Source organism: Eubacteriales bacterium (assembly GCA_041390245.1).
Lineage (GTDB): Bacteria > Bacillota > Clostridia > Christensenellales > JAWKQI01 > JAWKQI01.
In genome coordinates this window covers 1-230,686 of sequence record JAWKQI010000003.1, presented here as the reverse complement: position 1 = coordinate 230,686, position 230,686 = coordinate 1, and the positions used below count along the sequence as shown (strand labels likewise).

At 38.5% G+C, this 230,686-nt stretch carries 225 protein-coding genes, 7 tRNA genes, 1 other RNA gene, 2 pseudogenes, 4 riboswitches and 1 other annotated feature (1 of these 240 cut by a window edge); of the genes and pseudogenes, 68 read left to right on the top strand and 167 right to left on the bottom strand.

Features of this window, described 5'->3' with window-relative positions; genetic code table 11:
- From R2876_05495 to R2876_05465, 7 genes are all read right to left on the bottom strand, one after another.
- A protein-coding gene (locus R2876_05495) for a hypothetical protein (GenBank protein ID MEZ4358064.1) crosses the window boundary here: on the bottom strand, positions 1 to 51 show its start. Its footprint begins 501 nt before the window's first position; 51 of the gene's 552 nt are visible here — the first part of the coding sequence; its start codon is at positions 49 to 51; its stop codon lies beyond the left edge, outside the window.
- Positions 52 to 80: 29 nt separating this feature from the next.
- On the bottom strand, positions 81 to 224 hold the full coding sequence (locus R2876_05490) for a hypothetical protein (protein MEZ4358063.1): 144 nt from the start codon (positions 222 to 224) through the stop codon (positions 81 to 83).
- Between the two features lie 13 nt (positions 225 to 237).
- Positions 238 to 2,013 carry an Ig-like domain-containing protein gene (locus R2876_05485; GenBank protein ID MEZ4358062.1) on the bottom strand — a complete coding sequence of 592 codons (1,776 nt, stop codon included), beginning with the start codon at positions 2,011 to 2,013 and terminating at the stop codon, positions 238 to 240.
- A gap of 702 nt (positions 2,014 to 2,715) precedes the next feature.
- Complete coding sequence (locus tag R2876_05480; protein ID MEZ4358061.1) at positions 2,716 to 3,030, bottom strand: hypothetical protein; 315 nt, start codon at positions 3,028 to 3,030, stop codon at positions 2,716 to 2,718.
- Positions 3,031 to 3,206: 176 nt separating this feature from the next.
- Positions 3,207 to 3,283: transfer RNA gene (locus R2876_05475), tRNA-Pro, on the bottom strand.
- Positions 3,284 to 3,290: 7 nt separating this feature from the next.
- Positions 3,291 to 3,366, bottom strand: a tRNA-Thr gene (locus tag R2876_05470).
- Positions 3,367 to 3,507: 141 nt separating this feature from the next.
- Complete coding sequence (locus R2876_05465) at positions 3,508 to 4,242, bottom strand: sulfite exporter TauE/SafE family protein (GenBank protein MEZ4358060.1); 735 nt, start codon at positions 4,240 to 4,242, stop codon at positions 3,508 to 3,510.
- 307 nt (positions 4,243 to 4,549) lie between these two features.
- Between R2876_05465 and fba the strand changes: the two genes are divergently transcribed.
- Complete coding sequence (gene fba, locus R2876_05460; protein MEZ4358059.1) at positions 4,550 to 5,479, top strand: class II fructose-1,6-bisphosphate aldolase; 930 nt, start codon at positions 4,550 to 4,552, stop codon at positions 5,477 to 5,479.
- Positions 5,480 to 5,532: 53 nt separating this feature from the next.
- Here fba and R2876_05455 read toward each other — a convergent pair whose 3' ends face one another.
- From R2876_05455 to R2876_05445, 3 genes are all read right to left on the bottom strand, one after another.
- Complete coding sequence (locus tag R2876_05455; protein MEZ4358058.1) at positions 5,533 to 6,858, bottom strand: thymidine phosphorylase; 1,326 nt, start codon at positions 6,856 to 6,858, stop codon at positions 5,533 to 5,535.
- A gap of 16 nt (positions 6,859 to 6,874) precedes the next feature.
- Positions 6,875 to 7,798 (bottom strand): phosphatidylglycerol lysyltransferase domain-containing protein, encoded by a 924-nt coding sequence (locus tag R2876_05450; protein ID MEZ4358057.1) that lies wholly within the window; start codon positions 7,796 to 7,798, stop codon positions 6,875 to 6,877.
- A gap of 85 nt (positions 7,799 to 7,883) precedes the next feature.
- Entirely contained in the window at positions 7,884 to 8,693 is an 810-nt protein-coding gene (locus R2876_05445) for a sugar phosphate isomerase/epimerase (protein MEZ4358056.1), read from the bottom strand.
- Positions 8,694 to 8,880: 187 nt separating this feature from the next.
- On the opposite strand from R2876_05445, the gene R2876_05440 reads away from it, so the two are divergent.
- Entirely contained in the window at positions 8,881 to 9,423 is a 543-nt protein-coding gene (locus R2876_05440; protein MEZ4358055.1) for a phosphoglycerate mutase family protein, read from the top strand.
- A gap of 41 nt (positions 9,424 to 9,464) precedes the next feature.
- Here R2876_05440 and R2876_05435 read toward each other — a convergent pair whose 3' ends face one another.
- The 3 genes from R2876_05435 to R2876_05425 form a co-directional block, all read right to left on the bottom strand.
- The gene (locus tag R2876_05435) at positions 9,465 to 10,589 is read right to left on the bottom strand and encodes a GNAT family N-acetyltransferase (protein ID MEZ4358054.1); all 1,125 of its coding nucleotides are present in this window, start codon (positions 10,587 to 10,589) and stop codon (positions 9,465 to 9,467) included.
- 74 nt (positions 10,590 to 10,663) lie between these two features.
- Positions 10,664 to 11,797, bottom strand: a complete 1,134-nt coding sequence (locus R2876_05430) for an iron-containing alcohol dehydrogenase (protein MEZ4358053.1) — start codon at positions 11,795 to 11,797, stop codon at positions 10,664 to 10,666.
- Positions 11,798 to 11,817: 20 nt separating this feature from the next.
- Complete coding sequence (locus R2876_05425) at positions 11,818 to 12,015, bottom strand: hypothetical protein (GenBank protein ID MEZ4358052.1); 198 nt, start codon at positions 12,013 to 12,015, stop codon at positions 11,818 to 11,820.
- Positions 12,016 to 12,094: 79 nt separating this feature from the next.
- Between R2876_05425 and R2876_05420 the strand changes: the two genes are divergently transcribed.
- Together R2876_05420 and R2876_05415 are read left to right on the top strand one after the other, a co-directional pair.
- Positions 12,095 to 12,841: a peptidoglycan-binding domain-containing protein gene (locus R2876_05420; GenBank protein ID MEZ4358051.1), complete on the top strand. Its 747-nt coding sequence runs from the start codon at positions 12,095 to 12,097 to the stop codon at positions 12,839 to 12,841.
- Positions 12,842 to 13,089: 248 nt separating this feature from the next.
- Positions 13,090 to 13,848, top strand: a complete 759-nt coding sequence (locus R2876_05415; GenBank protein ID MEZ4358050.1) for a MerR family transcriptional regulator — start codon at positions 13,090 to 13,092, stop codon at positions 13,846 to 13,848.
- Between the two features lie 57 nt (positions 13,849 to 13,905).
- Here the strand turns inward: R2876_05415 and alsK are convergent, their stop codons facing one another.
- A complete protein-coding gene (alsK, locus tag R2876_05410; protein ID MEZ4358049.1) occupies positions 13,906 to 14,820 on the bottom strand; it encodes an allose kinase in 915 nt (304 codons plus the stop codon).
- Positions 14,821 to 15,081: 261 nt separating this feature from the next.
- Here alsK and R2876_05405 point away from each other — a divergent pair.
- The 11 genes and pseudogenes from R2876_05405 (at position 15,082) to eno (ending at position 28,974) form a co-directional block, all read left to right on the top strand.
- Positions 15,082 to 15,170: transfer RNA gene (locus R2876_05405), tRNA-Ser, on the top strand.
- A gap of 305 nt (positions 15,171 to 15,475) precedes the next feature.
- A complete protein-coding gene (locus R2876_05400) occupies positions 15,476 to 15,778 on the top strand; it encodes a hypothetical protein (GenBank protein MEZ4358048.1) in 303 nt (100 codons plus the stop codon).
- Between the two features lie 211 nt (positions 15,779 to 15,989).
- Positions 15,990 to 17,087: a tyrosine-type recombinase/integrase gene (locus R2876_05395; GenBank protein MEZ4358047.1), complete on the top strand. Its 1,098-nt coding sequence runs from the start codon at positions 15,990 to 15,992 to the stop codon at positions 17,085 to 17,087.
- 72 nt (positions 17,088 to 17,159) lie between these two features.
- Positions 17,160 to 17,396, top strand: a complete 237-nt coding sequence (locus tag R2876_05390; GenBank protein MEZ4358046.1) for a hypothetical protein — start codon at positions 17,160 to 17,162, stop codon at positions 17,394 to 17,396.
- A gap of 1 nt (position 17,397) precedes the next feature.
- Positions 17,398 to 18,678, top strand: a complete 1,281-nt coding sequence (locus R2876_05385; protein ID MEZ4358045.1) for a site-specific integrase — start codon at positions 17,398 to 17,400, stop codon at positions 18,676 to 18,678.
- A 371-nt stretch (positions 18,679 to 19,049) separates the two neighbouring features.
- Positions 19,050 to 21,896 (top strand): hypothetical protein, encoded by a 2,847-nt coding sequence (locus R2876_05380; protein MEZ4358044.1) that lies wholly within the window; start codon positions 19,050 to 19,052, stop codon positions 21,894 to 21,896.
- A 58-nt stretch (positions 21,897 to 21,954) separates the two neighbouring features.
- Positions 21,955 to 22,320, top strand: coding sequence for a hypothetical protein (locus R2876_05375; protein MEZ4358043.1), 366 nt, complete (start codon positions 21,955 to 21,957; stop codon positions 22,318 to 22,320).
- Positions 22,321 to 22,825: 505 nt separating this feature from the next.
- Positions 22,826 to 22,896, top strand: a riboswitch (Fluoride riboswitch).
- 62 nt (positions 22,897 to 22,958) lie between these two features.
- Positions 22,959 to 24,533, top strand: a complete 1,575-nt coding sequence (locus tag R2876_05370; GenBank protein MEZ4358042.1) for a DNA mismatch repair protein MutS — start codon at positions 22,959 to 22,961, stop codon at positions 24,531 to 24,533.
- A 34-nt stretch (positions 24,534 to 24,567) separates the two neighbouring features.
- On the top strand, positions 24,568 to 26,049 hold the full coding sequence (locus R2876_05365) for a DNA mismatch repair protein MutS (protein MEZ4358041.1): 1,482 nt from the start codon (positions 24,568 to 24,570) through the stop codon (positions 26,047 to 26,049).
- 60 nt (positions 26,050 to 26,109) lie between these two features.
- On the top strand, positions 26,110 to 27,357 hold the full coding sequence (locus R2876_05360) for an MFS transporter (GenBank protein ID MEZ4358040.1): 1,248 nt from the start codon (positions 26,110 to 26,112) through the stop codon (positions 27,355 to 27,357).
- Positions 27,358 to 27,535: 178 nt separating this feature from the next.
- Positions 27,536 to 27,607, top strand: a riboswitch (Fluoride riboswitch).
- 74 nt (positions 27,608 to 27,681) lie between these two features.
- Positions 27,682 to 28,974, top strand: a pseudogene (gene eno / locus R2876_05355) (phosphopyruvate hydratase).
- Positions 28,975 to 29,094: 120 nt separating this feature from the next.
- Here eno and R2876_05350 read toward each other — a convergent pair.
- From R2876_05350 to R2876_05310, 9 genes are all read right to left on the bottom strand, one after another.
- Complete coding sequence (locus tag R2876_05350; protein ID MEZ4358039.1) at positions 29,095 to 30,597, bottom strand: TrkH family potassium uptake protein; 1,503 nt, start codon at positions 30,595 to 30,597, stop codon at positions 29,095 to 29,097.
- A gap of 5 nt (positions 30,598 to 30,602) precedes the next feature.
- Entirely contained in the window at positions 30,603 to 31,268 is a 666-nt protein-coding gene (locus R2876_05345) for an NAD-binding protein (GenBank protein ID MEZ4358038.1), read from the bottom strand.
- Positions 31,265 to 31,741 carry a TrkA family potassium uptake protein gene (locus tag R2876_05340; protein MEZ4358037.1) on the bottom strand — a complete coding sequence of 159 codons (477 nt, stop codon included), beginning with the start codon at positions 31,739 to 31,741 and terminating at the stop codon, positions 31,265 to 31,267. The genes R2876_05345 and R2876_05340 overlap by 4 nt, the downstream gene beginning before the upstream one ends.
- Positions 31,738 to 32,136: a hypothetical protein gene (locus tag R2876_05335; protein MEZ4358036.1), complete on the bottom strand. Its 399-nt coding sequence runs from the start codon at positions 32,134 to 32,136 to the stop codon at positions 31,738 to 31,740. Before R2876_05335 ends, R2876_05340 begins: the two co-directional genes overlap by 4 nt.
- A gap of 199 nt (positions 32,137 to 32,335) precedes the next feature.
- Positions 32,336 to 33,034 (bottom strand): response regulator transcription factor, encoded by a 699-nt coding sequence (locus R2876_05330; protein ID MEZ4358035.1) that lies wholly within the window; start codon positions 33,032 to 33,034, stop codon positions 32,336 to 32,338.
- On the bottom strand, positions 33,018 to 34,559 hold the full coding sequence (locus tag R2876_05325) for a DUF4118 domain-containing protein (protein MEZ4358034.1): 1,542 nt from the start codon (positions 34,557 to 34,559) through the stop codon (positions 33,018 to 33,020). Before R2876_05325 ends, R2876_05330 begins: the two co-directional genes overlap by 17 nt.
- Positions 34,528 to 34,737, bottom strand: a complete 210-nt coding sequence (locus R2876_05320; GenBank protein ID MEZ4358033.1) for a DNA-binding protein — start codon at positions 34,735 to 34,737, stop codon at positions 34,528 to 34,530. The genes R2876_05325 and R2876_05320 overlap by 32 nt, the downstream gene beginning before the upstream one ends.
- A gap of 186 nt (positions 34,738 to 34,923) precedes the next feature.
- Positions 34,924 to 35,142: a hypothetical protein gene (locus tag R2876_05315; protein ID MEZ4358032.1), complete on the bottom strand. Its 219-nt coding sequence runs from the start codon at positions 35,140 to 35,142 to the stop codon at positions 34,924 to 34,926.
- Positions 35,143 to 35,159: 17 nt separating this feature from the next.
- Entirely contained in the window at positions 35,160 to 35,288 is a 129-nt protein-coding gene (locus R2876_05310) for a hypothetical protein (GenBank protein MEZ4358031.1), read from the bottom strand.
- A 113-nt stretch (positions 35,289 to 35,401) separates the two neighbouring features.
- Between R2876_05310 and R2876_05305 the strand changes: the two genes are divergently transcribed.
- On the top strand, positions 35,402 to 36,136 hold the full coding sequence (locus tag R2876_05305) for an NAD-dependent protein deacylase (GenBank protein ID MEZ4358030.1): 735 nt from the start codon (positions 35,402 to 35,404) through the stop codon (positions 36,134 to 36,136).
- Between the two features lie 8 nt (positions 36,137 to 36,144).
- Here the strand turns inward: R2876_05305 and R2876_05300 are convergent, their stop codons facing one another.
- The 18 genes from R2876_05300 to ilvB form a co-directional block, all read right to left on the bottom strand.
- On the bottom strand, positions 36,145 to 38,253 hold the full coding sequence (locus R2876_05300; protein ID MEZ4358029.1) for a heavy metal translocating P-type ATPase: 2,109 nt from the start codon (positions 38,251 to 38,253) through the stop codon (positions 36,145 to 36,147).
- A 124-nt stretch (positions 38,254 to 38,377) separates the two neighbouring features.
- The gene (locus tag R2876_05295; protein MEZ4358028.1) at positions 38,378 to 38,740 is read right to left on the bottom strand and encodes a metalloregulator ArsR/SmtB family transcription factor; all 363 of its coding nucleotides are present in this window, start codon (positions 38,738 to 38,740) and stop codon (positions 38,378 to 38,380) included.
- Positions 38,741 to 38,882: 142 nt separating this feature from the next.
- Positions 38,883 to 40,631, bottom strand: a complete 1,749-nt coding sequence (locus tag R2876_05290) for a SulP family inorganic anion transporter (GenBank protein MEZ4358027.1) — start codon at positions 40,629 to 40,631, stop codon at positions 38,883 to 38,885.
- Between the two features lie 300 nt (positions 40,632 to 40,931).
- Complete coding sequence (locus R2876_05285) at positions 40,932 to 41,402, bottom strand: hypothetical protein (GenBank protein MEZ4358026.1); 471 nt, start codon at positions 41,400 to 41,402, stop codon at positions 40,932 to 40,934.
- 12 nt (positions 41,403 to 41,414) lie between these two features.
- Positions 41,415 to 42,635: an ArsB/NhaD family transporter gene (locus R2876_05280; protein ID MEZ4358025.1), complete on the bottom strand. Its 1,221-nt coding sequence runs from the start codon at positions 42,633 to 42,635 to the stop codon at positions 41,415 to 41,417.
- A 168-nt stretch (positions 42,636 to 42,803) separates the two neighbouring features.
- Positions 42,804 to 43,031: an HPr family phosphocarrier protein gene (locus tag R2876_05275; GenBank protein ID MEZ4358024.1), complete on the bottom strand. Its 228-nt coding sequence runs from the start codon at positions 43,029 to 43,031 to the stop codon at positions 42,804 to 42,806.
- Positions 43,032 to 43,472: 441 nt separating this feature from the next.
- Entirely contained in the window at positions 43,473 to 44,753 is a 1,281-nt protein-coding gene (locus tag R2876_05270; protein ID MEZ4358023.1) for a glycosyl hydrolase family 18 protein, read from the bottom strand.
- 126 nt (positions 44,754 to 44,879) lie between these two features.
- On the bottom strand, positions 44,880 to 45,353 hold the full coding sequence (locus R2876_05265) for a DUF134 domain-containing protein (GenBank protein MEZ4358022.1): 474 nt from the start codon (positions 45,351 to 45,353) through the stop codon (positions 44,880 to 44,882).
- 29 nt (positions 45,354 to 45,382) lie between these two features.
- The gene (locus tag R2876_05260; protein ID MEZ4358021.1) at positions 45,383 to 46,225 is read right to left on the bottom strand and encodes an ARMT1-like domain-containing protein; all 843 of its coding nucleotides are present in this window, start codon (positions 46,223 to 46,225) and stop codon (positions 45,383 to 45,385) included.
- A gap of 150 nt (positions 46,226 to 46,375) precedes the next feature.
- Positions 46,376 to 46,681 carry a DUF5320 domain-containing protein gene (locus tag R2876_05255; GenBank protein ID MEZ4358020.1) on the bottom strand — a complete coding sequence of 102 codons (306 nt, stop codon included), beginning with the start codon at positions 46,679 to 46,681 and terminating at the stop codon, positions 46,376 to 46,378.
- Between the two features lie 134 nt (positions 46,682 to 46,815).
- Positions 46,816 to 47,895: a 3-isopropylmalate dehydrogenase gene (gene leuB / locus R2876_05250; protein ID MEZ4358019.1), complete on the bottom strand. Its 1,080-nt coding sequence runs from the start codon at positions 47,893 to 47,895 to the stop codon at positions 46,816 to 46,818.
- On the bottom strand, positions 47,892 to 48,383 hold the full coding sequence (leuD, locus tag R2876_05245; GenBank protein MEZ4358018.1) for a 3-isopropylmalate dehydratase small subunit: 492 nt from the start codon (positions 48,381 to 48,383) through the stop codon (positions 47,892 to 47,894). Before leuD ends, leuB begins: the two co-directional genes overlap by 4 nt.
- Before the next feature lie 24 nt (positions 48,384 to 48,407).
- Complete coding sequence (leuC, locus tag R2876_05240; GenBank protein MEZ4358017.1) at positions 48,408 to 49,667, bottom strand: 3-isopropylmalate dehydratase large subunit; 1,260 nt, start codon at positions 49,665 to 49,667, stop codon at positions 48,408 to 48,410.
- Positions 49,667 to 51,238 (bottom strand): citramalate synthase, encoded by a 1,572-nt coding sequence (cimA, locus tag R2876_05235; protein ID MEZ4358016.1) that lies wholly within the window; start codon positions 51,236 to 51,238, stop codon positions 49,667 to 49,669. The genes leuC and cimA overlap by 1 nt, the downstream gene beginning before the upstream one ends.
- Positions 51,239 to 51,321: 83 nt before the next feature.
- Complete coding sequence (gene ilvD / locus R2876_05230) at positions 51,322 to 52,983, bottom strand: dihydroxy-acid dehydratase (GenBank protein ID MEZ4358015.1); 1,662 nt, start codon at positions 52,981 to 52,983, stop codon at positions 51,322 to 51,324.
- Positions 52,984 to 53,027: 44 nt separating this feature from the next.
- The gene (gene ilvC, locus R2876_05225) at positions 53,028 to 54,020 is read right to left on the bottom strand and encodes a ketol-acid reductoisomerase (GenBank protein ID MEZ4358014.1); all 993 of its coding nucleotides are present in this window, start codon (positions 54,018 to 54,020) and stop codon (positions 53,028 to 53,030) included.
- 2 nt (positions 54,021 to 54,022) lie between these two features.
- The gene (ilvN, locus tag R2876_05220; GenBank protein ID MEZ4358013.1) at positions 54,023 to 54,544 is read right to left on the bottom strand and encodes an acetolactate synthase small subunit; all 522 of its coding nucleotides are present in this window, start codon (positions 54,542 to 54,544) and stop codon (positions 54,023 to 54,025) included.
- 4 nt (positions 54,545 to 54,548) lie between these two features.
- Positions 54,549 to 56,210, bottom strand: coding sequence for a biosynthetic-type acetolactate synthase large subunit (ilvB, locus tag R2876_05215; protein MEZ4358012.1), 1,662 nt, complete (start codon positions 56,208 to 56,210; stop codon positions 54,549 to 54,551).
- A 655-nt stretch (positions 56,211 to 56,865) separates the two neighbouring features.
- Between ilvB and asnB the strand changes: the two genes are divergently transcribed.
- Positions 56,866 to 58,695, top strand: a complete 1,830-nt coding sequence (gene asnB, locus R2876_05210; protein ID MEZ4358011.1) for an asparagine synthase (glutamine-hydrolyzing) — start codon at positions 56,866 to 56,868, stop codon at positions 58,693 to 58,695.
- A gap of 42 nt (positions 58,696 to 58,737) precedes the next feature.
- Here asnB and R2876_05205 read toward each other — a convergent pair whose 3' ends face one another.
- The 12 genes from R2876_05205 to R2876_05150 all read right to left on the bottom strand — a co-directional run bounded on the left by R2876_05205 (position 58,738) and on the right by R2876_05150 (position 68,055).
- Positions 58,738 to 59,403 (bottom strand): rhodanese-like domain-containing protein, encoded by a 666-nt coding sequence (locus R2876_05205; GenBank protein ID MEZ4358010.1) that lies wholly within the window; start codon positions 59,401 to 59,403, stop codon positions 58,738 to 58,740.
- Positions 59,376 to 60,377 (bottom strand): FAD-dependent oxidoreductase, encoded by a 1,002-nt coding sequence (locus R2876_05200; GenBank protein MEZ4358009.1) that lies wholly within the window; start codon positions 60,375 to 60,377, stop codon positions 59,376 to 59,378. Before R2876_05200 ends, R2876_05205 begins: the two co-directional genes overlap by 28 nt.
- 14 nt (positions 60,378 to 60,391) lie before the next feature.
- Positions 60,392 to 60,910 carry a DUF2703 domain-containing protein gene (locus R2876_05195; protein ID MEZ4358008.1) on the bottom strand — a complete coding sequence of 173 codons (519 nt, stop codon included), beginning with the start codon at positions 60,908 to 60,910 and terminating at the stop codon, positions 60,392 to 60,394.
- 1 nt (position 60,911) lies between these two features.
- Positions 60,912 to 61,154 carry a thioredoxin family protein gene (locus R2876_05190; GenBank protein ID MEZ4358007.1) on the bottom strand — a complete coding sequence of 81 codons (243 nt, stop codon included), beginning with the start codon at positions 61,152 to 61,154 and terminating at the stop codon, positions 60,912 to 60,914.
- 39 nt (positions 61,155 to 61,193) lie between these two features.
- Complete coding sequence (locus R2876_05185) at positions 61,194 to 62,204, bottom strand: permease (GenBank protein MEZ4358006.1); 1,011 nt, start codon at positions 62,202 to 62,204, stop codon at positions 61,194 to 61,196.
- Positions 62,198 to 62,506 (bottom strand): metalloregulator ArsR/SmtB family transcription factor, encoded by a 309-nt coding sequence (locus tag R2876_05180; GenBank protein ID MEZ4358005.1) that lies wholly within the window; start codon positions 62,504 to 62,506, stop codon positions 62,198 to 62,200. Before R2876_05180 ends, R2876_05185 begins: the two co-directional genes overlap by 7 nt.
- Positions 62,507 to 62,679: 173 nt before the next feature.
- Positions 62,680 to 63,297, bottom strand: a complete 618-nt coding sequence (locus R2876_05175) for a TetR/AcrR family transcriptional regulator (GenBank protein MEZ4358004.1) — start codon at positions 63,295 to 63,297, stop codon at positions 62,680 to 62,682.
- Positions 63,298 to 63,405: 108 nt separating this feature from the next.
- Positions 63,406 to 64,038, bottom strand: coding sequence for a GyrI-like domain-containing protein (locus R2876_05170; GenBank protein MEZ4358003.1), 633 nt, complete (start codon positions 64,036 to 64,038; stop codon positions 63,406 to 63,408).
- A 33-nt stretch (positions 64,039 to 64,071) separates the two neighbouring features.
- Positions 64,072 to 64,635, bottom strand: a complete 564-nt coding sequence (locus R2876_05165; protein MEZ4358002.1) for a hypothetical protein — start codon at positions 64,633 to 64,635, stop codon at positions 64,072 to 64,074.
- 71 nt (positions 64,636 to 64,706) lie between these two features.
- The gene (locus tag R2876_05160) at positions 64,707 to 65,243 is read right to left on the bottom strand and encodes a carbonic anhydrase (GenBank protein ID MEZ4358001.1); all 537 of its coding nucleotides are present in this window, start codon (positions 65,241 to 65,243) and stop codon (positions 64,707 to 64,709) included.
- 108 nt (positions 65,244 to 65,351) lie between these two features.
- Positions 65,352 to 66,158, bottom strand: coding sequence for a tryptophan-rich sensory protein (locus tag R2876_05155; protein MEZ4358000.1), 807 nt, complete (start codon positions 66,156 to 66,158; stop codon positions 65,352 to 65,354).
- A 34-nt stretch (positions 66,159 to 66,192) separates the two neighbouring features.
- Entirely contained in the window at positions 66,193 to 68,055 is a 1,863-nt protein-coding gene (locus R2876_05150) for an FAD-dependent oxidoreductase (protein MEZ4357999.1), read from the bottom strand.
- A 442-nt stretch (positions 68,056 to 68,497) separates the two neighbouring features.
- Between R2876_05150 and R2876_05145 the strand changes: the two genes are divergently transcribed.
- The 3 genes from R2876_05145 (at position 68,498) to R2876_05135 (ending at position 69,546) form a co-directional block, all read left to right on the top strand.
- Positions 68,498 to 68,683, top strand: coding sequence for a hypothetical protein (locus tag R2876_05145; GenBank protein MEZ4357998.1), 186 nt, complete (start codon positions 68,498 to 68,500; stop codon positions 68,681 to 68,683).
- A gap of 10 nt (positions 68,684 to 68,693) precedes the next feature.
- Positions 68,694 to 68,960 (top strand): spore coat protein, encoded by a 267-nt coding sequence (locus R2876_05140; protein ID MEZ4357997.1) that lies wholly within the window; start codon positions 68,694 to 68,696, stop codon positions 68,958 to 68,960.
- Between the two features lie 118 nt (positions 68,961 to 69,078).
- Complete coding sequence (locus tag R2876_05135) at positions 69,079 to 69,546, top strand: flavodoxin domain-containing protein (protein ID MEZ4357996.1); 468 nt, start codon at positions 69,079 to 69,081, stop codon at positions 69,544 to 69,546.
- A gap of 97 nt (positions 69,547 to 69,643) precedes the next feature.
- Here R2876_05135 and R2876_05130 read toward each other — a convergent pair whose 3' ends face one another.
- The 6 genes from R2876_05130 to R2876_05105 form a co-directional block, all read right to left on the bottom strand.
- Positions 69,644 to 69,988, bottom strand: coding sequence for a YlbF family regulator (locus R2876_05130; GenBank protein ID MEZ4357995.1), 345 nt, complete (start codon positions 69,986 to 69,988; stop codon positions 69,644 to 69,646).
- Positions 69,989 to 70,128: 140 nt separating this feature from the next.
- Positions 70,129 to 70,473: a DUF4180 domain-containing protein gene (locus tag R2876_05125; protein MEZ4357994.1), complete on the bottom strand. Its 345-nt coding sequence runs from the start codon at positions 70,471 to 70,473 to the stop codon at positions 70,129 to 70,131.
- The gene (locus R2876_05120) at positions 70,470 to 70,907 is read right to left on the bottom strand and encodes a helix-turn-helix domain-containing protein (GenBank protein MEZ4357993.1); all 438 of its coding nucleotides are present in this window, start codon (positions 70,905 to 70,907) and stop codon (positions 70,470 to 70,472) included. The genes R2876_05125 and R2876_05120 overlap by 4 nt, the downstream gene beginning before the upstream one ends.
- Positions 70,908 to 71,030: 123 nt before the next feature.
- The gene (locus R2876_05115) at positions 71,031 to 71,678 is read right to left on the bottom strand and encodes an HAD family phosphatase (GenBank protein ID MEZ4357992.1); all 648 of its coding nucleotides are present in this window, start codon (positions 71,676 to 71,678) and stop codon (positions 71,031 to 71,033) included.
- Entirely contained in the window at positions 71,671 to 72,879 is a 1,209-nt protein-coding gene (locus tag R2876_05110) for a thiamine diphosphokinase (protein ID MEZ4357991.1), read from the bottom strand. The genes R2876_05115 and R2876_05110 overlap by 8 nt, the downstream gene beginning before the upstream one ends.
- Positions 72,880 to 73,147: 268 nt before the next feature.
- Complete coding sequence (locus tag R2876_05105) at positions 73,148 to 73,879, bottom strand: thioesterase (protein ID MEZ4357990.1); 732 nt, start codon at positions 73,877 to 73,879, stop codon at positions 73,148 to 73,150.
- Between the two features lie 176 nt (positions 73,880 to 74,055).
- Here R2876_05105 and R2876_05100 point away from each other — a divergent pair, with 176 nt between their 5' ends.
- Entirely contained in the window at positions 74,056 to 76,107 is a 2,052-nt protein-coding gene (locus R2876_05100; GenBank protein MEZ4357989.1) for a hypothetical protein, read from the top strand.
- Positions 76,108 to 76,179: 72 nt separating this feature from the next.
- Here R2876_05100 and rsfS read toward each other — a convergent pair whose 3' ends face one another.
- Genes rsfS through nadD form a run of 3 tightly spaced genes read right to left on the bottom strand, consistent with a single transcriptional unit; the run spans position 76,180 to position 77,764 of the window.
- A complete protein-coding gene (gene rsfS / locus R2876_05095; protein MEZ4357988.1) occupies positions 76,180 to 76,545 on the bottom strand; it encodes a ribosome silencing factor in 366 nt (121 codons plus the stop codon).
- Positions 76,545 to 77,111, bottom strand: coding sequence for a bis(5'-nucleosyl)-tetraphosphatase (symmetrical) YqeK (gene yqeK, locus R2876_05090; protein ID MEZ4357987.1), 567 nt, complete (start codon positions 77,109 to 77,111; stop codon positions 76,545 to 76,547). Before yqeK ends, rsfS begins: the two co-directional genes overlap by 1 nt.
- Positions 77,108 to 77,764, bottom strand: coding sequence for a nicotinate-nucleotide adenylyltransferase (gene nadD, locus R2876_05085; GenBank protein ID MEZ4357986.1), 657 nt, complete (start codon positions 77,762 to 77,764; stop codon positions 77,108 to 77,110). Before nadD ends, yqeK begins: the two co-directional genes overlap by 4 nt.
- A gap of 110 nt (positions 77,765 to 77,874) precedes the next feature.
- Here nadD and R2876_05080 point away from each other — a divergent pair, with 110 nt between their 5' ends.
- The gene (locus tag R2876_05080; GenBank protein ID MEZ4357985.1) at positions 77,875 to 78,756 is read left to right on the top strand and encodes a hypothetical protein; all 882 of its coding nucleotides are present in this window, start codon (positions 77,875 to 77,877) and stop codon (positions 78,754 to 78,756) included.
- Here the strand turns inward: R2876_05080 and R2876_05075 are convergent.
- From R2876_05075 to R2876_05060, 4 genes are all read right to left on the bottom strand, one after another.
- Positions 78,749 to 79,033 (bottom strand): YhbY family RNA-binding protein, encoded by a 285-nt coding sequence (locus R2876_05075; protein ID MEZ4357984.1) that lies wholly within the window; start codon positions 79,031 to 79,033, stop codon positions 78,749 to 78,751. The genes R2876_05080 and R2876_05075 overlap by 8 nt on opposite strands.
- 8 nt (positions 79,034 to 79,041) lie before the next feature.
- On the bottom strand, positions 79,042 to 80,310 hold the full coding sequence (obgE, locus tag R2876_05070) for a GTPase ObgE (GenBank protein ID MEZ4357983.1): 1,269 nt from the start codon (positions 80,308 to 80,310) through the stop codon (positions 79,042 to 79,044).
- Positions 80,301 to 80,939 carry an endonuclease III gene (nth, locus tag R2876_05065; GenBank protein MEZ4357982.1) on the bottom strand — a complete coding sequence of 213 codons (639 nt, stop codon included), beginning with the start codon at positions 80,937 to 80,939 and terminating at the stop codon, positions 80,301 to 80,303. The genes obgE and nth overlap by 10 nt, the downstream gene beginning before the upstream one ends.
- Positions 80,940 to 81,020: 81 nt before the next feature.
- A complete protein-coding gene (locus R2876_05060) occupies positions 81,021 to 81,326 on the bottom strand; it encodes a hypothetical protein (GenBank protein MEZ4357981.1) in 306 nt (101 codons plus the stop codon).
- A 122-nt stretch (positions 81,327 to 81,448) separates the two neighbouring features.
- Between R2876_05060 and R2876_05055 the strand changes: the two genes are divergently transcribed.
- Together R2876_05055 and R2876_05050 are read left to right on the top strand one after the other, a co-directional pair.
- The gene (locus tag R2876_05055) at positions 81,449 to 82,042 is read left to right on the top strand and encodes a hypothetical protein (protein ID MEZ4357980.1); all 594 of its coding nucleotides are present in this window, start codon (positions 81,449 to 81,451) and stop codon (positions 82,040 to 82,042) included.
- A 355-nt stretch (positions 82,043 to 82,397) separates the two neighbouring features.
- On the top strand, positions 82,398 to 83,762 hold the full coding sequence (locus R2876_05050) for a citrate/2-methylcitrate synthase (GenBank protein MEZ4357979.1): 1,365 nt from the start codon (positions 82,398 to 82,400) through the stop codon (positions 83,760 to 83,762).
- Between the two features lie 46 nt (positions 83,763 to 83,808).
- On the opposite strand, the pseudogene R2876_05045 reads toward R2876_05050, so the two are convergent.
- The 5 genes and pseudogenes from R2876_05045 to R2876_05025 all read right to left on the bottom strand — a co-directional run bounded on the left by R2876_05045 (position 83,809) and on the right by R2876_05025 (position 88,229).
- Positions 83,809 to 85,460: pseudogene (locus R2876_05045) on the bottom strand (AMP-binding protein).
- Between the two features lie 12 nt (positions 85,461 to 85,472).
- Complete coding sequence (locus tag R2876_05040) at positions 85,473 to 86,027, bottom strand: cupin domain-containing protein (protein ID MEZ4357978.1); 555 nt, start codon at positions 86,025 to 86,027, stop codon at positions 85,473 to 85,475.
- A 99-nt stretch (positions 86,028 to 86,126) separates the two neighbouring features.
- The gene (locus tag R2876_05035; GenBank protein ID MEZ4357977.1) at positions 86,127 to 86,606 is read right to left on the bottom strand and encodes a hypothetical protein; all 480 of its coding nucleotides are present in this window, start codon (positions 86,604 to 86,606) and stop codon (positions 86,127 to 86,129) included.
- Positions 86,607 to 86,645: 39 nt separating this feature from the next.
- Positions 86,646 to 87,590, bottom strand: coding sequence for a tRNA dihydrouridine synthase DusB (dusB, locus tag R2876_05030; protein MEZ4357976.1), 945 nt, complete (start codon positions 87,588 to 87,590; stop codon positions 86,646 to 86,648).
- An 18-nt stretch (positions 87,591 to 87,608) separates the two neighbouring features.
- Entirely contained in the window at positions 87,609 to 88,229 is a 621-nt protein-coding gene (locus tag R2876_05025; protein ID MEZ4357975.1) for a hypothetical protein, read from the bottom strand.
- Positions 88,230 to 88,683: 454 nt separating this feature from the next.
- Between R2876_05025 and R2876_05020 the strand changes: the two genes are divergently transcribed.
- A complete protein-coding gene (locus R2876_05020; GenBank protein MEZ4357974.1) occupies positions 88,684 to 91,215 on the top strand; it encodes an AMP-binding protein in 2,532 nt (843 codons plus the stop codon).
- A gap of 59 nt (positions 91,216 to 91,274) precedes the next feature.
- On the opposite strand, the gene R2876_05015 is transcribed toward R2876_05020, so the two are convergent.
- The 4 genes from R2876_05015 to cysS all read right to left on the bottom strand — a co-directional run bounded on the left by R2876_05015 (position 91,275) and on the right by cysS (position 95,800).
- Positions 91,275 to 92,078 carry a restriction endonuclease gene (locus tag R2876_05015; protein ID MEZ4357973.1) on the bottom strand — a complete coding sequence of 268 codons (804 nt, stop codon included), beginning with the start codon at positions 92,076 to 92,078 and terminating at the stop codon, positions 91,275 to 91,277.
- A gap of 96 nt (positions 92,079 to 92,174) precedes the next feature.
- The gene (lysS, locus tag R2876_05010; protein MEZ4357972.1) at positions 92,175 to 93,677 is read right to left on the bottom strand and encodes a lysine--tRNA ligase; all 1,503 of its coding nucleotides are present in this window, start codon (positions 93,675 to 93,677) and stop codon (positions 92,175 to 92,177) included.
- A gap of 11 nt (positions 93,678 to 93,688) precedes the next feature.
- A complete protein-coding gene (gene greA, locus R2876_05005; GenBank protein ID MEZ4357971.1) occupies positions 93,689 to 94,159 on the bottom strand; it encodes a transcription elongation factor GreA in 471 nt (156 codons plus the stop codon).
- Positions 94,160 to 94,417: 258 nt separating this feature from the next.
- A complete protein-coding gene (cysS, locus tag R2876_05000) occupies positions 94,418 to 95,800 on the bottom strand; it encodes a cysteine--tRNA ligase (protein ID MEZ4357970.1) in 1,383 nt (460 codons plus the stop codon).
- Between the two features lie 199 nt (positions 95,801 to 95,999).
- Between cysS and R2876_04995 the strand changes: the two genes are divergently transcribed.
- From R2876_04995 to R2876_04975, 5 genes are all read left to right on the top strand, one after another.
- The gene (locus R2876_04995) at positions 96,000 to 97,028 is read left to right on the top strand and encodes an ATP-dependent 6-phosphofructokinase (GenBank protein ID MEZ4357969.1); all 1,029 of its coding nucleotides are present in this window, start codon (positions 96,000 to 96,002) and stop codon (positions 97,026 to 97,028) included.
- Between the two features lie 156 nt (positions 97,029 to 97,184).
- A complete protein-coding gene (locus tag R2876_04990) occupies positions 97,185 to 97,751 on the top strand; it encodes a LemA family protein (GenBank protein MEZ4357968.1) in 567 nt (188 codons plus the stop codon).
- Between the two features lie 10 nt (positions 97,752 to 97,761).
- Positions 97,762 to 99,657: a DUF2207 domain-containing protein gene (locus R2876_04985; protein ID MEZ4357967.1), complete on the top strand. Its 1,896-nt coding sequence runs from the start codon at positions 97,762 to 97,764 to the stop codon at positions 99,655 to 99,657.
- A gap of 173 nt (positions 99,658 to 99,830) precedes the next feature.
- Positions 99,831 to 100,484 (top strand): TetR/AcrR family transcriptional regulator, encoded by a 654-nt coding sequence (locus tag R2876_04980; protein MEZ4357966.1) that lies wholly within the window; start codon positions 99,831 to 99,833, stop codon positions 100,482 to 100,484.
- Positions 100,485 to 100,516: 32 nt separating this feature from the next.
- Positions 100,517 to 101,887 (top strand): radical SAM protein, encoded by a 1,371-nt coding sequence (locus tag R2876_04975; GenBank protein MEZ4357965.1) that lies wholly within the window; start codon positions 100,517 to 100,519, stop codon positions 101,885 to 101,887.
- Between the two features lie 82 nt (positions 101,888 to 101,969).
- On the opposite strand, the gene R2876_04970 is transcribed toward R2876_04975, so the two are convergent.
- The 9 genes from R2876_04970 to R2876_04930 form a co-directional block, all read right to left on the bottom strand.
- Entirely contained in the window at positions 101,970 to 102,509 is a 540-nt protein-coding gene (locus R2876_04970; GenBank protein ID MEZ4357964.1) for a 2-oxoacid:acceptor oxidoreductase family protein, read from the bottom strand.
- A 2-nt stretch (positions 102,510 to 102,511) separates the two neighbouring features.
- Complete coding sequence (locus tag R2876_04965) at positions 102,512 to 103,249, bottom strand: thiamine pyrophosphate-dependent enzyme (protein ID MEZ4357963.1); 738 nt, start codon at positions 103,247 to 103,249, stop codon at positions 102,512 to 102,514.
- Positions 103,250 to 104,311: a 3-methyl-2-oxobutanoate dehydrogenase subunit VorB gene (locus tag R2876_04960; GenBank protein ID MEZ4357962.1), complete on the bottom strand. Its 1,062-nt coding sequence runs from the start codon at positions 104,309 to 104,311 to the stop codon at positions 103,250 to 103,252.
- 19 nt (positions 104,312 to 104,330) lie between these two features.
- Positions 104,331 to 104,537 (bottom strand): 4Fe-4S binding protein, encoded by a 207-nt coding sequence (locus R2876_04955; protein ID MEZ4357961.1) that lies wholly within the window; start codon positions 104,535 to 104,537, stop codon positions 104,331 to 104,333.
- 136 nt (positions 104,538 to 104,673) lie between these two features.
- Positions 104,674 to 105,264, bottom strand: coding sequence for a DUF6320 domain-containing protein (locus tag R2876_04950; GenBank protein MEZ4357960.1), 591 nt, complete (start codon positions 105,262 to 105,264; stop codon positions 104,674 to 104,676).
- A complete protein-coding gene (locus tag R2876_04945; protein MEZ4357959.1) occupies positions 105,236 to 106,744 on the bottom strand; it encodes a hypothetical protein in 1,509 nt (502 codons plus the stop codon). Before R2876_04945 ends, R2876_04950 begins: the two co-directional genes overlap by 29 nt.
- 185 nt (positions 106,745 to 106,929) lie before the next feature.
- Positions 106,930 to 107,003, bottom strand: a tRNA-Gln gene (locus R2876_04940).
- A 4-nt stretch (positions 107,004 to 107,007) separates the two neighbouring features.
- A non-coding RNA gene (gene ssrS / locus R2876_04935) (6S RNA) lies at positions 107,008 to 107,185 on the bottom strand.
- A gap of 4 nt (positions 107,186 to 107,189) precedes the next feature.
- Positions 107,190 to 107,266, bottom strand: a tRNA-Val gene (locus R2876_04930).
- Between the two features lie 207 nt (positions 107,267 to 107,473).
- Here R2876_04930 and R2876_04925 point away from each other — a divergent pair.
- On the top strand, positions 107,474 to 107,977 hold the full coding sequence (locus R2876_04925; GenBank protein MEZ4357958.1) for a DUF4364 family protein: 504 nt from the start codon (positions 107,474 to 107,476) through the stop codon (positions 107,975 to 107,977).
- On the opposite strand, the gene R2876_04920 is transcribed toward R2876_04925, so the two are convergent.
- The 10 genes from R2876_04920 to R2876_04875 all read right to left on the bottom strand — a co-directional run bounded on the left by R2876_04920 (position 107,969) and on the right by R2876_04875 (position 120,160).
- Positions 107,969 to 108,883: a hypothetical protein gene (locus R2876_04920; GenBank protein MEZ4357957.1), complete on the bottom strand. Its 915-nt coding sequence runs from the start codon at positions 108,881 to 108,883 to the stop codon at positions 107,969 to 107,971. The genes R2876_04925 and R2876_04920 overlap by 9 nt on opposite strands.
- A 63-nt stretch (positions 108,884 to 108,946) precedes the next feature.
- Positions 108,947 to 111,571 carry a valine--tRNA ligase gene (locus tag R2876_04915; protein MEZ4357956.1) on the bottom strand — a complete coding sequence of 875 codons (2,625 nt, stop codon included), beginning with the start codon at positions 111,569 to 111,571 and terminating at the stop codon, positions 108,947 to 108,949.
- Positions 111,572 to 111,617: 46 nt separating this feature from the next.
- Positions 111,618 to 111,850 (bottom strand) — a binding site (T-box leader).
- A 48-nt stretch (positions 111,851 to 111,898) separates the two neighbouring features.
- The gene (locus R2876_04910; GenBank protein MEZ4357955.1) at positions 111,899 to 112,444 is read right to left on the bottom strand and encodes a CDP-alcohol phosphatidyltransferase family protein; all 546 of its coding nucleotides are present in this window, start codon (positions 112,442 to 112,444) and stop codon (positions 111,899 to 111,901) included.
- Positions 112,445 to 112,470: 26 nt separating this feature from the next.
- Complete coding sequence (locus R2876_04905) at positions 112,471 to 113,346, bottom strand: class II fructose-bisphosphate aldolase (protein MEZ4357954.1); 876 nt, start codon at positions 113,344 to 113,346, stop codon at positions 112,471 to 112,473.
- A gap of 49 nt (positions 113,347 to 113,395) precedes the next feature.
- On the bottom strand, positions 113,396 to 114,271 hold the full coding sequence (locus tag R2876_04900) for a shikimate dehydrogenase (GenBank protein MEZ4357953.1): 876 nt from the start codon (positions 114,269 to 114,271) through the stop codon (positions 113,396 to 113,398).
- 29 nt (positions 114,272 to 114,300) lie between these two features.
- Entirely contained in the window at positions 114,301 to 114,831 is a 531-nt protein-coding gene (locus tag R2876_04895; GenBank protein MEZ4357952.1) for a hypothetical protein, read from the bottom strand.
- Between the two features lie 76 nt (positions 114,832 to 114,907).
- Positions 114,908 to 116,104: a S41 family peptidase gene (locus R2876_04890; GenBank protein ID MEZ4357951.1), complete on the bottom strand. Its 1,197-nt coding sequence runs from the start codon at positions 116,102 to 116,104 to the stop codon at positions 114,908 to 114,910.
- Positions 116,105 to 116,149: 45 nt separating this feature from the next.
- On the bottom strand, positions 116,150 to 118,645 hold the full coding sequence (locus tag R2876_04885) for an SMC family ATPase (GenBank protein MEZ4357950.1): 2,496 nt from the start codon (positions 118,643 to 118,645) through the stop codon (positions 116,150 to 116,152).
- Complete coding sequence (locus R2876_04880) at positions 118,646 to 119,803, bottom strand: DNA repair exonuclease (GenBank protein ID MEZ4357949.1); 1,158 nt, start codon at positions 119,801 to 119,803, stop codon at positions 118,646 to 118,648.
- Between the two features lie 126 nt (positions 119,804 to 119,929).
- Positions 119,930 to 120,160 (bottom strand): helix-turn-helix transcriptional regulator, encoded by a 231-nt coding sequence (locus R2876_04875; GenBank protein MEZ4357948.1) that lies wholly within the window; start codon positions 120,158 to 120,160, stop codon positions 119,930 to 119,932.
- An 85-nt stretch (positions 120,161 to 120,245) separates the two neighbouring features.
- On the opposite strand from R2876_04875, the gene R2876_04870 reads away from it, so the two are divergent.
- The 3 genes from R2876_04870 (at position 120,246) to R2876_04860 (ending at position 121,200) form a co-directional block, all read left to right on the top strand.
- On the top strand, positions 120,246 to 120,416 hold the full coding sequence (locus tag R2876_04870) for a hypothetical protein (GenBank protein ID MEZ4357947.1): 171 nt from the start codon (positions 120,246 to 120,248) through the stop codon (positions 120,414 to 120,416).
- A gap of 128 nt (positions 120,417 to 120,544) precedes the next feature.
- Positions 120,545 to 120,991 carry a tRNA adenosine(34) deaminase TadA gene (gene tadA / locus R2876_04865; GenBank protein MEZ4357946.1) on the top strand — a complete coding sequence of 149 codons (447 nt, stop codon included), beginning with the start codon at positions 120,545 to 120,547 and terminating at the stop codon, positions 120,989 to 120,991.
- 11 nt (positions 120,992 to 121,002) lie between these two features.
- Positions 121,003 to 121,200 carry a DUF6485 family protein gene (locus R2876_04860; GenBank protein ID MEZ4357945.1) on the top strand — a complete coding sequence of 66 codons (198 nt, stop codon included), beginning with the start codon at positions 121,003 to 121,005 and terminating at the stop codon, positions 121,198 to 121,200.
- Positions 121,201 to 121,236: 36 nt separating this feature from the next.
- On the opposite strand, the gene uvrA is transcribed toward R2876_04860, so the two are convergent.
- From uvrA to R2876_04825, 7 genes are all read right to left on the bottom strand, one after another.
- Positions 121,237 to 124,062, bottom strand: coding sequence for an excinuclease ABC subunit UvrA (uvrA, locus tag R2876_04855; GenBank protein ID MEZ4357944.1), 2,826 nt, complete (start codon positions 124,060 to 124,062; stop codon positions 121,237 to 121,239).
- Between the two features lie 4 nt (positions 124,063 to 124,066).
- Positions 124,067 to 126,028: an excinuclease ABC subunit UvrB gene (uvrB, locus tag R2876_04850; protein ID MEZ4357943.1), complete on the bottom strand. Its 1,962-nt coding sequence runs from the start codon at positions 126,026 to 126,028 to the stop codon at positions 124,067 to 124,069.
- Positions 126,021 to 127,781 (bottom strand): GTPase HflX, encoded by a 1,761-nt coding sequence (gene hflX, locus R2876_04845; protein ID MEZ4357942.1) that lies wholly within the window; start codon positions 127,779 to 127,781, stop codon positions 126,021 to 126,023. Before hflX ends, uvrB begins: the two co-directional genes overlap by 8 nt.
- Before the next feature lie 108 nt (positions 127,782 to 127,889).
- A complete protein-coding gene (gltA, locus tag R2876_04840) occupies positions 127,890 to 129,284 on the bottom strand; it encodes an NADPH-dependent glutamate synthase (GenBank protein ID MEZ4357941.1) in 1,395 nt (464 codons plus the stop codon).
- A gap of 5 nt (positions 129,285 to 129,289) precedes the next feature.
- Entirely contained in the window at positions 129,290 to 130,132 is an 843-nt protein-coding gene (locus tag R2876_04835) for a sulfide/dihydroorotate dehydrogenase-like FAD/NAD-binding protein (protein MEZ4357940.1), read from the bottom strand.
- Between the two features lie 31 nt (positions 130,133 to 130,163).
- Positions 130,164 to 131,177, bottom strand: coding sequence for a PQQ-binding-like beta-propeller repeat protein (locus tag R2876_04830; GenBank protein MEZ4357939.1), 1,014 nt, complete (start codon positions 131,175 to 131,177; stop codon positions 130,164 to 130,166).
- A gap of 318 nt (positions 131,178 to 131,495) precedes the next feature.
- Positions 131,496 to 131,957, bottom strand: coding sequence for a hypothetical protein (locus R2876_04825; GenBank protein ID MEZ4357938.1), 462 nt, complete (start codon positions 131,955 to 131,957; stop codon positions 131,496 to 131,498).
- Positions 131,958 to 132,066: 109 nt separating this feature from the next.
- On the opposite strand from R2876_04825, the gene R2876_04820 reads away from it, so the two are divergent.
- The 3 genes from R2876_04820 to R2876_04810 all read left to right on the top strand — a co-directional run bounded on the left by R2876_04820 (position 132,067) and on the right by R2876_04810 (position 135,421).
- Complete coding sequence (locus R2876_04820) at positions 132,067 to 133,056, top strand: calcium/sodium antiporter (protein ID MEZ4357937.1); 990 nt, start codon at positions 132,067 to 132,069, stop codon at positions 133,054 to 133,056.
- A 532-nt stretch (positions 133,057 to 133,588) separates the two neighbouring features.
- Positions 133,589 to 134,605, top strand: coding sequence for a glycosyltransferase (locus tag R2876_04815; GenBank protein MEZ4357936.1), 1,017 nt, complete (start codon positions 133,589 to 133,591; stop codon positions 134,603 to 134,605).
- Positions 134,606 to 134,626: 21 nt separating this feature from the next.
- Positions 134,627 to 135,421: an amidohydrolase family protein gene (locus R2876_04810; protein ID MEZ4357935.1), complete on the top strand. Its 795-nt coding sequence runs from the start codon at positions 134,627 to 134,629 to the stop codon at positions 135,419 to 135,421.
- 43 nt (positions 135,422 to 135,464) lie between these two features.
- Here the strand turns inward: R2876_04810 and R2876_04805 are convergent, their stop codons facing one another.
- Together R2876_04805 and R2876_04800 are read right to left on the bottom strand one after the other, a co-directional pair.
- Positions 135,465 to 136,637 (bottom strand): SH3 domain-containing protein, encoded by a 1,173-nt coding sequence (locus R2876_04805; protein MEZ4357934.1) that lies wholly within the window; start codon positions 136,635 to 136,637, stop codon positions 135,465 to 135,467.
- A gap of 150 nt (positions 136,638 to 136,787) precedes the next feature.
- A complete protein-coding gene (locus R2876_04800; protein MEZ4357933.1) occupies positions 136,788 to 136,988 on the bottom strand; it encodes a DUF2508 family protein in 201 nt (66 codons plus the stop codon).
- A 209-nt stretch (positions 136,989 to 137,197) separates the two neighbouring features.
- Between R2876_04800 and R2876_04795 the strand changes: the two genes are divergently transcribed.
- On the top strand, positions 137,198 to 137,623 hold the full coding sequence (locus R2876_04795) for a helix-turn-helix domain-containing protein (GenBank protein ID MEZ4357932.1): 426 nt from the start codon (positions 137,198 to 137,200) through the stop codon (positions 137,621 to 137,623).
- A 65-nt stretch (positions 137,624 to 137,688) separates the two neighbouring features.
- Here R2876_04795 and R2876_04790 read toward each other — a convergent pair whose 3' ends face one another.
- The 3 genes from R2876_04790 to R2876_04780 are packed head-to-tail and all read right to left on the bottom strand — an operon-like array spanning position 137,689 to position 139,622.
- Positions 137,689 to 138,639: a substrate-binding domain-containing protein gene (locus tag R2876_04790; GenBank protein MEZ4357931.1), complete on the bottom strand. Its 951-nt coding sequence runs from the start codon at positions 138,637 to 138,639 to the stop codon at positions 137,689 to 137,691.
- A gap of 30 nt (positions 138,640 to 138,669) precedes the next feature.
- The gene (gene aroQ, locus R2876_04785) at positions 138,670 to 139,101 is read right to left on the bottom strand and encodes a type II 3-dehydroquinate dehydratase (protein ID MEZ4357930.1); all 432 of its coding nucleotides are present in this window, start codon (positions 139,099 to 139,101) and stop codon (positions 138,670 to 138,672) included.
- 2 nt (positions 139,102 to 139,103) lie between these two features.
- On the bottom strand, positions 139,104 to 139,622 hold the full coding sequence (locus R2876_04780) for a shikimate kinase (GenBank protein MEZ4357929.1): 519 nt from the start codon (positions 139,620 to 139,622) through the stop codon (positions 139,104 to 139,106).
- A 191-nt stretch (positions 139,623 to 139,813) separates the two neighbouring features.
- Here R2876_04780 and R2876_04775 point away from each other — a divergent pair, with 191 nt between their 5' ends.
- From R2876_04775 to R2876_04760, 4 genes are all read left to right on the top strand, one after another.
- A complete protein-coding gene (locus tag R2876_04775) occupies positions 139,814 to 141,217 on the top strand; it encodes a D-alanyl-D-alanine carboxypeptidase family protein (protein MEZ4357928.1) in 1,404 nt (467 codons plus the stop codon).
- Positions 141,218 to 141,324: 107 nt separating this feature from the next.
- Positions 141,325 to 141,401 (top strand) — tRNA-Ala (locus tag R2876_04770).
- Positions 141,402 to 141,689: 288 nt separating this feature from the next.
- Entirely contained in the window at positions 141,690 to 143,339 is a 1,650-nt protein-coding gene (locus tag R2876_04765) for a hypothetical protein (protein ID MEZ4357927.1), read from the top strand.
- 140 nt (positions 143,340 to 143,479) lie between these two features.
- Positions 143,480 to 143,671 (top strand): DUF2892 domain-containing protein, encoded by a 192-nt coding sequence (locus R2876_04760; protein ID MEZ4357926.1) that lies wholly within the window; start codon positions 143,480 to 143,482, stop codon positions 143,669 to 143,671.
- Between the two features lie 80 nt (positions 143,672 to 143,751).
- On the opposite strand, the gene R2876_04755 is transcribed toward R2876_04760, so the two are convergent.
- The 10 genes from R2876_04755 to R2876_04710 all read right to left on the bottom strand — a co-directional run bounded on the left by R2876_04755 (position 143,752) and on the right by R2876_04710 (position 152,273).
- Positions 143,752 to 144,516 (bottom strand): ABC transporter permease subunit, encoded by a 765-nt coding sequence (locus tag R2876_04755; GenBank protein ID MEZ4357925.1) that lies wholly within the window; start codon positions 144,514 to 144,516, stop codon positions 143,752 to 143,754.
- Positions 144,513 to 145,427, bottom strand: a complete 915-nt coding sequence (locus R2876_04750) for an ABC transporter ATP-binding protein (protein ID MEZ4357924.1) — start codon at positions 145,425 to 145,427, stop codon at positions 144,513 to 144,515. The genes R2876_04755 and R2876_04750 overlap by 4 nt, the downstream gene beginning before the upstream one ends.
- A complete protein-coding gene (locus R2876_04745) occupies positions 145,427 to 145,627 on the bottom strand; it encodes a PLDc N-terminal domain-containing protein (protein MEZ4357923.1) in 201 nt (66 codons plus the stop codon). Before R2876_04745 ends, R2876_04750 begins: the two co-directional genes overlap by 1 nt.
- 15 nt (positions 145,628 to 145,642) lie before the next feature.
- A complete protein-coding gene (locus R2876_04740; protein MEZ4357922.1) occupies positions 145,643 to 146,740 on the bottom strand; it encodes a helix-turn-helix transcriptional regulator in 1,098 nt (365 codons plus the stop codon).
- A gap of 175 nt (positions 146,741 to 146,915) precedes the next feature.
- Positions 146,916 to 147,467 carry a TlpA disulfide reductase family protein gene (locus R2876_04735; protein ID MEZ4357921.1) on the bottom strand — a complete coding sequence of 184 codons (552 nt, stop codon included), beginning with the start codon at positions 147,465 to 147,467 and terminating at the stop codon, positions 146,916 to 146,918.
- 43 nt (positions 147,468 to 147,510) lie between these two features.
- Positions 147,511 to 148,176, bottom strand: coding sequence for a cytochrome c biogenesis CcdA family protein (locus R2876_04730; protein MEZ4357920.1), 666 nt, complete (start codon positions 148,174 to 148,176; stop codon positions 147,511 to 147,513).
- A 2-nt stretch (positions 148,177 to 148,178) separates the two neighbouring features.
- Positions 148,179 to 148,346 carry a DUF6132 family protein gene (locus R2876_04725; protein MEZ4357919.1) on the bottom strand — a complete coding sequence of 56 codons (168 nt, stop codon included), beginning with the start codon at positions 148,344 to 148,346 and terminating at the stop codon, positions 148,179 to 148,181.
- 200 nt (positions 148,347 to 148,546) lie between these two features.
- Positions 148,547 to 149,962 (bottom strand): MATE family efflux transporter, encoded by a 1,416-nt coding sequence (locus tag R2876_04720; protein ID MEZ4357918.1) that lies wholly within the window; start codon positions 149,960 to 149,962, stop codon positions 148,547 to 148,549.
- 264 nt (positions 149,963 to 150,226) lie between these two features.
- The gene (deoC, locus tag R2876_04715) at positions 150,227 to 150,934 is read right to left on the bottom strand and encodes a deoxyribose-phosphate aldolase (GenBank protein MEZ4357917.1); all 708 of its coding nucleotides are present in this window, start codon (positions 150,932 to 150,934) and stop codon (positions 150,227 to 150,229) included.
- Between the two features lie 109 nt (positions 150,935 to 151,043).
- On the bottom strand, positions 151,044 to 152,273 hold the full coding sequence (locus R2876_04710; protein MEZ4357916.1) for a hypothetical protein: 1,230 nt from the start codon (positions 152,271 to 152,273) through the stop codon (positions 151,044 to 151,046).
- A 489-nt stretch (positions 152,274 to 152,762) separates the two neighbouring features.
- On the opposite strand from R2876_04710, the gene R2876_04705 reads away from it, so the two are divergent.
- Positions 152,763 to 153,203 carry a S24 family peptidase gene (locus tag R2876_04705; protein ID MEZ4357915.1) on the top strand — a complete coding sequence of 147 codons (441 nt, stop codon included), beginning with the start codon at positions 152,763 to 152,765 and terminating at the stop codon, positions 153,201 to 153,203.
- Positions 153,204 to 153,384: 181 nt separating this feature from the next.
- Here the strand turns inward: R2876_04705 and R2876_04700 are convergent, their stop codons facing one another.
- The 14 genes from R2876_04700 to R2876_04635 form a co-directional block, all read right to left on the bottom strand.
- On the bottom strand, positions 153,385 to 154,566 hold the full coding sequence (locus R2876_04700) for an iron-containing alcohol dehydrogenase (GenBank protein ID MEZ4357914.1): 1,182 nt from the start codon (positions 154,564 to 154,566) through the stop codon (positions 153,385 to 153,387).
- A 63-nt stretch (positions 154,567 to 154,629) separates the two neighbouring features.
- Positions 154,630 to 155,334, bottom strand: a complete 705-nt coding sequence (gene deoC, locus R2876_04695; GenBank protein MEZ4357913.1) for a deoxyribose-phosphate aldolase — start codon at positions 155,332 to 155,334, stop codon at positions 154,630 to 154,632.
- A gap of 27 nt (positions 155,335 to 155,361) precedes the next feature.
- Positions 155,362 to 156,600 (bottom strand): ABC transporter substrate-binding protein, encoded by a 1,239-nt coding sequence (locus R2876_04690; protein MEZ4357912.1) that lies wholly within the window; start codon positions 156,598 to 156,600, stop codon positions 155,362 to 155,364.
- A 491-nt stretch (positions 156,601 to 157,091) separates the two neighbouring features.
- Complete coding sequence (deoC, locus tag R2876_04685; protein MEZ4357911.1) at positions 157,092 to 157,799, bottom strand: deoxyribose-phosphate aldolase; 708 nt, start codon at positions 157,797 to 157,799, stop codon at positions 157,092 to 157,094.
- A 79-nt stretch (positions 157,800 to 157,878) separates the two neighbouring features.
- Positions 157,879 to 159,105, bottom strand: coding sequence for an ABC transporter substrate-binding protein (locus tag R2876_04680; protein MEZ4357910.1), 1,227 nt, complete (start codon positions 159,103 to 159,105; stop codon positions 157,879 to 157,881).
- A 401-nt stretch (positions 159,106 to 159,506) separates the two neighbouring features.
- Positions 159,507 to 162,140 (bottom strand): pyruvate, phosphate dikinase, encoded by a 2,634-nt coding sequence (ppdK, locus tag R2876_04675; protein MEZ4357909.1) that lies wholly within the window; start codon positions 162,138 to 162,140, stop codon positions 159,507 to 159,509.
- Between the two features lie 129 nt (positions 162,141 to 162,269).
- Positions 162,270 to 162,983, bottom strand: coding sequence for a DNA repair protein RecO (gene recO, locus R2876_04670; GenBank protein MEZ4357908.1), 714 nt, complete (start codon positions 162,981 to 162,983; stop codon positions 162,270 to 162,272).
- A gap of 214 nt (positions 162,984 to 163,197) precedes the next feature.
- On the bottom strand, positions 163,198 to 164,094 hold the full coding sequence (gene era, locus R2876_04665) for a GTPase Era (protein MEZ4357907.1): 897 nt from the start codon (positions 164,092 to 164,094) through the stop codon (positions 163,198 to 163,200).
- Between the two features lie 17 nt (positions 164,095 to 164,111).
- Positions 164,112 to 164,489, bottom strand: coding sequence for a cytidine deaminase (gene cdd, locus R2876_04660; protein ID MEZ4357906.1), 378 nt, complete (start codon positions 164,487 to 164,489; stop codon positions 164,112 to 164,114).
- Positions 164,490 to 164,524: 35 nt separating this feature from the next.
- Complete coding sequence (ybeY, locus tag R2876_04655) at positions 164,525 to 165,010, bottom strand: rRNA maturation RNase YbeY (protein MEZ4357905.1); 486 nt, start codon at positions 165,008 to 165,010, stop codon at positions 164,525 to 164,527.
- A complete protein-coding gene (locus R2876_04650) occupies positions 165,000 to 167,165 on the bottom strand; it encodes an HDIG domain-containing protein (protein ID MEZ4357904.1) in 2,166 nt (721 codons plus the stop codon). Before R2876_04650 ends, ybeY begins: the two co-directional genes overlap by 11 nt.
- 12 nt (positions 167,166 to 167,177) lie before the next feature.
- Entirely contained in the window at positions 167,178 to 168,152 is a 975-nt protein-coding gene (locus R2876_04645) for a PhoH family protein (protein ID MEZ4357903.1), read from the bottom strand.
- A 25-nt stretch (positions 168,153 to 168,177) separates the two neighbouring features.
- Positions 168,178 to 169,350, bottom strand: a complete 1,173-nt coding sequence (locus R2876_04640; protein MEZ4357902.1) for a sporulation protein YqfD — start codon at positions 169,348 to 169,350, stop codon at positions 168,178 to 168,180.
- Positions 169,347 to 169,643: a YabP/YqfC family sporulation protein gene (locus R2876_04635; GenBank protein ID MEZ4357901.1), complete on the bottom strand. Its 297-nt coding sequence runs from the start codon at positions 169,641 to 169,643 to the stop codon at positions 169,347 to 169,349. Before R2876_04635 ends, R2876_04640 begins: the two co-directional genes overlap by 4 nt.
- A 140-nt stretch (positions 169,644 to 169,783) precedes the next feature.
- Here R2876_04635 and R2876_04630 point away from each other — a divergent pair, with 140 nt between their 5' ends.
- Both R2876_04630 and rpsU read left to right on the top strand, forming a co-directional pair.
- Entirely contained in the window at positions 169,784 to 170,128 is a 345-nt protein-coding gene (locus R2876_04630) for a histidine triad nucleotide-binding protein (GenBank protein MEZ4357900.1), read from the top strand.
- Positions 170,129 to 170,236: 108 nt separating this feature from the next.
- Entirely contained in the window at positions 170,237 to 170,410 is a 174-nt protein-coding gene (gene rpsU, locus R2876_04625) for a 30S ribosomal protein S21 (protein ID MEZ4357899.1), read from the top strand.
- Positions 170,411 to 170,496: 86 nt separating this feature from the next.
- Here rpsU and mtaB read toward each other — a convergent pair whose 3' ends face one another.
- The 10 genes from mtaB to R2876_04575 all read right to left on the bottom strand — a co-directional run bounded on the left by mtaB (position 170,497) and on the right by R2876_04575 (position 182,572).
- Positions 170,497 to 171,732 (bottom strand): tRNA (N(6)-L-threonylcarbamoyladenosine(37)-C(2))-methylthiotransferase MtaB, encoded by a 1,236-nt coding sequence (gene mtaB / locus R2876_04620; GenBank protein ID MEZ4357898.1) that lies wholly within the window; start codon positions 171,730 to 171,732, stop codon positions 170,497 to 170,499.
- Positions 171,729 to 172,430 carry an RsmE family RNA methyltransferase gene (locus R2876_04615; GenBank protein MEZ4357897.1) on the bottom strand — a complete coding sequence of 234 codons (702 nt, stop codon included), beginning with the start codon at positions 172,428 to 172,430 and terminating at the stop codon, positions 171,729 to 171,731. Before R2876_04615 ends, mtaB begins: the two co-directional genes overlap by 4 nt.
- Positions 172,423 to 173,364: a 50S ribosomal protein L11 methyltransferase gene (gene prmA, locus R2876_04610; protein MEZ4357896.1), complete on the bottom strand. Its 942-nt coding sequence runs from the start codon at positions 173,362 to 173,364 to the stop codon at positions 172,423 to 172,425. The genes R2876_04615 and prmA overlap by 8 nt, the downstream gene beginning before the upstream one ends.
- 2 nt (positions 173,365 to 173,366) lie before the next feature.
- Complete coding sequence (gene dnaJ, locus R2876_04605; GenBank protein ID MEZ4357895.1) at positions 173,367 to 174,515, bottom strand: molecular chaperone DnaJ; 1,149 nt, start codon at positions 174,513 to 174,515, stop codon at positions 173,367 to 173,369.
- A gap of 111 nt (positions 174,516 to 174,626) precedes the next feature.
- Positions 174,627 to 176,483: a molecular chaperone DnaK gene (dnaK, locus tag R2876_04600; GenBank protein MEZ4357894.1), complete on the bottom strand. Its 1,857-nt coding sequence runs from the start codon at positions 176,481 to 176,483 to the stop codon at positions 174,627 to 174,629.
- Positions 176,484 to 176,529: 46 nt separating this feature from the next.
- Positions 176,530 to 177,174, bottom strand: coding sequence for a nucleotide exchange factor GrpE (locus R2876_04595; protein ID MEZ4357893.1), 645 nt, complete (start codon positions 177,172 to 177,174; stop codon positions 176,530 to 176,532).
- A gap of 24 nt (positions 177,175 to 177,198) precedes the next feature.
- A complete protein-coding gene (gene hrcA / locus R2876_04590; protein MEZ4357892.1) occupies positions 177,199 to 178,230 on the bottom strand; it encodes a heat-inducible transcriptional repressor HrcA in 1,032 nt (343 codons plus the stop codon).
- 109 nt (positions 178,231 to 178,339) lie between these two features.
- The gene (hemW, locus tag R2876_04585; GenBank protein ID MEZ4357891.1) at positions 178,340 to 179,458 is read right to left on the bottom strand and encodes a radical SAM family heme chaperone HemW; all 1,119 of its coding nucleotides are present in this window, start codon (positions 179,456 to 179,458) and stop codon (positions 178,340 to 178,342) included.
- The gene (gene lepA / locus R2876_04580; GenBank protein MEZ4357890.1) at positions 179,455 to 181,248 is read right to left on the bottom strand and encodes a translation elongation factor 4; all 1,794 of its coding nucleotides are present in this window, start codon (positions 181,246 to 181,248) and stop codon (positions 179,455 to 179,457) included. Before lepA ends, hemW begins: the two co-directional genes overlap by 4 nt.
- 115 nt (positions 181,249 to 181,363) lie before the next feature.
- Positions 181,364 to 182,572 carry an NADP-dependent isocitrate dehydrogenase gene (locus R2876_04575; protein ID MEZ4357889.1) on the bottom strand — a complete coding sequence of 403 codons (1,209 nt, stop codon included), beginning with the start codon at positions 182,570 to 182,572 and terminating at the stop codon, positions 181,364 to 181,366.
- A gap of 247 nt (positions 182,573 to 182,819) precedes the next feature.
- Between R2876_04575 and R2876_04570 the strand changes: the two genes are divergently transcribed.
- Positions 182,820 to 182,990 carry a zinc-ribbon domain-containing protein gene (locus tag R2876_04570; protein ID MEZ4357888.1) on the top strand — a complete coding sequence of 57 codons (171 nt, stop codon included), beginning with the start codon at positions 182,820 to 182,822 and terminating at the stop codon, positions 182,988 to 182,990.
- 41 nt (positions 182,991 to 183,031) lie between these two features.
- Here R2876_04570 and rimI read toward each other — a convergent pair whose 3' ends face one another.
- The 6 genes from rimI to R2876_04540 form a co-directional block, all read right to left on the bottom strand.
- On the bottom strand, positions 183,032 to 183,511 hold the full coding sequence (gene rimI / locus R2876_04565) for a ribosomal protein S18-alanine N-acetyltransferase (GenBank protein MEZ4357887.1): 480 nt from the start codon (positions 183,509 to 183,511) through the stop codon (positions 183,032 to 183,034).
- Complete coding sequence (tsaB, locus tag R2876_04560) at positions 183,511 to 184,215, bottom strand: tRNA (adenosine(37)-N6)-threonylcarbamoyltransferase complex dimerization subunit type 1 TsaB (GenBank protein ID MEZ4357886.1); 705 nt, start codon at positions 184,213 to 184,215, stop codon at positions 183,511 to 183,513. Before tsaB ends, rimI begins: the two co-directional genes overlap by 1 nt.
- Positions 184,196 to 184,672: a tRNA (adenosine(37)-N6)-threonylcarbamoyltransferase complex ATPase subunit type 1 TsaE gene (tsaE, locus tag R2876_04555; protein ID MEZ4357885.1), complete on the bottom strand. Its 477-nt coding sequence runs from the start codon at positions 184,670 to 184,672 to the stop codon at positions 184,196 to 184,198. The genes tsaB and tsaE overlap by 20 nt, the downstream gene beginning before the upstream one ends.
- A 25-nt stretch (positions 184,673 to 184,697) precedes the next feature.
- On the bottom strand, positions 184,698 to 185,855 hold the full coding sequence (locus R2876_04550; GenBank protein MEZ4357884.1) for an amidohydrolase: 1,158 nt from the start codon (positions 185,853 to 185,855) through the stop codon (positions 184,698 to 184,700).
- 25 nt (positions 185,856 to 185,880) lie between these two features.
- Positions 185,881 to 186,756, bottom strand: coding sequence for a YitT family protein (locus R2876_04545; protein ID MEZ4357883.1), 876 nt, complete (start codon positions 186,754 to 186,756; stop codon positions 185,881 to 185,883).
- 80 nt (positions 186,757 to 186,836) lie between these two features.
- On the bottom strand, positions 186,837 to 187,172 hold the full coding sequence (locus tag R2876_04540; protein MEZ4357882.1) for a type II toxin-antitoxin system PemK/MazF family toxin: 336 nt from the start codon (positions 187,170 to 187,172) through the stop codon (positions 186,837 to 186,839).
- Positions 187,173 to 187,312: 140 nt separating this feature from the next.
- Between R2876_04540 and R2876_04535 the strand changes: the two genes are divergently transcribed.
- Complete coding sequence (locus tag R2876_04535; GenBank protein MEZ4357881.1) at positions 187,313 to 188,659, top strand: sodium:alanine symporter family protein; 1,347 nt, start codon at positions 187,313 to 187,315, stop codon at positions 188,657 to 188,659.
- Positions 188,660 to 188,669: 10 nt separating this feature from the next.
- Here the strand turns inward: R2876_04535 and R2876_04530 are convergent, their stop codons facing one another.
- From R2876_04530 to R2876_04510, 5 genes are read right to left on the bottom strand one after another with little or no spacing between them, the layout of a single operon-like run.
- Positions 188,670 to 189,683 (bottom strand): phosphodiester glycosidase family protein, encoded by a 1,014-nt coding sequence (locus R2876_04530; GenBank protein MEZ4357880.1) that lies wholly within the window; start codon positions 189,681 to 189,683, stop codon positions 188,670 to 188,672.
- A 26-nt stretch (positions 189,684 to 189,709) separates the two neighbouring features.
- Complete coding sequence (locus R2876_04525; protein MEZ4357879.1) at positions 189,710 to 191,218, bottom strand: NAD(P)H-hydrate dehydratase; 1,509 nt, start codon at positions 191,216 to 191,218, stop codon at positions 189,710 to 189,712.
- A 1-nt stretch (position 191,219) separates the two neighbouring features.
- The gene (gene acpS / locus R2876_04520) at positions 191,220 to 191,588 is read right to left on the bottom strand and encodes a holo-ACP synthase (protein MEZ4357878.1); all 369 of its coding nucleotides are present in this window, start codon (positions 191,586 to 191,588) and stop codon (positions 191,220 to 191,222) included.
- Between the two features lie 10 nt (positions 191,589 to 191,598).
- Positions 191,599 to 192,504 (bottom strand): P1 family peptidase, encoded by a 906-nt coding sequence (locus tag R2876_04515; protein MEZ4357877.1) that lies wholly within the window; start codon positions 192,502 to 192,504, stop codon positions 191,599 to 191,601.
- Between the two features lie 29 nt (positions 192,505 to 192,533).
- Positions 192,534 to 193,154, bottom strand: a complete 621-nt coding sequence (locus R2876_04510) for a RecX family transcriptional regulator (protein MEZ4357876.1) — start codon at positions 193,152 to 193,154, stop codon at positions 192,534 to 192,536.
- Positions 193,155 to 193,325: 171 nt separating this feature from the next.
- On the opposite strand from R2876_04510, the gene argC reads away from it, so the two are divergent.
- Genes argC through R2876_04475 form a run of 7 tightly spaced genes read left to right on the top strand, consistent with a single transcriptional unit; the run spans position 193,326 to position 201,620 of the window.
- Positions 193,326 to 194,345, top strand: a complete 1,020-nt coding sequence (gene argC, locus R2876_04505) for an N-acetyl-gamma-glutamyl-phosphate reductase (GenBank protein MEZ4357875.1) — start codon at positions 193,326 to 193,328, stop codon at positions 194,343 to 194,345.
- Positions 194,346 to 194,365: 20 nt separating this feature from the next.
- Positions 194,366 to 195,229: an acetylglutamate kinase gene (argB, locus tag R2876_04500; protein MEZ4357874.1), complete on the top strand. Its 864-nt coding sequence runs from the start codon at positions 194,366 to 194,368 to the stop codon at positions 195,227 to 195,229.
- 14 nt (positions 195,230 to 195,243) lie between these two features.
- Positions 195,244 to 196,446, top strand: coding sequence for an acetylornithine/succinylornithine family transaminase (locus tag R2876_04495; GenBank protein ID MEZ4357873.1), 1,203 nt, complete (start codon positions 195,244 to 195,246; stop codon positions 196,444 to 196,446).
- Positions 196,447 to 196,484: 38 nt separating this feature from the next.
- Entirely contained in the window at positions 196,485 to 199,685 is a 3,201-nt protein-coding gene (gene carB, locus R2876_04490; protein MEZ4357872.1) for a carbamoyl-phosphate synthase large subunit, read from the top strand.
- Between the two features lie 21 nt (positions 199,686 to 199,706).
- Entirely contained in the window at positions 199,707 to 200,666 is a 960-nt protein-coding gene (gene argF, locus R2876_04485) for an ornithine carbamoyltransferase (protein MEZ4357871.1), read from the top strand.
- A 4-nt stretch (positions 200,667 to 200,670) separates the two neighbouring features.
- A complete protein-coding gene (locus tag R2876_04480; GenBank protein MEZ4357870.1) occupies positions 200,671 to 201,189 on the top strand; it encodes a GNAT family N-acetyltransferase in 519 nt (172 codons plus the stop codon).
- A 17-nt stretch (positions 201,190 to 201,206) separates the two neighbouring features.
- A complete protein-coding gene (locus R2876_04475) occupies positions 201,207 to 201,620 on the top strand; it encodes a PH domain-containing protein (protein MEZ4357869.1) in 414 nt (137 codons plus the stop codon).
- Between the two features lie 11 nt (positions 201,621 to 201,631).
- On the opposite strand, the gene yfbR is transcribed toward R2876_04475, so the two are convergent.
- The gene (gene yfbR, locus R2876_04470; protein ID MEZ4357868.1) at positions 201,632 to 202,204 is read right to left on the bottom strand and encodes a 5'-deoxynucleotidase; all 573 of its coding nucleotides are present in this window, start codon (positions 202,202 to 202,204) and stop codon (positions 201,632 to 201,634) included.
- A 69-nt stretch (positions 202,205 to 202,273) separates the two neighbouring features.
- Positions 202,274 to 202,374, top strand: a riboswitch (TPP riboswitch).
- Positions 202,375 to 202,462: 88 nt separating this feature from the next.
- Between yfbR and thiT the strand changes: the two genes are divergently transcribed.
- From thiT to R2876_04425, 9 genes are all read left to right on the top strand, one after another.
- A complete protein-coding gene (thiT, locus tag R2876_04465; GenBank protein MEZ4357867.1) occupies positions 202,463 to 203,020 on the top strand; it encodes an energy-coupled thiamine transporter ThiT in 558 nt (185 codons plus the stop codon).
- 78 nt (positions 203,021 to 203,098) lie between these two features.
- A complete protein-coding gene (locus R2876_04460; protein ID MEZ4357866.1) occupies positions 203,099 to 203,428 on the top strand; it encodes a hypothetical protein in 330 nt (109 codons plus the stop codon).
- Positions 203,429 to 203,959: 531 nt separating this feature from the next.
- Positions 203,960 to 204,748, top strand: a complete 789-nt coding sequence (gene speD / locus R2876_04455) for an adenosylmethionine decarboxylase (GenBank protein ID MEZ4357865.1) — start codon at positions 203,960 to 203,962, stop codon at positions 204,746 to 204,748.
- A 3-nt stretch (positions 204,749 to 204,751) separates the two neighbouring features.
- Positions 204,752 to 206,209 carry an aminotransferase class I/II-fold pyridoxal phosphate-dependent enzyme gene (locus R2876_04450; GenBank protein ID MEZ4357864.1) on the top strand — a complete coding sequence of 486 codons (1,458 nt, stop codon included), beginning with the start codon at positions 204,752 to 204,754 and terminating at the stop codon, positions 206,207 to 206,209.
- Positions 206,210 to 206,213: 4 nt separating this feature from the next.
- Entirely contained in the window at positions 206,214 to 207,065 is an 852-nt protein-coding gene (speE, locus tag R2876_04445) for a polyamine aminopropyltransferase (GenBank protein ID MEZ4357863.1), read from the top strand.
- Positions 207,058 to 207,909: an agmatinase gene (gene speB, locus R2876_04440; protein MEZ4357862.1), complete on the top strand. Its 852-nt coding sequence runs from the start codon at positions 207,058 to 207,060 to the stop codon at positions 207,907 to 207,909. Before speE ends, speB begins: the two co-directional genes overlap by 8 nt.
- Before the next feature lie 28 nt (positions 207,910 to 207,937).
- Positions 207,938 to 209,137: a saccharopine dehydrogenase family protein gene (locus R2876_04435; GenBank protein MEZ4357861.1), complete on the top strand. Its 1,200-nt coding sequence runs from the start codon at positions 207,938 to 207,940 to the stop codon at positions 209,135 to 209,137.
- Positions 209,138 to 209,141: 4 nt separating this feature from the next.
- A complete protein-coding gene (nspC, locus tag R2876_04430) occupies positions 209,142 to 210,275 on the top strand; it encodes a carboxynorspermidine decarboxylase (GenBank protein ID MEZ4357860.1) in 1,134 nt (377 codons plus the stop codon).
- A 70-nt stretch (positions 210,276 to 210,345) separates the two neighbouring features.
- Positions 210,346 to 210,711: a metal-dependent transcriptional regulator gene (locus R2876_04425; protein ID MEZ4357859.1), complete on the top strand. Its 366-nt coding sequence runs from the start codon at positions 210,346 to 210,348 to the stop codon at positions 210,709 to 210,711.
- 39 nt (positions 210,712 to 210,750) lie between these two features.
- On the opposite strand, the gene R2876_04420 is transcribed toward R2876_04425, so the two are convergent.
- The 7 genes from R2876_04420 to R2876_04390 form a co-directional block, all read right to left on the bottom strand.
- The gene (locus tag R2876_04420) at positions 210,751 to 210,957 is read right to left on the bottom strand and encodes a heavy metal-associated domain-containing protein (protein ID MEZ4357858.1); all 207 of its coding nucleotides are present in this window, start codon (positions 210,955 to 210,957) and stop codon (positions 210,751 to 210,753) included.
- A 54-nt stretch (positions 210,958 to 211,011) separates the two neighbouring features.
- On the bottom strand, positions 211,012 to 214,131 hold the full coding sequence (locus tag R2876_04415; GenBank protein MEZ4357857.1) for an FtsX-like permease family protein: 3,120 nt from the start codon (positions 214,129 to 214,131) through the stop codon (positions 211,012 to 211,014).
- A gap of 1 nt (position 214,132) precedes the next feature.
- Positions 214,133 to 214,837, bottom strand: a complete 705-nt coding sequence (locus tag R2876_04410) for an ABC transporter ATP-binding protein (protein MEZ4357856.1) — start codon at positions 214,835 to 214,837, stop codon at positions 214,133 to 214,135.
- Between the two features lie 95 nt (positions 214,838 to 214,932).
- On the bottom strand, positions 214,933 to 215,595 hold the full coding sequence (locus tag R2876_04405; protein MEZ4357855.1) for a DUF6580 family putative transport protein: 663 nt from the start codon (positions 215,593 to 215,595) through the stop codon (positions 214,933 to 214,935).
- A gap of 28 nt (positions 215,596 to 215,623) precedes the next feature.
- Positions 215,624 to 217,213, bottom strand: coding sequence for an ATP-binding cassette domain-containing protein (locus R2876_04400; protein ID MEZ4357854.1), 1,590 nt, complete (start codon positions 217,211 to 217,213; stop codon positions 215,624 to 215,626).
- On the bottom strand, positions 217,201 to 218,058 hold the full coding sequence (locus tag R2876_04395) for an energy-coupling factor transporter transmembrane component T (GenBank protein ID MEZ4357853.1): 858 nt from the start codon (positions 218,056 to 218,058) through the stop codon (positions 217,201 to 217,203). The genes R2876_04400 and R2876_04395 overlap by 13 nt, the downstream gene beginning before the upstream one ends.
- Complete coding sequence (locus R2876_04390) at positions 218,052 to 218,525, bottom strand: DUF4430 domain-containing protein (protein ID MEZ4357852.1); 474 nt, start codon at positions 218,523 to 218,525, stop codon at positions 218,052 to 218,054. The genes R2876_04395 and R2876_04390 overlap by 7 nt, the downstream gene beginning before the upstream one ends.
- Positions 218,526 to 218,621: 96 nt before the next feature.
- Positions 218,622 to 218,813: riboswitch (cobalamin riboswitch) on the bottom strand.
- Positions 218,814 to 218,906: 93 nt separating this feature from the next.
- Between R2876_04390 and R2876_04385 the strand changes: the two genes are divergently transcribed.
- Positions 218,907 to 219,077 (top strand): hypothetical protein, encoded by a 171-nt coding sequence (locus tag R2876_04385; protein ID MEZ4357851.1) that lies wholly within the window; start codon positions 218,907 to 218,909, stop codon positions 219,075 to 219,077.
- Between the two features lie 19 nt (positions 219,078 to 219,096).
- Here the strand turns inward: R2876_04385 and R2876_04380 are convergent, their stop codons facing one another.
- The 3 genes from R2876_04380 to R2876_04370 form a co-directional block, all read right to left on the bottom strand.
- On the bottom strand, positions 219,097 to 219,663 hold the full coding sequence (locus R2876_04380) for a chromate transporter (protein ID MEZ4357850.1): 567 nt from the start codon (positions 219,661 to 219,663) through the stop codon (positions 219,097 to 219,099).
- The gene (locus R2876_04375) at positions 219,660 to 220,202 is read right to left on the bottom strand and encodes a chromate transporter (protein MEZ4357849.1); all 543 of its coding nucleotides are present in this window, start codon (positions 220,200 to 220,202) and stop codon (positions 219,660 to 219,662) included. Before R2876_04375 ends, R2876_04380 begins: the two co-directional genes overlap by 4 nt.
- 118 nt (positions 220,203 to 220,320) lie before the next feature.
- Entirely contained in the window at positions 220,321 to 220,695 is a 375-nt protein-coding gene (locus tag R2876_04370) for a hypothetical protein (protein ID MEZ4357848.1), read from the bottom strand.
- A 247-nt stretch (positions 220,696 to 220,942) separates the two neighbouring features.
- On the opposite strand from R2876_04370, the gene R2876_04365 reads away from it, so the two are divergent.
- The 3 genes from R2876_04365 to feoB all read left to right on the top strand — a co-directional run bounded on the left by R2876_04365 (position 220,943) and on the right by feoB (position 223,617).
- The gene (locus R2876_04365; GenBank protein ID MEZ4357847.1) at positions 220,943 to 221,152 is read left to right on the top strand and encodes a FeoA domain-containing protein; all 210 of its coding nucleotides are present in this window, start codon (positions 220,943 to 220,945) and stop codon (positions 221,150 to 221,152) included.
- A 24-nt stretch (positions 221,153 to 221,176) separates the two neighbouring features.
- On the top strand, positions 221,177 to 221,398 hold the full coding sequence (locus R2876_04360; GenBank protein MEZ4357846.1) for a ferrous iron transport protein A: 222 nt from the start codon (positions 221,177 to 221,179) through the stop codon (positions 221,396 to 221,398).
- Between the two features lie 80 nt (positions 221,399 to 221,478).
- Positions 221,479 to 223,617 carry a ferrous iron transport protein B gene (gene feoB / locus R2876_04355; GenBank protein ID MEZ4357845.1) on the top strand — a complete coding sequence of 713 codons (2,139 nt, stop codon included), beginning with the start codon at positions 221,479 to 221,481 and terminating at the stop codon, positions 223,615 to 223,617.
- 231 nt (positions 223,618 to 223,848) lie between these two features.
- On the opposite strand, the gene R2876_04350 is transcribed toward feoB, so the two are convergent.
- Entirely contained in the window at positions 223,849 to 225,483 is a 1,635-nt protein-coding gene (locus R2876_04350) for a glutamate synthase-related protein (GenBank protein MEZ4357844.1), read from the bottom strand.
- A gap of 370 nt (positions 225,484 to 225,853) precedes the next feature.
- Between R2876_04350 and R2876_04345 the strand changes: the two genes are divergently transcribed.
- A complete protein-coding gene (locus tag R2876_04345) occupies positions 225,854 to 226,690 on the top strand; it encodes an arylamine N-acetyltransferase (GenBank protein ID MEZ4357843.1) in 837 nt (278 codons plus the stop codon).
- A gap of 35 nt (positions 226,691 to 226,725) precedes the next feature.
- Here R2876_04345 and R2876_04340 read toward each other — a convergent pair whose 3' ends face one another.
- The 4 genes from R2876_04340 to R2876_04325 all read right to left on the bottom strand — a co-directional run bounded on the left by R2876_04340 (position 226,726) and on the right by R2876_04325 (position 230,664).
- On the bottom strand, positions 226,726 to 228,858 hold the full coding sequence (locus R2876_04340) for an SIR2 family protein (protein MEZ4357842.1): 2,133 nt from the start codon (positions 228,856 to 228,858) through the stop codon (positions 226,726 to 226,728).
- Positions 228,859 to 228,927: 69 nt separating this feature from the next.
- Entirely contained in the window at positions 228,928 to 229,902 is a 975-nt protein-coding gene (locus R2876_04335) for a DUF2806 domain-containing protein (GenBank protein ID MEZ4357841.1), read from the bottom strand.
- 15 nt (positions 229,903 to 229,917) lie between these two features.
- Positions 229,918 to 230,427: a hypothetical protein gene (locus R2876_04330; protein ID MEZ4357840.1), complete on the bottom strand. Its 510-nt coding sequence runs from the start codon at positions 230,425 to 230,427 to the stop codon at positions 229,918 to 229,920.
- Positions 230,428 to 230,589: 162 nt separating this feature from the next.
- A tRNA-Asn gene (locus tag R2876_04325) sits at positions 230,590 to 230,664 on the bottom strand.
- Between the last annotated feature and the right edge of the window lie 22 nt (positions 230,665 to 230,686).

Here is a 230,686-nt window from a genome sequence, read left to right as displayed (position 1 = left end):
TCCGCTCCCACTTCCGGAAAAAACGCCTGAAGTGCTAATGCTCGTTACCATGGCAGATGAAACGTCGCTTCCGCTGAGCGTTATCGTATACGTATAAGTTTTCCAGCTTCTACACTTTTTGGTCCGGATATACTAATAGAAGCAGAGCTTGCAAATGCTGAACTTAAAGGTATTATAGAACCAATAAATACTACTGCAATTGCAAAAAATATTAATTTTTTCATGTTATCCTCTTTTCTATAATTGTATCAAACCGTACATATGCGAACGGACTAAAATATAATCAGCAATATCTATATTGCCGCTGTTATTTACATCGGCGCTAAAAAACTGCAAAGTATTAAGATTAATAAGCCCGTACAAGAACGACCGAATTAAAATATAATCAGCGATGTCTATTTGCCCGTTACCGCTGACGTCTCCCCGTATAGCCAAAGTCAGCTGATCCTTGACGGTATCATTAACGATTAGCTTAACCACCATCCCCGATGCAACCGTATCGCCAGTATATTCATTACCATCTTTGTCATAGACTTTAATATCCGCGGCATCGTTATCCAGATTTGTTTTAAGCTCAGTAACCGATGTATTAATTGAGACATCTCTTAATAGGCTGTTCTCAGTATCTATGGTATATACTAATGATTTAATTTGAGATGATTTAACAGTGACAGTGCAAGTGTCTGTAAAACCACCGTCTCCCGTGGTCACTGTTATTGTTACTGTACCAGAACTAACACCTGAAACCGTACCATCTGCAACGGTTGCAATGCTGTCATCACTTGATGCCCATGATACGTTTTTATTAGAAGCATCTGATGGCGTTATGGCAGATAAAAGCGTTTCACTCTCTCCAACTTGCAGTGCTAAAGTCCCATCTAGCGAAATTCCTGTAACATATATAAATGGCACTTCCTGTAATACCGGGTATCTCTCTCCTTCAACTATTTCCCAAACATCTTCAAAATAAAACCCAGAATAGGTAGATTGATACTTCATTTCATTTAAAGTTTTACTACTCATCGTACCGATAGCGGTACCGTCTCCTATCCCGGTTGAACTTATATCGGCATAATAGCATTCATCAAATGTACAACGCCAAACCCCTCCTGCGATACCTCCAAAGTGCTCATCTGCAGTGATTTCTCCGATATTGTAACAGTGATTAATAGTACATGTAATAGAATCATCAAAGTCTCTGTTGCAATAACCAGCAATCCCGCCCGAATGTATAACCGCAAATACCTCACCGGTATTAAAACAACTTGATATAATTCCCGGATAAAGGTAGCCTACAATACCACCCGCGCGCGTCGAATAAGTATCTGTTCCTATAATGCTTCCGGTATTGTAACACATATCGACTGTTCCACCATAATTCCCCCCGACAATCCCCCCAAAGTTTACTTCTCCAAATATCGAATTTATGTTGGCACAAGAGCGAATAGTTCCGTAATTTTGACCCGCAATACCGCCTCCATCTGAATTCGTTACGATAACAGCATCATTAACACAATCCGAAACAGTTCCCATATTAAATCCTGTAACACCGCCGACGTTATACATTCTTGCTGTAATGGTTCCGGTTGTATTGCAGTTACTTATCGTTCCTTTGTTCTTACCTGCGATAGCGCCTGCATAATCACGTGCCGAGATAGAACAATCCAACATATTAAGATTTTTTACAACAGCACTTGCAGATATTTCTCCAAATAGGCCGTTGTTTTTTAGGGATATATCAGTTTTTATATATAGCCCTGTTATGCTGTAAGTATTACCATCAAATGTCCCACTGAAATCGATTGGATCCCATCCTTCGCCATCGTTCCAGTATACACCGCCCTCAGATGTTGCTTCCGACATGTCAATATCGTCAAGCATAATAAAATAGGCATCAGGATAATACCTAACAGCATTAAGTTGTTCAGGTGTTGATACACCATATGGATCACTTTCAGTACCATCACCTTGAGTAATCGTTCCGCTATCTGCAAATGATATATTTGGGCACAAAAAACAAGCATCACTATTGTTGCAACCACAGTTATAGCAAATCCTTCAATGATCCTTTTTTCACTATATTATCCTCCAAGGACTTTAATATTTAGTACATTATTTCAAGAAATTTTTAGGTCTGTATATTTTTGTATGTGTATGTATATATTACCACTGTATATTTAGAATTTCAATTAGGTTGAGATAAAGGCTACAGTAAAAGACAAAACAAGCTATTTTAATCCATTTTATATTATTTAGTGTTATCTACGTTATAAGTACGGTTATAAGGAAAACTTTATATTTGTTATTATCTTTGACTGCATTTGCCCTTTCAGAAACTCCGACTATTTGCAAAGTTATAAAAAACAATTAATGCTTAAAAAACGCCAAAAACGCCGATTATAAGCGATTATTGGCAATTATGCGAAAAAAACCCGGCCAGATTTTCATCTAACCGAGCCCTTCTTATATGGTCAGAGTGAAATTATAGGGCTTTGAGAAACGTAGTAATATCAATGGTTCGCAGACAATCTGCGAGCAGTATTCACATAAAAATATGGTTTACATCTTAGAAAGAAGGTCTTCCTTTTTTGCTGAAACTCTGATTCGGTCAGTATTCCAGCATCCCTTAAATCAGCCAATTTCTTAATTTGAGTTGGAATATCTTCAATTGTAGACGTTTTTTCCGTAGTTGTCTTATTATAATAATTTTTCAATTCAAAAAAAAATCAAATTTAAAATATTATTGAGATTATCCTGATTTTTTCCCCAGTCAATCAGGCCATATTTTGAGGCTGAAGTGATAGCGATTTGGGACATACCATTAGCGGTAGGGCTTATAGTAATCAACAGGTTTTCTCCCCATGATTTCCAACTAACGCCTGTTTTTATTTTAATTGTACGAGAAAGAGAGTTCGAATCGTTAATAGAAAATTTATTGGATTTCTTTAAAGCTGAAACAGTCGCCCTAAAAGTATCATCTGGAGTATATTCAATTACTTGTCTTCCAGATGTATTTGCATTGAATGCCATGTGACTCCCCCCTTGCTCTCTGTATTAAATATAACACTTAACAATAAAATATTCAATAAATCGTTCTTGAAACGCCTACCTTAACAACGAGCGTCCTTATAGGACTTACCATTGCAAACCAGCATGAATACAGGCAAAGTAAAAGACCGTCGACAAAAGCCTCCGGTCTTTTCCAGTGGTCGGGGTGACAGGATTTGAACCTGCGACCTTTTAGTCCCGAACCAAACGCGCTACCAAACTGCGCTACACCCCGTCTTAAGTGGAGCCAACGAGGGGACTTGAACCCCTGACCTGCGCATTACGAATGCGCTGCTCTACCAACTGAGCTACGTTGGCAAAAAACCACCGTGAGATATTATAACATAACCCTTTTTTACTGTCACTATCTTTTTTAAGACTCATTTTAAAACTTAGCCCAAACTTTAAAATGCGCAATATTGCGCATTTTAAATTAATACTAACTTTTAATAATATTTTTTATCTAAATATTAAGATTAAGCCCAATATTGGCAAAATTCCCATAAATATATATCTTACTATCTTCTTATTTAGCTTCTTGTATACTTTTAACCCTAAGAAACCAGCCACGAGGCACGCTATGGAGGATAAGACTGCCTCTATCGAGAGTTGTGGAGTCAGCGGAGTATAAATCGCATACATTACAACTGAAGCCAGGCCTGTAAATACATATGAAAATTCCATAGTACCTTTAAGAGACAAGCTGTCTTCACAACAGCCAAAATAATACATTGTAAAAAATGGGCCTGTCATATTAAACATACCGGTGGCTATACCGGCTATAAACCCTACAATAGATCCGTTTATAAAGTTGGCCTTTAAATTTATTTTAAATTTAGGATCCGACGTGAAATAAAAATACGGGACCAAACATATCAAGAAAATACCGAATATCAGTCTAACTATTTTCTCATCCAGAGTACGTATAAGATATACTCCTGGCCAAATGCCTAAAAGGCAAAATAATATAGGAACGAGTACAACTTTAAAATTGATGTGCTTCCTTAAATAAACGGCCATCTGGACCGCCATAAAGACTATTACGATAGTCCCTATAAACATGCTTTCTTTATATGGAAGTATAAACGGCATTAAAAACATAGCTGTAATAGCATACCCAAAGCCTGTGCAGCCCTGTAAAAAAACAGAGAAAAAATTTATTGCCGTTACTCCGACTATTGTAAGAATATCCACATCTTTTTCCCCCAGAAATCAGAGACATTAAATAAAATTTAATAGCGAAAGATATGATATTAGTGGAAATGACATTGTTTTATGCCGCTTCTTTGCTAAAAATATTTAAAGTGCTTACAGTGAAGACGCTTATGTTTCTTATAATAAAATCCCAACGTTTAAATTATAATATAGTTAGATTATATAAGCAATAGATTTTACTGAGCAAATTTCATCTTATACTTTTAAATATTGCAAAGAACCGATAAATATGCTATTTTAAATATGTTAACTGAAGATTTAAATAAGTATTAAGGAGGATATTATTATGCCATTGGTTACTACAACAGAAATGTTTAAAAAAGCTTATAACAACGGATATGCCATAGGTGCATTTAACGTAAATAATATGGAGATAGTTCAGGGTATCACAGAAGCTTGCTATGAACTAAACGCTCCTTTAATTTTACAGGTTTCAAAAGGTGCAAGAAACTACGCAAATCCTATTTATCTAAAAAAGTTGGTAGAAGCAGCTTTAGAAGCCACCGGCCTTCCTATCGCTCTTCATTTAGACCACGGCGATTCTTATGAAACTTGTGTTTCATGTATAGACGGAGGTTTTACCTCAGTTATGATAGACGGTTCACATCTTCCATTTGAAGAAAACATAGCCTTAACTAAAAAAGTCGTTGAATATGCTCACGCACGCGGTGTTGTCGTTGAGGCTGAACTTGGCCGTTTAGCAGGTGTTGAAGATGAAATAAAAGTTTCTGCAGAAGATTCTTCATATACCCGCCCTGAAGAAGTTGAAGAGTTCGTTACTAAAACAGGTGTGGATTCTTTGGCAATAGCTATAGGAACAAGCCACGGTGCTTTTAAGTTTAAAGGCACGCCAAAATTAAGATTCGACATTTTGGAAGAAGTCAGCAAGAGACTGCCTGGTTTCCCAATAGTCCTTCACGGTGCTTCATCTGTTACACAGTCTGATGTTCAGAAGATCAACAAATACGGCGGCCAGATGCAAGGTGCACAGGGCGTTCCTGAAGAAATGCTTAGGAAAGCGGCTTCAATGGCTGTATGTAAGATAAATATAGACTCTGACCTTCGCCTCGCGATGACAGCAGCTATCCGTGAACATCTGTTCGAAAACCCAGCTCATTTCGACCCAAGGCAGTATTTAGCTCCGGCTCGTGAGTCTATTAAAAACTTAGTTAAACATAAAATAACAGACGTTTTAGGTTGTGAAGGCAAAGCTTAAAACTAATTAGTAAGATTTAAAAAACAGCAGTTAGTCTAACTGCTGTTTTTTGTTTAAAAATCTCTTTGTCCGTTTTTATCTATTACTTTATATATAAGCTTTGGTTTTTTTATTGGTCCGTCTTGTATATTAACTGTATCTTTTAAAATAAAACATGCCTCATCAAACTTGGCTTCGTTGTTAGAATATAGCCTCATCAGCACGTCACCTTTAAATACCTTGTCATTAAGCCTTTTTTCAATATATATTCCCGCTTTATAATCTATACTGTCATTCAGTTTTCTTCGTCCTGATCCTAAGCTAATTGAGGCTTGCCCTATCTTTGGTACATCTATAAAACCAATATAACCGTCTCTTTTTGCTATTATGTCCCTTGCAAATTTGGTCTCGACAAAGCTGTTTAAATCTTCGATAAAACTCGTGTCACCGCCTTGATAAGATATCATTTGCTTTAGCTTATTTATTGCGCTTTTATCCCCTATGCTCTTTTTAGCCTTTAAAACCGCCTCCGAATAATTTTTGGCATTGCCTGTTAGAAATATCATCTGCGAGGCCAGGGCAATAGAAACTTCAAATAAATCTCCCTTTTCACGCCCTTCAAGTATGTCTATAGCTTCTTTAACTTCAAAAGCATTGCCGACTGCCCTCCCAAGCGGCTGGTTCATATCCGTTATGAATGCAGTTACATTTCTTCCGGCTTTGGTTCCTATATCTACCATCTCCAAAGCAAGGGCCAAACTATCTTCATATTTTTTCATAAATGCACCGTTGCCTGTCTTTACATCAAGAACTATGGCGGGCGCCCCAGAAGCTATCTTTTTGCTCATTATACTGCTTGCTATAAGTGATACGTTACTAACAGTTGCAGTAACATCGCGAAGTGCATATATCTTTTTATCGGCCGGACAAAGTTTAAGGGTCTGCCCCGCAATTGCTAAGCCGATATCGTTTACTTGTTTTTTAAATTCGTCTAAACTCAAATTTACGTTGAAGTTAGGAATTGCCTCTAATTTATCGAGCGTACCGCCCGTATGCCCAAGGGCCCTGCCTGAAAGCTTGGCAACGCGTACTCCGCATGCTGCTGCAATTGGTGCTGCAACCAAAGTTGTCGTATCTGCTACCCCTCCGGTAGAGTGCTTGTCCGCCACGACACCTTTGATCCCCGATAGATCCATCTTTTCTCCTGAGTTTAGCATAGAAATAGTCAGGTTAGCGGTCTCATCTTTGCTAAGCCCCTTTATATACATCGCCATAAGCAACGCCGAGGCCTGATAATCCGGTATGCTCTCTTCAGTAAATCCTTTAACAAAAAAATCTATTTCCTCTTGTGTTAACTCTTTACCGTCCCTTTTCTTTTCTATAATATCGATAATATGCATATAACATATCTCCTTTTTAAGGGCATTTCCCGCATCCCTTTGACCTTACGGTATACTTTTTTGCGAATGAGACCGGATGATAAGACATTTTTGCCTGCCTTAAACCTTCATCACCCATGTCTTCCTGACGGTTTACAAACTTATAATTATAAAAATTATGCCTTAAAAAATCTCTGTTTATGATCTGGTATATTCCCTGGTATCTATAATCTGCTTTTTCTACAAGTATAAGTGCGGTATCTTCATTAAGCGCCGTTCCAAACGAAAATGCTTTGATTTTACCGCCTATTTTTATTACACATCCGCTTAAACCAAGTTCTTTATAATGTTTAAGGGCACGCTCTATAGCATCAGATTCAAAATAACTGTATTTATCCGAAAAATCCTTTTCCTTAGACCAACTTTCCTGCATCTGCATGCATTCTTCAAAATAAATATCAGAGTAGGCATCGTATTCATAATCGTATTCTTTGATAAACCGGTTTACGTGGTTTTTCTTAGAATGGTATTTTTTGCCTGGAAGCGTAATAAGTTTATTTACGTCGTATACATACTCAAAGTTATTTCTGTCTTCAACTATGTCGTAAACGTCGCTAAAATCTTTTTTTATTTTTTCTTTGACCCTTTCGTTGACAGCCCTTATGCAGATAAACCCGTTTACTCTTAACATACACTCATTTATCGCGCTCATATAAGGAGATAAATCCAAATCCTTTTTTGATAAATAAGGTGGTGTCAAAAAACATGCATCTTCTTTTCCTGCGGCGATAATAAGTGCATCCCCTAATATAATGTACCTTAGATTTATCATTTTTTGCCACATGTATAGGTTGGCAAAACACGCATCGCTATTTAATTTTTTTTCGCCAGCAAGAAACTTTTCGATTATGTCTTTATCTTTTAGTTCAATTGATTTAAAGTCTTCTCTTCTAATATTCATATGCCATATATTATATGCCGTTTTTACGATATTTGCAAAAATCTAGCTGTAACTCCCTCATATCTTTTTAGCTTAATTTTATTCTTCATTCTTCAAAAAATGACTTCACCCTATCATAAGTATGCTTTAATTCATCTAAATCATGATAGTTCCTCCCGTAAACCTCGGTTATAAGCCCGCCTGTATAATTTACCTCCTTAAGCTTATTTTTAAACTTTAAAAAATCCATTTCCCCGGTAAAGGGAAGACATGGTTCCACTCCCTTATCAGTATATCTAAAATCACATATATGAATGTTTGCAAGCCTGTCTCCCATTGCATCGATATATTTATCCACACTTATCCCAGATTGCGCCGCCTGCTTAATATCAAGAGTAAACCTAAGGTTGTCAAGATAGCCGTTAGCATCCATCTTTTCAACAAATCCTGGGTTTGAAAAAGCACACCAGTAGACATTTTCCCATGCCAAGCTAACGCCATAATCAGCTGCTGCATCTATTAGTTTCCTAGTTTTATCTGCGCAGGCCTTGTAATTTATGTAAAGCTCTAAATTCCCCTTATAATTTGCCGGGCCATGAAAAGAATACATTGTAGCTCCTAGGCAGTTCGCCGCCTTGACTATTTTCATAAAATAATTAAACGCGTCTTTTCTTGAACGCTCGTATATAGAAAAAATCTGTGGTTCAAACCCAACTGAAAACGCATGTACGGAGTGTGCCCTCATTCCGTTATCATCAAGCCTTTTCTTTAAATTTTTTATAAATTTAATTTTATATTCAGATGGACAACTTAAAAAAATTTCAACATCCTTTACGCCGATAGACGCCATAGCATCTATTGATTCTTCTGTAAAATACTTACCTATAAAACAAGCTGTAGACATTCCGCAAAACATAAACAATACTCCTTAATTTCCCAATAGTAATTATACCATTTAATTTAAATACTTCAATTTTAAATATCTTAATAAAAAATTAAAAATTGATGTACATTTTCTCTGCTCTTTACATATACTAAAAAAACGTATATGATATACAATATTCACCCTTAAAATCTTATATCTTATTTTATAGAGGTTGCCTTTGAAAGTTGCACTTATTAGACACTTAAAAGTTAATTTGGAAAAAACACCATTTTTTATGAGTAGCGCTCAGTTCGACAAATGGAACGGTGACTATGATAAAGCTCCAATAATTAAAGGAGACATAGACCTTAGTGGCATACGCTTTGACAAATATTACTGCAGTGATATGCCCCGCGCCATCGAAACAGCTGCACATATAACGGATAACTTCGTCATTTCACCGGAATTACACGAAGTCCCGATATTTCCATTTGTAAAGACTAAACGTATAAAGCTGCCATTTACAATTTGGCGCGTGTTTGGGCGTTTAGCATGGCTCTTTCACGCTAAATCTCAAACTGAAATAAAGATTTTGAGTGAGGAACGGGCCACAAAATTTTTAAATAAGGTCCTGCCTAATTTAAAATCCAATGTTGCAATTATAACACATGGATTCTTTATTTTAGGCCTTGCAAAACATCTAAAGAGTCTTGGATTTTCCGGCCCGCGTTATAAGTCCTTTAAAAACGGAGAAATGACTATTTACACATTAGAAGAATAAAAAAGCCCTTGCAAAAAAATGCAAGAGCTTTTTTTATTCTTCTAATCTATATTTTTTATAAAACATCTACGCCGCTTAGTATTAATAACTTCAAAAAACTTCCATAGGCTCTGAATTTTATCGTTTGTCTCAAGTTCAGGGCCTGTCTCAGCAAACTTGACTCCGCCTTCAACAGCAGATTTCATGACTGCATTCATTAAAACTGCAGGAAGGCCAGAACTTTGGTACTTAGGGTGCACTGCTATTAAATATAAATCCAAAATTTCCACGTTTTTAATGGCTTTTAAGATAGAAATAAAACCAAATGGGAAAAGCCTGCCTTTGTTTTGCCTTAAGCATTTATTAAGCGATGGTGCTGCTAACCCAAACCCAACGAGTTTACCCTCACTGTCTATTATAAATTTAGCATATTTAGGGTTCAATAAAGGTTTAAAACGGTTGTAATACTCTATAGCCTGATGCTGGTTATAAGGTACCACGCCGTATAATTCTTTATAACACTCATTTAAAAGATCGAATATCTGTATCACTATTTTGCTAGCCTGCGACATCCTTTTTATCTCAAGAAGCCTAAGTTTAGTGCGTTTTAAAACCAATTCTGCCATACGATCCATCTTTTTAACTATGGGGTCATCTTTTTGAGGCGTTGTAATACGGTACTCAAGCCAATCAGTCGCTTTTGTAAACCCCAGGGCTTCTAAATGTTCTTTATAATAAGGGTAGTTATTTATTGTAAACGAAAGCCCGTCATATTCAAAACCTTCTATCTGGAGCCCCTCTTTATCAAGGTCGGAAAAACCTAGCGGGCCATGGATTTCGCTAAGCCCTATTTCTTTAGCCCAATTTTCCACAGCACCTATCAAAGCAGCAGAAACTTCTTTGTCATCTATAAAATCTAACCTCGAAAACCTGATGCTCTTAGTTCCCCACTTTTTATTAGACTCTTTGCTGTTAATAGCACATACCCTGCCGGCTATTTCATCGTCTTTGTAAGCTAAAAAAAACTTTGCATCGTTGCAGTAATCGAAAGCGGCATTGGTTTTTGGAAAGTACATCGAAAACTCGTCTGCCTTAAGATCAGGTACATAATTCTTATATCCTGCAAAAAGCTTATCCGGAAAAATCCCTAAATAACCTAAGCTGCTTCTTTGTTTTGGCCTCCACAATATTAACCATATTAAATAAAATCCTACCTTTTTTACTGAATTATACCAAAAACACCAATATATTCAAATATTTTTTAAATAAGTTTCGACAAAATTGCCATAAGTTCTTTTTTGTTAACTGTGACCGGGTTCTTTTTCGTACTGAATCCTAAAGAAGCATCTGTCAGTTTTTTAAGGTCCTTTTGCTTTATATTATATGCCTTTAAATCTGTTGGTATATTTAAATCTACGTTTAACTTCTTAATCTGCGATATGAGCTCGTAAACATCTTTTTTGCCTAATACTGATTTTGCAATATCCTCATATTTTGAAACGCCTTTTTGATAATTATATTCCATTATATAGGGAAGCATAATAGCACAGGCTATCCCATGCGGTACATCATATATCGCTCCTAAACCTGCTGCAACGCCATGTGCTGCACCCAGCCCTGCACAGGCTATTATCATTCCGGAATACGTTGCGGCACAAGCCATTGTCTCCCTTGCCTCTATATCATTAGGGTCGTTATATGCGCGTCTTATAGCTGACAATGCTCTTTTAATATTATATAGGGCAAGCGCATCGCTAAAATCATTTGGAATCTTCGTTGTATAACCTTCTATTAACTGACATATAGCGTCCATTCCTGAAGGAGCTGTAACACTTTTAGGTACAGAAACCATCAGTTCGGCATCAATAAGTGCAATAACAGGAAGCATTTTATCGTGGCGTATACTATTTTTGAACCCTTCTGAAACAGAAGATATAACCGCATTCTTAGTTGCCTCAGAGCCTGTTCCTGCAGTCGTTGGTACAGCTATTAAAGGTATCGGGTCGTTTCTAACTGTTTTTGTGCCAATACCCTCCAGGTACTCCTTAACACTCCCTTCATTCGTTGCCATGGCGCTTACTGCCTTTGCCGTATCTATAACGCTACCCCCACCAACTGCAACTACAACATTTGCGCCAAAATACTTTGCAAGGCGGGTATTTTCATCTACTATCTCAGGAGACGGCTCTCTCGTTACCGGCGTTGAAAGTTTAAACGAAATACCTGCGTTTTTTAAAGCACTAAGCAATGATTTACAGTTGTCACTTTCTCTAAAAGATTTAGATCCAAACACCAAAAATGCTTTATCGCCAATTTCCTTAACTAATTCAGGTAGTTTTTTAAACCCGCCTACCTCAAATATTACCTTTCCAGGTATCTGTACTGAATAATTCATAAACTAAAAGCCTCTCAATTCTATTCTTTATCCTTATCGTAAATATATCTTATAGCCTCTGGAATCTTTATTTTCCCGTTAACCTTTTCAATCTTCTCCCCATTTCGGTTGCCCATACAAAGATCGCAAGTGTTTCCGCACTCCGGACAAATACACCTGCTCTTGCCCCTTTGCGACTGAATCATGTATGTACCGCACAGAATACAACTGCAGCGCATGTTATAAAACCTCACTTACTGTACAAAGTTTTTAAAAAGTGATATATTTATTTTAGCACATACTAATGAGGTATTCTACATGAAAAAAACAGTACTGTTTTTTATATGTTTTTTAATACTGGCTATTACACCATTAAGTGCATCGGCAGATTCTGAAATACTCACTATCCAAAGTGAGGGTATTGAAGTTTTTATGCTCCAAAAGCGCCTTTGCGACTTAGGATACTTAAATTACCGCGCAACAGGCTCCTATGGCTTGATGACGCGTAAAGCCGTTTCCGACTTCCAAGTTAAAAATAATCTTAGTGCAGATGGTTCTGCAGGCGAAGAAACCCTAAACGTCTTATTTTCTAATGATGCGCTGCGTGCTCCTATAACTGAAACCGTGACTTTATATAGTGGCCCGGCTTCCACAGGCACTGCCTCCAAATATGGCGAGGCTGTTGATTGGGCTACTTTTAAAGATATATTCACAGTTGGGACCACAGCAACCATAACCGATTTTAACTCTAACACAACTTTTACAGTTAAAAGAACCGGCGGAGAAAACAATGCCTGGATAGAACCAGTTTCAGCAAGTGACAATACTAACTATGTAAAATCCTTTGGGGGTGGTGCGTCGTATGAAAAACGAGCCGTTTTAGTCACTTTAAATGGGACTACTTATGCGGCTGCTTTATTTGGCTGGCCTCACGGAAAAGATAACGTCTCAGATAACGGCATGTCAGGGCATACAAACCTTTTCTTTACCGGCAGCACATCTGACGTATTGAATCTTCCGGATGAAGAATATCAGGAACAAATAGACCGCGCTACTCAAAAATAACACTTTTATGCTACATAACATCTCTTGTATAATAAAAATCACACAGTAAAAGCTATCCATACTATAAATGCTCATTATAAACCCCAATTTTTAACAACTTTGATTATCTACTATAAAATCTTAAGTATTTGCTTAAAATATCACTGATAATTTAATTTAGTTTGATTAATTTTCCAAATAATTTTTTAATAAATACTTGACTTCAACGTGGCGTAAACGTTTAAAATTATGTCTAACTGGAGGTGAAAATGATGGAATTCACCATAAACAAACTAAGCAAAATGGCTGGTGTCAGTACACGAACGCTTAGATACTATGATGAAATAGGCCTTTTAAAGCCAAAAAGGTTAAGCCCATCCGGTTATCGCATATATGGCCAAGAGGAAGTGGATATTCTCCAGCAAATTTTATTCTACCGTGAACTAGGATTTAGATTAGACAAGATAAAAAAAGTCATAATATCCTCCTCTTTCGATAAACAAGAAGCTCTATCCGAACATTTAAGCGCACTCGTAACTAAACGCAATCAATTAAATGCATTAATTGCCAACGTAGAAAAGACCATATCTGCTTCTAAAGGAGAGACAACCATATCGGATAATGAAAAGTTTGATGGTTTCAAACAAAGGGTAGTAGACTCAAACGAAAAAAAATATGGGGCAGAAGTTCGCGCTAAATACGGTAATGATGTAGTAGATAAGTCAAATGCTAAAATAAAAGGTATGTCTCAGGAACATTATAAAGACATGGAGAAATTGTCCCAAGAGATAAATAAAACTTTAAAGTTAGCTTTTAAATCGGGTGACCCGGCAGGCGAACTTGCAATTAAAGCTTGTGAAATGCACAAGACGTGGTTAATATATTTTTGGGGGGGCTATAGTAAGAAGGCGCATAAAAGCCTTGCGCAGACCTATGTAGACGATCCACGTTTCACTGAATATTATGACAAAATAGCACCGGGATGTGCAAAATTCTTTAGAGATGCAATAATCAATTATTGTAAATAATATTTAAAGATACATTATAAAATATAAACGATAGATTTATTAATAATCTACCGTTTTTTATATTGTTTCAAGAGCATAATATGCCGCGCCTAATACGCCCGACATACTGTCCTGCTTTGAAAAGCGTATATCTAACCCGTTTCTCGGCAAAGGTGCCATTACATGTGCTTTTAAACAATCTAAAAACATATCCTTTGGGAAACTGCCCGAGAATACTCCACCACCCAAAAAAACAATTCTTGGATCAAGTAAATTTATTGCTGTTGCTACAGTCACGCAGACTGCTTCTATCCACTTATATATCCTCTCGTCATCTGAATTGTGTTTAAAGACATCGTCGATAGTATAACCGTTAAAAGATGTATCTATGATATTTTTAAGCTCTCTTCCGGAAGCATAGCATTCCGCACACCCTATATTACCGCAGTTACATAACCTATTTTGCATATAAAAAGGGATATGCCCTATTTCTGCAGCCACGCCGTTCTTGCCTGACAAGATCTGTCCGTCTATAGCAATGGCAGCCCCTATCCCTGTTCCAAAATAGCACCCGATGATTACCCCAGAGCTATCTTTAACTGAATGAATATCGTTAATCAAAAGGTTACTCGTATCTTTATTTATTAAAATCGGTATATTAAGTTTTGATTTTAAATAGCCAACGACATTTTTTCCGGAAAAAGCATGAACGCCATCTTTTTTTATTATATTAGGTACATTAAGAACTATCTTTCTATCAATCGATACCGGAGATGGGAAGCCTATTGATATGGCGGAAATCCCCTTTTCTACTTCATTTATATACTCAGATAAAATCACATATAGGTTATAAAGCTCGTCTCCTTCGTAAAAGAGGTCCTTAGAATTCAGGCATTTAAAATTAAAGATTTTTCCGTTTTTAAATAAACCTATCCTTAATTTTGTCCCACCTATATCTACACCGATGATTTTTTTATCGCTTAAATATTTCATTTGAATTCCCGCTTAGTATAAATTTTATTTTTAACTATATTATAAACAATTTTATAGGCTATTAGCTATTATTGACAAACTAAATTCTTAATGGTAACATTAAAAATTGATGCGTTATAATGCTCAATAATATAAATTATTATACGATTATATTATCATAAAATCATGTTAATTATAAGTCATGGAGAGGTATCGAAGTGGTCATAACGGGGCTGACTCGAAATCATAATTTTTGAGCCGGAATCGCCCACAATTTAATATGGAAGAGTATCGAAGTGGTCATAACGGGCCTGACTCGAAATCAGGTGACGGGCAACCGTCCGTGGGTTCGAATCCCACCTCTTCCGCCATCAAAACCCGCATAAACACAGCGTTTATGCGGGTTTTGTTATACCCTATTTTTTATTAGCAAGGTGGATAGAACGCCTAAAATGTTGCCGAAAGTTCTATCCAAAACTTCGGCAACATTTTTTCGTACGGTTCCATTGACAAATAAAAAACTAAATTTGTTGCCATTTTTGTAGGAAAAACTACGTGAAACAATATAAAAACCTATAATGCTTGGCGACAAATCTCATAGGGTTCTTAATACATAAAAGCCACCTGTTTTTTAAAAGCAGGCAGCTTTTATCATTTTATATTGGAGGTAATATTGATGAGTGAAACCAAAAATAATTCTGGCTTTTTTATTAAACTGATTTCGGGAGGTTATTCCAGCGACCTGTGGGACGCCTTGATTGATTGCTGTGAATCAGAGTCCAGCCCATATGCATTCTTTGATGCTTTATATTGTCTTCACAAAAGCAAAGATGATGAACCTGCGCTTAATCTGCTATTGGCTCTTTATGATATCGCAGGAACCGTTGTACCGCCGGCGATAAAGGAAATATATCGAAACTCAGATATGCAAGGGAAATATCTTGATAATCTATTATCAGATATCGAAAGTATACTCTGAAGATGCAAAAATGAGAACCGTCTGTGATTATGCTTTTTATCACAGACGGTTTTCTGTTTTCGTGGGTTTTAAGGGTTTCTCTTCTTAGTAATTCGAACTCTCGTATTGTACAAACGCAATACATTTCGAGTGTGTCGCGTTCCGGCCACTTCGGCACCTCTCCAAATTCAGCCCTATTACATAACAACATTATGAAAGGAATGAAATAAAAATGGTTAATGCTTTTTTAACTCAGAAAAAGGGATATTACTACATTGTCATCAATCAAAAAGACTCAAATGGCAAACGAAAACCTAAATGGGTTGCCACCCACTTAAAAGTTGAAGGGAACAAAGAGAAAGCAGAGGTTATATTGGATGAATTGAAAAACGGAGATCGGCCACTAACCGATTTATCTGAAATATTATTCTCTGATTATCTGTTGGAATGGCTTAAAAATGTGAAGGGTACGATAGCGGTAACGACATATTCATCGTATGAAAGTACTGTTAAAAACATTATTGCTCCGTATTTTGATAAACTGAGAATCAATATTAGAGGTTTATCACATCCTCAAATTCAAAGATTCTATGAGATTCAACTTGACCGACATGTTAGTCCGAATACTGTTATTCGGTATCATGCTATTATCCACAGAGCATTACAGCACGCTTTAAAACGAGGGGTTATTATTTCTAATCCGGCTGACTTGGCAGAACGTCCAAGAAAAGAGGTATATCATGCATCCTGCTACTCCATAGAAGAAGCGAATAAATTGTTGGAAGTTGCCCGAAACAGCACAATAGCATTACCGGTAATTTTAGCATTGTTTTACGGCCTTAGGCGAAGCGAAGTCTTGGGGCTTCGCTGGTCTGCAATTGATTTTGATAATGATACTTTAACCATCAATCATTCTGTAAATCAATCTATGGTTGATTCGGATTATACGATTACAGCTCACGATAGGCTTAAGAAAAACTCCAGCTTTCGTACCCTGCCGTTGATTGGCGTGGTTAGAGACGCTCTGCTGCTTGAACGAAACAAAAACAAATCATCGGAATATGTGTGCACGGATATCAAAGGCAAATTAATAAGCCCTAACTATGTAACGCAAACATTTTCGAAGTTGATAAAGAAGAATGGATTGCGTTCCATTCGTTTTCATGATCTCCGTCACAGCTGCGCAAATATCCTTATCAGTCAGCGCGTTCCCCTAATCGAAGTACAGCAATGGTTAGGGCATAGTTCAATTTCGACGACGGCAGATTTATATTCTCATTTGGATTACTCTATAAAACTAAACAGTGCAAATACCATTAAAAAAAATTAGTTCTTAAGCTTTTTTAATCAGTCAAAGCCGTTGCTCATAATTCAACGGCTTATATTTTTTGGAGGTGTAGATATGACCAATAAAAGAGTGCAGAAATCAGAAGTGGTTCCAATTTTAAAAACAGTAGAGCAGATGAGTCGAATTAGTGGCATTGGCGAAAACAAGCTACGAGAACTCATGGAAAAAGGTGAAATTGAATATGTCGAGAATGGCAATCGAAAGTTGCTGATTGAAGAAGCCATTATGGATTGGTACAAACGAAACCGGGTTGTACGCTCTCGGAAAAACCAAGACAGGGGTGATCGATGAGATGGCAATTACAACAAGAAAGGTCAAGAACAAAAAGAACCCCGATGGTACCAAGTCCGGAAAGGCGGGAACCGTTTATGATGTGAATCTAAAATATAAAGATGAAAACGGTGACTATCGGACTTATGGGAAGCGCGGCTTTTTATCCAAACCGGAGGCTGTGGAACACGAATTGGACATGCAGAAAAAACTGTCGTTCGGCGGGTATGAGCCGGTGAAGGCATCTGAAGCCAAACAAACGGTTAAGCAATATCTCGAATCCTGGGTTGAGGTTCACGGCAAAGCCAATCTGCGTCCCAGCACATTTGCCGGATATAGAAGCCATATTAAGAATCATATCCTCCCCTATATTGGCAATGTGCCGCTGAACAAGTTAACACCGAAAATGATCGACAATATGCTTGCGCAACTCAATGAACGAAAGCTATCTCAAAGCACATTGCGGTATGCACAACGAATACTAAGCGTGGCATTTGAGGCAGCGAGAAAATACGGGTATATCCAGACTAATCCGGCAAGAGACATATTGACTAAGATTGGTAAGGACGGTAAGACCCCTGACCCGTATACCATAGAGCAGATGCAAGGACTTTTAAGCAGGTGTATTGGAACAGAGTGGGAGATGCTGATTGTTTTAAGCGGCTTGTACGGACTGCGTAGAAATGAAGCCTTGGGATTGCGATGGGATAATGTTGATTTGCACAAGAAGACCTTTTCTGTTGTGGAACAGCTACCTTTTCAAGTTCCTCCGAATACCACTATTATTAAAGAAATGGCTCCGACCAAGTCCAATGATCGTGTATTACCCATAACAGATGCTACACTCTCCTATTTTATCAAGCACATGCAATTACAGCAGCGGCAGAAAGAACTTACCAAACTATCGGGGCAGCCGTATTATGATAATAATTTGGTTATTGCTAAAGCCGATGGTGCGCCGATGAGAGCGGATCGTGTATCAACAAATTGGGGGCAGCTCTTGCGGCATTTTGGAATGCCGCATATCAGGTTCCATGATCTTCGGCATAGCGCAGCCACCAATATGCATGAACTTACGGGCGACTTTTACACGGTAGGACAAATTTTAGGACATTCTTTGAAAGGGATCGGGGTATCGCTTGGTATCTCAACCAATATGGCTGACGTAACAGCTCGGTATGTCGATGTTCGGACAAGCCGTAAGCTGGTAGTGTTGAACGCGTATCATAACGCCCTTCATCCGAGAGAGGCTATGAAGATTGCAAGCAAGAAGCTATCTGCGAAAAACCGGGACGAAAGATAAATAGTGCCGTGTGTATTTATCCAATACCACGGCCCACATATTTTTCATTACTGAGCTGGAATTTTCTCAAAAAAATTTAGTATGTGGATTTGCAGTATATGGTTGCATGGTGTACTTCCTAAACAATGTTAATTGGATATATAAAACGCTAAAACTTGATATATTTAGCCGCTTTGCGACATTATTGAGTTGAGATTACAGGAAAATAGTGCTAAAATAAAATACAGTGTTCTTTTCACAACCTCACAAATGAAAAGTGACATTGTAGAGCAAAGCCTATTCTGAATACCTGAATGGCAGCTATGCAAGATTAATGGATGCGTCCTGCCGTATTGGTAGGGCGATTTTTGTAATATGGAGGCGACTACAAGATGTACAAAAAAGGTTCTGAGTGGCGTAAATGGGATTTACATGTGCATACAGCCTCTTCATACGATGCTAGTTATAAAGGTGCTGATGCGGATGAGCTGTTGGTAAAGGCTTGGAGAGACCATGAATTTGCAGCGATAGCTATAACCGATCATTTCTTAATTGATGCTGAACGAATTCAAAGATTGCGTGACTTGGCACCTGAAATCACAATATTCCCAGGGTTTGAAATACGTACAGATAAGGGGGCGCCCAATCTTCATGTCATCGGCATTTTTTCGGAGATATGTGACTTAAGTACATTAAAAAATGATTTTGATGCAATTATAATTCGGAACCATAAAAAAGATGGTGAGACAGATGACACGATTGTAAGGGATTTATCTGTTATCGTTGACTTTGTTAAGAGGCATAAAGGCATATTAACAATCCACGCTGGCAAAAAAACTAATGGCATTGACAAGGAGATTACAAACGCTTTGGAAGTCGCACAAGCCATCAAGAAAGACATTTCTGATGTAATCGATATATTCGAAATTGGTCGTATCGAAGATATCGCTTCATACAGAGAACATGTCTTTAAAGATATTTCGGAAAAGCCATTAATTCTATGTTCTGATAACCATGACCCCAGAGACTACAAAATAAAAGAATATCTATGGATTAAGGCCAATCCGACATTCCAAGGATTAATCCAAACAATTATGCAACCGACTGAACGAGTATTTGTTGGGATAGTACCCGATAAATTGGATCGGCTATCCAAAAATAGATCTGCACACATTAAAAGTGTCACAGTCGAAAGGGTTACTGCCCCAAAAAACGGATCAGAACACTGGTTTGATACAACTTTGCTGCTAAATCCTGCGCTTGTTGCTGTGATTGGTAATAAAGGAAGTGGAAAAAGTGCGCTATCCGACATTATAGGACATTTATGTAAAGCGAATAATATGGGAGCAGCATCCTTCTTGAATTCGGAACGTTTTCGAAAACTGCCGGAAAAAAAAGCTGATGATTACACTGCCAAAATCGAATGGTACGATGGTAAAGTCGAAGAAGGAATTTCGCTTGGCGAGATACAGCAGAAAACGACGATAGAAGAAGCGCAATATTTACCGCAGAAATATATCGAAAGCGTATGTAACGATCTGTCAAGCGAGTTTCAAGACGAGATTGATCAAGTTATTTTCTCCTATGTTGATAGCACCGAAAAGGGTGACGCAACCAACCTTGGCGAATTGATTGAAAATAAGTCCAGATCAATTCAAACTAGAATAACAGAAGTTAAAAATCAGATTGACATTTGTAATAGAGAGATAATCCGTCTTGAAGATCGCAAGACAACGACCTATAAAGCGACTATCAGTGCTAATCTAAATAAACGCAAAGAAGATTTGGAACGCCATAATAAAAATAAGCCTATCGAAATCAAACGCCCCGAAAAATTGCAAGATGCTGAATATGAAAAGAAATTAGCTGAAATCAAAACCAGCATTAGCCAATTAGAAGAAGACGAACAAAAGGCACGTGACGAATTACGCAATATTAATGTTAGAATTGATCAAAACAAGGAGATAGCAGATAGCTTATCTTTATTATTCGAAAGAATAGCCTCTGTTAAAGAACAAATTCATAAATACGTTAGTACATATAGCATTAACCCTGACAGACTTTTAATTAGTATAAGTCTCCCAATAGATGAAATAAAGAGTGATTTTGATGAGCTAATTGCGAAAAGAGATACTCTAAAAGTAGTACTTGATGCCTCTGAGACTGCTTCAGAAAGATCATTGGTCAAGAAAATTCATGAAGCAAAGCAGGAAATGGAAGCTATTATTGCAGGTGCAGATAGCGCTGAAAAGGTCTATCAAAAATATCTTGCAGATATTAAAGAATGGGAAACCGTTCAAAAGGAAATTATTGGAGATGCCACAAAAGAAGGTTCTATATCTTTTTATGAAAGCGAATTACATTACATCGAGAATTCGTTAGATCGATCATATGAAGAAAAATTGCATGAACGCACAATGTTAGTGAGAAAAATTTTTGAGCAGAAGAAGCAGATTGCAGAAATATATAAGGAATTATATCAACCTATTGAAAAACAACTAATACCACTATTAGAAAACACAGAAGATAAAATTGAATTTAATATCAGTATAGTTTTGCGAGAGCGTGAAATTGGGACGCGATTGCTTTCGTATATCAATCAACAAATGATTGGTGTATTCAGAGGAAAAGCCGAGGCTTCTGCCACGATGAAAGAATACATTCAATCCGCAGATTTTAATGATTGTGAAAGTATCATCGGTTTCATGAACAATATTCTTAAATGTATTTCAGAAGATGTTGATAAGTCAAGTCAAAAAGTTAAGGACAAGCTTGAATTCTATAATTTATTGTCCTCTTTAGACTACATTAAAGCAGAATATAACCTCACACTAGGTGGGCGGCCATTAGCAATGCTATCGGCCGGTGAAAGGGGTATAGTTTTATTGGTATTCTATCTTGCATTGAGCAAGAATGATGTTCCGCTGATTATTGATCAACCAGAGGACAACTTGGACAATCAATCCGTTTTTTCAAGATTAGTTCCCTGCATTAAGGAAGCAAAGAAAAAGCGCCAAGTAATAATTGTTACACATAATCCTAATATTGCTATTGCTTGTGATGCTGAGCAGATCGTATGTTGTTCAATAGACAAAACAAACAATCACATATCATACTCATCAGGCAGTATTGAAGATAGCGTGATAAGAAAATGCGTTGTAGATATACTCGAAGGAACAATGCCTGCTTTTGAATTACGTAAGTTAAAATATACGTATAGTCTATATAACCAACCATGATTTATTAGAGAGACACTTGTGATATCCGTGGTGAGGTATTCATTATGGAGGCAATGAAATGAATAGTGGACAACGTGCAGCTATTGCGGCAATAGTTATCGCAATTAATTCTCAAAGTTCTATCACTACAATATACAGCTATGAAGAATCTCATCATATTAGTATGTCTGGAAGTGTAAACGGCAACTCAATTAGCGCATATGATTATGGCCGAAGTTGTCATATAAGTGGAAGTGCTTCCTCTCATAATAATTTCAGCTTATATGATTATGGCGTATCTGGACACGTCAACCTGACAATTGATGGAGATAAATTTTCCGGTTACGATTATAGCAGTGGCTATCATTTTTCCGGAACGGTTAGGTCAAAATCGGTATCTTTTTATGACTATCAAACAAGCACATATTATAACTTTTCTTCATAACAAATTGATGCCGCTGTTGCTAAAATGATGCCTAGCCTTTAAAAAGCAATGCATAGCGATTACGGGAGTATATAAGACGAAGCTCCATAAATCTTATAGTATAGGATATTTGGTGCTTTTTCATGAAAATCTATGAGAAGAAAAATGGTCTTTTCAGCCCTAAATTATGCCTCGAAATCAGTTTGACGGAAACGTCACGCGGGTTCGAATCCCGCCCTCTCCGCCATATTATCTCAGCACTTAAGTGTTGATCGGGCCAGACTATATGGCAGTCTGGTCTTTTTCTTTCTGGTGTTTCGTGGTGTGGTCGAAATATGTTATGATATCGAAGCTGTTCATCTCATCTATAAAGGTATAATATATGCCGTCCAGTCGCTACGTTACCTCGTCAATAATCGGCTTAGGCATGTTCCAAGGCTCAGATGGCCGAAAATAAATTTAACTAAAATCAATCATTTATTGAAGTTTTTAATCCACACTTGATAATTTTGCTTCAACCAACTATACTATAGATGGGAATGAAGTTTCCCTTGGCATATGCCTAAACGCTGACAAGCTGATGACTTCTGTAAAGAAGCTGTCAGCTTTTTGTATATGTGAAAGAATACGGGGCATCTGTATGGGAAAGGGTGTACTAAATGTTTTACAGCATACTGTTTCCAACAATGGAACAGCAAGAGCAGACAAGACGGGAAAAGATACCGGATTATTTTAAAGACCTTAATCTTGATCAAATATTTGAGCCTATTTTGAAAAGCAGAAAAGAATTTGATCTGGGCAGTTTTTTCTATACCTCCCTTCGTGATCCGAATGCGATCCAATACCGTCAGGAAATCATGAAGGAACTGGAGGACGATGGGCTGCGCGGCCTTTTTGATGATTTCTCACAATCCGTGTATGAACTTGGAAGGTGTATGAAAAGTGTGCAGGAATCCCTCTCATCCGCAGACAGCTATAACAACAACTATCTGGCAAGAGGACGGCTGCTTGATTACGCGGACAGGTATTGTATTGAAATTAAAAAGCTCGTGAATGGGCTGCGTGAAAAAACGCTTGCTTCGGAAGGGCTAAGAAATTTCGTCAGCTATATTACTGAGTATACCGGTACGGTAGCATTCACCTCTCTCCAAGCCCGTGTAAAAAAACTGCGGGACGAACTTGGAACGGTCGAATACTGCATGCTGATAAAAAGCGGAACAATCCATGTCAGGAAATACGAAGGTCAGGCAGACCACAGCAAAGAGATATTGCGGCTGTTTGAAAAGTTCCGGCAGGGAGACCTCAAGGATTACCGCCACAAGCTGACCGAAGTCCCCCACGCACAGCACGTTGAAGCGGCAGTGCTGAGGATGCTTTCAACCCTGTATAAGGATATCTTTACAGACCTGGACGATTTCTGTGTAAAGTACTTTCATTTCGTAGATCCTACGATTGATCAATTCTCCCGTGAAATCCAGTTTTACCTATCTTGGCTGAACTATGTTCAACCGCTGCGAATGAAGGGGCTGCCGTTCTGTTATCCAACGCTTTGCGGTACAGCCGAGCATTTGTATAGCCGGGACAGTTTTGATCTGGCATTTGCGCATTCACTACGTTTTAGCGGCAAACCGGTAACGAACGATTTAAGGCTAGATATGCCGGAACGGATCATCGTTATAACCGGGCCGAACCAAGGCGGCAAGACAACATTTGCTCGAGCTTTCGGCCAGCTCCACCATCTGGCCAGCCTTGGGCTTTGTGTGCCGGGAAGTGAGGCCAAGCTCTATCTGTTTGATAACATTTTTACCCACTTTGGCCGGGAGGAAGACCTGACCACACTCAACGGCAAGCTGCAGGATGATCTTGTGCGGCTCCATAACCTGTTTGAAAAAGCGACAACTCAAAGCCTCATCGTCATCAATGAGATTTTTGCCTCGACAACGCTGTCGGACGCCATTCTTCTTGGCAAACAGATGATGGATGCTATCGCTAGTCTGGGGGCACCCACTGTTTGCGTAACTTTTATCGATGAGCTTGCCCTGCACGGAGAAGAAACTGTTAGCATGATGAGCACCGTCAAAGAGGATGACCCGGCAATAAGAACTTATAAAATTGTCCGGAAACCACCGGACGGACTTGCATATGCCCTGCATATCGTTAAGAAACACGGCCTGACGTACAATCAACTTTCTGAAAGACTTCATGAATGCAACGGAAAACAGATGGTTGAGTGATCCACGTATACAGTTCGGGTAGGAGGTAACAAAATTGAAAGCGAATTTGATGTTTAAAAATATGGATTTTAATATAAAAGCCGAGCCCTGCTTCGGGAAGGATACCCTGACCGCCGATTTGGAGCTTTCACATATTATTTCAACAATGGCGCAGGGTGACTCGACAATCAAAGAAGCATGCAGCACCGCCCTGCTGTGTCCGCTGCACACCATGCGTGAAATACGCTATCGTCAGGATATATTGCAGGATTGCATCCAAAATCCACAAATCGTAAGAAGGCTTTATGACCTTACGATTGAGACGATGAAGCGGAAACGGGCTTCATGGTCGTGGGTTTCAGTATCATCCTATTTATCCAGCAATTTTTCCAGCGCCGTTAATCTGTTAAAGATATATACCGAAATGCTGCTGGAGCTACGCAATACAGCCGGGGAGCATAGACAGAGCTTCAAGTCTACGGGTTTTACAAATTTCATCAATATGCTGCATAAGGAGCTTGACGATGCCTATTTCTCGGAGATCAGCTCTCATTTAAAGGAACTTAAAGATTATGATGGCATCGTGGTCAGTGCAAGGCTCGGCAATTACAATCAGGGTATCAATTACGTCCTTCGCCGCAAGCAAAGGAAGCGTTTCTTACGTCGCTGGTATTTCGCGCCATCCTTTACTATTGCGCCTCGTGATGAGAGCGGATCCTCCGACCTAGCTAAAAGACGGGACCGGGCCATAAACGAAAGCACAAACGCGCTGGCACAGTCGGCGGATCATATTGAAAGTTTCTTCGTTATGCTGCAGGGGGAACTGGCCTTCTATGTGGGTTGCCTCAACCTGTATGATAAGCTCAAGGCACTTAACATGCCTGTCTGTATTCCGGAACTGCTGCCGGGTGACTCTGAGAACCGGTCGTATGACACCTTATACGATGTGAGCCTTGTCCTGACGAAAAACGATGCCGTCGTTGGCAATGAGATCAGCGTGAAAGAAAAAAAGCTTTTTATTATCACGGGAGCGAATCAGGGCGGAAAATCCACATGCCTTAGAAGCATTGGACAGGCGCAGCTTATGATGCAATGCGGGATGTTTGTGGGCGCTGTCAGTTTCCAAGCGCCAATACGATATGGTATCTTTACGCATTTTAAAAAAGAAGAGGATATGGCCATGACTAGCGGGAAACTGGACGAAGAACTTGTCCGCATGAATGAGATTGCCGATCATTTAATACAGGGCTCGCTCATGCTGTTCAATGAATCATTCGCGGCCACCAACGAACGGGAAGGTTCGGAGATATGCCGCCAGATCACGCAGGCACTGATCGATAACGGTATAGAGGTCATATCCGTGACACACCTGTACACTTATGCAGCCGCTTTTGTGGATACTTCGGGGGTACAGTATCTAAGGGCGCAGCGGCTGGAAAATGGAGAACGTACCTTCAAGGTAATTCCCGGTATGCCCCTGCAAACAGCTTTTGGAGCGGATTTGTACAAAAGCATATTCGGAAAGGAAGCGGTATAAACCATTGGTTGAAACGCACATCATATAAAAGACTCATCTTTGCTGGAAAGGGCTGTTCGTATGATTGATAAAACCAAAAACAAAAAAATCCGTCCGATATTCGCTTTCGTTATTGTCATGGGGATCGTTAGCCTTTTTTCAGATATGACGCATGAAGGAGCTCGGAGCGTTTATGGATCTTATTTAAACCTTCTTGGAACTTCTGCTGCGACGATCGGGTTTGTCACCGGTTTTGGTGAATTGCTTGGTTACTCGTTAAGGTTGTTCACCGGAATCATCGCAGACCGTTCCAAAAAATACTGGACGATCACCTTCATCGGATACGCAGTCAATATGGCGGCTATACCGGCATTGGCGCTTATCCCGGAGAACGGATGGATCTATGCGTGCATCCTGATCGTTGTGGAGCGAATTGGCAAAGCCATCCGGCAGCCCTCAAAAAATACGCTCGTCTCGTTCGCGGCAAAACAGATTGGCGAAGGAAAAGCCTTTGCCATACAGGAGTTTCTTGATCAGCTGGGCGCTTTTTTAGGCCCGGTCATCCTGTTCCTTGTCTTGTTTCTGAGGAAAGGGCTGTCCGAGTTTAATGGATATGTCATTTGTTTCGCGGTTCTGGGAATCCCGGCTGCATGTACTCTGATTTCACTATATGCGGCGAAAAGGAAATATCCTCATCCAGAGGATTTTGACACAACAAAAGAGGATAACAGAAAGCTGCGCCTTCAGCCAACATTTATCATCTACATGATCGGCATCAGCTTACTTGCCCTTGGCTTTGCTGATTTCCCGCTGATCACTATGCATCTGGCCCGAAACAGTCTTATCCAGACAGATTATCTGCCTTTGGCCTACTCCGGTGCAATGCTCGTAGACGCTTTTGCAGCCCTTTTGTTCGGCTGGCTGTATGACCGGTTCGGGCTGCGTGTTTTAATCGCCTCCAGCGCCGTATCAGCCTGCTTTTCCATCTTTGTTTTCGGGATGGGCACGCTGGCCGGCACGATCATCGGTATTACAATGTGGGGTGTTGGGATGGGCGCGCAGGAATCAGTTTTAAAGTCCGCCGTCACGACGATCGTATCGAAAAATAACCGCTCGTCCGGTTTTGGCGTATTCGAGACGGCCTTCGGAGTTTTCTGGTTCATCGGCAGTTGGATCATGGGGATACTCTATGATTTTTCTCCGGTTTACCTTATTGTTTTTTCCGTTGCGACTCAGGCGCTTTCCGTTCCAATATTCTATCTCTCATACCGCGCCTCAAAAAAGCTGAAAACCAGCGATGATCCTGCGCAAAATAAAGAAGAAGTCTGATGCCATACTCAGAAAAATTATTTGGGTAATTATATTTGGGTGTTGCCGTGAAAAATATCAAGGATGTATTGGGCCTTTTGATTGATCCAAAAAGAATTGTTGCAACACTGCGGGGATAAAGGCTGAGCGACAGATATGCAAAGGAAAGCAAATTGACATATGAACAATGAAATCTTATAATATTGATGGGAATGAAGTTCTCCCCGGCGCAAGCCAAAATGCATGGTATGCTGATGACTTCTGCAAATTTGCGGAAGTCATTTTTATATGCTTCGCAATGAAAGGTAATGCTTAATACGAAAAATTAATTAAGGAGATACCAGTATGCCGAAAATCAGTTTTGTTAAGTCCAGAGAGATATTGGACTCAAGAGGCAATCCGACCGTTGAGGTAGATGTTGGGCTCGACTGCGGTATTGTAGGGAGAGCTGCGGTTCCCTCCGGCGCATCAACGGGAACAAGAGAAGCGGTTGAGCTTCGGGACAACGACAAAAATCGCTATCATGGGAAAGGTGTCAAAACAGTTGTTGATAATGTAACAGACATCATAGCTCCTGAAATGATTGCGATAGACGCGTTAAACCAAAGGGAAATTGACCACCTGCTCATTCATTTGGATGGAACAAAGAACAAATCACGGCTGGGCGCAAACGCAATTTTGGGCGTTTCGCTTGCTGTTGCAAGAGCAGCGGCCAATTATCTGGATATTCCCCTCTTTAGGTATATCGGCGGTACGAATTCATGCGAGCTGCCTGTCCCCATGATGAATATCCTGAATGGAGGGAAACACGCCGACAACACGGTTGACGTCCAGGAATTTATGATTACGCCTATCGGAGCCGATCGTTTTGCGACAGCGCTCCGGATGTGTTCCGAAGTCTATCAAACCTTAAAAACTGTCATTAAGGACAGGGGCTTCAGCACTGCTGTTGGCGATGAAGGCGGCTTTGCTCCCAATCTTGCAACCAATGAGGATGCGTTGAAACTCATCGTGGAAGCCATTGAGAAAACGGGATATAATCCCGGAGAGGATGTCGCTATTGCCCTTGATCCCGCGGCTTCCGAATTTTACACTGATGGGAAATACGTCTTTAAAGGTGAAAACATAAGCCGTAACAGTGATGAACTGATATCCCTCTATGCTGATTGGATCGACAGATACCCCATCATATCCCTTGAAGACGGGCTGGCGGAAGACGACTGGGATGGGTGGGCATCCATGACAACGAAACTGGGCAGCAAAATCCAGTTGGTGGGCGATGATATTTTTGTGACCAATCCGGAAATTCTGAAGGAAGGCATTCAGAAGAATATCGCCAATTCAATTTTGATCAAACTGAATCAAATCGGAACGTTATCCGAAACCCTTGATGCGGTGCAGATGGCTCATTAGGCAGGTTATACCACGGTGATCTCTCATCGCTCGGGCGAGACAGAGGATACGACCATGGCGGATGTGGCAGTTGCAGTCAATGCCGGTCAGATCAAGAGCGGCGCGCCATGCAGAACCGAGAGGATCGCCAAGTATAACCAGCTGGTTCGGATCGAAGAATTACTTAAAAACAGCGCTGTTTTTAATGGAAAATATAACTTTTACAATATGAAATTTATGAAATAACAGACATAGGTATAATAAACAAGGCCAATATTTGCTTTTCAATAAGTATTGGCCTTGTTTATTTGCATAATTAAGATTTAAAACGTAAATTAATAACGCTGGGAAGCATCTTATCGGGTATCATTCATTCTTCCCCCACCTGTTGATACGGATGACACGTTGCCTGATCGCACTAATACCTGAATATATGGCGATCAGTACAATAAAGATTTCAAGCCGGCCTAAAATCATACCGAAGATTTCAACAATTAAGGTTCCTGCGCTGGCAGATGGTCCGGTTATGCCAATTGAAAGCCCCACTGTGCCTAGGGCGGAGGCAAATTCAAACATTCCTTCTATCAGGCTGCAACCGGCGGTGACGGTTATCAGCAGCGCACCAAAAATGAACAGGCCAATATAGCAAACGACAAAACCCGTAGTGTCCGATGCCACCTCATGATCAATAGGCGTCCTACCCTGCGCTTTAACATAATAGGGCGCCTCTGTCTTCCGTGATGGAGATAACCGTTTGCGTATGTTCAAAAGCGCCAACCGAAGTATAAGATAGATCCGGGACATTTTCATGCCGCCTGCTGTTGAGCCGATCCCACCTCCAATCAACATCATCAGAATGAGGACACCCAATGCAAATGGCGGCCATGACGTATAACTCATCGTGGAATAGCCGGTCGTGGATAGCGCCGACACCACGTTAAATGACGCCATGCGTAGACCCTCGCCAATGTTCATTCCTAGGCTGGCAGTAAGTGATATAACCGTCAGTGGAACGAAAATAGCAAGCAGCAAAAACATAAATCTGATCTCGCTCACACGAACAATCTGGTGCCATTTCCGCTTGGCAAGCAAAAGTAGCACGGCAAAATTCGTTGTACCAATCAGCATCAGCACGATGGTGATGATCTCAATTGAAAGCCTGTTATATTCCCCAATGCTGTTCAGCCTCGTTGAGAACCCACCGGTAGACAGCGCACACATCGTATGAAGGAAGGCGTCAAACAACTTCATCCCGGCAATCCGGTAAGCAGCAATGCCGACAACAAGAAAACCGTTGTACATAAAAAAAATTGCTTGCGCGGTTTTTTTCAGATTTGGCATAAGCTTATCGGGGTGTCCCTCGGCGTTATACAGATTCATGGAATGTTTCCCCAGAACAAACATGACCATCATCATGACAAAGCCAAGGCCGCCGCAGAATTGCATAAAGCTCCTGTGCAGCAGGAAGATATGCGGCGTTGCCGATACGTCCATGACGGATAATCCGGTGGTTGTCCAGCCGCTGACAGATTCAAACAGGGCTTGAAGGATTGTAAGCTGGCCGCCGATGATGAACGGAACAGCACCCACTAAAAAGCCCCATCCCCATGCAAAAAGCACCGCCAAGCTGCTGTGCCGCATAGACGTTTGCCGTCCCCACCCCAAAAAGCTGCTATCAGCATCGTGTTTCCCAATCAGGCAAATCATCGTCCCCAAAATGAGGGAGCCAAGCGAGGGCATGGCAAAGGCCAGTGCATAACTGCTGTCCTCCGGATAAAAGGGCAAAACGAACAACGGCACAGCAACAAGTGCTCCGACAAGGAGCATAAGCTTTCCATAGCTTGAACAATCGGAAAACCTACGTTTCATCACTCTTACCGTCCCGTCAATTCCTTTATAGCCGCAATCTCCTGCCCATTGCCTGATATCAGTACCAGCTCATCTCCAGCCAGTATTCTTGTGTCGCCGCGGGGTATCATGGCCGTATCGCCCCGAAGTATGCAACCGATGATGACCTCCTTTGGCAGATTAATTTCCCAAAGCTTTTTACCGATGACAGGCGCGTTGCCGGAAATAAGAACTTCTGCGATCTGAATGCGCCCTTCACCGATAGGAATAATGTTTGCCATTTCCTCCACAAATGTCTGTTGTTCTATGATGCTCGTCACGGCGGAAATTGCGCATACAACACTGTCTATACCCATCTTATAAAAAAACTCCGTTTTCTTGGGATCGGATACCAGCGCCACTGCTTTTCCAACATGAAACCGTTTTTTGCACAACTCACAGATCACCAGATTATCTTCATCTTTTGATGTTAGGGCGATGACGATATCCGCATCACCCGCGCTTGCGTCCTCCAAAATAAAAGGCTTGGTGCCATCCCCATTGATAACCGTTATCTTGTCGATCTCAGCCAGCTTCATGCAGTCCTCATAGGTATCGTTAATAACAGTCACTTTATAACCTCTTTTCAAAAGCGACAACGCAAGGGATTTGGTCTTGCTTCTGCCGCCGACAAGCAAAATATGCTTTTTCATTCTTCTTCCTCCCCACAATCAGGCATTGTCTTTACCGACTCATTTGCTTTGGAGATTATTTTGTCTATTTCCTTAGCAGACAGAATTGCCGGGCATATGGTATCAATGCCCAGCTCCTGATAGATATACTCCCGCTCTGGATCATACAAACGGGATATGACACGCTTGACCTTAAAAACCTCCCGTGCAATTTGGGCGATCATGACATTGGCATTGTCATTGTTTGTGACAACGACAATAACACTTGCTTTGTAAATCTGGGCCTTCTGCAAAACATCATATTCCATACCATCTCCAACGACAGTAAGCCCTCCGAAGGATGGCGATAGCTTGCGAAAAGCATCCTTGTCTTTATCCATAATGAGGACATCACCGCCTTCACTGGACAGTGCATTGGCGAGATTAGCGCCTAATCTACCGCATCCAATAATGATAATGTAATCTACTGTTCTCTTTGTTGTAAACAACCTCATCTTGATACCCTCCTCACTATATGGCCGATACCATGCTCATCGTATTCGATTTTGGACTGATCATGCTTATCGCTTGGGCAATCCTCTTCGTCGAAGGCGTATTTTCCCCGTGAAAAGAATGTTCCAAAGCTATCAAGATTCTGCCTGGCCGGCAGATATGTGGGATCAAGTGCCCAGGCAGCACGAAAATGCTTCATTGCCTTAAGATGATCGCCTCGCTTTTTAAGCAATATGCCGATCAGGTTATGCGGCTGCGGTGCATGGGGATATTTGCTCATCGCATACAAAATGAGCTGCCATCCTTGCTCATCATTTCTGTTTGCGGCAAGCGTTCTGATTTTATTGCAAAGATCCTTAAGTTCTTGCTTTTCGTCGGATAATTCAGACGTTTTCATCACTTCATCTCCTTTGCATTTATATGAACTTCCGCAATACTATCGTAGCAAGATTTCTGTGAGAGCGTTGTGAGAATAAACCGTTTACTGTGAGAATTGTGTGAGAAACAAAAAAACCGCCCGGATTGCTCCAAAACGGTTCGTGTCATGTATAAGTTTCCAGCGAAGGTGTGTCAGTAACCCGGCTGGTTATTTGTGCTTATTCGTCCATAAGCCTGTAGCCAACACCGATTTCTGTCAAAATGTAACGGGGTTTAGCCGGGGATTTCTCTATTTTTCGTCGCAGTCCGGCCATCAACGCCCTAAGCGCTTGCGTATCCGTACCGTAACCGACGCCATAAATCTCTTTGAGTATATTATTCGTCGTCAATACCTTGCCGATATTTTTGAAAAAAAGTGCAAGCAGATCATATTCCAACGGAGTGACATGCAGTTTTTGTTCATCCAGATAAACAAGACGCTTGTCAAAGTCGATCTTTAATCCTCCTACGGAAATACTTGCCTGCGCCTTTCTCGTACCTGGTTTATACAGGTGTCGCAGCGCCACACGAATGCGGGCCATAAGTTCTGTAGCAGAAAACGGCTTTGTCAGATAATCGTCTGCGCCGCCATCGAGCGCCGCCGCTTTTTCTTTATCCTGATCACGTGCAGAAACAACGATGATTGGCATTTCAGACCACTCACGAACCCTGCGTATCACCTCCATACCGTCGAAATCCGGCAGGCCAAGATCGAGCAGCATTAAGTCAGTTTGTCCCGATACAAGCTGTAAAAGCGCATTTTGTGCCGTGTCTACCATTATGTAAGAGAACCCCTCCTGTTTAAGCGCATAACCAATAAAGTTTCGGATTTGTACATCGTCTTCGACAATGAGTATATGTTCATTTCTGTTCTCCATCGCTCTCTCCCTTCATAGGCAGCGTAAACACAAACTCTGCTCCCTGCCCGTCGCTCCTGTTTTGCGCCTTGATGTTGCCACCGTGCGCAGATACGATCGACTCGCAGATGGCAAGCCCCAAGCCAACACCGTACTGTGCATCCGCCCTCCTGCCATGTCTGGTATAAAACATCTGAAATATGTGTGGCAGGTCCACCTCAGATATTCCGCTTCCAAAGTCCATTACCGAAAATACAGCAACTGCATGTTCCTTATCCTCTTTTACGCAAATACTGATTTCTTTATCGGGCGGCGTATTCTTTACGGCATTGTCCAGCAGGTTGACGAGCGTTTGCTCTATCAGGCGGGCGTCCATCGGAACAAGCAGAACCTCGTCAGGAATCTGCACGGTGATCTCCCGGCCGGGTGTTCGTTTCGCAATGGCTGCGACGGCCACACCGACGACCTCTTCAATCGCCTCTAATTGCTTATCTAGTACCAGCCTGCCCTCCTGAAGGCGAGTCAGATTCAGTATGTTCTCCACAAGTGAATGGAGCCAGTCGGCATCCTTATATATTCCTTCCGCCAATTCATATCTCTCATCCTTCCGCTTCGTCATATCCATCAGCATCTCAGCCGTCCCCATGATGCCGGACAGCGGCGTACGAAGGTCGTGAGAGATTGCACGAAGCAGATTACTGCGATAACGCTCTTTAAGTGCCTCCTCATTGGACTCGGCGCGCTGCTGGGCGCTTCTAAACCTGTCCATTGCCAAGGCCATGCTTTCGAGCATCGAATGCAATAAGCGATTTTGCATGGCAGTCATGTTTGCTGCGGTTTTTTTTGGAATGCGCAAGACACCCAAAATAGCCTCTCTACCGTAAATAGGCCAGTCATAAAATTCATGGTCTGCCTCATAATCCGTCCTCAGTGTCTCCATACTGCGCTTAAGCGCGGCGGCATCATCCACTCTGCGATGAATCTGTCTTTTGGAATCCTGCTGCTGAATGAAGTTGTGCTCCGGCTCCCCATCCCTGTCAAAACACAGGCAGGCCGCACGGCAGCCCAATATATCACTGATGGTATTCACTGCGATGCTTGCAATGTCGGAAATATCTTTTGCATCTGTCAGCCGATTGGTCAGCCGGTATAAAGCGCTTGCTTCCGCTTCCTTTTGCTCCGCTTCCAAAGCATTTTGCTTGACTTTCGAAGTCAGCGTGCTGGTGATAATGGCGGTCAGCGTCATAATCGCAAAGGTGATCAGGTAAGTCGGATCATTTACAGAAAACGTATAGTATGGTTGCGTAAAGAAGTAATTGAACGTGCCGGTCGCAATGATTGACGCCACAATGCCGTAGATATACCCTTTTGTAAACCGGGCGGTCAGCAGCACTGACAAAATATATACCACAACAATATTGGTTTTAGGAAAATTGAGGTAGCGAAACAGCCAGCCAACGCCTGTTGACGCAGCAATACAACAAAGAAGAATCAGAATATATTGGATCGTTTTATTATAGTTCGCACGAATCCGGTTGCTTGCCATACTCATCGCCTCCCCTTAAAGTGCGTCCATCTATCGGGTTCTCCGCATCTTTGGGTATCGCCCAAACGCGGCTGAAACGAATGACCCCTGCAATTCTGTTTTCTTTGCAGAGCTTTTGAACGCGGCACTCTGATATTCCCCATTGGAACGCCGCTTCCTGTACAGAGACATAATCCATATGAGTGCCCTCGTAATCGGTATAGCCGTATTATACTGCGGTTAAACGAATAATAGCAAGGTATACGTCTGCAATATGAGCCAAATAATGTTGAAAATTTATATAAAGAATACAAACAAACTTATAACGAAGCTATTAAACTTAATAAAGAAATTAAACTCTGACGAAAAAAATCTATTGTTCCTGTCATTTAATCCTTAAATGTATCATTTTCACCATTTTGAATACATCGGAAAAAACCATTTTAAACTTCGTGACAAGCTTAATCTTGGAATTTAAATCGGTTAAGCTATAAAATTTTCGTTCCTCAATAACGATTGTGCCAGAAGATATTTTTTCGGCAAATTCGCCCACTTTATCGATAGAAAAAAACATTTGTGCATCCTGTTTGCCCATTTCCTTCATATAGTGCTTGGTCACTTTTATTCCAATTGAAGAAACCGCATCGATACAAGCTGTACGTTTTCAAATTCTGTAAGATGCTTTATAAAATCTATAACTTGTTCCTCTTGAAAATAGCTTATGGTTTTTAGATTTATAAATTTTTTCAAAATTGTTATTTATGTATTTCTGTGCCATAATTATGTTGTTGATAAATTATTGAGTTTAAATAATTATTCAACAAGCACATATACCTGCGGACTTTTTTAGGGGGTAAATTATAATGAAAAGTAAGAACAATATTGAAATCTTAAAAAATGCTATAAAAAAGAGCAATAATATATGTGTATTTACAGGTGCTGGAATAAGCTGCCCTTCCGGTATACCGGATTTTCGTTCGGCCGACGGGCTATACAGCCAGAACGGCCTTAGCAAATATACACCTGAAGAGATGATATCCCATTCTTTTTTTGTTTCTCATCCTGATCTGTTTTTTAAATTTTATAAATCTAAAATGATATATCCGGATGCAAAACCTAATGAAGCACATAAATTTTTTGCACAGCTTGAACAAACCGGAAAAAATATTACAGTCGTCACTCAGAATATAGACGGGCTGCATCAGAAGGCCGGAAGTACAAAAGTGGCTGAACTTCACGGCAATATACACAGAAATTATTGTACAAAATGTCATAAATTTTATGATCTTGATTATATAATAAATTCAGAGGGTATACCAGTATGTGAAAACGATAGATATATAGTAAAGCCCGATGTCGTCTTATACGAAGAACCGCTCGACAGTAAGGTAATAGATCTAGCCCTTAATTATATTGAAAACGCCGATATAATGATAATCTTAGGCACATCTCTCTCCGTATATCCTGCTGCATCTTTTATCGGGTATTTCAAAGGAAGTTTGCTGGCTTTGATCAATAAAACAGCCACCGCTGCTGACATTCAGGCTGATATCGCGATATATGATGATATCGTCTTGGCAGTTCAGAAGTTAAAATAGCTGCGGCTTTATCTAACAGTTCGTATTGCCCTGATTGAGTTTAAAATAGCAATTACCGCAACGCCAACGTCACTAAACACTGCCTCCCACATAGTAGCAACACCAAACGCCCCTAAAATTAGGATAACTCCCTTAACTGAAAGTGCAAAAACGATATTTTGCCAGACTATATTCTTAGTTTTTCTTGCAATTTTTATTGCCGTTACAATTTTAGATGGCTCATCTGTCATAAGAACTACGTCCGACGCCTCAATCGCTGCGTCAGACCCTAACCCTCCCATAGCGATTCCAATATCTGCACGGGCCAGTACCGGAGCATCGTTTATCCCATCGCCTATAAATACCAGCTTGCCTTTATTTTTCTTCTCTTTTTCCAATAATTCAAGCTGTTCAACCTTCTGCTGTGGAAGAAGTTCCGTATAGGCTTCGTCTAAATTAAGTTCTTTTGCTACCCTCTCCCCAACAGCCCTGCTGTCTCCTGTCAGCATGACTGTTTTGCGCACTCCTAATTTCTTAAGCCCTTTTATAGCTTGCTTACTGTCTACTTTTAGTTCATCTGAAATCACTATGTACCCTGCAAAATTATCGTTAACTGCAACGTATACGGCTGTACCTTCAGTATCAGCCTGTTCATATCCTATATTATTAGATTCAAGTAATTTACTATTACCGGCTAACACGGTTTTACCATCTATTTCAGCTCGTATTCCATGCCCTGAAATCTCCTCATATTCTAAAATCCTGCCAGTGTCTATTTCTTTTCCATAGGCTTTTTTTATGGAAACAGCGATAGGATGGTTAGAATTGCTTTCTGCATAAGCGGCTATATGAAGCAATTGGTCTTTCGTTATATCGCCAAAACTTTCAACTTTCGTTACTTTAAATATTCCTTTTGTCAAAGTTCCCGTTTTATCAAACACCACTGTATCGACATTATTAAGGGCCTCTAGGTAATTGCTCCCTTTAATTAAAATGCCGTTCCTTGATGCCCCACCAATTCCCCCGAAGAAACTTAACGGAATAGAAATAACCAATGCGCACGGGCATGAGACGACTAAAAATACCAATGCACGGTTTATCCAGCTATAAAAGGTTGCGCCTGAAACGATAAGCGGTGGAATTATGGCCAAAGCAACAGCTGTAAATACTACGGCCGGAGTATAATATCTTGCAAACTTTGTGATAAATTTCTCCGTTACCGCTTTTTTACTGCTTGCATTCTGAACAGTTTCCAATATCTTAGAAACTGTAGATTCACCAAAAATTTTGCTTACTTTTATAGTTAATAGCCCGCTTTTATTTATAGAGCCGGAAAGAACCTCGCTGCCCGCTTCAACGTCATGAGGAACTGCTTCACCTGTAAGCGCAGACATGTCAAGCGATGACTTTCCATCAATTATTTCCCCGTCTAATGGTATCTTTTCACCGGGTTTTACAATAATCGAATCTCCAATCTGAACTTCTTCAGGTGATACCTTTGAAATCTTATCTCCAACTTTTAAGTTTGCGTAGTCTGGACGAATATCCATTAAATCAGATATAGATTTTCTTGAACGATTAACGGCCGCCTTCTCAAATATTTCTCCGATTTGATAAAAAAGCATAACGGCAACACCTTCTGGAAATTCGCCTATGGCAAATGCTCCTATAGTTGCCACGCTCATCAAAAAATTCTCGTCAAAAACACGTCCTTTTAAAATATTGGTAAACGCCCGAAATACAACTTCTCCGCCGACTAGTATGTAACTTATAATAAATAATATGGGCCTTACACTACTTGAAAAGTTAAAAAATATACCAACAATGAATAATATGGCTCCTAAACCTTGCCCTATCTTATATAATAGATGTTTTAAATTATTTTTAGGTTCATTAACCCCTTTGTTTGAATAATATATTTTTATTTCCGGTTCAATATCAGTTACGATCTTAAAAACTTTTTCTAGTATAGACGGCATATCAATTTCATCGAAAACTTCAATCTTAAGCATTTGTGACGGAAAATCAACGCTTGCAGATTTTATCCCTTCAATTTTATTAACTCTTTTTTCAATTTCAGCCGCACAAATTGCACAGCTTAAGCCTTTTAAAATTATTTCTTTTTTTATTTCCTCCATAAATTACCCCTTAATATTTTAAACTTAGTTTTATATAAATTAATTTTTTAACCCTATAATTATCTAAGTATACAGTTGAACTATTGAGCATTTGTTCAACTGTTTTTGCAAAAAAATTTAATTATCATTCTGTAACATGCTGAAGCCCCTGATCAAAGATATTTTTCACATGTTCATCGTCTAAAGAATAAAAAACTATCTTTCCTTCTCTTCTGTATTTAACCAACTTTGCCTGTTTTAATATGCGCAGTTGATGTGAAATAGACGATTTTGTCATGCCAAGAAGCGCAGCGATATCGCAAACACACATCTCCGAACGAAACAAAGCACATAAAATACGCACCCTCGTTGAATCGCCGAATACCCTAAAAAGATCTGCAAGATTAAAAAGCTCTTCCTCTTTAGGCATGTGCGCTCTGACTTCGTTGACCACATCTTCATGGATTACATTACAATCACATCGGTCTAAATCAACTAATGCATACATTTTATGATCTCCTTTCTTTATCAGTTGAATACCTGCTCAACTGTATTATATTCTCTGGCTATCTAATTGTCAACGATATTTAAAAATAAATAGGCTCCATTTAAGGAGCCTATTATTAAACTATAACTCAACTAACAATCAGTTATAAATTTTCTTTTTTTTCCTTTACAATATCACGCAACCTTATAAGTGCAGCATTGGAGCTCTGTAGCATATACTCCTCTGAGAAAAATAGATTCTCTTCGCCTACCAAGTCTACTATATCGCCTTTTTTTAGCATTGCATGAATTCGTGGTTTGAGCCCGGAAATTACTACTAAATCGCCCGCTTGCTTTGCAGCAATGATAAAATGCTTAATACTTTCAATAGCTGTTAAGTCAATATTATTTACCCGTTTCATACGAAGCAAAAACCCATGTGCACGGCCGAGGAGAGCTTCCATCTTTTCTTCCATATCGTTAGCCACACCAAAGTATAAATTACCTTCAAACTGAACTACTAATATATCTGCTTTGTGTGTCAATATCCAGTCTGCTTTCCTTTCCTTAAACTGCCCTGGAAAACGCTCAGACGGAACAAGTGTTTTCATAGTAACACGGTTAGAATCTTTAAGATAAAGAATCAGCGAAAGACCAACACCAACGAAAACAGCTTGATCAAGGTCTGCAATCAATGTTGCTGCAAAAGTGACAATAGCAACAATAAGATCTGCCCCGCCCATCTTAAACTGTTTTTTTATCTCTTTTACATCGATTAAATAATATGCAATTACCATCATAACACCGGAAAGGGCCGGAGTCGGTATATAATGGGCATAGCCCTTAAAGAAGACAAGCGTCAGCATTAAAAGGAATCCGGTAAACAAAGCAGCCATACGTGTTTTTGCACCAGACTGGTAGTTAGTCGCAGTCTTTGAAAATGAACCTGAAGATACTATACCTTTAAAAAACGATGCCCCTACGTTTGCAAAACCTTGTGCCATAAATTCCTGGTTTACATCGACTTTAACTCCGCTTTTTATCGCCAGTGCTTTTGAAATAGCAATTGCCTCTATTAAGGCAATAATAGCAACAGCAAGAGATGAAGACCACATCGCCCCATTAGTAATAAAGCTGAAATTAGGTAGTGCAAAGGAAGGTAGCGCTTCTGTTATCTCCTGTGTAAGTTTTATAGAGTCCGATGGTATCGTTCCAGTCTGCATCATAATATACACTATACCGGCAGAGGCTATCATAGCAATGAATGGCCCAGGGAACTTCGGCAAGAACTTTTTCATTAAAAGAATAACAATTATTACAAATGCTCCGCATGCTAACGAATAAAAATTCGTTTGGCCTATCTGCTCTACCATATGCCAAAGTTTTTCATAAGGCATCATTTCATTTGAGTTTGCAATAGTTATCCCAAACCACGAGTTTAACTGGCTCAGTCCTATTAAAAGCCCCGCGCCTGTAGTAAAGCCTAGCATAACGGAATGGGAGACAAAGTCCAGTAACTTGCCAATTTTAAAAACGCTGAATAAAATTTGTATAATGCCTACTATCAAAGTCATTAGGCATAAAATTTGGAGTGTTTCTGGCAGCCTCAATGCTTCATCTGTTATACCAGGAATGATTTTTCCAACAGCCATAGCTATCATAAGCCCTATTGCATTTGTTGGCCCGGTAATTAAAAATTCTGAGCTGCCAAAAATCGATGAGATTATAATCGAAACTACCGCAGTGTATAATCCAATTACCGGATCAATCCCTATAATCAAGGCACATGCCATGCACTGCGGGATCGTTACGACAAGCGTTGAAAGCGCAGCTACAAAATCTGCACGAAACAGCTTGCCAGAGTAGGTTTTTACCGTATTGATCATCGGAACAAACCTTATTATTCTGTTCATAGATATTAATACCCCTTCAGATGAATATTTAGTTCACAATCAGATAGTGTATCATATAAATTGAAAATTGTGTAGTATATTTTTAAAATTTTTTAGAAAATTATATGTTAAAAAACAATTAGAAATTACTAATAAAAAAGCTGGTCCAACCGGCTTTTTTATTAGTATACTAACATGAGTAAGATAAACCAGTTAACTAAAAATAGTATATTTATAGTTAATTATTTCCGCTAATAAAGGTAAGCTTAACTCCGCCTTTATTAGCATTTAATTTAAAAATAGATTTGTGAAATTAAAAACTTATTTCGTTTGCCCTTGATTTACTTTCTTTGCAATTTCCCTAATAATATCTATTTCGATCTCGAGTGCTAAGATTTTTTTATAAATTTTATTAACTTTTTCGTCTGGTATATTGTAATTTAAAAAAGTATCCTCATATGTATTCAAAGTAGAACATATCTGTTTTGCTATTGAAATAAATTTTTCAATATGAGATGATTTAAGCGCATTTTTAAATTTCTCCAGATCCTTTTTTATGAGTTTAACAACGTCCGCTTCTGAGCTGACTTCCTGCAAAGCAAGCCTATATGGCTTTGTCCTTTCCAAAAAATAGTTGCCCCTGCGATTTACATTATAATTATATTGTAATATAAATCCGTCAAGATCAAAAATTACATAACATAAGCTACTATTAATTGCCTGTACCTTGCCCCCTAATTGCTGCAATTTGATTGTGTATTCTGATACCTCAGTTGAAATATACTTTTTCATAACAAAACCTCTCTACACATAAAAGATAATTAAGTAAGCTGTACTTAACACAATGGAAACTATCATAATTGGCATACCGACCTTTAAGTAATTCATAAAAGTCAGCTTATAGCCGTGTCTTACGAGCATACCGCTTGCTATAACATTTGCAGAAGCTCCTATCATAGTTCCATTGCCGCCTAAACATGCACCAAGTGCTAATGCCCACCACAATGGTGTTACAGATAAACCAGACATAACTGCTACACTTTTTAAAAGCGGGATCATTGTTGCAACAAATGGTATATTATCTAGGAAAGCAGATGCAAGAGCGGAACCCCATAATATAAATATAACCATTAGCAGCATATTCCCGCCTGTTATATCTAATAAACCGCCAGCTATTACATCAATAACGCCAACTGCCTCTAGGCCTCCAACCATAATGAAAAGTGCCATAAAGAAGAAAATAGTCGGCCATTCAACATCAATCAAGATTTCTTCTGGCTCTATTCTGCTTATTAAAAGGAGTAAAGCTGCGCCAATGAGTGCAACAGTTGCGGATTCAAAGTTTAAATATTGGTGTAAAATGAATCCGATCATTGTTAATCCCAATACGAAAATTCCTTTTTTTAATAAGACTTTATCTTTAATTGCAAGTTTTTCATCCATTTGCATGATACTGGCACACTTATCAGATGATACGTGCATAGACTTTTTAAACATTAATTTTAATATGAATATCGTAACAATCGTAATTACTATAATTATAGGCGCCAGGTTTATTAAAAAATCCATGAAACCTAATCCCGTCGCACTACCTATCATGATATTTGGCGGGTCGCCTATCAAGGTAGATGTGCCGCCTATATTAGAGGCTAAAATCAACGGCAATATAAACGGAATAGGATTTACCTCAAGAGTTTCTGTTATAACTAAAGCTACAGGAATTATTAACAGTATAGTCGTTACATTATCTAGAAATGCAGAGGCTACTGCCGTCAAAATAACAAAAGCAACAATTATCTTCCAGGGATCGCCCGATACCATCTTTGCGGCTTTAATTGCAAGATACTCAAACGCACCTGTACGTTTTAAAATATTAACTATTATCATCATGCCTATTAGCAGGCCAATAGTATTAAAGTCAATTTTCTCAATTGCCTCATCCTGCGTCAAAACCTTAAATAATAATAACATAGCCGCTCCGAAAAGAGCAACCGTCATTCTTGGTAACTTTTCAGACGCAATCATTATATAAATAATAATAAATAACCCTACAGTAAAAATTATATTAAACAATTCGATGTTTCCCTTCTATGGTATAATATTTTAAACTAAACTTATAATCTATCATTCTTAAATAGCTATCCACTTTATATAATCAAAACAAAATCTGATCTTATAAATATAGGCAGGCTGTTACACCTTATAAACTTCTAACTCTTTTAATAATTCATCACAGTCGTCACTATGTATAGTAACTTGAACGGGTTTTGTCAAATCAAGGCTAAATATTCCCATAATAGATTTTGCATCGACGATATACCTACCAGATTGCAAGTCTATATCAAAAGGTTGCCTGGCTGTTATCCTCACAAAATCCTTTGTGTCTTTTGTTAATGATAGTTTTATTTGAAATACTTTCATAATTTTCCTTCCATTTCTCTAATCATACAAAATTTTTATATCTGTAAAAAACGGCATACCAAAATCAATCGTTTTTTGTTTAGTTTTTATTTAAAGAATTGATATTATTAAATTATTTTAAAATTTGTGTAATTTTTGACAAGAGTCTTTTAACTGATGTGAATTTTTTATACCGTTTTTATTGATAATTTTATCAAATCAATAATATAAGTTGCTAATGAATAGATTTACTATATCGTTATTAATAATTAAAAAGATATTTAAGCGATGATAAAAGTCATATTCATTCCTTGCAAGTAATTATTCTATCATATTTTAATTAAAAATAATAGTGCTTTTTGAAATTTTTTTTAAAAAAATTGCAATTTTATAAGTCTTAATTTCTTTAGATTTATTTAAGCAATAAAAAAGCCGGCTGAAACCGGCTTTAATTTTTTATGTTTATAATACCTTGTTTACATTGTACATGGAATTTAAAACGATCCAATTTTGTGGGAAGTAAAAATTTATAGTCCAGTAGCTCACGCCGCCTAAGTTATACTTTTCTACCAGCCTTAATCTTGCCCTTATGCTTCTTGCATCGTCGAACCAGACCACATGCTGCCTGCCTTCGCTGTCATAATAATTAAAAAACGGCGCCTGGGATTTCTCATCATACTGGATCTGCGCCCCTACCTGCTGGGCAAGCTCGATAGCCTGCAGGTTCGACATAGAACGCGCTGACGATCCTTCGACAAATGGCAGCGTCCAATCATATCCGTAATTTGGCATGCCCATCAAAATCTTTTTACTTGGGATTACTGATACAGCATATTGCAACACTTTCTCAACCTGATCTATAGGCGATACCGCCTGCGCCGGGCCGTAAGTATACCCCCATTCATAAGTCATTATTACCACATGGTCTAACAAAGCCCCATGGACCGGATAATCGTGCGCTTCATACAATAGCCCTGGCTGGTTTGCATTTAATTTTGGAGCAATCGACGTTATGATCGCATACCCAAGTGGGCGAAGCTTTGCCACTGTTTTTCTAAGAAATGCATTATACGCTTCTCTGTCTTGCGGATATACGTATTCAAAATCTATATCCAACCCATAATAATTTTTACTGTTAAGAATCTCAACTATATTATTTAAAAGAACATCCTGGGTACCCGTGTCCGTTAGGACTACATGGGCTAGATCACTATCAAATCCCTCACCCTCAATTATATTTGTAATTACCATAATGGGGGCCACATTCTCTCCCCGTGCCGCCGTTATCAGCGGAGTATCATTTATCGTTGAAAGGGTACCGTTAGGTTTTACTGTATAGCTGAAAATACTTAAATATGTAAGGTTAGGGAGTGTCTTTGATAAAACGTCTCTGTTAATACTAGGGAAAGCATAACCGTTGACATCTATAGTCCTTTTTTGCTGTGCGCCTCTTGGGACTGTTACTATCTGCCCGATCTGTAGCTGCGCCGGGTTAGTTATGCCAGGATTTGCTGCAAGCAGATTAGATACGGTCGTTCCGTACATGCGTGCAATAGAATAAAGCGACTGCCCGGCTGTAACCCTGTGCTTAATATCCTCCAATACTATAACAAGCGCTTGACCGGCCATTAATCTGCTGTCGTCGCTTATAGCATTGTTATCTATAATTGATTGCGGCGTTACGCCATATTTCTGAGCGATCGAATAGACGCTGTCGACTGGTTTTACTATGTATATTTCCAAAACCTATCACACCCCTATAATAATTTTACATGCGTTAATTTATTATATGAAGTGTGATTATCTCTAGTTACCGGTCTTAAGATATTAGACAAAAAACGCCATTAAAATAGCATAAATCTTTTAATGTTATTCATTATGTCCGCGTCTCCGGCAATTTTTACCGCAGGCTTTTCCTTTGCAGTTCTTTTCGCATACAACGTTATTTGAATTGCATTCTGGGCAGGAATATGCTCCGTTTTTAATTTTCTCCAAATTCTCGTAGCTTTCCGTCCATACATTACCACAATTAAGGCATTTGACAGCGCATATATTACGTGTAAAGTTGCCGCCTTCAATATGTATTGCTTTCCCTTTAATAAGGCTATCCGCTATCTTCTCCCTTGCAGAAATAAGTATGCGCTGAAATGTCGGGCGGGAAACCTCCATCCTTTGGGCACACTCCTCTTGTTCGAGGCCTTCTAAATCTTTTAAACGAATCGCCTCTAATTCTTCTAGTTTTAATATATTTTTAGGGAGATCGCATACACCTTTTTCAGATGGGACAAAGTGCGAGAATAAAGGAACATTTTCTATCCTTCTCCATTTAACAGGTCTTGCCATATTATTTACTCCGTTTTAAGATTTTTAATTTATTTATTTTTAAAAACGTATTCGTATAAATCAACATCTAACATACTGGATATTTTGGGACATTTTGCTTTTAACAAGAAAAATACTTTTCTGTTATAATCGCTTAAAGCCTCAAAATTTCCCTGCCCTTTGCTTATTACTATATCTGCGGTATTAAATATATTTAGGAACTCATTGCTGCACTCTTTTAAGATCAAACCCGGTGCGCTGCATCCGGTAGATATTATCTTAGTGCATTCACCAAGCCCGGAATCATAAGCCTCTTTTTCCGTAGTGTCGTTTAAAACAGGCTCGCTTCTAACGGCATAAGTGATATTAATATCAGGTAAATTCTCGATAAAAACCTTGTCAAAGACAGTTTCCCCTGCATTATCACCTAAAATCAAGAGGCTTTTAGCTGTCTTTAACTTTTCTTCAAAGATGTCTATATCACATACTACAAATTTTCTTTCAAGTTCTTCTTCAACTACACTTTCAATGTCCTTTATATTAATAATCGCAGAATCGATAATATTACCCGTGGCAGCTACCTTAAGTGCCCAATAATTGCTTCCATCTTTTTCCTTTAAAAAGCGTTTTAACATCGGGTATACCTTTTTAGCCTCTTCCATATCCCGTAGCTTAATCTTTCGGTATGGGTCCAAAACACCCGTATACTTTTTAACTATATTGTGCATTGCCCTTCCCATATCCGGTGAACATTTAAAGTTTTTATAATTTGAAAGAACCTTTAGCGATTCCTCCATTATTTTTTCCTGTAATTTGGTATCGTTAGTTACCATACGCGAAGCCTCAAGAACCTGCCTCAATGTGCAGGGCAGGCAATCTAGAAATATTTCCATTTTATCTCCCTAATGCTGCCAAAAATTTTTACACGTTAAGTTTACAAGCGTTATTAGCTTATGTCAATTATAATATCCTCTTATTTGATTTGCATTACTTAAATTAAGAGAAAAGTCTAGAAGACTTTTCTCTTAATAGTTAAACTTAGTTTACTCTTTCTCAATGTCTGAAATTCTGTTTTTCACTTCTTTAAGCCTGTCTTGTAAATACTCCGCTTGCCGGATTAACAGCTCTTTTCTCTGTACGTCGGATAAATCACTATCAGCATATCGACATCCAAAGTGTACCCATCTTGGTGTTTTTACTAAATCTTCGTTTATGTTTTCATAATTAAAATTTCTAGCTCTATATCTTTGGCTGGCCGTATACCCACGATTAAAATTACGTGTACAAAAAATACCTCTGCCTCTCACCGGTGTATCAAAAACAGGGCCTGTTCCATCTCTTCCTGGCATTTTTATTTCCTCCTTTAAAAATATATTATTAGCATATGCTCATAATTATTATAATTATATTATGGTCATATGTCAATAATTTTATTAAAGAACATAAAAAAAGCTGCTCTTTTTAGCAGCCTCTTTAAAATAAATTAAAGTTCGTTGATCTCACGTATTATCTGCTCTGTCATTTCAGTACATGAGACAGCTTTTGCACCTTGCGTAGCAATATCCTTTGTTTTATATCCTTTATCAAGGGTCTTATAAACAGCATCTTCAATACATTTTGCCTCTTTATCCAGGTCAAAAGACAACCTTAACATCATTGCCACGGATAAAATAGTGGCTATTGGATTTGCGATATCTTTCCCTGCGATATCAGGCGCAGAACCATGTATCGGCTCATACATGCCTCGCTTCGACTCACCCAGAGACGCTGAAGACAGCATCCCTATAGAACCTGTCAACTGAGAGGCTTCATCGGATAAAATATCTCCGAAAAGGTTGCTTGTAACTATAACATCAAACTGTGCCGGATTAGCGATAAGCTGCATTGCAGCATTGTCTACCAGCATATCGCGGTATTCAATGCCCGGATAATTTTTAGCAAGTTCGTGCATAGTTTCGCGCCAAAGCCGCGAGCTCTCAAGAACATTTGCCTTGTCTATGCTGCACACTTTTCCCTGACGTTTTCCAGCAACTTCAAAAGCAATTTTCCCTATACGCTCAATTTCTTTAACACTGTATTTTTCTGTATCAAAAGCTTCCTGCCCGTCTTTGCCTTCTGCCCGTCCTCTTTCTCCGAAATAGATACCGCCTGTCAATTCACGAACGATCAGTATGTCAAACCCTTTTTCGATAATGTCCTCACGCAGCGGAGAAGCATCTTTTAAATTAGGTATTAGTTTAACAGGGCGCAGATTTGCATATAGCTCCAAACCTTTCCTGATACCAAGCAAAGCTCTTTCCGGCCTTAAATGCCCCGGAAGCGTATCCCACTTTGGCCCTCCAACCGCGCCTAAAAGCACACTATCGCTTTCAAGGCAGATTTTCATGGTCTCTTCCGGAAGCGGCTCGCCGTATAAGTCTATAGCCCTTCCTCCGGCAGCAGCTTTTTTAAAACAAAACCTGTGCCCGTATTTTTCACCAACAGTTTCCAATACTTTTATGGCTGATGACATTATTTCAGGGCCTATTCCGTCCCCTTCTACAATTGCGATACCAAACTTCATTTTGCACCTCTTTTTAAGGCTTTCAGTGAATTCAAAAGCCCACCGTTGTCTATTATATTTTGCAGAAACTCTGGAAAAGCCGTAAATTCATAAGTCTGATTTTTTGTTATATTAAATACTTTCCCTTCAGAAAAGTCTATTTCAAGCTCGTCTCCATCATCTATGTCCGCTGAAAGCTCTATGATGGGAAGCCCTATATTTATCGCATTTCTATAAAATATTCTGGCAAAACTCTTTGCTATGATACATGAAATACCGGATTCTTTTATAGAGATCGGCGCATGTTCACGCGAAGAACCGCACCCGAAGTTATTGTCTGCAACCATTATGTCGCCTGGTTTTACGCGAGTGACAAAAGTTTTGTCTATATCCTCCATGCAGTGCTTTGCCAGTTCCTTCGGATCAGAAGTATTTAAATATCTAGCAGGTATTATAACATCTGTGTCGACGTTATCGCCGTATTTCAAAACTGTGCCTTTAACTTTCATTTACTTTCTCCTTTCGTTTTTACCTTATATAGCTTGAGGAGAAGTTATTTCTCCGGTTAATGCGCAGGCCGCGGCAGTCTCAGGGCTCGCAAGATATACTTCGCTCTTTGTATCTCCCATTCGGCCGATGAAGTTCCTGTTGGTAGTGGCTACACAGCGCTCGCCTTTTGCCAATATCCCCATGTGTCCGCCAAGGCACGGCCCGCATGTCGGCGTAGATACAGCGCATCCTGCCTCTACGAATGTTTGTAAAAGCCCCATCTTCATTGCTTCTAAATATATTTTTTGTGTCGCAGGTATAACAATGACTCTTATTCCCTTTGCGACTTTTTTGCCTTTTATGATCTCAGCAGCAGCAACTAGATCGGAAAGTCTTCCGTTAGTGCAAGAGCCGATTACAACCTGGTCTATCTTTATTTTCCCAATTTCGTCAAAGTTCTTTACATTTTCCGGTAAATGCGGGAATGCTACAACAGGGCGTATCTTAGATAAATCTATGTCCATTACGCTTTCATATTCTGCATCGGCATCGGCAGCGAATATTTTTGGTTCCCTGTTGCTATGCTCTTTTATATAATCGATAGTTATATCATCTACAGGGAAAATTCCGTTTTTGGCACCTGCCTCTATAGCCATATTGCAGATGCAAAGCCTATCGTCTATAGTCAGGTTTTTAACACCGTCGCCAGTGAATTCCATAGAGCGGTAAAGTGCACCGTCTACGCCTATTTTACCGATTATATAAAGGATTACGTCTTTTCCTGATACATATTTATTTAGCTTTCCGGTAAGGTTAAATTTCATAGCTGCCGGCACCTTAAGCCATACTTTCCCATATGCCATAGCTGCAGCCATGTCCGTTGAACCAACGCCTGTTGAAAACGCACCCAGTGCCCCGTAAGTACATGTATGGCTGTCTGCCCCTATAACTAAATCCCCGGCTACTACCAGGCCTTTTTCAGGCAAAAGCGCATGCTCAACTCCCATTTCACCTACGTCGAAGAAATTTACAATTTCTTTTTCTGCCGCAAATTCACGGACTTTTTTACATTGTTCTGCTGCTTTTATATCCTTATTCGGCGTAAAATGGTCTAAGACCATTGCTATCTTACTGCCGTTAAATACACATGAACAGCCCGCCTTGTTAAACTCGTTTATCGCAACAGGAGAGGTGATATCGTTTCCAAGAACGAGATCGACATCTGCCATTATCATGTCGCCCGCCTTAACGTTTTTCTCCCCGCAGTGAAAGGCGAGTATTTTTTGAGTCATTGTCATTCCCATTATATTTTCCCTGCTTTCTTATATAGTATATATTCAATAGAATCTGCCAAAGCCTGCCAGCTTGCAGCGATTATGTCGGTAGATACGCCTACAGTAGTCCATACGTCCTCCCCGTCTGAGCTTTCGATCAAAACACGGACTTTAGATCCCGTCGTATGCTCCGCCGTCAGTACACGTACCTTATAATCGGTAAGACGCACTTTTTTAAGCTCCGGGTAAAATACGCAAAGCGCTTTTCTAAGTGCAAGGTCCAGCGCGTGCACCGGGCCATTGCCGACTGCTGCCGTAGTTTCATCTTTTCCGTCAACTATGATCTTTATCATAGCAGAAGCACTCATCTCTCCGTCTGGAGATGGAAACTCACCGCTCGTCTTATACATATTGAGCTTGAAATGAGGCTTAAACCTGCCTAGAACATCTAGAACCATAAGTTCAAAACTGGCATCTGCCGATTCAAACTGATATCCTTCATGTTCCATTTCCTTTAAATGCTTTATTATCTGAGCAGTTTCATGTGAATCCTTGCTTAATTCCGGTGCAATGGTAGCTATTTTTGCAAGTACCATAGACCTTCCTGCAACTTCGCTCATTAAAAACCTTCTCGTATTTCCAACTAAGGCCGGATCTACATGTTCAAAAGAAGATGTTATCTTCGTTACTCCGTCTATATGCATACCGCCTTTGTGAGCAAAAGCGCTTGCACCGACATATGGTTTGTTAGAAGGCAAAGCGATATTGCATATTTCAGACAGTACATGCGCAGTGTCTGTTAACTTGGTTAGCCCCCCCTCAATACATGTATATCCGCGTTTTAACTGCATATTCGGGATAAAAACGCTTAAATCGGTATTTCCGGCACGCTCTCCTATTCCTAAAAATGTCCCCTGGACATGTTTGGCACCCGCATTTACAGCCAGCATAGAAGAAGCAACTGCACAGCCCGTATCATTGTGGCAGTGTATCCCGATACGGATGTCTGAAAACCTGTCACGAACCATTTTAGTTACCTCAAATACCTCTGTTGGTGTAGCACCTCCGTTGGTATCGCATAGGCAGAGCACATCTGCACCGGCTCTTGCCGCTGCATCAAGTACATCAAAAGCATATTTTCCGTTAGCTTTATATCCGTCGAAAAAATGCTCCGCGTCAAATATAACCTCTTTACTTTGTTTTTTGAAAAAGGATACCGTATCTTCAACTAAAGATAAATTTTCATCAAGCGTTGCATTGAGTATTTTAAAAACATGCAGATCCCAAGCTTTTCCGAATATAGCAACAGAATCCGTTTTTGCTTTTAAAAGCGAAACAACATTTTTATCTTCCTCAACCGCAAGATTTTTTCGCCTGGTGCTTCCAAAGGCACAGAGTTTGGCATTTTTAAGTTTCATCTTCGAAGCTTTCTCGAAAAACTCTATATCCTTAGGGTTAGAGCCAGGGTTACCTGCTTCGATATATGCTACTCCGAAGTCGTCCAGCGCTTTTACGATATTCAATTTGTCCTGCACGGAAAAAGATATACCTTCGCTTTGTGCTCCGTCGCGCAGTGTGCTGTCAAAAATCTCCAGCCTCATATTTTTTCCTTTCTTTGTAAGAGAAACTAAAAGTTACTATAAAATGTAACTTTTTTGCCCTCTATATCTAAATTATAAAAATTCTAATTAAGAACGGCGCCTTTGTCCGCCGAGGAAACCATTCTTGCATACCGTTTAAGGTATCCGCTCAATTCCTCCGGCTTTTTAAGGCTCATCGTCGCTTTTCTCTTTTCGATTTCAGACGGCGAAACATCTAAATTGATAGAACAGTTATTTATGTCAATAGATATTTTATCTCCGTCTTTAACGTAAGCTATAAGACCTCCGGCAGCGGCTTCCGGCGAAACATGCCCAATGGCAGCTCCGCGCGTTGCGCCTGAGAAACGCCCGTCTGTTATAAGGGCGACGCAGTCGTCTAATCCCATACCGGCCAGTGCAGATGTCGGGGACAGCATTTCGCGCATTCCCGGCCCTCCTGCCGGGCCTTCATAGCGTATGACTACTACATCCCCCGGTTTTATCTCTTTTGCGTAAATAGCCTTTATGGCCTCCTGTTCGCTGTCAAATGCCCTTGCAGTGCCCGTATAGCAAAGCATTTTTTCTTTAACAGCACTTCTCTTTACAACTGCACCGTTTTTAGCAAGGTTGCCAAACAATACAGCCAGCCCGCCTACCTTTGCATATGGTTTATCTATCGAGTGTATGACTTCATAATCCTTGACTTTAACGCCTACCAGGTTTTCCTTAATGGTCTTTCCATTTGCGGTTAAAAGAGACGTATCAATAAGTCCTGCCTTATCTAGTTCAGACATTATTGCATATATGCCTCCTGCCCTGTATAAATCCTGAACGTGGTGGTTGCCTGCTGGTGCGATTTTGCATAAATTCGGTACTTTAGCGCTTATATCGTTTATCGTGTGTAAATCAAAATCTAATCCAAGCTCATTTATTATAGCTGCCAAATGAAGGACTGTATTTGTAGAACATCCAAGCGCCATATCCACTACTAAAGCATTATGGATTGATTTTTCACATAATATATCCCGTACGCATGTATTGTTTTTAACCAGATCCATTACCGCCTCTCCGGCGTCTTTGGCAAGCCTTATCCTTTCGGCATAGACTGCAGGTATAGTCCCGTTACCTGGAAGCGCAAGCCCTACGACCTCAGTCAGGCAGTTCATAGAGTTAGCCGTGAACATGCCGGAACAAGATCCGCATCCCGGGCAGGAACTCCCCTCAACTTCGCATAATTCTTCTTCGCTTATAGTTCCGTTTTTATATGCGCCTACCGCTTCAAAAACACTGTTTAAATCGCGGTAATTTCCATTAGTATCCGGGAGGGAAAGCATAGGTCCGCCCGAAACAAATACGGAAGGAAGATTAAGCCTTGCAGCAGCCATAAGCATACCCGGCACTATTTTATCGCAGTTAGGTATAAAAACCAGCCCGTCAAAGCTGTGTGCCTTTGCCATACATTCAACACTGTCCGCTATTATCTCACGTGTGCAAAGCGAATATTTCATGCCGGTATGCCCCATTGCAATACCATCGCATACAGCTATAGTATTAAACTCTATAGGGGTACCACCTGCTGCTAAGACTCCGTCCTTAACCGCACGTGAAATCTGCTGCAAGTGTATATGCCCGGGCACAACTTCGTTAAACGAATTTACGATGCCAATTATGGGTTTTCTTATTTGTTTATCCGTTAATCCGCAGGCCTTGAGCAAAGACCGGTGCGGAGCGCGTTCTGCGCCTTTTTTTATATTATCTGAAATCAATTTATTAAAACCTTTCATTAATTAAAGATGGCTTAAACACCTAACTATTTCTTCTGCCAGATCATCTGGGAACGAAGTTTTTCTCCTGTTTTTTCAACAAGGCTGTCTTTTTCAATTCTTCTTCTGGCATTAAAGTTAGGACGGTTTGCCTTATTTTCAAGTATCCAGTTGCGGGCAAATGTTCCATCTTTTATTTCATTTAAAACCTTTTTCATTTCATTCTTCGTCTCATCAGTTATAATACGGTTCCCTATCATATAATCACCGTATTCAGCTGTATCGCTTATCGAATAACGCATATATGAAAGCCCGCCTGCATTAACTAAATCTATAATAAGCTTCATCTCATGAACGCACTCAAAGGATGCGCTTTCAGGCTGGTATCCTGCCTCTACAAGTGTATCAAATCCGGCTTTCATAAGAGCTGCAACACCGCCGCAAAGGACTGCCTGCTCACCGAAAAGGTCTGTTTCTGTTTCTTCTTTAAATGTGGTCTCAAGGATTCCCGCTCTTGCAGCACCGATTCCTGCGGCATATGCAAGCGCTGTTTCCAATGCTTTTCCGGTATAGTTCTGCTGAACTGCTACTAAGCATGGAACTCCTCTTCCTTCTTGATACTGGCTGCGGACTGTATGTCCCGGGCCTTTTGGAGCGATCATAACGATATCAACGTCTTCAGGAGGCGTAACCTGACCAAAATGGATATTAAATCCATGTGCGAAAGCCAATGTCATACCGGATTTAAGGTTTGGTGCAATGTCCTTTTTATATAGATCAGGTTGTTTTTCGTCGTTAACCAAAATCATAACTATATCCGCTGCTTTAACTGCATCTGCCGTAAGTTTAACGTCTAGTCCTGCCTCTTTGGCTATTTTAGCAGACTTGGATCCTTCATAAAGCCCAACGACTACGTTTACTCCGCTTTCTTTTAAGTTAAGCGCATGTGCGTGCCCCTGGCTTCCATAGCCTACGACAGCCACTGTCTTTCCTTTTAAGACGTCAAGATTGCAGTCCTTTTCATAAAATAATTTTGCCATTTTTAATTTTCCTCCTCGGTTTTCTTATCCTTTAATTTATATTCTCCTCGGCCCATTGCGGTAACGCCTGTTCTGCAAAGTTCAGTTATACCAAATGAGCTTATATACTCAATAAATGCATTGATTTTAGCTGTCTCGCCCGTTATTTCAATAATAAGCGATGCAGGTGACATATCAATGACTTTTGCCCTGAAAACATTGACGGCTTCAAAAATTTCGCTTCTTTTACTCGGCTGAGCTTTTACTTTCACTAATAAAAGCTCCCTTAAAACTGTCCTCTCTCTGTCCATAAGCTCCACTTTTTTAACGTCGTGCAATTTTTCTAGCTGCCTTATTATCTGTTCCTTTATATAGTCCTCAACCGTCGCAGTTATCGTTATACGGGAAAACTCGCTGTTCTCCGTTTCACCGACAGATAAGCTGTCTATATTAAAGCCTCTTCTGGCAAACAGCCCAGACACTCTTGTGAGTACCCCAGATTCGTTATTCACAATGGCTGAGATTACAAATCTTTCTTTTTTCATCATACTACCTCCTTAAAAGAATGTCTTTTATAGTCCCGCCTGGTATAATCATCGGCAGAACTTTTTCGTCCTTATCTATCGTAGCATCAATAACCACCGGGCCGTTTTGGTCAAACGCTTCTTTTAAAACGTCTTTTAGTTTGGTGAAATCATTTAAGTGTATGCCTTTTGCTCCCATGGCATTTGCAACTTCGGCGAAATCTGTCTTCCTGTCTATAACAGTATTTGAGTAACGGCTTCCAAAGAAAATATCCTGCCACTGGCGAACCATACCAAGAACACGGTTGTTTAAGACTATAACAACTATCGGCAGTTTATTTGTAACAGCAGTCGCAAGTTCTATAAAATTCATATGGAAGCTTCCGTCTCCCGTAAATAGTACTGTACGTTTTTTGTCAGAACCAATACATGCACCTATCGCAGCCCCTAATCCAAAGCCCATGGTTCCAAGGCCTCCGGACGTTATGAATGTACGTGGCTTCTCAAAACGATAGTATTGCGCTACCCACATTTGGTGCTGTCCTACGTCTGTAACTATTATTGTATCATCATTTGTCATGCCGCGCACTGTTTCTATCAAACATTGCGGATTAAGTTCGTTCTTAGGCATGCAAACAGTATTTTCATATGAATTTTTAATTTTGGCAACTTCTTCTTTCCACTCTTTACGCGTTTGCTTCTTTATCGCCGCTAAGAGTTTATCAAGAACTTCCTTTACGTCTCCAACTAGTGAAACATAAGCCGGAACGTTCTTGCCTATTTCAGCTGGATCTATGTCAATATGAATGATTTTGCGGCCTTTTGCATACTCCTTTGTATTGCCTGTTGCTCTGTCGGAAAAACGTGTCCCGACGGCAATTATAAGGTCTGATTCCGCCATTGCCCTTGAAGCACCGTATTTCCCATGCATCCCTGTCATCCCTAAGAACTCTGGTAAGCTGTTTGAAATAGCGGTTAGCCCCATCATGCTTGAGCCTACCGGAGCGTCTATTTTCTCTGCAAGTGCCTTTATTTCCTCACCTGCATCTGACATAACAACCCCGCCGCCGATATAGATAAACGGCTTTTTGGCTTTTTCTATAATTTTTGTGGCTTCATCCATCATACTTAAGTCAATGACTTTAGAGTGTGAAGCTTCGTATTTTTTAGCTTCTTTATAATCGTATTCAGTGACCTGAATGTCCTTAGGCACGTCAATTAAAACCGGCCCCGGCCTGCCTTCATTAGCTATTTTAAATGCCTGCCTTATCGTATCGGCAAGCTTTGTAATATCCTTTACGATATAGTTATGCTTTGTAATAGGCATCGTAATGCCGAATATGTCCACTTCCTGGAAGCTGTCCCTGCCGATTAAACCGCAAGGTACGTTGCCTGTTATAAAAACCATAGGAGTAGAATCGAGATATGCAGTTGCGATACCCGTAATTAAATTCGTTGCACCCGGGCCAGAAGTAGCGATTACGACGCCGGTCTTACCCGTAGTACGCGCGTATCCGTCAGCGGCATGCGCGGCTCCTTGCTCGTGGCAGGAAAGATAGTGTTTGATTTTAGATGATGATTTGTAAAGCTCGTCATAGATGTTTATTACCATTCCGCCTGGATAACCAAAAACGGTATCTACACCTTGCTCTATCAGCGTATTTACTATGATAGCTGCACCATTCATATTTTTTCTCCTTTCTGTTATGTGACATAAGTCAAAATATTTTTCTTAAACTTTAAAAAATAAAACCCTGCGGCGCTTTGCACAACAGGGCTTAGTTTTGAATGTATGTTCATACGGACTTAAATATATCTTTATATCATTCGAATTTTCCTGTTTTATGCAAGCGCCAATTTACACTACCAATTTTGCCTATAATGACAAGGACGAAATTGATAATGCTGATAATAATTATGACGTTGACGACTGCAAACAGAAAATTCGTCATGACAAAAACTCCAAATCAAATTTTATTTGTATCAGTTTAACATAGCATAAATTCTTTGTCAATAAAATTTCTTCCCTCTAAAACTATAATTTGTAAGTTGTTTTATTGAAAATATATGCTTAGTTGCACTATAAATATATGCAATTCTTTTAAACGTTGTTATTTACCTTTGTTCTAATGAAATTAAAACTAAGTTTTTTGTGGTGTTATTTTCTTCTTCAAGCATATATTAAATATATGGAGTTAGCTTTTTAATAAGCTAAACACAAACTTTATTATATTGGTGCCGGTTAAACTCATCAAAACTTGATTGGCGGGCAATAATAAAAATACTTTGGCAAAGGCGTCTTAGCATTTTGGCGTCTTTGTGCCTGTTTAGGGAGGATTCATATGTGCTCTATTTGCGGACTTGTTGATTTTTCAAAAAGAGAGAAGGTTTCAAAAGAAATAGTTTTAAAGATGGGAAGCGTAATGGCTCACAGAGGGCCGGACCAAAACGGCCTTTTTGTAGATGAAAATGCAGTTTTCCAGCATAACCGTCTGGCAGTCATCGATATCGAAAACGGCCTCCAGCCAATGACCAGGATTTTTAACGGCAAAGAATACACAATTGTATATAACGGTGAAATATACAACATGGATGAACTGAAAAACGAGCTCTTAAAGTATGGTGTCACCTTTGAAACACGGTGCGATACTGAAATAGTCCTTTATACATATATCATATTCAAAGAAAAATGTGCGGAAAAATTAAACGGCATCTTTGCCTTCGCCATACTTGATAAAGACGATAAAAAAGTCTATATAGCGAGGGACCGATTCGGAATAAAGCCGCTTTTTTATATTAAACTTAACACTACGTTCCTGTTTGCATCAGAAGTTAAGGCTTTGCTTAAACATCCGGATGTTGCACCTAAAATAGATAAATACGGGCTTTGGCAGCTTTTATATCTTTCACCTGTACGGTTAAATGGTATAAGCATTTTTAAAGATATATACGAAATAAAACCTGCCTGCTACGCGGTTTTAACTGCCGAAGAATTTAAAATAACCCAATATTGGTCCTTTAAGGCGGAAGAATTTAACGAAGACAGAGATACGGCAATTGAACATACAAGGGAGCTTCTTATAGATGCTATTAAGCGCCAGCTTGTTTCCGATGCTCCGCTTTGTACATTTTTATCAGGAGGCTTGGATTCCTCTGTAATAACCTCTGTTGCAGCAAAAGAATACCAAAAAAACGGTATGGTTTTGTCGTCTTATTCGTTTGAATATGAAGGTAATAAAGAGAACTTCAAAAGCACCCTTTTCCAGCCACAGGGAGATGACCAATATGCCATACTGCTTGCCAAATACCTGAAAACAAACCATACAGTATTGACAGCACCAACTGCAGAAGTGGCAAATGCCCTCTTTGAAGCTACGACTGCAAGAGATATGCCTGGGCAGGCGGATATCGATTCTTCGCTGCTTTATTACTGCAGAAAAGTAAAAGAAAACCATACCGTAGCGATTTCCGGCGAATGTTCGGATGAAATTTTTGGCGGGTATCCGTGGTTTTACCGTGAAGAAATGCTTAAAAAGAATTTCTTCCCATGGATCCATGATCCATTTAAACGTATAAACCTCTTTGACGACAGTATTGTAAAATCAAATGAGGGCTTTGAATATCTCTCTAACGCTTACACTAAGAGCCTCTCGCAATGCCCGGTCTTAGATTCTGACACCCCCTCTATGGCACAGAGCAGAAGGGCCGTCTGGCTATCTGTAAATTACTTCATGACATCGCTTTTAGAGAGGAAAGACCGAATGAGCATGGCCAGTGGAGTTGAGGTGCGTGTACCGTTTGCAGACCACCGAATAATGGAGTACGTTTTTAACGTTCCATGGGAGATACGTTTTGAAGGGAACGTCGAAAAAGCATTGCTTAGAAATGCTATGAAAGATTACCTGCCAAACGAAATATTAAACCGTAAAAAAAGCCCCTATCCAAAAACTCATAATCCCGAGTATGAAACCATCGTACTCTCAATGCTCGAAAAAAGGCTTTCATCACCTGATTCAGTTGTGTCAAGGCTTATAGATAAAAAGGCATTTAAAGAATTTCTCTCTTCGGAAAATACAACTTGGTTTGGCCAGCTTATGTCTAGGCCGCAAATGATTGCCTGGCTTATACAGCTTGATTACTGGTTTTATAAATACAAAGTGGATTTTGTATAATATAAAAACTGCTCAAGACGTAAGCTTCTTGGGCAGTTTTTATTATTCCCCATGGGCTTTCATATAATGGCTTATCCCTCCGGATAAGTTATAAACTTTTTTAAACCCTTTTCCTATAAGAATATTTTGCGCAGCATTACCTGTTATTCCTTTATTGCAATATGTAACGGTAATAACGTTCCTGTCAAGTTTTTCAAGTTCGCTTCTTAGATCTCTAAGCGGAATATTCCTTGCAGTTTTAATATGTTTCTTATTATATTGTTCCTTTTCCCTTGTATCAATCAACTCATATCTTTTGCCAGACTCCATAAGCAAATCAAGCTCACTTTGCGTAATGAGCTTTCTGCCATTATTGATTTCATTATCCAGTATCATCCCCGTATATGCAACAGGGTCTTTGGTCGTTGAAAAAGGCGGAGCATAAGAAAGGTCCAGGTGAAAAAGATCACTTACTTTTGCCTTAAATGAAATAGCAGTTGCAAATACATCTATCCTTTTATCTACCCCATCTTGTCCAATTATCTGAACGCCCAGCAGGCAGCTGGTTTTTTTATCCGCAACACCTTTTATGACCATTTCACTGCCGTTCATATACTTTGGTTTATTCGGCTTTATATTGTAGCAAACGGCTACATCATAACCTTGGTCTTTGGCTTCCTTCTCGCTAAGCCCCGTCTGTGCTACTGCCGTTTCAAAAACACTGAAAATACTTGTGCCAAGAATACCCCGAACTCCATATTACCACCGGTAGCATTATTTCCTGCTATTCTGCCCGTCTTATTTGCAGTAGATCCCATCGGCCTATATAATCTTTTGCCCGATACTAAATGATATTGCTCAATGCAGTCCCCGCAGGCATAGATATCTTTAATGCTTGTCTGCATTTTACTATCAACTATGATTGCTCCTGAGGTTCCAAATTCCAACCTTAAATTTTTTACAAGTTGTATATTTGGCTTAACTCCAGCGGCTAGCAGCACAATATCGGCAGGTATACTGGTTTTATCAGACGTAATAACATTACCGGCTGTAATCTCATTAACAGACGTATTGGTATAAACGCTAATACCGTTCTTAATTAGGACATCTTTTAAATAAACCGAAACGTCGTTATCTAGGTTAGGCGACACTTTAGGCATTTTTTCAATCAAAGTAACTTTAATACCTAGTTTTTTAAAATTTTCGCATACTTCAAGCCCTATAAATCCGCTGCCTAAGACAGCGGCTGTTTTAGGGTTATTCAAGTCTACAAACTTTTTGATTTTATTCATATCACCTAGGTTTCTAAGTGTGAACACATGGGGCCTGTCAACGCCTTTTATCGGCGGGATAACTGCGGAGGCTCCCGTTGCAATTATAAGTTTATCATAATTATCTGTGAATATTTCACCTGTTAAAAGATTTAAAATTTCTAGGATTTTTTCATCCGGATATATTTTTTTAACTTCATGCTTTACCATCACGTCGATATTGTATCTACTTTTAAAAAAAACAGCATCACGAATAGCAAGTTCGCTTGCACTTTTAACTTCTCCGCCAATATAATACGGCATTCCACAACCAGAATATGAAATGTAGCTGTCTTTTTCATAGACAGTTATTTGTGCATTTTCATTATTTCGCCTTGCTTTTGCCGCAGCAGACGTTCCGGCTGCTACAGCACCAATAACCACTATACGCATACACCTTTACCCACTTATTTTAGTTTTGAAGAGCCCTCAAAAAATACTTCTAAATTTTGGGGGAGTTTGTATTCTTCTTTTTTATGTGATATATCGTTATTTGAGTATACTTCCTTTAAAATAGCATTTATTATAAGTTCTTTCGGTGCATAGTTGTAATCTTTCCCTTCGTAGTTCCATACTCTGCATTCAACGCTGCTACCGCATAAGTCTCCACATTCCTTGCATGCAGATTCCTTTAATTCAAAAGCAATATCATTTCCATTAACACGAATCGTTGGCGAACTCATAAATTCATACTTCATTGCAAGATCTTTTGATATGATATTAATTTTATTTAACTTGATATCATATCCTGCTGCCTTTAGGATATTACTTGCTTCATCTATTGCTTCATCAAGATTATTTTCCGTTCCCTGGCATCTCTCACAAACGCTTAAATCAAGATATAAAAAATCTATAACTATTTCCTTTTTCTCAGGTTCACCATTACAATTACTGGTACATCCGCATTCTTTACAGCAGCCGGGCAAGTTACTCACCAGCCTTTTCTAAAATTTTGGCAACCTCCTTAGGTTTTAGTACCTTGCCAAATGATTTTACCTTCCCGTCAACAACAAGTGCAGGTGTAGACATCACCCCATATTTTGAAATCTCTGCAAAATCTGTGACTTTTTCGATTACAGCACTTAAGTTAAGTTCTTTAAGAGCTGTTTCAGTATTTTCCGCAAGTTTTACACAATTCTTGCATCCAGAACCTAAAATTTTGATTATCATAGTAACATTTCTCCTTTTATGATTAAATTTAAATATTAATTAAGTTAAAAGATATCCAAAGGCATTAAAGGCATACCCGATTATTATAATTCCAATAGTTACGATTAAAATGAATATAGCAAGTAATTTTGGTTTTACAGCTTTTCTAAGCATTATTATAGAGGGTAGGGACAACGCGGTTACGGCCATCATAAACGAAAGTATGGTTCCGATGCCCACTCCTTTTGCAAACAAAGCCTCTGCTATCGGTATAGTACCAAAGATATCCGCATACATAGGTATACCGACTATGGTCGCAAGCAATACCGAAAATGGGTTTTTATCTCCTAATATTCCATTGATCGCGTCTGCCGGTATCCAGTTGTGAATTATAGCCCCTATGCCAACGCCTAAGACTACATAAAGCCATACCCTTTTTACTATAGCGGCAACTTGGTCTTTGGCATAGACTAGCCGCTCCTTTCGAGTTAGGGTAGGCGATTCTATGTCAACTCCCTTTCCTGCATATACATACTGTTCGACCTGATTTTCAAGTTTTAGCTTTCCGATCATAGTACCGCCAACTACCGCCAGAATAAGCCCTACAATAACGTATGACACTGCGATTTTAACCCCGAATATACTCATCAAAAGTATAAGCGCGCCTAAGTCTACAAGCGGCGAAGAAATCAGAAACGAAAATGTGACTCCAAGAGGCAGCCCTGCATTTGTAAAGCCTATAAAAAGCGGAATAGAAGAACAACTGCAAAATGGTGTTACCGTTCCGAGCAGGGCACTTAATATGTTCGCCGTTAAACCGTTGAATTTCCCTAGAATCTTTTTGGTACGTTCAGGCGGAAAGTGGCTTTGTATATATGAAATGATAAATATAAGCACTGACAAAAGCACCATGATTTTTACCATGTCGTAAATAAAAAACTGAATACTTCCACCGACGTCTTCGTTTACGTCTAACCCAATAGTATTAAGAAGGCTGCCGATTAACTCGTTCAGCCATCTCATACCTAATATCTGATATTGAAAAAAGTCCCACATCGTTTTTATTAACATGCACACTTATCCTCAACTTGTTTAATTGGTTCCTCAATCTTTAAAAGAATTTCCATTGCTATATCAAATCCCTGTTTATTAAGTGAATAATGCATCCATTTCCCCTGTTTTCTCCCGTTTACAAGGCCCGAATCGCATAAAATTTTCATATGGTGCGAAAGCGTTGACTGTACGATATTTAGCTCAGCTAATATCTTACAAGCACATTTTTCCCCACTTTTCAGCATGTCAATTATCATAAGCCTGTTTGGGTCGCAAAGCGCCCTGAATACGTTAGCATATTCCTCGTATTTATTATCCATACGCTCACCTCATATCTATATTCATCGATTTATTTTATTATGTACTACATATCGAAATTTGTCAATATATTTTCCCTTAAACTGTAAAATAAAAAAGGTTTTTGCCCTTCTCATATCCTTTAATAATATGGCAAAAAACCTATTTATATTGATTGCATTAATCTGCCTTTATTTTATATATCGTAATTCTCTTTTAAAAACATATTAATAACCACTTTTGCATCAGGCATCTTAACCTCTTTTTTTGAGGCGTCTTTATAAATAGACAGCCCATTTAAAAAACTCCAGAATATTAGTGATAATTCATTAGGGTCCGCTTCTACTATAGTGCCTTCACTTTGCCCAACTGTGATTATCTTTGCTATCTCCTTATACGGTATATCCCTTTTTTCCTCTATCAGTTTCTTTGCTTCATTAGGTATTGCGGTTGAGTTTGTCGCCTGCGCTATAAGCCTGCAGGTCTGTATAAAATCGTCGCTCGTTTCCATTGTATATAGCAAGCCCTCGATAGTTCTGCTTATCTTTTCATGTGCTGGAATTGGCATTTTCCTAAGAGCAAACACCGCCTCGTTTAACTTATCGAGTGCGTTGTTTACAAGTTCTGTATAAACCTCTTCTTTAGATTTATAATAGTGGTACATAAGGCCTTGCGACATTCCAACAGCTTCTGCGATATCACTGATTTTGGTTGCAAACAGGCCCTTAGTGGAAAACTGATGCAGCGCTTCCTTTAATATCTGCGCCTTTCTGTCTTCCTTTATCTTTTTATTTTGCTCTTGTGTTCTCGCCATAATCCACCTCAATTAAATATAATGGCTGAATCTTGATTCAATCATTATAAATAAAATATGTATTTATGTCAATATTTTTATAAAAATTTCAATCTTTATATTGCCTGCTCATTTAACTTTCACAGGAAGGCGTATCACCGTCTTTAATTTGTCCGCCTGTGTTTTTTTAGGATCGGATAAATATATTTCATGGTGCTTATGTACGCTCCCCGTCAAGTTAACAAATCCGCTTTCATCGATATATTTAAGAATTTTATCGATAGAGCGTTTTTCATCGCTGTAAGATCCTATATGCATTATCTGGACGCATGTCCCCTCGTCAAAACTTTGAAGCCTGGCTCTTTTTACTTCCAGCCCAGGTTTTTTCTTTAAACTTTCGTTAATCGCCCATTCAAAGACACTGTCCGTTACAAATTCCGGCTGCCTTATCATAGAAGTCCAAAGCCATTCAGATCTTGATGCTGAATAAAAATCATCTCCCTTTACCCACCACAGGCCTTCAAGCGGAGGCACTACATACTCAAAATATCCATCAGGGCGATTACTCCCCTTTGCCATTTTGATAGTGAAGCTAAGCGAATATAGAATTTGAAGAGCACTTTGATATTCTTCTCCCTCAGGCGCCCCCTTCCCATCTACCATTATAAAATTAATAGGCGGGATTTTAATAAACATTGGTTTTTCCTTTGGCAGATATAAGTCCTTATATTCCTTTTTATAATCCAGTTTATTATCAGCCATATTAAAACCTCACTTAACTTTGTTTTATAAACACTAAACTTTAAAACGCGTATAAGGATAAAGATCCTCATCCGCCTCGATCTTTGTAATATACCAGTAATCGCCTTTTTTTTCCACCGTAAGTACTGCATTGTAATCCCCTGAAGGGCCGGCAGAGGTAGCAAGTGAAAAACTTATTTCAAAAATATACTTGTCATTAGCCGGTATTTTAGTATTTACTATTTCATAACTGTCTACCCACGGGCTGGAAATACCGGTTGCCCAGTTTTGGGCGCTTTCATCGAGCTGGCTTGCATACTCATCTTTGAGTTTCTCGCCCATAACAGAGTATTGTATGGCAGCGCTTTTAAGTTTAAGGCCGCTGGCCCAAATATCGGCCGCCTCTTGCGGTTTACAAACTCCTAAGTTTTTAATTGCGTCCATCAAAAGCTGGCTTCTCACCTCATAAGTATTAACCTCTCCTACAGCCGCAATAACGCTTATATATTTACAGTTAAAAAGGCCTCCGATTACGTTTATTAAAATCAATATCAGCATAAATATGCTAAAAAGAACCCAGCAAAATTTCTTTGCTCTGTTTGATAAAATTATTCTCATTTAATTGCCCCCAATCCTATTTTTATATAACTATATGATTAATAGGGACAAAATAGAGAGTTTTAGCTTTGTTATTCAACTATTAAGTTTAATCTGTTATCTTCCAAGGTATAATAAAGCGGCACTACCATTACGCCTTTATATTTTTCCGAAAGCCTTCTGCTTTCGTTTACTACAAATTCAATTTCATTCTCTATTTCATAAATAGGTGCATAATTAAAAAAATGTTCTTTTGCTTTGTCTTCATCCCAATTTTCCAATCTACTTAAGCCATTTATAAATAAAGACATTTTAGATGCTAAGTTCACCATGCCACACTGATTATGCGCAATTAAAACGATATAATTTACTTTCCCGATTGCAATAGCATAAGACACTTTAAATTCACTGTACCTTAAGTTGGCACCGCCCGTTCTGATTATAAATGCAAAATTCTCGGGTATTTTTAACTGTTTTCTATTGTCCATACACATCGCTATAAGCAGTTGTGCCGCGCTGTATTCTTTAAACGGCATAGAAAAATTTTGATATTTAATTAAACTCTCTATTGGGGTACCAATAAATTCTTCTGGAATATCTTTAAGCTCAATTATTTTTTTTAATTTCAATTCAGATGCTTTCCTTAGTTTTTATATTGATAAGATTATACTAAATTTTATCAATAATTTAAATATAAAAATAAGAAAGCGCAGACGCTTTCTTATTTTTATTTTATCTTAACTTTTCGGCTTTAATTCTTTTTTCGATTTTACAGCAGCTATTAAAACTGATATTAATATCACTACTATAGCAATAGCTAAATATATAACTATACCTGCATATGCTGAATCAAAACCACTTGGAGAAACATGTTTAATGAATATCCCGATATATGCCCATAATATAACTAAACCGTAGGCTACGTCCCTTTCTTTTATCGTCGTTACAACTCCGATTATCATTCCTGCAGCCAGTATCATCGCCATCCACACTTCTTCGGATATACCTAGTCCGTCAAATCCTAAGCTTACTAATAAAACAGTAACATTTGCAATTGCCGCAATAGTTATCCACGCGTAATAAAAGCTAATTGGCAATTTTATAAAAACCTTTTCTTTTTTGGTAAGCCTATATTCGTTTAAAATAGTATATATCAGCATCAGTGAGAAGAAAATAACGATCATCATAACTACTGATAGCGCTATCATGTTATAATGCCAGCTATATATCCATGCTACATTAGCCAATGAAGAAATGATAAAATATGGGCTGATGCGTTTAAGAATTACCTTATTATACCCGCTTTTACCCTTAAAAACACCCCATTGATAGAGAATGAATAAGGCAAGCAATGAATAAATCACACCCCAAACAGAAAATGTCCATCCCGGTGGAGTAAAAAGATTGGGATACAGTTCAGCAATTTGCCCATTAGTAACACCATTAATAGGTAGAGTTTCAGCTAAAACGTTTACTACGATTACTGAAATAAATGCGATAGTATTAATAAGCTTATATATTACTCCAATACCCTTTTCCCTCATTTGATTGTCTCCTTTATTAAATTACTAAAATAAACTATACCTCACCCTTGTAAAGATTCTTTAAACCATCAACTATATCTGTAATATCTACTAAAATCTTATCGTCTTGATTTAATATGCAATGTTCTTTAGCATTTAATAATTCCCGTTTAGTATATCTGGAATCATATACGATTTTATATGCACCCAGAAAATTTCCAACAGTGATCTTTCGGTTTATGCCTCTTATATCCAGCGGGCATTCATTCATACAATACGGTTCTTCACAATACTGACAGTTTTTTGCCTTTAACTGCAAAGCTTTTTCAGGACTTTTCCCCTCCCCTTTAACATTATTTAAAAATGGCGGTTTGCATTCACGCACATAATTTTCAAATTTCTTTGAATTTTTAAATTCAGAAAGCTTTTTCTCTTTTAATATGGCATTAGCGGCAGCTACGCCTGAAACCGTTACGGAAGATGCCCCCGTCCCCATGACTGTAGACTCCCCACAGCAATAAAGCCCGTTAAACTCGGATTTTGTGTGTAACCTTTTTAGCATATGCTGCCCTATTGACTGCGTTGGCCCTGCTATACTGCCGTTATTTTTCAATGTATAGTGCTCCATAGTGAGCGGGGTTGAAAGCTCACTAAAAACAGTTCCGTCTATAAACCCCGGGTACCTTATTTCAAGCATTTTCATTAGCCTGTCTTTTTCTTCGCCTTTCATAGTTTTATATGTTGCAGACGAATGGTAACCTTTTAAATATGCGGGCCACTTCCTAAAAGTCGGCGCTATAGCCATAATAATGTGATGTTTTTCATCACATAAAGTTTTATCGTCAATACTAGGAATATAAACTGTAATTTCATTCTCATCTATTTTAGAGCCATCTTCTGTAAAAAGAGTTATAGGTGTTGTATCTTTTGGTATTACTTCCTTTTTGACCAGTGCATATAAAATGGCGCTGGAGTTCGTGCCCTTCATGTTTAAAACACGTTTTTTCTTATCCGGCGCAATAAGCGAGTCGTCTATTAATTTTTCGTATAAATTCCATATTGTACCTGAGTATATTATATTATCAGAATTTAATATCTTACCGGTATTTAATTTAACTCCTTTGGCTTTGTTCTCTTCAATAATTATCTTATTAACGCGCCTGTTATAGAGTATCTCTCCATCGTTTTCTTCGATCGCCTTTTCAAGTATACCCGACAGGAACACCGTAGACCGGGCAGGATAATAACTCCCTTCTGCTTGATTGCCTATAAACATTACAACTAAAGCTGCCGGCAGCTCTTCTATGGTTGTATGATAGAATAATAAAGTTAGCTTGTTAAATAAATTCAATATATCTGGATTTGCAAAGTATCTGTTAAGAAGGTCCTTGGTGCTTAAATTCATAAATGATAAAAGCTTTGTGTATGATATTGGATGTTTAATTAATTTGAATGTTTTGCTTATTTTGCTTACTTGATCCGGCGTTGTAAAAACTGGTTTTTTCGCAACAACCTTATCATATATCTTTAACATATCTGAGTAAAATCTTCTTATATTATCTTCTTCTTTTGGAAAGGCCTTCGTCAGTTCTTTTATAAGCTTATCTATATCTGAAAAAAATTCTATTTTATTGCCTTTATAATATATGCTAAAAAGCAAATCATGTTTTATTACGTTAATTGGCTCTTCTAAGACATTATATAAAAACCTATGTACATTAAAACCTTTATCTCCGAAACCAAAAAGCATTGCCGCCCCAGTATCAAACATTGCCCCCTGCCTTTTAAATGTCCCGCAGGAGCCTCCCGGCTTAAAAGATTGTTCTACAACTATTACCTTTAAGCCCCTTTTCGCCAGCAAACTGGCTGCTGATAAACCCGAGAGTCCAGCACCTATTACTATAACATCATAATCCATGCTTTTTCTCCTTACCTATGTCATTCCCCAAATCTTTAAACAAGCCATAAACTAATAGGCACATCAATATATAAGGGTCCTTGAAAATTTAAAGCCCTTATAATAAAAACATTTTATTTAAATGTATGTACATAAGATAGCATTGCTAATTCTAACTTTGCAATAGCTTTAACAAAATAATTCGACATAAAAATTTTAAAACCTTTTTTCTAAAATTTCTATTATATATTTTTTATATTAATAAAGCATATTATTCTAAAAATACTTAATTTTTAATTTTAATCTCAAAATATTTAAAATATCTTTTAATATTACGGTTTATCTCTCTTTTATATATATATAATTAATTTCTATCAAATATTATCGGCAGTGATATTTTTGCATAATTAAATTTAAAGTTGAAGATAATAATTATGTGAAAAACATGAAAGGAGCTTATTTTATGTCACAATTAAATCAAATGGAACTTCAGAGTTTAAGGCACCTTATCGGAGCGCACGATACGGCTTACCAAAAAATGCAGGATTATGCACAGCAATCCGTTGATCCACAGATAAAAGCATTTTTTCAAAAGTCTGCACAGGATGCTCAAAAAACTAAACAGCAATTGCTGTCTTTTTTAGGTTAGGAGGTATAATATGCAAGAAAAAGTTATGGTAAACGACGCATTAGCAATGATGAAAAGTAGCCTTGCTAGTTATGCTCAGGTTATATCTGAATGTGCAAATCTACAGCTTAGGTCAACTATTCAGCAGATCAGAAATAACGATGAAACTTCACAGTATGAGCTTTATAAAATTGCTCAGACTAAAGGTTTCTATCAACCAGCGGCAATGGCTGACGATACAGTAGTAAAACAGGTGAAAATGCAGCTAACTTCAAGCTCTGATAAACCACAAATTTAGGGATCCCGCTCTAAACTTAAACGTCGATGGATATTTTTTCTGTCGGCGTTTTTTTAAATTTTATACATTTAAGTGATATGCTATAATAAATATATATTTTGATAGGAGGGTTTATTTTATGAATGTAGGTATAATTGTACATTCTCTAACAGGGCACACTTACACCTTGGCTGAAAAGCTGAAAGAAAAACTAAATGAAAAGGGCCATTCAGTTACCTTGGAAAAAATAAATGTGGTAGGTAAAGAAGATCCCCAAAGAAGAGACTTCGAACTAGATTCTCCTCCAAAATTAGCTTCGTATGATGCAGTCTGTTTCGGTGCCCCTGTAAGAGGTTTTTCCATCTCACCTGTGCTTAATGCTTATTTAAATCAGATAGAGCCTTTAAACGGTAAAAAAGTTGCTTGTTTTGTAACGAAAACGCTTGCAAATAATTGGACTGGCGGTAACAGATCTATAAAACAAATGAAAAAGCTATGCGACTCAAAAGGAGGCACGGTTATATCAACGGGTATTTTGCATTGGCCAAAAGAAAATGCCGATTCAAAAATCGATGAAGCTGCTGAAAACATAGCATCGCCCTTTTAAAAAACAATGTTTAAAATAAAAAACCCTGCCGTTTAACTGGCAGGGCATTTTATTTATATCAGTAATGTAGTTGTTTCTTTTGTAAACTGAAAAATTTTTAATATACTCTTCCTGAATTGCTTACATCAAGCAATACGTTTAAATAGTGTATGCACTCTGAAATAGTCTTTTGATATTTATGAGTCGCTTCAATAAAGCTTGTAACTTCCTCTTGTTTAAGGAAGTCCTTATAATTTAAATATAGCTTTTTGAACCTGGCCGCCTTGTCTTCATCTGGCAAATTAGCGTTTAAAAGCCATATGTATTCCCTTTCGAAGCTTATCATCATTCTGTTAAGCCTTTGGTCAGACATTATTTTCTTTCTTTGCTGTACCATGCCGGTATATTCGGGCATTACTTTGAGCACACGGGCAAGTTCTTGCAATTCTTTTTTAGGTAGCATAAACCAGGTGCCTCCTATTTTTAATTATTTTCTAATTTATTGTATTAATGAATGCAAAAATTGGTGCCCGTCCATATACTTTTACAGCCAAATTTTTAAGCCTTAATTTAAAGTATAACCAACCGTATTATAAAAACATTCTAAAATGCATTTAATCCCTCTTCTAAGTTGCTTTTGAAAAATACCCTGTTGCCCTTGTTGCTTTCATAGATAAAATCTTTTAAGCTTTTGCTTTTATAAACGCTAAAATCACCTATGATCGCTATTTTCATATTATAGTTTGAAAATTTTTGGAGAATCTCCCCTGCGTATCCCGTCCTTAACTCGAAGAATTTTTCTCCTAAGCTTTCCTTATAAACAGCTATACCGGTGCAATCATTATATTGTGCCGTCGCCATTATATCTAGAATATCTTGTATGCCGTTTATCATTTCATTTTTTTCTATTACGGCTATTAATATATCATTTATATTTTTTATTTTCATTCTCCTTCACCTTTTTCATTATAAGCAGCTATAAATCCCATCATCGCTTCAATAAATTTAACATTCCCGTAAAGCATTATCCTGACTTTTGATTCCGTCTCTATAAATTGAGCGCTCATAGTAGACATTCCATATTCCGCAGGCTTGCAATTCAAAGATGCTGTTAGCATATTAACTAAGTCCATAGCCTCATCCATATCGTAAACGTCTATATCTGCCACGGCCGATATCTTTATCCTATATGTCTTAGCCTCCGTTCTTTTTGAAACATTGCTGCCTTCTGTAAATATACTTAGATCATGCCCTGTAACAAGCCAGCTTTTCCCCACCTTGTTTGCCCTCAATTTTCCTTCCCTGATATACCGCCTAATAGTTTTTGGATGCAAGTTTAGCATGTTTGATATTTGATCCACAGTATAATATTTCTCGTTCATAAATACTCCTTATCATTCCCTTTGTATGGTATTATAGGGAATAATTTGGCCAATGTCAAGACTTTATAATATGATTCACTCAAAAAAAAACAGAAAAGCAAATGTTTCCTGTTTCACTTAAAACTAATTATTCAAAAGCTCTTCAAAGCTGTAAATAAACATATCTGAAATTTTTTTCATAAGATCTATATCCTGCCTAGACAGTTTATCGTAAACCCCGCACGCTTTCATGCCTGCACTTTTTATCGCAGCAATGGCATTTAAAATGTCGTCATATACTATACAGTCTTTAGGCATAGTATCTATCTTCTTAGCTGCAAGTATATAGATATCTGGGAATTCTTTACCGCGTTTTACTTCGTCAGCCGAGGTTATCGCATCGAATAAATCAAGTATTCCGTTGTTTTTAAGTGCCACTTCGTATAATGCCTTGGTTAAACTTGTTGCAGCTCCTAATTTAATGCCTTCTTTCTTTAAGAAAAGCAGATAATCCTTTGCATATGGCTTTAGCCTCACATTATGAGTGTACTCATAAATAGCCATATTAGCCCATTCATCCATTACATCTTCTGCCGTTTCATCTAAATGGAAATACCTGATTGTGTATTCGGCCGTCTCTCTAAAACTTTTAGCGCTTATCTCCTTTGAGTAATCATCAGTGATCGTTATGTCGCGTTTAGCAAAAAAATCTACATCTATTTTATCCCACAGCCACATTGAATCTAGTATCGTTCCATCCAGGTCAAAAATAGCTGCTTTAAAATCAGGCATCGCTATCTGTGCCCCAGATTACAAGTATAGTACCGTTTTCAACTGAAATCTTGCTTTTTTTGCCTATGAATTCATTGCTTACGCCAATTGGCATATCGTTTAAAATAGTTTTATCTTTTAGTTCATATTTAAGCCCGCTTAAGTTAACGCCTCTAGATTTGTCAGAATACGAAAAAACTGATATGTAGCCTTCTTTATCATCATCAAAGTTAATTTCGCCGTTAGTAATTACAGTAGTTACCCTATTTTCACCAAACAAGAACCCTCTGGCATCTTTTTTTGAAAGGTATGCGAGTGCCTGAACATTTGCAAGCGTGTGCTCCGGCCTGTCCCCTGTCCCACCGTATATATGAAACGTTTTATAGCCCTTGGCAAGACCTTCTTTTAAAGCCAGCATCATATCTGTATCATCTTTTTCTGCTTTCAGCGTTATGATATTATCGTGTTTTGGTTTTTTAGACACAGAGTCAAAATCCCCGATAATTAGGTCTGGATGTATTCCTATCTCGCTTAGATATTTAAAACCGCCATCTGCAGCGATTATATAATCATTTGTTTCCGGTTTAAAATCGTGTTTGAAAAAACACCCCGCACCGACAACATAACATATGCTAGACGCACTTATAAATTTCTTAAGCGTATCTTCAACAGAATCGCATGTCATGATAGCAGACATTATACCTCCTCCGGCAGCTCCTACTTTTCTGAGCTGTGCAATATTTTCTTTAGTAATCCCGCCTATAGCAAACACCGGTATAGAAACGGCGCTGCAAACATCTTTCAAAAATTTTATTCCCCTTGGTGCAACGTCTTTTTTTGTACCTGTAACAAAAATATGTCCCGCAATCAAATAAGTTGCACCCAGCTTCTCAGCTATTTTCGCATCTTCAACTGAATGGACGGAAACACCGACTGTCTCAAAATTTTTAATCTCATTTTGATGCTTAAATACCATGTTCATAGGAAGATGAATCTTCTTAATACCTAAATTTTTCGCTGCTTCTAAATCAGAGTGGACTATAAATGACGTATTATACTTATCTACAATTTTTTTGCATTTTTCAGCAAGGGTTTGATACTCCTCGTGAGACAAATCCTTTTCGCGAAGCACAATGGCATGTGGCTTTGCTTTAGCTATTTCCTCGATTCTCTTTAAAAAATCTCCTTTGCAAATAGACCTATTAGTAATACATATTATCATAATCTACACCTTTATATAATCTTTTAAACGGGCTGTAACCCGTATTTTACAATAGTATTATTGACTTAAATCATAGCCATTTTTACATATCCTGCAAGATATAGGGCATATGATAATATCAAGATAAAAGTCCACGTTCAAAAGGCTGCCTTTACTGATTACCATCTTCACACTGTTTAATTATACGACTTATAATGGCATTTATCAATAAAACTTAACGCCCTGCATTTGATATTCAAATGTACTATTCATATCCTCCTAAATACCCTTACGCAAAAGTAAAAGCTATGCTGAAAGATTTCTTTTCATCTTCTTCACGTATTCCTCTAAAATAGGTAACGTTGCCATCTCTGCCTTTATATATGCTAAAGACATCGCCTTGTCTAAGCTCACTTTTAAAGTTTATATTTATTCTTTTTATATCTTTTAATTTTTCGTCTTCCGTAAGTGTATCAAAAGCAAAGTCACAATAATATGTATTGTTTACATGGCCTAGAATGTCTATATAACTGTTATATACTTTACGCTTTTCAATAAAATCGTATTCTTCTATGTCTCTTAAAACAGGTTTTGCATCGTTAATGGTGAACTCTTTATTACCCTGACCTATATCTATTTCATTTGAGCGCCTAAGCACACAACGTTTTTGTAAATTAATTAGGACAGAGAAGCTAACAGCATTAAAGGCTTCTTGCCCGTTTTCGTTAAAAAACTTAAATTCTCGGCGGAAATAAGGCCAGCTTGTATCTGAATGCCATGTAATTCCTTTTATAATATCACAGCCTGTAGGTGGATTTTTTATATCGACTATTATGGTTGCCAACACCCACGCCAGATTATTGTAAGCCATCTTATCTATATTTAAATTAAACTTTTTTAAATGGCATTCAGTCACATACTGCATCATTTTTAGATAAGAGACTGGTTTTAACTTTCCTGTCTCGTTAAAATTGTCTGCTAAAAGCTGAACGCTGTATTCAAATTCTTTTTCACTATTCATTTATGTCCTCCAAAAAAATGTATAACCTAATATTATTGCCACTTATATTTTAAATTATACCTTGTTATTCAATATATTCTATCATAAATTTGCTTTTTTTATATATCATAAATAATTGTTCCAAAATATAAACTGGTATATAATTAAATCGTATTGTAAGTTTAGGAGCTTAAAATTTGCGGATTTCTGGTAAAATTAGTTCTGAAAGTCAGCTGATTATCGCCAACTTGCTTGGGAAAATGCTAGACCTCTTTAACCTCTTTATAGCAATGGTATTATCCGAATATCTTTTAAAGAATATAGTGTTTGGAGGGGCGCTTTATTTAATGGGGCAAGTCTGGGTTGTTTTTGCCCGTTTATATGGTAAACATGCATATAATTTTATGCCTTTTAAATTTAAAGCAGCTGGTGTAGTATTGTTCATAGTAGCGATACTTTTAAATGCAGCACTTATAATATTATATCCTACGATTGCTTACAAACCAGGGTTCCTATTTCTTATAATCGCTCTTGGCATATCTATGTTGAGGCAGATGTTAACCAGCATATTAACAAACCGTTTGAAATCTTGTATTATAAAACGTATTCTAATACTTTTTTCAATTCACTGTTTGTTTTCAGCGCTTATGTTAATAATTCTTTATCCTGTATTTACAACATACGAGTTTAATGTAATGCTAGGGTTAATAGCAGCGTCTACGCTGCTGTCTGTGTTAGGCCAGCTTATCATATCGTTAATACCTGTGCCTAAAACAGACTTAACCCCCGATGATTCCATGCTAAATGTAAGTTCATACCGTATATATAATAAGATGACGGCGCATGTCTTTATGGCAGTTAACATTTCTATATTGTCCTACATATGTTATTTGCGATTTCAACCGTTTACCAGTGCTATTCAAGGATTTCTTTATTTATGTATGTGGATGGCTTTGATGGGCGGAACGATTGCAATATGTTACGTTTTTTTAAACAGAAATGTTTCTATAAATAAATACGATAAGCCTTCTGTTTTCGTACTTGGAGCTGTACTTTGGTCTACAGCTACTATAATCACCACATGGAACTTACTGTCTATAAGCCTAACGTCTATTTTATTGACCAATGCTCTTTGGTGCATAGGCCTTGCTTGTATGCTTTCAATAATAGTAAGCCTTGGCTCAGATATGAAAAAGGTACTTGAATTCGGCCTTGGGAAAATGAACGAACTTGCATACAGGCGCAATACCGAAATAGTAACCGAATGGTCATGGCTGCTCTCTTCTCTTTTAATGGTTCTTATGTTTACGATCGCCGGATTTATAATGGATGGAAAACTAGATATGATATACGCCGTCCTTGGCGCAAGTAACTTTATGCATACTATCATGTTATGGATACCTATGATATCAGTACTGTCAGCACTTATATACGCTCTTATGCAGCCACTCGATAAGAACTATTTAAAAAAGCTGAAACTATATAACGAGCAGGCTCAAAGCGGCAAGCCGAATATGCTTTTATACGAAAGGCTGCAAAATAAACTTGTGAAGGGAACTAAACGGGCAGGATATAGGCTTTTAAGGATATTTATAAGGCCATTTCTTCGCTGCCGTGTAGTAAATAAACAGTTCGTAAACGTATCAAACGGTCCGGTGGTGTTTGTTTGCAACCATTTAGAAGTATACGGGCCTATGATAACAAACCTATATATGCCCTTTTATTTTAGGCCCTGGGTCATATCTAAAATGCTCAATAAAGATGAAATAGCCAACCAACTCGAACGCGGGGTCTTACGTGTCCTTCGTTTTTTGCCTAAACGTCTTATTTCAAAAATCCCCAAATATATCGCACCGTTGATGTTAAAGATAATGGATTCAACAGAACCAATACCCGTATATCGTGACAGCGGCCGTGATATCATTAAAACAATCCGCCTGACTGTCGATGCAATGGAATTTGAAGATAATATCTTGATTTTCCCGGAAAACCCGACAATTAATGATCCAAACAGCCAATTTCCCGAATACGGAGTGGCAGAATTTTATACAGGCTTTTTTACAATTGCCGAGCAGTATTATAAACGGGCAAAAAAATGTACTACTTTTTATCCGATTTATGTAGATAAGAAAAAGCATACACTGACATTTGGAACAGGTATTAAATATAACCCTAAAAACATCAGAAGCGAAGAAAAAGAGCGTATAACAAGCTATCTTCACGATTGGATGAGTATACAAAGCCTGTAAATATTTAAAACAGATACAAAAAAGGGAACGTTTTTGCCGTTCCCTTTTTAAGTTAATTTTAAATATCTTATCTTACTCTTTATCTTCATCACTATAATTCATTATATTGTTTCCGTCCGTCCATAACCTTTCGATATTGTAAAACTCCCTCTCGTCCTTATGAAAAATATGAACAAGTATATCGCCAAAATCAAGAACTATCCATCTTCCCTCGCTGTATCCTTCTTTACGTATTGGGAGTATGCCTTGTTTTGCAAGTGTTTCCTCCAAATCGTCGGCAAGAGACTTAACGTGTACCGAAGAGCGGCCAGTTGCTATAAGAAAATAGTCTGCAACTATTGTTAAGCCGGATACGTTAATGCAGACTATGTCGTCTGCCTGTTTTGAAGATAATATTCTTGCAAAATCCATAACCATCCCGCTAAATTCTTGATTCATTAAATATCCTCCTTTGAAATAAACTCATTATATACTAAAACCGTATTCTCATGAATCGCTAAATCCTTTTTTAATATATATTCTAAAACACGTCTAGATGCTAAATGAACTGCTAAATCGATATCTTTGTAAGCGATTTCGCGTATCTCCTCTGTCCCTTTAAATTTCCTCAATGGTTCTATTAAATCGGCTATATATATTATCTTATCGAGTAAGCTCATGTTAGGTTTACCTGTAGTGTGACATCCAACAGCCGATAATATCTCCTCATCTTTTATGCCAATTTCATTTTCTAATATAATGGCACCTACAGGCCCATGTAAAAGCTTTGTATTTTTCTTTTCTACCTCGGATAAATCATAGGAATATTTTTTAGATAGCGATAGTAACTGCTCTTTTGAAAGGCACTTTGCAATGTCGTGAAGCAATCCTGCTAAATATGCTTTTTCTTCATCTGCTCCGTAATGTTTAGCTAACATGACTGCTGTTTGTGCCGTACTCGTGGAATGTGCAAGACGTATATCATCTACATATTGTTTTAAAATTTCGATAATGTCTGTTTTCATAAAATATAAAGTCCATTCTCCCTAATATAAGTTTCGACATCATCTGGTACAAGTCCTTTAATAGAAAGGCCCATTTTAACTCTTTTCCTTATTTCATGCGACGATACGTCAATCCCTCTATACTCAGACATATGTATGTGCTTTGAATACTCTTCTCTAAAAAATTCCAGATACCTAAGTATCTTTTCAGTTTCATATCCTGGCCGTGAAAAACAAATAAATTCCGTTAATTTGAGCACTTCTTCATATCTTTTCCAAGTGGTAATTTCAAACAGCGTATCCGTACCGATGATATAATAAAACTCATCATCTGATTGCTGCTTTAGTGCGCTAAGCGTATCTATCGTATATGTACTTCCCTGTCGCTCTACCTCAACGCGCGACACCTCCATGCCTTCAATACCGTCTACTGCAATTTCTACCATAGTAAACCTATGTTCTTTATCCGTAACTTCTATATCCCTTTTGTGCGGAGGGTCTCCCACCGGTATGAATATGACTTTATCCAATGAAAATTCCTGATATGCACGCCTTGCCATATAGATATGGCCAACATGTACCGGATTAAATGTTCCGCCTAAAATACCTATTTTTCTTTTAAAATTGGCGGATACACAATTTTTAAAACTGTAGATCTGAACAGTAAACTCCACTTTTAAAAACCTCTGTCCTTTTCAGATATTATATCATACTTTTTGTTAAAATACTCTTAAAAGGTATAAATCAAAGCTATTTGTCAATAATCCTTTTTGAGGTTAAACATATGAAATATGAAAAAGAAGTGTATAGATACTGTACAAAAAAATTCTATAAAAACAAGTCGATTGTTGCAAGGATTCTAGACTTTATTTCAGCTTTTTTATTAATATTTATATTGACCTATATGCTGCTTATATTCAAGTTTAGAAAGATGTGGCTGTCTTTAATTTTGTCTCTTTCAATAACTGCTTCCATACTTGTAACCTATAAGCTGTTTACAGACAAACGTATAGCAAAGTTTATGGAAAAGGAACTAGACAACCTTTTAAACGATGCTATTTTAGAACATATAGTTTTATCAGACGAAAAGTCTTTTAAAAAACTGATATCTAAAATTTTATCAAAACTTGGTATTACGGAAGTTAAATTCAGTTTTTGTTATTTCACTGCTAAAAAAGAAGATAACAACATAATTATCTTCGTGTTTAAAAACCACCCTACAAATAAAATAAGTGCAAGTGAAATATTAAAGAGCGCAAATATAGCAAAGGAAAAAAAGTTTAGCGAACTTTTTATAATTTCTACCTCGCAATTAGATGACGATGCCAAGAAGTTTTTAGAAAGGATACCGGAACTGTCAATTAGCGCACTGCCTATAGATGAATTTTTATCTATGGCGAAAGAAACCAACTTGTATCCATATGAGCAGACCGCACAGGAAAAAGCCAAGGAAATGCTGTATCAGGACGCCCTACATGCCAAGGACTTGCGCCGCCAAGCTCTAAGCCCAAACAAATACCGCGCATACATCCTGTGCGGCATAGTGTCTATGCTGTGGACTTATATCGTAGGCTTTAACGTAATCTTCCCGATAATAGCCTGCGCTAGTTTCATAATGGCATTTTTCTCATATAGAAAAAGCATATCTACAGCAAAAGCTAAATAAATATTTTCTTGTTTTCTTTTGATTCACGGTATATAACGACTTTTCTTCCAATAGCCTGTATTGGCTCTGCTTCAAGCCTTGAACATAGTTCGTCTATTGCCTGCTTTGCAGTTAAACCAGAAGTTTTTAATACAGTGCCTTTTATAAGCTCTCTTGCTTCAAGTGCATCGGACAACATTTCTATCATGTTGTCCGATATTTTATCTTTCCCTATTTGAAATATCGTGTCAATGGTATTAGCCATTGCCCTAAGTTTTGCACGCTGGCTGCTATTCATATACTACCTCAATCATAAAAATCAAATTCTACTTCATTTAATTGGACTGTGTCAGAATTTTTTATGCCTTTTTCTTTAAGTTTTTTAATTATCCCAAAATCTACTAAAAGCTTTTGGAAATGCCTCATGGAGCGCTCATCATTAGGATTTGTACGTTTAAATATATGGTCTACCAAATTACCTGTAACAATGAATCTGCCATCCAAAACCTCAATGTCAAAGCTGAGTTCATCATCTAGTTTCCACTCCTCTATAACGCCCTCGTCACCTATTATTTCACTTTGCGGCAATTCTTTTACTATATTGCTAACGGTACTTAATAATTCCTTAATACCTTCTCCTGTTGCACACGATATTGGGAAAACTTTTACACCCTTCTCCTTCAAGGCCTCTCTAAGCCGATTTAGGTTATCTTCTGCACCTGGTATGTCAGTTTTGTTAGCGGCAACCACTTCCTGCTTCTTTAAAAGCTCAGGTGAATAAAGTTTAAGTTCTTCACGTATCTTCTTATAATCCTTAATTGGATCTCTTCCTTCTATTCCAGATATATCTATTACATGTAAAAGCATCCTTGTCCGCTCTATATGGCGTAAAAAATCATGCCCTAGGCCTGCTCCTTCATGGGCTCCCTCTATTAGGCCGGGTATATCCGCTATTATAAAACTAAAATTATTTACAGATGCAACGCCTAAATTAGGCGTTAAAGTTGTAAAATGGTAGTTTGCTATCTTCGGCTTTGCTGCAGTTGCCATAGACAAAAATGTCGATTTCCCCACATTCGGAAAACCAATAAGCCCAACATCGGCAATGGACTTAAGCTCAAGTATTACCCAATGCCCTTTTTTCTCAATTCCCGGCGTAGAAAAACTGGGGGCCTGCCTCGTAGCGGTTTTAAACCTGGAGTTGCCTTTTCCACCCGTCCCGCCATACAAAAGTATCTTCTTTTCATCTGTCCTGATATCTGCAACGACTTTTCCGGTATCATAATCCTTAACTATAGTTCCCGGCGGAACATCTATAATAAGATCTGCGCCGGACTGGCCGCGCATATTGCTCTTTTTGCCCGGCATACCGTTTTCCGCAGCAAACTTTATTTTATACCTGAAATCAAGTAATGTCCGCATATCCTTTGATGCACGAAAAACTATGTTCCCACCGTTGCCGCCGTCTCCGCCGTCCGGTCCTCCGTTTGGGACATATTTTTCCCTGTGAAAGGAAACACAGCCGTCTCCGCCGTTGCCGGCCTTTATAAAAATCCTAACTTTGTCTACAAACATTTTTTCTTTTCATCCATCTTATTTTTGTACGGGCACATCGTCTTTAATACGCAGTCTTCACAAAGCGGGTTCCTTGCCTTGCATACCCGCCTTCCGTGCCATATTAACCAGTGGTGTGCATCCTTCCATTTTCCCTTTGGTATTAGCTTTGTCATATCTTTTTCAACGGCATCCGGAGTCTTCCCTTTAGAAAGCCCCAAGCGGTGCGTTACTCTGAATACATGTGTATCTACTGCAAAGGCATCCTTATTAAAAGCATTTGCCAAAACGACGTTCGCGGTTTTCCTTCCAACGCCGTTTAACGTTAAAAGCTCGTCCATGGTTTGCGGAACCTCACCGTTGAAATTTTCAACGATAGACTTGCTCGCTGCAATTATGCTGCTTGATTTAGTATTGTAAAACCCGCAGCTTTTTATATATCGTATCAAGTCTTCTTTTTTTATTTTTGCCATAGCCTCCGGCGTATTATAGCATTTAAACAGCTCGCTGGTAATTTTATTCACCCTGACATCAGTACACTGAGCAGACAGAATAACGGCAACTAAAAGTTCAAATGGGCTTTTATATACTAGCGCAGACCCTTGTCCACAATATTCTTTTTCTAAAGCATCTATAATTTTGTTAGCCACAAATACACCTAAAACCACTTCATTATATTTATAGATTATACTTAATATCTCAAATATTTACAAATAATATTTATTTTTAAATTACTTTAATTGCTCTATTATGGCATTCATCTTCTCCCGTTGCTCAGGGCTAAGCATAGGTCCTGCGGTTTTAGCAAAATTTTTGATAGCATCTATATTAAAGCTTCCTTCTTTTTTCTCTTTGTCTGCCATTTTACTCAGTTCCGAAAACAGTTCGGTTTCGCTTTTACCCTGATATTTGAATATAGCGTCTTGTATTGTCTTAAAATCATCTTTATTCATCTGATCGTTCTCCTTTTTGTTATCTGTATTTGTCCCGTATGTATTTGCTCCGCCATTTTTCATGGATCTTAAATCACGTGCCATATTCTTTCCTCCAAAACTCAATTTATCTTATATATATTCAAAAAGAAATTAAAAGTTACGTTACGGTTTTAACTTTAATTGCATAATCTAAGATAGATAAGAACTTAAGTGGAGGTTTTAAAATGTTTTACTTTCCTTTTTTAAATAAAGCATACGACCAAAAACAGCAGCCGGAGCATGATAAAATTTATGCAAAAGATATACATAATCCTGCTATAGAATTTTCACCCGAATTGTATATGTTGATGCTTCTGATATTAAAAGACGGCCTTTTAAAAAAGACTTTTTTTGATATGCTGTGTAAAATCTATCCATATGTAGATGAGGTAGACAAATGTACCATTGAAAAATTACTAAATGTTCAGGCGATGCTGAACAACAAAGATTTTCATAAATTTGATAAATTTAGCGTGGAAATGGGAAAAGCCGAACGGTATTCGACAATCATAAATATTTTGTGCAATTATGCTTCACCGCAGACTATCGGTATGTTAAATTCCCTAAAGCAAATGTCCTTTGCGCGTCACGAAATGGATCGCCTTTACGATAAGATATCATACTATAAAAATGCTAATAAAAAAGGCAACACTTTCGACCTTTTTGAAATGCTACTTCCCCCGGATAAACGCGATCAGTTTAAGATGCTTTTCTCATCGCTTAATATGTTCCCGAAAAATGCCTCTCCGGACCAGATATTAAATATGCTGCGCAAATAACAAATCTACATTTTTTAGCATTTTATTTGAAAAAACTCTATAATAAAATGCTTATTTTCTATTTGCCAAAAGACATGTTCATGGTAAAATATATGTAAGTTCTTTTATTACATATATTTTAAATATAATATTAATATTTTTACCGTCATATTATTTTAGATCTGCTTCAAATATTAATAATATGTTAATAGATATATTATTGCCGTAGAAGAAATATATATTATATAATATATATTATTTAACTTAAACTTTTTTATATTTCTTGTAATTTTTAATTTCGTTTTTAGCTATTTCTAAAAAATTTTAAATACAATTATAATACAATTATAATAATTTAAGAAAGGAAGATAAACAAATGCCGTATAACAAAATGTCTGAAATCAAACCAGAAATTATTGAATTAGCAAACACATGTATGAATAACTATAATATTACCCCGGATCTTTACACTAAATACGAAGTAAAACGCGGATTAAGAGACGTAAACGGTAAAGGCGTCCTTGCCGGGCTAACTGAAATTGCTGAGGTATCCTCTTATATAATACAAGATAATGAGATTATCCCGTGTGAAGGAAAGCTTTATTACCGCGGTATCGATATAGAACATTTAGTAAGCGGCTTTGTATCGGAGAACCGTTTTGGCTTTGAAGAAACAGCTTACCTGTTGTTATTCGGTACACTTCCTTCAAAACAAGAACTTGAAAATTTCATTAAATTATTAGCGGAGTATAGGCAGCTTCCAACCAGCTTTGTAAGAGACATAATAATGAAGGCACCCAGCCCAGATATGATGAATACGCTTTCACGCAGCGTACTAACGCTTTATTCATACGACACAAAGGCAGATGATATATCAATACCTAATGTACTTCGCCAAAGCCTGCAGTTAATCGCGCTTTTCCCTCTGCTTTCCGTCTACGGTTACCAGGCATACAGCCATTATATGAACGGGCAGAGCTTTTTCATCCATGCTCCAAGTCCAGACCTTTCAACTGCAGAAAACATCTTATATACTTTGCGGCAAGACAGTAAGTATACGGAACTCGAGGCAAAAATCTTAGACCTTATCTTAGTTCTTCACGCCGAACATGGCGGCGGAAATAATTCTACGTTTACAACTCACGTCGTTTCGTCGTCTGGAACAGATACTTATTCTTCAATATCCGCATCTTTAGGTTCTCTAAAAGGCCCAAAACACGGTGGAGCTAATATAAAAGTAGTTAAAATGTTTGAGGACTTAATGGAAAACGTTAAAGACTGGTCAGATGAAAAAGCAGTCAGGCAGTACCTTGCTGATTTATTGGACAAAAAGGCATTTGATAAAGCAGGCCTTATCTATGGCGTCGGCCATGCGGTTTACTCTATTTCAGACCCCCGATCTAAGATACTTAAAAAATTTGTTGAAAGCCTTTCTAAGGAAAAGAATTTGGAAAAGGAATTTGAACTTTACGAATTAGTAGAGCGCCTGGCTCCCGAAGTCATTGCTGAAAAACGCCAGATTTACAAAGGCGTCAGCGCCAACGTCGACTTTTACAGTGGCTTTGCCTATAGCTTGCTAGACTTACCTGTTGAGCTTTTCACTCCTCTTTTTGCAATATCACGTATCGTCGGCTGGAGTGCGCATAGGATTGAAGAGATTATGAATGCAAGTAAAATAATCCGGCCTGCATATAAAAATGTAAAAAAGCATTCTAAATATGAGCCGATAAACGAACGATAAATTTAAAATAAAAAAACATGGTCGGCAGGCCATGTTTTTTATTTAGCTAATTGTTGCTTTTTTCCCTTATTTCTACTCGGCGCACCTTGCCGCTTATAGTCTTTGGCAGCTCATCTATAAACTCTATAACTCTTGGATACTTATATGGAGCAGTTACCTTTTTAACGTGGTTTTGCAGCTCCTTTTTAAGTTCTTCAGAGGGAGTATAGCCCTTTGCCAAAACTACCGTAGCTTTTACCACCTGTCCGCGTTCCGGATGCGGGACTCCCGTTATGGCAACTTCAAGTACAGCAGGATGCTCCATAAGTGCACTCTCAACTTCAAAAGGCCCTATCCTGTAACCTGAACTTTTAATTACGTCGTCCTTCCTGCTTACATAGTAATAGTATCCGTCCTCATCTTTCCACGCTACATCTCCGGTATGTAGATGTTATCATGCCATGCATTATTTGTCATCTCTTCATCGCGGTAATATCCAAGGAACATCCCTGGCGGAACGCCTTTATCCGTCCTTATTACTATCTCTCCCGATTCACCCGGGCTGCATGGCTCGCCTTCGTCGTTGACTATATCGATATCGTAAAGAGGTGACGGCCTGCCCATTGAACTTGTTCTTGGTGTTGAGCCAATAAAGTTGGCTATTGTAAGTGTTGTCTCCGTCTGCCCGAACCCTTCCATTATATCTAGCCCTGTTGCGGATTTGAATTTGGTAAATACCTCTGGGTTAAGTGGTTCGCCGGCTGTAGTTGCATACTTTATTGAGGATAAATCGTATTTATCAAGATCTTCTTTTATAAAATAACGGTAAATAGTCGGTGGAGCGCAAAACGTTGTTATCTTATGTTTTTCAATTACCTTTAACATTTCATCCGGAATAAACTTATCGTGATCATATACAAATACTGCAGTTTCGTTAAGCCACTGGCCGTAGAGCTTTCCCCAAACAGCTTTGCCCCATCCAGTATCTGCCACTGTTAAATGAAGCCCGTCTGGAGCACAGTTATGCCAATAAACAGCAGTCGGGATGTGCCCCAAAGGATATGTAAACGAGTGGGCCACCATCTTTGGCATGCCGCTTGTGCCAGAAGTAAAATAAAGTATCATTATATCGTCATTTTCAGATTTTTGGTCATCTGCTAAATCAAGCACATCGCTTGCCGCTTCAACACCTGCCTGATAATCTAGCCAGTTATCCCTTTTGCCTACTATTGCTTTTAACTCAACAGATGGGCATTCTGGTTGAGCCGCCTCTATATGCTCACAGCATTCGGATTCCGCCACACATATCATCATCTTTATACCAGCCGCATTTGCGCGGTATATAATGTCCTTTTTAGTTAAAAGATGTGTTGCCGGTATTACAATAGCCCCTATTTTACAAAGAGCTAACATAGTATACCAGAAAGAATAATGGCGCTTTAAGGTAAGCATTACCTTGTCGCCCTTTTTTATCCCGATAGATAGTAGATAGTTAGCCGCCTTGTTAGATAAAGCCGCCATCTCCCCAAAAGTAAAATTTTTCTCATCACCCTTGTTATTGGTCCATACAAGCGCAAGCTTATTAGGATCTTTTTTAGCTACTTCATCTAAAACGTCAAATCCAAAATTAAAACGCTCCGGCACATTTACTTTGAACGTTTCCTCATACTCCTTTAACGAAGTACATTTAGGCCCCGTAAACTTCTCAAATACATACATGCTGATTCTCCCCTACTTTGCTATAACAGATAAAAACCGGCATCGCCCGCCGATTGCTTCCATCGAATGCGGAGTTTTTGCATCGTAATACGCTGCATCTCCTTTGTTTAAAATTATTTCACTGTCTTTTATCAAAAGCTTCATGCTTCCCTCTAAGACATAATTAAACTCTTGCCCGTCATGTGTATTTTGATGTGTCCTAGCATCTACATCACTAAGTTCAACCGTTACTAAAAACGGCTCCATGATTTTGTTTTTAAATATATAGGCCAGATGTTCGTATTTATATTCTTTTCTGCGTTCCATATGCAGTCCTTCGCCTTTTCTGACAACTGAACATACCTTTAGATGCGGCGTTTCGCCCGTCATCAAATCTACGATATCGACCCCTAGTTTATTTGCAATGGAATAAAGTATACTGAACGTAAAATCGTGTTTCCCTTTTTCATATTCTAAGTATAGTTCTTTGGAGATGTTAAGTTCTTTCGCCATATCGTCTACACTTACTTCTACGACTTCTCTTAAGTCTTTAACTCTTTGAGCTATCAACTTTATCTTGTCTTCCATTTATAAACACATCCTTTACAATATTTTTAAAAAGCACCCCATCCTTTTTTAAGGACAGGATGCGCTTTAAAGCAGTTTTATAAAATAAAACCTCTTGTTTTAACTGTTAAGCTGTATAACTCCACTATTATAAACCACTACAACTCCTGTAGAATCCCAAATTACCGAGTCTCCCTGCAAATATTCAAAACTTTCACCATAATGCTCTATAACGCTATCCGGCTGGTCACCGTAAGCTGAAGGTGCACACGATGCGAAAGCATAAAATTCATCTTTGTCTCCTAAAACAGATTCGTCAAATTTAACTGTTAAAGTATCTGCATCTTTAGTTACTATCTGTTTTGCCAGCTCTAGGCCCTCTACAGATTGAATAGAAAACTTTATTAAGGCTCCGTCATCTATATTAGAATTAACGTCTAAAACAATGTCTTCCCCTTCAAATGTGACACTTATATCTCCGGTAATATCTACCATAGTAGCCCCGGCATCTACTTTAGGACGGGTAATGTCTGCTGCAGCACAGCCGGCAAAAACAAACAAAACGGCTATTATAAGCACGAATGATAAAATCCTGCGCATGTAAAATCCCTCTCTTTTTCACTTGTATTTTATATAATATCACCTTTTTGCAAAAGATAAAAGGAGTTTTTTCATTTCTAATAAAGTCTTTGCACTCATAAGATGCGGCCTTAGCTTTGCTGCATTATCAAAGCCCTTAGTATACCATATAGCATGCTTCTTAAATTCGGATAATCCCCTTGCCTCTCCCTTATCCTCTATAAGCATATAAAGATGTTCTATAGCACATTCGGCCTTCTCTAAAATGTTTGCAGGGGGCTCTCCTAAAAGTTCTCTAAAAATAAATGGGTTCCCAAGTGCCGCACGGCCTATCATAACTGCATTGCATCCCATTTCTTTAAGCATCTTTTCGGCATCAACAGTTCCCTTTATGTCCCCGCTACCTATAACCGGTATTTTAACCGCCTTTAAAACGCTATCTATTAAATCTAAGTCTGCCCGCCCACTAAACATCTGTTCTTTCGTACGCGGATGTATGCAAATCACGTCTGCTCCCGAGTCTTCCGCCATCCTGGCAAATTCAACGGCATTTACGCTTAACAAATCCCATCCGGAACGAAATTTTATGCTTAAAGGCAAATTTATGTTTTTCTTTACTTTGGTTATTATCTTTGAGGCAAGTGGTATATCTTTCATGAGCGCACTGCCTTCAGAATTTTTTACAACTTTGCTGACCGGGCAGCCCATATTTATGTCTATCATTGCAAGCTTGCCTGAAAATTCACAGGACATATCTCTGGCTACTTCGGCTAAAATATCAGCATCACTGCCAAAAAGCTGCAAAACTGCTTTTCCCTCTTCATCGCTTACCGATATTAGTTCCTTAGTCCTCTCGTTGCCGTATTTTATGCCTTTGGCGCTTACCATCTCTGTATATGTAAGGCCGGCGCCGTAAATAGAACATATGCGCCTAAAAGATATATCCGTTATACCGGCCATAGGGGCCAGAAAAAACGGGTTTTTCGCAATATCTAAAATATCCATATAATGCTCTTAAAAATATTACTGTGTTGAGCTTGGAGACGGGCTTACGCTAGAACTTGCACTAGGGCTTACGTTAGGATCTGCACTTTCACTTGGGATAGGGCTTGCCTGTGTTATTGGCTCTTCTTTATCTAGAAGTTTAATAGTCTCCATCTCGGTTATTTTCCAATTCCCGTCGCTTCTTATAAGTGTTATCCTGTAAATACCGTCCTGCCATTCAGGGACTTCGCCATCTTCATCTTCACTAGAACTCGTATCAGACGCTGTAGGTTCCCCTTCAACATATGAGACACGTTCGGTTGCAATTACCTTTACTTCATTTTGCCATGGGAAAATGAAAGTGAACCCTACTTCCATATCGTATATAAAATTTGAGATGTTGTAGTCGTTGTAGATTGTAGAATCAAGTTTAGCATCATTCTGAAGGAAAGTTTTCGAAAAAACGTTTGTAAGTTCAGATTCGTCTTCTCCTTGCATAACGACTTTCGCACGCAAAAGAAAACTGTCTTTTACAAGTGTATTTACCGTCATATAGTCCATACTTAAGAATAATCCGAATATTATTAAAATTATTATAAGTAAGTACCACCCGAATTTTTTAAGAATATATATCCAAGTATTTACGTTTTCTTCTTTCAACTTATTAAAGCGCTTCCTTTTAGATTTTTGTATATCATAACATACTGTGCATATGTTTGTAAAATGCTCTTATAAGCGGCGTACTATCGTATACTTAACTAAAATATCTTGCTTGACAAATGCCGTGTTTTCTGTTATATTTTCTTTAATTTTTAAAACGCATTTATTGGGAAAAAAGGTTTTAAAAACACTTAATTAGAGAGCTGTTGTCTGGTGAAAACAGTATGTTTTTAATAACCGAGCTCTTCTTAGCGGTCTTACTGAAAGCTTTATTTTAGCAATTAAGTTTGAACGGAACCCTACCGTTACAAAGGGGATATCGCTTAATAGGCGATATTTAAGTGGGTATTGTTACCAAAAAGAGTGGTACCGCGGAAGTTAAGCTTTCGTCTCTTGCAGCTATGCTTTAGACGGGGGCTTTTTATTTTATGAGACTTAGAAGGAGGAAAAAACCGTGAAACTTTCATTTTCTACGTTAGGCTGCCCTGATTTTGACTGGCCGGATATATACTCTGTCGCAAAGGACTTTGGATTCGACGGTATAGAGATTAGGGGCCTTGGTGAAAATATCTTTGACGTTAAGGCTAATCCGTTCAGCGAAGAAAAGCTGCCTCAAACCATAGAAAAATTAACTAAACTGCATTTAGAAATACCTTGTATATCCTCAGGCTGCTGCCTTAAATATAAGGACTTAAAAGAGCAAAACCATAATGAGATACTTAAATATATAGACCTTGCATATAAACTTAAAACTCCCTATATCCGTATTTTAGGTGATATTGCTCCTGCCCCGGAAGGAAAAGTAGACGATGAAATCATCTTAAATGCACTTTTGAGGCTTATTCCTTATGCGGAAGAAAAAGGCGTTACCCTGTTAATAGAAACTAATGGCGTTTATGCAGATACTTTAAGGCTCTGCAACCTCTTAAACCAGGTAGACAGCGATAACGTTGCCGCTCTTTGGGATATGCACCATCCTTACCGTTTCGCCGGTGAATCTCCTGAAAAAACAGTTCAGAACTTAGGCGCTTACATCAAATATACACATATCAAGGATTCGATTGTCAAAGACGGGAAAATAATATATCGTATCCTTGGTGAAGGCGACCTACCTATAGACGAAATGATGCGTGCACTTAGCTCAATAAACTACGATGGCTATGTGTCGCTTGAATGGGTTAAAAAATATGCTCCTGAGTTAAGCGACGCCGGGATAGTCTTCCCGCAGTTTGCAAATTATATGAGCCAGTATACTAAAAAACCGCTTTTAACCAGGCAGCTTTTTGATAACCATGCAAAAACCGGAAAATACGTCTGGCCTAAAGAGCATTTAATAGACTTGACTTTCCCTCAGGTTTTAGACAGGATGGTAGAAGAATTCCCGGACCAGTATGCTTTTAGATACACGGAAATGGATTATACGAGAACCTATTCAGAGTTTAGAGATGATGTAGATACTTTTGCGCGTGCCTTAATCGCCATGGGCGTTAAAGCCGGAGACCATGTAGCTATATGGGCAACCAACGTGCCCCAGTGGTATATAACATTTTGGGCGGCGACTAAAATAGGAGCTGTCTTGGTTACTGTAAACACAGCCTATAAAATATACGAGGCAGAATACTTATTGCGTCAGTCTGATACACACACACTTGTAATGACAGACGGCTATAAGGATTCAGATTATGTTGCGATTATAAAAGAACTGTGCCCCGAACTTGAAAACAGCGAAAATGGCAAACCGCTTCATATAAAACGCCTGCCGTTCTTGAGAAATATAGTAACGGTAGAATCTTCTCAAAAAGGCTGCCTTACCTGGGATGAAGCTATCGACATGGCCAAACAGGTCCCTGTTGAAGAAGTGTATAGAAGGGCGGTAGTATTAAACAAACACGACGTATGTAACATGCAGTATACATCGGGTACCACCGGTTTCCCAAAAGGCGTAATGCTTTCGCACCATAACGTCGTTAATAACGGCAAAGCTATCGGCGACGGTATGGACTTGTCTACTGCAGACAGGATGATGATTCAGGTCCCTATGTTTCATTGTTTCGGCATGGTACTTGCTATGACAGCTTGTATGACGCACGGAACGACCATGTCTCCGATAACGGCTTTTTCACCCAGAAAAGGCCTCGATTGTATCAATAAAGAAAAAATAACCGCTTTTCATGGCGTACCGACTATGTTTATAGCCATGTTATCTCATGAAAACTTTAAAGAGACTGATTTTAGCTACATGCGGACGGGTATAATGGCAGGTAGCCCTTGCCCCGTTAAAGTCATGCAGGACGTTGTCGATAAGATGAATATGAGAGAAATATGCATAGTATACGGGCAGACCGAGGCTTCCCCAGGCTGCACTATGAGTAAGACGACAGATCCTCTAAAAGTCAGGATCAATACCGTCGGCGGCAACATGTTCGGCGTCGAATGTAAGATAGTAGACCCTGAGTCTAATAAGGAACTCCCCGATAATGTAGACGGTGAATTTGTGGCAAAAGGCTATAACATTATGAAAGGTTATTATAAAATGCCTCAGGCTACATCAGCGGCTATAGATGAAGACGGCTGGCTTCATACAGGAGACCTTGCCCGCCGGGACGAGAACGGCAATTACAAAATAACAGGGCGTATAAAAGACATGATTATCCGCGGTGGTGAAAATATATATCCAAAGGAGATAGAAGATTTTATCTACACCCATCCCAAAGTCTCCGATGTACAGGTAATAGGCGTACCGGATAAGCAATACGGCGAAGAAATAATGGCCTGCGTCATAGTAAAGAACGGAGAAACACTAACTGAAGAAGAGTTAAAGGAATATATCCGTTCCCACATAGCAAAGCATAAAACTCCAAAATACATAGATTTTGTAGATAGTTTTCCGATGAATGCGGCCGGCAAGATACTTAAATATAAGATGCGTGAAATGGCTGTTGAAAAATTTAACCTTCAGGCAGATGCAGGTATAGAAACAGCATAACTAAAACAGTATAAAAAAAGCGGTGCAAAGTTGTACCGCTTTTAAATATGCCAGTTTGGTTAATCATTCAAATTGTTAGCCATTCTTAAAATATCATCTATCTCAATTAATTCTATATTCTTACCACTTATAAATTTCCTTACATTAAAAGTGAAACCTCTTGGCGAAACAATAATTCCATGCTGCACTCCGGCGTGGGTCATTACACCAAATAACTCTCTTGCAGTTGCTGGTGATACAGGTTTACTGTGATTTTTACATTGAACATAATAAGTTTGCTCATCCTTATTCATAATGATATCAACCCCACCATCACCAGAACCTTTTGTAACTCTAACCGAATATCCATGTAAATTATACAGCTTAGCTATTTCATTTTCAAATTTATGGCCTTCCATCTTAGTCCAGTATTCTTCTTCTCTCATCTTTATTCTTCTGCTTAATTCAATTTCATAACAACTTAAATCATATCGATATCTTTTATATCTATCAAGAACGCCTTTACCATCTAATGATATTTCTTCCATGCTTTCAATCCTTGTACTAATTATCGACATAATAAAGCATAGAACAACTATACCAGATATACCACTTATACTTCCAATCAACATACATGCGAACCAATCATATTCAGTATCAGCTAGATAATATATAGTAAACCCTATTGTCGGTATCAACCACCATAACCACGTTTTAGCATTCTCATATTTTGTTTTACGCTTTTTAAGAATCTCTTTCTTTTTATCAAACTTCGATATTTCATTATCTAACATTTCTTGAGTAATATTATAATCTTCTAATTTAGGTTTATCTTTAGTATTAAAATTGAGATAATTGATATCTTTATACTTTTTTCTCTTCATATAAATTACACCTATAACTATTTTTACATATATTATAATCTAATAATTACGAATAAAAAAGCGGTACTAAACTGTACCGCTTTTAATTTTTAATATTTACTTTATCGGTTTCATTGTCGGGAATAAAATTACGTCCCTTATAGAATAGCAATCCGTTAAAAGCATTACCATCCTGTCTATTCCAATGCCCAGGCCCCCTGTCGGCGGCATGCCGTATGAAAGCGCTGTGACAAAATCCTCATCTAAAAGCTGTGCCTCTTCATCGCCTGCGGCTTTTCTTTTGGCCTGCTCAGAAAAACGTTCCCTTTGGTCTATCGGGTCGTTTAATTCAGAAAAAGCATTTGCCATTTCGCGTGCTGTTATAAATAATTCAAAACGCTCCGTGATTTTAGGATTGTCTTTTTTCTTCTTTGCGAGCGGCGAAACTTCTATAGGGTAATCTATAATAAACGTCGGCTGTATTAATTTTTCTTCAACGAACTGCTCAAAAGCCTCGTTTAAAAGTTCACCCATCGTCTTTGCTTTTGAGTCAACTCCTATGCTCTTAGCAAGCTTGACTGCTTCTTCGTCTGTTTTGCATGTATAAAAATCCGCACCTGTATATTTCTTAACTGCTTCATTCATGGTCATTTTAGTCCATGGCGGAGTTAAATTTATTTCATTGCCCTGGTATGTTATCTTTGTCGTTCCAAACAGCTTTTCGGCTACATAAGAGAAAATTCCCTCTGTAATTTCCATCATACCGTTATAATCAGTGTATGCCTCGTAAAGCTCCATTAAAGTAAATTCGGGGTTATGCTTTATCGAAATGCCTTCGTTCCTGAATACACGCCCGATTTCATAGACTTTTTCAAGCCCGCCAACAATAAGCCGCTTTAAGTGCAGCTCTAGCGCTATCCTCATGTACATATCTATATCAAGCGTATTATGATGTGTTATAAAAGGCCGTGCCGATGCCCCTCCTGCATGTGTCTGCAAAATCGGCGTCTCAACTTCCATAAAGCCTTTTTCGTCTAAATATTCCCTTATAAGCTTTATTATCTTAGACCGTGCTACAAATACATCCTTAACTTCAGGGTTAACTATCAAATCGACATATCTTTGGCGGTAACGCAAGTCAGAATCTTTAAGGCCATGCCACTTTTCCGGAAGCGGCATCATAGATTTTGAAAGCAACTCTATTTTTGCTGCCCGAACCGAAACTTCCCCTGCATGCGTTTTAAATACTTCGCCTGAAACACCTATTATATCGCCTATATCTAACTGTTTAAAGTATATATATTCTTCTTCACCTATGTCATCTCTCCTGACATAGATCTGTATTTTTGCCGTTTTATCAAGTATATGGGCAAAACTTGCCTTACCCATGATACGCTTGGACATAAGCCTTCCCGCTATCGTCACCGTTTTGCCTTCAAAAGCCTCAAAACCGTCTATAATTTCTGCTGCTATAGCTTCCCGTTCAAACTTTACTTTTTCAAACGGGTCTTTCCCTTGGCTCTTAAGTGCGGCTAGCTTGTCCCTTCTTATCTTTAAAATCTCGCTTAGCTGTTCTTCCGTTTGTTCACTTATATTAATATTATCTTCCACTTCGCCCATCCTAATATATCTTAAAAAATCTTTAGTATCTTATATTTCATTGCTCCGCCCGGCGTCTCAACCGTAACGACATCGCCTGCGTTATGCCCAAGCAATGCTCTTCCGACCGGTGATTCGTTGCTTATCTTGTTTTTAGCAACATCAACTTCCGCCGAACCTACGATATAAAACTCCTCTTCCGATTTGTCTTCTATATCCAGTACTTTTACAGTCGTCCCTACGCTAACAACGTCAAAGCTGACGCTTTTTTCATCTATAACAGTTGCCGTTTTAAGCATCTTTTCGAGAGTGGCTATTTCCATCTCGACGCGTGCCTGTTCATTTTTTGCCTCGTCATATTCAGCATTTTCAGATAAATCGCCAAATGCACGGGCTACTTTTATCTGTTCGGCAACTTCCATTCTTTTAACCGCCTTTAAATATTCAAGCTTCTTTTCAATTTCCTCAACACCCTCGTGAGTTAAAACCACTTCATTCGCCATGAAAATAACCTCCCTGCAAATTCACAAGTAACTTTAGAAAAGTATATGCTTTTAGGTTATATCTATACCCTAAAATAATTTCATAATTTTGGAGATATGAAATAAAAATATACTAAATAATCACATGGTCCCCAATAATATTAGACTATATTATATTGTAAAGCATAGTCATTGTCAATAAATGCCCTCTTTAAAATATAAAAGAAAAGGACTACTATTTCCCTTTTCTTTTATTTACTGGTAAATTATTATTATTTATTAATCTATTTTGGTTATTTTAAACCCGTCAACCGTATCTTTGATTTCGTATCCTTTTTCTGCTATCTGATCACGCAATTTGTCAGACAACACATAGTCCTTTTGTTTTCTGGCCTGTTGCCTTTTTTTAGCCATATCGATGATTTCCTCAGGAATTTCTTCCTTTTTCCGTAAAATCCCAAGGACGTCTAGCAGTTTATCCAGCGTTTCAATCGCTTCTTTAGCGGCAGGCGCACTTGAACTCTCGGCAAAAATAAGATTTAGTTCTTTAACCATCTCAAATATCTGGCCTATTGCTTCTGCTGTATTTAAATCATCGTCCATAGCTTCTTTAAAACTCGATACATATTTTTTAAGTACATCTTTTATATCCAGTTTTTTATCATCGCCGTTCTTAATTATATGTTCTAAATTTTCCCGGCAGTTTTCTATCCTTAAAAGAGCTGTCTTTGCATTAGTTATCATATCTTTAGAGAAATTGACAGGGCTTCTGTAATGTGCACTTAGCATAAAGAACCTAACTGTAATTAGATCGAACTCCTTTGAAATGTCCCTTACCGTAAAAAAATTATTTTCGGATTTAGACATTTTCTTGTTATCTATGTTTATATATCCGTTGTGCATCCAGTACTTAACGTAAGGCTTGCCTGTCAGCCCTTCGCTTTGCGCTATTTCATTTTCATGATGCGGGAAAATAAGGTCCTGCCCGCCTCCGTGTATATCAAACGTCTCGCCTAAATATTTCATGCTCATTGCACTGCATTCTATATGCCAGCCAGGGCGGCCCTCTCCCCAAGGGCTTTTCCATGCTATCTCATCCGGCTGCTTTTTCTTCTTCCACAGCGCAAAGTCCATTGGGTTTTCCTTTGCCTTATCTACGTCTATCCTGGCTCCCATCATCAGTTCGTCTAGGCTCTGCCCTGAGAGCTTCCCATATTCTTTAAACTTAGAGACTCTAAAGTAAACATCACCATCTACTTCATAAGCCATGCCTTTTTCAATAAGCCCGGATATAAATTTTATTATATCTCCTATATGTTCCGTGGCCTTTGGATGAACGTCTGCCGGTAAAATGTTAAGGCCCTTTGCATCTTTAAAATATTCTTTTATATACTTTTCGCCGAGTTCCTTTATGGAAACGCCTTCTTCACGCGCGCGGTTTATCATTTTATCATCTACATCTGTAAAATTCTGAACAAATGTTACTTTATATCCGCAGAACTCAAGATACCGCCTTAAAGTGTCAAAAATTATAAACGGGCGTGCATTTCCTATATGAAAAAAGTTATATACAGTAGGCCCGCAGGCGTAAATAGATATTTCACCCGGTTTATTTGGAACAAGTTCCTCTTTTTCCTTTGTTAAGGTGTTATATATTTTCAAAAAAATCCTCTCCTGATTTAAAAATTAAACAAATTCATACTAAAGTAAATTATATTAGTAAAAATAATTTTTGGCAACCGTTTACTTTTTATATTTAAGTCGATCCAAAAAATTTTTTTGCCAGAATTGCAATATAATTAACTTTGTTATATACTTTTTATGTATACATTTTATAACAAATACCAAGGGAGGTATAATTTTGAGAAAAATAGGTATTTTAACAGGCGGCGGAGATTGTCCCGGATTAAATGCAGTTATCCGCGGAGTAGTTGAAACTTGTTCCCGCGCCGGAATCGAAGTTATGGGTTTAAGAAACGGATGGAAAGGTGCTATAGAGGGAGATGCTTTTCCCCTTACTTTAAAAGACGTTGAAGGTCTGCAGGTAAAAGGTGGCACAATTTTAGGATCATCTAGGACTAATGTCATGAAAATAGAAAACGGCCCGGAAAAAGTACGCGAATCCATGAAGCGTTTAGGGCTTGAAGGTATCGTAGCTATTGGCGGAGATGACACTCTTGGCGTAGCTAACCAACTTACAAAATTAGGTATGCCTATGGTCGGCGTTCCAAAGACAATAGATAACGATTTAAGCTGTACAGACTATACTTTTGGATTTGATACTTCTGCTAATATAGTTATGGAAGCTATAGACCGCTTAAGAACTACAGCAGATTCGCATGCACGTATTATGGTCGTAGAGATTATGGGAAGGCATACCGGATGGATAGCTGTTCAGGGTGGTATCGCCGGAGACGCTAACATAATATTAATACCGGAATTCCCAAAATCCATTGAAGAAATTGAAAAAATCGTTCTTGAAAGAAAAGCCTCTGGCCATCGTTCAACTGTCATTGCAGTTGCCGAGGGCTTTAAATTAAAAGGATATACCGTAGAAGCAACTGTAAAAGATGCTTTTGGCAACGCTTGCCTTCCAGAGCAGGAAATAGGCAAGACCCTTGCAAAAGTTCTTGAAGAGAGAACCGGAATCGAATCCCGTTATGTGGTTTTGGGCCACCTGCAAAGAGGCGGTTCCCCATCTGCTTTCGACCGCGTTTTAAGCCTGCGTTTAGGCGCAAAAGCCGGTGAACTCGTAGCCAATAAGCAGTATGGAAACATGGTTGCGCTTTCATCTACAGATATTGTTGTTGCCGATCTAGACAAGGCAGTTACAGAGAGAAAATTAGTAGATAAAGATTTATACCAAGTAGCTGAACTCTTGTTCCGTTAAACCTTTAAATTTTCTAGGGTGCTTTTAAGATGCGGCATAAATCCGTAACAAAAGTGCCCTATTAATTTATATAAAATTATTTCCCTTTGAAATTTAATAAATTAAATTCAATTCAACATAATATTTATGTAATAGATAATTAGGAGGACAAATATCATGGGTACAGGAACTATAGTTTTAATAGTTATAGCCGCAATCATATTATTTATCGTTATTTGGGCTATATCTAGTTACAACAGCTTTATTAGAAAAAGAAACTCAGTTGAAGAAGCTTTTTCTACGATGGACGTTTACTTAAAAAAGCGTTTTGATTTAATACCGAACCTGGTTCAGACGGTCAAAGGCTATGCTGCGCATGAAAAAGATACTTTAGAAAAAATAGTTCAGGCCAGAAATATAACAGCCAATGCAAAGACTGTTGCTGAACGTCTTGAAGGTGAAAACCAGCTGACTTCAGCGCTTAGGACTTTGTTTAACGTAGTAGTCGAGCAATATCCGGACCTAAAAGCAAATATGAATTTTATGGATCTTCAGCGTACGCTTAGTTCTCTTGAAGGCGAAATAGCCTCTTCAAGAAAATATTATAATGCAATAGTTAAAGACTATAATATTAAACGCGAAGTTTTCCCAAGCTCTATTATAGCTGGAATGTTCCACTTTGAGAAAAAACCGTTGTTTGATATACCAGATGAACAGAGAGAAAACGTAAAGGTAGAATTTTAAGAGGTAAAACATGAAAAAACTTCGTTTATTCACTGTCTTTGCTGTGCTTAGTGTATTTGTGATCTGTCTTTTCACCAATTTGACAGTTTCAAAAGCTTATTCAGGATACGATATACAAAGTTATGATACCAGCATAACAGTTCAAAGCAACAATGTGCTTTTGATAACAGAAGAAATAACGGTTCATTTTTACGAACCAAGCCACGGTATCTACCGTGAAATCCCAACTGTTTTGGACTTTGATACGGGTGAGAAAAATATAACCTACCATCCAGAGATTTCAAATGTAACTGTAAACTGCCCTGTATCTACTTCCTCATCCGGAGATTATTATGTCCTTCAGCTAGGTGACCCGGATGTATACGCAGATACAGAAGAGACGTATATAATCTCTTATACCTATGACTTAGGAGATGATATGATCGATGAATTCGATATGTTTTACTTTAACATTATCGGTTCATATTGGGATGCGGAGATTTTATCCGCATCGTTTGATATAACTTTTCCTAAAGCTTTCGATGCTTCTTATGCACAGGTCTACACCGGAACGAGCTCTGTTTCAGGTGAAGGCGCTACTATAACTTCCGAAGGAATGAGGCTTTATGGTAGTATAACATCCCCGCTTTCCCCGGGAATGGCTTTAACCGTATACCTCCCGTTAGAAGAAGGGTACTTTACCGGTGAACGCGTACCCCCTAACTACGGTGTGATTTCTATGATAATAAGCATAGCTATTGCAGGTTTGGCAATAATGCTGTTCTTGATATTCGGGCGGGACAAAAAGCCTGTACGCCCTGTAGAATTCTATGCCCCGGATAACCTTACTCCAACTGATGTGGGGTATATCATAGATGGAGACGTAGATACAAAAGACATATCTGCCTTAATAATATACTGGGCGGATAAAGGATACATTCGGATAGAAGAAAACCTTGCAGCCGGTATGATCTTATACAAACTCGGAGAGCTTCCACCTTCATCAAACGCATATGAAGTAGAACTCTTTAAAGGGCTTTTCGGCTCGAAAGACGAGGCATCGCTTAATAAACCAAGAGAGCAATTGGCTGTTGCGTTTACTAAAGCCAAGTCCCTCGCAAAAATAAGGTTCGACAATAAGGACCGTATCTTCACCTCTGCTTCATTAAAAGTACAGAGCTTCTTAGGATTTTTAACTGTAATACCGATAATGGCAACTATGTTTTTGTCTTATCTGTCATCCGGCGACACCCCGCCTCTTATATTCACTGTAATAGCATGTATGTTGCTGGTTATGCCTGCGCTTACTCTAACAAAGAATTTGCTTAAATACCGCTCTGAAAAGCGTTCTAAGTTTATTTGGTCTTTTATTGTAAGCTCGGTATTCTTATTAATAACATCTGTTTTAACGGTATTAATATCATATATGTTTATAAAATCCTTACTGCCAGGTATCGTTGCAGTTATTTCAACAATAATAATAATGTCCTTTACAAGCATAGCGCGTAAACGAACTGAAAAAGGCAACCGATGGTATGGCCAGATACTTGGTTTTAAGAACTTTATAGAACTTGCAGAAAAAGACCGTTTGGAAATGCTGGTTAAAGAAAATCCGGAATATTTCTATCACGTTCTCCCATATGCCTATGTAATGGGCGTCAGCGACAAGTGGGCTAAACAGTTCGATGCCATAGGAAACGTACCTGCTAACCCAGGCTGGTATACAGGAGATGCGCTAATGTTCAGAAATATTCTGCTCTTTACTTACATAAACAACTCCTTTGCCAGGGCATCTGCTCTAAGGGCAGCATCCGTCGGCGGTAATGCTGCACGCGGCAGCGGCGGCTTTGGAGGCTTCGGCGGAGGTTTCAGCGGAGGCGGCTTTGGAGGAGGCGGCTTCGGCGGCGGAGGCGGCGGCCGTTGGTAAAATAATCTATACTATAATAAAGGCTACCCGGTATCGGGTGGCCTTATTTTATTTAATAAAAGCCGACAATTTTCTACATAAAATTTGACAAATCTTAGACATAAGTTTATAATACATAAAAAATGACCGTTGGTCATTTTCTTCCAAATAATGCATATTAGGGGGATATATTTTTGTATATATATGATAAAGAAACACGTATCATCGATGCAGCACGGGCACTTTTCAATGAAAAAGGGTTTTATAAAACGAGTATACGCGAAATTACACAAAGAGCGCAGGTTGCCAAGGGTACTTTTTACCTTTATTTTACCTCTAAAGAAAATGCACTTTTAAAAATTGCAGAAACAGACGTAGAAAGCAAAGCAGTTGCCCTTAAATCCCTGATTAAAAATTTTACTGGCTCTGCCATAGAAAAGTTCCAGTTGGTTTACAATTACATTTTTAATAACAGTGCAGTTAAAAGCATCGCTTTTAAAGATTATTTAAAGGCGCTTTATCATATAGACAATACGCTTTACCGCATAAGAATCATTACGCATTTTAAGCTCATACTCACAAAAATGCTGGCAGACATTATAAAGCAAGGCATTGAAGAAGGTTGTTTTAACGTCTCAAGCCCTAGTGAAGTCAGTGAAATCATTATGGATATGGGATTTAATATGCAGGAAAAAATTGCGCGAAATATGCTTATTAGCGAACAAGAAATTAACTTGATCGAGAAGCTTACTAAAAAAGTCAGCGTTTTTGAAGATGCCATAGAAAAAATACTTGGATTAAAGAAGCATACTTTATCTCTTCATAGCATAGCGTTTATGAAGAAATGAAATATTTTTTATACCAAAGGAGATGACCATTTATGCAAAGTTTAAGCGGTTTGAAGCAACGCTTCGAATCCGTTGCAGTAAAAGAAGCTGTAAAATATCTTGAGAAAAATCCTATAGAGAATTTTCCAAAGCTATTAGATTGGGGTTTAAAGCTTACAAAAGGTACGCTCTGGGAAGATACCGTAAGAACTTTCCGCGGATATTTTAACGACCAAAATAGCAGCTACGGTCAACTAATACGGCGTTTTCTAACAGAACTTAACCCAAATGTCCAAAAAAACGTTTTGTGCAACTATTTCATTAACTGCGGCATCAAGGGCATGCCATTAATAGATGCCAAGTCCGAAGAAATCGGTGCAACTGTCCCATGGGCCATACTAATGGACCCAACAACTGCGTGCAATTTAAAGTGTACGGGGTGTTGGGCGGCAGAATATGACAATAAGCAAAACCTGTCTTTTGAGAAAATGGATGAAATCATAACTGAAGGCAAGAGCCTGGGAACATATATGTATTTATTCTCCGGCGGGGAACCGCTTGTCAGAAAAGATGAACTTATACGTCTTGCAGAAAAACACAACGACTGTGTTTTCGTTTCTTTTACAAACGCAACGCTAATAGATGAGAAATTCGTAGAAGATTTAAAGCGAGTAGGCAACTTTACGCTGGCTATAAGCATTGAGGGATTTGAAGAAGATACTGATTTTCGCAGAGGCAAAGGAACGTACCAAAAAATTATACGTGCAATGGACCTTTTAAAAGGCCAGGGAATACCATTTGGCTTTTCGGCATGCTATCACTCCAAAAACGTGGATACAGTAGGATCAGACGAATTTATAGATTTCATGATCGAAAAAGGTTGTTTATACGGCTGGCTATTTACCTATATACCTCTTGGCAAAGATGCAGTAACAGAACTATTGGCTTCAGACGAACAGCGCAAAGACATGTATTATAACGTGCGTGAACAGCGCACAAAAAAACCTATCTGGCTAATGGATTTTTGGAACGACGGAGAGTATGTAGGAGGTTGTATAGCGGGTGGCAGAAAGTATTTTCATATCAATGCGAACGGCGACGTAGAACCATGTGCTTTTATCCACTATGCTACGTGTAATATAAACGACATATCACTTACAGAAGCTCTAAAAAACCCGTTGTTTGCACAATACCGCAAAAATCAGCCATTTAACAGCAATATGCTTCGCCCATGCCCTCTGCTCGATAACCCGTACAAACTATGCGAGATGGTGCATGCCTGCAATGCATATTCAACACAGCCTCTCGATAAAGAAAACGTAGACGATCTAATAAAGAAAACAGAGTTTGTTTCAAGAAAATGGGCTATAACGGCGGATAAGCTCTGGAACACCTCATTAAATGAAAAAAAATCTACAAAATAGGTATTAGATTATAGCTAATACCTTTTATCTGCCATTAAAAAATGCCTTGCCAGCAAGCTTGCTGTTAAGGCATTTTTTGTATTTATTTTGTAATTTTTTGGGCTCCTGCTTCCATCGCCTTTTCATTTAAAGGTATCAAATGCAGTTTTTTCTCCCCCATTTTTTCTTTAAGTGCATCTATTAAATCCTTTTTGTCAACTACATCAGTAGCACTTACTAAAGCACCTAGCATAACCATGTTAGCGGCTTTTAAATTGCCAAGTTTATCGGCGATTTCGTTTGCCGGTATATAATGTACTGTGATGTCCGTACGGCTGCTCTTTGAATCTATCAGCGAACTGTTGATAAACAAATGCCCGCCGGGTTTTACAGCCTTTTCAAATGTACTCATAGATGGATTGTTCATAACTATAACGCTATCCGCTTCTGCAACTATAGGGCACCCAACCTCTTCATCTGAAATAACCACGTTACAATTAGCAGTTCCTCCGCGCATCTCTGGCCCATAAGATGGAAGCCACGATACGTTCTTGCCCTCATACATTCCAGCATATGCCAAAAGCTGCCCCATAAGTAAAACGCCTTGCCCGCCAAATCCGGCACATATAATTTCGTGAATCATGGCTATTCCGCCTCCTTTTTAGCGCCAAGTGGATAATATGGAATCATATTTTCTTTAAGCCATTTAAGCGCTTCTTTAGGTGGAAGGCCCCAGTTTGTCGGGCATGTCGAAAGGATCTCTACCATAGTGAATCCCTTGCCTGCCATCTGCATTTCAAATGCCTTCTTTATTGCTTTTTTTGCCTTTATGATGTTTGGAACATCGTGTAAAGATACTCTTTCTATATAAGCTGAACCGTCTAAAGTGGCCAGCATTTCAGACATTTTTATCGGTGACCCGCAGTGCTCCTTTTGCCTTCCGTAAGGAGAAGTAGTCGTCACCTGGCCTACCAATGTAGTCGGCGCCATCTGCCCTCCGGTCATTCCGTAAATAGCGTTGTTTATAAATATAGCCGTTATCTTCTCTCCGCGTGCAGCGGCGTGTACTATTTCGGCCGCTCCGATAGATGCTAGATCCCCATCTCCCTGATAAGTAAATACTAATTTATCCGGATGAACGCGTTTGATTCCGGTTGCAACTGCCGGTGCTCTGCCATGAGATGCTTCTGCCATATCACAGTTAAAATAGTTATAAGCAAAGACAGCACAGCCAACAGGTGCTACGCCTATCGCCTTATCATTTAAATCAAGCTCTTCGATACATTCTGCAACCAGGCGGTGGGCTATTCCGTGGGTACAGCCCGGGCAATAATGAAAGGGCACATCTGTGAGCATATTTGTCTTTTTAAATACTGCTTCCATTTACTTACCCTCCTTTATCGCAATTATCTCATTCAATATTTCTTTATAATGCGGTATAACTCCGCCGGTTTTTCCATAAAACTTAACCGGTTTTTTGCCATTTACCGCTATCTTAACATCTTCTACCATTTGCCCCATACTCATTTCCACTGCCAAAAAAGCATCCACCTTATCAGCAGCTGCACTTATCGGCTCTGTCGGGAACGGCCAAAGCGTCTTTGGGCGTATTAACCCTGCTTTTATTCCTTGTTCTCTTGCCCTGTTTATGGCAACTTTGCATATACGTGCCGTAGTGCCGTAAGCTACCAGGCAGATACTGGCATCGTCCATTAAATACTCTTCAAAGTCCGTTTCGTTTTTTTCTATTTCATCGTAGATTTTCTTCATGTCAAGGCATACATCGTACATCTCTTGCGGCTCTATATGAAGTGAATTTATTATCGCCCTTTCCCGAGATTTACCATCCCATCCTGTAAGTGCCCATGTCTTTTCAGGCAAATCCATTTTCTTTTGCTGCCTAAACTCGACAGGTTCCATCATCTGCCCTATCATTCCGTCACCTAAAATCATAACAGGTACACGGTAAAAATCCGATGCGTCAAACGCATGCATAACCATGTCTGCTGCTTCCTGTACAGATGCCGGCGCATAGACTATAAGTTTATAGTCTCCATGTCCACCGCCTTTAACAGCCTGAAAATAATCAGACTGAGACGGAAGTATACCACCGAGACCGGGCCCGCTTCGTACCATGTTGACTATAACGCAGGGCAGCCCTGCACATGCTATATATGAAATTCCTTCTTGTTTTAAACTGATCCCTGGAGAAGACGAAGAAGTCATAACTCTGGCTCCGGCACCCGATGCGCCGTATACCATATTTATGGCTGAAACCTCGCTTTCTGCTTGTAAAAAACATCCCCCTACCTGCGGCATACGCTTAGACATATATTCTGGTATCTGGTTCTGCGGTGTTATAGGATAACCGAAAAAGAACCTGCATCCAGCTTGTATCGCCGCTTCTGCTATTGCCTCATTTCCTTTTATTAATTGCTTTGCCATATATATTCACCTTTTAAAATTATTTAAATATCTCCAAAATCACATCCGGGCACATGCGTGCGCACATAGCACAACCGATGCACTCTTCCATATTCGTTACCATTATAGGATGGTAGCCAATTTCGTTTAAACGGCTCTTATCAAAGGCCAATATTTTCTTCGGGCAAACATCGATGCATAACCCGCAGCCTTTGCATTTTTTATCGTCAATTACTACCTTTGCCACAATTCTCACTTCCCTTTGTCTAAAGATTAAAAATATTCGCAACAAATAAATTATAATACATTTTATCAATAAAAAAAAGTATCCATTGCAGGTTTTAAAGCAAATAGCTTTTAACAACAGGTATACTTTTAAATACTTATTTTACATGAAATTTCTTTTTAAGCTCGCGCTTTAAAGGCTTTAGAAAAATTACTATGCTTATGATAAAAAGTGCAAGTGCAAGTGACCCTAACACGATAAGAGGCCAGTTTATTGTAAAAAGCCCGAAGATACCCATGATAACTGCTATCATAGACCCAAATACCAAAGTGTAAATAGAAACAAAATTTTGTTTTTGCTTTTGAAAATACAAAAAGAACATAATGCCAAGAACTATCAGTGAACTAAAACAAACTATAGGTACAACAAGGCTGGACCATCCTTCATTACCGTTTAAATAGTCTATCATCAAAAGATAAGCACAGACTAAAAGGGTTGTTAAAAAAAACTTTTGTATAAAACTGTGGTCTACGAGCGGATGGTATACAAAAATAACAAAAAATATTATTTCGGCGCCCAAGACATATAAAAACCACGGCCTCCCACCAACACATAGGTTGACTATGCCACATGAAATCAACCCTGCAACAAGTATCCAAAGTAAAATGTTGCGGATATCATAAAGCGTAAAAGATTTTTTATTAACATCAGGATAAGTATTATTCTTGTCCATGAATCCTGCTTCCATAAACGTTTATTTTGTTACCAAAATCAGTAAGCAGCCTATACAGCTCTTGCTCAAACCTTTTGTCTCTTGTAATCTTCGTAATAGAGATAATAGTTAAGTCTTTATAAGTGGTAATGGTACTGGCGTTTCTGTTGGTTATCGGAGGAGATAACACGAAATCAAACTTTTCAATGTAATCTTTCATTTCCTCCGGCACGGTAACGATACCAAGATTAGACAGTGTCGTTGTAAAGACCTTATCTCCTAGAAATAAATAAATCAGGTATGCTATGGGCTGTTTTACCAGCAAAGGAATAAACCTTAGGCTTTTTACCAGCCTGTTTGCTAAATTAAGCGTTTTATCCAGCTCAGATTTGCTTGCGTTCTTTGCCAGCTGCTCATTTATGATTTTAACCATGCCGGCAAAATCGTTTACTTCATTATACCCTAACCTTATAACACAGTATAGCGAAAAATTTCTAAGAGTATTCGAGGAATAAAACTTCCTCATGTTAACCGGAACTTGGATTTGGAGTTTTCGTTTAGGCGTTCTCCTTCTTTGCTTAATTGTAGCTTTAGCCGCTAAAAATACGCAGGCTAATATAAAACCTGTTATAGTAGTTTTATTTGCCTTTGCAACATTTTTTAACTCAGTGCTGTTAAGCTCAAAATGAACTATCTCAGTCGGCCTCTGCCTGGAAAGCCTGCCGCCCATCTGAAGCGCTGGTTTATCTCCGAATCCCTTTAGCTTATGTGCTTTGTCTGCTTTTAAAAAGTCGTTTGCCCACTCTTCTTCTCTCGGTTCTTCATCAATATCGAACACACCGTCTACAGCTGAAACATTTACTCCTAAAAGATGTAAATACTCGGCGACCAGTGATTTTAAAAACACCATTCCACCCGTTGCATCTGTAAGTATATGAAAAAACTCTACAGAAATGCGGTTATTATAATATATAACCCTAAAGTTAGGTGCATTGTTTCTGGCGATATTCATAGTTGCACATGGCAGTTTACTTTCTATTTTAATTCCAAATCTTCTGCTGCTTGCTTCTATATAATGCCAGAAAATACCTTTTTTTATTGTCATAGCGAAATATGGGAAACGCTTGATCGTAAAATTGAGTGCCATCTGCAGTATTGCAGGTTCTATATCGCTATTTAAATATGCAGACAGCCTAAAAACAGACATCTTTTCATGGCTCATTGAAAGCGGATATATCTTTGCTGCATTGTCAAGAGGGTACCATTCCCTTCTATTAGACTGTACGTAAAACTCACCTAATTTATCGGCATCTAATTTATTTAATATGTCTTCAGTGGTAAAACCCTTTTTAGTATAGTAAATTGCAGCTGCAGCAAAATCATTTATAAGCCGTAACCTGTATTTCCTCGGCAACTTAACTACTCTATTTATTCTGTTAAACAAGTCTAAATAGATCTGCTTGTCGTCTTTACTTAATTTAGACATCAGCAAGTCTGTTTGTCTTGGTTTCTTCATTAATTCCACCATTTTTTGCATATTAACATATTTAATAAATACAATTTATATCCTAAATCTATAAATAGCAAGAAAAATTTAAAATCTAATTAAATTATCTACTAAAATCAAATTTTTATAGTGACAAAACATGTAATTAAATAAAATAAAAAGCCGCTGAAACATTTCTTCCAGTGGCCTTTTCATGGCAGCGGGACTAGGATTCGAACCTAGACAATACGAGTCAGAGTCGTAGGTGCTGCCATTACACAATCCCGCTAAATCATGATCCCGAGGTGCCGTTTCGCCCGTTTAAATACCTGCTCTAGCAGGTGGGTGCACCGCCTCGAAGCTCCGCCTTCCTATGCAAGTAGGCCTGGCGTCCTTTCGAAGGACAATTGCTCCCGTATTTATAACGAAGGTTTTAAACAATAGGCTTAAACACGCACACCGCAGGATGAACTTGTGGTGGGGTTAATTGGGCTCGAACCAACGACCTCTACGATGTCAACGTAGCGCTCTGACCAGCTGAGCTATAACCCCATATACCCCATGCGTGTATTTTATATTATACACATTTTAAACCTATTTGCAAGAGTAAAAGAGTCATTATTTAGCTAAAAACTTTACTGGTACCGTTGGCTTTTCACCTTTAATATTCTTTTCGTTTACCAAAAAATTATTCCAAAAGCTTTAGTTTTGTTTTTATGTTTTAAGTGCTATAATTAAGCCATGGATAATAAATTAGACATGCCAGTTGAAAAGTTAATAATACTTTATCTTTTAGATAAATTAAATTTTGGGATATCAGATCAGCAGCTGATTGAAATCGTGATAAGGCAGAATCTAATGTCCTATTTTGATTTGACAACATCAATTGCAGACCTCATTCAAGGCGGCATGGTCAAATGCAATGAAGCTACCATGAGAAAGCTCTATTTGATAACCGAAAAAGGAAAGACTACTCTTAAATTCTTTGAAAAGGAACTGCTTTTATCAAAGAGGACTTTGATAGATGAATTTTGCAATACAAACAAATCGGATCTTCAGCTCGAAGCAAGCCTTTTCTCCGATTATGTCTATTTAGGGAACGGTGAATACAGGGTCATTTTAATGATATTTGAAAAATCCTCCGCTATATTTGAATTATCTTTCAGGGTCTTTTCCAAAGAAGATGCCAAAAAAGCCATAAGCAAATGGAAGACAAATGCTAAGGAAATCTATAAAAACATATTTAATACGCTGTTACAGTGAAGCTATGCACATTCCCCTCGGCTCACTTAATGTACGTATTTTTTTTTGTATATTCCCGTCTTCGTCCATTCTAATTAAATACCCGTCTATTATACAGCTTAAATATACGCCTTTGTTAAAATTAATTAAAAAATCTGGCATTTCTGGCGTTTGAATACGTTTAATAAGCTTTTTTTCTTTTGAGGATATTATATCTACACTTCTGTTTCCAGTGTTTGCAACAAATATATTCCCATTTGATGCAACGCAAACGCAAGATGGCATCTTATTTACTTTGATACTCTTTAAAATACTTCCGTCTTTAATGAAGTGAAAGTTGCCCTGAGTCAAGTAGCCCTCCTCCGAACATGCCGCCAGAATAAATTCATCCATAAATGCAACTGCATTTGGGTATTCCTTTAAATCTATCTCATCAATATGTTCAAGGGTTTTAGTATCGTATATGCGTATCTTCTTGTTATAAAGGCAGGCAGCTGCCAACTTTTGCTTCTTTGAATCTATGGCCATGCTTATGGGAAAACTGCAGGCAGGTACTGCATTTATTACGTTTAGGCCTTCATCAAGTGACAGTATCGTATCTGTTTCTCCACAGCATATAATTATCCTTTTATCAGCTGCCACTATATCTGTCGGATATGGACATACTGAAACCCTCTTTATCTCTTTAGTAAGTGCATTTATCTTGCATATGCTTCCATCGGCAGAATTAGCTGTATACAAATACCCGTTAAGCCATGCTATTCGTTTAGGCTGTATTTTGGCCGAGGATTTTAAATTTATCGCGTCGGATAAATTTAGATCTTCATCATAGCCTAAAATCGTATCTTCACCTGCCGAGACGATATATAACCTGCGATTTTCTCGGGTTATACCGATATCACTTGATTCAGAAAGATATTTTTCCATAAAAAAACCCCTCAACTTATTGTACTTTATAGTATGAGGGGAAAAATATTTAGGTTCTTTGTCCTAAAGTTTTTTTGCATCTTTAAGCCTTTGGCTTAGCTGTTGCTCAAGTTCTATATAGCTGCTTAGTTTCTCCTTTTCAGCATCTACGACATTTTTAGGTGCCTTATTTACAAACCCAGGATTTTCGAGCTTTGACTTTGCCCTTTTTATCTCGTCTTTTATATGCTCTCTCTCCTCTGTCATCCTTGCGATTTCTTTCTCAATATCTACCAACTCTCCAAGAGGGATAAATACCTGTGCCAGCTCTTCGGTTATCGAAAGCATATCCTTGCTGTTTAACGGTTTATCGATATATTCAACATCTGATGCAAATGCAAGGCGATTTAGGTATAAACCGAACTCTTCTGAGAATTTTCCGCCTTTGGAAAATACAAATACCCTCGTCTTTTTAGCAGGAGGTACATTAAGTTCCGCACGTGCATTTCTGATAGAGCGGATAAGCTTTATAAGCTGCTCCATTCTGTCTGCCGCAGCGCCTATGTCGCCGTAGCCTTTAACTTTCGGCCAGTCGCTTATCATTATGCTTTTTTCTCCTGTCTTAAATGCCATAAATATCTGTTCTGTTAAAAACGGCATGAACGGATGCAGAAGTTTTAAGGTATTAAGTAAGACTTTTGTCAAAGTATAACAAGCCGTCTTTTTGCTCGTTGGCTCATCTCCCAAAAGGCGCGGTTTGGATAGCTCTATATACCAATCGCAGAACTCACTCCATAAAAAGTCGTAAATCTTTTGTGCTGCAAGCCCAAGTTCAAAGGACTCCATATGGTCCGTAACTTCAGTTATAACACTGTTTAGCCTGCTTAAGATCCATTTGTCGGCATCTGCTAATTCAATTCCCTCCTCATCAAACATCTCACCGTTTGTATTCATCAGTACGAAACGAGAGGCGTTCCAGATCTTGTTTCCAAAATTCCTTGCGGCCTCTACCTTTTCATAGTAAAACCTCATATCGTTTCCTTGGCTTACTCCGATAGCAAGGCTGAAGCGAAGCGCATCTGCCCCGTATTTATCGATTATCTCAAGCGGGTCTATACCGTTGTTTAGCGATTTAGACATCTTTCTACCCTGAGAATCCCTGATTATTCCATGTACACATACCTTATCAAATGGTATTTCGCCCATGCACTCAAGCCCAAACATTATCATTCTGGCTACCCAGAAAAATATGATGTCATACCCCGTAACCAATACATTAGTCGGATAAAAGAATTTTAAATCTAAGGTATCATCCGGCCAGCCGAGTGTTGAAAACGGCCATAGCCCGGAAGAAAACCACGTATCTAAAACGTCTTCGTCCTGCTTAATATTTTTACTGCCACATTTGGTGCATTTAGTTACTTCGTCTAATGAAACAATAGTCTCTTTACAGTCTTCACAATAATATGCGGGTATCCTATGCCCCCACCAAAGCTGCCTGGATATACACCAGTCTCTTATATTGTTCATCCAGTTAAAATAAATTTTGTTAAACCTCTCCGGTATAAATGAAATATCACCTTTTTCAACTGCTGCTATAGCCGGCTTAGCAAGTTCTTTCATGCTTAAAAACCATTGCCTTGAAATAATCGGCTCCACTGTTTCGTGGCAGCGGTAACACTGCCCAACGTTGTGTTTAAGAGGCTTTATGTCAACTAAAAGGCCTTTTCCCTTTAGTTCTTCAACTATTTGTTTCCTTGCATCGTCTTTATAAATTCCGGCGTACTTTCCGCCCTCGTCATTTACATATCCATCGTCTGTTAGTATACGTATTATAGGCAGGTTATGCCGAGCTGCAACTTCAAAGTCATTAGGGTCGTGTGCCGGCGTTATTTTAACTGCGCCTGTACCAAACTCCATATCTACATAATCGTCTGCAACAACTGGTATTTCCCTTTCCATTATAGGCAAAATAACGCTTTTTCCGATAAGGCTAGAAAACCTCTTGTCATTTGGATTAACAGCAACTGCAGTATCTCCAAGCATCGTCTCCGGCCTTGTAGTAGCAACGATTACGCCTTCGCCGTTATTAGGCGCAGGATAGCGGATATACCATAAATAAGAATCCTGTTCTTCGTATTCAACTTCTGCATCTGAAAGCGCTGTTTTACAGCTCGGGCACCAGTTTATTATCCTGTTTCCACGGTATATAAGCCCCTTTTCATAAAGGCGTACAAATGCGGTTCTAACTGCTCGGGAAAGCCCTTCGTCCATAGTGAACCTTTCACGTGACCAATCGCATGAAGACCCTAATTTCTTAAGCTGCTCAACTATCCTTCCGCCGAACTTTTCCTTCCATGCCCATGCACGCTTTAAAAATTCATCCCGTCCTAAGCTTTCTTTGATTATTCCTTCCTGGCGGAGCTGATCAACGATTTTTACTTCCGTCGCTATACTTGCATGGTCCGTCCCCGGCAGCCATAAAGCCGCATACCCCTGCATACGTTTGAAGCGGATTATTGCATCCTGCATCATGTTGTCAAGAGCGTGCCCCATATGAAGCTGCCCCGTTATATTAGGCGGCGGCATAACTATCGTAAACGGCTTTTTGCTAAAGTCCGGTTCGCACTTAAAATATCCTTTTTCCATCCACTCCTGATAGAGTGTAGATTCTGTCTTTTTTGTCTCATATGTCTTTGAGAGCTGCATTCTTGTTTCCTCCTAATTAACTACCTTAAAAACAAAAAACCGCCCATAAAAGGGCGATTAATAAATCACGGTACCACCTTTTTTATAGGCATTTTATTTTTGCCTATATCTCATTAGTTTTTATGCTTTAACGCGCACCAGCGGCATATACTACTAAGATTCATATATACATATATTTGCAAGCGACTTTCAATATCCTGATGCAAGGGCCTCTCACCTTTAACCCCTCTCTTATATGCATGCAAAAGATATCTACTCCTCTTGCGACATTATAAATATTTAATTTATTATATTAGACCAGACTAAACATAATTTGTCAATTATTTTTTAAGGCAATTCACCTTTATCTTTAATCCTTCTATATACATTTAGATAAGCATACTGTAAAAAGGCTATTGCCAGCATTACCAATGATATATACATTAATATCTCATTAAACGGTGCAGTATATTCGTATAAGAATGAAAGGATTATTGCACAGTTAAACATAAATGCTGCTATCTTGCCCACGATGTTTGCTGGAGCTGCAATCCCTTTTCTAACAAATATTATACCGCCAAGTATCATGGACAATTCTTTTATAGCAACGAGAATGAATACGAAAAACGGCAAGATTCCCTTCAGGCAAATTATATATACCATAAAAAGCGCCATTAATTTATCGGCAAGCGGGTCTATCATCATACCTGCTTCGGATATCATGTTAAACTTTCTTGCTATATATCCGTCTAGCACATCTGTGATGCATGCAGTAGTAAAAATTATCATAGCCCAAATATAATTCTCATTTGCAGCAAAAATAGTAGCCGGAAGTATGAGTATTATCCTTATCATAGTAAGTATATTCGGTATTGTAAGTTTAAATTTAATCAATTAAACCTCCGATAATGCTCTTAGTCTTAAATTCTCTTTAATTCTTTCGGTATCTTATTGTCGCTTCCAAATATTGTTATGTGATCTAAAATAACTTTTTTTACATTGTTTAAACAAAATGAATCTAATTTTATCGGGTTGCTTTCATCCGGATTCTGGCTGGTATACTCGCCCATGCCGCGGCAATACGCTATCTTTATCGCCGTAGATATATTTATCTTGGATGCTCCGGTTAAAATAAGCCGCTTGAATTCCGCTTCTTTTAAACCCGTGCCGCCATGTATAACTATCGGTATATTTGTTTTCTTAACGATATCGGCTAAAAGGGAATAGCGGATATTAGGTTCATCTGTATAAAGCCCATGAGCAGTTCCTATTGCCGGCGCAAGTACATTTACTCCGGTTCGCTTTATAAACTCTAGGCAGGAATCAATTGTTGCAAGCGCCGCCTCAGAACCTAAAACGTGTATATCATCTTCAACGCCTACAATAGCGCCAACTTCGCCCTCAACTGTTACCTTTTTGTCTAAAGAATAATCTACTATACGCTTCGTTATTGCGATATTTTCACTAAAAGCAAGTTTGGACCCGTCAAACATAACAGAGGACCAACCTGCATCTATAGCGTCCATTACCATTTTCTCGTCTGTGCAATGGTCTAAATGTATGGCGACCGGAACTGAAGCAGCCATAGCCATAGGCTTTAATATGTTCATTAAAGGAATTATTCCAAAATGCTTAACCGTAGCCACAGAAGTTTGAAGTATCATAGGCGAGGCCGTTTGTTCTGCTGCCAAAATCGCAGCCCTGGCTGTAAGTTCATTAACTATGTTAAAAGCACCTACAGCGTATTTTCCCTTTCTCGCCGTCTTTAATATATCTAGCATGGCAACGTATGGCATTTTAAAAACTCCTCCTAATATATATACCGTAAATCATAATATCATACTTTTAATATTTTATTATTTTGCCGGCTTCATCAACCAGCTCCTCGCTTATATCCTCTCCCGGAAAAAACTTCTCGATTATCTGCTTAGACTGGCAATAAACCATTCTAAGGCCATTCACAGTCTTTAAGCCTCTTTCCCTTGCCTTCTTTAAAAGGCTGGTTTCCTTAGGGTTATAGATAAGGTCCGTTACCACTGCATTTTGCGGCAATTTATCTATAAAATCCAAATAATCATAGTCTTGTTTCATTCCAGTTAAACCAAGAGACGTGGTCTGTATTAGAAGAGTTGTATTTAGCGCAAACTTGTCCATATTATCATTGTTAAGCGCACCGGCTTCGCATTTTATCCCCGTATGTTCACTGACCGTTTTAGCAAGGTCTTCCGCCTTTTTAACTGTCCTGTTCAAAAAAGTAAAGCTACTGGGTTTCTCTTTTGCAAGCTCCGCCGCAATAACGCCTGTTACACTCCCTGTCCCTAAAAACAAAACATCCCTGCCGGCAGCTGAAACCCCTTCTTTTCTAAGACCGGTAGCATAGCCTTTTCCGTCATAACAATAGCCGTGCATCTTCCCATCGCGTATTATAACTGCATTAACGCAGTTGTAGATGCGTGCCGTTTCGTCTATATAATCTAAATATGGTATAATTGCGGATTTATGCGGCATGGTCAATCCAAAGCCCTTTAAATTTAAAAGCTTTGCAGCCTTTATAAAATCGCCAAGTTCTTCTGGTTTTATTTCGAACGGGATATAAAGTGCATCTTTTTTCAGCATTCTAAATACTTCATTATACACTATAGATGATAATGAATGTTCAAGCGGATACCCTATCAAAGCAAAGACACTTGTTTGCATGCTGAAACTTACATTATCCGCCATTTGGTTTTTTCTCCTCAATTGAATATTACCTAAGATTGTTTAAACATAGGCTTTAGCGCCGCTACAACCGGTAAAGACAGTATTCCACCAGCCATTGCAGTTATGATCTGCGGCCATGTGAAATTTAACTGAACGACAGGAATTGCAGCTTCCGGCAGCCCAAAAACTGATATACCCACAACAGCTACGCCTACCCATAAAATAGCTGTCTTTAATATAGCACCAAAAGTAAAACCTAAAATTTTAGATTTTTCATATAATAGACCGTAAATAATTACTATAGCCATATTGCCTATAGCAATGAAGGGCACTACCCAAAAAGCGGGCACGCTGCTTTGCAAAAATGCCACGATCGGAGCGGCCAGGCTTATTATAATGCCCGAGAATATTCCTGCTCCTGCTGTAGCAACGAGTAAACACAAGTTTACAAGTGTACCTACTAAGAGCTGCGTGACTATAGTATTAGGCAAACCTAAGATAACTCTTAGCATCTGAAATACTATAGTTAAAGCAAGCATTAATGCTGTTATTGTAATAAACCTTATTCCCTTTACCTTCATGTGTGTCCCCCAATAAAATATAGTCTTTTTTAGAAATATTATACGCTATTTTGAGATTTTATCAATATTATATCCTTTAATTACTTATCTGTTCAAGCAAGAGTTGATGTGCGGTATCAAGCTGTGTATCCTCATCTCCGGTGTTTTCGACCTCCACGTTAGGTGTAATTCCGTTTCCCTGTATCAGCTGCCCGCTCTTGGTATAATACGTTGCAGTTGTCACTTTAAGGCCTTCCTTAGTTGATGGTATAGAGAATATAGTCTGTACTATACCTTTGCCAAAAGTAGTTTCCCCAACTATTGTAGCGCGCCCATAATCCTTAAGCGTTCCGGCAAAGATCTCCGATGCTGAGGCAGAATGCCCGTTTGTTAAGCATATCATCGGTATATCTTCACTATTTTCGTCTGAATTCCATTCTTCCCTGTTCCCATTTTTATCAACGGTATATACTATTAAGCCCTCAGGCAGCAGGTAATCGAGTATCTGGGTAACAGCGGAAAGAGACCCTCCCGGATTATTGCGGACATCTACTATAATTCCCTTTGCACCGGCAGACTTAGCAGCATTTACGGCATCTATAAACTGCTGTTTTACCTCCCCGTTAAAATGTGTTATATGTATGTATCCTATACCGTCTTCATCTACGTCTTCTGTTTCTACCATGTCCATTTCTACATCTGTCTTTTCAACATTGAACGTATACTCGTCTCCATCGCGGCGGACAACTAAAGCAACATTACCTGTTGCATTGCTTATCATGTCTACAACCTCCTGCAGCGTCTTCCCTTTCACTAAAGAGCCGTTTATCGAAACTATTATATCCCCCGGCTCAATACCGGCCTCACTGGCCGGAGAAGAAGAATAAACAGTGGTAATCTGTAAATCCCCATCGCTGTTTGTAAGTACAGCTATGCCGATACCGTTATATTCTCCGTCCATCTGGCTTAAAAGATCCGCGTATTCCTCTTCCGTATAATATACGGTATATTCATCTCCTACGGCCGCAGCCGCACCTTTTAATACCTGTTCAAAAATTTCGTCTGTATCTACGTCTTTATAATAATTATTAGTTATAGTTTCTATAACATAATCTAGTTCCGCATATTTCTTTAAAAGCTCATATTTTTCCGGAGAAACATACCGGTCACCGTCTTTATTCGGGATATACACTATCAGTGCATATGTTAAAACTGCTGTTACCAGAAGCGTTATTGCACAAGTTATAGCGCAGTATTTAAAGACCCTTTTTTTGCTTGTAAATTTTTCATCCATAGCTTAACCTCTACATAGTTTTTAAATATTATATTACTATATAAACTATAATATAATTATCTCATCTGTAAGGCTGTCAAATGTATCGTCGTGGCTTACTAAGAAAACCTGCTCGAAGCCACTTAAAAGCGTCTTGAATGCATCGGATAGGTTCTCACGCCTAGTTACATCTAGATTGTCAGTCGGCTCGTCAAAGAACCCGAAATTAATGCCAAGCGATTTTAAAAGGCTCATTCTTATAGCCAGTGCGGCAGTCATCTTCTCTCCGCCGGAAAGCTGCCTGAAATACCGCTCTCTTCTTTTCCCGCCGAAGTTATCTATTAATAAAACGTCGTAATTATCTGTAAATTCAAGGTTCACCGCTTTTTTCGATACGGATTTGTACATACTGTCCGCCATAGACTGTACTTTCACCCTAAATACTGCGGCAATTTTAGGCCCTGCCTCTTTTAATACGCTTCGTATATCTGTTAAGAGCCTTTTGGCTCCCTCAAGATTCACCTTTTTATCTTCGAGCTGCTTTAGTTTATCTTGTGCCTCTTTAGCCTTTTTAAGCTCTTCTTCCATGCGCTTAATTTCACTTTTTAAAAATAAAACGGCACTCTTGCTTTCTCCCAAGTCCATTGCGCTTTCACGAGCTTTTGTCTGCCAGTATTCCTGCTTCGCCATATTATTAAAATCAATTTTACCGAAAGCAGCTTCGGTTTTTAAAAGCTCGCCTTTTTTATTTTCTATATCCTTTTCCTCTGTAACAATGCTTTTTGCGCTTTCCTCGTTTTTAAGCAAGGTTTTCCTCATCTTTTCAATACTTCCGTTAAGCGCCTTAGATTCTGCCGTTAAACGCATTTTTTTATCTGATATTGTCCGCTCTTCTTTTCTTGCTTTTTCTATTTTCTCCTGTTCAAAAAGATATAGCTTTTTTATAAAAACTTCAAATGCATTTACAGAAGCTACAAAAGCATCTGCGCTGATGTCGTCTCCTTTTTTTATCGCCTCGTTCAAATAGGCAGATTTTTTTAGTATATCTTCAATTTCGTCTTTTATAAAACCATCTTTAACATCAACTGCGTTTAAAATTTCTTTTGCCTTTCCTGCAATATCCCACGAAGCCGCACGCGAAATCTCACCTATGGTTTCATTTTTTAACTGGTTAGACCTGTTTAGATAATCTTCGTAAGATTTTTCAGCTTTTTTTAAACGAAGGCGGGCCTCTTCTATATCCGGCAGCTGCTTTAACTTTAAGTTGATTTCAGCTTGCTCTTCAATTAACTTTTCTATCTCTAAATACAAATCCGTATTTAATGAAACACTTGCATTAGAAGCCTTATCACATTTTTCATTTTCATAAAAAGGGCAAATCCCTAATTTTAACTTATCTTCATGCTCTTTTATAAGGTTTCTTCTTGCCTTTAGCGCTATAAGCCTCTCAGTTATACCTTTTTCTCTCTCCTTTAATGTAAGGACTTCTTTTTCTTTTCTTAAGTCTTCCTTTGCAGCCAAAAGTTCATTGTTAAATTCCTCGGCCGATTTAGCCGCATTTTGAGCGGCGATCTGCTTTGAAAGCACCTTTTCATTTATAAACCTGTTTACGCTGTCGGCCGTCTTTTGCGCGTTTGCGAGCGTTTCAAATATGCCCTCTTCCTTTTTTAACTCTAGGCTTTTATTCTCGTGTTCCAAAGATATTATTAATAATTCTTTTTCATAATCTTTAAGGCGCTCTTCATCTTTAACGAGTAACTCGCTGTATTCTTCCTGCTCTTTTTTTATCCTTGCTTTTTCGCTCAATATCTTTTCTATACGACGGTCTAGCAGCTGCCATTCCTTAGCCAGATTTTCAAAATCCCGGTACTGTTTTTCCTTTGAGCTTAGCTTTTTCTCTGCTTCGCCTAATTCTTTTTCCTTAGCTGCAATGTTTTCTTTTGTCTCTAAAGTCTTGCCTGCCTGAGGTGCTAAATACTCTATGTCTTTATTAACTAAATCTATTCTTTTATCTGTCTCTTTTATAGAATCAGACATCTTATCATAAGTCTTTTTATACTCCTGCACGCCAAAAATACGGTCAAACGTCTTTATTCTGGCAGACGGCGCATCTTCGAACGGGCGCCTGAAATTACCTTGGCGTATACCTATTACTTCGGGGAATATCCAGTCTGGTGAGGCCATCGTTGATAACCCGACAGCAGAAGAAATAAAACTTTGCACTTCTTTTGAAAGAAGCGTAAGCGGAGTATCTTCACCGTTTTCATATATACGCCAGAAATCCGTTCCTTTGGCGCTTATTTGCTTTTTAACTAAAATCTCGCTGCCGTCTTTTGCGGTAAATGTGATTTCGATAAGGCCTTTGTCCTTACCGTATTGTAAAAGGTAATTACCAATAGTATCGTCAAATTCCGTGCCAAACAGGCAAAAGCCGATGCTTTCAATGATAGTAGATTTTCCTGCACCATTTTCGCCTTTAATAAAGTTGACCCCTGCTGACGGAAAAATCTCTATCTCATCAAAAGAACGTATGTTTTTAAGGTAAATACGCTTAATTATCATCTATATTTCCCCCAGCAAACTTAAAGCATCGTCTACTATTTCTTCCGCTAAAACGCCTTCCTTTAGCCCTATCGTAAATTCAGTTAATTTTTTCGCCGCGTCCTCATCGTACCCTTTTTCAAAATACATGTTAAATAAAACATCTTTTTCTATTTCCGGCTTGTCCGCAAAAGTAAAAGCCTTGCCGTCGCTCCCTATAACGTGTGTATTTATGGTAACCGATACTGCTTGATACTTTTCTTCTATCTGTTCTGTCAGCAAAACCGTGTCTACATTTTTAAGCGTCAATTCATTATCGGAAAAAAGCTCTATATTTATGACAGGCTCTTTTGGATCTGTTATTTTGTCGGATAATTTTTTAAAAACACTGTCCGTAGTATCGTCTTTATAAACCTTTTCCTCTAAGAACAAATGTTCCCGTGGTAAGACGGGTATAAACTCAACACCGCTATCCGTATCTATAAATAAAAATCCCTTTTTATCCCCGCGCTTTGCCTCTTCTATACTTACGTATTCTATAGACCCAGGGTTATATATATTTTCAATGCTGTAATGTTTGTGTATATGCCCCAAAGCCAAGTAGCTGCCTTTGCCGGCCAAAGATAAAAGCTGTTCTTTTTCAACGCCTGCCATATCCTCTGCTATCTGCCCTATAAGCGCAGCATGCAGTAAGATTACCGTAAATTTATTGGCCTTGTCTACCGAAGATGTGAACTCCTCTATACGTTTTTTAGTTGCTGCCCCGTTATACCCAAGCCCGATTATCCGGTAATCATCTGTCTCTAAAATTGCATTTGAAATATCTGCCCCGTCAGGCGTTAGATCCGGTTTTAAAAGGTTTATAAACCCATTGTCGCTTAAGTAGCAAAGCCACGAGTCTTTTTCCAGATAATACGCCCTATCGTGGTTCCCTTCCGTTGCATAAAACGGTATACCCGCCTCTTTTAAACGTGAAAGCAGGTTTACAGATTTATTAAGCGTTGTCGCGTTGATCATCTTGGTATCAAAAAAATCACCTGCGCAGACTATAAAATCAGCCTTTTTTTCAATTGTGTAGTCTATAATCTTTTCAAAGGCAGTAAAAAAATCTATGTATCTTTCAGATTTAGAATTTTGATATTTTCCAAGGTGGATATCCGCTAAATGGATGAATTTCAAAATAGAATTGCTCCTTTTGCCTGTGTTTTCTTATATTATACTTTATTTAACCTCTTGCTTCAATTTATAAGCGTATACTTTAATAAAACTAAATAACTTTAATTCAATAATTTTAAAAACAATATATTAATTGTTCTTATTGGCTCTCTTATAGGGAGTTTTTTCATTTGTAAGACCCAGTAGATAATCTATACTGGTATCTAAGGCAAGTGCTATTCTCTTACATTGTTCAACGGTATAATACCTTTTACCCGTCTCAATTTTTGAGTAATCACTTTGGTCAATGCCAGTTAACTGCTGCATTTTTATTTGCGTATATCCTTTCTCAATTCGCAGATTTCTCAAACGGTTCTTCATAATTATCACCTCATAATAATTATGTCACTTTGACCTATTGATTTTAGGGTTTTATTGACCTATAATGTGATTGAGGTGATAATTAATGCCAGATTATAAAAAAATGTATTTTGAGCTATTTAATACCATTACAGCTATAATCAATCAGCTTCAAAATGCTCAGCGTGATGGAGAAAATACGTATATGGCAGATAACAATTCTTCTTCAAAAATTTTACCCAACCGTATTGATGAAAAACTAAAAAGCAGTGAGTAAAATAATTGCTCTTTAGTTTAAGATTATAGTTATACTCGTTATTTTTAAAAATTAATACCCCAACAAGCTGGCCTTTACCTTGTCTAAAATAACTGTTATTATATAAATAAAAAGATCAAAGGCCTAAAATGAAAGATCACGAATATTACATGAACATGGCTTTGAAGGCTGCCAAAAAAGCTGAAAAATTAGGCGAAGTACCCGTCGGCTGTGTTATAGTAAAAGATGATAAAATTATATCTAGCGCATATAACCTTCGTGAAAAGCGTAAAAATCCGCTTTATCACGCTGAGATCATTGCTATAAAAAAAGCGGCTAAAAAGCTAAAGAGCTGGCGGCTTTCCGATTGCCGGATTTACGTAACATTAGAGCCCTGCCCTATGTGCGCGGGAGCAATAATCAATGCGAGGATACCTACTGTCATATTCGGCGCATACGACAAAAAAGCCGGTTGCTTCGGTTCAGTATTTGACTTTAGAAATGATTTTAACCATCATCCGGAAATAATTACAGGAGTAATGGAAAACGAATGTTCTGATATATTAAAACAATTTTTTGCTCTTAAGAGAAAGTGAGGTATTTAAACATGTCTTGTGAACACTCAACAATTAAAATCGACTGCAGCTGTACATACAGTTGTGCTCATCATGGAAAATGCTGCGAATGTGTAGCTTACCATAGGAGAAGTGGAGAGTTCCCCGCTTGTTTTTTTAGTAAAGAGGCTGAAAAAACATATGATAGGAGTTTTGAACGTTTAAAACGTGACAGGGAAAAAAGAAGATAATAAAAAAGGCTTCTTAATTAAGAGGCCTTTTTTTTATTATTTTGGCTCAAAAATTTTCTTAAGATATTGCCCGGTATAGCTGTTTTCAACTTTAGAAACCTCTTCAGGTGTGCCGGTAGCTATCACTTCTCCGCCCTTGTTTCCTCCGTCTTGCCCTAAATCTATTATATAGTCTCCGCTTTTGATAACGTCTAAATTATGTTCTATAACTATAACTGTATTCCCCTTGTCTACTAAGCGGTTTAATATACCTATGAGCTTTTTAACGTCGTATATATGAAGGCCGGTAGTAGGTTCGTCTAAAATAAAAAGAGTATTGCCCGTCTGCCTTTTGGATAGATGTGTAGCCAGCTTAACCCTCTGTGCTTCTCCTCCGGAAAGGGTTGTAGACGGCTGACCTAACTTTATATACCCTAAGCCTACGTCTTTTAAAAGCTTTAATTTAGATTCTATTATCGGAATATTCTTAAAAAATTCATACGCCTCGTCTACAGTCATCTCAAGTACATCGTGTATGTTTTTCCCCTTTAAATATACATTTAAAGTCTCTTTGTTATAGCGTTTCCCTCCGCACACTTCGCAATTAACATATACGTCCGGCAAAAAGTGCATCTCTATTTTGATTATGCCGTCTCCGCGGCAGTTCTCGCAGCGCCCGCCTTTGACATTAAAAGAGAACCTTCCAGGAGTGTAGCCGTGTACCTTTGCATCCGGCGTCATTGCAAATATCTCTCTTATTGCCGTAAACAAACCGGTATAAGTAGCCGGGTTACTCCTGGGCGTCCTGCCTATTGGCGCCTGGTCTATAGCAACGACTTTATCTATATTTTCTATACCGTCTATCCTTTTATATTCTCCCGGCCTTTCCTTAAACCCCTTTTCTTTAAGGCATGCCTTTAAAAGTATCTCATTGACTAAAGTAGACTTTCCAGAGCCGGAAACCCCTGTTACTACGGTCATAACGCCAAGAGGAAATTTAACGTTTAAATTTTTCAAGTTGTTTTGCTTAGCACCTACAACCGTTATCTCTCCTTTGCTTTCCCTGCGTTTTTTAGGAAGTGGAATACTCTTTTTGCCACTTAAATATTGGCCTGTAATAGAATCTTTAGATTTCTTTATTTCATCTGGCGTGCCGGCGGCAACCACATATCCGCCGGAAATACCGGCTCTTGGGCCTATGTCTATTATATAGTCTGCTTCCAGCATCGTCTCCTCATCGTGTTCGACAACTATAAGCGTATTTCCTAAATCTCGCAGGCGTTTTAGCGTGGCAAGCAGTTTTTGATTGTCTTTCTGATGAAGGCCTATAGACGGCTCATCTAATATATACAAAACGCCCATCAATCCGGAGCCTATCTGCGTCGCAAGGCGGATACGCTGTGCCTCGCCTCCGGACACTGTACCCATAGCGCGGGAAAGTGTCAGGTAGTTAAGCCCTACGTCACTTAAAAATTTAAGGCGCTCCTGTATTTCCTTTAAAATGCTTTTAGCTATTATCTGCTGCGTTTCATTAAATTTTACCTTATACAAAAATTCGCTTATATCATCTATCGGCATACTGGAGACTTGCGCTATATTCTTACCGCCTATCTTAACGGATAAAACTTCTTTGTTGAGCCTGTCTCCGTTGCAGACAGGGCATACTATCTCATTCATGTAAGATTCTATCTCTTCCTTCATCATGTCAGAGGTAGTTTCCTTATACCTTCTCTCCAGGTTGTTTATAATGCCCTCAAACGAACTTAGGAAAACTCCGCTCCCACGTGAAGAAGAATATCTAATCTTTAGCTTTTCCCCGTTATTACCGTAAAGCAGCATATGCCTTACGTCTTCAGGTAAATCTTTATATGGCGTATCCAGTGAAAAATTATATTTTTCTGCCATCGCCCTGAAATAATTAGCTCCAAAGCTTTCTTCATTAGCTGAGTTAAAGCCGCTAATCCTGATTGCCCCCTCGCTTAGGCTCTTGTTTTTATCCGAGATAACACTGTCCTCGTCTATTTGCATGATTATCCCAAGGCCGTGACAATTTGGACATGCACCGTATGGGTTATTAAAAGAAAACATCCTGGGTTCAATTTCCGGCAGGCTTATTCCGCAGTCTATACATGCAAAGTTCTTGGAAAACATATGTTCCTCACCGGAGGCTGCATCTATAACCTTTAAAAGCCCTCCTGATAGCTCAAGCGTAGTTTCGGCAGATTCAAACAGCCTTCCGGCTATCTCATCTTTAACTTCTATCCTGTCTACAACTATGTCTATAGAATGCTTTTTGTTTTTATCTAAAACTATGTCCTCGTCTAAGGTGTAGTTTATCCCGTCGACTATTACACGTACATAACCCTGGCGTTCATATGATTTTAATTCCTTTTTATACTCACCTTTTCTGCCTCGAACGACGGGAGCCGCGATCATTATTCTTTTACCCGGCATATTAGTCATGATGTTGTCTACTATCTGGTCTACCGTCTGCCTCTTTATCGGCTTGCCGCACTTTGGGCAATGCGGCTGCCCGACACGCGTATATAAAAGCCGCATATAATCGTATATCTCGGTCACGGTGCCCACTGTAGAACGCGGGTTTTTGTTCGTAGTCTTTTGGTCTATCGATATCGCAGGAGACAGCCCCTCGATATTGTCCACGTCCGGCTTGTCCATCTGCCCTAAAAACTGACGTGCATAAGACGAAAGAGATTCGACATAGCGCCTTTGCCCTTCCGCATATATGGTATCGAATGCAAGAGAAGATTTGCCCGAACCAGATAGGCCGGTCAATACTACCAGTTTATTTCGAGGTATATCCACATCTATATTCTTTAAGTTATTTACCCTTGCTCCTTTAATGCTTATATAATCCTTCAATTATTTAAATCCCCTTTTTAAGTGCATCTTTTAATTCAAACAATCTGTCGCGAAGTTTAGCTGCCGTCTCAAATTCTAATTCCATAGCCGCTGCCTTCATCTGCTCTTCTACTATTTTTATCTCTTTCCTTATATCTTCCGGAAGCTCTTTGCCTTTTTCTATCGCATGGGTAGCCTCGATACCCTTTAGAACTTCTTTCTTTATACCCTGTGGTGTAATGTTATGCTCTTTGTTATACTCGCTTTGGACTTTTCTCCTGCGCTCCGTTTCATCTATTGCACGCTGCATAGATTTAGTCACTTTGTCCGCATAAAGTATTACCCGCCCGTTTACATTTCTGGCCGCACGTCCTATCGTCTGGATAAGCGAAGTTTCATTTCTTAAAAACCCTTCTTTGTCTGCATCTAGTATTGCAACCAAAGACACCTCGGGGATATCCAGCCCCTCTCGCAGCAAGTTTATCCCGATAAGCACATCTATCTCGCCCATTCTCAATGAGCGTATTATTTCCATACGTTCAAGCGTCTCAATGTCTGAATGAAGGTATTTTACCTTTAAACCGAGTTCTGAGTAGTATTCAGCCAGCCTTTCCGCAAACTTTTTAGTAAGGGTGGTTACAAGCACCCTGTCTCCCGCCTTTACTACGGAGTTTATTTCTCCAAGCAGATGCTCCACCTGGTTTTCTACCGGATGCAAAACGACTTTAGGATCTAAAAGCCCGGTCGGACGGACTATTTGTTCTACTATCAGATTGTCAGACCTCTTTATCTCAAATTCGGAAGGCGTTGCGCTGACAAAAACGGTTGTCCCTATCTTATTCAAAAACTCATCGAATTTAAGCGGCCTGTTATCGTAGGCGCTTTTTAGCCTAAAGCCATATTCCGTAAGCATGTCTTTCCTTGACCGGTCCCCGTTGTACATTCCCCTTACCTGTGGAAGAGTCACGTGTGATTCGTCTATAAAAAGCAGGAAATCTTCTGGAAAATAATCTAGCAGGGTATACGGAGGCTGCCCCGGCTTTCTTCCGTCAAAATACCTCGAATAATTTTCTATACCGGATATATACCCTATCTCTCTTAACATCTCTATATCGTATAAAGTACGTTTCTTAAGCCGCTCCGCCTCAAGCAGGCGCCCTGTCCTTAAAAACGCAGCAGATTCGGCTTCCATATCCTTTTCTATCTGTTCTAATGCCGGCAACATCTTTTCCCTTTCCGTGGTATAGTGCGTCGCCGGGAAGATTATCACATGTTCGCGTGAAGCTATCGGCTTCTTAGATACGGAATCTATCTCCTTTATAGTCTCTATCTCATCGCCGAAAAACTCTATCCTAACTGCACTTTCGAACGTGTTTGCAGGATAAACATCGACTATATCCCCTTTTACGCAAAAGTTGCCCCTTTTAGGGTCCATGTCGCTGCGCTCAAAGTTTATATCTATTAGATGTCTTATTAATCTGTCTCTAACTAACTTCATGCCCGGCCTAAGTGATATAGACAGTTCATTATAAAGTTTCGGGTCTCCTATCGAATAGATACAGGAAACACTAGAGACTACTATGACGTCCCGCCTCTCGTTTAGTGCACACGTTGCACTATGCCTTAATTTATCTATCTCTTCGTTTATGCTTGCGTCTTTTTCTATGTAAAGGTCGCTTTTGGCTATATATGCCTCCGGCTGGTAATAGTCGTAATACGAAACAAAATATTCAACTGCGTTTTTAGGAAAGTATTCCCTAAATTCACTGCAAAGCTGCGCTGCGAGCGTCTTATTATGGGATAAAACAAGCGCAGGCCGGTTAAGGCTCGCTATAACATTTGCCATTGTAAACGTCTTACCGGAGCCTGTAACGCCAAGTAACACCTGGTCCTGTCTGCCTTCTTTTATGTTTGAAACCAGTTTTTCAATCGCCTCCGGTTGGCTGCCAGACGGAGAATATTTAGATATCAATTCAAACTTATCCATTTACCTCTCCTCCAAGAAGCATCCTTCTTGCTTCCATAATAACCGAACTTTCCGCCGTTACATTAACTAAAGTCCCGCCTTCCTCATAAGTCTCATCTTTTTTTGCCGCATTTTTTGCTATGAAAGAAAGCACGTCTCCTCTGTTGTATGGTATTAGTATCTGCGCTCTTGTCAGTTTACCTAAAAATATCTGTTCTATTTTTTGCATCAGTTCGCAGATTCCCTCGCCCGTCTTTGCCGAAATCAATACTGAGTTTTTCTCCGTAATCTCCGGCTTAAATAAATCTATCTTGTTGTAAACGTATAAAACATCTTTATCTCCTGCGCCGAGTGAAACAAGCAAGTCATCCACTACTTTTCTCTTTTCCAAAATGAGCTCATCTGAAACGTCCATGACATGTAATATCAAATCAGCAGACGTAACTTCACTTAGCGTACTTGAAAATGCGCTTATAAGCTCGTGAGGGAGGTTCTGTATAAACCCTACCGTATCCGTCAGTAAAATCTCCCTTTTGCTTGGCAGCGTTAACCTGCGCGTGGTGGTATCCAAAGTCTCAAAAAGTTTATCCGCACTTCCTACATTTGCATTTGTCATGTAGTTTAAGATAGTAGACTTCCCGGCATTAGTATATCCGACTATAACTACATTTTTAATCCCTACGTCACGTCGGTGCTGCCTAGTCAGTTCCCGCCTTTTTTTAAGGTCAAAAAGTTCCTCGTTTAGCCTGTGCATCCTGTCCCTTATTACCCTTTTATCCACTTCCAGCTTTTTTTCGCCAGGGCCTCTTGTTCCTATACCGCCTCCTAATCTTGACAGGTTCTTTCCCTGCCCTGCAAGGCGTGAAGAATAGTATTTAAGCTGCGCGAGCTCGACCTGTAGTTTGCCCTCGCTGCTGACCGCATGTTTTGCAAATATATCTAATATAAGCGCTGTCCTGTCTATTACTTTAACGTCCCCCAATACCTCCTCCAGATTATTTGCTTCGGCAGGTGATAAAGTATCGTTTACTATGACGGTATCGCAGAAAAGCTCTATACATTTTAATGAAAGTTCTCTTGCCATGCCGGAGCCTATATAGTATTTCTTATCCCGCTCCCTGTTTTGTACAAATCTATCAAGCACTTTTGCTCCTGCCGTAACTGCTAATTTTTCAAGTTCTTCCATGCTGCTTTCACTTGCATTTAATCCAACCAATATCGCAGTTTCCTCATCTTCGTCAACTGTTTTAAGCGAAGTTGACAGCTTGACTCTTTCGTCTGCCGCCAAGATCTCGTCTAAAAGCGCTCTATGCGGCAGTCTGCTTACTAAAAACGGCCCGTATACAACTTCTCTTTCAGGGTTGTCAGAAATATACCCAACAGTCATTGCCTTAGGCTGGCCGTTAAATACGCTTACCGCCGCCATAGCATCTAAACGCGAATCTATGAGTGTTCCGATATCTACCTTAGATAAATAAGGTGAACCGTTTGGATGGGTGTGTACAAGCCTGTAGCCTGAAAGCCCTTCTGCAGCGCGGCGCTTATGAAGCTTCTTAAAGCTTACGGTACCGCTGTCCCCTATTGAAATATCCTCTATCTTTCCGTTTCTGGCTATTAATAGGGATATCTCTCTTTTAAGCCCATCTGATATCAGTGACACTTCTTTTAAAATTTCAACGTCAACAAACATATGCTTATCTTGTTTTAGAAGCATAAGTTCATCGAGCCTGTTTAAAATTGTATTTTTTACTCCAACCGTATTTCCGGATACCATATTTCACCTTAATAAATAAGTTAAGCCAAAAAATATGACTTAACTTATATTATATCATTTTAAAAATTTCTTCTACAATCTTTTAAAAATATGTAAAAATTTCAAGCCCTATATTTTTTCATTCTTTATATCCTCGTCTATAGCCTTTGCCGCAGTTCTCCCGGCTCCCATAGCAAGTATTATGGTAGCTGCCCCCGTTACTGCGTCTCCGCCCGCATATACACCTTTTATATTCGTCCTGCCTTCATCGTCCACTATTATACCGCCCCACTTTTGCGTTTCAAGTTCCGGTGCAGATTTTTTGATGACAGGGTTAGGCTTTTGGCCTATAGCTATAACGACTGCATCTACATCTATAGTGTATTCGCTGTTAGGTATAGGCACTGGGCGGCGGCGCCCTGAAGCGTCTGGTTCGCCTAATTCCATCTTATTTAATTTTAACCCGAGTACATTCCCGTCTTTATCACCTAAAACTTCTATCGGGTTTGTTAGCATCCTAAACTCTATTTCTTCCTCGCGGGCATGTTCAACTTCCTCCGCCCTGGCCGGCATTTCCTTTTCGCTTCTCCTGTAAACTATATATACGTTATCTGCTCCTAAGCGTTTTGCACAGCGCGCCGAATCCATTGCAACATTTCCGCCACCTACAACAGCTACGTTTTTGTAGCATTTAATAGGTGTATCGACTTCCGGGAACTTATACGCTTTCATTAGGTTTATACGTGTTAAAAACTCATTTGCCGAATAAACGTCGTTTAACATTTCACCGGGTATATTCATAAAGCTCGGAGTCCCTGCTCCCGTTCCTATGAAAATTGCTTTAAAGCCGTTTTGCTTTAACTCGTCTAGTGTAAATACCTTTCCGATTACCATATTGGTTTCTATCTTAACACCAAGTTCTATCAAAGAATCTATTTGTTTTCCCACCAGTTTTTTAGGGAGCCTAAACTCAGGTATGCCGTATTGCAGTACTCCGCCCGCTATATGAAATGCTTCGAATATAGTAACGTCATATCCGCGCTTGGCAAGATCTGCTCCGCAGGCAAGCCCAGCGGGGCCGGACCCTATAACGGCAACTTTTATGCCGTTAGCTTTATCTTTTTTCTGTTCCGTTTTTCCTTCTTTCATAGCCTGATCAGCGGCAAAGCGCTCGAGGCGGCCTATAGCGACTGGTTCGCCTTTAGCACCGCGGACACAGTATTTTTCGCACTGGTTTTCCTGCGGACAAGCCCTTCCGCAAATCGCCGGCAAACTGTTGGTAGAAGTTATCTTTTGGTAAGCTTCCACATATTTCTTTTGCCGGATAAGCTCAATAAATGCAGGGATAGGTACTGCTACAGGGCAGCCCTGCTCGCATGGCTTGTTTTTACAGTTAAGGCAGCGCTGTGCCTCATTTAATGCCATTTCCTCCGTGTATCCAGATGCAACCTCGTCAAAAGATTTTATACGCTCTGCTGGTTTTAATTCAGGCATTCTTGTTTTTTCTTTAGACATATTAGGCATATCGTTTAACCCTCTATCTTTCCGAGTCTGCATTCGTGTTTTTCGTTTTCCATTGCTTCTTCTTTTTTAAACTTAGAATTTCTTTTAATAGCGTCATCAAAATCCACTGAATGGCCGTCGAAATCCGGCCCGTCTACACAAGCGAACTTTGTCTCTCCATTGATAAGAACTCGGCAGCTGCCGCACATCCCTGTCCCGTCTATCATTATCGGGTTCATGCTCACAACCGTCTTTATGTTATACTCCTTTGTTAGTTTGCTTATAAATTTCATCATTATAAGAGGCCCAATGGCTATTGCGAGGTCATATTTGTTGCCTTCCTCTATTAACTTTTTTAACTGGTCTGTAACAAACCCTTTAGTTCCGTTAGAGCCATCGTCCGTCGTTACGATAAGTTTGTCCGTAACTGCTTTCATCTCGCCTTCGTAGATTATAATATCTTTATTTCTAAAACCGATTATTCCATGAACCGTTGCACCCAGCTGATGAAGCTTTTTTGCAGAAGGATATGCAATGGCAGTCCCTAGCCCTCCGCCTATAACCACAACCTTTTTATATCCTTCTAAATGTGAAGGAATACCAAGCGGGCCGACAAAATCCTGTATGCTGTCTCCTGCATTTAAAGTACCTAATAGCTTTGTAGTCTTTCCTACTTCCTGAAAGACTATTGTAACGGTACCTTCATCTCTGTCAAAATCAGATATAGTAAGAGGGATCCTCTCTCCCTTTTCATTTATTCTAAGCATTATAAATTGGCCTGGTTCACACTTTTTTGCTATATGCGGTGCTACTATCTTCATAAGCTTAACCTGGTTATTAAGCGTCTTCTTTTCTGCTATCTTAAACATAAAGCACTCCTTTATATAAATTTAAAAGCTTCTATTTTATCTTTATCCCAATAATTTTCTGAGAATCTCCGCTGCCGCCAACTCCACGTGTACCAATAACTATCATATCTCCGTATACAGAAGGTGTAGCATCTATCCTGGAGCCTAAATCCAGCGAATACAGTTCGCTGCCGGTAGCTGCATCGTAAAGTTTCATATATCCTCCACGGTCACACTGGACCAGATATGCCTTGCCTGTGTCAGAATATACTAAGACCGGAGAACTCCAATAATCTGATTTCTGCTCTTTGCTCCAAACTACTTCGCCTGTATCTTTATCGTATGCGATTAATCTGCCGCCGAGTACTGTCTTTGTTCCGCCTTCATCATCGGAAACCTCAATAGGCACCATGTCCATTGCATAGATTATTAAGTTGCTTATTTCTCCCTTGCCTAAAGCCGGCGTCGCCAGTGTTCCTCCGTTGCTAGAAGTATTACCGACTGAAGCCTTATAATCTTTTTCCCAAATCACCTTTCCTGTCGGCCCGTCTATTTTTCTGTGGTAGCTTTTACCGTATCCGGAGGAAAGTGCGCCTGCTTGCTTGTCCACCTCGTTGGCAGTGTATAAGTAAAATGTATCGTTTTCTGCATCTTCTTCTATAACAATTGATACATCTGAATCATCCAATACGTCTACTGAATATATAAGTTCCATAGTATTTAGGTCAACGCACTGTAAAAACCCTCCGTTGTCCGTAAAAAATGCGTAATTTCTCCATGTAGCAATTGAGTTTTCAATTCCCCACCAACGGGACTCATTTCCTTCGCCGTATTCCGGTGTCGTATAGCGGTATTTAACGAGCCCGTCTGGATTCATAGTAAGTGTACCTGTAGACTCATCATAAGTGGTATTCAATTTAACTGTATAAAGCACTCCGTTTTCGCCAGGTTCTATTAGCGTATCCGTATCTGCATCTATAAGGGCGCTTGAATCGTAGGCCTGCCATATCCTGTATGAGAAAGGATCTTTTCCGCCAAAGTCCCACATGACACTGTTTGTTATCAAATTTATAGCCCTGAATTTAACCGAAACTGCCTTACCGTTTACCGAATCAATTCCTTGCCCGGTATATAAGATCGGATATCCTCTCGGGTCAATGCTCCCGGTTCCCTTTGTTGGAACGCCGATGTTTATATTGTCTCTAGTCTTTTCACCTGTTTCAAGGTCTAAAAAGTATATGTTACCATCTAATCGTCGGATAAATAACTTCTACTAAGTTATCCTTTCCCTTAGCTGTATCGTACATTCCCATAGCCTGTTTTGTAGAATCTGGCCACTTAACTAAAAGCGGCATGCCTGTCCATCCGCTGCCCGACCAACCGTCTATAGCTCCGGTAGTACTTCCCAGGCTATTTCAAGTGTTTCTTCGGTCACTGCCGGCGTACCGTAGCTGAATGTATCTCTATAGTTATTTCCGGCAAAAGTTATTATACCTTCTAAATCTGTATAACTGCTGCCTTTGTCAAAGAGTATATCCATGCTTCTTTTATAATTTGTGACAATTTCCCCGTTTACCATAATATCTGTTTCAAAGTTGAAATTTTCCGGGTTGGCTTCTGCAATGGGGCTAATAGTCAAATCTTCGCTTAAAGAGCCCTCAGCCTGATCTGTCGGTGATGTACTGCCAGCCGGGTTTGAATTTCCATCACTAGAAAAGATGTCTTTAATTATACCTGAAAATAATAAAATGGCTGTGATTATTATCACGGTCAAAATTATAATTATCCATATGCCTAAACTACTTTTTTGTCTGTTATACCGTTTCCTTCTGTACTTTTTGCCCAAAATACTATACTCCCATATCTTTATTTCATATATTTTACACTAATACTATATATTTTTAAAGTATAGACTTAAAAATTTAATAATCATTTTTGCTTTAAAGAGGTTTTAAATGCTCTATATTCTTTTATTTACTCTTGGCATTATCCTAATAATAAAAGGCGGCGATTGGTTTATCCAAGCCTCGATTTGGATTTCCGAAACTACAGGCATGTCTAAGATGCTCATTGGTACGACATTGGTGTCGCTGGCGACTGCAATGCCGGAATTTTTCGTAAGCACTTTAGCGGTTGCGGACAACCAGAGCGCATTTGCTCTTGGCAATACCTTCGGGTCTGTTATTTGCAATACCGGTTTAGTCCTTTCATTATCTTTGATATTTTTGAAAAACCGTAATCTTAATAAGGACTTTTTTAAAAAAGCTTTTATCATGTTTTTAACCCTTATTATCTTATTTTTTCTTGTTTCGGATAAAACGATACAAAAATCTGAAGGTATACCATTGGCGGTTCTTTTTATCATATTCCTATTATTAAATGTATACGAGATGCGCGGCAGTACTTCAAAGACAGGTGTACTGCATGTGAATAACGTAGTTTGTAAAAGAAATACTGTTTTAAATATAGCTATGTTTATATTTGGAGGAGGTGCTATATTATTAGGTGCTGACCTTCTCGTAGATAACGGTGTTATAATTGCTCAGATGTGCGGCATCCCAAAAGGCATTATAGGAGTAACTATAGTAGCCTTCGGCACTTCCCTTCCAGAACTTGTGACAACATTATCCGCCATAATAAAAAAAGAAACTGATATAGGCATAGGTAATATTTTAGGAGCAAATATACTAAATTTAACTCTAATACTTTCAACCTGTACTTTCGTTTCAAAAGGTCCCATAACTATTATGCCGGATTACTTTCCTTCGCTTGGCAGGATACTTACACGTATCACATATATAGATATACCATTAATAGCATTGCTCTTTTGTGTTTTATTGCTCCCTCCGCTCGTATCACGGGGAAAGGTATTTAGGTGGCAGGGTATAATTATGCTTTTACTTTATATAGCTTTTATAGTATTTTTGATTATAAATTTAAATTGATTTTTGGCTTCTCCGTTTTTTAAATACAATAAGATGCTGTATACAATAACTTAAAATGAATAAAATACAGTCTATAAAGGGTTTGACTATATATTCGTTTAAAGATAAATTTTCAACGGCAATATGAACAGAAATACTTCCCAAAACCATTATTACCACAACCAATATGTAATAACTCAATATTTCCCTTAATAAGCCCAATTTCTTTTCTTTGCTTTTAAAGACCAAAAATTTATTAAGTGAAAAGTTAATAACAGAACTGATAGTACGCCCGATTATATAAGAAATTGTCGCACTTACGTAAAAATATCTTATAAAAAAAACATATATGCCATAATCTATCCCAAAAGAAACTATTGACGATAAACAGTATTTAATCGGCGTATTTATTTTTAAAAAGAACCCTTTAACTTTCATGCTAATTATGTTATCATTTTATCGAAACAAAAGCAATGTTTTATTATTATGCATTGCATGCAAGTTTTTTTGCATAATTATAATAAAAATAAAACATTTAAATGAGGTTAAAGAGTTGAAAAATAGCGTTATTTTAATTCCTTCATACAAGCCAGATGAATATCTAGTTAGAACAGTGAAAAGTACACTTGATGCAGGTTTTAAAGACATAGTAGTAATTGATGATGGCAGTGGCAGTAAATACGATAAATATTTTTCAGAAGTTAAAAACTTAGGAGCATATGTCATTCGTCATTCAGTTAATCTAGGTAAAGGCCGTGCCATGAAAACAGCCTTTAACACAATTCTTCAAGAATATCCAAAAATGTACGGTGTAATAGTATGCGATGCAGACGGCCAGCATCCCATAGATTTTGTTATTAAGATAGACGAATTAATGTCTAAAAACCCTTCTTCTCTTATTTTAGGAGTTAGAGAATTTAGTAAAGCTAAAATCCCTCTTCCTAATCTTTTAGGCAATACGATAACGAGGTTGGTCTTTTTCTTACTTACAGGCATGCGTTTTTCAGATACTCAATGCGGGTTAAGAGGATATCCTAAAAAAGTTATTGAGAAGCTCTTAAGTGTCAGCGGCGAACGATATGAATATGAAAACGAAATGCTTCTTGAATGCAGAAAATCTGACATCCCTATCGTAGAGATAGCTATGGATGCTGTGTATTTAGGGGAAAATGGTGTCAGCCACTTTAACCGTGTCCTGGATTCTGCAAGGATATACAGATGTATTCTGCGTTTTGCCACCTTACCGTTTGTTGCAGGTGTTATATCACTTGTTGTTTTTATACTTTTACCAAAAGAAAATGTGTTAGCCACTCTTATTCAAGCCATGATAAGTGTAGGCATTGGATATATCATCATGTTTATCCCTGGCAGAAAAAAACTTTTGGGTGCTTTTTTGGCATCTTTATTCACAGCTATGTTTGGCGGCTTTATGCTGCTCTTTAGCTATCTGTTTCCAATTATGAATCCCTTATGGCAATTTTTACTGTCTTCAATACCTATGATCGCAATTTCATATTCGTCATTCGTCTTAAAGAAATATGGCCAAAAGCCATGTGTTATAAAATTTTAAACTTTAACGGAGGTCTTTTCTTTGGCACAAAAAATTATAGACTTTCACACGCATATTTATCCATCTAAAGTTGCTCAAAAAGCGGTGAGTGCTATAGGTAAATTTTACGGTATCCCAATGGAGGGAGTAGGTACTGCAAGCGCCCTTGTTAAAAGCGGAAGCAAAATAAATGCCGTTAAATACGTCGTATTTTCAGCCGCAACAAGCCCCAATCAAGTTGTTTCAATCAATAATTTCATTGCAGAAAAATGCAAAAAATATGAGGGTCTGTTTGTAGGATATGGTACACTTCACCCATATATGGACAATTTTCATGAAGAAATAAAGCGTATTTGTTCTCTAGGCTTAAAAGGCCTTAAATTTCATCCGGATTTTCAGGAATTTGACATAGACGATCCCCGAGCAATCGATATATATAAAGTGGCAAGCGAATTAAATCTTCCTATTATATTTCATATGGGCGATAAAACCAAAAAGTTCTCAGAGCCCTTAAAGTTGCGGCGGGTTATAGACAAAATCCCAGATTTAAAAGCTATAGCTGCACATTTTGGCGGATACAGCGCATGGGAGTCTTCCAAAAAATATCTGGTAGGACAAAACGTATTTATGGATACCTCAAGTTCACTTTTTATCCTGCCACCGGAAGAAGCCATAGAAATTATATATATGCATGGTTACGATAAAATATTCTTTGGTACTGATTTCCCAATGTGGGATCATGAAGAAGAATTAGCCCGATTCTTAAAATTACCTCTTAAAGAGAATGAAAAAAGCGCTATACTATATGACAATGCAGCACATTTCTTAAAACTTTAATAAATAAAAAAGCGGATTAGTTAATCCGCTTTTAAAGTTAATCTTATTCCTGCCCTTTTCTATAGGCATATTTTATCATTGCCAAATGTCTGGGGCATACTTTGCCAGTCTCATGTACTTTAGACCCGTAGAAATGTACACAGAAGTGCCCTGGGAAGTTATTACCGGATATTACATCTACCATATGTGGCATTCCATGTATAGATGCCGCAAATGTACGGGACCCTATCGTTACCCAGACCGCACGCCTGTTCCATCTCGCCTGGTTACTGTAAGACATGTTGTTATAGATTTTATTTAATTTTGCAGTATCTGCAGCAGTCAGCGGTTCACAATCTGCATGAAGTGTGCCCCCGAATCTATATGCAGTAAATGATATGCCTGTTTTTATATCTGTAATTGTAAACTTACTGCCTCTGGTTATTATATTTTTAATTGTATCCCATGAGGAAAGCTCTATCTTATTTGTGATTCCATATTTTTTGGCAAGAGTCGTCTTTATATCATTATCACCATAAACAAATTCAAGCGTCTTAGCGCCTGCAACACCATCTACAGAAATATTTGCCGCTTTTTGAAAGGATTTAACTGCTTCTTCGGTTACATCTCCGAAGTAGCCTGTAGTAGAACCCTGAAAGAAACCTCTTGACCTAAGTTCTTTCTGTAAATTAGTAACAGCAGCACCAGACATACCCTTTTTTAAAAGCGTAACAGCTGTTTTGGCTGAACTTTGCTTGATATTTTCGCACTCTACATAACCTGTCTCACCATTAAGCGTCTCTATTAAGTACCACTCTCCGACAAAATCCTTAATAGTGACACCTTCTCCGGCTGATAAAGTTGCTACATTAGTTGAAAGATCTATTGGGTTTTGTTTTACTCCAACATTATCGTTTAAACAATTGCCAACCATATTATCGCCAGAAGGCAAAAATACATATTCCTTGCTTATATATCCACGATAGTTACCATATATTATACGGTACCATCCCTCTACCTCTTCTTCAAATACACCGATCCTGGCTCCTTCATCTAACTGAAGTACAATAGGCGAGGATGTATCCGGGCGTAGCCTCATATTAACCTCTTCCGCAATGACCGTTGCATCCTCAAAAACAGGAACTGCGTATGCATTTTTAGGTATAAACAATATTATAAACAGTGAAATGATTATAAGTGCAGGATAATATTTTTTAAAAAATTTCAATTTTTTCACCTAAATTATAATTTATTATAGCCTTTCCGCCTATTATACTAATTACTATAATATATATTTATTTAAAATTTGTCAAAGTGTTATTTATTTCATATTTTTAAATTAAAAAATGCACAGAAATTCTGTGCATTTAATAAAATAATTAAAATCTCATGTAAAATTATTTTCTTTATTTTTCTTAACAAGATAAAAATATTTTCTTCTTGCAGCTTCCATATCATAAATAGCATAGTCTATTAACTCAGGATCAGTAACATTCTCAAAATAATTTTGAGACGCTTTCCATTCTGCAAATGCTTGTTTTAACTGGACCATATTTATATCATCTTGGTTATCTTTATTATTTCTCACTTTTTCCTCTTTATATTATTGATATTTTCATAATCAATTATTACCATTTTATTCAATGTATACAATTTGAAATTTAAATATTTCAATACACTTTGTCCTTTTTTTAGAACTTTTAATACAATATACAAAAAATTTGATAATATAATCCTTGATAATGTAAAATTTTTATGATAAATTTCTATGACAATTTTATAGAAAGGTTTGTTTAAATGTCTAACCTAAGCGTAAATCTTCGTTTTATTGGTGATAGAATAAAGGTTTTAAGGGAAGAAAAAAATTTAACTCAGGCAGAATTAGCAAAAAGGGCCAACATAGCACAAAGTACTCTGTCTTATATCGAGTCTGGGCAAAAAAGCCCAACGATATACACTGTAGCAGCTCTTGCATTTGGGCTTGATATTTCAGTGTCTGAAATTCTAGACGGATATAAGTTTGTCGGTCCTACCCTAAAATCGCCCGATGCTGATAAGATACCCGCTCTGTCAAAATTATCTCCAGAAGACTTTGCAAAAATAATGTCAGAACTCACACCTATGCTTTACAAAAATCTTGTCAACGAATCCGATCCTAAAGCGCAAATATCTAAAAAAAATTCCCAAGGAAAATACAAAGATAAGGAAAATGGCAGTAAATAACTAAATTATAAAAAGCCATATACTTTATCTAAGTAATATGGCTTTATATACACTGTATAGTTTTTTTAATTTGCGTGTTTTGCCTCGTTAGAAATTGCATCTGCAACTGTATCATTAGTGATTGTCTTTATTTCTACTCCAATATATGAACTTAAATTTCCACCGCTTTGTATAGCCTCATATACTGACAAGGTGTTATTTGCTACGTCTTCAGGTGAAACATAAACACATCCGAATATATTACCTTCATATATTTCTTTTACCAGATCCATATCTGCATCTACGGTAATGATCTGCGGATCTTTGTCAGTTTTTGAACATGCATCCAAGACCCCTTCAGTCATATACTGCCCAAAGGAGAATATAAGCTTATAGTTATTTTTTTCAAGTTCGGCAGAAACTTCTTCTTCTGCCTTATCCTTACTGGCATTACCATGAACAGTATTTACCTTAAAACCTTTTTCATTGGCTACACTCATAAACCCGTCGTATATCATCTGAGATATAAAACTTCCTGCAGGCCCCTCTACTAAAAGCACGGTCTTACTGCTTTGCTTGCTTAAATAAGTATCTGCCATATTTGCTGCAAGTTTACCCATCTCACTATAATCTAGCGAAATCAGGACATCTACCGAACCATTAATAGGATCCAGTAAATTTACTATACTTATGTTCGTTTCTTCGCACTTAACTAAGATATTATCCATTGAATCAACGTTTGCAGGCATAATCACTAACATACCTATTCCATCAGCTATAAGCTGGTCTACATCCTGCTCTTGCTGTTCGGTGGTCCCGTCTGCGTATTTAACTATAAATTCCACGTCATTTCCTTTTGCCAAAAGATTTAGCTGGCGTACATACTCCTCAAAAAAGCTTGTTTTCTGCGATATACTAATCCCTATCTTATAATTTGTTTTTTGAGACTGAACCGCCTCTTCTTCTTCGCTGCCTCCACACGCTGAAATACAGAATATTAACGCTAAAACAATAAAAATTGAAATTGCTTTTCTCATTTACTAATAACACCTTATAAAAATTCTTTATTAAACCTCTAAGTTTTTAAGTGCGCTAAGAGCCATATAATACCCGAAAAAAGAAAACCCGCATATCTGCCCAATGCATTTAGGCGCCGTAACAGATTCATGGCGGAAATTATCCCTTGCAAAAACATTTGTCAAATGTACCTCAACTGCCGGTATCGATACTGCTGCCAGTGCATCTGCAATTGCGTAGCTATAATGGGTATAAGCGCCCGGATTTATAATTATGCCATCAAAACTTCCTATGGCTTTTTGTATGATATCAATTATTTCGCTCTCCGAGTTGCTCTGGTATATTTTTACATCTATTTTAAGCTCTTTTGCATATCCGTTTATTTTATCTATTAAATCATCGTAACTTTTTTTCCCATAAATTTCCGTTTCCCTGATGCCTAACATGTTTAAATTTGGTCCGTTTAAAATAAGAACCTTCATATTTAATACCTCCGTAATTTTGTTAAAATCTCACCTATTACTAAAGAAATATCACCCTCGTTAGTCACCTTTAAATCAGCATACTTATCATATAAGTGACGCCTTTTAAGAAATAGTTTTTCTACATTGTCCATTCCGCCTGCAAGAAGAGGCCGCCCTGAAAGGTTAGACGTCTCAATTATACTTTTGCTGCTTCTTTTAATATAGACGATAATACCGTTCTTCTTTAAGCTATGCATATTCTCTTCTCTGGTGACACATCCCCCGCCTGTAGCTATTACAGTGTCTTTTTTGCCTTCTAATAAGAAAACTTCTTTTGTTTCAATGTCCCTGAAATATTCTTCGCCTTTGGAAAACAAGTCTGTTATGTTGCCATACTTTGAACGTATTATACTGTCTACGTCTACTAAATCGAATTTTAGTTTTTTGGCAAGTATGCGTGCTATCCTACTTTTTCCACATCCGCTCATGCCAATTAAAACAATGTTTTTACCAGAATAAGATTTTTTACCTCCGGCCATTTGACTTCTCCTAATGAAACTATAAATCTTTTCAGTATAACGTTATTATATTTTATACTAGCAAAACTTGCAACGGCTTTATTTTTTTGTTATTGTATTTAAACAAAATACTAATTATTTGTAACATGTGTGTACAATATAATTTATTTTTGATATAATTAACAAATAAATTATTCTGGAGATATTTTAAAATGAAAAGGTTTGTCTATTTGACGCTTGCCTTTCTATTGGTGTTGACCTCTTTCATGCCCTCTAGCTTGGCTGTGGAAGAGTATCAGCTTGATAACGACATCGATGTAAGCGCTGTTGTTCTAGCAGATTTAGACTCTGGAACAATACTTTACTCTAAAAATGCTGATTCACAAGTGTATCCTGCGTCTACAACTAAAATAATGACGATTATGTTGGCACTTGAGAACTTAAATTTAGACGACACAATGACAATTAACGAAGCTGCTACAAATTACCCTTCTACACAAAGCTTAGTGGGATTCAAAGCTAACGAAGAGGTAAAAGTTAAAGACGTCATTTATTCCACTATGCTTGCTTCCGGAAATGACGGAGCATGTGCTCTTGCTATCGAAGTATCTGGTTCTACAACTGAATTTGCAAATATGATGAATGAAAAAGCTTTAGCACTTGGAATGACTTCTACTAAGTTTGTCAACCCGCATGGCGTACAAAATGTAGAACATTATACGACTGCTTCGGATATGCTTAAACTTACTCGCTATGCAATGCAAAACGAAACATTCAGGGACATAGTATCAACGAGCAAGTATACCATACCTGCAACAAATAAGCGCAGTACTTCGCTTACCGTAGAAAATACGAATAAATTAATTGTTAAACAGTATGCAGATAAAGATAAACAAAATGAATATTACTATGAATATGCAACGGGTATAAAAACAGGCTCAACCCCGGCAGCAGGAGGTTGTCTAGTTGCAAGTGCCGAAAAAGACGGTACAAGGCTTGTAGCGCTAATTTATAAAGATGAATCTAGTGACGGTGTAGACCGCTGGAAGCTTGCCAAGTCTTTATTCGACTATGGTTTCTCAAACTATTCTACAGTTAATTTGACGCAACTGCTTTCCAGTTCTGCTATAACTAAATTAATAGACAACGGTGCGACTGAAAATGGCCAGAGCAACATTGCTACGTTTGCACCTGCCTTTACAGACGATATATATTTAACAGCAGATATAGACACCATAAACGCGATAAAAGCTAACCCTTCAAGTGTTACGATCGACACCCAGTTTAATGATGATATCGCCGCTCCTCTAACAAAAGGGACAAAATATGGTACTGCAACCATTAATTATAACGGAGACACCTTGTCTACTATTGATTTGTTCGCTGCCGCTGATATGGAAGCCTCCGTTTCTGGTGGTGCAAGCAGCGTTGTTACCCCGCAGGAGACGATAAATCCCGATGAAATTTTTAACGAAAGCAATATATCCCCTTGGTGGTGGCTACTGTTCCCCGGGATTCTTATCATAATACTGGTAATAAGAATTATCACGGTTAATAAAAGAAAGCGTTTGAATGTCCGCAGGCACGTTAGACCATACCATTATAGAATTAAATAAAGCATTTTAAAGCACTGGAAATTCCAGTGCTTTTTTAAACTGCTGCTATTTACAAAATACGTTAAAGATTATATAATATTTTTCGTGACAATACCGGCAAATAATATGGGGCTATAGCGAAGTTGGCTATCGCGCATGACTGGCAGTCATGAGATCAGGAGTTCAAATCTCCTTAGCTCCACCATAGCAATCAAATCCGAACACCTTCTTTATCTAAGAGGCGTTCGGATTTTTTGTTTATCCGGCACCTCCTAATAAAAATATAGGAGGTACTAAATGAAAAAGGACTTATACAACGCATTCTAATTCTAGTATTGTTATGTATGGCAGGATGGTCTTGTCCCCTTCATATGCACCATCATAGTTTGCGGTCTAAATCATTAAAGAGAAAATGAGTGTATGTTTTAAGCGATATGGTATAATATTCAAAGAGCAGCGAATCATTATAATTATTAAGAAAGGGAAATAAGGTATGATCTCCATTACAGATCCCATTAGTATAATAGTATTAATTTTCGTACTTATGGTTGCTTTGATTATCTTTGCAACTATAAAAATACGAAAATCAAAACAAAAGAAAGACCAGCAAATTAACGATGCCTTCGGCAAAATACCTAATAATAATGACGAGGATATTGATAAGATAGATGCCTACCATATATATTACTCTTCTTCAATTCATAATGATAAACGTATTGATAAAACGACATGGAATGACTTAAATATGGATGATGTTTTCAAGAGAATTAATAACTGCTCATCTTCTGTAGGAGAGGAATATTTATATCATATCCTTCATGAATTGATACATGATGAATGTTCTTTACAAAGGCGAGAGAAAGTTATTAGATGGTTTTCTTCCCATACAAAAGAGCGTCTTGCTGTACAGAAATTATTACTTGGCATTGGAAAACACCAAAATAATGGATTAAGCTACTATATTTTTAATGCGGCCACAAAGAAAATTAAGCATTCATGGTTATTCCTGATTATGGCCATCCTCCCGGTGGCCGGGATTATTCTAACACCTTTTCTTATTATTCCAGGTCTCATACTTACTATGGCCTCCGCGGGCGCAAACATCGCTGTATATTATTTCGTATGTATAAAAATAGAAAATGAACTTGAAAATATGAGGTATTTTACCTCTTTGCTTTTTGGTGCAAAAAAACTTCAGAAAAAAATGGGCAAGGAGCTTAAGCAATACGGTTTTGATTTAGAGAATTCCTTAAAACCGTTTAAGAGACTGGGTGGTTTAATACCTGGTAATGTAAAACAAAGTCTTAGCGAATTAGAGGCCTTTATCATTTTATTTAAGGCGATCTTTCTCGTAGACTTAGTACTTTATAATAATACTATTAATGCAATGCTTAAGCATATAAAAAAATTAAGTGAATTATATAAAATTATTGGAGAAATTGATGTGGCTATCTGTGTTGCATCATTTAGACATAGTTTGAAGCATTACTGCCTACCAGTATTTCATAATGAAAAATCTATTGTATTCAAAGACATGTTTCACCCCTTGATCCGTGAACCTGTCGTAAATGGCGGCGAAATTTGTAATGACAGTATCATTACAGGCTCTAACGCTTCAGGAAAATCAACGTTTATCAAAGGAATCGCGGTTAACAACATCCTCGCGCAAACCATACATACCTGTTGTGCAAAACAATATAAAATGAAACTTTCTTATGTGGCAACATCGATGGCGCTGCGTGATAATATCGTAAGCGGCGACAGCTATTTTATTGCAGAGATTAAGTCTTTGAAACGGATTGTTGAGTTTGCAAAGAACCAGTATTGCACCTGTTTTATTGACGAAATTCTTCGCGGAACAAATACGCATGAACGGATTGCCGCCTCGACAGCTGTCCTTAAGCTCTTGCACGAGACGGGAAGCCTTTGCGTCGTGGCATCTCATGACATTGAACTCACAGAAATTCTTAAAGATATTTATGATAATTATCATTTTTGTGAAAAGATAATCGATAATGCAATAGAATTTGATTACCTTTTGAAATCCGGTCCCTCCCGAACTACAAATGCAATAAAATTGCTTGAATATATGGGATTTGATAAGCGTGTTGTTGATGAGGCCGTCGCTCTATTAAAAGAATGATTTATCGTATGGTTTATTTTATTTCAGTTCGGCCACCAAAGTAAAACAACTTCTTAATAAGAAGTTGTTTTTTATGTTATTTAAGGATAAAAATAAATTTTAGTGTAAAAATATTATGAGCAAACGAAAGGAGATTGTAGATGGAAAAAAATATTGGCAGAACAGAGAGAACCATTCGTATAATAATCGGTTTATTGATTTTAAGCCTTATGTTCATTTTAAAAGGCGGGTTGTGGTGGATTGGGCTTTTTGGCCTTATTCCGTTATTAACCGGAATAATTGGAGTATGCCCCCTTTATGCACTTATTCACGTTAATACCGCTGAGAAATAGGCCATAATTTGCGCTATAAGGCAACGCAACCATAGCAATATCAAGTAAAGAAAGAAATCATACTGCCTTAACTTGTTAAGTTACATCTGCTTTTTTTGAAAAGCTGCTATTGCACCTGCAATGCACAGCACCAACGCGCTCGGTGTGATCCAGAGTGCAGCTAATATATCTGTAACGGCCATAGAGCCGTCCATAAGGCCGGTGCTAATAGACACTAATGATACAGGGTTCCAATACGTACTTTTAGGAATAATACCTAACAGCAGCAAAATTCCAAGTACTGCTGCAGTTGCAAGCAGTCCGCCGTAGCCACCTTTTGTAAGTGTCCCTGTAAATATTGCCACTGCTAAAAGAAATGCGCCAAACAGCCATAGACATATAAGTGTAATAAGCAAATAAGCGGTAGGATGGCTGCCAAATAAGTAAACTGTATAACCATAATTAACTGCGGCAGCAACTATAAGGCTCACAGTCCAAAGCATAAGACCTGCAGTATATTTGGACAGCACTACCGTAGCCCGAGGCATACCTTTTGACAGTATATTAACAAGCGTGCCTTTAGAAAGTTCCTGAGACATGATACCCGAAAATACAAGTATAAGTACAACGATGCCCATTTGTGTGGTGTTTTTAAAAAACTGTGAATAAGCATCGATATATGTCGGTTCGGGTATTTTAATTGACATGCCCTCCATATCTATTGAGGCGAAGATATCAGGCATAATCTTCGCAAGCAGCGGGCTCATCATTCCAAACAATGTAAAAGCTACTAACATAATTAGTATCTTATAGGTACGCCACTGCTCCATAAATTCCTTTCCAAGAAATGCAGTATACCCTTTCATTTAATTACCTCCAAAAATACATTTTCCAATGTCGGCTCTATCACTTCGTAACGAATGATAGGAATATGCTTTTTGGCAATAGCTTCAAGTACATCCGCACCACCGTCCGTACTGTGTAAACGTGCGGTAACAGTATTGTCTGAAGAATCTACGCTGTCTACTACAGGCAGTGCGTTAAGAGATTCCATAATGATTTCTGTATCCGCTGTGTCAGCAAGTTCAATAGTAACGGCATCTTGCCTATATGTACTGCGAATGTCTTCCAGCTTGCCATGCAATGCAAGGGTGCCCTTGTCTAGTATTCCAACTGTATCGCATATTCTCTCAACATCGGAGAGTACATGAGTGGAGAAAAGTATTGTAGTTCTGTTCCTGATCCGATGTAGTATGTCTAGTATCTCTCTTCGCCCAACTGGGTCAAGCGCGGAGGTTGGCTCGTCGCAGATCAAAATCCTGGGAGAGCCGATTAGCGCCTGAGCTATACCCAGACGTTGCTTCATGCCGCGTGAGAAACCTGCAATCTTGCGTTTTACACCGTCAAGCCCTACCAATGACAAAAGCTCCTTAGATTGCTGTGTTATCTCATGAGTATTAAGCCCGATAACCTGGCCACAAAGCCTAAGATATTCCATAGGCCGCATATAGCCGTAAAATTCCGGAACATCAGGCAGATAACCGATATACCGGTTGGTATGCGTTGCACCAAACGCCACCCTCTCGCCGCAGAGTGTAATCTCGCCGCCTGTTACCGGCAAAAAGCCAAGGATCATCTTCATCGTCGTGGTTTTACCTGCACCATTCTTCCCGATGAAGCCGAATACAGCGCCCTCCGGTACAGAAAAACTTAGGTCGCGCAGTACTTCAAGGCTGCCAAAACGCTTAGATACATTTTTAAGCTCCAATACATTCATCAATCATCACTCCGCCCAATTACAAAGTAAAGTATTGGCCCGATAATGTTAATGAGCACTACAATAATGACCCATAATACACGGCTACCGTGCTTGTAGTGGTCGTGCCTAAACACATGAACCAGCGCGATTATCATCAGAGCAAACTGAAGTATAACCACAGGAATCAAGTAAGGGATATATTGCATAATTTGTTCCATGGATATTTTCTCCTTTTATATTTTATCTAGTTTCTTTACAAGCTGTAAAAACTTAGGATCACTTTTTAGCAGTTCAAAAACTGGATTTGAAAGTACTGCTTCCCTAGCACTATGCCGGATAACTTCATTGCTTCGCGGCGGAAAAGTAGAAAGATCAAGCGAACCCAAAAAATCTTCTAGTAAATCGAAAAATTCATTTCCTTTAAGTTTTAATGGAAAAAGTCCCGGTGTGCTTAAAATCCGAACGTATTCATTAAGCATATCTATAGCTTCTTTTATGCGGCCCTTCATGGCATGGATCTGTGCTGCTGCAAGGTAGGCAGTCACATACATAGTTGGATGTATCGTTTCTAGGTCAAATACATTACCCATAGCTATTATCTTATCAAGGCCTTCCTTAGCCTTTAACGGTTCATCAGCATATAACGATAAAAAATCCGGAAGAATGCCTACGATACCAATAAGCTGTGTATATATATATCCCTGCAGTAATGATTTAGCTTTCTTGATATCTCCCTTCATCTGGTAGGCCTTAACAAGCAGTACGTGGCATGACATCGCTATATCATCCATATTTTCCAGTAGATCAATTGCATCAGCAGGCTGGCTAAGCGCAAGGTACCCATAACTTTGCATGCAGATAGCCTGCCGTGCCAAGCTTACGTCGTCGCTCTCCTTTGCCACTCGTTCAAAAAGCCAAATAGCTTCCTTAATAACAGATATCTTATCTTTGGCCAGTTCAACGTGATTTATATATAATACTCCTATATGAAACTGTACAGCCCAACAGGAAAAATATTTCTTTTCATATTCCTGGCATTTTGCATATGCTGCGTCAAACGGCTCTGATGCAAACGATTGGCAAAGCGACACATACATCTTTTGAACATCTTCTTTTGTCATCTGAGGTTCGTAGCCTAACAGTTCGTCTACAGTCATATTGAAATAAGCTGCAATCACAGGTAACAGCGTAATATCAGGATAACTTTGTCCAGACTCCCATTTTGATACGGCCGGCTTAGAAACACCCAGGAACCTAGCTAGTTCCTCCTGTGTGATACCCTTTTTCCTCCGTTTGGCCGAAATCTTGGCTCCGATGCAAATATCGCCCATATAAATCACCTCACCGCCATTATACCGTCGTTAACTTTTAAGGGCAATGGAATAGTTGTTAAATTAGGTTGAAAAAATTAACTCTCAGTTAACTTAAGCAAGATAATTTGCAAAAATATAGCAGCCCTATATTTATATAAAGCTGCTATATTTAAGAAAATATTTAATTATGCTTTTAATCTTTTATTAATTCTATACCATTCAAAAGTTTTTCCTCGGAAATAGCTCCTACGAAAGCCGATGCCACATTACCGTCTTTATCTATAAATACTGTTGCTGGTATAGATGAAACACCGTATATATAACTTGCTTCACCGGTTACATCAAAATATATAGGAAATAAGTAACCCTTTTCCGATATAAATTGCTTGCCTGTGCTTACAGTCTCCCTTTGGCCGTCTACGCTGTCTACCATAATAAATTCAACTTCGTCCTTTACTTCACTATATACCTCATCAAAATGTGGCATCTCTTTAACACAGGAAGGGCACCAGCTCGCCCAAAAATTAAGGACAATAGGCTTGCCAAAATAATCAGACAGATTAACTTTATCACCGTTTACATCCTGAACGCTAAAATCAGGAGCAGCGATTTTTTCCTCATCGTTTGTTTCAGGTGGGATATTCTCCGATTCGTTTTGTGATAACGTATTATATATAAAAACCGCTCCAATTATAGCTATTGCAAATATACCAATCCATATAACTGTTTTTAGTTTTTTACTCATGTTCTTCTCCCTTTTATAATTAAAATTTTTTCAAAATACACTCTTAAAATGTCAGAATAGATAAAAAGTATCCCATTAATCCAGTTGCCATAAGTATTCCGACTACGATAAGCAAACCGCCTGAAATTAAATTGATTATCCGGTAATGCCTCTTTATGAAATCAAAGGTGCTTTTTAATTTGTCAATTAAAACAGCGCTTGCTACAAACGGAATGCCAAGACCCAATGAATATACTAAGAGCATAAGGATTCCTTTTAAGCTTTCTGTACTTGAAGCCGCAAGCATAAGTGCGGAACCTAGAAATGCACCTACGCATGGCGTCCATCCGATAGAAAAAATAATACCAAACAGCAGCGCAGAGAAAAACCCCGAAGCCTTTACCTTAGAGTTTATCTGCCTATTTACATTTAAAAACGGGAGCTTTATTGCCTCAATAAAGTTAAGCCCAAATATAATTATTATTATCCCGCTTACGATATTAACTATGTTTATGTATTTCTGAAGGAAACTACCAAGGGTACCTGCAAATGCTCCCAGTGCCACAAAGACTATTGTAAATCCTATAACAAAGCCAAGTGCGTTTAAAATCGTCCTACGTTTTTCTGGTTTTTGGCCGGCAAAAAACGATATATATATAGGCAGCATAGGTAGCAAGCATGGCGAAACGAATGTAATAATTCCCTCTAAAAATGTTAGTAAATAAGTCATGGTTAAAATGCTCCCGCTATTGCTGCTCCAAAGATTGCCCCAAAGATTATAGAAATATAAGGATTTGAAGTTATGGGGCAGGCTCCGCTCTGGCAGCCTATAAATTTATACAATAAAAATCCTGCAACGCCGCCGATAATTACTGCAATTACATATTTTAATATTCCCATTTTTGCCTCACAATCATCATAGTAGTGTTAAAAATAAAAGTTTTAATTAAAGCAGATTTTATGTTAGTACTAATATAAAAAAGTTAATGTAATATGAGTATAATGTAAAAACAAATTATAATTATGTGAGCAAGTCACGGTAATGTCTTGTCAAGATAATAAAAGCCGCTAATTTAGCGGCTTCGTAATTAATATACGGCTCAACAAATATTTCTCTTGATTTTTTCTTCTTCTAATTGTTTCATGGATTTTGTAAACACAACACTAAAAATTATTAAAGAAACAATGTTTGATATAAAGTCTGATATTGGCTCTGCCAGGAAAACTGCAAATACTTTATTATCAAAAAAATTAGGCAATATAAAGATAAGAGGTATAAGCAGTATTATTTTTCTTAAAACTGCAATAAAAAGCGAGGCTTTTGCTTTTCCAATAGCGAGTAATATCTGCTGCACCGACATCAGCATTCCAAATAACCCCAAAGAAGCCATATACAGCCGCAGTGTCCATGTCGCAGTATCCAGCAGCTCTTGAGACGAATCATTAAATATCTTAATAAATACCTGTGGAAAGCACTCTATAACTACCCAGCATACCACTGTAAATATCATTGTAGCATTAAACATTACCTTTACGGCCTTTTTAACCCTGGCCACATTTCTCGCCCCATAGTTATAGCTTATAATAGGCTGCGCTCCCTGCCCAATACCCTGAGCTAAAAGCCATACCATCGTAAGTAACGTAGTCGCTATTGTCATAGAGCCTACAGCTACATCTCCGCCATACCTTTGCAGTGATGAATTAAAGGATACGTTTAATATCGCTTCCGTTGAATTCATAATAAATGGAGCAAGCCCCAATGCCAGAATGGGCAGAATAACTTTAAGCTGCGGCAATAAATATATGCGTTTAATATGCAGTTTGGTTTTCCTTCCCAGTAAAAACGCTATTACAAATGCGGCAGATATCATTTGCGATATAACTGTAGCTATCGCCGCTCCTGCAACGCCAAGGCCAAATCCCCACTCAAAAATAAATATCGGGTCTAAAATTATATTACTGACTGCGCCAATAAGAACAGTAATCATACTGTAACGCGTATATCCCTGCGTAGTAATGAAAAGGTTTAACCCAAGTGTAAACATAAAGAATATCGATCCGCCGGTATAAATCTGCATATACGGCAGTGCATATTGTATTGTGTTTTCACTTGCGCCAAAAAACCACAGGAGATCTTCTCCCCAGACTTGAAACATTACCGTAAGAAATACCGAGACGGCAACTAACATTGCAAAACAGTTGCCCAGTATTTTTTCGGCCTCATTATCGTCGCCTTTTCCCATTGAAATTGCCGCCCGTGGAGCGCCGCCCTGGCCAATAAGCAATGCAAATGCTGTAAGAAGATGTACTACTGGAAAACACAATCCGACTCCAGTTAATGCGAGGTCGCCAATGTTAGACATGTGCCCAATATATATACGGTCAACTATGTTGTAAAGTATATTTACTAGTTGGGCCGCAATAGTCGGGATAGAAAGTTTAAGCAGTAAACGGCCAATCGGAGCATTTGAGAGTTCCCACGAGACATCGGAAGGGCTTGATTTTTTATTTTGCATAATTTTGACTTTCTATTTTGGAAATTATTAAAACATTTTTTATTCTTCTATATATATTATTGAGGATATATATATCAATAATTATTATATCATAACTATATTAAGAATGCCGCTCGATTTATCGGCAGCATTCTTAATAATACCGGCAAACAATACCGTAAATATGATAGATAGGTCACGATATTTTTATGCCTGCTTGGGGTGCGTATGTATTACTTAAGTAAACGCAAGATAATAAATTCTGCCCCGCTATTATAATAAATGCTATTTCCAGCCAGGGGTCGTCTTTAGAATCTCAATGCCGAATCTAGTACCTATTCTGTTCGAACCGGCATTTAATAACATAACTGCAGTATCATAATCTGGGACCGAACCCGCAGCTTTTACGCCTACATCGGTACCTACAGTTTTTTTCATCAACCTGACATCTGGTACCGTCCAATTGCCGGCGCCAAATCCTGTACTTGTCTTTACATAATCTACGCCTTCTTCTTTAGCAATAAGGCAAGTCTTAACTTTTTCTTCATCAGTTAAATAGCAATTTTCTAGTATAACTTTGCATTCACGTACGCCTAATCTCTTAGAAGCCTTTACACAATTACCGATGTCATAGTGAACAGCATCCCAGTCTGCTGCTTTAACCGCACCAATATGTACGACGAAATCAACATTTTGAGCGCCCTTCTTGACAGCATACTCTATTTCAGCTACTTTTAATTCTGTAGGTACACTTCCCCACGGATAGCCAATTGAAGACCCAACCGATACATCGTAACCCTTAAGCTCCTTTGCGACCATTTCCACAAAAACCGAGTTAACATACCCCACGATAAAACCATATTCTTTAATGTCGTTACAAAATTTAATAACATCATCCTTTGTAGATTGCGCATAAAGAAGCGAGTGATCAATATACTTCGCGATTTCTGCAGGAGTAAAATCTCTCTTCGTGATAATTTCATACTTTGCCATAGATATAATCTCCTTTTAATTTTTTTAAAAACCTTAAATTTAAAAGCTTGTAAGAAGCTTAAAAAGCTAATTAAGACTAGTTTTTAAGCTTCTTAACCAAGTCTAATTATTAATACTCAAAGTCATCGAGCCAGTCAACGTCAGCATAACTGTCTACTGTACCCTGATATATATTCTCATATATATATTTAACTGCATCTCCGTTACACTTATCATCTAGGAATGTTTCAAGAGAACCCTCTTGGAAGCTTCCAACTGATATCAGGAATTTTAAAGGCTCATATGTCATGTTTTCAAAGCCAGTCATTTCCACACCGTCAGTTGCTGTAACTGTCTTATTAAATAAATCGTAGACTTCTTTTATTGTATAGAAACTGCAGTCAGGATCAGCAAAGTATTTAGCCGTAACATCAGCCGGTACGTTAACACCGCAGTCTACATTCCATTCATCCCATTTTTCAACAAACGCTCTTGCATTATCTTCATTCTCATAAATCCAGTCTACGCATTTGAAATATAATTCAGTAAACTTAAGAACTACATCATAATTTTCTTTGTAGAAAGTAGGATTCCAGTACATTGCACAAGGAAGCTGGCAGTCAACATCTTTGGCATTCATGACTTGAACAAACAAATCATCTATATCATCAACAAAAGTGAAACTTCCCCATAATCCGCCGACTTCACAAGTCCCGGACCTCATGGCTGTATTAATACTTGGAACATCCATTTGAGTTGACTTTATATCTTCAAAGTCTAATCCCAATTTGTTTAAACCCAGTGCCAGGCAATAATGGAGAGTTGTGCCCTTAGGATAATAAATCTCCTGGTCTTTCCAGTCTGCAGTTGTTCCGTGCAGTTCTTTTGTCCCGCCTACATTTGAAATAGCAGCATTTGCAAGATCAGAATCTTTCTGTGCATAAAATGCTACAGCGCCAGTATCCTTAGATGTTAGAGAAGTCTGAATACAGCCTTTACTGATCGTGCCAGTCATCATACCTCCCATACCGGTCAACGCGACGCCCCATGAATCTACAGCTTCCATTAATGTTGATCCATTGCCGTAAACCTGTCCTACGCCGTCAAATTTAATATTAGCTTTTTCAAATCCGCCAAGTTCATCAATCATATAGACAACAGCGCCATACCCTATACCAGTAACTGTAGCAATATCAAGCTCAGTTTCCTCGTCCAAAGGCTCTACATCGTCAAAGGGGCCGGTTGCTGTTTCTTCAGAATCTGATGGTGAACTAGATGGTTGTTCTTCCTCTGCGCCACAAGCTGCAAATATAGCTACTAACATCAGTATAGCAACTATCAAGCTAATAATTTTCTTCATAATACACCTCCAAAAAATTTGTTTTTTTATGTTTATATGCCTAAATTTTAAATGGCATAATAACATCCTTACTGTTAAGTACAATTAAAAATTAGATTTTAAAAGAAAAAAAGATCAGAACTGTCACTCCCCTCCTTTGTAGCGTAACTGCGACTGTTTAATTATATGTTAATAGCTAATTATTTAATTGTCAATAGTTTTGTCGCATATATGCGAAAAAAATAATATATTTAAATATATACACATATATGTTATAATAAGGAAAAGTTTATAACTTAAAAACACAAAGGCGAAAACATTATTGTGACTGTTGGGGAAAGAATAAGCAAAAAAAGAAAAGAGCTTGGTATTAGTGCCGATGAACTAGGAAAATTACTCGGAGTTTCTAGGTCTACAATTTTCAGATACGAAAATGGCGACATAGAAAAAATTCCGATTGATACGTTATTACTTATTTCTAAAGTTCTCAATACCACACTGGTGTATATCATGGGATGGGAAAATGATGACAATAAATTAGAGAAAATCGGGCCTAATCATTTTCACGAAATACCTATTTGCAGGCATATTAACTCCGACTACCCAAATAAGCAAAGCGAGTGTATTGAAGGATATGGAATGTTCGACGTAGATAAACCAGAAAATTTTATCGCCTTTCAATCAAATGATGACAGCATGATTAACGCTCGTATTCGCGAAAACGACCTAGTATTGGTTCACAAACAAAATTATGCGACTAGCGGCCAAATTGTTGTTTGCATCATAGGTAAAAACGATGCCATTTTAAGGCGCTATTTCGAAAAGGGCGATGTAGTTATACTACAGCCAAACAATCCAAATTATGACCCTATCGTCGTTAATAAATCTGAATTTGAAGATGGCACGGTTAAAATTATAGGTGTAGTTAGAAGGATGATCATATATTTTTAAGATTAATATTTGTATATCAAAATACTACCCGTTACGGGCAGTATTTTTAATTTACCAGCAGGGAATACCGCAAACCATGTTAGGCAGTTCACCATATTTTTACGCCTGTATGAGGTGCGTCTATATTATTAATAAAATACTAAATTAAAATTCACTAAAATAATTTTTTTATAAAAAACCTTTAATCCATACATTGCTTAATCAAATAGCTGATATCTTCTTTAGTAGGCATTTTAAGATAATTTTTGAAATCGCCCTGGTAACTATTAAATATGAACTCAGCAAAACTATCAGTTTCCTCCTGTTTAAGGCCGTATGTACCCATAGTAACCTTTTGCCCCAATATATCTTCAAATAAATCAGACAAAATATCTGGTAATCGCCTAGCTTTTTCTTCTGTAGATTTACAGATAAGCGAACGATCAAATAGTTCTGCAATTTTAGCTAACTTTTCCATTCCATATGGTAGTGTCCATCTAATGATTTGTGCCAGACAACATGCGATGCTACCTCCATGCGGTGCATCGGTACGGCCGCTTAACGATTGCCCTAATATGTGGCCGATAGTTGTAGGGCTGTGTGAAATAGATATGCCGCCTAGAAGGCTTGCAAATGCCATATTGTTTCGTGCTTCTATATTCTTCCCATTAAAGCAGCATTCTTCAATGTTTTCAGCAAACAAACGCATACATTCCATCGCCGTCATCTCAGAAAATTTAGTTGCATTTTTATTGGTATACGATTCAAATCCATGTGCAAATGTATCTATTCCCGTCATTGCTGTAAGCATACGGGGCATTCCTGCCATAATTTCCGCATCTATAATCGCCAGCGCAGGGTACATATATAGATTACGGATTCCGCATTTCCGGTGTTCTTTTGGATTATTGATTACGGAATAAATAGTGCCCTCCGATCCGGTACCCGAAGTGGTGGGGATTGCAATAACGGGAAGTCCCGGATTATTTGGTACTTCAACATACTCATTTTCCCTTGCAGTATAGCTCCAACTAGATTTCCCGTTGTTTGCTACAAGAGCGATAGCTTTGGCACTATCAATAGCGCTGCCTCCGCCCAGAGCAACTACAAAATCACATTTTTCTTTTATACATAGGAGGGCAGCTTTATCTATATCAGTATATCGTGGATTTGGTTTTGCATTGTAATTCTCTACAATTTGAACATCATTGGCGTATAAATCTTTAAATATGTTATTGGCAATATCTGAGCTCTTAAAGAACGGATCCATTACAATAAATGCTTTTTTGCCATATTGCTTACCCAAATGCCCAAGCTTGCTTATTTTCCCCGGGCCAAATTCTACCTTTGTAGGAAATTGTATAAAAATTCTTTCAAATACCAATATACTCACCTCTTGTTTTGCTTACAAATGCTACCCGGTATACCGGGTAGCATTTGCTTAGTCTTATTCCCAGCCGGGAGCTGTCTTAAGGATTTCGATACCTAATCTGGTTCCAAGTCTGCTTGCGCCGGCATTTAACAACATAACTGCAGTATCATAATCAGCAACCTTACCGGAGGCTTTAACACCCATATCTGTACCAACCGTTTTTTTCAATAATCTAACGTCTGGAAAAGTCCACATCCCGGTTCCAAAGCCCGTACTGGTTTTTACATAATCCACACCTTCTTCTTTGGCAATTAAAGCGGCTTTCACCTTTTCTTCATCTGTCAAATAGCAGGTCTCTAAAATAGACTTACATTCCACGCCTAATCGCTTGGCAGCCTTTGCGCAAGTACCCATATCATAATGAACAGCGTCCCAGTCTGCTGCTTTAATTGCACCGATATGTACAACAAAATCCAGTGTCTTAGAACCTTTCTTAACAGCATATTCCATCTCAGCTGCTTTTACTTCGGCAGGAATAGACCCCCAAGGATATCCAATTGTAGTTGCAACCACTACATCATAACCTTTAAGTTCCTTTACGACGAGTTCTGTAAATATAGAGTTAACACATGCTACATTAAAACCATATTCTTTAACATCGTTACAAAATTTAATAACGTCGTCCTTGCTTGTATAAGCAAAAAGAAGCGAATGGTCGATATACTTCGCTATTTCAGCAGGAGTAAAATCTTTTTTTGTAATAATCTCATATTTTGCCATAAATTAGGCCTCCTCTTTTAATATTTATTATTCTTCGTATTCCCAATCCTCAAGCCATGATATACCTGTCTTATACGTATCCTTACCTTGGAACAAATTCTCATATACGTATTTAATTGCATCGCCGTTGCACTTGTTATCTAGGAATGCGGAAAGGGTTCCTTCTTGATAACTTCCCACTGATACTAAAAACTTCAATGGCTCATACGTCAAGTTTTCAAAACCGCTCATCTCCGTACCGTCAGAAGCTGTTGTTGTCTCTTTAAAATAGTCGTAATTTTCTTTTAAAGAATAGTATCTGCTATCTGGATCGATTAGGTATTGAGCGTTTACTTGCGCTGTTACGTTAACACTGTTTTCACTGTTCCAGTCATCCCAAACATCTAATAAATACTTTGCATTATCTTCATTCTCATAAACCCAATCTACGGCTCTAAAGTATAATTCTATGAACTTGATAACTGCGTCGTAGTGTTCTTTATAGAACGTAGAATTCCAGTACATACCGGCAGGAAGCGGACATCCAACATCCATTGCGCCAATTACAGGAACGAATAATTCTTTCATATCGGGAACAAAAGCCAAACTTCCCCATATGCAGCCAACTTCACAAGTACCTGCCCTCATAGCTGTATTAACGCTTGTGACATCCATCTGAGTTGATTTTACGTCTTCAAGAGTAAGTCCCATTATGTTTAAAGCCGTTGCTAAAACATAATGTGCAGTTGTACCCTTTGGATAATAGATCTCCTGGCCTTTCCACTCTGCAGCTGTTCCGTACATTTCTTTTGTCCCACCTAAATTGGAAATGCCAGCTTGAGCTATAGCAGAATCTTTTTGTGCCCAGAAGAATGTACAACCTTCATCTCTTACCGTTAAAGAATTCAGAATGCAATTTTTACTTGTCGTGCCACCGATCATACCGCCAAGGCCCGTTGTGGCAACGTCCCAGGAATTCGAAGCTTCTATCAAAGTTGCTCCATTGCCGTAAACCTGCCCTACGCCGTCAAAGCTGATATTAGCTTTCTCAAATCCGCCAAGCTCATCGATTAAGTATGGAATAACACCATATGCCATACCACTTAATGAAGCTATATTGATTGTAACTTCTTCATCTAATGGTTCTACATCATCAAATGGGCCTGCTACCGTTTCTTCAGACCCAGAAGGTGAGCTAGATGACTGTTCTCCCTCCTCTGCTGCACAAGCTGCGAACATAGCTACTACCATTAATATAGCAACTATAAGGCTGATAATTTTCTTCATAATACACCTCCAAAAAATTTGTTTTTTATGTTTATATGCCTGAAATTTTGTGGCATAATAACATCCTCACTATTAAGTAACATTAAAAACTAGCTTTTAAAAGAAATAAAAATCAGAAATTTCATACCCTCTTATTTTATAGCATAATTGCGACTTTTTAATTATATGTTAATAGTTTATATTTTAATTGTCAATGTTTTTGTTGCATGAATGCAACTAAAATAATATATTAAAATATATGCACATATATGTTATGATAAGTAAAAGTTAATACTGAAAACACAAAGGCGCAAACATTATTGTGATTGTTGGGGAAAGAATATAGTTATAATTAAAAATACTGCCCTTTAAGGGCAGTATTTTTAATTTACCAGCAGGCAATACCGTAAATTATGTTAAGTAATTCACAATATTTATATGCCAGCTTGGGGTGCGCCTATTTTATTAGTGTTAAATACAAACGAGTAGTTTAATTTTATATAGTTATATTCTTATTTCCAGCCAGGAGCTGTCTTAAGTATCTCAATACCGAATCTGGTTCCCAGCCTGCTTGCTCCAGCATTTAAGAGCATTACCGCAGAGTCATAATCAGGAACCGAACCTGCCGCTTTTATACCTACATCAGTTCCAACGGTCTTTTTTAGTAGCCGTACATCCGGTACCGTCCATACTCCACTACCAAATCCTGTGCTGGTTTTTAAATAATCTACACCCTCCTCTTTAGCAATAAGAGCAGCCTTTACCTTTTCTTCATCGGTTAAATAGCAATTTTCCAATACGACTTTGCATTCCGCCGCACCAAATTTCTTTGCGGCTTTTACGCAGCTACCGATGTCATAATGGACTGTATCCCAGTCCGCTGCTTTAATTGCGCCGATATGTACAACAAAATCAACATTTTTAGCACCTTTTTTGAGGACATATTCTATTTCAGCAACTTTCAATTCTGTGGGGACAGTTCCCCACGGAAAGGCGATAGAGGATCCAACCGATATATTGTGACCTTTAAACTCTTTTACAGCGAGGTCTACAAATACCGAATTAACATACCCCACAATGAAACCGTATTCTTTAATATCATTACAAAATTTGATAACATCATCTTTGCTAGAATATGCAAAAAGAAGTGAATGATCTATATATTTTGCGATTTCATTAGGAGTAAAGTCCCTTTTCGTAATAATTTCATACTTTGCCATAGATATGGCCCCCTTTCTTAGTAATTCCAAGTTGGAAAATCATGATTTTCCAACTTAAAATTATAAGTGTACTAAAAGATTAATATTCGAAGTCATCCAGCCAAGCGATGCCTGAACCATATGTATCTCTGCCTTGGAACAAGTTTTCATATACATCAATAACTGCATCGCCCTTGCACTTGTCATCTAAGAATGTTGCAAGAGAATCTTCTTTAAAGCTTCCAACTGAAACTAAGAAATTCAATGGTTCATATGTCTGTAATTCATAACCAGTCATTGATGTTCCGTCAGAAGCTGTAACTGTTTGTTTGAAAAAGTCATAAGACTCTTTTAAAGAGTAAAATCTGCTTTCAGCATCTATTAGATATTTAGCATTAACTTCAGGGGCCACATTGATACCGTTGTCGATATTCCAAGCATCCCAAACGTCAAGGAACTGTCTGGCATTGTCTTCATTTTCATAGATCCAGTCTACAGCTCTAAAGTACAATTCTACAAACTTAACAACTGCATCGTAATGTTCTGCATAAAACGTAGGATTCCAATACATTGCTGCAGGAAGCGGACATCCAACATCCATTGCACTTACTACAGGAACAAATAATTCTGTCATGTCGGAAGCAAAGCTTAAACTGCCCCATGTTCCGCCGACCTGACAAGTTCCAGCTCTTAAAGCTGTGTTAACGCTTGCAACATCCATCTGAGTTGATTTAACATCTTCAAGGGTTAATCCCATTTTTCCTAAAGCTGTTGCTAAAACGTAATGAAGAGTTGTGCCTTTTGGATAATAAATTTCCTGGCCTTTCCACTCTGCAGCCGTTCCGTACATCTCTTTTGTTCCACCAATGTTGGAAATACCAGCTTGAGCAATAGCGCTATCTTTCTGTGCCCAGAAGAATGTGCCGCCATCGACTTTATTTGTTAAAGCTGTCTGGATGCAGCCTTTGCTGATTGTACCAGTCATCATACCGCCAAGTCCACTTGTACCAACATCCCAAGAGCTTGCAGCTTCGATTAAAGTTGATCCATTGCCGTAAACTTGTCCAACGCCATCAAAATTAATATTAGCTTTTTCAAATCCACCAAGTTCATCGATTAAGTAAGGAATAATGCCGAAATTTAAGCCGCTTAATGTAGCAACTCTAATGTCGACCTCTTCGTCTAATGGTTCTACGTCATCAAAAGGACCTGCTACTGTCTCATCAGATGTTGATGTAGAAGTATCTGGGGTTTCCTCTGATCCGCAAGCTGCGAATATAGCTACTAACATTAACATAGCAACTATAAGGCTAATAATTTTTTTCATACGCACCTCCAAAAAATTATTGTTCTATGTTTATATGCCCAAATTTTAATTGGCATAATAACATCCTTGTTAATATACAATTTTAATAAATAACTTTTAAGAGAAATATAACAACCTAGAATAAGCATAACCTTAACGTCTTAAATGTCAACTTCATTAAAGATACTTTTTATTATCCTCTCATTAAACCTATTCTAAGTTTAAGCAAATTATATACTGCGCTTAAAAAAAAATCAATAGTTTTTTAATTTTTTATATTTAATTTATATATTTTACCAACAATTTACGCGATAAATATATATTAAATTATTAATTAACATAGGCCTTATTTGTAAAATAAGACGGCAAAAAGCCATGTTTAGCTTTTTGCCGTCTTAACGATTTTTTAATTTTTTATTAACTTACTTTTTTGCCAATATAGCAGCATGTGCTGCGGCTAATCTTGCGATAGGTACGCGGTAAGGCGAACAAGATACGTAATTTAAACCTACGTTATGGCAGAATATAACCGAAGCTGGTTCTCCGCCGTGTTCACCGCAGATACCGAGTTTGATATCTGGTCTTGTCTTTTTACCGAGTTCAGCAGCCATTTTAACGAGTTTGCCAACGCCGATCTGGTCTAGTTTAGCAAATGGATCAGACTCGTATATCTTCTTCATGTAATAATCTTCCAGGAACTTGCCTGCATCATCACGTGAGAAGCCAAAAGTCATCTGAGTTAAGTCATTAGTTCCAAATGAGAAGAATTGAGCGTGTTTTGCTATCTCATCTGCAGTTAAAGCAGCACGAGGTACTTCTATCATGGTTCCAACCATATAATCGATTTTAACGCCCTTTTCAGCCATGACTTTCTTAGCTGTTTCGTCTACTATGTCTTTTACATACTTAAGCTCTTTTTCTTCGCCAACCAACGGAATCATGATTTCCGGAACAACATTTAATTTCGCTTCTTTGTTGACTTCAATAGCAGCCTCTATAACAGCGCGTGTCTGCATTTCAGCAATTTCAGGATATGTAACAGCAAGACGGCAGCCACGATGCCCGAGCATCGGGTTGAACTCATGCAGCGAATCTATAGTATTTTTTAACTTCTCAACAGAAATTCCAAGCTGTTTTGATAATTCTATTATGTCTTTTTCATCAGTAGGAACGAACTCATGCAGCGGTGGATCCAAGAAACGTATGGTAACCGAACGGCCTTCCATAGCCTTGTATATACCTTTGAAGTCTTCTTTTTGCATAGGAAGCAGTTTAGCAAGTGCAGCTTTCCTCTGTTCTACTGTTGAAGATACTATCATTTCCCTCATAGCTAAAATCCTGTCTTCTTCAAAGAACATATGCTCTGTTCTGCAAAGGCCTATGCCTTCAGCTCCGAATTTCACAGCCTGAGCAGCATCATGAGGTGTATCAGCATTAGTGCGGACCTTTAGTACTCTAACGTCATCGGCCCAGCCCATTATCTCTCCAAAGTCGCCTGTTAATTCAGCAGGTTTTGTATCGATCTTTTCACCGTAAACATTTCCTGTTGAACCGTCAAGTGAAATGTAGTCTCCCTCTTTAAAGACTTTTCCGGCAGCAGTTGTAAGAGTCTTTTCTTTTGCTTTTATGATAAGTTCACCGCAGCCGGCGACGCAGCAAGTTCCCATACCACGTGCGACAACAGCAGCATGAGAAGTCATACCACCGCGGACTGTCAAAATACCTTGGGCAGCATTCATACCTTCGATATCCTCAGGTGAAGTCTCAAGACGGGCAAGTACGACCTTAGCGCCCGTATTTTTAACAGCATCAACAGCATCAGCAGCTGTAAAATAAAGTTTGCCACAAGCAGCTCCAGGAGAAGCCGGCAGGCCCTTTGCAATAGGCGTTGCCTTTTTAAGTGCAGCTGTGTCAAATGTCGGATGAAGCAAGCTGTCTAATTGTTTTGGTTCGATTTTTAACAATGCTTCTTCTTTAGATAATTTACCTTCGGCAACTAAATCAACGGCTATTTTAAGAGCAGCAGCGGCTGTTCTTTTTCCGTTACGTGTTTGAAGCATAAATAATTTTCCGCGTTCAATTGTGAATTCCATGTCCTGCATGTCACGGTAGTGATCTTCGAGTGTTTTTGCTATATTAGCAAACTGATTGTATACTTCTGGCATAGTTTCGCCGAGTTGTGCGATAGATTGAGGTGTACGGATACCGGCAACAACGTCTTCGCCCTGTGCGTTCATTAAGAATTCGCCGTAGAGTTTCTTTTCGCCTGTTGCAGGGTTCCTTGTAAATGCAACGCCTGTACCGGAATCATTTCCCATGTTTCCGAATACCATTGCCTGTACGTTAACTGCAGTTCCCCAGCTGCTAGGTATATCGTTTAAGCGGCGGTATACTATAGCACGCGGGTTGTCCCAGGAACGGAAAACAGCTTTTATTGCTTCATAAAGCTGAGTGATTGGATCCTGAGGGAAATCTTCCCCTTTCTCTTTTTTATATAAAACTTTAAAACGTTTAACGACTTCTTTTAAATCATTGGCATCTAATTCTGTATCTAGTTTAACGCCTTTTTCCTCTTTAACGTCGTCTAAAATACCCTCAAATAACGGCTTTTCTACACCCATAACAACGTCTGAGAACATCTGGATAAAACGACGATAACTATCATATGCAAATCTTTCGTTATTAGTTAATTTAGCTACTCCAAGAACAGTAGTATCGTTTAAACCTAAGTTCAATATTGTGTCCATCATTCCAGGCATAGAAGCCCTGGCTCCTGAACGGACTGAAACTAAGAATGGGTTTTCCGGATCACCAAACTTCTTCTGGTTGATTTCCTCAGCTATAATTAAAGCCTTATCGATCTGTTCCTTAATGTCTTCTGCAATATTCTGACCATCCTCATAATATCTTGTACATGCTTCAGTTGATACTGTGAAGCCTTGTGGTACTGGCAAGCCCAAACATGTCATTTCTGCCAAGTTTGCACCTTTGCCGCCTAGCAGATTTTTCATCTCTGCATTTCCCTCACTAAAGAGGTAAACATACTTGTGGGACATATAAATCCTTCCTCCTATCTCTTTTTAGTGCACAAAAAATGGGCACGTGTGTGTTCACTGTTTATACATTTTACACTCGTTTAGTCAAAATTTCAATCCGATTTTATATGTTTTGGCTGTTTTTATGGACTATTTTATAATACTTAATAAAAATTTCATGCTTTTCGGCGTAAAATCAAGTATACTTTCTAAATAATTGCAAAATATCAGTTTTAGCTTCGCCCTTACTTCTTCCTTGATAATTATCTCTTCCATGTGCTTTGGCGGAGTCGATAAAACCTCACATATCACCGTTAAAATTTCCGGCGATATCTTAACTAAATCTTTTATTTCTCCCTTGCACTTTTCACAGACAACTCCTCCGGATGCCGCGCTAAAAAATGTATTTCCTTTTCCGCCACAGACTGCGCAAAAATTAAGGCTGGGCCTGTATCCCAAAATATCAGTTATCTTTATTAAAAAGTATAAAAACAACTTGTATATATCTGCCCCTTCTTTTTTCGCAGAATAAAGTGAATTGACTGCTAACGAAAATAACCTCTCAGACGGGCCTTCAACTGATACGTTTAAACATATGTCTGCAACAAAAGAAGCAAAGGCGAAAGAAGTAACGTCTTTACTTAGTGAATAAAAAGAATCGACTACGTCGCAATGTGTAACGTAATATTTATCGGCACGTTTATTTAAATAAAAATCTGCAACGGTAAAAGGCTGCGTTCCTGCCCGTAATATCGAGCCCGCCTTTTTACTGCCCCTAGACAGAGCGGACATCTTTCCCTTTTCCGGGCAAAGAAGCGTCAGCATCTTATCGCTTTCTTTGTAATCGGCCGTTTTTAAGACCATACAAAGCAGCTTTTCCAAAAGATCCCTTACTCCCCTTCTTTAAATATCTTATATAATATATAACTTTCAACTAGACCTGTTTTTTCAAAATGTCTCCAAGTATTTTTCTCAACGCCATTAATCATAAAGCACCTCTTAAAAATAGCTTTCGTAAAATACACAAAATTATTGCAGTTAAAATGAGGATATTTTTGAAAATTTTCCTTAAAAACCCTTAATCATACCCCAGCAACTTTAAAATAGAATCTTTGTTGCGCCAATCTTCTTTTACCTTAACCCAAAGCTCAAGGTAAACTTTCTGGCCAAACAACATCTCTAAATCTGACCTTGCTAAAAAGCCAATTTTTTTAAGCATCTCACCTTTTTTGCCTATTATCATTCCCTTGTGGGATTTCTTTTCGCAATATATTACGGCGCAGACGTCTACTATATCTTTATCTTCTCTAAAAGATATTTTCTCTATCTCAACACCGACACCATACGGCAGCTCTTTTTCAAGAGCCAAAAACGCCTTTTCGCGTATCATCTCAGCCGCTATGAACATCTCTGGCCTATCCGTATACATATTGTCGTCATAATATTTAGGCCCCTCCGGCATGTATTTTTTAAGGCAGGAAATAAGGTCGTCTATACCTTCGTTTTTTAAAGCGCTTATTTCAAATATTTTATTTATCTGGCTTAGCCCTTTTAATTTTTCCTTTTCTTCTTTAATCTTTTCACTTAAAACCAGGTCAGTTTTATTTAAGGCAATAACTAAAGGAACATTATACCCGATGATGTTTTCTATATCTTTTTGCCGAACACCGGATTTTACATCTATAACATAAAGAACCGCATCGATATCTTTTATACTCTCGTTTGCGGATCTCATCATATACTTTCCGAGCTTATTCTTTGGGTTGTGCAGCCCAGGCGTATCTAAAAATACCATCTGGCAGTCTTTATCTAAATAGATTCCCTGAATGACATTTCTCGTAGTCTGCGGCTTGTTTGTAACTATAGCCACCTTGGTACCGATTATATCATTTATAAGTGTAGATTTGCCTGCGTTAGGGCTGCCCAAAATCGTTATAAACCCAGAGTAAAATTTTTCTTTCGTACTTTGTTCCATAGTTTTAAAAAACTTTCTTAAAAATTTAAAAATGCATTTGGAAGAAGTTCGCTTAATTTACATTCGGTATTTCTTCCACTGTCATCTGCAAGGATTATGTCAAAATCCCCAAACTCTGCTAAAAACTGCCGGCAGATGCCGCACGGATATACTTTACCGTCTTTTGTATAAATAACTAGTGTTGAAAACTCCCGTTTCCCAGCACTGACTGCCGAAGCAACCGCAACTCTCTCCGCACATATAGTTGCACCAAAAGATGCATTTTCAACGTTTACGCCCGTAAACACATTTCCGTCTTTTGTTAAAACTGCTGCACCTACTTTAAATTTAGAATATGGAGCGTATGCATTTCTGCTCGCATACTTTGCTGCTTTTATAAGTTCTTTTAAATCCATGTTTTAAAATACTCCTAATCTTTTTAAAAATTTTGTCATTTCTTTATCCTTAGCTTTTTAAGTATTTTACGTTGCCTTTCTCTCATCTCCCCCTCATCTTTATCTTTAATATGATCATAGCCTAATATATGAAGCGTCCCGTGAATTGTCAGGAAAGCTAGTTCACGCTTTAGGCAATGGCCGTATTCAGCCGCCTGTGCTTTAGCTTTGTCCAAAGATATTGCTATATCTCCTAAATAAAAGCGCTTTGTTGAAAAATCGAAATCAAGCGCTTGTCCATCTCTTGCCGCCTCTAAAAACTTACACGTAAGTTCATTTGCCGGGAAAGAAAGAACATCTGTTGAAACGTCTTTCCCTCGAAATCGTTTGTTTAGATCCCTTATCTCATCATTTGAACATATTATAACGTTTGTCTCAGTCCTAAATACTATATTCTCTTCCTTAAGAGTCTTTTTTAAAGAGTGTTTAATAATAAATCTATACTTAAAAAACCCTTTGTTTACATTTATCTTATGCCTCATTATTATTTTCTTCCTGTCCCGGATACTTTATCCTCACATGATACATTCCCTCATAAAATCTTATGAATGCATCTTTTATAAGGGATAGGTCTCGCCTTGTAATCTCACAAGAATCAAGCTGCCCATCGTCGAATTTGGCATCCATTACCTTTGATATTACGCTTGATATATCTTCTATGTCCGCATACCCGTAAGACCGAACGGCAGCTTCTACGCTGTCTGCCAAAAACAGGCAGGCTATCTCTTTGGTCTTTGGCTTTTCTCCCTTATACCTAAAATCCTCTTCTGAAACTTCTTTGCCATTCTCTTTTGCCTTTACATAAAAGTATGACATGACAGTGTTTCCATGATGCTGTTTAGCTGCATCTATTATGTCCATCGGCATCTTATAGCGTTTTAATATCGCCGCTCCCTCATCTACGTGGCTCCTTAAGACATCTGCACTTTCTTTAGGCGTTAAAAAGTCGTGCGGATTTTGCCCTTTTTGATTTTCGCCAAACATCTGTGGTGCCTTAATCTTTCCTATATCGTGGTAATAAGCGCTGGCCCGCGTTAATAAAGTATCCGCGCCGATAGCTTCTGCCGCTGATTCAGCCAAGTTGGCTACTATAATACTATGATGGTATGTGCCCGGCGCATCCAGCAGCAGCTTTTTCAAAAGGACATGCTCGGTAGACAATATCTCTAAAAGTTTGGCTGGAGAAGCTATTAAGAAGATATTTTCAAATACCGGCATAAGCCCAATAGCCAGGAGCGCCGCAGCAAGGGCGCTTACAACCGCAAACAGCATATCAGAAGCTAAATCTACTTGAATAAGATTTGATTTGCTGAATATGTATATGATAGCTATATGAACTACCCCTGCGAAAAGCCCTGCGGATATATATAAAAATCTCTGCCTTGGCCTTCTTAAACATGCGATTATAACAGCTGACCCGGATAGTATGGCTATCATTGTTTCAAGTGTCTTTATAGCTAAAAACCCATTTTCGCCTGCCGCTGTTTGTGAAATCAAAAGCGCCAAAAGCGTAGAGGTACACATTGCCGCCTTCGGCGATACAAGCGTGCTTATTATCATTACGGCAAAAAATGCCGATAAAGTAGATAAGTCAAAACTATTTAGTGCGACAGACAATATAGACGATAAAATGACTACTATCAAGATAAGCAACATTTTCTTTAAGTTGTCAAAAAGCTCTTTAGTATATGCGAAAATGCTAATTACATAAATAACATAAGAAATGAAAACGTATAAGAAAATCGCAAAATAAGGCGTAACATTGTCAGCTGTAGAGGCAAGATAACCTAAGCTTTTTAAAACCTCATACTGGTTTTCAGTAACGATCTCGCCTTGCGAAACTATATTTTGCCCTTCTTTGTATATAACTGCTGAAACTTTATCTGCAGCTGCTTCTTTCTGATCCAGTGTTGCAGCTTCATCATAAGTAAAATTCACCTCTAAACAGGCTATCGCCTTATTTGCAAGTGATAACTGTGTGTCGCCGAAACTTTCAAGAGACGCTTTGGACATCAAGTTAACCTTTACCTGGTCTATTGTTGTGTCCTGAACCCCTGTTTTTAGTTCTGTATTCATTAAATCCGTTATAAAATTAGATACACTTAAAATATCATCTTTTGAAACAGATGCAATACTAAGCAATTCACTGTCGCTAAAATCCGTACTTATCTTTTCCCTGATAGCGCTTAATTTGTCTGCATCTAAATAATTCTCCCATTTAACTTTACCTGGGTCAAAGTTATCGGTATTATCAGTCTGTGCACTTAAGTAGTATTGCTGTGCCATGCTTCTTGCTGTCTCTGCATCTTCAAATATGGTACCCACCTCGTCTAACACCGAGTCGGTTATGTTAACGTCCTGCTTATAAACGTCAGAAACGCTGTCCATCGCTTCCTGGCGCCTCTCCTCCGTTGCTATCTCATCGACTACATCCTTTGGCGCAGTAATAGTGACCTTTGCAATTCCGCCTTCTGTAATATCATATTTTTGCGGCGAAGATGCAACTGCCAAGATAAAGAAACAAGCTACGAAAGCTATCGTTATATAGATAAACGGGATAGCAAGCCTTGGTTTATTAAACCTTGGCTTTTTAGTGGTCTGTTTTTTCTTTCTTTTTTTAAATTTAAACAGATTCATTTTTCCTTGCTTTTACTCTTTCTTATTTTCATACGCACGTATGATATTTTGAACCAAGTGATGTCTTACAACGTCTTTTGCTGTTAATTTTAACATACTTATGCCTTCTATGTCTTTTAATAAAGACATAGCATTTCTAAGCCCGCTTTTTTTATCGCTTGGCAGATCTGTCTGCGTCAAATCCCCGGTAACAACTATCTTAGACCCTTCGCCAAGCCTTGTTAAAAACATTTTCATCTGCTCAGCTGTGCAATTTTGTGCTTCATCTAATATTATAAAGGAATCGTTTAGTGTTCTTCCTCTCATATAAGCTAGAGGGGCAACCTCAATAGCGCCTTTTTCCAAAAGTTTCTTTGCATTTTCAGCGCCTAAAAAATCATAAAGCGCATCGTATAAAGGCCTTAAATACGGGTCTACCTTGTCCTGCAAATCGCCTGGCAAAAACCCTAACTTCTCTCCTGCTTCAACTGCAGGGCGGGTTAAGACTATCCTCTCTACCTCTTTCTTCTTGATAGCGACAACAGCAGCCGCCACTGCCAGGTATGTCTTCCCCGTACCGGCAGGCCCTTCTGCAAATGTTACTATATTTTTACGTATAGAAGTTACGTACTTCCTTTGCCCAAGCGTTTTGGCCCTTACTTTACGCCCGCGGTACGTAACTGCCAAAACATCTGTAATCATCTCACCTAAATCATCGGAGGCCTTTTCATCCTTGTCCATTGAGAAAGCGTACCTTATCGCCATAATGTCAACGACGTGGTTTTTCTTAACCATTTTAAGAAGATATTCAATAGCGCTTTTTGCCTCTAAAACATCTTTTTTATTTCCTGCTAGCAAAATCCCATCATTAGTCTGGCGAACGTTTACTTTAGACAAACGTATAATTTCTTCTAAATTCTCATCATATGCACCAAACAGTGCAGCTGGCATATCCTCCAGTGGTATAGTTAGCTGTATTTCCTCTGTATTAAAATTTGTCTTTTCCATTAATAATTTTTGTTGCGCCTTTCGTCTATTCAAGATATTTATATTCAACTAGGTTCTCCCTGGTTTCAATATAACATTCACAAATCAAATAATCATCTTTTATTTCAAAGTAAAAGTTACTCTTTATATATTCTGCATCAGCAGGCACTTGCTTAGCCGCCTCCATATATGCATCCTCAGATGCTTCGCCTTCTACTTCTTCCATATCCTTAATTATACTTTGAACTTCAACTTCTGTAAACGTTGCCATCATTATTTTTACAGGTAATGCTGTATTTTCTCCAAGTACAGCGATATTTTCATAAGTAATATCATAGTTTTCAAAAGAATTGTCAAATTCTACCTTGCTCACTAAATTACCTAATGTCAAAAATTTTTGCTTAACTACATTCCCTGTCGGTACCCTTTTCTCTTCTTTTAACGGGACCTTTGCGCTTCCGACATAAAATACTCTTCCCATGACAACCGCATTAGATGCGAACTTTAACACCGGCTTATTTTCTTCTACTATAAGCCCGCTTATAAGCGTATCCCCTTTTTTTACAGTCTGGCCGACCTCAACTTCTGCCCTGCCAGAGTACACCTTTATTTCATCGATAAGCGCATCCTTAGTCGATATTATATTGCTGACAGCCTTTTCCCTAAGATCCGGCGGCATTATGTTTTCTTTAAGCGTTATAACTAGCTTAACTCCCTCAAACTCTGCACCGGCATATGCTATCTCATCATTTTGGATTATAAGTTGGTTTTCTAATTTGTCTAAGTCTATATCTGCTTTTTTCGTGCCTTTCTTTATGCCCATAGCATTTACCTGTTCCCAGATAGTATCCGACCTGACTGTTTCAAGCCCGTTTATATCTATCTCCCAAATAAACCCGGATAAATAAAGGACCGCGATTACAAACAACATTAAAAAAGCAACTAAAAAAACGCGCTTTTTACGGCGGCGCGCTGCATATACCACGCCTTTTTTAGAAATCACTTCAACTTCAAATTTCTTTTCTTCGGAAAGTTTTAAAAGCCGCTTTATGTGATATGAAGGTACGGAAGCCTCTATGACCGTATACTTTTTGCGCTTGACGTTTTTTAATGTGATTCCCGCTTCAAGTGCGGCATTTAACACTTTTTCAAGTGATAAACCGATTATATTGACATGTACGCACCCAATGACGTTATAAATTAGTTCCGATAAATTCATACCCCTACCTTTTTATCAAAAACAATACTTTTTATTTCCCCGTTAATTGCTATATCGTCCCTTTGCAAATTTTCCAGCGTCAGTTTTTCGCCGCTTATTAAAATGCTTATATTTTTGCTGTCTATCCTGATACTTTTTTCAGTATATTCCTTTATCCCACTATGGTTTTCTATTAAGATCTTATTATCGTCTAGCGAAACCATCCTTACGCTTTTATATACCACTTCCTCTGAAAGTTCCAATATGTTTTTATGCTTTTTTTCCCTCTTTTTGTCCTTTTTAACGTTACCCACCGCTTAAATTCCTCCGTAAGTTATTTTATGTTTTTTAAATTTAAAAAAGACGTTTTTAACAAAAGTGGTCTTGATACTAAACTTAAAAACAAATATAATGGTATGGTAGTTTCATATATTTTAGGAGAGAACAAAAACAAATGTCTGATTGTATCTTTTGCAAAATAATAAAAGGTGAAATACCAAGCAAGAAAGTATACGAGGACGATAAAGTATACGCATTTTATGATATAGACGCAAAAGCGCCAGTGCATGTACTTATAGTCCCAAAAGTGCATATACCTTCTGTAAACGAACTAAATGAAAACAATGTATCCGTACTGCCCTATGTAATGCTTGCCGCTAAGAAAATAGCTAAAGACTTAAATGTCGATAAAGGCGGATACCGCATAGTCATAAACACCGGGAAAGATGCCGGGCAGACTGTGCCGCATATCCACTTCCATATGCTCGGAGGGCGGGACTTAGCTTGGCCTCCAGGCTAATTTTACAGTTGACAAAAGCATGCTAAATTTTATATAATACATAAGTCTTATGTAGCCCCTATTTACTTAAGACATTATTTACCGCTCACTACGAGAGGAGGGGAGAAAATGCCTGAGATACGCGTAGGAGAAAACGAAACACTTGAAAATGCTCTTAAGAGATTTAAGAGAAAGTGCGCCAAAGAAGGTGTTATAGCCGAAACAAGAAAGCGCGAATACTATGAAAAACCAAGTGTTAAAAGAAAGAAAAAGGCAGAAGCCGCGAGGAAAAGAAAACACTAAACTCTTTTCTTAAATTAATTTATGCAAAAAATTACCTGTCCATATTTAATATAGACAGGTTTTTTATTTTCTTTTAATGTAAGCTTTTATATGCGGTCCGTTAATGCTTCACCGTCTTTAGCACCTTTAATAACGACAGGGATTATCTCGTTTTCCTGCCCGTTAATATGAGTTAAAATATACCTTCTTAAATAGCCTTTGCCGCCCTGCTCTATAAGCACCTGCTCTCTTTTGCCGGTAAGGCCTTTTATAAACTCTTCACTCACACTTTTTGCCACTGAAATAGCTTTTGCCGCACGCAGCGCACGAACATTTTTGGGGACCTTGCCCTCAAGCGAGGCTGCATACGTCCCTTCCCTTTCAGAATATGGGAATACATGTACTCTTGCAAAGCCTATTTCTTTTATGAAATCAAGCGTTTTTAAAAACTCCTCTTCGCTTTCACCAGGAAAACCTGTGATCACGTCCGTCGTTATCGCCGGCATATCAAAATACGTTTTTAAACAATCTGTGTATTCTTTATATTCTAAAGCCGTATATTTTCTTCTCATACGCATAAGCGTCTCGTCGCTTCCGCTTTGAAGGGATAAGTGAAATTGCTCCATTAAATTAGGCAGCTTAGAAATACGTTTTATTTCCTCTTTATTAATCCCCCACGGATGGAGCGACCCTAAGCGCACACGGGCAATCCCGGTATCCGCTACCGCTTCAATTACATCCGCCAAACGCTTGCCATCCCTGTTATACGAATCTATATGTATGCCTGTTATGACTGCTTCCTTTATACCTAAATCCCTAAGCATCTTAGCCTCGTTAACGATAGACTCAAGCCTCCTCGAACGGGATTTCCCTCGTACATACGGTATTATACAGTAGCTGCAGAAGTTGTTGCAGCCTTCCTGTACCTTTATAAGCCCCCGCGTACGCTCCATCGGCAGTGCCGACATCTCTTCAAAATCATCAACTTCAAGGATATTCTCTATATTATTTGAAGCCTCTTTTATGCTTTTGATTATGTTCTTTCTGTTGTTAGTGCCTACAACTATGTCCGCACCCAGTTCCATGGCCGTATCTTTGTCTCTTTGCGCCATACACCCGGCTACCACGATCTTTGCCCCTTTATGCTCTCTTCTTATGCGCGAAATGGTCTGGCGGGATTTTCTGTCTGCCTCGGCAGTTACTGTGCAGGTGTTTATTATATATAAGTCCGCTTCCTCGCCTTTGCCGGCAAGCTCAAAGCCCTCGCTCTTTAGGCTTTTAAAAAACGCTTCTGAATCGTATTGGTTTACTTTGCAGCCAAGCGTAATTATACGGGCCTTCATCCCATTTCTCCCTTTTCATACATAATAGCGCAAATGGCAGCAAGAGAAGCTGTCTGCGTCCTTAAAATCCTTTTCCCAAGAGTAACGCAGCGAGCGCCGTTTTCGCAAAATAACTTTATCTCCGCCTCTTCAAAACCGCCTTCCGGGCCAATTATTATGCCTATATCCCGTGCAAAAGCGTGTTCCTTTAATATGTTCTTTATAGAGGCTGTTTTCTCTCCCTCATAGCAGACAAAAGCTAAATCATGTTTTTTAATTGAATCCGCTACTTCATTAATACTCATAATGTGCGCAATGTCCGGCATATCACCTCTGCCGCACTGCTTAACCGCACCTTTTAAGACTTTATTTAGTCTCTCCAAATTATCTTCCGGGCGTTTTACACAGCGTTTTGATATAAACGGGCGAAAATGTTTAACGCCAAGCTCAACTCCATGCTTTAGTATGTCTTCCATCTTATCCGATTTTGGATAAGCCTGATAAAGGGTAACAGCTACTGTTACACCCTTAACTTCCTTTTTCTCAAGTATAGAAAAATCGCCGGCAATAATATCGCGGACTAAAAGAGTATACTCCCCTTCATCCGTTAATGCGGCGATTAGTTCTCCATTTTTTATCCTTAAGACTTTCATATGCGCAGCTTCTTCAGGTGAAAAAACTACGTTTCCATCTTCTATCTTTGCAAAAAACCTATGCATTGTCTTTTCTCTTTGCGGTTATAACTCGCCATTCTCCCATCTCGTCAGTATCTAGTATATCAAATCCATTTTCATTAAGAGAAGTAATTACCTCATCCATCCGGTCAGCGATTATGCCTGATACTATATAAGTTCCGTCTTCTTTTAAAAACGGTTTTATTGTTTTATTTAACTTAATAATTATATCCGCAATTATATTAGCTACTATTACGTCTGCCTTAAAGCTAGGCGTATTCTTTAATAGATCTGATTTTATAACCTTTATGCTACTGTCAAAACCATTTATCTCAATGTTTTTTTTAGCGGCGTCTATACTTGCCGTATCCCTGTCCAGAGCGTAAATATCTTTCGCGCCGAAATTTGCAGCAGCAATAGCCAAAATACCAGACCCACAGCCGATGTCGGCCACTGTATCACCTTTTTTAACATGCTTTTTAAGCGCTTTTATACAAAGTTTAGTGGTCTCATGCGTACCTGTACCGAATGCCATCCCGGGGTCTATATTTAAAACTATACTCCCGGCAGGTGCATCAAAATCTGCCCAGGTGGGTTTTACAAATATATCGCCTTCAACGCTAAAAGGCTTAAAATATTTTTTCCAGCTATTTGCCCAGTCTAAATCGTTTACTTTTGAAGTATTAACATTGAGGCTGCCTAAATCAAACTCAAAGACGCTTTCACGTATCTCATCCAAACGGTTTCTAATAAAACTCATAACGTCTAAAATCTTTTCATCGTCTGCAAAATAGGCGCTGACTAAACTCTCACCGTCTTTTAAATCTTTCTTTTCATCCAAGGCAATGCAATCGTCATCTATCTTCGGGTCGGTATTATCTCTAATCACGACACCTGCAGCGCCGGCTTCAAGCAATACCTCGGATACTGCGTCTTCAGCCTGAAAAGTGGTTTTTATTAAAACCTCTATATAATCCAAAATTACCTTCCTCCAAAAGAATCCTTTACCTTTTCAAAAAAGCTCTTTTCTTGTCCGGTAGACCCAAATCTTTCTAAGATCTGCTTTTGCTCATTTGAAAGTTTCTTTGGCACCTCTACGTTGACCTTTACGTATAAATCTCCATACTTACTGGTACGCAGATGCTTCATGCCTTTGCCTTTCATCCTGAATATTGTTCCTGTCTGTGTCCCTTCCGGTACGTGGTATTTTATTTTGCCTGTCATCGTCGGCACTTCGATATCTCCTCCAAGAGCCGCAAGCGTAAATGGTATGGGAACGTCTAAATAAAGGTTTGCGCCTTCCCTCTTTAAATACCTGTGCGGGCGGACTGTTATATAGATATAAAGGTCTCCTGCCGGCCCTCCGCTTTTGCCTGGTTCTCCTTCTCCTGAAAGAGTTAATGCCTGACCTGTATCTATGCCTTCCGGTATTTTTACCGATATTTTTTTAGCCTTATTGACTGTTCCTTTCCCATGGCAGGTCTTACACGGTTTTTCTATTATAGATCCTTCTCCGTGGCATACAGGACATGTAGTCACATTTACGAAATTGCCAAAAGGCGTACTGCTTTGCTGGCGGATCTGTCCTGTTCCGCCACAGCGTTCGCAGGTCTTTTTATTGCTGCCCGGTTCAGCACCGGAGCCTTTGCAAGTTCCGCAGGTCTCATCTTTTGTTATCTCTATATTTTTACTCGCACCAAAATACGCATCTTCAAAGGATATAGTCATGTTATACCTTAAGTCCGCACCTCTTGCAGGCCCGCGCCTTTTGGAGCTGCCAAACCCGCTGTCTCCGTTAAACCCGCCGAAAAAAGATTCGAATATATCGCCAAAGCCGCTGGTATTAAACCCGCCGCTAAATCCGCTCGTATCAAAACCTCCGCCTCCGCCATAACCGGCATTTGGGTCAAATGCCGCATGGCCGAATTGGTCATATTGGCTCTTTTTCTGTTCGTCGCTTAACACCTGGTAGGCTTCGTTGGCTTCTTTAAACTTAGCTTCCGCCTCAGAATTACCCTTGTTGGTATCCGGATGATACTTCTTTGCAAGTTGTCTATATGCTTTTTTTATTTCTTCTTGGGTAGCGCTCTTGCTTACGCCAAGAACCTCATAGTAATCTTTTTTCGCCAAAACCGATACCACCTTTAATCATAAAGCTTTTTTAAGTTCATTTAACGGGCATGTAAAAACATGCCCGTTAAACTCTTTGGCTTAAAAACCATTTTCCTCTTTTAAAAAGCCTTATTTCCCTTCTTTATCGTCTTTAACTTCTTCGTATTCGGCGTCTACTACGTCATCAGCACCTGTACCCGCAGACGCATCTGCCTCTGGATTAGGTCCTGCACCTGCGCTTTGAGCCGTGTTAGCCTGGCTCTGATATACTTTGCCGAATGCATCGTATGAAACCTTAGAGAGTTCGTCGCTGGCTGTTTTTATAGCTTCGGTATCATTACCGGAAAGCTGCTTTTTAACGTTCTCTATCTTTTCTTCTATCTTAGCCTTATCTTCAGCCGATACTTTGTCACCTAAATCTTTTAGCGTCTTTTCTGTATTATAGCAAAGTGCATCGGCCGTATTTCTGGCTTCTACTTCTTCTTTTCTCTTCTTATCTTCTGCAGCAAACTGCTCTGCTTCTTTAACGGCCTTGTCTATTTCTGAATCTGTTAAATTAGTTGAGGCAGTTATAGTTACATCCTGCTGGTTGCCTGTTCCCAAATCTTTCGCAAATACATGTACGATACCGTTTGCATCTATGTCAAACGTAACTTCTATCTGCGGTACGCCCCTTGGAGCTGCCGGTATTCCGCTTAAAGTGAAACGGCCGAGTGTCTTATTATATGCCGCCATCTCACGTTCGCCCTGTAAAACATGTATTTCAACGCTTGTTTGGCCGTCTGCCGCTGTTGAGAATATCTGGCTCTTCTTTGTAGGAATAGTAGTATTCCTGTCGATAAGCCTTGTCATTACACCGCCCATGGTCTCAATTCCTAATGAAAGCGGTGTTACGTCTAGCAACAATACGTCTTTTACTTCGCCGCCCAAAACGCCGGCCTGTATAGCCGCGCCTACCGCAACACATTCATCCGGGTTTATGCCCTTATAAGGATCTTTACCCGTTATACCCTTTATCTTTTCCTGAACCGCAGGTATCCTCGTTGAGCCGCCGACTAATACTATTTTAGCGATATCGTCTTTACTTACACCTGCATCTGACATTGCCTTCTTTGTCGGCTCTACAGTCATTTCAACTAAATCTGAAGTTAATTCGTCGAACTTAGCTCTGGTAAGTGTTAATTCAAGATGCTTAGGGCCGCTTGCATCTGCCGTTATGAACGGAAGATTTATGTTTGCGGTAACTACGCCGGATAACTCTATCTTAGCTTTTTCTGCCGCCTCTTTTAAGCGCTGCATAGCCATTTTGTCCGATCTTAAATCTATACCTTCAGACTTCTTAAATTCATCTGCCATCCAGTCTATGATTTTCTTATCGAAATCGTCACCGCCTAAACGGTTGTTTCCGTTAGTAGCCAAAACCTCTATGACGTTGTCACCGATTTCAAGTATGGATACATCAAAAGTACCACCGCCTAAATCGTAAACCAAAATCTTTTCGTCTGCGTCTTTGTCAAGCCCATATGCTAAAGATGCAGCTGTAGGCTCGTTGATTATCCTTAAAACCTCAAGCCCGGCTATTTTTCCTGCGTCTTTTGTTGCCTGACGCTGTGAATCCGAAAAATATGCAGGGACTGTTATAACAGCCTGGGTTACCTTGCTACCAAGGTATGCCTCAGCATCTGTTTTTAATTTCTGAAGTATCATTGCAGAAATCTCCTGCGGTGTATATTCCTTATCGTCTATTTTGACTTTTCTGTTAGTTCCCATATCCCTCTTTATAGAAAGAATAGTTCTATCTGGATTGGTAATGGCCTGGCGTTTTGCTATTTGGCCTACCAAACGTTCACCCGTCTTAGAAAATGATACTACAGACGGTGTTGTTCTTGCTCCTTCTGCATTGGGTATTACAACAGGCTCTCCGCCTTCCATAACAGCAACACAGGAGTTTGTTGTTCCTAAATCGATACCAATTATTTTACTCATTTTAAATTCCTCCTAGTTATATACAAAAATTTTAATTTTTACTTTTTTACTCACTAACTTTAACTTTGCTATACCGAACGACTTTGTCTCCAAGCATGTATCCCTTTGAAAAGACTTCGGTTATCGTATGCGGTTCTATCCCTTCTTCACAAGGTGCAGCCATAACTGCTTCGTGAAAGTGCGGGTCGAACTTTTCTCCAAGTGCGGGTGTTTCCTTTAATCCCGCTTTTTTAAGTATGTCGTATAACTGGGTTAAAACCAGCTCCATTCCTTTAACAAAAGCATCTTCCCTGTTTAGGTCTGCGCTTAGTGCACGCTCAAAGTTGTCTACCACCGGAAGTATCTCAAAGATGATGTCCGCCTTAGCGGCGCTCATCGCTTCTGATACCGCCATTTTATTCCTCTTTCTAAAATTATCAAAATCCGCTCGTTCCATCTGAAGGTTTCTTAGGTATTTATCCTTCTCAGCTTCAAGGTCTGCCACCTTTAAAAGCGTTTCATTTAACTTGTCGCTTAAATCCTCATTATCAGCTAAATCCTCTAAAGCCTCTTCTCCTTCGGTTCCCTCTACTTCAACTTCTTCCGCAACGTTCTTTTCTTCTTCAACTAAATCCTCTTCTTGATTTTTCTTTTGTTCGTTAAAATCCTCTTTTAAAATTTCTTTCAAATCCTCTTTCACCTTATCATTCATCTTTAAATCCTCTTTTCGTCAGGCTTATTTATCTTCTTCAATAAAGCTTGATAAAATACTGTTTAAACTTCCACCTATATGGTTTAACACCGAGATGACCTTCGCATAGTCCATTCTGGTAGGCCCGATAACTCCAAAGGACCCTAGCGGCTTCCCCCCTATTTTATAAGTCGCAGTGACTATGGATACATCCTTTAACTGGTCTGCTTCATTCTCCTGGCCTATGCTAATGCAAAACTCCATCTTAGTTGCCTTTTTTAACATATCATAAAGTATATCTTTAGTTTCTAAAACCCGCATCAGGCTCTTGGCCCGGTCAAAATCCTGAAAATCAAAATTTTTAAATATATTTTCTGCACCGCTTAATACAATGCTTTTTTCATTCTCACGTTTTTCAATACAACTAATAGCGTCCCTTAAAAACTTAATATGCAGCTTTATCTCCTCGTTAAGGTGATTTTCTATGTAATTCCTTGCCTCACAAAGCGTCATATTATACGTATTTTGCGTCATCATATTAGATAACATAGTTAAATATCCTTCATCGATATCCGGCGGGATACTAATAACGCTTTCCCTGACAAGCCCAGTAGACGAAATTATCAAAAGCAGTGCTTTTGTCTCGCTTATCCTAACGAGCTGTATATTCCTTATAATTATATTGTCAAGCTGCGGAGCTAAAACCATAGATATATGTTTAGTTGTGTCAGATATTATATCTGCCGCACTTTCAACCACATCGTCTATCTGGTTTTGCCTCATAGCAAAATAGCCTTTTATGCTTTCTTTTTCTTCTTTAGTCAGCTTTACCGTATTCATTAATTTATTTACGTATAAACGATAAGCCTTATCAGAAGGTATCCGCCCCGCAGAAGTATACGGCTGCTCTAGAAATCCAAGTTCTTCTAAATCCGCCATCTCATTCCTTATAGTTGCAGAAGAAAAATTGAATCCCGGCTTTTTAGATACAGTTCTAGAACCAATGGGCATCCCCGTAGTTATATATCCATCAATTATTATTTTTAATATGGCAAGCTTTCTATCACTTATCTCCATGCCGGCCTCCATTGTTAGCACTCTGCAAAGGAGAGTGCTAATCTATGATATAAAAATATATCATCTTGTATATTTTGTCAATACATTAAAATCAATATTTTATAAAATATTAAAAAAATTTACCAATTAGAGTATTTTGAAAGTCAAATCCTGCCAAAGTTGGAGATGCGCTTTTGTCATTAACCACTAAAAGCCCTTGGCTTACGCTTTTTTCTATTGCATCTTTAAATTTATCCTTAAAATCTACCTTAAATTTCTCAAAAAAGTCTTCAAAGATTATACCTTTTTTAAGTCTTAGATTAAGCATCAAATATTCTTTTAAAATATCTTCATCTGTTAAAAAGCATGTAAATCCTTCATCCTCATAGCTGCCTTTTAGATATCTATATAAATCCCGCGTGTTTTGCCGCCTTATATGCCCGTTTTCTGTAAATAAAAGTGAGTGCGCGGCAACTCCAAGCCCCAGGTACTCTCCGCCCTCCCAATAGACCAGATTATGAGCACACTCATAGCCCTTTTTTGCAAAGTTAGAGGTCTCATACTGTAAAAAACCGTTTTCTTCTAAAGTACTGACTGCCAGATGGTACATTTCCCTGTCTAAGTCCTCATCTGTAACCTTATACTTTTCATACATCGGAGTGCCTTCTTCAAGAGTCAAAGAATATGCGGAGACATGCTTTAACCCTAACTTAACGATTTTTTTAAGTGTATCTTTAAAGCTTTTTAAACTTTGCCCCGGCACGCCGAACATTAAATCTGTAGATATATTTTTAAAACCAGTATCAAATGCCAAAGAAATACTAGCTAAATAATCTTCAAAAGTATGTATCCGCCCTAAAGTTTTTAAAACCCCGTTATCTGCAGACTGAAGGCCTAAACTCAATCGGTTTATATTAAGTGAAATATACGTTGAAAGCTTACCTATATCAAGTGTACCTGGGTTTGCTTCCAAAGATATTTCGGCGTCTTTTTTAACATCAAATAATTTAAATATTCCGCTCATCAATTTAGAGATATCTTTTTCATCTAAAATAGACGGAGTTCCTCCGCCTATAAATATGCTTTTTACTTTTTTATTTGAAAAACTGGCCGACTTTTCTTCTGCTTCTTGTAAAAGCATGTCTATATATTTAGAAATATTTTCATGCTGAGTAAAAGAAACAAAATCACAGTATGCGCATTTTTTTACGCAAAAAGGTATATGAACATACAAGCTTATTTCGCTCATTTGTTAAGCTTTAAAACGGACATAAACGCTTCGGATGGAAGCGATACACTACCTACCTGACGCATCCGTTTTTTGCCCTCCTTTTGCTTTTCTAAGAGCTTTTTCTTTCTCGTTATATCTCCGCCGTAACACTTAGCAAGAACATCTTTTCTCATAGCCTTAACTGTTTCCCTGGCTATTATCTTTCCGCCGATAGCCGCCTGTATAGGTATTTCAAACATCTGGCGCGGGATTACATCTTTTAATTTTTCGGCTATCATGCGCCCGCGTTCATATGCCTTGTCCCGGTGCACTATTATTGAAAGCGCATCGCATACCTCTCCGTTTAAAAGCATGTCCAGTTTAACCAGGTCGCTTTTTACATAACCTTTTATATCATAATCAAGCGATGCGTATCCGCGCGTTTTCGATTTTAATATATCAAAGAAATCGTAGATTATTTCGTTTAATGGTATCTCGTATTTTAAAAGCACACGTGTTTTTTCAAGGTATTCCATATCTTTAAAAACGCCACGCTTTTCTTTGCAGACTTCCATTACCTGCCCTACATATTCATCCGGCGTATAAACAGATACGTTCGCGATAGGCTCCTCCATATAGTCTATTACGCTTACATCCGGTAGGTTAGTAGGGTTATCCACTTTTATAAGCTCCCCGTCTGTTTTTAAAATATTGTAGCTGACAGATGGCGCCGTTGTTACCAAATCTAAGTCGAATTCACGCTCTAGACGCTCCTGTATTATTTCCATGTGCAGTAATCCTAAAAACCCGCACCTAAAGCCAAACCCCAATGCAGACGACGTATCCGGTTCGCAGGTTAAGGAAGCATCGTTTAACTGAAGTTTTGAAAGTGCATCCCTTAGATCATCATATCTTGCGCCGTCGGCAGGATATATGCCGCAAAAGACCATAGACGTAACTTTTTTATATCCTGGTAAAGGCTTACTCACTCCGTTCTCAGCATTGGTTATAGTATCGCCGACACGTGTATCCGCAACATTTTTTATGCTCGCGCAGACGTAGCCTACGCTCCCTGGAGTAAGTTCCTTTATAGTTACCTGTGATGGAGAAAAAATTCCGACTTCAGTTACTTCAAATACTTTATTGGTAGCCATAAAACGGATTAAATCCCCCTCCTTTATACTACCGTCAAAAACTCGGACGTAGCTTATCGCACCACGATAATTATCGTAATACGAATCAAACACCAAGGCACTTAGTTTATTCCCATCAGATTTCGGCGGCGGCAGGAACTTAACAACGGCCTTTAGTACATCGTCTATCCCGATGCCTTCTTTTGCGCTTATCCTCGGTGCCTCCGACGTGTCTATCCCAAGAACGTCTTCTATTTCCCTGCATACTTCGTCCGGCCGGGCAGAAGGCAGATCTATCTTGTTTATAACCGGCAAAATCTCTAAATCATTGTCAAGCGCTAAGTATACGTTTGCAAGCGTCTGCGCCTCAATACCTTGTGTAGCATCTACAACGAGTATGGCCCCTTCGCAGGCGGCAAGGCTTCTTGATACCTCATACGTAAAATCCACATGCCCTGGAGTATCTATCAAGTTAAACTCATATTCAACCCCGTCTGCAGTATAAAACATACGCACTGCCTGCGCTTTTATAGTTATGCCCCTCTCACGCTCCAAATCCATAGTGTCTAGAAGCTGCTCAGTCATATCTCTTTTGGCAACTGTTTGAGTAGCCTCAATCAACCTGTCTGCCAATGTTGATTTACCGTGATCTATATGAGCTATAATGCAAAAATTCCTAATGTTTTTTAAATCCATTTAATTTCTCCAAATGTTAATCTGTGTTCAATATATTTTAATACAAGCATCCTTAAAAAAGCAAACAAAAAATACGGGTTTACCTAAATAAGCCCGTATTTAAAATACTTTTAAATTAAATGTTTTTTCTAAGCTCATTTGCTATTTCGTCTATGAACTCAGATGTGTTGACTGTGCGGATGTCAGCAAGCGTAGACATTACTGATAAATCCTTTGTCATTATCCCTTTTTCTATCGTGTCGATACATGCCTTTTCAAGCTTTAAGGCGAAAGCAGCAAGTTGCTCATTGCCGCCTAATTCTCCGCGTTTTTTTAGTGCGCCTGTCCATGCAAAAATCGTCGCTACTGAATTCGTAGAAGTTTCTTCTCCGTTTAAGTGCTTATAGTAATGCCTTGTAACGGTACCATGGGCCGCCTCATATTCATAATTACCGTCCGGCGATACCAAAACAGATGTCATCATAGCAAGGCTGCCATATGCTGTTGCCATCATATCCGACATGACATCTCCATCGTAGTTCTTAAGTGCCCATATAAACCCGCCGTGGCTTCTTATAACGCGTGCAACAGCATCGTCTATAAGCGTATAGAAGTATTCTATTTCATTTGCTTTAAATTTTTCTTTGTATTCGCTTTCATACATTTCGGCAAAAATGTCCTTAAACCTATGGTCGTATATCTTTGAAATAGTATCTTTAGTTGCGAACCACAGATCCTGCTTCGTCGAAAGAGCGTACTCAAAACAAGTTTTTGCAAAACTTTTTATGGATTTTTCGGTATTATACATCGCAAGCACTATACCGCCTTCATCATCGAAATCAAAGACCTCTTCTTCAACATCCTTATCCCCATATGATAAAACCAGCTTGGCCTTTGCGTTTGGCTTTGCTATCATTTCGGTATCTTTATATATATCTCCATAGGCATGACGTGCTATCGTAATGGGTTTAGTCCAATTTCTGACAAAAGGCTTAATCCCGTCAACAAGTATCGGCATGCGGAAAACCGTTCCGTCTAGTACTGCACGGATAGTTCCGTTGGGGCTTCTCCACATTTTCTTTAATCCATATTCACTAACACGCTGCGCATTTGGCGTTATCGTTGCGCATTTTACGCCCACGCCTAACTCTTTGATGGCATTGGCCGCATCAAGTGTTACCTGATCTTCCGTTTTATCACGGTTTTTAAGGCTTAAATCATAATACTTCGTATTTAACTCAATAAAAGGACTTATAAGACGTGTTTTTACCATATCCCACATTATTCTGGTCATTTCGTCTCCGTCCATCTCCACTATGGGATTTGGCATAGCAATTTTTCGCATTTTATTTCCCCTTTTCTTTATAAAAGCCACTAATAATTTTACTTGATTTAACTTTAAAATTCAATATTTAAGTTCATATAAATAAATTTTGAAAGATATTTGTTGTAAAATTGTAAAAGTCTGTTATAATAATATCTAAAGATGTTTTAAACATCGGGATTACTTGTTTTTGATTTTTTTCCACCTTCATAAATGGTTTGGATACTTCAAAAATTAAGATCCAATATTTCATGGAGGTTATCTATATATGCCAGACAAAAAGCTTATCTGCAAAGACTGTAATGAGGAGTTTATCTTCACAGAAGGCGAACAGGAATTTTATCGTGAAAAAGGTTTTGAAAATGAACCACAAAGATGTCCTGCCTGCCGTCGTGCAAGAAAACAGCAGAGAAACAACAGGAATTACGACAGAAGGTAAAAAATCAATTTATAAAAAAACACACCTAAAGGTGTGTTTTTTTATGCTTCGTTAAGCTCGCTATCTAAATTTTCTATTTGTTTTTGCATTATATACGCATGCTCTATCGGCAAAACATAATAATTTCTTCTGACTCCCATTTTAATAAAACCGGCAGCTTCATACATCTTGATAGCATTTTCGTTGCTCTGCCGTACTTCTAATGACATCATTTCAATACCGTTTTTAATTGCAGTCTCCAAAAGCTTTTTTAAGATTGCTTTTCCGATACCATGCAGGCGGTAAGAAGGCTTAACTGCTATATTAGTTATATGCCCTTCGCCCAATATCATCCACATGCCACCGTAAGCTACGATCTCGCTGTTTACCTCGGCTACAAAATATGCAGTTAAATTGTTTAAAAATATATCAGTAAAAAGAGAATCAAAAGACCACGGCATGGAAAAAGACTGTTTCTCTATTTTGTTTATATGGCTTATATCAAAAAGGCGCGCACGCCTAACCAATATATCTAAATCCATCAAACCAAATCCTCGTCTTTATTATCAAGGTTACGTTCTGCCTGCGTCTTTTTTACATATACAGGCGTTAAATCGTAAAAACTTATAGTCTTGCCTTCGTTTATTTTATTAAAGGCTATACTAATAATAGATGATGCCCTGTTGTATCTCATTCCTTTTTTTGCAAAATAAGCGTTTTCTTTAAATACTTCCTTTATCTCCTCTTCGTTTACATCAGCGCCATCGCCTAAAAAAAGCGTCTTCACCTTTGGCATGTTTAAGAGTAATTCACTTACTAGATAAGCTTCTGTATCCGTTATCCTCTTTATTTCATCAGCATTTGATTCAAAAGTAGCGCTGTATACTTCTCCGTGCCTTGCATCTATCATAGGGCATATGCGCCCTTCAAACAGCACCCCGTTTTGCGCCAAAGCTTCTAGCGTATCAACAGCAACACATGCCTTTTTTCCTGCCTGTGCAAATGCCTTTACCGTAGCCACACCGATCCTAAGCCCGGTAAAAGAGCCTGGGCCAACTGTACAAGAAAAAGCGTCTATATCTTTTATATCAAGACAGGCCTTTTTTAAAATGCTGTCTACCATCGGCATAAGCCCTGTTGAATGTGTTTTATTTACATCGCTATACTCTTCCGCTAATATTTTGTCATCTTTCGAAACCGCACATGTAAGTACGCTTATAGAAGTGTCAATCGCAAGTATATACATCTTTTAAAACCTCAAAAAATTCTTTTTCCCTTAAAATGTCCTTACAGTAAAAAGAAATCTCCCTGTCATCTTCCTTTTTCCCTCTCGCAATGCTTATAAATAAAGCATCGTTTCTAAAAATACCGCTTGCCTTTTTAGCCCACTCTATAACTGTAATACCGTCATCCAAAATGTCTAAGATGCCTATTTCATAAAGTTCATCAGCATCGTTAATCCTATAAAGGTCTAAGTGGTTAAATTTAAAGTTTTCGCCTTCATACTGGCGAAGGATTGTAAATGTCGGGCTTAGTATATTCCCTTTTATTTTAAGTCCGGCTGCGATTCCGCGTGTAAAAACTGTTTTTCCTGCCCCTAAGTCTCCATCCAATGCTATAACGTATCCGTTTTTAAGAGCTTTCGCACACGTTTTGCCGATATCCTGTGTCATTTCCTCGCTTGAAGAAGTTATTTTAAACACCTTTTAGCTTCCCCTTTTTCCCCTGTTACTTTTCCTCAAAAACTACATTGCCGTCTATTAAAACCATTTTAACACGGCTGCTTATATCAAGCGGTGGGCCATTAAAGATTACTAAGTCTGCATCCTTGCCAGCTTCTATACTGCCGACTCTATCCTCTAATTCACAGCACTTAGCCGCATTTATAGTTACAGATTCAAGTGCAGTCTTTTCATCTAACCCTTCTTTTACAGCAAGTGCTACGGAAATAAGTATGTGCTGAATCGGTATCACCGGATGATCTGTCATAATTGCAAACGGGATGCCATTTTCCGCCATGATCTTTGGTGCGGCAAAGGTTAAGTTTTTAAGTTCTATCTTTGCCCTTTCCGTAAGAAGCGGCCCTAAAATCACCTTTGCACCGCTTTTTTTGACGTATTCCGGTATCAAATACCCCTCCGTACAATGATCTATTGAAAGTTTTAAATTAAATTCCCTTGCTATTCTTATTGCAGTTAAAATATCATCTGCTCTATGTGCATGTGCTTTGACCATCAGTTCTCCGGTTATAGCCGGCAGCACTGCTTCCTTTTTAAAATCCTTTTCCGGTGGGTCCTCTTCTTTTTTCTTGGCTCTATCTATGCTTTTTTTATATTCCTGTGCTTCTGTAAGAGTCTGTCTTAACATAGCTGCCGTCGCCATCCTCGTCATAGGGCTTTTTTTCTCCTCGGAAAAAACCCTCTTCGGATTTTCGCCGAAAGCCACTTTAAGTGCGGCAGGTTGCTTTATTATCATCTCGTCAACGCTTGTCCCAACTGTCTTTAACGCTACAAACTGCCCCCCTATAACGTTTGCACTTCCGGGGCCGGTTACGACAGTGGTGACACCAGCATTCCTGGCTTCAGTAAATGCACGGTCGAATGGGTTGACCGCATCAATGGCCATAAGTTCCGGAGTCAGCGGTTCACACTCCTCATTGCCGTCTGCACCTTCAAAGTCCATCCCGTCTTCCCACATACCGATATGGCAGTGTGCATCTATAATCCCTGGCATAACTATTTTTCCGCTTAGGTCTATTACTTTGCAGCCTTCGCTTTCGATTTCGCCGGCGACTTTTGCAAACTTCCCATCCTTTATCAGAATATCCCCGCATTCATAATCTTTCCCCGCCATTGTTAAAATCTTAGCATTTTTTAAAAGTAGCATAAGTTTCTCCTTTTGTAGAACGTATCTATTTTGATTTTGATTTCTTTTCCTTCTTTTCTTCTATAGCTACCTCTTCGATAAAACCTTGCCCCAAGACCTCTTTAACTCCCGTAGTTATGACAAATGCGTTTTTATCTGTATTTTTAACTACGTTCTTCATCCTCTGGGCTTCTAGGTTATTTGTAACCACACTTAAAACTATATTTCTTTCCTGTTTTGTATACATTCCCTTTGCATAAATCATCGTTGCGCCACGGTTTGTATTTTTAATGATAGCTTCAGAAACCTCTTCTGCTTTTTCAGATATTATGAAAAACGCCTTGCCGGTTCTTAAGCCGTTTGTAACGAGCTCTACCAAATGCGAGCTTATATAAAGTGAAGCAACAGCATAAAGTGACTGCAGCGGTCCAAATACAATGGCTGCAGCGCTTATAACAAATACGTCTATTATAAATATAAACATGCCTACTGATATAAAAGAAAAGCGCTTGTTCAAGATTTTAGCAGCCATATCACTGCCACCGGTAGTAGCTCCGCCTTTTATGACAAGCCCTAAGCCTAAACCCATAAACGCCCCGCCATATAGCGTATCTAAAAACATATCGTTAGTAGCGATATCTATATTAATCAAATCAGTAAGCGCCGAAAATGCCAGGGTAGCAAACAACGTTTTTATGGTAAACGATGTTCCCATATCCTTAAGCCCTAATATAAAAAGCGGTATATTCAAAGCAAATATGGATACGCCAGGCGGTATTCCTACTACATAATATATTATAGTAGACAGCCCGCTTACCCCTCCGGCAGCTATCTTTGCAGGTATCAAGAAAACCTTTAATGCTACCGAGGCTAAAAACACTCCAAATGCTATTGCTAAAATCTCAAAGAATTTCTTTTTCAATTTATATATGTTCCTAAAACCTTATAATATGTATACCGCGAGGTATTCCCCCGCGGCTTTTAATATATCAACAAACGTTTTTAGGCTTTTAAAACACTCACTTTTAACGCTTCATCCAAATGACGCATCTGATCATCAGTCAACTTAAAAAGCCGTTTGCCAAGTCTTCTTTTGTCAATTGTCCTTATCTGTTCTAAAAGTATTACGCTTCTTTTTAGTATACCCTGACCATCAATTACAATATGCGTCGGAAGAGAGCTTTTTTTTATATTAGATGTGATCGCGGCTACAATAACTGTTGGACTATATTTATTGCCTACGTTATTTTGTATAATCACTACAGGCCTTTTTCCACCTTGTTCAGATCCAACGATGGGGTCTAAGTCCGCGATATATATTTCTCCCCTTTCAATCAATTATACCACCCCTATTAAATTAGTAAAGTGCATATACCATTGTATGTTTTAGTATATAAAAAGGTAACGTATAGTCTTATATCTTAAATAAGGCGCATATGTTTTAAGTATCACTTAATAACCAGGAGGTATCTTTTTTAATGGACTTTCATTCTATTTTAAATTCTATATATAAAATAGTTTGGGGCCCTCTAACAATATCTTTTGTTTTATTAATAGGTATTTTTTTTACATTCAAACTAAAAGGCTTTTGTTTAATACGCCTGCCCCATGCCTTTTCACTTCTATTTAAAAAAGAAAAAGATTTAAATGCCCGGGGAGAAATTTCTCCCTTTTCTTCTTTAATGGCCTCTCTTGCTTCTACCATCGGAATCGGGAACATAGCCGGCGTTGCAACCGCACTTACTTTAGGTGGGGCAGGCTCTATATTTTGGATGTGGATGACAGCTATATTCGGCATGGCTCTTAAATATTCCGAATGTGTTTTGGGCGTTAAATTCAGAAAAAAGGAGGAAGAATATATAGGCGGGCCAATGTACTCGCTAAAATACGGTGTTAAGGGTAAAAAGGGGACAATACTATCTATTGTCTTTGCATGTGCAACCGTAGCTGCGGCATTTGGGATGGGAAACGCAGTTCAGTCTAACACTATTGCAGATATATTTTCCTCTGTATGGGGCGTATCTCCGATAATCTGTGGGCTGTTCTTCTCCGTCCTGGTATTCCTGATAATCGGCGGAGGGATAAAAGGAATAACAAGAGTTACCGATAAAATAGTCCCTTTCATGTCGATATTTTATATATGTGCCGGGCTGTTCGTAATTTTTGTAAATTCAAATAATATACTTCCGGCACTTAATGAAATATTCACTAACGCCTTTAGCTTTACTTCCGCTGCCGGTGGCATTGCAGGCGGTACGTTTGCGGCCGCTTTGAGATATGGTACCAGCCGCGGCGTCATGACACATGAATCCGGCCTTGGCTCTGCCTCTATAACAGCTGCCTGTACAAAAACGGAAGATCCGGCAAAACAGGGCCTGATAGGCATGACAGCCACTTTTATTGATACGATAGTTATATGTACCATCACCGCCCTTTGTATACTTACTTCAAACGTACCGTTAAACGAGGAGACCGGAGCGTTGCTCACACTCAGAGCATTTAGTACTGTCCTTCCTTCAGCAAACGAAATTTTAGCAATATCGACAACGATGTTTGCTTTTTCTTCTGTAATTGGCTGGGCATATTTAGGCGAGGTGGGTATGAGATTTTTATTAGGTGAAGAAAGTATTAACTTTTACCGTGTTTTTTTCTCTGTCATTGTAGCACTAAGCTGCCTTTTTTCCCTTGAGACTGTTTGGATGGTAGCAGACATCGCAAATGCATTTATGGTTATCCCAAACCTTATTTGTTTAATCTTACTTAGAAAAGTAATTTTTAAAGAAACATCTTTATATAAAAAAAGAAGCTTTAAAAAGCTTCTTTAAATACTTAAGTTTAACTCTGCCCGTACCTTATTATTTCATCGTCTTCATCAGCACAAAGGTCAGATACTCCTATGTATATCATGTCCGGCAAAGACCGCCCGTCGCAATGGTCTGCAATTTCATCTACCGGGTGATAAGCCAAAGGATTTCCTAAGAAACACATATTCGAAGAAATGCCCCCGTCTAAGTTATAAGCCAAAGTTGCGCCCTGCTCTAAAAACAATTCAGCGAATTCGGTAAGAGTTACGCCGACTGATATACCCGGCCGCCTGCCTTCTACCACTATTAAAATATAGTGGTCTTTATCTATATATCCTATCCCAGTTCTAGGGTTCCTGCTTCTTAAACGGTGCCTGTCAAGGCCTTCGGTCATCTGCCCGTCTTTTACAAGTGTTGGTCCAAATGAATACGTCATATTAACTCCCATGCCGAGTAGTTCCTGCCCTGTTACTTCACCAGGAGAATAGACCTTTAAGCTCCCGTCTGGCATAAAGGCAAGTGTATCTGCCTTGTTCTTTTCTACCTTGATTTCGCCTTCGCGGATTATTATCCCGAGCGTATTGTTTTTATTGTCTATATAAAAATCCCCGTTTATAGCAAGAACCGCACTATACTGCCTTGCAATTACATTAAGCCTTCTTCTGGAGTCAAAGTCCATGTTCGGAGTTCCGTGATTGGGGTATCCTGAAAAAAAGCTCTCGCCATTTCTTGTCCTGACATCTGCTACATAGTATCTGAGTGTCCTTTCCTTATCTACGCAGCGCGTAATCTCGACACTTAGATTTTTAGAGCTATAAGACATGTATGAATAATCATCTGCTACAAAATATTTTTCCTGGTCGCTAAAATATTTGTCATTTGGGTCAGGAATTGGGGTAGGAATTATATCCGGTTCAGGTAACACTATATCAGCTACATTAATGGCACCACTTGCAGCAGTGGTTTTCAAATATGAAGAAGAGGTGAATATGCCAAGTATTAATACTACGGTTATTAAAAACGATACTAAAAATTTTTTTAGCATATCTTCCGGCCCCTTTTAATTTAAAATTACCTGGACATTTTTTTAATAATATAGGGTATGTTGTTTATGGTATCTTTAGGCGTCATACTGTATTCGCCTTTTTTCTCAGAGGCTGCCTCCCCTGCTTTTCCGCATATGTGTGCCCCCAACACTGCCGAAAAGTGTGCGCCAAACCCCTGGGACATAAGCCCAGCTATAACGCCTGTTAAAACGTCTCCACTACCGCCTTTGGCCATTCCCGGGGTTCCGGCTAATATAATAGAAGCCTTATCTTTGCTGGCCACCACAGTGCTCGCACCTTTTAAAAGAAGTGTAACGTTATAATCAAGTGCAAATTGCTTTGCCAAAAACAACGGGTTTTTGATTATCTCATCTACGCTCAATCCGGTCAAACGAGAAAACTCCTTAGGATGCGGCGTTAAAACGATTTCTCCGCAAGCGTTTTTTAATAAATCTGGATTATGAGACAATATGTTTATCGCATCTGCATCTAAAACTTTTTTCAGCGGAAGAGATAATATTTTTTTCAATAAAGGCAAGAGACCTTTATCATATCCCATTCCCGGGCCTATCGCAGCAGCTGCTTTCCCTTTTAAAAATTCTTCTATATCTCCGATACTTTTAATGGAATACTTTCCGCCGTCTCCACTTATTTCCTTAGTTACTGCACCCGGCAGAAGTTTTGCATATATGCCCTGCACCTCTTTAAGCGTTCCTAAGCATACGACACCCGCACCGGCGGCCATAGCAGACTTTGCGCTGAAAGCCGCGGCACCCGTAAAGCCCTTTGATCCGCCTAATATTGCTAAGTATCCATAGTCTCCTTTGTTAGTATTCTTTTCTCTTTTAGGAAGTTTAAGCTCGTCACCGCTACTAAAAAACACTTCTATGTCACTTTCAGTGTCTGCAAATGCACCGATATTGGCAACCGTTAGTTTGCCTGCCATCTCCCTTCCTGGGTAGATAAGCTGCCCGGGTTTTGGGTATACAAAAGTTACCGTTTCATCTGCCTTAACCGCGCATCCAAGCACCTGGCCTGTATCTGCAGCGACACCAGAAGGCATGTCCACTGATATCTTATATGAAGATAAGCTGTTTATATATTCTATAACTTCTTTATATATACCCCTTACCTCACGGGAAAGAGATATTCCAAATATGGCATCTACAATTATGTCTTCCTTATCTATATTAATACTACTTAGGTCCTCTTTTATTTTTACTTTTAAAAGCGTGCCCTTATTTTCAAAGTAGCGCATATTTACTTTAGTGTCGGAATTTATTTTTGTATCGTCTCCTATTAATGCACATTGTACCGAAATACTACTTGCAGTAAGCTGCCTTGCTGCAGCAAACCCGTCTCCGCCGTTCCCTCCCGGGCCGCATAGAAAAAAGACTTTTCCACCGCTGTAAGCTTTTAAAACAGCCTCCGTTACAGAAAATGCCGCGTTTTCCATGAGTATGTTTGAGGATACTCCTTCGTTTACGAGGCTTTCATCTATTTTCTTTACATCATTAGCTAAAATAACTTTCATATTATCCCTCTATAACTGCAACCGCCGCTGTACTGTCTTCTGTATTTGTTATGCTTATAATTAAATTTTTACCCTGCATATTTAAGAAAGCTTCCTTAGCATTTCCGTAAAGCACAGCATATGGCTGGCCGCTTGTTTTTCTTAAAACCTCTATTTCATTAAAGTGAGTTCTGCTCATGCCAAGTGCAAGCGCTTTTATTACCGCTTCCTTCGCCGCAAAATTAGATGCTGCAGTAAGAGCTAAGTCTGCCCTTGAATTAAATAGTTCTATCTCTTTTTCAGTATATACCCTCTTTAAAAACCCCTCTTTTAAAACCGCATCTCTCATACGTCTTACTTTAACCACATCAATTCCTAAACCTAAAACCATAATAAACCTCTTATTTTAAAACCGCGTTTTGAATAGCGCGCGCAGCGACTTCTGATGTTAATGTAAGTATAGTTGTAAAGTCGCCTTCTGCCTCTTCTGTCGCCATTGCAAAAACAGTATCCCCGTCAAACATTGTATGTGAAGGACGAACGCTCATCGCTATTCCGTCTTGTCCTACCCGTGCCATTTTGTTTGCCTGTTCTTTTGTTAACTTAGCATTAGTAGCAACGACTCCTATAACTGTATTAGTATTTATTATCTTATTAACACTGCTGTTGTCTATGATAGCATCTACGCAGTTTATAAAATCCCCGTTTTCATTAGTCGCACCGGACAAAATCTTTCCTGTCCTATGGTCTATAACATCTCCTACCGCATTAACCACGAATACCGCTGCCACTATAACTCCGTTTTTAAGTGTGATAGATGCACTTCCTATACCGCCGCGCCCCGGCTTCCCTGCCATTTTCCCTACTCTGGCACCCGTTCCGGCTCCTACAAGGCCAAACTCCGGGCTCTCTCCCGCTGCCTTGCATGCGGCTATGCCCGCCTCAATATCAGGGTATGCAAAACTGCCTTCTTCTAAATCATATATAACAGCACTGCCGACTATCGGGACAACCCCTGCGCCGGTCTTCATGCCTTTGCCCATATCTGCTAAATACCTCATAGCTCCGCATGCAGCCTCAAGGCCAAATGCACTGCCGCCTGAAAGCATTATTGCATTAGCATGAGTTACCAAATTACACGGGCGCATCAAATCAGTCTCCCTCGTGCCTGGTGCGCTTCCGCGTACATCCACGCCGCAGACCGCCCCATTTTCCGCAATTATTACGGTACACCCGGTTTTTGCTTCGTTATCAGTATAGTGCCCCAGTTTTATAGCCGAAATGTCGGTAATGCTTCCGCTGTACATAGATTTAGTTTCCTCCCTTATATATAAATTTAATATTCATCTTCGTCTAGAGACAATATTTTAGATATTGTACTTGAATCAAACCCTTTTGACAATAGGAAACGCCATATCTTGTCCCTTACCTTTCTATCGGTTACGTCTCCATACCTATTTTTAACAGCTTCGTATGCTTTAGACGCATTTTCTCTCTCAGTTGCATCACTAAATGATTTAATTGCCTCGTTTGCCGTTTGCTTATCAATGCCTTTTTCAAGCATCTTGTTAAATGCTGCCCTTTTAGAAACGCCTTTTTTAATCAATTCTTCTAAAAAACTTGTTGCATAATCGTTATCATCTATGTATTTATATTCTATCAGTTTATCTATCGCACTTTTAATGCCTTTTTTATCAATTCCCTTTTTATTAAGATAATCTACAACTTGCTTTTTCGTATGGGGCATATTAGAAATATATTTTATCGCAAGGTCAAACGCATATCTTCTAGCGTCCTCGATTATCGCTTCGTCAATTATGTCATCTAATATATCTTTTCCCTCTGAAATGTGGTATTTTAATATAAACTCCATGTTTAGCGAGCACTTATACCCTTCATCTGAATAAATATTAACTCTACCCTTTTTTTTACATGGTGTTATCTTTAAAATAAACATTTCCTTAAAATACCTCTTTTGGTTATTTTAAAACAATTCCTTAAAAAAGAAAACATTTTTTATAAAATACAGGCTTTTTTAAAAATATTTTATAAAAAAACTTAAATACACTATTGCATTTTTATTCATCTTTATGTATAATTATAAATAATTTGCTTTGGAGGGATTTTTATGATTAAGGCAAGTATTATAGGTGCAACAGGATATGCAGGGCTTGAACTTACACGGATATTGTCTTTACATCCGGAAGTTAAAATAGTCGGCGCTGTGTCTCGAATGGCCGCAGGAAAACACTTAAGCGAAGTCTATCCTAGTTTTAAAGGAAAAGATTTGGTTCTTTTAAGTGAGTTAAATGATTCAGATGATTCTGATGTCGTATTTACTGCTCTTCCGCACGGGGTATCTATGAATATCGTTCCCTCTCTTATTGCAAAAGGTAAAAAAGTCATAGACTTAAGTGCAGATTTCCGTTACGACGATGCGGATACGTATAAAAAGTGGTATCTAGAGCATAAATGCAAAGATTTATTAGAAGATGCCGTTTACGGGCTTTGTGAAATAAATAAAGACAAGATACGTACTGCCAAATTAATAGGCAACCCCGGGTGTTATACCACCTGCTCTATTCTTCCTCTGTATCCTCTTTTAAAAGAAGGCCTTATTTCAACGGATAATATAATAATAGATGCTAAATCCGGTACGTCCGGAGCAGGAAGAAAGGAATCGCTTGGCTTTTCATTCTGCGAGGTAAACGAAAACTTTAAGGCATACAGCGTAGCAGTGCATCGGCATACGTCTGAGATAGAGGAAAAACTTTCTTGGGCCGCTAATAAAAACATAGCGCTTTCCTTTACGCCGCATCTTTTACCGGTTAAACGCGGGATACTGGCAACTATTTATGCAAATATTGAAAATATATCTAGGAAAGACGTTTTAGATGCATATAAAATGTATTCGTCTGAGCCTTTCATAAATGTATATGAAAACGGCTTGCCGGAATTAAAACATGTAAATGGGTCTAACAACGTAAACATAGGTTTTGTTATAGATGAGCGGCTTAACCGATTGGTAATAGTCTCTTGCATAGATAACCTTATAAAGGGTGCGGCCGGGCAGGCTGTGCAGAATATGAACCTGATGTATGGTTTAGACGAAACTACAGGGCTATCCCCTGTCGCATGGTACTTATAAGAAATTCGGAGGTTAAAAATATGAACGAACGCATGCACGAATATATAGAAAAAGCAAATATCTTAGTAGAAGCCCTTCCTTATATCCAGCGGCTTTCTGGGAAGACAGTAGTTATCAAATACGGCGGTGCGGCAATGCTAAATGCTGAGCTTACGCAGAAGATAATAGAAGACATAACGCTGCTTAAATTTGTAGGCGTTAATCCAATAGTCGTTCACGGCGGCGGGAATGAGATAAACAAATATTTAAGCGAGCTTAATATTAAACCTAAGTTTTCAAACGGTCTTCGGATAACTGATGCACGCACTATGGAAGTAGTACAGATGACTCTTATCGGCAAGACAAATAAAGACTTGGTTTCTAAGTTAAATAAAACAGGGGCAAAAGCCATTGGCCTTTGCGGAATAGACGCAAATATAATAGTTGCTGAAAAACTAAATGATGAACTCGGCCAAGTCGGTAAAATTAAGTCTATAAACACTTCGCTTTTAAGCCTGCTTGCAAAAGACGAGTATATCCCTGTAATCGCTCCTATAGGTGTTGGCGAAAACGGAGAGAGCTTTAATATTAATGCAGACACAGTTGCCGGCGAAATTGCCGCTGCTATGCAAGCGGAGAAATTAATATTCTTAACGGATATAGACGGTATCCGAAAAGACGAAAAAGACCCGGAATCTTTGATATACGAAATATCCGTTTCAAAGATAAAAGAATATATGGAAAACGGTACTATAAACGGCGGGATGCTCCCGAAAGTAAAAGGGTGCATTAAGAGCGTCGAGCAGGGGGTCAACCGTACGCATATACTAAACGGTACTATACCTCACCCTATTATTTTAGAAATATTTACAAACTCCGGTATCGGTACCATGGTAACTAAATAACAGGAGACTTGAAAATGGATTTACAGGAAATAAAAAAAATAGATGCCGAACACTTCCTACCCGTCTTCGGTGAAAGGTTCGATCAAATTTTCACACATGGCGAAGGCGTATACCTTTATGACACAGACGGGAAAAAATATACGGATTTTTTAGCAGGAATAGCTGTAAACTGCCTTGGATATAACGATAAGGGGCTGGTTGATACCATAAGCACCCAGGCAAAAAAATTAATTCATATATCCAATTACTTTTACAACGAGACGCAAAGCCTGCTTACAAAGCTTTTATGTGAAAAGACAGGGCTAGACCGCGTCTTTTTATCAAATAGCGGTGCCGAAGCAAACGAAGGTGCCATAAAAATAGCTAAAAACTATTTCTTTAAAAAAGGCGAAGACCGGATACAGTTTATAGCCTTAAACGGAAGTTTTCACGGAAGGACGCTAGCAACCCTTGCGGCAACAGGGCAGCAAAAATTCCACGAGCCGTATACACCGCTTATAAAGGAATTTATTTACGTTTCGCCAAATGAAATTAAAGAGCTTAAAAGCGCTATTTCAAATAAGACCTGCGCACTTATATTAGAGTGCGTCCAGGGTGAAGGCGGCATAATACCGCTAGACAGCGAATATGTAAAAAAAGCCGAGGAGCTATGCCGCGAAAACGACGCTTTGCTCATCGTAGACGAAATACAGACTGGCATGGGGCGTACAGGGACTTTTTTAGCCTCGCAGCAATACAAAATAAAACCAGATATAGTGACGATAGCTAAAGCATTTGCCGGCGGGATACCTGCTGGTGCACTGTTAGCTACCGAAGAAGTCGGTTCCAAAATGGACCCGGGTAGCCATGGCTCTACCTTTGGTGGAAACCACATTGCCTGTGCGGCCGCTTACTACGTCGTTAAAACTATATTTGAAAAAGATTTGATTAAACGCAATGCCAAACTTGGAGCGTATTTCTTAAACCGCTTAAATGAGCTTACTAAAGAATTCGGCTTTGTACTAACTGCCCGCGGACTTGGGCTTATGCTCGGCCTTGTCCTTGATGAAAAAGTTATAACTGCCAAGAGCGTTCAAAAGGAGCTTTTAAACCGTGGTTTTATCGTCTGCTCGGCGGGGCAAAACACCGTAAGGTTCCTGCCTCCTTATATAATAGAGGAAAAGCATATAGACGCGCTTATAGAAGAATTAAAAAATATATTTGCTTTAGTTAAATAAAGCAGCTGATAGATTTTAAAATTTAAAGAAGGATAACTATGCCAAAACGTGAAGACATAAAAAAGATACTGGTCATAGGCTCCGGCCCAATAGTCATCGGGCAGGCAGCAGAGTTTGACTATTCCGGCACGCAGGCCTGCCGTGCTTTAAAGGAAGAGGGTTATGAAGTAACTCTTATAAATTCTAACCCAGCAACTATTATGACAGATAAGCATATGGCAGAACATGTGTATATAGAGCCGATAACTATTGAAAGTGTCTCTAGAATACTAAGGCGTGAACTCCCGCAAGGCTTAATAGCAACTTTAGGCGGGCAGACAGGGCTTAACATGGCAATGTCTCTTTCCAAAAGCGGCATTTTAGATGAGCTTAAAGTTGAGCTTTTGGGTACCTCTCTTGATTCTATCAAGCGTTCCGAAGACAGGCAGCTGTTTAGAGAGGCCATGAACTCGATAGGTGAAAACATCGCCTATTCTAAAACTGTAAACAGTTTAGACGAAGCTGTTTCATTTGCAGATGAATGCGGCTACCCCATAATAGTACGCCCCGCATATACGCTTGGCGGCACTGGCGGCGGCATTGCAAACAATGAAAGCGAATTAACAGAAATAACGGCACGCGGGCTGTCTTCAAGCATTATACACCAGGTACTGCTTGAGCAAAGCGTTGCAGGCTGGAAAGAGATAGAATACGAAGTTATAAGAGATGCTAAAGACAACTGTATAATAGTCTGCAACATGGAAAATATAGATCCGGTCGGCATACATACAGGAGACAGCATAGTCGTGGCACCATCTCAGACTCTCTCTGATAAAGACCATCAAATGCTTCGCTCCGCATCTTTAAAGATAATACGCTCGCTTAAAATAGAAGGCGGCTGCAACATACAGTTCGCCCTTAACCCGAAAAGCTTTGAGTACGTAGTTATAGAAGTTAACCCAAGGGTTTCGCGTTCTTCTGCACTTGCATCAAAGGCTACCGGCTACCCGATAGCGCGCGTAGCTACAAAGATAGCCGTTGGTTATTCACTGGATGAAATAAAAAACAGCGTTACAGGAGAAACCTTTGCCTGCTTTGAGCCTACGCTAGATTATGTAGTTACAAAAGTGCCGCGCTGGCCGTTTGATAAATTTGCAACTGCAAACAGGATACTCGGGACGCAGATGAAAGCAACCGGAGAAGTTATGGCCATCGGCCGGAATTTTGAAGAATCTTTGCTAAAGGCAATAGACAGTTTAGATATTAAACTAGACTATCACATAGGCATGGAATCCATTGCTTCGTATTCTGACAAGCAGCTTTTATCTTCTCTGTCAAATGCAGACGATGAACGCATCTTCGCCGTATCCGAAGCCCTTTCAAGGGGATATTCTACTAACGAGATAAACGAGATAACCAAGATAGACCTGTTTTTTGCAAGCAAACTGTTACATATAGTAAACATAAGCAAAAAGCTTAAAATTGCCGGTGAAAAAGGTTTAAATATAAATTTACTAAAAGAAGCAAAAAAGTTTGGTTTTGGAGACTCTTATATAGCAAAGCTTACTGGTACAAGCGAGAATAATGTAAAGAAATTAAGGAATCAAGCTTCTTTACTTCCTACATACAAGATGGTAGATACCTGCGCAGGTGAGTTTGATGCTAAAACTCCTTATTACTATTCATGTTACGACAGTATAGACGAATCACGCCGCTCTGCCAGGAAAAAGGTCATAGTTATAGGTTCCGGGCCTATACGTATAGGCCAGGGAATAGAGTTTGACTATTGCTCCGTTAAATCCGTTAAGGCAATAAAAGACGCCGGATTTGAAAGCATAATCATAAACTCAAACCCGGAAACGGTCTCCACTGATTTTGATACAGCAGATAAGCTTTATTTTGAGCCTCTTACAAAGGAATGCGTTTTAGACGTTATAGAACATGAACGCCCTGAAGGTATAATAGTCCAGTTTGGCGGGCAGACAGCTATCAATCTTGCAAAACCGCTTTGCGATGCAGGCGTGCAAATACTTGGAAGTTCCGTAGACAGCATAGACCGCGCAGAAGACAGAGACAGGTTTATAGAAGTGCTTAAAAAACTCTCTATCCCCCTTCCGCCCGGCGGCAGCGCATTTAATTATAAAGAGGCAAAAGTCATTGCAAAAGATATAGGATATCCAGTGCTAATTCGCCCAAGTTACGTTCTTGGCGGCCGTGCTATGGAAATAGTCTATAACGATAAAGAATTAAAAGAATACATGCTGTTAACGGCAGAGGTGTCTAAAACGCACCCAGTTTTGATAGACAAATATATAACCGGCAAAGAAATAGAGCTAGATGCTATCTGCGATGGCAAAAACGTGCTTATAGCCGGTATAATGGAGCATATAGAACGCGCCGGCGTTCATTCCGGAGATTCTTTTGCCGTTTACCCTACGCAGACTATTTCTAAGAATGTTAAAGATTTAGTCGTAAATTACGGAATAAAAATAGGTAGGGAGCTTGATATAAGAGGGCTTTTCAACATACAGTTCGTCATGGACAAAGATGAAAACCTTTTTGTCATAGAAGTAAACCCTCGTGCCAGCAGAACAGTCCCGGTTTTAAGCAAGGTGACTGGCCTTAATATGGTTGACGTAGCTACTAAAGTAATGCTTGGCATTTCTCTTGACTCACAGGGATATGAAAGCGGCCTTAATAAAGAACCAGCTTTGGTCACAGTAAAGGCGCCTGTATTCTCGTTTTCGAAGATGACTACTGTCGATATATTCTTAGGCCCTGAAATGAAATCGACAGGCGAAGTTATGGGAACGGATAGAACTTATTCAGCAGCATTAAAAAAGGCTTTTATAGCTTCTGGCATATCGTTTCCTGAAAAGAACGACAGCATTTTATTCTCTGTTAGCGACAGAGATAAAGAGGAAGCTTCAAGTATAGCTTTAACTATGAGCAGCCTTGGGTTTAAAATACTTGCCACAAACAAGACGTATGAGTACTTTGCAAAACTAAATATACCGTGTAAACTTATAGATAAAGACAATTTAATAAAAACTATAAAGGACGGCAAAGTATCGCTCATAGTAAACACGCCTACAAAAGGCAAGGTAAAAAGCCGCCTCGGGTTTGCGCTTAGGCGGACGGCCATGGAATTTAACATAAACTGCATAACTTCCATGGATACAATAGAGGCAATGACAAACGTTTTAAAACACGGAGAAATTAAAACTGCCATAATACCATTGGATGAATATACAAACTGAGTATAATGAAAGGAAAAAGATATGGATTTATTAAACTACCAGCCAAAAGAGGCATTTGCCAAGCGCCACATGCTGACTTTAGGAGAATATACACAGGATGAAGTATTTCAGATATTGTCTTTAGCGCTTAAATTAAAAGAAGATGTTAAAGCAAAGCGGCCGCATCCTCTGCTTGCAGGGAAAACACTTGCAATGATATTTACAAAAAGCTCTACCCGTACGCGCGTCTCTTTCGAAACGGGCATGTTCCAATTAGGCGGCAATGCACTCTTCTTAAGCGACAGGGACATACAGCTGCATCGCGGCGAGACCATTTCCGATACCGCTAAAGTCTTGTCCCGTATGGTAGACGGCATAATGATAAGGACTTTTGCACAACAAGATGTAGTAGACTTGGCCCGATACGGGAGTATTCCCGTTATAAACGGATTAACAGACGATTTCCACCCCTGCCAGGTCTTAGCAGACTTAATGACAGTGTACGAAAACAAAGGCAGTTTTGAAAATAAAAAAATGGCTTTCATCGGAGATGGAAACAACGTTGCCAATTCGCTTATGATCGGTTGTGCATTAGTCGGCATGGATATACATGTCGCCTCTCCGAAAAACATGCTGCCAAAAGAAAGTGTAGTTTCAACTGCTAAAAATATAGCAGCTACTACCGGCTCAACTGTTTATATTTCAAGCGACCCGATAAGTGCAGCTATAGATGCCGATGTAGTTTATACAGATGTTTGGGCAAGTATGGGCCAAGAAGAAGATGCTATAGAAAAATATAAATCCTTTAAAGGTTTTACAGTAGATAAAAAACTAATTGGCCATGCAAAAAAAGACGCTATATTTTTACACTGCCTGCCGGCACACAGGGGTGAAGAAGTTACCTCAGATGTTATAGACGGTAAGTGGAGCGCAGTGTTCGATGAAGCGGAAAACAGGCTTCATGCGCAAAAAGCTCTTATGGTTCTTTTAATGAAAGGGTGAAAATATGGAAACAATAGAATTTAGGAAGGCTCACGAAAAGGATATAGACGATATATTAAAAGTCGTTAAAAAATCCTTTATCGAGTATGCAAAGGCAATAAATAAAGAAGATAAGGTAGAAGCATTAAAGGAAACGCGTGAAGATATATTAAAAGACCTTAAAAAAAAGCACGTTTATATCTGCAAGGTGGATGGTGACACAGTCGGCACTGTACGGTTTGAGATACTGCCTGAAGGTATTGCATATCTAAGCCGTTTAGCAGTAGATCCAGATATCCAAAACCTTGGTATAGGCGGGCTCCTGCTTGAAAAAGTACGCCGTGAGTGCATAGATATGGATTTAAATGCGATTTTGCTTTTTACCGCAAGCAAGATGCGCTCGTCTGTGGCTTTTTATCTTAAAAACGGTTATTATATACATAATATCACTAAAAACAGGAGCTATATAAGGGCGCTTTTAGTAAACGAACTAAAACCTATGGACGAGATGTTTGATTATGAAGCAATAGTTGCCGATAAATAATACCTAAGGAGTTTAAAATGAAGTTTAAATCCAAAATTGATTTTTTCTTTTATGTTTTAACTATAGTGATAACTGCTGGAACAGCTGTCTTTTTCTATGGATATTTTAAAGGAAACTCCCTCCTTTTATATGCAGGTATCTTATTTGGGGCTTTTGACCTTATATTTTTAATACCAACTGTATTTAATACTTATTATTTGATAAAAGACGATTATCTTATAGTAAAAAGCTGTGCATTCGTAAGCAGAAAAATACCAATAAAGGATATAATATCGGTAGAAGCGACAAAAGACCCGTCTTCTGCCCCGGCTATCTCAATGAACAGGCTTAAAATAGAATATAAGCAGGATGAATACCAGATAGTTTTAATAATTTCTCCTAAAGAAAAACAAAAATTTATAGATGAACTTAAAAAAAAGATGAAAGAATGACTTTCATCTTTTTAATTTAATTCGTCTAATGTAAGGCAAAAACTTTCTAAAAATGTATTTATAAAATACTCAACTTCTTTTCTATCCATCTTTGTCAAATCTTCCTCTATCTTTAGCTTGGCTTTTAAAAACTCGTTATTTCCAGACTTTAGCTCTTCTAGGCACTTTAAGTATGCACAAAGTTTATCTGCTGCTTTAACCAACTTATATTCTTCACTGCTTTCATTAAAGAAAAGCGGTTCGTAATCTTTTCTCAGCTCTTTTGGAATCATATTAAATATTTTATCTGTTGCAAGTTTTTCGATATCCTTATAAGCCTTATTTATCTCCGGATTGAAATACTTGATTGGGGTAACTAAATCTCCCGTTATTATTTCGCCCGCCTCATGATACATCGCTATACCCATAGCCAACATCGGATCGACGTTCCCACCGTAAAGCCTGTTTTTAATAACTGCAAGCGCATGTGCTATCATGGCTGCCTGAAGTGAGTGCTCCTGTATGTTCTCATCGCGTGTGTTACGCATTATTCCCCAGCGGCGTATATACTTCATCTTGGACAGAAAAGCAAAGAAATGGCTCATAAAACCCCTCCCCTCTTATTGACAATTGTTATTTTATCATTTATATTTGAATTGTTCAAACAATTAATTTAGAACCGCTGGGGGGGCCTTAACGGCTGAGATTTATTCCATAAACCACCCTTAGAACCTGTTATGTTAACACATGCGAAGGGAAGCGGTACGAAAAATCATTAAAGCACGTTTTTTTGTACTATCTTCCCCGTGTCTATTGACACGGGTTTTTCTATGCGGTTAATTTACTGCAAAGGAGAAAAAAATATGTCTACAACTAAAACAACAAAACCTACGAATATCCGCCTCATTACAGAAGGCGCGATAATGATTGCTCTGGCCCTTATCTTAAGTTATATCCAAATTGGCTTTTTACAATATGGCGGATCAATAGACTTTGTCATGATCCCGCTTATATTCTACGCTATACGCTGGGGTTTACTCCCGGGGGTTATTGCAGGAGTCGCGTTTGGAACTCTTAACTTTATTTTTGCAAACGGATTTGCCCTAAACTGGGTCTCTTTATTACTCGACTATTCCGTGGCCTATGGAGCTGTCGGCCTTGCCGGACTTTTCAGAGGCAAAAAATGGGGAGGCATTTACGGCTCTTTAGTCGGCGGTACTGCACGCTTTATAGTCCACTACATAAGCGGCATAACTGTATACGCCATGTATGCCCCGGAAGGCCAAAGCCCTATGCTATATTCCTTCCTTTACAATATTTCCTACATGCTGCCAAATATCATTATAGCAGTTGTTGTTTTCCTTCTACTTGAAAAACCTATGGGTAAATATTTGACTGGAAAAGATTTAAAATTAAGTTAAAATATATTAGATATAAAAATGTTTGAACGGATAAAACCTCTTTGTTTTGGATAACTTAAATTACAAAGGGGTTTTTTTATGGTAAAAAATAAAAAACTAAAAAAATTTTTTTTATCTATAGATAAGATAGATAAAAAAATAATAAGCCTTTTAGAACAGCGTATGCATTTAACTCAGCGGTCTGCCCTTTTAAAGTGGCGGCTTGGTAAGCAAGTTCCGGAAGAATACTACTTTTATAATCTCGTAGACAAGGCAACTTGTTTTGCCAAAGACGGCGGTCTGATTGAGTTTGATGAAGCCCTTCTTCATTTTATAAACTTTACGGCAAAAAAGTATGAAAAACGCATAATTCAAAAGGCACAAAGAGAATATCGTTTACGGCGCAGAAAAAAACGCCGTGGTTTTTAAAAAATATTTATTTTTCGCCTTAAAGCAGCGAATTACTATAATAAGTTAACTTTGTAAAAACAAATCCATATTGACAATTAGATAGATATGCAATATAATTATGCGTACTGGCGAAAAGAGCCTTACTAGTTTATTGATAATAAACTAAGCAAAGAATATTTTGACCATTTCTATCTCTAAAATAAGTGTATAGAAATATATGGCCATACGGACAGCCGGGTCAAATGCCGATTTTGGCAACTTTCGTTGCCTTATTGATTGGGTTTTAATAAAACTCAAATTTTATAAGTTGGTTACTTTAAACCAATGTGTCTAAAATGCACATAACACTTGTGAAACGATCAATAAGAGTAGTAAAAGTAAATTCTTGCTATATAGACTCTGACCTCTACACTGTGAATAAATAATATCGGATAAACGGTATAAATAAACCACATCTTAAAGAGAAAAGTAAACTCAAGTGAACTTATGATAGCATTGTCACATTCACTTGAGTTTTTTATTTTGGGTAGGAAAGGTAGGGTTATAAGTATGAACGAGACATTAAAACTTTATGGCTTTAACAATTTAACAAAATCCTTAAGTTTCAACATCTACGATGTTTGCTATGCAAAAAGCGCGCGGGAGCAGAAGGACTATATTACATATATAGATGAGCAGTATAACTCCGAACGCCTGACAAATATTTTAAAAAATGTTACGGAAATGATAGGTGCACGAGTACTGAGCATCTCAAAACAGGACTATGAACCCCAAGGTGCCAGTGTTACTTTTCTTATAGCCGAGGAAAAGCTTGTTTCCTCACGTTTGTGTGCCCTTGAAGATTCCCCTGTACCGGAGACAGTTGTTGCGCACCTGGATAAAAGCCATGTAACAGTCCATACCTATCCCGAATATCACCCGGATACAAGTATAGCTACCTTTCGTGTTGATATAGACGTCGCTACCTGCGGAGAGATAACACCTCTTCATACTCTTGATTACCTGATAGGAAGTTTTGATTCTGATATAATAACGATGGACTACCGTGTCCGCGGATTTACCCGCGACATCAGCGGCAAAAAGCTGTTTATCGATCATAAGATTACGTCTATACAGGATTATATCAATGATAAAACGCTTCAGGAATATGACGCAATAGATATAAACATGTACCAGGCTAACCTCTTTCATACAAAGATGCTTATAAAAGATGTGGATCTTAAAAACTATCTTTTCAATACAGATGTCTATGAGCTGCCGCCTAAAATGAGACTTAATATCACAAACAGCTTAAGGCAGGAAATGATAGAAATATTTAGCGGAAGCAACGTATATTAAGGAATGGAAAAAATGAAAGACCAAAACCGCGCTCCGATAATGGAAGCCTTAAATAAATTTAAGAAAATGCGCGTTGTCCCTTTCGATGTTCCCGGCCATAAAAGAGGCAAAGGGAACCCTGAACTTATGGATTTTCTGGGCTCTAAGTGTTTATCCGTCGACATAAACTCGATGAAGCCTCTCGATAACCTCTGCCATCCGGTATCTGTTATAAAGGAAGCAGAGGATTTAGCCGCACAGGCTTTTAATGCGAAAAGTGCATTTTTTATAGTAAACGGCACCACTTCGGCGGTACAGGCTATGATCATGTCTGTCTTAAAAAGGGGCGATAAGATAATCATGCCCCGAAACGTACACAGAAGTGTTATAAATTCGCTTATACTTTCCGGTGCTGAACCAGTTTATATAAACCCACAGATTAATAACAGGCTTGGCATTTCCCTCGGCATGTCACTTAACGATATTAAGAACGCAATAATAAATAATAAAGACGCTAAAGCCGTTTTCGTTAATAACCCTACTTACTATGGTATCTGCTCTAACTTAACTGCTATAACTAAGTTTGCACACGCCCATGGTATGAAAGTTTTAGTAGACGAAGCGCACGGAACGCACTTTTATTTTGGTAAAGGGCTCCCTATATCTGCAATGGATGCCGGTGCCGATATGTCTGCTGTAAGTATGCATAAATCCGGTGGCTCCTTGACACAAAGCTCATTGTTGCTTTTAAATAATAGTATAGACGAAAGATATGTAAGCCAGATTATTAACTTAACACAGACAACCAGCGGTTCTTACCTGCTGCTTTCAAGCCTTGATATATCACGGAAAAGGCTTGCCATGGAAGGAAGAGAAATTTTTGCCAAGGTGGCAGAATTAGCTCAATATGCACGAGAAGAGATAAATCAGATCGGAGATTACTTAGCATTCGGCAAGGAACTAATTAACGGCGATACAGTATTTGACTATGACTTAACGAAACTTTCCGTAAATACTTTTGACACCGGGCTTGCCGGTATCGAGGTTTACGATTTACTGAGAGACGAATACGATATTCAAATAGAATTCGGAGATTTAGGAAACATCTTAGCTTATATTTCAGTCGGCGACGGATACCGTGATTTAGAGCGGCTTGTAGGTGCGCTGTCTGAAATAAGAAGGATATATAAACGGGACAAAAGCGGTATGTTAAAACACGAATACATTAACCCTTTAGTTCTGGTTGCGCCACAGGATGCTTTTTACGCACCTCATGAAAGTGTTGCCCTTAAAAGCAGCGCCGGCCGCATATGCAGTGAATTTGCCATGTGCTACCCTCCCGGAATACCGGTATTAGCTCCCGGTGAGGAAATAACAAAAGAAATCATTGAATACATTTTATATGCCAAACAAAAAGGTTCTTTTTTATTAGGAACACAAGATGAAAACATGGAGTATATAAACGTTTTGAAAGGAGATTAAATAAATGGAACTTTGGTTTTCTGAAAAACATACGAAAAACGTTAAACTGTCTATCAAAGTAGATTCCCAGATTATTTCTGTTAAAAGCGAATTTCAGCGGATAGATGTTTTCGATTCACCTGAGTTCGGGCGTTTTTTAACTCTGGATGGATATATGATGCTAACGGAAAAAGATGAGTTTATATACCATGAAATGATAGTCCACCCTGCCATGGCAGTACATAAAAATGTCAAAAACGTTCTCGTTATAGGTGCGGGAGATGGAGGCGCTGTACGTGAACTTGCTAAGTATGACTTTATCGAAAAAATAGATTTAGTTGAGATAGACGAGATGGTAGTTAACATATGCAAAAAATACCTTCCGCAGACTTCATGCTGCCTGGAAGATAAAAGAGTTACTATATACTATCAGGACGGGCTTAAATTTATAAGGAAGTGCGTCAATGAATATGATCTTATAATAATAGACTCAACAGACCCATTTGGCCCCGGAGAAGGGCTTTTCACCAAAGAATTTTACGGCAACTGTTTTAAAGCGCTAAAGGAAGACGGCATAATGGTCAACCAGCAGGAAAGCCCGTTTTATGAAGCAGATGCTCTTGCTATGCAGCGTGCACATAAGCGCATTGTAGAATCTTTTCCTATAAGCCGCGTGTATCAGGCACATATACCGACATACCCTTCCGGGCATTGGCTGTTTGGTTTTGCTTCCAAGATATATAGCCCCATAAAGGATTTAGATGCTAAAAAGTGGAATTCTCTTAATATAAAGACAAAATACTATAACACCAACCTTCATTTAGGTTCGTTCGCATTGCCAAATTATGTTGAGGAGATTTTGGAAGATGTTGAGTAAAAACATTCAGACCTTTTTAGGGTGCGACAATGAATACAGCAAATCAAATATCGTTTTATTCGGTGCCCCCTTTGATTCTACTGCGTCATATCGCCCTGGTGCGCGTTTTGCTAGCAGGGTGATGAGAGCAGAATCATATAGTATTGAGACGTTTAGCCCGTATCAAGACTTAGATTTAGAGGATATAAAGGTTTTTGACGCAGGAGACTTAGATCTTTGTTTCGGCAACACTGTCCTTGCTCTTAATGATATTGAAAAATTTACTCAAACGCTGATTTTAAGCGGGAAACTCCCATTGATGATTGGCGGCGAGCATTTAGTAACTTTAGGCGCTGTACGTGCTTTTGTAAAAAAATATCCTGATCTTCACATAATACATTTTGACGCGCATGCAGATTTAAGAGACGATTATTTAGGAGAAAAACTTTCGCATGCAACTGTCTTACGGCGAATTTGGGAATTAACTGGAGACAATAAAATCTTTCAGTTTGGTATACGCTCCGGCGATAAATCGGAATTTGAATGGGCTGCCCGTCATGTAAGTATGCAAAAGTTTGATTTTAGCGGGCTTTGCGATTTAATATTAAAACTTAGCGGCAAACCTGTTTATTTAACGATAGACTTAGATATACTGGACCCTTCGGTTTTCCCCGGGACAGGGACTCCGGAAGCAGGCGGAGTTTCGTTTTTAGAGCTGCTAGATGCTATTTTAAAGGTGTCAAGTCTAAACATCGTTGGATGTGATTTAAACGAGCTCTCACCAACTTACGACCAAAGCGGTGCTTCGACAGCAGTTGCGTTAAAAGTACTTCGTGAATTGATTTTAGCTATCAGTAAAAAATAGATTTATATTACTTTAAGGAGAATTAAAAATGGGAAAAGCCTTGATAATCGGCTGCGGCGGAGTTGCCAGTGTTGCCATCCACAAATGCTGCCAAATAAGCGATGTATTTGAAGAGATTTTGATAGCGAGCCGTACAAAGAGCAAGTGTGATGCTTTAAAAGAAAAGCTGAAAGGCTCTAAAACAAAGATCTCAACCAGAAAAGTAGATGCCGATAATGTGCCAGAGCTTATAAAGTTGATAAACGAATTCAAACCAGACATAGTCATGAACCTTGCTCTGCCATATCAAGACTTAACTATTATGGATGCATGTCTTGCAACTAAAACAAATTATTTAGATACTGCAAACTACGAGCCTCTTGATACGGCTAAGTTTGAATATAAATGGCAGTGGGCATACCGGGAACGCTTCCAACAAGCCGGAATTACAGCACTGCTCGGGAGCGGGTTTGACCCTGGCGTCACCAGTGTCTTTTCTGCTTATGCACAAAAACACTATTTTGACGAAATAAATTATATAGATATTTTAGATGCAAACGCCGGAGACCACGGATATCCTTTTGCTACAAATTTCAACCCTGAGATAAACATAAGGGAAGTCAGCGCCAAAGGCAGCTACTGGGAAAACGGAAAATGGATTGAAACAGAGCCTATGGAAATAAAGCGCGTTTACAATTTCCCTGAAATAGGCAAAAAGGATATGTACCTATTACATCACGAAGAACTTGAATCACTGGCATTAAACATACGCGGCATAAAACGCATAAGGTTTTTTATGACTTTTTCCCAAAACTATTTAACGCACTTAAAGTGCCTTGAAAATGTGGGTATGACGTCTATTGTACCAATAGAATTTGAAGGCAAAGAAATAGTTCCGCTTCAGTTTTTAAAAGCAGTCCTTCCTGACCCTGCATCTCTTGGCCCAAGGACAAAAGGAAAGACAAATATAGGATGTATCTTTAAAGGCATTAAAGACGGCAAGGAAAGGACCTATTATCTATACAACGTATGCGACCATCAGGAATGTTATCGCGAGGTGGGTTCGCAGGCTATTTCTTATACGACAGGCGTACCTGCTATGATAGGCGCAATGATGATTATAACCGGCAAATGGAATAAACCCGGTGTCCACAATATAGAAGAATTCGATCCGGATCCGTTTATGGATGCTCTTAACAAATGGGGGCTTCCTTGGAAGGAATCCTTTGACCCGGAATTAGTGGATTGATAAAATGAAGCTGAACTTTGATTTAGCGGCGTTGAAAACTCCCTGCTATATAGTTGATGAAACGCTGCTTAAAAAAAATCTTGAGATATTAAAGCAGGTCTCAGATAAGACTGGTGCTAAAATCTTGCTCGCACAAAAGGCATTTTCCATGTTCTTCTTTTATCCGCTTATAGGAAAATACCTAAGCGGAACTGCTGCTAGCGGGCTTTTCGAAGCAAAGCTAGGGCACGAGGAAATGGGTAAGGAAACTCATATATTTTCCCCTGTATATCAAGACAGCGAATTTAATGAAATTGCCTCAATATGCGACCATATAATATTTAACTCCTTTGCCCAATGGACCAAGTTTAAAAACCGGGCTTTAAAATCAAATGCAAAATGCGGTATACGGATAAACCCTGAGTGTTCTACTCAAAGCCACACAATTTACGACCCGTGTGCACCATTTTCACGCCTTGGAGTTACTATAAGCAATTTTAGAGAAGACCTCTTAGATGGTATAACCGGCCTTCATTTCCATACACTTTGCGAACAAAATGCAGATGATCTTAAAAAGACTCTTAAAGCCGCAGAAGAAAAATTCGGCAAGTATTTATATTATATGGAGTGGATAAACTTTGGTGGCGGCCACCATATAACAAGGCAGGATTACGACATAGACACACTTAACTCCTGCATAGAGTATTTTAGGGATAAGTATAACCTTAGCGTTTATTTGGAACCCGGAGAAGCCGTAGCTTTAAACGCCGGTTTTTTAGTATCGACTGTGCTTGAAACTTTTGATAACGGCCTTAGCATTGCTGTTTTAGATACCTCTGCTGCCTGCCATATGCCGGATGTACTGGAAATGCCGTACCGGCCGGATATCATAGGAAGTGGCATACCCAACGAAAAAAAATATACTTACCGTTTAGGCGGGCCTACTTGTTTAGCCGGGGATATAATCGGCGATTATTCTTTTGACAAACCTTTAAATGCAGGTGACAAGCTAGTTTTTTGCGATATGGCGCACTATTCTATGGTTAAAAACAACACCTTTAACGGTATAAACCTGCCGTCTATATATGTTGTTAATAAAAACGGCACCACCCTCATTAAAGAATTTGGCTACAATGATTTTAAGTCAAGGCTGTCTTAAAATAAATTTGAATGTTTTTTAGCAATATGCTAATATATTTTAAGATAATAACAAGAAGTGAGTTTATTCAATGCATGAATCCGGTGAAAACTATTTAGAAACTATTTTAATTTTAAAGCAGGCCCATTCAAAAGTCCGCTCTATTGATATTGCCAAAAAACTAAATTATGCTAAGCCTAGCATAAGCCGTGCCGTCAGTATACTTAAGAAAAATAAGCTTATTACTGTCAATGGAGACGGCAGTATAGACTTTACTCCCGAAGGAGAAAAAAAAGCAAACGAAATCTACGACAGGCACTGCCAGATAGCGGAGTTCCTGATGAAAACCCTAGGCCTTGATTCGGATACTGCGCATGCTGATTCATGCAGGATAGAACATATAATAAGCCAGGAAACTTTTAGTAAGATAAAAAAATATTTAAATGAACATAAATAAAAAAAGGCATGAAGTCTCATGCCTTTTTTATATTTATACCTACTTGACAGCGGCAACACTATACCCAGCATCTATGACCGCATTTACTACTTCGTCCATATCGACGTTTTCATCCACTTCTAAGCGTGCCAGTTTATTGTTTAAGTCCACTTTTGCACTTACACCTTTTATTGCATTCAGTGCCTTTTCAACTCTGTCGCTGCAATGCGAACAGGACATTCCCTCAATAACCAACGTCTTTTCCATAGTTTAATATTCCTTTCCATTTTATTTTTATATGATGTTCAATCTTTGGTTTTATTATTCTGGCGCTTTTAGCGACTCTACCATATTTATCTTTTTAAGTTTATGGTAAACTATGACCCCAACCAATACAGAAAATACTGCGGTTAATACAGCTGACCAGACAAAACTTAAAGCTTTTATTTCACGCGAGAACATAATTATGTCCACCTCGGCCGTCCTAACGACAAATGTATGCAGCGCTATCCCTAAAAACAGGCCTAATATTATCCCGATTATAGTTAATATCGCCGCCTCTGTGTATATATATGAGGCAACCTCGCCATCGGTAAAACCAAGTACTTTAATAGTTGCTATCTCAGTCTGCCTTTCCGAAATATTTATATTTATCAAGTTATAAAGTACTATAAACGCAAGCATCCCCGCAGATATTATCAAAACAAGTACGACATAATCGATGCTTTCCAATATATCTTTAAAAGATTTGCTTATATCAGCAGTAAACTGGACTGAAGAAACATCGTCTATCTTAAGAAGCTGTGTGCTTTCTTTATCCCTTGCTTCATCTGTATCGGCAGTGGATTTGGCCATTATCATAGAATAATTAAGAGAAGTATTGTACGCGTTTTCATAACAATCTTGCGTCATATATACATAGTTTCTTACGTAATTTTCAGTGATGCCCCCAACTGTAAAAGTTGCAGATTCATCATCGCTGTTTGTTATTTCGAACGTATCCCCCGCACTTAAGCCAAGCTGTTCGGCAAATTTCTCCGTTACAATAACTGTATCATCGTCTCCAAATGATACCTCCCCATTATCAGTTCGGTGTTTAAACGTTATAAAATCTTCAAGCTTGCTGTCATCACTGGGCACTATTAAATAAAGTTCTTTCTCAACACCGTTATTATCAGCATTTGCACTTTGCTGTGAAAAATAAAGGTAATCGCTGGTTATATCCTCATCCTCAAGTATTGTTTTTAACTCGTTTGGAGTTTCGGTACCGTCATCTAATCCTATTACTAAGTTATATTTAAAAATATCATTAAATTGATTTGTTACTATATCTTTAATAGAATCCTTAAGCCCAAAGCCCGTTAACAAGAGGGCACAACATCCGGCAACTCCTATAATAGTCATAAAGAAGCGCCTTTTGTATCTTAGTATATTTCTTGCGGTTATTTTTTGCTTAAAGTTAAAAGCTCGCCAGAGCGGCTTTATATATTCTAAAAATACGCGTTTACCGGCCTTTGGAGCACGAGGCAACATGAGCATTGAAGGGCATTCTGATAAGTTGCTTAAGCAAGCTAAGACTGTTGCCCCTGTCGTACATGCAATTGCCGCAATAGACGCTATCAAAGCATACTGCAAATGGAACTCTACCTTAAGTTCGGGGAGTACGTACATCATGTCATACGTCGTCCAAATTACCGAAGGCAATATCCAAAAACCTAGAGCCAGCCCTATAACAGACCCAACTATACTTGCAACACCCGCATACAATACATATTTAAGTATTACACTGCCGTTACTTAAACCAAGGGCTTTTAGAGTCCCTATCTGCATACGCTGTTCATCTACCATCCGTGTCATAGTCGTTAATGAAACCAGTGCCGCCACTAAAAAGAACATTATCGGGAAGACAGTTGCTATTGCTGCTATTTTTTCTGTATTTCCGCTAAAGCTTACATAGCTTACATTGGAATTCCGGTCTAGGATATACCACTCAGGCATTTCAATGTTATCTATGTCCTCCTGCGCCTGGTTTATCTCATTAAGTGCGGTATCCAGTTCTCTTTTAGCTTCAAGTTCCGCGTTATTATATTGAGCTTTGCTTTCATTAAGTTCATCTTTTGCATCGTTTAGCTCCTCCCTACCTGTCTCTATCTGGGAAAGCCCTTCTTCAATCTGTTTTTCAGACGCATCAAACTGCGCATTTGTAGTGTCTATCATCTGGTTAAGCGCAGTTTCATCGCTTATAAGCGCAATCTCTTCGCTAGTAAGCGAAGATACTGCCGCATCGTACGTGGCTTTCAACTGCTGGTAATTGTCTACAATCGCCTGCTGTTCCTCAGTTAAAGCCGTGCCAGATTCCTGCAGGGCTATTAAGCTTTCAGCATCTGGCTTTAATAAATCTAACTGCTGTTTTAACTCTGCTAAATTTTTAAGGGAGGCTGTTTTTTCATTAAAATCTGAAATATTATTGTTAAGCTCTTCTTTTACACTTAAAAGGCTTGCTTCATTTTCATCTAATGTATTTTCCTGCGTTTCAATTTCTGCTTCAGCTGCATCTAGTTTCTTCTTCGCGCTGTTTAATTCTGTGTCGCTTTTTTCTTTGGCCTCATTATATTTTTCTTTTGCATCACTTAATTTCGCATTTGCCTCATCTAAGATTTCAGTGTATCTGGTTTTCTCGCGGCTGCCTTTTATATTTTCGATGTTATCCTTTAACCTGTCTATTAAGTCATCATAGCCTTCAGTGAATGCATAAATATCCTGTGTACCCGATGCCGTTACATATATTTCCGTATAACAGCTTAAATTAAAGGCATCTTCAGTTGTAAAAATTATGATACCAATACTGCCATTTCCTATATCAGTAGTCTCTGTTTCGGCAGACATATAATAAGAACTGTCTACTGTGCCTACTACTGTAAAAGTCTTTGTATTAAATGAATCCAAATTGTCATTTTGGTCGCTTAAAGTTAATGTGTCGCCTATATTTATTTCAAAGCTCTGTACACTTTGCTCTCTTAAAACGCACTCTCCTGCATTCTCAGGCATTCTTCCGCTCTTTAAAACTACCCTGTTTTGATATCCTTCATTATCTTCAGATGTATCGTCTGGTAAACTGTGTATCCTGGCCGCCATCGTTTCGTTAGAATTATTTGACACTAGTGCATCTAAGGTATAAGAAGGCATAGTAGCCTCAACCCCTGCGACGTTTGAAACAGCGCTTACGTCCCCTTGAGTTAAGCCCATCGTCGATACTATCCTTAGATCCATCATGTTAAGTTCACGATAATATGAATCGACAGATATCTTCATGTCAGGGGCGGTAGCCATCAGCCCAGCTAAAAACCCTGTCCCAAGCGCAACAATAGCCAAAATTGCCAGAAATCTGCTAAAGCTTCCTTTTACTTCGCGGAAAATATTTTTTGAATAAGTCTTTTTCAACCTACCATTCTATCCTTTCGACGCTAAGAGGATTCTCATTAATAATTATATCTTTTACTTCCCCGCTCTTTATCTTTATAATTCTATCCGCCATACCCGTAATAGCCTGGTTGTGCGTTATTACTATAACGGTCTTTCCCATTTCCCTGCAAGTGTCCTGCAAAAGTTTTAATATAGTCTTCCCCGTTAAATAATCAAGTGCCCCGGTAGGTTCATCGCAGAGCAGTATCTTTGGATTCTTCGCAAGGGCACGCGCTATTGCGACGCGCTGCTGTTCCCCGCCAGAAAGCTGTGCCGGAAAATTATTGAGCCTATCTTTTAATCCTACTTTTTCTAAAGTCTCTTTTGCATTAAGCGGCTCTTTACATAATTCCGCCGCTAATTCCACATTTTCAATAGCGGTTAAATTCTGAATCAGGTTATAGAACTGAAATACAAAGCCCACTTCGTATCTGCGGTAGAAAATCAGCTGCTTTTGGTTGTAATAGCTGATTACATTCCCGTCTACCGTGATATCTCCTTCGTCGCATGTGTCCATTCCGCCTAGCATGTTCAAAACCGTTGTTTTTCCTGCACCAGAATGGCCGACAATAACGACAAATTCACCTTTGTCAATCGAAAAAGTAACTTTATTTGCCGCCGCTATACGATTTTCACCCATGGTATAAAATTTAGAAACCTTGTTAAAAGTCACAAAATCTTTCAACTTCATATCCTGCCTTTATGATTTATATACCCTTTAAATCTTATTATTATATCATATATGATTGTAAGTTCTTTACAATTATTTTAAACTTTTTATTAAAAGGTATTTTTGTTCATTATATCGTATTTTTGTTTTATTCTAAAAAGCCTATTTTTCCAGGGAACTAAAATTAAAATTAAGAAAAAGAGTGAAGATACAGCAAATGATATATCGAAAGGAAGAGCCAAGGCATACGCTGCCAGTGCGCTCTTTATCGTAATAGGTGTTATAAAAGAAAATATGTACCATGTGTTTAATAAAAAATTGCTTAACATGGCTGCCATTACACTAAAAATATATATATAAAGATTCTTTTTAAAAAATCCTGAATCGTTTAATACTCCGGCCAGATATCCGACCATTCCCCATGCATACATCTGCCATGGAGTCCATACCCCCTGGCCTAAAAACATATTGGATATAAGCGCACTTAAAGCTCCTACTAAAAAACCGCTTTCCCGCGAAAAACAGATCCCTGCTATTATCGCTATTGCCAGAACCGGTTTAAAATTGGGGATTGCAACAAATATCATTCTTCCGGCAACTGAGAGCGCAGTCAGGCACACTATTGGCATTAAGTCCCTTGCCCGAATATGCTTAAACTCAAAAAATGCAAAAAAAGTTATGAGTGCCGTAAGTACAACTAAGAGGCTTAAAATAGAAGTCTCTTTTAAATTTAATATGGCAAAAAGCGTTAGTACTATCGGAACGGCTAGCATCGTTACCGTTTTTAATATTTTAAGCAGCTTATACATATTCTAAAAAATCCTTAATAGTAACACAGTTATCAAGTATGCCTCTGGTTATGCGGTTGACCTGTGTTGTATAAAAATTATTGCCTGCAAAGAATTCTTTTGTCTCACTTGAGCAGATTATCTCCCCTAAAAACATCATTGCGCACCTATCTGCGCATTCAGCTGCAAATTCTAGATCGTGAGTGACTATAACTACTGCTTTTCCCTTTTTGCAGAATTCTTTTAAGATGTCTCTTAAATTTATCTTTGAAAATGCATCTATTCCCTTTGTCGGTTCGTCCAGCATCAACACGTCTACTTCATGCAGCAAAATCTTAACGATCGCTGCACGCATAAGTTCTCCGTCGCTTAAGTCATATGGATTTTTTCCTAAAAGGTGCGTCAAGCAAAACCGCTTAACTAAAGATTTCGTCTTATCTTCATCGCCGGCAGCTTTAAATAAATCCTCTTTTAAAGTATCACACATAAAAAACGATTTTAAGTTGCTTGTTAAAAGGGCCACTTTTAAATCCTTCCTCTTCTTTACGCTTCCCCGCTGCTGTTTAAATACCTGGCAGAGCAAGTTAAGTGCCGTTGTCTTGCCGCTGCCCATACCACCTACTACAGATAATATCTCATTTTCATATATATCTATGTTCAATCCTTTAAGCGCAAAATTTAAATCTCTGTCATACCTGAACCAAACGTTTTTTGCGCTTATTAGAGGCTGTTTTTTTTCTTGCTTAATTCTGGGTATATCTTTTATTACATTTTTGTCTGCCATCGCATGCCTGGCAAGCATACCCCTACCTTCGCATACGCTTATAGGGAATTCATCTGAATTAAGTATATGGGCTATCTTAGAGGCTGCCGGGAGTGCGGCATAAAAATCGTCTTTCTCATTTAAAATATAGCTTATAAATCCCCTTGCACTTCCAAAAAACCTTTGCCCGCCTTCTTCCATAAATAAGACGTTGTCTGCCATCAAAAGCACATCCTCTAAATCGTGTTCGGATAATATAACAGTCATCCCAAGTTCTAAATTTATACGTTTTAGTACCTGTAAAAACTCTTTGGATGCAATAGGGTCTAAGTATGCCGTCGGCTCATCTAATACTAATATTTCCGGCTGCATAACAACTGCAGAAGCTAAATTCAATATTTGTTTCTGCCCGTCTGAAAGTGAAAAAGTGTCTTTTTCAAACCAGGAATCTATACCAAAAAAACTAGATACTTCCGAAACGCGCCTGCGTATGATTTCGCTTTTAAACCCCAAATTTTCAAGTCCAAATGCGAGTTCGTTTTTAACACTGTCCGTAACTATTTGCTCCTCTGGGTTTTGCCTTACAAACCCTATCTTTTCAGCTGACTCCTTAAAAGATATGCTATCTAAGCTTTTTCCCCCAATAAAAACTTCACCTGTTCTTTTTCCTGTAGGAGCTATCTCTTTTTTTAAGTTCCTTAAAAGCGTCGTCTTACCGCTACCGGATTTTCCGCATATCAAAGTAAACGACCCGCCACTCAGCTTTGCATTTAAGCTGCTTACAGCCTTTGTGCCATCGGGATAATAAAACGACAGGTTGTCTATCTTTAAATCTTCCATAAAATACTCTCCTTTATCTCTAGCAAAAGCGGAAAAACTAATAGTATGATGTACGGCAGGTAGTATAATATAGGCTTGCTTATATTAATTAACTTCGGATAAAAAGCAAAACCTTCATCTAATTTTATAAATAAAAAGGCATTTGCTAAAATTAAAAAGGCCAAAACTACGACTGCTATATAATCGTGGGTCCTAAAGCGAAAATCCGAATAAGAAGTACGCTTTTTTACTCCAAAACCGCGGCATCGCATAGAATCGGCAGTTATTATACTTTGTTCCATTATATCGTACATAAGTACCGTCGTCTTTTTAACTGCGCCTTTTGCGCTGTTTCTTTTTCCTCCTTCAACTGCTTTTGAGAAACTGAATATCCTAGTTGCCTTATATTTAATAAGCGGGATAAGCCGCATTGTCATAGAAGTCATAAGTGAAATAGTCGGAGAAATTTTTTTAAATAAATATAAAAACTTATCGTTTAACATAATAGCGTTATAACACGAGAACCATATAAAAACAGAGCTGATAACGCCCGCCTGGCATACTCCGTAAATAATAGATTCTTTTGTAATCGGATTGTCAAACAGATAAAAAAGCACCGTTAGCCCCCTATGATTTAATAGGGGGTTAAACAGTGCGATTATCAAAAACATAGGAAATGCAATTTTTAATGTCGATATAAAATGCCTTGAGCCATTTAAGTATATCGAATAGATACTGCCGCAGACAAGCGATATCAATACAAGACATGGATTTAACGTAAGCATTGTAAAGATAAGCGCTGCAGCAATGTATATAAATATTACTAAAGGGTGGTATATATTAAATATATGGCGTATTTTTACCATGCCCCTATATCTGTACCTCCGTCACAAGTATATATAAATACCAAAGCGTCTCCCTCTTGAACTTCATATTCAGAACAGCTTACCTGAACATATTCTCCGTTGACGCTGTACATCCAGCCTGAGTAAGAACCTATATCACCTTCTGAAAGTGAATTTATGCCAGTTATATAGACAAAACCAGAAGCATCTGCCTTTACAACCGGAAAGTCGTTTTGCTGTGCCACGTCGCTTAAAACGTCATATGCCGTTTCGCCTTCGCTAAAATTAACTGTTGTCTCCGCCAGCATAACGCCGTCACCGGCTCCTTCATATCCTGCTTCACTAGCTGTAGTTGCATCTATAGTTATAGTACAGCTTAATAGATTTTCATCGCTTGTTTGAGTAGACGAGGATGAGCACCCTGCAAAAATAGCGGCTACAAGCACCATTGCGACAAGCAAACTTAAGATTCTTTTCATCTTTTTCATTTTATTTCTTCTCCTTAAATCAAAATAAAAATAAATGCCGCCTCGTCGCAAGGACAAAATTTTTTAAAACAAAAAAGACAATCTTTCCCTCCGAAAGACGAACAAATCTTCTAAGGCAGGTCTTCCGACTCCGGGCCTAAAACAAGAGTGCGCCTTCCCAACAATTAAGCCAGTGGCTGATACCTAAATCGGCACTTTGCATATCCCGTTACGGCAGCGGGGGCTGTGTTTGATTTTCACAAACTTCCCTATTAATCCGTTTGAGGAACCTAAAAAGTTTCATTATTTTTTTATATTATAACATATAGTTTAATTTATTTGCAAAGAATATTTAAGGATAAAAATTTTATCATTTGAGATACTAATTTAAGAGGTGATTTTATGGAAAACAGCAGCTTTATAGATGATTTTTGGGGGTGGACATCTGAAATGCGCGATTATTTCACTGCCCTTCCGGGAATCGTTAAAAGAAGCGTTATTGAAAGCGGGGTCAAATTTAATTCACTTGAGGATCTGAAACAAAAAACTGCACATTTAAAAGACAACGCATAACAAAGTGCGTTGCTTTTTTTTAAAAACTAAATACCATTCCTATCACAGCTGAAAGAAGTATTAAAAATATCGGATTTATTTTTTTAAATTTAATCAAAACAATTAATACAGCTATTGCAAGCAGAATAGCTTTTAAGTTTAATAAATCAAGCAAAAGGCCTGTACTGCTAAATAAGTCTATATTAATTAAAGACATAGTTACAATAGTATAACCCGCTGCGGCTATCAGCCCCGTTGAAGCTGGGCGTATACCATAAAAGACAGACCGAACTATTTTGTTCTCATTATACGATTTTAAAAACTTTGCCACTATAAGTATTAAAATTACAGACGGAGCTACCAAACCAAATGTTGCTACCACCGCTCCTAATATTCCCTTTGAAGTAAACCCGACATATGTCGCCATATTGATGCCGATGGGGCCTGGAGTAGATTCTGAAACTGCAACCATGTCTGCAAGCTGCTGGTACGTGAACCAGCCTGTCCTGTCTGCTATGTCATATAAAAACGGAATGGTTGCAAGTCCGCCCCCAAATGCAAACAGCCCCACTTTGAAAAATTCATAAAATAACTGGAGGTAAATCATACTTTCTTACCTCCTCTACTTTTTACGGCGATACCGGTAACCGCTGCTAAAATAACTACGATGACAGGAGATACATCCATAAATGCCACTGATATGAAAACACCAAAAAAGATTACTGCTGTAAAAATATCTAAAACAGAATTTTTCCATAGTTTTATGACAGCATTTGCTATAAGCGCACATACGCATGCCCTTATACCCACAAATGCACTTTTTACTATAGGCAGATCGGAAAAATTACTTATAAAAGTTGCGACTATCGTTATCACTAACAAAGATGGAAAAACAACGCCCAAAGCTGCAGTTATACCGCCTAATACCCCTTTAATTTTCCTTCCGACAAAAACAGCCACATTAATGAAAATAATACCCGGGGCACACTGCCCTATCGCATAATAGTCAATTAATTCTTCATTTGTGACCCAGTTCTTCTTCTCAACTATCTCATATTGTAAAATAGGAAGGTTGGAGTAGCCTCCGCCAAAAGACACCAAGCCTATCTTGACAAAAGTTAAAAACAGATTAGTAAGCTGCTTCATTTGTTGCCTTTCGTTCATTTATTAAAAATCTTATCTATTATTATATATCAAAAATATACTTTTTTTAATTATTAATTTTAAACAAAATAAGCAAATTAAAAAAGCCTTTCAGGCTTTTTTAATCTCTGTAATCTATGCCTAAGACACCGTAAGAATTTTTATCGATATAAACGGTTATAGGCCCTAGTAAAGCATCATCAGTAGTATTAAACGTAACCATATATGTGTCTTTATCATTTATATTCACCTGCCCATTAAGGCCACCGATAACATGGTCTTCGCTGCATTTATATCCTTTAACTTCTGCACTTTCATAATTTAAAACTGTATCCTTTTCAGCATCGCTTAAATAATCATATGCTATCTCTTTGATTTCGCTTTCTGATTTTACAATACTGGTTTGCGCTGCATTACTGCCTGCTTCTTGATTTTCACACCCTGTAAAACAAAGGATTAAAATCACTATTAAAAAAAATGGGATAAACTTTTTCAAGTTTTTTGCCTCCTGGTATCTTTATTCTTAATATAAGACGTTTAAAACTAAAAATTGTTCTTTTAAGTAATAACACTTTAATATAGATTTTACTATAATTTTGTTAAAATTTTTTATTAATTATTGACAATAAAATCATTAACTGCTATAATCTAATTGGTTAGTGATTGCTAACCAAATTATTTGGCAGTTAAGTTAGCCAGAGCTAACCCGATTGCTTAAATCAAATAGAAAGGATTAAAAGAATATGCCTTTAAGCATGGCTAAAATCGGAGAGATAAACTCCATAAAGAAAATAAGCGGAAAAAGCAACACAAAGCGCTTCCTTGAGACTCTTGGTTTTGTTGTAGGCGAAGAAGTCTTTGTCGTAACCGAATTATGCGGTAACATTATAGTAAATATAAAAAATTCAAGGATTGCTATAAGCCGTGAAATGGCAAATAGAATAATAGTATAAATTTTGAAAGGAGTTTAAAATAAAATGCAGACATTAAAAGAAACAAAATGCGGTTCAACCGTCACTATTGTTAAATTAAACGGAACTGGTGCTGTTAAACGCAGGATAATGGATATGGGAATAACCAAAGGATGCAAAGTATTTGTGCGCAAGGTGGCGCCTTTAGGGGACCCTATTGAAATCAATATCCGCGGATATGAATTAAGTTTGCGCAAAGCCGATGCAGAAATGATAGAAGTAATGTAGTTGCAGAGGTTGTTATCTCTGTATTTTTTAGGGGGATTTGGTTAGCAAAAGCTAACCAGTATAGTTTAGGAGGAAAAATCATGTCAATAAAAATTGCACTTGTCGGCAATCCGAATTGCGGCAAGACTACAATGTTCAACGCATTGACCGGCAGTTCTCAATATGTCGGGAATTGGCCGGGCGTTACAGTTGAAAAAAAAGAAGGAAAATTAAAGGGCTGCCCCGGGGTCATGATCATGGATCTGCCCGGAATTTATTCGCTTTCGCCCTATACTTTAGAAGAAGTTATCGCACGTAACTATTTAATGGATGAAAAACCAGACGCTATTATAAATATCGTCGATGCTACTAATATAGAACGTAATTTATACTTAACTACGCAGCTAAAAGAACTTGGGATACCGCTTGTTATCGCGCTTAACATGATGGACGTAGTAGATAAATCAGGTGACAAAATAGACATTGAAAAACTATCTGAGGAGCTCTCATGCGATATTATAAAGACATCCGCCCTTAAAGGATATGGTTCAAAAGAAGTTGCCAAAAAAGCAATAGAACTTTCCGGCAGTAAAAATATCAGCGTTTTGGAAGACTGTTTTTCAAGCGATGTAGAAAAAGCGCTGCTTGAAATATCTTCTTTAATCAAAGGCGACGTAGATGAAGATATGGTGCGTTGGTATTCTGTTAAGCTCTTTGAAGGCGACAAAAACGCTACGTCGAAATTAAAATTAAGCGAAACAACCAAAAATACAATCAGCGGCATTATAAATAAATGCGAGGCTGCTTTAGATGATGACGGCGAAAGTATCATAACAAATGAACGATACGCTTACATAAAAAAGATACTTAAAAATTTCGTTAAGAAAAAAGATACTAAGATGTTAACAACATCGGATAAAATCGATAAAGTCATTACCAACCGCTGGCTTGCGTTACCTATTTTTGCAGCCGTAATGTTTTTGGTTTACTATATCTCGGTATCGACCGTAGGCGCATGGCTAACAGACTGGACTAACGATGTGCTTTTCGGCGAAATAATCCCGCCTGCCGTTGAGGGATTTCTTACCTCTATAAATACTGCAAATTGGCTCTCCTCTCTAATCCTTGACGGCATCATAGGCGGCGTTGGCGCAGTTCTTGGGTTCTTGCCACAGATGCTCATTTTATTCCTGCTTTTAGCCATACTAGAAGACTGCGGCTACATGGCGCGGATAGCTTTCATCATGGATAGGGTATTTAGAAAGTTCGGCCTTTCCGGAAAATCTTTTATACCTATACTAATCGGAACAGGCTGCGGCGTCCCTGGTATCATGGCTGCACGTACTATAGAAAACGAACGGGACCGTAAAATGACTATAATCACTACAACATTTATACCTTGTTCTGCTAAGCTGCCGATTATAGCTTTAATAGCCGGCGCCTTGTTCGGCGGTGCATGGTGGGTGGCACCCAGTGCTTACTTCATAGGGATCGGGGCCATTATAGTATCCGGCATAATATTAAAGAAAACCAAAGCCTTTGCAGGCGAAGCGGCACCTTTTGTTATGGAGCTTCCGGCATATCACATACCGGGCACCAAGACTGTTTTAATACATATGTGGGACAGAGGAAAATCCTTTATCAAAAAAGCCGGAACGATCATATTTATTGCCTGCGGAATAATCTGGTTTTTATCAAGCTTTAGCTGGCAGATGGAAATGGTCGATACGTCTGAATCTATGCTTGCGGTCTTAGGCAGTTTTATCGCTCCTGTTTTCGCCCCTCTTGGCTGGGGTACCTGGGAACCTTCGGTCGCAACCATTACAGGTTTAGTAGCTAAGGAAAACGTAGTTGGAACTTTCGGTGTTTTATACGGAATAGAAGTTGTTGCAGATAACGGGGCTGAGATATGGTCTAGCTTGCAGGCAGCATTTACACCTTTGGCAGCATTTTCGTTCCTGGTATTTAACTTACTATGCGCTCCATGTTTTGCTGCTATCGGTGCTATCAGGCGTGAAATGGGTAACTTTAAATGGACGATATTTGCAGTTGGCTATCAGACTATATTTGCTTATGCAATATCGCTTGTAGTATATCAGATAGGTATGCTCATAACCGGCGCAAACTTTGGAATTTGGTCTTTAGTATCTGTAATCTTATTTGCGCTGATATCATATCTGCTGTTTAGGCCAGGGAAAGTTATCGGCGGAAAATTAATTAAGGAAGGTTTACAATGTTAGATTTTATAATAAATAATATTGCAACTATATTATTAAGCTTAGGCCTTCTTACATTATTTATACTGGCTATACTTAAAGTAAGAAAAGACAAAAAAAAGAGCCCTTGCAGCTCGTGCAGCTCATGCGGAGGAATGTGTACCGGGTGCCATGATTCAGGTAATAGCAAACCTCATTAATTATAAAAAGAGCATTGAGAAATTTCTCAATGCTCTTTTTATTTCCTGAAAAATATTATTCAAGAATCTTCTTAGCATTTTCATCCTTTACGTCTGTAATAAACGGTATTCCCGTTTCTTTCTCGGTCTCTCTGTTTCCTGAGAAAATATCGCTTCTTGCTATCTCGCTTAGCTTAAATTTTCTTGCTCCTGCCATAAGCTGCTGCAATCCGCATCCTAGTTTATCTACTAATGTAGTAATTGCTATTGCACCGTATGGAATGTTCTTCATTTCATCACTACCTACTTTTTTAAGTACATCATGATATCCTGCAAAAATCTCATCCGCCGATGCCCCAATAGCTGTAACAGACGTTGGAAGCTTATTCCAGTTTCCATTTATAGCTTCTCTCCTCTCAGGTTTTAAAACGCCTTCAATATTAGAACCAAGGAACCCCGGGATCATCATTGCTCTGCCCATGCAGATCATTTTTACAAAAGGAGCGCCTAACGCCAGCGCCTTAAAGATATGATCTTCCCGTGCAAGGCCGCCTGCAAAAGCCATATCAACTACCTTTTCACCTTTATTAGCAAGTATACTTGCATATTCATATGCTTTTGAATGCAAAAGCAAAGACGGAACACCCCAAGACTCCATCATGTTCCAAGGGCTCATTCCCGTTCCGCCGCCAGACCCGTCTATTGTAAGCAGGTCCAGTTTAGCATCTGATGCATACTTAATTGCCATAGCCAAAGCTTCCATTCCGTAACTCCCGGTCTTTAGAGATATCCTCTTAAACCCTAGTTTGCGAAGCCGTTCAACCGAGGCCATAAAGCTTTCCCTTACCTGATTAACAGAAGACATATCAGTATAACCTAATCGGCTGTGTCTTGCAAAGGATTTAATAGCTCCGCTCTTAAATGCCTGCTGAACCTCCGGCTTTGTCGGATCTGGGTCTACCACATATCCCCTGTTCTTAAGGAAAATAGCATAGTCTAAATCTTTTACCTGGATCTCTCCGCCTATGTCTTTGGCTCCTTGCCCCCACTTTAGCTCTATAATCACCTTATCGCCATATTTGTCGATAACATACTCTGCAACGCCGTTATTCGTATCTTCCACGTTCATCTGCACTATAATAGCACCATAACCGTCGTAATATTTTAAAAATACGCCTATGCGCCTATCCAGTTCCGGGGCTTTTACTATCTTGCCATTTTCGATAATAGCTGCTTTATCTATTCCGACAACATTTTCTCCAATAACTATAGGAAAACCATTAAGCGCCGCGCCAATGGCAAAAGATTCCCAATACTTAGCGGCAATAAACGTCGAGCCAAGCGCGCCCGTCATTAACGGTACCCTTGATTTTGTCTTGATCTCCCCTCCAAATTCCGTTTCTATCGATACGTTTGGAAAAATACAATCGTCAGCAGAATTGGTAAGGTTATTTGTTATCCCTTGCGCCCCATAATTATAGCCGTTAATTCTAAGCGAATCATAAGATGTGCCTAATGGGTTGATGTTGGAACTTCCCGCAGTTACGGTACCAAAGTCCCTTGGATATAGCATTTTTCTTCCTAGCATACTAGAAAGAAAGGTCTCACATTTGCCCATGCAATCCGCACGGCAAAGGGTACATAGCCCCGATTCCGCAGCATCACCGCGATTTACGGTTCCTAGTACATCGTTAGTTTTTGAGTACAGCATTTTTTATCCTCCATCTTATTTTTTTGAAAAGTAATATATCAGATAAAATTCCCATATTTATTTAAATTTATGAATTTAATAAGTTAAAGTTATAAGCTCAAATAATTTATTTATAAAGATTATATAAATAAAGCATTTAAAGTTTAGCACATTATAGATAAATATACAATAACACAAAAATAAGCTTTTCTCTATCAATTCTTAGAATTTTAGCGATAAATTGAATGTTTAAATTAATTTAAATATTAAGATATTTAAACAACGGCCAACTTCAATCTTTATTTAATATTTATATGTATATACATGATGTTCTTTATGTGTTAAACTTACTTTGTTTTGAAATTGGCAAAATCTTAGGAGGCAATAATCAATGGACTGGACCGGATTTTACGAACCAATACCCGACGTAGACGCATACTTAAAACGCATTAATATAAAGAAGCAAGAACCTTCACGCGAATATCTAGACGCACTTGTTTTTGCCCACCAATGTTCAATCCCTTTTGAAACACTAGACGTAACAGATTACCGCCGACCGGTTTCACTCTTAACAAAAGACATGTTTAATAAAATTATAATAAGAAAACGCGGCGGCTACTGTTTTGAGTTAAACGGTTTATTCGTCCTCCTTTTACAGTCCCTTGGCTTCAATGCATATTCCTGTCCCTGCCGTATGCTCATGACAGACGACCCTGTCCCAATGCCGGCGACACACCGTGCCAGCATTATTAAGCTAGATAATGAACTATTGTTCTGCGACGTAGGGTTTGGCGGGCCAATGCCAGCCGGCAGCTTGATATTTAAAGAAGGTATCGAGCAGACAGTTAAAGGAGAAACGTTCTGGTTTAATAAAGAATCTGATTACTGGTATACGCTAAACCGCAGGACATCAGGTAAAACCAAAGTTGATACTGCAGAGCTTTACCGCCCGGAGGTGAAAAATAAAGTAACTACTCTGTCTTTGCTGTCTGTTACTCCTCTAAATTATTTACCGGTAGATTTTTACGGCCCCAACTTGGTTAGATGCACAGGAGAATCGGCTTTCCCTATGCGAACTGTTGCACTGAGAAGGCCAGATGGATACATTTCACTTATAGGAAACACTTTTACAGAAGTAAAAGGCTCTTTGCGTACTCGAATTTCTGTAACCGAAGAGGAAGCAAAAGAAATCCTGCGTACAAGATTTCACTTAACTCCTGAACAATAAAAAAGCAGGCACTTTATGCCTGCTTTAATAACTTTTTAAGCATTCTTATTTAAGATAACATCTGGCATTTTTTCCGCGATATCTTCTATCACGTCCTGCTCCTGTTCGCCTAAATCGCACAGATTTAAAAGCACATTAGCCGCTTTAGTAACTCTGACTAGATAAGGGTTATCTTCTTCTCCCTTTATAATACGCCTTGCCCTCTCTTTAATCACATTCTTTAAAACTAAAAGTAAATAATCTATGCATTCCTTACTTAAATCTAATTTCTCAACGTTATTTTTTTTAAGCATAAACTTAAATACATCCGGTTCTATATAACTTGTGATTATGAGCATATCTTCCTTGTTAAGCCTGAAGGCATCGCATTTTTCCCTCTGGCAATGCGGAGACTCAAAAAATAACATAGTATCTATATAAGCCCCGAGCAAATGTAAATAACGTGATATATTAAAATCACCGGTTAAGCACCCGAATGTGTAAACCCCGTTACTTATAAAATATTTAACTGTGTCTATTATCCTGCTTCTTAAAATACTAAAACTGTCGTCCTTTACATCGAACCATTGCATATCCTCTTCATTAAAGGCACTGTATTTCTGCATTATTTCCATAGAAGATATGGCCCAGGCGGCATAAAGCTGTGTAAACTCAAAAGCCAAATCGCAAAGCGGCGTTATGTATCTTTTCTCATCAGATGATAAAACATCGACTATCTTTTTGGGAAGTGCTATGTTGATTATAAATTGGCTGGCATTGTGGGCAAAAATCACCTGCTTGGCATAGTTTTCTTCAGCTATACTGCTTTCGATTTCCATAAGTGTTTTTTTACTGCCAGGATCTCCAACAAACATCTTCAAATATGCAAGATACAGTTTATCAACAGTTCCTGATTTTATTTTTTCATGTATAGTTTCAAAATCTCTTTCAACTATTGCATTAAATAAAGTCTCGTCTTTTCCCTTTTTATCTTCAAGTATTATCTCAGTGCTTTTAGATGTACCCGCTATTACTATCTTTATAACTCCGGCCTTTATAAGAATCTCTTTTATAAAGTCAGCTTCACTATCGCCTAGCCCCTTCTCACATACATTTATAACGACAGCCATCGCCTCTGAATACTTAACAGTATCACGGCTGCAATAAAGCACCCCATCTATTAGTTTATAAGATAAAGAATCGCCATCCAGCACGTCTAATATATCCTCAAATATAATCCTGTCTAAATTAGAGAAAAACTCAAGCTTTTTGCATACGTAGCTAACCATATTAGATGTTGGGTTGCCGCGTATTATATATCTAACAGTGCGGAGGACGTTCTTCCCAAGCTCGCTTGACATCTCCTCTGCCTTTAAGTTTTTAACTGCAGCCGGCAGAGATGCTGCATCTATTACATAAATATTTTTAGTTTCAAAATACTTCTTGTCAAATTTGGAAAGAGGTTTTATGTCCGGATTAATAAAGAAATGCGGACGTCTTATGTCTTTATCCATTTTATAATTTAAAACTACGTTATCAACCCAATTCATGATAAGTTTTAAGTTATAATCGTTGACTCCGTAACCTACAAACAAAAAAGTATGGTCTATTAAAAGGGCCTTTATAAAAGTCTCTATTAATATATGAGAACTAGAGTAATTTAAATAATCGTCTTCTTTTAACACTATACTGTCAAACTCGTTTATGTCTCCGTGCATCTTTATCAAAAGGTTGTTTTGGCTGACAGATATAAGGTCCTGGTCTTTTCTTATAAAAGCATAGTGATTTTGCGTCCTGCTTTCTATTATCTTCCTACCCGTTTCCCTTATTGAAAACTCTATAAGGGTATCAAAATTAGTAGTTATAATATGGTGTGGTTTTAGTTCAAGAATTTTATCTATTATCTTGTTCGTCTTTTCCGGAAGGAAACTGTAATTATCTTCAATAGTTTCTTTATAAGCCTCAGGGTCTGACTGGCAAAAATATTGGGGTATCCTTAAAAGCTCATCGTTGCTGTATCGCTTGTCAGACGGGTCCTCGCTATACTTTATCTTTTTATCCATCTCACGGATTAATTCCTGCCAGGGCTTATACCCGGAATTACTGGATACTCCCGCGCCGATAAAGACAACCAACTTATTTTCAACGTTTGCTTCTTTAATTTTATCTATCATCTGGTTTATTCTCATATAAAACCTCTTTAGGTATTAAAATAACGTTATTAAATATTGGTCTTAACCCTAATGCATACATGTAACTTATAAATATTTTAAAGGTTCTCTATAAAATTTTTTCCCTTTTGGATTTATGTCAGAATAAATCTCTGCAAATGATAATTTTACATTTTGTTTATTTAAGTCTAATGCTATTTCTTTAAAATAGTTAATACTCTTTATATGCGGATTGTTTATTGTTAACAATTCCTCTCCAACGGTTGTATATTTGCATATAGAAAAACTAACTGTCTTATCTATGTTACTTTCTAAAAATATAAACCAATTATTATATTTAGCAAACATAGTTGGCTTGTTTTTGCAGTCTAAAGACAACACTAAATCTCGGCTTAAAAGTCCTATATCTGCTAAAGCAACAATGTCTAAAAAATTGATTCCAAACTTACTTAATAAATCATCGTCTTTGTAAATATAATGATATTTTTGTGATAAATTTTTAATTGCATAAGCTGAGACCTTATGAAATATTTTTGCTTCTTTTTGTGATATGCTACGTAAAATTTCTAAAGTTCTAAGAGAAAAAGATCCTGGCTGTTTGATTTCGCCAGATAAAATAGAACCCCAGATTATTTGCATTTCGTTATTACTTACTTCACCTGCATAATTAAAAAATCTTGTTATCCAATCTTCATCGACCTTATCATTTGATACCTGTTCCTCCTCTTTAATTTTCAAATATGCTTCCGATATAACATTTTCGATATTAATTTGTTTTTTAATTTCTTGAAACTGAACACGATCTTTCATTCGTGAGAATATTGAATCAGTGTCTGAAGCATCTAAAGCTAACTTTTCCTCTTTATACGTAACAGGGATAATCGGATTTTCCGAAATTGCTTCGGATAATATTTTATATGCTTCTGCATTAGCTCTTGCCATTCTTGAAGTGTGAATAGGTTCATAAATTTTACCAATGCCGACAGCGCAAACTTCGATCAACTTTACAACAGGGGCAGATAAAGCTTTAGCGGCTTCTGAAATATCTTTCATCTCATTCATAGAATATTACCTCAATTATTTAAAAAGTTTTGATGAGAAATCAACTTCATATTCGGGTTTATACTTTACGTTAGCTAATTTATATGCTGTTACACAATAATAAGGGGAATTATGGTCTAATGGATTAAGTCTATTTATATAGTCCCCAACTTCATCATGTAATTTAAAAGAGTCAACTTGATTTGTTGCATACAACTCGATAAAGTCATCGTAGAACTTTTTATCTAAAGATGAAACTCTCTTTTTTGCAAGCCGTTTTTGATGGATTTTATTAATTCTTTTTGCTTCTCTATCTGGTACAAATTGATTTATAAAAAGCAAGCATTTCATTAATTCTTTAAATTGTTCTTTTTCTAATATAGGATGCTTTATCATATATGCCATATAAATTTTATAAGCACTTAAGACTAACTGCTTACTTGAGCTTTTTAATAAAGAAATTGGCCTTACAATTCCACCATTTGTACCAATACCAAGCGCATAGATATATTGATTAATAGTTTCTTCAGCTTCATAAACATGCATGTTACTTTCTCCAAAAAGAATTATATATAAAGTATATCACTAATTTTTGGCAATTACTATCTATGCCATAGTAACATTATTTATTTCCCTGTACATAATATACGTCTCCCTAAACCCCACATAAACGCATTAAAAAAAGCCATGTTTTCACATGGCTTTATATGGCTCCCCAGGTAGGGTTTGAACCTACGACCCTTCGGTTAACAGCCGAATGCTCTACCGCTGAGCTACTGAGGAACGCGCATATATAAAAATTGAA

What these genes read in the sequence shown, in the direction of transcription:
- R2876_05490 (MEZ4358063.1), bottom strand. Translation starts at nt 224, where the DNA reads ATGAAAAAATTAATATTTTTTGCAATTGCAGTAGTATTTATTGGTTCT.
- R2876_05480 (MEZ4358061.1), bottom strand. Translation starts at nt 3,030, where the DNA reads ATGGCATTCAATGCAAATACATCTGGAAGACAAGTAATTGAATATACT.
- fba (MEZ4358059.1), top strand. Translation starts at nt 4,550, where the DNA reads ATGCCATTGGTTACTACAACAGAAATGTTTAAAAAAGCTTATAACAAC.
- R2876_05455 (MEZ4358058.1), bottom strand. Translation starts at nt 6,858, where the DNA reads ATGCATATTATCGATATTATAGAAAAGAAAAGGGACGGTAAAGAGTTA.
- R2876_05450 (MEZ4358057.1), bottom strand. Translation starts at nt 7,798, where the DNA reads ATGAATATTAGAAGAGAAGACTTTAAATCAATTGAACTAAAAGATAAA.
- R2876_05445 (MEZ4358056.1), bottom strand. Translation starts at nt 8,693, where the DNA reads ATGTTTTGCGGAATGTCTACAGCTTGTTTTATAGGTAAGTATTTTACA.
- R2876_05430 (MEZ4358053.1), bottom strand. Translation starts at nt 11,797, where the DNA reads ATGAATTATTCAGTACAGATACCTGGAAAGGTAATATTTGAGGTAGGC.
- R2876_05425 (MEZ4358052.1), bottom strand. Translation starts at nt 12,015, where the DNA reads ATGCGCTGCAGTTGTATTCTGTGCGGTACATACATGATTCAGTCGCAA.
- R2876_05420 (MEZ4358051.1), top strand. Translation starts at nt 12,095, where the DNA reads ATGAAAAAAACAGTACTGTTTTTTATATGTTTTTTAATACTGGCTATT.
- R2876_05415 (MEZ4358050.1), top strand. Translation starts at nt 13,090, where the DNA reads ATGATGGAATTCACCATAAACAAACTAAGCAAAATGGCTGGTGTCAGT.
- alsK (MEZ4358049.1), bottom strand. Translation starts at nt 14,820, where the DNA reads ATGAAATATTTAAGCGATAAAAAAATCATCGGTGTAGATATAGGTGGG.
- R2876_05400 (MEZ4358048.1), top strand. Translation starts at nt 15,476, where the DNA reads ATGAGTGAAACCAAAAATAATTCTGGCTTTTTTATTAAACTGATTTCG.
- R2876_05395 (MEZ4358047.1), top strand. Translation starts at nt 15,990, where the DNA reads ATGGTTAATGCTTTTTTAACTCAGAAAAAGGGATATTACTACATTGTC.
- R2876_05390 (MEZ4358046.1), top strand. Translation starts at nt 17,160, where the DNA reads ATGACCAATAAAAGAGTGCAGAAATCAGAAGTGGTTCCAATTTTAAAA.
- R2876_05385 (MEZ4358045.1), top strand. Translation starts at nt 17,398, where the DNA reads ATGGCAATTACAACAAGAAAGGTCAAGAACAAAAAGAACCCCGATGGT.
- R2876_05380 (MEZ4358044.1), top strand. Translation starts at nt 19,050, where the DNA reads ATGTACAAAAAAGGTTCTGAGTGGCGTAAATGGGATTTACATGTGCAT.
- R2876_05375 (MEZ4358043.1), top strand. Translation starts at nt 21,955, where the DNA reads ATGAATAGTGGACAACGTGCAGCTATTGCGGCAATAGTTATCGCAATT.
- R2876_05370 (MEZ4358042.1), top strand. Translation starts at nt 22,959, where the DNA reads ATGTTTTACAGCATACTGTTTCCAACAATGGAACAGCAAGAGCAGACA.
- R2876_05360 (MEZ4358040.1), top strand. Translation starts at nt 26,110, where the DNA reads ATGATTGATAAAACCAAAAACAAAAAAATCCGTCCGATATTCGCTTTC.
- R2876_05350 (MEZ4358039.1), bottom strand. Translation starts at nt 30,597, where the DNA reads ATGAAACGTAGGTTTTCCGATTGTTCAAGCTATGGAAAGCTTATGCTC.
- R2876_05345 (MEZ4358038.1), bottom strand. Translation starts at nt 31,268, where the DNA reads ATGAAAAAGCATATTTTGCTTGTCGGCGGCAGAAGCAAGACCAAATCC.
- R2876_05340 (MEZ4358037.1), bottom strand. Translation starts at nt 31,741, where the DNA reads ATGAGGTTGTTTACAACAAAGAGAACAGTAGATTACATTATCATTATT.
- R2876_05335 (MEZ4358036.1), bottom strand. Translation starts at nt 32,136, where the DNA reads ATGAAAACGTCTGAATTATCCGACGAAAAGCAAGAACTTAAGGATCTT.
- R2876_05330 (MEZ4358035.1), bottom strand. Translation starts at nt 33,034, where the DNA reads ATGGAGAACAGAAATGAACATATACTCATTGTCGAAGACGATGTACAA.
- R2876_05325 (MEZ4358034.1), bottom strand. Translation starts at nt 34,559, where the DNA reads ATGGCAAGCAACCGGATTCGTGCGAACTATAATAAAACGATCCAATAT.
- R2876_05320 (MEZ4358033.1), bottom strand. Translation starts at nt 34,737, where the DNA reads ATGGATTATGTCTCTGTACAGGAAGCGGCGTTCCAATGGGGAATATCA.
- R2876_05315 (MEZ4358032.1), bottom strand. Translation starts at nt 35,142, where the DNA reads ATGAAGGAAATGGGCAAACAGGATGCACAAATGTTTTTTTCTATCGAT.
- R2876_05305 (MEZ4358030.1), top strand. Translation starts at nt 35,402, where the DNA reads ATGAAAAGTAAGAACAATATTGAAATCTTAAAAAATGCTATAAAAAAG.
- R2876_05300 (MEZ4358029.1), bottom strand. Translation starts at nt 38,253, where the DNA reads ATGGAGGAAATAAAAAAAGAAATAATTTTAAAAGGCTTAAGCTGTGCA.
- R2876_05295 (MEZ4358028.1), bottom strand. Translation starts at nt 38,740, where the DNA reads ATGTATGCATTAGTTGATTTAGACCGATGTGATTGTAATGTAATCCAT.
- R2876_05290 (MEZ4358027.1), bottom strand. Translation starts at nt 40,631, where the DNA reads ATGAACAGAATAATAAGGTTTGTTCCGATGATCAATACGGTAAAAACC.
- R2876_05285 (MEZ4358026.1), bottom strand. Translation starts at nt 41,402, where the DNA reads ATGAAAAAGTATATTTCAACTGAGGTATCAGAATACACAATCAAATTG.
- R2876_05280 (MEZ4358025.1), bottom strand. Translation starts at nt 42,635, where the DNA reads ATGATTGCGTCTGAAAAGTTACCAAGAATGACGGTTGCTCTTTTCGGA.
- R2876_05275 (MEZ4358024.1), bottom strand. Translation starts at nt 43,031, where the DNA reads ATGAAAGTATTTCAAATAAAACTATCATTAACAAAAGACACAAAGGAT.
- R2876_05265 (MEZ4358022.1), bottom strand. Translation starts at nt 45,353, where the DNA reads ATGGCAAGACCTGTTAAATGGAGAAGGATAGAAAATGTTCCTTTATTC.
- R2876_05260 (MEZ4358021.1), bottom strand. Translation starts at nt 46,225, where the DNA reads ATGGAAATATTTCTAGATTGCCTGCCCTGCACATTGAGGCAGGTTCTT.
- R2876_05255 (MEZ4358020.1), bottom strand. Translation starts at nt 46,681, where the DNA reads ATGCCAGGAAGAGATGGAACAGGCCCTGTTTTTGATACACCGGTGAGA.
- leuB (MEZ4358019.1), bottom strand. Translation starts at nt 47,895, where the DNA reads ATGAAGTTTGGTATCGCAATTGTAGAAGGGGACGGAATAGGCCCTGAA.
- leuD (MEZ4358018.1), bottom strand. Translation starts at nt 48,383, where the DNA reads ATGAAAGTTAAAGGCACAGTTTTGAAATACGGCGATAACGTCGACACA.
- leuC (MEZ4358017.1), bottom strand. Translation starts at nt 49,667, where the DNA reads ATGGGAATGACAATGACTCAAAAAATACTCGCCTTTCACTGCGGGGAG.
- cimA (MEZ4358016.1), bottom strand. Translation starts at nt 51,238, where the DNA reads ATGAGGCTGGAGATTTTTGACAGCACACTGCGCGACGGAGCACAAAGC.
- ilvC (MEZ4358014.1), bottom strand. Translation starts at nt 54,020, where the DNA reads ATGGCAAAATTATTTTATGAAAAGGACTGCAATCTTGACGTCTTAAAA.
- ilvN (MEZ4358013.1), bottom strand. Translation starts at nt 54,544, where the DNA reads ATGAAAAAAGAAAGATTTGTAATCTCAGCCATTGTGAATAACGAATCT.
- ilvB (MEZ4358012.1), bottom strand. Translation starts at nt 56,210, where the DNA reads ATGAATGGTGCAGCTATCATAGTAAATACGCTGATAGAGCAAGGTGTA.
- asnB (MEZ4358011.1), top strand. Translation starts at nt 56,866, where the DNA reads ATGTGCTCTATTTGCGGACTTGTTGATTTTTCAAAAAGAGAGAAGGTT.
- R2876_05200 (MEZ4358009.1), bottom strand. Translation starts at nt 60,377, where the DNA reads ATGCGTATAGTGGTTATTGGTGCTGTAGCAGCCGGAACGTCTGCTGCG.
- R2876_05190 (MEZ4358007.1), bottom strand. Translation starts at nt 61,154, where the DNA reads ATGATAATCAAAATTTTAGGTTCTGGATGCAAGAATTGTGTAAAACTT.
- R2876_05185 (MEZ4358006.1), bottom strand. Translation starts at nt 62,204, where the DNA reads ATGTTAATAAAAACGATGTGGGACTTTTTTCAATATCAGATATTAGGT.
- R2876_05180 (MEZ4358005.1), bottom strand. Translation starts at nt 62,506, where the DNA reads ATGGATAATAAATACGAGGAATATGCTAACGTATTCAGGGCGCTTTGC.
- R2876_05175 (MEZ4358004.1), bottom strand. Translation starts at nt 63,297, where the DNA reads ATGGCGAGAACACAAGAGCAAAATAAAAAGATAAAGGAAGACAGAAAG.
- R2876_05170 (MEZ4358003.1), bottom strand. Translation starts at nt 64,038, where the DNA reads ATGGCTGATAATAAACTGGATTATAAAAAGGAATATAAGGACTTATAT.
- R2876_05165 (MEZ4358002.1), bottom strand. Translation starts at nt 64,635, where the DNA reads ATGAGAATAATTTTATCAAACAGAGCAAAGAAATTTTGCTGGGTTCTT.
- R2876_05155 (MEZ4358000.1), bottom strand. Translation starts at nt 66,158, where the DNA reads ATGAGGGAAAAGGGTATTGGAGTAATATATAAGCTTATTAATACTATC.
- R2876_05150 (MEZ4357999.1), bottom strand. Translation starts at nt 68,055, where the DNA reads ATGGATTATGATGTTATAGTAATAGGTGCTGGACTCTCGGGTTTATCA.
- R2876_05145 (MEZ4357998.1), top strand. Translation starts at nt 68,498, where the DNA reads ATGTCACAATTAAATCAAATGGAACTTCAGAGTTTAAGGCACCTTATC.
- R2876_05140 (MEZ4357997.1), top strand. Translation starts at nt 68,694, where the DNA reads ATGCAAGAAAAAGTTATGGTAAACGACGCATTAGCAATGATGAAAAGT.
- R2876_05135 (MEZ4357996.1), top strand. Translation starts at nt 69,079, where the DNA reads ATGAATGTAGGTATAATTGTACATTCTCTAACAGGGCACACTTACACC.
- R2876_05130 (MEZ4357995.1), bottom strand. Translation starts at nt 69,988, where the DNA reads ATGCTACCTAAAAAAGAATTGCAAGAACTTGCCCGTGTGCTCAAAGTA.
- R2876_05125 (MEZ4357994.1), bottom strand. Translation starts at nt 70,473, where the DNA reads ATGAAAATAAAAAATATAAATGATATATTAATAGCCGTAATAGAAAAA.
- R2876_05120 (MEZ4357993.1), bottom strand. Translation starts at nt 70,907, where the DNA reads ATGAACGAGAAATATTATACTGTGGATCAAATATCAAACATGCTAAAC.
- R2876_05115 (MEZ4357992.1), bottom strand. Translation starts at nt 71,678, where the DNA reads ATGCCTGATTTTAAAGCAGCTATTTTTGACCTGGATGGAACGATACTA.
- R2876_05110 (MEZ4357991.1), bottom strand. Translation starts at nt 72,879, where the DNA reads ATGATAATATGTATTACTAATAGGTCTATTTGCAAAGGAGATTTTTTA.
- R2876_05105 (MEZ4357990.1), bottom strand. Translation starts at nt 73,879, where the DNA reads ATGAATAGTGAAAAAGAATTTGAATACAGCGTTCAGCTTTTAGCAGAC.
- rsfS (MEZ4357988.1), bottom strand. Translation starts at nt 76,545, where the DNA reads ATGAATCAAGAATTTAGCGGGATGGTTATGGATTTTGCAAGAATATTA.
- yqeK (MEZ4357987.1), bottom strand. Translation starts at nt 77,111, where the DNA reads ATGAAAACAGACATTATCGAAATTTTAAAACAATATGTAGATGATATA.
- R2876_05080 (MEZ4357985.1), top strand. Translation starts at nt 77,875, where the DNA reads ATGAAATATGAAAAAGAAGTGTATAGATACTGTACAAAAAAATTCTAT.
- R2876_05075 (MEZ4357984.1), bottom strand. Translation starts at nt 79,033, where the DNA reads ATGAATAGCAGCCAGCGTGCAAAACTTAGGGCAATGGCTAATACCATT.
- obgE (MEZ4357983.1), bottom strand. Translation starts at nt 80,310, where the DNA reads ATGTTTGTAGACAAAGTTAGGATTTTTATAAAGGCCGGCAACGGCGGA.
- R2876_05060 (MEZ4357981.1), bottom strand. Translation starts at nt 81,326, where the DNA reads ATGGCACGTGATTTAAGATCCATGAAAAATGGCGGAGCAAATACATAC.
- R2876_05055 (MEZ4357980.1), top strand. Translation starts at nt 81,449, where the DNA reads ATGTTTTACTTTCCTTTTTTAAATAAAGCATACGACCAAAAACAGCAG.
- R2876_05050 (MEZ4357979.1), top strand. Translation starts at nt 82,398, where the DNA reads ATGCCGTATAACAAAATGTCTGAAATCAAACCAGAAATTATTGAATTA.
- R2876_05040 (MEZ4357978.1), bottom strand. Translation starts at nt 86,027, where the DNA reads ATGGAAGACAAGATAAAGTTGATAGCTCAAAGAGTTAAAGACTTAAGA.
- R2876_05035 (MEZ4357977.1), bottom strand. Translation starts at nt 86,606, where the DNA reads ATGCGCAGGATTTTATCATTCGTGCTTATAATAGCCGTTTTGTTTGTT.
- dusB (MEZ4357976.1), bottom strand. Translation starts at nt 87,590, where the DNA reads ATGGATATTTTAGATATTGCGAAAAACCCGTTTTTTCTGGCCCCTATG.
- R2876_05015 (MEZ4357973.1), bottom strand. Translation starts at nt 92,078, where the DNA reads ATGAAGAGAAAAAAGTATAAAGATATCAATTATCTCAATTTTAATACT.
- lysS (MEZ4357972.1), bottom strand. Translation starts at nt 93,677, where the DNA reads ATGGGCGAAGTGGAAGATAATATTAATATAAGTGAACAAACGGAAGAA.
- greA (MEZ4357971.1), bottom strand. Translation starts at nt 94,159, where the DNA reads ATGGCGAATGAAGTGGTTTTAACTCACGAGGGTGTTGAGGAAATTGAA.
- R2876_04990 (MEZ4357968.1), top strand. Translation starts at nt 97,185, where the DNA reads ATGGGTACAGGAACTATAGTTTTAATAGTTATAGCCGCAATCATATTA.
- R2876_04985 (MEZ4357967.1), top strand. Translation starts at nt 97,762, where the DNA reads ATGAAAAAACTTCGTTTATTCACTGTCTTTGCTGTGCTTAGTGTATTT.
- R2876_04975 (MEZ4357965.1), top strand. Translation starts at nt 100,517, where the DNA reads ATGCAAAGTTTAAGCGGTTTGAAGCAACGCTTCGAATCCGTTGCAGTA.
- R2876_04970 (MEZ4357964.1), bottom strand. Translation starts at nt 102,509, where the DNA reads ATGATTCACGAAATTATATGTGCCGGATTTGGCGGGCAAGGCGTTTTA.
- R2876_04965 (MEZ4357963.1), bottom strand. Translation starts at nt 103,249, where the DNA reads ATGGAAGCAGTATTTAAAAAGACAAATATGCTCACAGATGTGCCCTTT.
- R2876_04960 (MEZ4357962.1), bottom strand. Translation starts at nt 104,311, where the DNA reads ATGGCAAAGCAATTAATAAAAGGAAATGAGGCAATAGCAGAAGCGGCG.
- R2876_04950 (MEZ4357960.1), bottom strand. Translation starts at nt 105,264, where the DNA reads ATGGAAGCAGGATTCATGGACAAGAATAATACTTATCCTGATGTTAAT.
- R2876_04945 (MEZ4357959.1), bottom strand. Translation starts at nt 106,744, where the DNA reads ATGAAGAAACCAAGACAAACAGACTTGCTGATGTCTAAATTAAGTAAA.
- R2876_04925 (MEZ4357958.1), top strand. Translation starts at nt 107,474, where the DNA reads ATGCCAGTTGAAAAGTTAATAATACTTTATCTTTTAGATAAATTAAAT.
- R2876_04920 (MEZ4357957.1), bottom strand. Translation starts at nt 108,883, where the DNA reads ATGGAAAAATATCTTTCTGAATCAAGTGATATCGGTATAACCCGAGAA.
- R2876_04915 (MEZ4357956.1), bottom strand. Translation starts at nt 111,571, where the DNA reads ATGCAGCTCTCAAAGACATATGAGACAAAAAAGACAGAATCTACACTC.
- R2876_04905 (MEZ4357954.1), bottom strand. Translation starts at nt 113,346, where the DNA reads ATGCCATACGTTGCCATGCTAGATATATTAAAGACGGCGAGAAAGGGA.
- R2876_04900 (MEZ4357953.1), bottom strand. Translation starts at nt 114,271, where the DNA reads ATGGCGGATAATGTAAGTTTCAGCATGCAAACAAGTGTCTTTGCTTTG.
- R2876_04895 (MEZ4357952.1), bottom strand. Translation starts at nt 114,831, where the DNA reads ATGAAGGTAAAGGGAATAAGGTTTATTACAATAACAGCATTAATGCTT.
- R2876_04890 (MEZ4357951.1), bottom strand. Translation starts at nt 116,104, where the DNA reads ATGGATGAAAAATTTACAAGCAAAAAAAGGGTCTTTAAATACTGCGCT.
- R2876_04885 (MEZ4357950.1), bottom strand. Translation starts at nt 118,645, where the DNA reads ATGATAATTAAGCGTATTTACCTTAAAAACATACGTTCTTTTGATGAG.
- R2876_04875 (MEZ4357948.1), bottom strand. Translation starts at nt 120,160, where the DNA reads ATGAAGAACCGTTTGAGAAATCTGCGAATTGAGAAAGGATATACGCAA.
- R2876_04870 (MEZ4357947.1), top strand. Translation starts at nt 120,246, where the DNA reads ATGCCAGATTATAAAAAAATGTATTTTGAGCTATTTAATACCATTACA.
- tadA (MEZ4357946.1), top strand. Translation starts at nt 120,545, where the DNA reads ATGAAAGATCACGAATATTACATGAACATGGCTTTGAAGGCTGCCAAA.
- R2876_04860 (MEZ4357945.1), top strand. Translation starts at nt 121,003, where the DNA reads ATGTCTTGTGAACACTCAACAATTAAAATCGACTGCAGCTGTACATAC.
- uvrB (MEZ4357943.1), bottom strand. Translation starts at nt 126,028, where the DNA reads ATGGATAAGTTTGAATTGATATCTAAATATTCTCCGTCTGGCAGCCAA.
- hflX (MEZ4357942.1), bottom strand. Translation starts at nt 127,781, where the DNA reads ATGGTATCCGGAAATACGGTTGGAGTAAAAAATACAATTTTAAACAGG.
- gltA (MEZ4357941.1), bottom strand. Translation starts at nt 129,284, where the DNA reads ATGCCTAATATGTCTAAAGAAAAAACAAGAATGCCTGAATTAAAACCA.
- R2876_04835 (MEZ4357940.1), bottom strand. Translation starts at nt 130,132, where the DNA reads ATGTTTAAGATAGCAGAAAAGAAGACGCTTAATAACCAGGTTAAGCTT.
- R2876_04820 (MEZ4357937.1), top strand. Translation starts at nt 132,067, where the DNA reads ATGCTCTATATTCTTTTATTTACTCTTGGCATTATCCTAATAATAAAA.
- R2876_04795 (MEZ4357932.1), top strand. Translation starts at nt 137,198, where the DNA reads ATGTCTAACCTAAGCGTAAATCTTCGTTTTATTGGTGATAGAATAAAG.
- R2876_04790 (MEZ4357931.1), bottom strand. Translation starts at nt 138,639, where the DNA reads ATGAGAAAAGCAATTTCAATTTTTATTGTTTTAGCGTTAATATTCTGT.
- aroQ (MEZ4357930.1), bottom strand. Translation starts at nt 139,101, where the DNA reads ATGAAGGTTCTTATTTTAAACGGACCAAATTTAAACATGTTAGGCATC.
- R2876_04780 (MEZ4357929.1), bottom strand. Translation starts at nt 139,622, where the DNA reads ATGGCCGGAGGTAAAAAATCTTATTCTGGTAAAAACATTGTTTTAATT.
- R2876_04775 (MEZ4357928.1), top strand. Translation starts at nt 139,814, where the DNA reads ATGAAAAGGTTTGTCTATTTGACGCTTGCCTTTCTATTGGTGTTGACC.
- R2876_04765 (MEZ4357927.1), top strand. Translation starts at nt 141,690, where the DNA reads ATGATCTCCATTACAGATCCCATTAGTATAATAGTATTAATTTTCGTA.
- R2876_04760 (MEZ4357926.1), top strand. Translation starts at nt 143,480, where the DNA reads ATGGAAAAAAATATTGGCAGAACAGAGAGAACCATTCGTATAATAATC.
- R2876_04755 (MEZ4357925.1), bottom strand. Translation starts at nt 144,516, where the DNA reads ATGAAAGGGTATACTGCATTTCTTGGAAAGGAATTTATGGAGCAGTGG.
- R2876_04750 (MEZ4357924.1), bottom strand. Translation starts at nt 145,427, where the DNA reads ATGAATGTATTGGAGCTTAAAAATGTATCTAAGCGTTTTGGCAGCCTT.
- R2876_04745 (MEZ4357923.1), bottom strand. Translation starts at nt 145,627, where the DNA reads ATGGAACAAATTATGCAATATATCCCTTACTTGATTCCTGTGGTTATA.
- R2876_04740 (MEZ4357922.1), bottom strand. Translation starts at nt 146,740, where the DNA reads ATGGGCGATATTTGCATCGGAGCCAAGATTTCGGCCAAACGGAGGAAA.
- R2876_04735 (MEZ4357921.1), bottom strand. Translation starts at nt 147,467, where the DNA reads ATGAGTAAAAAACTAAAAACAGTTATATGGATTGGTATATTTGCAATA.
- R2876_04730 (MEZ4357920.1), bottom strand. Translation starts at nt 148,176, where the DNA reads ATGACTTATTTACTAACATTTTTAGAGGGAATTATTACATTCGTTTCG.
- R2876_04725 (MEZ4357919.1), bottom strand. Translation starts at nt 148,346, where the DNA reads ATGGGAATATTAAAATATGTAATTGCAGTAATTATCGGCGGCGTTGCA.
- R2876_04720 (MEZ4357918.1), bottom strand. Translation starts at nt 149,962, where the DNA reads ATGCAAAATAAAAAATCAAGCCCTTCCGATGTCTCGTGGGAACTCTCA.
- deoC (MEZ4357917.1), bottom strand. Translation starts at nt 150,934, where the DNA reads ATGGCAAAGTATGAAATTATCACGAAGAGAGATTTTACTCCTGCAGAA.
- R2876_04710 (MEZ4357916.1), bottom strand. Translation starts at nt 152,273, where the DNA reads ATGAAGAAAATTATTAGCTTGATAGTTGCTATACTGATGTTAGTAGCT.
- R2876_04705 (MEZ4357915.1), top strand. Translation starts at nt 152,763, where the DNA reads ATGGGATGGGAAAATGATGACAATAAATTAGAGAAAATCGGGCCTAAT.
- deoC (MEZ4357913.1), bottom strand. Translation starts at nt 155,334, where the DNA reads ATGGCAAAATATGAGATTATTACAAAAAAAGATTTTACTCCTGCTGAA.
- R2876_04690 (MEZ4357912.1), bottom strand. Translation starts at nt 156,600, where the DNA reads ATGAAGAAAATTATCAGCCTTATAGTTGCTATATTAATGGTAGTAGCT.
- deoC (MEZ4357911.1), bottom strand. Translation starts at nt 157,799, where the DNA reads ATGGCAAAGTATGAAATTATTACGAAAAGGGACTTTACTCCTAATGAA.
- R2876_04680 (MEZ4357910.1), bottom strand. Translation starts at nt 159,105, where the DNA reads ATGAAAAAAATTATTAGCCTTATAGTTGCTATGTTAATGTTAGTAGCT.
- ppdK (MEZ4357909.1), bottom strand. Translation starts at nt 162,140, where the DNA reads ATGTCCCACAAGTATGTTTACCTCTTTAGTGAGGGAAATGCAGAGATG.
- recO (MEZ4357908.1), bottom strand. Translation starts at nt 162,983, where the DNA reads ATGGTCTTAAAAACGGCCGATTACAAAGAAAGCGATAAGATGCTGACG.
- era (MEZ4357907.1), bottom strand. Translation starts at nt 164,094, where the DNA reads ATGGAACAAAGTACGAAAGAAAAATTTTACTCTGGGTTTATAACGATT.
- cdd (MEZ4357906.1), bottom strand. Translation starts at nt 164,489, where the DNA reads ATGGATTTAAAAGAACTTATAAAAGCAGCAAAGTATGCGAGCAGAAAT.
- ybeY (MEZ4357905.1), bottom strand. Translation starts at nt 165,010, where the DNA reads ATGAGGCATAAGATAAATGTAAACAAAGGGTTTTTTAAGTATAGATTT.
- R2876_04650 (MEZ4357904.1), bottom strand. Translation starts at nt 167,165, where the DNA reads ATGAATCTGTTTAAATTTAAAAAAAGAAAGAAAAAACAGACCACTAAA.
- R2876_04645 (MEZ4357903.1), bottom strand. Translation starts at nt 168,152, where the DNA reads ATGGAAAAGACAAATTTTAATACAGAGGAAATACAGCTAACTATACCA.
- R2876_04640 (MEZ4357902.1), bottom strand. Translation starts at nt 169,350, where the DNA reads ATGAATTTATCGGAACTAATTTATAACGTCATTGGGTGCGTACATGTC.
- R2876_04630 (MEZ4357900.1), top strand. Translation starts at nt 169,784, where the DNA reads ATGTCTGATTGTATCTTTTGCAAAATAATAAAAGGTGAAATACCAAGC.
- rpsU (MEZ4357899.1), top strand. Translation starts at nt 170,237, where the DNA reads ATGCCTGAGATACGCGTAGGAGAAAACGAAACACTTGAAAATGCTCTT.
- mtaB (MEZ4357898.1), bottom strand. Translation starts at nt 171,732, where the DNA reads ATGAAGGCCCGTATAATTACGCTTGGCTGCAAAGTAAACCAATACGAT.
- R2876_04615 (MEZ4357897.1), bottom strand. Translation starts at nt 172,430, where the DNA reads ATGCATAGGTTTTTTGCAAAGATAGAAGATGGAAACGTAGTTTTTTCA.
- dnaK (MEZ4357894.1), bottom strand. Translation starts at nt 176,483, where the DNA reads ATGAGTAAAATAATTGGTATCGATTTAGGAACAACAAACTCCTGTGTT.
- R2876_04595 (MEZ4357893.1), bottom strand. Translation starts at nt 177,174, where the DNA reads ATGAATGATAAGGTGAAAGAGGATTTGAAAGAAATTTTAAAAGAGGAT.
- hrcA (MEZ4357892.1), bottom strand. Translation starts at nt 178,230, where the DNA reads ATGGAGATAAGTGATAGAAAGCTTGCCATATTAAAAATAATAATTGAT.
- hemW (MEZ4357891.1), bottom strand. Translation starts at nt 179,458, where the DNA reads ATGAGCGAAATAAGCTTGTATGTTCATATACCTTTTTGCGTAAAAAAA.
- lepA (MEZ4357890.1), bottom strand. Translation starts at nt 181,248, where the DNA reads ATGGATTTAAAAAACATTAGGAATTTTTGCATTATAGCTCATATAGAT.
- R2876_04575 (MEZ4357889.1), bottom strand. Translation starts at nt 182,572, where the DNA reads ATGCGAAAAATTGCTATGCCAAATCCCATAGTGGAGATGGACGGAGAC.
- R2876_04570 (MEZ4357888.1), top strand. Translation starts at nt 182,820, where the DNA reads ATGCCAGACAAAAAGCTTATCTGCAAAGACTGTAATGAGGAGTTTATC.
- rimI (MEZ4357887.1), bottom strand. Translation starts at nt 183,511, where the DNA reads ATGGATTTAGATATATTGGTTAGGCGTGCGCGCCTTTTTGATATAAGC.
- tsaB (MEZ4357886.1), bottom strand. Translation starts at nt 184,215, where the DNA reads ATGTATATACTTGCGATTGACACTTCTATAAGCGTACTTACATGTGCG.
- R2876_04550 (MEZ4357884.1), bottom strand. Translation starts at nt 185,855, where the DNA reads ATGCTACTTTTAAAAAATGCTAAGATTTTAACAATGGCGGGGAAAGAT.
- R2876_04535 (MEZ4357881.1), top strand. Translation starts at nt 187,313, where the DNA reads ATGGACTTTCATTCTATTTTAAATTCTATATATAAAATAGTTTGGGGC.
- R2876_04530 (MEZ4357880.1), bottom strand. Translation starts at nt 189,683, where the DNA reads ATGCTAAAAAAATTTTTAGTATCGTTTTTAATAACCGTAGTATTAATA.
- R2876_04525 (MEZ4357879.1), bottom strand. Translation starts at nt 191,218, where the DNA reads ATGAAAGTTATTTTAGCTAATGATGTAAAGAAAATAGATGAAAGCCTC.
- acpS (MEZ4357878.1), bottom strand. Translation starts at nt 191,588, where the DNA reads ATGGTTTTAGGTTTAGGAATTGATGTGGTTAAAGTAAGACGTATGAGA.
- R2876_04515 (MEZ4357877.1), bottom strand. Translation starts at nt 192,504, where the DNA reads ATGTACAGCGGAAGCATTACCGACATTTCGGCTATAAAACTGGGGCAC.
- R2876_04510 (MEZ4357876.1), bottom strand. Translation starts at nt 193,154, where the DNA reads ATGTTTATTTTAAAGATAACACCATGTAAAAAAAAGGGTAGAGTTAAT.
- argC (MEZ4357875.1), top strand. Translation starts at nt 193,326, where the DNA reads ATGATTAAGGCAAGTATTATAGGTGCAACAGGATATGCAGGGCTTGAA.
- argB (MEZ4357874.1), top strand. Translation starts at nt 194,366, where the DNA reads ATGAACGAACGCATGCACGAATATATAGAAAAAGCAAATATCTTAGTA.
- R2876_04495 (MEZ4357873.1), top strand. Translation starts at nt 195,244, where the DNA reads ATGGATTTACAGGAAATAAAAAAAATAGATGCCGAACACTTCCTACCC.
- carB (MEZ4357872.1), top strand. Translation starts at nt 196,485, where the DNA reads ATGCCAAAACGTGAAGACATAAAAAAGATACTGGTCATAGGCTCCGGC.
- argF (MEZ4357871.1), top strand. Translation starts at nt 199,707, where the DNA reads ATGGATTTATTAAACTACCAGCCAAAAGAGGCATTTGCCAAGCGCCAC.
- R2876_04480 (MEZ4357870.1), top strand. Translation starts at nt 200,671, where the DNA reads ATGGAAACAATAGAATTTAGGAAGGCTCACGAAAAGGATATAGACGAT.
- R2876_04475 (MEZ4357869.1), top strand. Translation starts at nt 201,207, where the DNA reads ATGAAGTTTAAATCCAAAATTGATTTTTTCTTTTATGTTTTAACTATA.
- yfbR (MEZ4357868.1), bottom strand. Translation starts at nt 202,204, where the DNA reads ATGAGCCATTTCTTTGCTTTTCTGTCCAAGATGAAGTATATACGCCGC.
- thiT (MEZ4357867.1), top strand. Translation starts at nt 202,463, where the DNA reads ATGTCTACAACTAAAACAACAAAACCTACGAATATCCGCCTCATTACA.
- R2876_04460 (MEZ4357866.1), top strand. Translation starts at nt 203,099, where the DNA reads ATGGTAAAAAATAAAAAACTAAAAAAATTTTTTTTATCTATAGATAAG.
- speD (MEZ4357865.1), top strand. Translation starts at nt 203,960, where the DNA reads ATGAACGAGACATTAAAACTTTATGGCTTTAACAATTTAACAAAATCC.
- R2876_04450 (MEZ4357864.1), top strand. Translation starts at nt 204,752, where the DNA reads ATGGAAAAAATGAAAGACCAAAACCGCGCTCCGATAATGGAAGCCTTA.
- speE (MEZ4357863.1), top strand. Translation starts at nt 206,214, where the DNA reads ATGGAACTTTGGTTTTCTGAAAAACATACGAAAAACGTTAAACTGTCT.
- R2876_04435 (MEZ4357861.1), top strand. Translation starts at nt 207,938, where the DNA reads ATGGGAAAAGCCTTGATAATCGGCTGCGGCGGAGTTGCCAGTGTTGCC.
- nspC (MEZ4357860.1), top strand. Translation starts at nt 209,142, where the DNA reads ATGAAGCTGAACTTTGATTTAGCGGCGTTGAAAACTCCCTGCTATATA.
- R2876_04425 (MEZ4357859.1), top strand. Translation starts at nt 210,346, where the DNA reads ATGCATGAATCCGGTGAAAACTATTTAGAAACTATTTTAATTTTAAAG.
- R2876_04420 (MEZ4357858.1), bottom strand. Translation starts at nt 210,957, where the DNA reads ATGGAAAAGACGTTGGTTATTGAGGGAATGTCCTGTTCGCATTGCAGC.
- R2876_04405 (MEZ4357855.1), bottom strand. Translation starts at nt 215,595, where the DNA reads ATGCTAGCCGTTCCGATAGTACTAACGCTTTTTGCCATATTAAATTTA.
- R2876_04400 (MEZ4357854.1), bottom strand. Translation starts at nt 217,213, where the DNA reads ATGGAAGATTTAAAGATAGACAACCTGTCGTTTTATTATCCCGATGGC.
- R2876_04395 (MEZ4357853.1), bottom strand. Translation starts at nt 218,058, where the DNA reads ATGGTAAAAATACGCCATATATTTAATATATACCACCCTTTAGTAATA.
- R2876_04390 (MEZ4357852.1), bottom strand. Translation starts at nt 218,525, where the DNA reads ATGAAAAAGATGAAAAGAATCTTAAGTTTGCTTGTCGCAATGGTGCTT.
- R2876_04385 (MEZ4357851.1), top strand. Translation starts at nt 218,907, where the DNA reads ATGGAAAACAGCAGCTTTATAGATGATTTTTGGGGGTGGACATCTGAA.
- R2876_04380 (MEZ4357850.1), bottom strand. Translation starts at nt 219,663, where the DNA reads ATGATTTACCTCCAGTTATTTTATGAATTTTTCAAAGTGGGGCTGTTT.
- R2876_04375 (MEZ4357849.1), bottom strand. Translation starts at nt 220,202, where the DNA reads ATGAAGCAGCTTACTAATCTGTTTTTAACTTTTGTCAAGATAGGCTTG.
- R2876_04365 (MEZ4357847.1), top strand. Translation starts at nt 220,943, where the DNA reads ATGCCTTTAAGCATGGCTAAAATCGGAGAGATAAACTCCATAAAGAAA.
- R2876_04360 (MEZ4357846.1), top strand. Translation starts at nt 221,177, where the DNA reads ATGCAGACATTAAAAGAAACAAAATGCGGTTCAACCGTCACTATTGTT.
- feoB (MEZ4357845.1), top strand. Translation starts at nt 221,479, where the DNA reads ATGTCAATAAAAATTGCACTTGTCGGCAATCCGAATTGCGGCAAGACT.
- R2876_04350 (MEZ4357844.1), bottom strand. Translation starts at nt 225,483, where the DNA reads ATGCTGTACTCAAAAACTAACGATGTACTAGGAACCGTAAATCGCGGT.
- R2876_04345 (MEZ4357843.1), top strand. Translation starts at nt 225,854, where the DNA reads ATGGACTGGACCGGATTTTACGAACCAATACCCGACGTAGACGCATAC.
- R2876_04340 (MEZ4357842.1), bottom strand. Translation starts at nt 228,858, where the DNA reads ATGAGAATAAACCAGATGATAGATAAAATTAAAGAAGCAAACGTTGAA.
- R2876_04335 (MEZ4357841.1), bottom strand. Translation starts at nt 229,902, where the DNA reads ATGAATGAGATGAAAGATATTTCAGAAGCCGCTAAAGCTTTATCTGCC.
- R2876_04330 (MEZ4357840.1), bottom strand. Translation starts at nt 230,427, where the DNA reads ATGCATGTTTATGAAGCTGAAGAAACTATTAATCAATATATCTATGCG.